At 68.0% G+C, this 227,652-nt stretch carries 209 protein-coding genes, 1 tRNA gene and 1 pseudogene (2 of these 211 only partly in view); 99 read left to right on the plus strand and 112 right to left on the minus strand.

Translation table 11 applies throughout. From position 1 onward, the window contains the following. The 3 genes in view from ASE22_RS08960 to ASE22_RS08970 are tightly spaced (at most 35 nt apart) and all read left to right on the plus strand, a layout consistent with a single transcriptional unit that may run on beyond the window. On the plus strand, positions 1-1,233 hold the 3' portion of the coding sequence (locus ASE22_RS08960; RefSeq protein ID WP_056357698.1) for a peptide ABC transporter substrate-binding protein. Its footprint begins 297 nt before the window's first position; 1,233 of the gene's 1,530 nt are visible here — the last part of the coding sequence; its start codon lies beyond the left edge, outside the window; the stop codon is at positions 1,231-1,233. Beyond that, positions 1,230-2,717, plus strand: a complete 1,488-nt coding sequence (locus ASE22_RS08965; RefSeq protein WP_056357701.1) for an ABC transporter substrate-binding protein — start codon at positions 1,230-1,232, stop codon at positions 2,715-2,717. Before ASE22_RS08960 ends, ASE22_RS08965 begins: the two co-directional genes overlap by 4 nt. 35 nt (positions 2,718-2,752) lie before the next feature. After that, the gene (locus ASE22_RS08970) at positions 2,753-3,196 is read left to right on the plus strand and encodes a DUF4112 domain-containing protein (protein WP_056357704.1); all 444 of its coding nucleotides are present in this window, start codon (positions 2,753-2,755) and stop codon (positions 3,194-3,196) included. Between the two features lie 81 nt (positions 3,197-3,277). Here the strand turns inward: ASE22_RS08970 and ASE22_RS08975 are convergent, their stop codons facing one another. The 3 genes from ASE22_RS08975 to ASE22_RS08985 all read right to left on the minus strand — a co-directional run bounded on the left by ASE22_RS08975 (position 3,278) and on the right by ASE22_RS08985 (position 8,173). Further along, complete coding sequence (locus ASE22_RS08975; protein ID WP_056357707.1) at positions 3,278-4,039, minus strand: DsbA family protein; 762 nt, start codon at positions 4,037-4,039, stop codon at positions 3,278-3,280. Next, positions 4,036-5,418, minus strand: coding sequence for a M48 family metalloprotease (locus ASE22_RS08980; protein ID WP_056357710.1), 1,383 nt, complete (start codon positions 5,416-5,418; stop codon positions 4,036-4,038). The genes ASE22_RS08975 and ASE22_RS08980 overlap by 4 nt, the downstream gene beginning before the upstream one ends. A gap of 82 nt (positions 5,419-5,500) precedes the next feature. Then, positions 5,501-8,173 (minus strand): Rne/Rng family ribonuclease, encoded by a 2,673-nt coding sequence (locus ASE22_RS08985; RefSeq protein WP_056357712.1) that lies wholly within the window; start codon positions 8,171-8,173, stop codon positions 5,501-5,503. Between the two features lie 473 nt (positions 8,174-8,646). Here ASE22_RS08985 and ASE22_RS08990 point away from each other — a divergent pair, with 473 nt between their 5' ends. The 9 genes from ASE22_RS08990 to ASE22_RS09030 all read left to right on the plus strand — a co-directional run bounded on the left by ASE22_RS08990 (position 8,647) and on the right by ASE22_RS09030 (position 21,869). After that, positions 8,647-9,879: an N-acetylmuramoyl-L-alanine amidase gene (locus tag ASE22_RS08990; protein ID WP_056357715.1), complete on the plus strand. Its 1,233-nt coding sequence runs from the start codon at positions 8,647-8,649 to the stop codon at positions 9,877-9,879. Positions 9,880-10,085: 206 nt separating this feature from the next. Then, a complete protein-coding gene (locus ASE22_RS08995; protein ID WP_056357719.1) occupies positions 10,086-12,557 on the plus strand; it encodes a penicillin-binding protein 1A in 2,472 nt (823 codons plus the stop codon). Between the two features lie 127 nt (positions 12,558-12,684). After that, a complete protein-coding gene (prfB, locus tag ASE22_RS09000) occupies positions 12,685-13,812 on the plus strand; it encodes a peptide chain release factor 2 (protein WP_056357722.1) in 1,128 nt (375 codons plus the stop codon). 327 nt (positions 13,813-14,139) lie between these two features. Then, positions 14,140-14,409, plus strand: a complete 270-nt coding sequence (locus ASE22_RS09005; protein WP_235536232.1) for a hypothetical protein — start codon at positions 14,140-14,142, stop codon at positions 14,407-14,409. A 246-nt stretch (positions 14,410-14,655) separates the two neighbouring features. Further along, positions 14,656-15,762, plus strand: coding sequence for an efflux RND transporter periplasmic adaptor subunit (locus ASE22_RS09010; RefSeq protein ID WP_327196967.1), 1,107 nt, complete (start codon positions 14,656-14,658; stop codon positions 15,760-15,762). Positions 15,763-15,772: 10 nt separating this feature from the next. After that, entirely contained in the window at positions 15,773-18,919 is a 3,147-nt protein-coding gene (locus ASE22_RS09015) for an efflux RND transporter permease subunit (RefSeq protein WP_056357731.1), read from the plus strand. Next, a complete protein-coding gene (locus tag ASE22_RS09020; RefSeq protein ID WP_056357734.1) occupies positions 18,916-20,397 on the plus strand; it encodes an efflux transporter outer membrane subunit in 1,482 nt (493 codons plus the stop codon). Before ASE22_RS09015 ends, ASE22_RS09020 begins: the two co-directional genes overlap by 4 nt. Before the next feature lie 261 nt (positions 20,398-20,658). Continuing rightward, complete coding sequence (locus tag ASE22_RS09025) at positions 20,659-21,381, plus strand: hypothetical protein (protein WP_056357737.1); 723 nt, start codon at positions 20,659-20,661, stop codon at positions 21,379-21,381. A gap of 92 nt (positions 21,382-21,473) precedes the next feature. Further along, positions 21,474-21,869, plus strand: a complete 396-nt coding sequence (locus tag ASE22_RS09030) for an EF-hand domain-containing protein (protein ID WP_056357740.1) — start codon at positions 21,474-21,476, stop codon at positions 21,867-21,869. A 180-nt stretch (positions 21,870-22,049) separates the two neighbouring features. Here ASE22_RS09030 and ASE22_RS09035 read toward each other — a convergent pair whose 3' ends face one another. The 4 genes from ASE22_RS09035 to ASE22_RS09050 all read right to left on the minus strand — a co-directional run bounded on the left by ASE22_RS09035 (position 22,050) and on the right by ASE22_RS09050 (position 25,778). Next, positions 22,050-24,152, minus strand: coding sequence for a malate synthase G (locus tag ASE22_RS09035; protein ID WP_056357743.1), 2,103 nt, complete (start codon positions 24,150-24,152; stop codon positions 22,050-22,052). A gap of 121 nt (positions 24,153-24,273) precedes the next feature. Further along, positions 24,274-24,486, minus strand: a complete 213-nt coding sequence (locus ASE22_RS09040; RefSeq protein ID WP_056357746.1) for a hypothetical protein — start codon at positions 24,484-24,486, stop codon at positions 24,274-24,276. A gap of 93 nt (positions 24,487-24,579) precedes the next feature. Next, on the minus strand, positions 24,580-25,290 hold the full coding sequence (locus ASE22_RS09045) for an anti-sigma factor family protein (protein WP_056357747.1): 711 nt from the start codon (positions 25,288-25,290) through the stop codon (positions 24,580-24,582). Further along, on the minus strand, positions 25,287-25,778 hold the full coding sequence (locus tag ASE22_RS09050) for an RNA polymerase sigma factor (protein WP_056357750.1): 492 nt from the start codon (positions 25,776-25,778) through the stop codon (positions 25,287-25,289). Before ASE22_RS09050 ends, ASE22_RS09045 begins: the two co-directional genes overlap by 4 nt. 134 nt (positions 25,779-25,912) lie before the next feature. Here ASE22_RS09050 and ASE22_RS09055 point away from each other — a divergent pair, with 134 nt between their 5' ends. Both ASE22_RS09055 and ASE22_RS09060 read left to right on the plus strand, forming a co-directional pair. Next, the gene (locus ASE22_RS09055) at positions 25,913-27,184 is read left to right on the plus strand and encodes a S8 family serine peptidase (protein WP_235536231.1); all 1,272 of its coding nucleotides are present in this window, start codon (positions 25,913-25,915) and stop codon (positions 27,182-27,184) included. Between the two features lie 108 nt (positions 27,185-27,292). After that, positions 27,293-28,117: a hypothetical protein gene (locus tag ASE22_RS09060; RefSeq protein ID WP_056357758.1), complete on the plus strand. Its 825-nt coding sequence runs from the start codon at positions 27,293-27,295 to the stop codon at positions 28,115-28,117. A gap of 185 nt (positions 28,118-28,302) precedes the next feature. On the opposite strand, the gene ASE22_RS09065 is transcribed toward ASE22_RS09060, so the two are convergent. The 3 genes from ASE22_RS09065 to ASE22_RS09075 are packed head-to-tail and all read right to left on the minus strand — an operon-like array spanning position 28,303 to position 30,747. After that, positions 28,303-28,875 (minus strand): Smr/MutS family protein, encoded by a 573-nt coding sequence (locus ASE22_RS09065; protein WP_056357762.1) that lies wholly within the window; start codon positions 28,873-28,875, stop codon positions 28,303-28,305. Then, positions 28,853-30,100, minus strand: coding sequence for a murein transglycosylase A (gene mltA / locus ASE22_RS09070; protein WP_056357764.1), 1,248 nt, complete (start codon positions 30,098-30,100; stop codon positions 28,853-28,855). Before mltA ends, ASE22_RS09065 begins: the two co-directional genes overlap by 23 nt. Next, positions 30,097-30,747: a Tim44/TimA family putative adaptor protein gene (locus tag ASE22_RS09075; RefSeq protein WP_056357768.1), complete on the minus strand. Its 651-nt coding sequence runs from the start codon at positions 30,745-30,747 to the stop codon at positions 30,097-30,099. Before ASE22_RS09075 ends, mltA begins: the two co-directional genes overlap by 4 nt. A 234-nt stretch (positions 30,748-30,981) precedes the next feature. Between ASE22_RS09075 and secB the strand changes: the two genes are divergently transcribed. The 3 genes and pseudogenes from secB (at position 30,982) to trpS (ending at position 34,285) form a co-directional block, all read left to right on the plus strand. After that, positions 30,982-31,482, plus strand: a complete 501-nt coding sequence (secB, locus tag ASE22_RS09080) for a protein-export chaperone SecB (protein WP_056357771.1) — start codon at positions 30,982-30,984, stop codon at positions 31,480-31,482. A 177-nt stretch (positions 31,483-31,659) separates the two neighbouring features. Beyond that, the gene (murJ, locus tag ASE22_RS09085) at positions 31,660-33,237 is read left to right on the plus strand and encodes a murein biosynthesis integral membrane protein MurJ (RefSeq protein WP_056357775.1); all 1,578 of its coding nucleotides are present in this window, start codon (positions 31,660-31,662) and stop codon (positions 33,235-33,237) included. A 54-nt stretch (positions 33,238-33,291) separates the two neighbouring features. Next, positions 33,292-34,285 (plus strand): annotated as a pseudogene (gene trpS, locus ASE22_RS09090) (tryptophan--tRNA ligase). 42 nt (positions 34,286-34,327) lie between these two features. On the opposite strand, the gene topA reads toward trpS, so the two are convergent. The 3 genes from topA to plsY form a co-directional block, all read right to left on the minus strand. Then, positions 34,328-36,889, minus strand: coding sequence for a type I DNA topoisomerase (gene topA / locus ASE22_RS09095; protein ID WP_056357778.1), 2,562 nt, complete (start codon positions 36,887-36,889; stop codon positions 34,328-34,330). A gap of 65 nt (positions 36,890-36,954) precedes the next feature. Then, complete coding sequence (gene dprA, locus ASE22_RS09100; protein ID WP_414886268.1) at positions 36,955-38,046, minus strand: DNA-processing protein DprA; 1,092 nt, start codon at positions 38,044-38,046, stop codon at positions 36,955-36,957. Further along, complete coding sequence (plsY, locus tag ASE22_RS09105) at positions 38,043-38,630, minus strand: glycerol-3-phosphate 1-O-acyltransferase PlsY (RefSeq protein WP_056357780.1); 588 nt, start codon at positions 38,628-38,630, stop codon at positions 38,043-38,045. The genes dprA and plsY overlap by 4 nt, the downstream gene beginning before the upstream one ends. 157 nt (positions 38,631-38,787) lie before the next feature. Here plsY and murI point away from each other — a divergent pair, with 157 nt between their 5' ends. Together murI and hemA are read left to right on the plus strand one after the other, a co-directional pair. Beyond that, positions 38,788-39,582, plus strand: coding sequence for a glutamate racemase (gene murI, locus ASE22_RS09110; RefSeq protein WP_056357783.1), 795 nt, complete (start codon positions 38,788-38,790; stop codon positions 39,580-39,582). 127 nt (positions 39,583-39,709) lie between these two features. After that, positions 39,710-40,924, plus strand: a complete 1,215-nt coding sequence (gene hemA, locus ASE22_RS09115) for a 5-aminolevulinate synthase (RefSeq protein ID WP_056357787.1) — start codon at positions 39,710-39,712, stop codon at positions 40,922-40,924. Positions 40,925-41,035: 111 nt separating this feature from the next. Here hemA and ASE22_RS27295 read toward each other — a convergent pair whose 3' ends face one another. Together ASE22_RS27295 and ASE22_RS09125 are read right to left on the minus strand one after the other, a co-directional pair. Next, positions 41,036-42,586 carry a methyl-accepting chemotaxis protein gene (locus tag ASE22_RS27295; RefSeq protein WP_156397501.1) on the minus strand — a complete coding sequence of 517 codons (1,551 nt, stop codon included), beginning with the start codon at positions 42,584-42,586 and terminating at the stop codon, positions 41,036-41,038. Continuing rightward, the gene (locus ASE22_RS09125; protein ID WP_235536230.1) at positions 42,583-42,885 is read right to left on the minus strand and encodes a hypothetical protein; all 303 of its coding nucleotides are present in this window, start codon (positions 42,883-42,885) and stop codon (positions 42,583-42,585) included. Before ASE22_RS09125 ends, ASE22_RS27295 begins: the two co-directional genes overlap by 4 nt. Positions 42,886-43,131: 246 nt before the next feature. Here ASE22_RS09125 and rimP point away from each other — a divergent pair, with 246 nt between their 5' ends. From rimP to rbfA, 6 genes are all read left to right on the plus strand, one after another. After that, entirely contained in the window at positions 43,132-43,656 is a 525-nt protein-coding gene (rimP, locus tag ASE22_RS09130) for a ribosome maturation protein RimP (protein WP_056357796.1), read from the plus strand. Positions 43,657-43,662: 6 nt separating this feature from the next. Beyond that, the gene (gene nusA / locus ASE22_RS09135) at positions 43,663-45,255 is read left to right on the plus strand and encodes a transcription termination factor NusA (RefSeq protein ID WP_056357800.1); all 1,593 of its coding nucleotides are present in this window, start codon (positions 43,663-43,665) and stop codon (positions 45,253-45,255) included. Between the two features lie 5 nt (positions 45,256-45,260). Next, positions 45,261-45,491 carry a tautomerase family protein gene (locus ASE22_RS09140; RefSeq protein WP_056357801.1) on the plus strand — a complete coding sequence of 77 codons (231 nt, stop codon included), beginning with the start codon at positions 45,261-45,263 and terminating at the stop codon, positions 45,489-45,491. Further along, complete coding sequence (locus ASE22_RS09145) at positions 45,478-46,218, plus strand: DUF448 domain-containing protein (RefSeq protein WP_056357804.1); 741 nt, start codon at positions 45,478-45,480, stop codon at positions 46,216-46,218. Before ASE22_RS09140 ends, ASE22_RS09145 begins: the two co-directional genes overlap by 14 nt. Before the next feature lie 26 nt (positions 46,219-46,244). Beyond that, positions 46,245-48,815 carry a translation initiation factor IF-2 gene (gene infB, locus ASE22_RS09150; protein ID WP_056357806.1) on the plus strand — a complete coding sequence of 857 codons (2,571 nt, stop codon included), beginning with the start codon at positions 46,245-46,247 and terminating at the stop codon, positions 48,813-48,815. Between the two features lie 119 nt (positions 48,816-48,934). Beyond that, positions 48,935-49,333, plus strand: a complete 399-nt coding sequence (gene rbfA, locus ASE22_RS09155; RefSeq protein WP_056357809.1) for a 30S ribosome-binding factor RbfA — start codon at positions 48,935-48,937, stop codon at positions 49,331-49,333. Here the strand turns inward: rbfA and ASE22_RS09160 are convergent. After that, positions 49,330-50,070 (minus strand): HPP family protein, encoded by a 741-nt coding sequence (locus ASE22_RS09160; RefSeq protein ID WP_082545876.1) that lies wholly within the window; start codon positions 50,068-50,070, stop codon positions 49,330-49,332. The genes rbfA and ASE22_RS09160 overlap by 4 nt on opposite strands. 345 nt (positions 50,071-50,415) lie before the next feature. Between ASE22_RS09160 and ASE22_RS09165 the strand changes: the two genes are divergently transcribed. Both ASE22_RS09165 and ASE22_RS09170 read left to right on the plus strand, forming a co-directional pair. Continuing rightward, on the plus strand, positions 50,416-51,015 hold the full coding sequence (locus ASE22_RS09165) for a thymidine kinase (RefSeq protein ID WP_056357816.1): 600 nt from the start codon (positions 50,416-50,418) through the stop codon (positions 51,013-51,015). Positions 51,016-51,073: 58 nt separating this feature from the next. Further along, positions 51,074-51,439, plus strand: coding sequence for a DUF6491 family protein (locus ASE22_RS09170; RefSeq protein ID WP_056358731.1), 366 nt, complete (start codon positions 51,074-51,076; stop codon positions 51,437-51,439). 17 nt (positions 51,440-51,456) lie between these two features. Here ASE22_RS09170 and ASE22_RS09175 read toward each other — a convergent pair whose 3' ends face one another. From ASE22_RS09175 to ASE22_RS09225, 11 genes are all read right to left on the minus strand, one after another. Then, a complete protein-coding gene (locus ASE22_RS09175) occupies positions 51,457-52,440 on the minus strand; it encodes a sensor histidine kinase (RefSeq protein ID WP_235536229.1) in 984 nt (327 codons plus the stop codon). A gap of 110 nt (positions 52,441-52,550) precedes the next feature. After that, positions 52,551-53,042 (minus strand): CcdC protein domain-containing protein, encoded by a 492-nt coding sequence (locus ASE22_RS09180; RefSeq protein WP_056357823.1) that lies wholly within the window; start codon positions 53,040-53,042, stop codon positions 52,551-52,553. A gap of 137 nt (positions 53,043-53,179) precedes the next feature. Beyond that, positions 53,180-55,510 (minus strand): polyribonucleotide nucleotidyltransferase, encoded by a 2,331-nt coding sequence (gene pnp, locus ASE22_RS09185; protein ID WP_056357826.1) that lies wholly within the window; start codon positions 55,508-55,510, stop codon positions 53,180-53,182. A gap of 189 nt (positions 55,511-55,699) precedes the next feature. Next, the gene (gene rpsO, locus ASE22_RS09190) at positions 55,700-55,969 is read right to left on the minus strand and encodes a 30S ribosomal protein S15 (protein WP_056357829.1); all 270 of its coding nucleotides are present in this window, start codon (positions 55,967-55,969) and stop codon (positions 55,700-55,702) included. Then, positions 55,966-56,886, minus strand: coding sequence for a tRNA pseudouridine(55) synthase TruB (truB, locus tag ASE22_RS09195; RefSeq protein ID WP_056357832.1), 921 nt, complete (start codon positions 56,884-56,886; stop codon positions 55,966-55,968). The genes rpsO and truB overlap by 4 nt, the downstream gene beginning before the upstream one ends. A gap of 76 nt (positions 56,887-56,962) precedes the next feature. Then, positions 56,963-57,928: an MBL fold metallo-hydrolase gene (locus ASE22_RS09200; protein WP_056357835.1), complete on the minus strand. Its 966-nt coding sequence runs from the start codon at positions 57,926-57,928 to the stop codon at positions 56,963-56,965. 11 nt (positions 57,929-57,939) lie between these two features. Next, on the minus strand, positions 57,940-58,275 hold the full coding sequence (locus ASE22_RS09205; RefSeq protein WP_056357838.1) for an STAS domain-containing protein: 336 nt from the start codon (positions 58,273-58,275) through the stop codon (positions 57,940-57,942). Positions 58,276-58,343: 68 nt separating this feature from the next. Continuing rightward, positions 58,344-58,973 (minus strand): arylesterase, encoded by a 630-nt coding sequence (locus ASE22_RS09210; RefSeq protein ID WP_056357841.1) that lies wholly within the window; start codon positions 58,971-58,973, stop codon positions 58,344-58,346. Between the two features lie 65 nt (positions 58,974-59,038). Then, positions 59,039-59,644: a M23 family metallopeptidase gene (locus tag ASE22_RS09215; RefSeq protein ID WP_056357844.1), complete on the minus strand. Its 606-nt coding sequence runs from the start codon at positions 59,642-59,644 to the stop codon at positions 59,039-59,041. Positions 59,645-59,651: 7 nt separating this feature from the next. Further along, complete coding sequence (locus tag ASE22_RS09220) at positions 59,652-60,632, minus strand: L,D-transpeptidase family protein (RefSeq protein WP_056357847.1); 981 nt, start codon at positions 60,630-60,632, stop codon at positions 59,652-59,654. Between the two features lie 67 nt (positions 60,633-60,699). Beyond that, positions 60,700-62,283: a peptide chain release factor 3 gene (locus tag ASE22_RS09225; protein ID WP_056358736.1), complete on the minus strand. Its 1,584-nt coding sequence runs from the start codon at positions 62,281-62,283 to the stop codon at positions 60,700-60,702. 117 nt (positions 62,284-62,400) lie between these two features. Here ASE22_RS09225 and ASE22_RS09230 point away from each other — a divergent pair, with 117 nt between their 5' ends. Beyond that, positions 62,401-63,591: an NAD(P)/FAD-dependent oxidoreductase gene (locus ASE22_RS09230; protein ID WP_056357850.1), complete on the plus strand. Its 1,191-nt coding sequence runs from the start codon at positions 62,401-62,403 to the stop codon at positions 63,589-63,591. Here the strand turns inward: ASE22_RS09230 and ASE22_RS09235 are convergent. Further along, on the minus strand, positions 63,537-64,667 hold the full coding sequence (locus ASE22_RS09235) for an acyltransferase family protein (RefSeq protein WP_056358738.1): 1,131 nt from the start codon (positions 64,665-64,667) through the stop codon (positions 63,537-63,539). The genes ASE22_RS09230 and ASE22_RS09235 overlap by 55 nt on opposite strands. A gap of 349 nt (positions 64,668-65,016) precedes the next feature. On the opposite strand from ASE22_RS09235, the gene ASE22_RS09240 reads away from it, so the two are divergent. Further along, positions 65,017-66,801, plus strand: a complete 1,785-nt coding sequence (locus ASE22_RS09240; RefSeq protein ID WP_056358741.1) for a DEAD/DEAH box helicase — start codon at positions 65,017-65,019, stop codon at positions 66,799-66,801. A 301-nt stretch (positions 66,802-67,102) separates the two neighbouring features. Here the strand turns inward: ASE22_RS09240 and ASE22_RS09245 are convergent, their stop codons facing one another. From ASE22_RS09245 to ASE22_RS09255, 3 genes are all read right to left on the minus strand, one after another. After that, the gene (locus ASE22_RS09245) at positions 67,103-68,893 is read right to left on the minus strand and encodes an acyl-CoA dehydrogenase C-terminal domain-containing protein (protein ID WP_056357854.1); all 1,791 of its coding nucleotides are present in this window, start codon (positions 68,891-68,893) and stop codon (positions 67,103-67,105) included. Positions 68,894-69,036: 143 nt separating this feature from the next. Beyond that, positions 69,037-71,343 (minus strand): 3-hydroxyacyl-CoA dehydrogenase/enoyl-CoA hydratase family protein, encoded by a 2,307-nt coding sequence (locus tag ASE22_RS09250; RefSeq protein ID WP_082545820.1) that lies wholly within the window; start codon positions 71,341-71,343, stop codon positions 69,037-69,039. Beyond that, positions 71,343-72,479, minus strand: coding sequence for a thiolase family protein (locus tag ASE22_RS09255; RefSeq protein WP_056357860.1), 1,137 nt, complete (start codon positions 72,477-72,479; stop codon positions 71,343-71,345). Before ASE22_RS09255 ends, ASE22_RS09250 begins: the two co-directional genes overlap by 1 nt. Positions 72,480-72,644: 165 nt before the next feature. Between ASE22_RS09255 and ASE22_RS09260 the strand changes: the two genes are divergently transcribed. The 7 genes from ASE22_RS09260 to ASE22_RS09290 all read left to right on the plus strand — a co-directional run bounded on the left by ASE22_RS09260 (position 72,645) and on the right by ASE22_RS09290 (position 79,292). Next, entirely contained in the window at positions 72,645-73,049 is a 405-nt protein-coding gene (locus ASE22_RS09260) for a DUF2147 domain-containing protein (protein ID WP_056357863.1), read from the plus strand. Positions 73,050-73,087: 38 nt separating this feature from the next. Further along, positions 73,088-74,398, plus strand: a complete 1,311-nt coding sequence (locus ASE22_RS09265; RefSeq protein WP_056357866.1) for an OmpP1/FadL family transporter — start codon at positions 73,088-73,090, stop codon at positions 74,396-74,398. Positions 74,399-74,414: 16 nt separating this feature from the next. After that, the gene (locus ASE22_RS09270; RefSeq protein ID WP_056357869.1) at positions 74,415-76,124 is read left to right on the plus strand and encodes a long-chain-fatty-acid--CoA ligase; all 1,710 of its coding nucleotides are present in this window, start codon (positions 74,415-74,417) and stop codon (positions 76,122-76,124) included. Positions 76,125-76,127: 3 nt separating this feature from the next. After that, on the plus strand, positions 76,128-76,538 hold the full coding sequence (locus ASE22_RS09275; protein ID WP_235536228.1) for a MerR family transcriptional regulator: 411 nt from the start codon (positions 76,128-76,130) through the stop codon (positions 76,536-76,538). A gap of 163 nt (positions 76,539-76,701) precedes the next feature. After that, positions 76,702-78,306: a flavin monoamine oxidase family protein gene (locus tag ASE22_RS09280; protein ID WP_056357873.1), complete on the plus strand. Its 1,605-nt coding sequence runs from the start codon at positions 76,702-76,704 to the stop codon at positions 78,304-78,306. Between the two features lie 5 nt (positions 78,307-78,311). After that, complete coding sequence (locus tag ASE22_RS09285) at positions 78,312-78,746, plus strand: c-type cytochrome (protein WP_082545860.1); 435 nt, start codon at positions 78,312-78,314, stop codon at positions 78,744-78,746. Positions 78,747-78,770: 24 nt separating this feature from the next. Continuing rightward, a complete protein-coding gene (locus tag ASE22_RS09290; protein ID WP_056357876.1) occupies positions 78,771-79,292 on the plus strand; it encodes a RidA family protein in 522 nt (173 codons plus the stop codon). Positions 79,293-79,317: 25 nt separating this feature from the next. On the opposite strand, the gene ASE22_RS09295 is transcribed toward ASE22_RS09290, so the two are convergent. The 3 genes from ASE22_RS09295 to ASE22_RS09305 are packed head-to-tail and all read right to left on the minus strand — an operon-like array spanning position 79,318 to position 81,685. Beyond that, on the minus strand, positions 79,318-79,827 hold the full coding sequence (locus ASE22_RS09295) for a L,D-transpeptidase family protein (RefSeq protein ID WP_056357879.1): 510 nt from the start codon (positions 79,825-79,827) through the stop codon (positions 79,318-79,320). Then, positions 79,824-80,897: a GTP cyclohydrolase II gene (gene ribA / locus ASE22_RS09300; protein WP_056357882.1), complete on the minus strand. Its 1,074-nt coding sequence runs from the start codon at positions 80,895-80,897 to the stop codon at positions 79,824-79,826. The genes ASE22_RS09295 and ribA overlap by 4 nt, the downstream gene beginning before the upstream one ends. Continuing rightward, positions 80,894-81,685: an exodeoxyribonuclease III gene (locus ASE22_RS09305; RefSeq protein WP_056357884.1), complete on the minus strand. Its 792-nt coding sequence runs from the start codon at positions 81,683-81,685 to the stop codon at positions 80,894-80,896. The genes ribA and ASE22_RS09305 overlap by 4 nt, the downstream gene beginning before the upstream one ends. 202 nt (positions 81,686-81,887) lie before the next feature. On the opposite strand from ASE22_RS09305, the gene ASE22_RS09310 reads away from it, so the two are divergent. The 9 genes from ASE22_RS09310 (at position 81,888) to ASE22_RS09350 (ending at position 91,797) form a co-directional block, all read left to right on the plus strand. Beyond that, entirely contained in the window at positions 81,888-82,814 is a 927-nt protein-coding gene (locus ASE22_RS09310) for a thymidylate synthase (protein ID WP_056357886.1), read from the plus strand. Further along, positions 82,811-83,323, plus strand: coding sequence for a dihydrofolate reductase (locus ASE22_RS09315; protein WP_414886187.1), 513 nt, complete (start codon positions 82,811-82,813; stop codon positions 83,321-83,323). The genes ASE22_RS09310 and ASE22_RS09315 overlap by 4 nt, the downstream gene beginning before the upstream one ends. A 60-nt stretch (positions 83,324-83,383) precedes the next feature. Beyond that, the gene (locus tag ASE22_RS09320; RefSeq protein WP_056357889.1) at positions 83,384-84,325 is read left to right on the plus strand and encodes a bifunctional riboflavin kinase/FAD synthetase; all 942 of its coding nucleotides are present in this window, start codon (positions 83,384-83,386) and stop codon (positions 84,323-84,325) included. A 62-nt stretch (positions 84,326-84,387) separates the two neighbouring features. Further along, positions 84,388-87,381 carry an isoleucine--tRNA ligase gene (gene ileS / locus ASE22_RS09325; RefSeq protein ID WP_056357892.1) on the plus strand — a complete coding sequence of 998 codons (2,994 nt, stop codon included), beginning with the start codon at positions 84,388-84,390 and terminating at the stop codon, positions 87,379-87,381. Beyond that, positions 87,374-87,895, plus strand: a complete 522-nt coding sequence (gene lspA / locus ASE22_RS09330; RefSeq protein ID WP_056357895.1) for a signal peptidase II — start codon at positions 87,374-87,376, stop codon at positions 87,893-87,895. The genes ileS and lspA overlap by 8 nt, the downstream gene beginning before the upstream one ends. Continuing rightward, entirely contained in the window at positions 87,885-88,316 is a 432-nt protein-coding gene (locus ASE22_RS09335; protein WP_056357898.1) for a DUF3035 domain-containing protein, read from the plus strand. Before lspA ends, ASE22_RS09335 begins: the two co-directional genes overlap by 11 nt. Before the next feature lie 223 nt (positions 88,317-88,539). Further along, on the plus strand, positions 88,540-89,460 hold the full coding sequence (locus tag ASE22_RS09340; protein WP_056357901.1) for an ABC transporter permease: 921 nt from the start codon (positions 88,540-88,542) through the stop codon (positions 89,458-89,460). Next, the gene (locus tag ASE22_RS09345; protein ID WP_235536227.1) at positions 89,429-90,250 is read left to right on the plus strand and encodes an ABC transporter permease; all 822 of its coding nucleotides are present in this window, start codon (positions 89,429-89,431) and stop codon (positions 90,248-90,250) included. Before ASE22_RS09340 ends, ASE22_RS09345 begins: the two co-directional genes overlap by 32 nt. Further along, positions 90,247-91,797 carry an ATP-binding cassette domain-containing protein gene (locus ASE22_RS09350; protein ID WP_056357903.1) on the plus strand — a complete coding sequence of 517 codons (1,551 nt, stop codon included), beginning with the start codon at positions 90,247-90,249 and terminating at the stop codon, positions 91,795-91,797. Before ASE22_RS09345 ends, ASE22_RS09350 begins: the two co-directional genes overlap by 4 nt. A 207-nt stretch (positions 91,798-92,004) precedes the next feature. Here ASE22_RS09350 and ASE22_RS09355 read toward each other — a convergent pair whose 3' ends face one another. Beyond that, the gene (locus tag ASE22_RS09355; RefSeq protein WP_056357906.1) at positions 92,005-92,757 is read right to left on the minus strand and encodes a TorF family putative porin; all 753 of its coding nucleotides are present in this window, start codon (positions 92,755-92,757) and stop codon (positions 92,005-92,007) included. Positions 92,758-93,065: 308 nt separating this feature from the next. On the opposite strand from ASE22_RS09355, the gene ASE22_RS09360 reads away from it, so the two are divergent. Continuing rightward, positions 93,066-93,446 carry a hypothetical protein gene (locus tag ASE22_RS09360; RefSeq protein WP_056357909.1) on the plus strand — a complete coding sequence of 127 codons (381 nt, stop codon included), beginning with the start codon at positions 93,066-93,068 and terminating at the stop codon, positions 93,444-93,446. A gap of 50 nt (positions 93,447-93,496) precedes the next feature. Here ASE22_RS09360 and metC read toward each other — a convergent pair whose 3' ends face one another. Together metC and sseA are read right to left on the minus strand one after the other, a co-directional pair. Beyond that, positions 93,497-94,693 carry a cystathionine beta-lyase gene (metC, locus tag ASE22_RS09365; protein WP_056357912.1) on the minus strand — a complete coding sequence of 399 codons (1,197 nt, stop codon included), beginning with the start codon at positions 94,691-94,693 and terminating at the stop codon, positions 93,497-93,499. Then, a complete protein-coding gene (gene sseA, locus ASE22_RS09370) occupies positions 94,690-95,529 on the minus strand; it encodes a 3-mercaptopyruvate sulfurtransferase (RefSeq protein WP_056357915.1) in 840 nt (279 codons plus the stop codon). Before sseA ends, metC begins: the two co-directional genes overlap by 4 nt. Before the next feature lie 189 nt (positions 95,530-95,718). Between sseA and queF the strand changes: the two genes are divergently transcribed. Then, a complete protein-coding gene (queF, locus tag ASE22_RS09375) occupies positions 95,719-96,171 on the plus strand; it encodes a preQ(1) synthase (protein WP_056357918.1) in 453 nt (150 codons plus the stop codon). Between the two features lie 99 nt (positions 96,172-96,270). Here the strand turns inward: queF and ASE22_RS09380 are convergent, their stop codons facing one another. Together ASE22_RS09380 and ASE22_RS09385 are read right to left on the minus strand one after the other, a co-directional pair. Continuing rightward, positions 96,271-97,782, minus strand: coding sequence for a S10 family peptidase (locus tag ASE22_RS09380; RefSeq protein WP_056357921.1), 1,512 nt, complete (start codon positions 97,780-97,782; stop codon positions 96,271-96,273). Positions 97,783-97,916: 134 nt separating this feature from the next. Then, positions 97,917-98,867, minus strand: coding sequence for an isopenicillin N synthase family dioxygenase (locus ASE22_RS09385; RefSeq protein ID WP_056357925.1), 951 nt, complete (start codon positions 98,865-98,867; stop codon positions 97,917-97,919). Positions 98,868-99,048: 181 nt separating this feature from the next. Between ASE22_RS09385 and ASE22_RS09390 the strand changes: the two genes are divergently transcribed. Then, positions 99,049-100,521: an ATP-binding protein gene (locus ASE22_RS09390; RefSeq protein WP_056357929.1), complete on the plus strand. Its 1,473-nt coding sequence runs from the start codon at positions 99,049-99,051 to the stop codon at positions 100,519-100,521. Between the two features lie 6 nt (positions 100,522-100,527). On the opposite strand, the gene ASE22_RS09395 is transcribed toward ASE22_RS09390, so the two are convergent. The 3 genes from ASE22_RS09395 to ASE22_RS09405 are packed head-to-tail and all read right to left on the minus strand — an operon-like array spanning position 100,528 to position 102,786. Beyond that, positions 100,528-101,160, minus strand: a complete 633-nt coding sequence (locus ASE22_RS09395; protein ID WP_056357932.1) for a glutathione S-transferase — start codon at positions 101,158-101,160, stop codon at positions 100,528-100,530. Continuing rightward, positions 101,150-102,127: an oxygen-dependent tRNA uridine(34) hydroxylase TrhO gene (gene trhO / locus ASE22_RS09400; protein WP_056357935.1), complete on the minus strand. Its 978-nt coding sequence runs from the start codon at positions 102,125-102,127 to the stop codon at positions 101,150-101,152. The genes ASE22_RS09395 and trhO overlap by 11 nt, the downstream gene beginning before the upstream one ends. 47 nt (positions 102,128-102,174) lie before the next feature. Beyond that, the gene (locus ASE22_RS09405) at positions 102,175-102,786 is read right to left on the minus strand and encodes a TetR/AcrR family transcriptional regulator (RefSeq protein ID WP_056357938.1); all 612 of its coding nucleotides are present in this window, start codon (positions 102,784-102,786) and stop codon (positions 102,175-102,177) included. A 92-nt stretch (positions 102,787-102,878) separates the two neighbouring features. Between ASE22_RS09405 and ASE22_RS09410 the strand changes: the two genes are divergently transcribed. Next, a complete protein-coding gene (locus ASE22_RS09410) occupies positions 102,879-103,352 on the plus strand; it encodes a hypothetical protein (protein WP_056357940.1) in 474 nt (157 codons plus the stop codon). 9 nt (positions 103,353-103,361) lie between these two features. Here the strand turns inward: ASE22_RS09410 and ASE22_RS09415 are convergent, their stop codons facing one another. The 3 genes from ASE22_RS09415 to ASE22_RS09425 form a co-directional block, all read right to left on the minus strand. Continuing rightward, positions 103,362-103,619, minus strand: coding sequence for a hypothetical protein (locus tag ASE22_RS09415; RefSeq protein WP_056357943.1), 258 nt, complete (start codon positions 103,617-103,619; stop codon positions 103,362-103,364). Positions 103,620-103,721: 102 nt separating this feature from the next. Next, on the minus strand, positions 103,722-104,783 hold the full coding sequence (locus ASE22_RS09420) for an endonuclease/exonuclease/phosphatase family protein (protein WP_056358756.1): 1,062 nt from the start codon (positions 104,781-104,783) through the stop codon (positions 103,722-103,724). Between the two features lie 14 nt (positions 104,784-104,797). Beyond that, a complete protein-coding gene (locus ASE22_RS09425) occupies positions 104,798-107,194 on the minus strand; it encodes a DNA translocase FtsK (protein WP_056357946.1) in 2,397 nt (798 codons plus the stop codon). Positions 107,195-107,382: 188 nt separating this feature from the next. Between ASE22_RS09425 and ASE22_RS09430 the strand changes: the two genes are divergently transcribed. After that, complete coding sequence (locus tag ASE22_RS09430; protein WP_056357948.1) at positions 107,383-108,603, plus strand: FAD-dependent monooxygenase; 1,221 nt, start codon at positions 107,383-107,385, stop codon at positions 108,601-108,603. Positions 108,604-108,627: 24 nt separating this feature from the next. Here the strand turns inward: ASE22_RS09430 and ASE22_RS26165 are convergent, their stop codons facing one another. From ASE22_RS26165 to ASE22_RS09440, 3 genes are read right to left on the minus strand one after another with little or no spacing between them, the layout of a single operon-like run. Next, entirely contained in the window at positions 108,628-108,801 is a 174-nt protein-coding gene (locus ASE22_RS26165; protein WP_082545818.1) for a Trm112 family protein, read from the minus strand. A gap of 10 nt (positions 108,802-108,811) precedes the next feature. Continuing rightward, positions 108,812-109,426 (minus strand): LON peptidase substrate-binding domain-containing protein, encoded by a 615-nt coding sequence (locus tag ASE22_RS09435; protein WP_056357950.1) that lies wholly within the window; start codon positions 109,424-109,426, stop codon positions 108,812-108,814. 13 nt (positions 109,427-109,439) lie between these two features. Next, complete coding sequence (locus ASE22_RS09440; protein ID WP_056357953.1) at positions 109,440-110,336, minus strand: tetratricopeptide repeat protein; 897 nt, start codon at positions 110,334-110,336, stop codon at positions 109,440-109,442. Positions 110,337-110,512: 176 nt separating this feature from the next. Between ASE22_RS09440 and ASE22_RS09445 the strand changes: the two genes are divergently transcribed. Further along, a tRNA-Gly gene (locus ASE22_RS09445) sits at positions 110,513-110,587 on the plus strand. A gap of 162 nt (positions 110,588-110,749) precedes the next feature. On the opposite strand, the gene ASE22_RS09450 is transcribed toward ASE22_RS09445, so the two are convergent. From ASE22_RS09450 to ASE22_RS09460, 3 genes are all read right to left on the minus strand, one after another. Beyond that, the gene (locus tag ASE22_RS09450; RefSeq protein WP_056357955.1) at positions 110,750-111,967 is read right to left on the minus strand and encodes a cation:proton antiporter; all 1,218 of its coding nucleotides are present in this window, start codon (positions 111,965-111,967) and stop codon (positions 110,750-110,752) included. A 220-nt stretch (positions 111,968-112,187) separates the two neighbouring features. After that, positions 112,188-112,466 (minus strand): hypothetical protein, encoded by a 279-nt coding sequence (locus ASE22_RS09455; RefSeq protein WP_156397498.1) that lies wholly within the window; start codon positions 112,464-112,466, stop codon positions 112,188-112,190. Between the two features lie 227 nt (positions 112,467-112,693). Further along, entirely contained in the window at positions 112,694-112,951 is a 258-nt protein-coding gene (locus tag ASE22_RS09460; RefSeq protein ID WP_156397496.1) for a hypothetical protein, read from the minus strand. 121 nt (positions 112,952-113,072) lie between these two features. On the opposite strand from ASE22_RS09460, the gene ASE22_RS09465 reads away from it, so the two are divergent. The 11 genes from ASE22_RS09465 to ASE22_RS09515 all read left to right on the plus strand — a co-directional run bounded on the left by ASE22_RS09465 (position 113,073) and on the right by ASE22_RS09515 (position 122,690). Continuing rightward, the gene (locus ASE22_RS09465; protein ID WP_200933288.1) at positions 113,073-113,483 is read left to right on the plus strand and encodes a GlcG/HbpS family heme-binding protein; all 411 of its coding nucleotides are present in this window, start codon (positions 113,073-113,075) and stop codon (positions 113,481-113,483) included. 22 nt (positions 113,484-113,505) lie between these two features. Beyond that, positions 113,506-114,225 (plus strand): cytochrome c oxidase assembly protein, encoded by a 720-nt coding sequence (locus ASE22_RS09470; protein WP_056357967.1) that lies wholly within the window; start codon positions 113,506-113,508, stop codon positions 114,223-114,225. Continuing rightward, the gene (gene coxB, locus ASE22_RS09475) at positions 114,222-115,175 is read left to right on the plus strand and encodes a cytochrome c oxidase subunit II (protein ID WP_056357970.1); all 954 of its coding nucleotides are present in this window, start codon (positions 114,222-114,224) and stop codon (positions 115,173-115,175) included. Before ASE22_RS09470 ends, coxB begins: the two co-directional genes overlap by 4 nt. Continuing rightward, complete coding sequence (locus tag ASE22_RS09480; protein WP_056357973.1) at positions 115,172-117,121, plus strand: cytochrome c oxidase subunit I; 1,950 nt, start codon at positions 115,172-115,174, stop codon at positions 117,119-117,121. The genes coxB and ASE22_RS09480 overlap by 4 nt, the downstream gene beginning before the upstream one ends. Then, on the plus strand, positions 117,114-117,725 hold the full coding sequence (locus ASE22_RS09485; RefSeq protein ID WP_056357977.1) for a cytochrome c oxidase subunit 3: 612 nt from the start codon (positions 117,114-117,116) through the stop codon (positions 117,723-117,725). The genes ASE22_RS09480 and ASE22_RS09485 overlap by 8 nt, the downstream gene beginning before the upstream one ends. Continuing rightward, positions 117,722-118,168, plus strand: a complete 447-nt coding sequence (locus ASE22_RS26750) for a hypothetical protein (RefSeq protein ID WP_056357979.1) — start codon at positions 117,722-117,724, stop codon at positions 118,166-118,168. Before ASE22_RS09485 ends, ASE22_RS26750 begins: the two co-directional genes overlap by 4 nt. Beyond that, positions 118,156-118,485, plus strand: a complete 330-nt coding sequence (locus ASE22_RS09495) for a c-type cytochrome (protein ID WP_056357982.1) — start codon at positions 118,156-118,158, stop codon at positions 118,483-118,485. Before ASE22_RS26750 ends, ASE22_RS09495 begins: the two co-directional genes overlap by 13 nt. Positions 118,486-118,488: 3 nt before the next feature. Next, positions 118,489-120,396: a methanol/ethanol family PQQ-dependent dehydrogenase gene (locus ASE22_RS09500; RefSeq protein ID WP_082545815.1), complete on the plus strand. Its 1,908-nt coding sequence runs from the start codon at positions 118,489-118,491 to the stop codon at positions 120,394-120,396. A gap of 82 nt (positions 120,397-120,478) precedes the next feature. Then, positions 120,479-120,925, plus strand: a complete 447-nt coding sequence (locus ASE22_RS09505; RefSeq protein ID WP_056357985.1) for a c-type cytochrome — start codon at positions 120,479-120,481, stop codon at positions 120,923-120,925. 11 nt (positions 120,926-120,936) lie between these two features. Further along, complete coding sequence (locus ASE22_RS26170) at positions 120,937-121,896, plus strand: PQQ-dependent catabolism-associated beta-propeller protein (RefSeq protein WP_268796986.1); 960 nt, start codon at positions 120,937-120,939, stop codon at positions 121,894-121,896. Continuing rightward, positions 121,893-122,690, plus strand: a complete 798-nt coding sequence (locus ASE22_RS09515; protein WP_056357991.1) for a quinoprotein dehydrogenase-associated putative ABC transporter substrate-binding protein — start codon at positions 121,893-121,895, stop codon at positions 122,688-122,690. Before ASE22_RS26170 ends, ASE22_RS09515 begins: the two co-directional genes overlap by 4 nt. A 92-nt stretch (positions 122,691-122,782) precedes the next feature. Here the strand turns inward: ASE22_RS09515 and nhaA are convergent, their stop codons facing one another. Next, a complete protein-coding gene (gene nhaA / locus ASE22_RS09520) occupies positions 122,783-123,970 on the minus strand; it encodes a Na+/H+ antiporter NhaA (RefSeq protein WP_268796985.1) in 1,188 nt (395 codons plus the stop codon). Between the two features lie 368 nt (positions 123,971-124,338). Here nhaA and ASE22_RS09525 point away from each other — a divergent pair, with 368 nt between their 5' ends. Continuing rightward, positions 124,339-124,602, plus strand: a complete 264-nt coding sequence (locus tag ASE22_RS09525; RefSeq protein WP_156397494.1) for a hypothetical protein — start codon at positions 124,339-124,341, stop codon at positions 124,600-124,602. 244 nt (positions 124,603-124,846) lie between these two features. Here ASE22_RS09525 and ASE22_RS09530 read toward each other — a convergent pair whose 3' ends face one another. The 3 genes from ASE22_RS09530 to ASE22_RS09540 all read right to left on the minus strand — a co-directional run bounded on the left by ASE22_RS09530 (position 124,847) and on the right by ASE22_RS09540 (position 128,030). Further along, positions 124,847-126,463, minus strand: a complete 1,617-nt coding sequence (locus ASE22_RS09530; protein ID WP_056358000.1) for an ATP-binding protein — start codon at positions 126,461-126,463, stop codon at positions 124,847-124,849. Between the two features lie 230 nt (positions 126,464-126,693). After that, positions 126,694-127,131: a nuclear transport factor 2 family protein gene (locus tag ASE22_RS09535; RefSeq protein ID WP_056358002.1), complete on the minus strand. Its 438-nt coding sequence runs from the start codon at positions 127,129-127,131 to the stop codon at positions 126,694-126,696. Then, positions 127,128-128,030: an NAD-dependent epimerase/dehydratase family protein gene (locus ASE22_RS09540; protein ID WP_056358761.1), complete on the minus strand. Its 903-nt coding sequence runs from the start codon at positions 128,028-128,030 to the stop codon at positions 127,128-127,130. The genes ASE22_RS09535 and ASE22_RS09540 overlap by 4 nt, the downstream gene beginning before the upstream one ends. Positions 128,031-128,136: 106 nt before the next feature. Between ASE22_RS09540 and cofH the strand changes: the two genes are divergently transcribed. Together cofH and npdG are read left to right on the plus strand one after the other, a co-directional pair. After that, positions 128,137-130,587: a 5-amino-6-(D-ribitylamino)uracil--L-tyrosine 4-hydroxyphenyl transferase CofH gene (cofH, locus tag ASE22_RS09545; protein WP_056358005.1), complete on the plus strand. Its 2,451-nt coding sequence runs from the start codon at positions 128,137-128,139 to the stop codon at positions 130,585-130,587. Next, positions 130,577-131,251: an NADPH-dependent F420 reductase gene (npdG, locus tag ASE22_RS09550; RefSeq protein WP_056358007.1), complete on the plus strand. Its 675-nt coding sequence runs from the start codon at positions 130,577-130,579 to the stop codon at positions 131,249-131,251. Before cofH ends, npdG begins: the two co-directional genes overlap by 11 nt. On the opposite strand, the gene ASE22_RS09555 is transcribed toward npdG, so the two are convergent. Continuing rightward, positions 131,252-132,772, minus strand: coding sequence for an AMP-binding protein (locus ASE22_RS09555; RefSeq protein WP_235536225.1), 1,521 nt, complete (start codon positions 132,770-132,772; stop codon positions 131,252-131,254). 154 nt (positions 132,773-132,926) lie between these two features. Here ASE22_RS09555 and ribB (ASE22_RS09560) point away from each other — a divergent pair, with 154 nt between their 5' ends. Then, entirely contained in the window at positions 132,927-134,084 is a 1,158-nt protein-coding gene (gene ribB, locus ASE22_RS09560; protein WP_056358012.1) for a 3,4-dihydroxy-2-butanone-4-phosphate synthase, read from the plus strand. A gap of 164 nt (positions 134,085-134,248) precedes the next feature. Here the strand turns inward: ribB (ASE22_RS09560) and ASE22_RS09565 are convergent, their stop codons facing one another. The 6 genes from ASE22_RS09565 to ASE22_RS09590 all read right to left on the minus strand — a co-directional run bounded on the left by ASE22_RS09565 (position 134,249) and on the right by ASE22_RS09590 (position 141,555). Next, entirely contained in the window at positions 134,249-135,484 is a 1,236-nt protein-coding gene (locus tag ASE22_RS09565; RefSeq protein WP_056358016.1) for an MFS transporter, read from the minus strand. After that, on the minus strand, positions 135,481-136,269 hold the full coding sequence (locus ASE22_RS09570) for an SDR family oxidoreductase (protein ID WP_056358018.1): 789 nt from the start codon (positions 136,267-136,269) through the stop codon (positions 135,481-135,483). The genes ASE22_RS09565 and ASE22_RS09570 overlap by 4 nt, the downstream gene beginning before the upstream one ends. 40 nt (positions 136,270-136,309) lie before the next feature. After that, positions 136,310-137,500, minus strand: coding sequence for an amidohydrolase family protein (locus ASE22_RS09575; RefSeq protein ID WP_056358022.1), 1,191 nt, complete (start codon positions 137,498-137,500; stop codon positions 136,310-136,312). An 80-nt stretch (positions 137,501-137,580) separates the two neighbouring features. After that, on the minus strand, positions 137,581-139,899 hold the full coding sequence (locus tag ASE22_RS09580; protein WP_056358764.1) for a TonB-dependent receptor: 2,319 nt from the start codon (positions 139,897-139,899) through the stop codon (positions 137,581-137,583). An 85-nt stretch (positions 139,900-139,984) separates the two neighbouring features. Next, a complete protein-coding gene (locus ASE22_RS09585; protein ID WP_056358024.1) occupies positions 139,985-140,395 on the minus strand; it encodes a Zn-ribbon domain-containing OB-fold protein in 411 nt (136 codons plus the stop codon). Then, complete coding sequence (locus tag ASE22_RS09590; protein WP_056358026.1) at positions 140,392-141,555, minus strand: thiolase C-terminal domain-containing protein; 1,164 nt, start codon at positions 141,553-141,555, stop codon at positions 140,392-140,394. The genes ASE22_RS09585 and ASE22_RS09590 overlap by 4 nt, the downstream gene beginning before the upstream one ends. Before the next feature lie 191 nt (positions 141,556-141,746). Here ASE22_RS09590 and ASE22_RS09595 point away from each other — a divergent pair, with 191 nt between their 5' ends. Continuing rightward, a complete protein-coding gene (locus ASE22_RS09595) occupies positions 141,747-142,946 on the plus strand; it encodes a CaiB/BaiF CoA transferase family protein (protein WP_056358029.1) in 1,200 nt (399 codons plus the stop codon). A 38-nt stretch (positions 142,947-142,984) separates the two neighbouring features. Here ASE22_RS09595 and ASE22_RS09600 read toward each other — a convergent pair whose 3' ends face one another. The 10 genes from ASE22_RS09600 to ASE22_RS09645 all read right to left on the minus strand — a co-directional run bounded on the left by ASE22_RS09600 (position 142,985) and on the right by ASE22_RS09645 (position 155,063). After that, positions 142,985-144,241 carry a cytochrome P450 gene (locus ASE22_RS09600; RefSeq protein ID WP_056358032.1) on the minus strand — a complete coding sequence of 419 codons (1,257 nt, stop codon included), beginning with the start codon at positions 144,239-144,241 and terminating at the stop codon, positions 142,985-142,987. Next, positions 144,228-146,393, minus strand: a complete 2,166-nt coding sequence (locus ASE22_RS09605) for a hydantoinase/oxoprolinase family protein (RefSeq protein WP_056358035.1) — start codon at positions 146,391-146,393, stop codon at positions 144,228-144,230. Before ASE22_RS09605 ends, ASE22_RS09600 begins: the two co-directional genes overlap by 14 nt. Then, complete coding sequence (locus ASE22_RS09610) at positions 146,390-148,084, minus strand: hydantoinase B/oxoprolinase family protein (RefSeq protein WP_056358038.1); 1,695 nt, start codon at positions 148,082-148,084, stop codon at positions 146,390-146,392. Before ASE22_RS09610 ends, ASE22_RS09605 begins: the two co-directional genes overlap by 4 nt. After that, on the minus strand, positions 148,077-148,712 hold the full coding sequence (locus ASE22_RS09615) for a cysteine hydrolase family protein (RefSeq protein ID WP_056358041.1): 636 nt from the start codon (positions 148,710-148,712) through the stop codon (positions 148,077-148,079). Before ASE22_RS09615 ends, ASE22_RS09610 begins: the two co-directional genes overlap by 8 nt. Then, entirely contained in the window at positions 148,709-149,941 is a 1,233-nt protein-coding gene (locus ASE22_RS09620) for an MFS transporter (protein WP_056358767.1), read from the minus strand. Before ASE22_RS09620 ends, ASE22_RS09615 begins: the two co-directional genes overlap by 4 nt. A gap of 84 nt (positions 149,942-150,025) precedes the next feature. Then, the gene (locus tag ASE22_RS09625) at positions 150,026-151,189 is read right to left on the minus strand and encodes an amidohydrolase family protein (RefSeq protein ID WP_056358044.1); all 1,164 of its coding nucleotides are present in this window, start codon (positions 151,187-151,189) and stop codon (positions 150,026-150,028) included. Positions 151,190-151,292: 103 nt separating this feature from the next. Beyond that, positions 151,293-151,808 carry a VOC family protein gene (locus ASE22_RS09630; RefSeq protein WP_056358047.1) on the minus strand — a complete coding sequence of 172 codons (516 nt, stop codon included), beginning with the start codon at positions 151,806-151,808 and terminating at the stop codon, positions 151,293-151,295. Between the two features lie 3 nt (positions 151,809-151,811). After that, a complete protein-coding gene (locus ASE22_RS09635) occupies positions 151,812-152,711 on the minus strand; it encodes an MBL fold metallo-hydrolase (RefSeq protein WP_056358049.1) in 900 nt (299 codons plus the stop codon). Then, entirely contained in the window at positions 152,708-153,889 is a 1,182-nt protein-coding gene (locus ASE22_RS09640) for a sulfotransferase family protein (protein WP_056358770.1), read from the minus strand. The genes ASE22_RS09635 and ASE22_RS09640 overlap by 4 nt, the downstream gene beginning before the upstream one ends. Before the next feature lie 55 nt (positions 153,890-153,944). Further along, the gene (locus tag ASE22_RS09645) at positions 153,945-155,063 is read right to left on the minus strand and encodes a DUF1214 domain-containing protein (protein WP_056358772.1); all 1,119 of its coding nucleotides are present in this window, start codon (positions 155,061-155,063) and stop codon (positions 153,945-153,947) included. 146 nt (positions 155,064-155,209) lie between these two features. On the opposite strand from ASE22_RS09645, the gene ASE22_RS09650 reads away from it, so the two are divergent. Next, a complete protein-coding gene (locus ASE22_RS09650; protein ID WP_056358052.1) occupies positions 155,210-156,193 on the plus strand; it encodes a LysR substrate-binding domain-containing protein in 984 nt (327 codons plus the stop codon). Here the strand turns inward: ASE22_RS09650 and ASE22_RS09655 are convergent. The 17 genes from ASE22_RS09655 to ASE22_RS09735 all read right to left on the minus strand — a co-directional run bounded on the left by ASE22_RS09655 (position 156,183) and on the right by ASE22_RS09735 (position 172,162). Then, positions 156,183-156,962: an SDR family oxidoreductase gene (locus tag ASE22_RS09655; RefSeq protein ID WP_056358055.1), complete on the minus strand. Its 780-nt coding sequence runs from the start codon at positions 156,960-156,962 to the stop codon at positions 156,183-156,185. The genes ASE22_RS09650 and ASE22_RS09655 overlap by 11 nt on opposite strands. Before the next feature lie 14 nt (positions 156,963-156,976). Next, positions 156,977-157,729, minus strand: coding sequence for an SDR family NAD(P)-dependent oxidoreductase (locus ASE22_RS09660; protein ID WP_056358058.1), 753 nt, complete (start codon positions 157,727-157,729; stop codon positions 156,977-156,979). 131 nt (positions 157,730-157,860) lie between these two features. Then, positions 157,861-159,081 carry an MFS transporter gene (locus ASE22_RS09665; RefSeq protein ID WP_056358061.1) on the minus strand — a complete coding sequence of 407 codons (1,221 nt, stop codon included), beginning with the start codon at positions 159,079-159,081 and terminating at the stop codon, positions 157,861-157,863. A 32-nt stretch (positions 159,082-159,113) separates the two neighbouring features. Beyond that, positions 159,114-160,316 carry an acetyl-CoA C-acyltransferase gene (locus ASE22_RS09670; RefSeq protein ID WP_056358062.1) on the minus strand — a complete coding sequence of 401 codons (1,203 nt, stop codon included), beginning with the start codon at positions 160,314-160,316 and terminating at the stop codon, positions 159,114-159,116. Then, entirely contained in the window at positions 160,309-160,785 is a 477-nt protein-coding gene (locus tag ASE22_RS09675; RefSeq protein WP_056358065.1) for a MaoC family dehydratase, read from the minus strand. Before ASE22_RS09675 ends, ASE22_RS09670 begins: the two co-directional genes overlap by 8 nt. Next, complete coding sequence (locus ASE22_RS09680) at positions 160,782-161,522, minus strand: SDR family oxidoreductase (protein ID WP_235536224.1); 741 nt, start codon at positions 161,520-161,522, stop codon at positions 160,782-160,784. Before ASE22_RS09680 ends, ASE22_RS09675 begins: the two co-directional genes overlap by 4 nt. A 54-nt stretch (positions 161,523-161,576) precedes the next feature. Continuing rightward, the gene (locus ASE22_RS09685) at positions 161,577-162,758 is read right to left on the minus strand and encodes an acyl-CoA dehydrogenase family protein (RefSeq protein ID WP_056358070.1); all 1,182 of its coding nucleotides are present in this window, start codon (positions 162,756-162,758) and stop codon (positions 161,577-161,579) included. Then, positions 162,758-163,840: an acyl-CoA dehydrogenase family protein gene (locus tag ASE22_RS09690; protein WP_235536223.1), complete on the minus strand. Its 1,083-nt coding sequence runs from the start codon at positions 163,838-163,840 to the stop codon at positions 162,758-162,760. Before ASE22_RS09690 ends, ASE22_RS09685 begins: the two co-directional genes overlap by 1 nt. Continuing rightward, positions 163,828-164,733 (minus strand): SDR family oxidoreductase, encoded by a 906-nt coding sequence (locus tag ASE22_RS09695; RefSeq protein WP_056358073.1) that lies wholly within the window; start codon positions 164,731-164,733, stop codon positions 163,828-163,830. The genes ASE22_RS09690 and ASE22_RS09695 overlap by 13 nt, the downstream gene beginning before the upstream one ends. Positions 164,734-164,735: 2 nt before the next feature. Further along, positions 164,736-165,350: a gamma carbonic anhydrase family protein gene (locus ASE22_RS09700; RefSeq protein ID WP_056358076.1), complete on the minus strand. Its 615-nt coding sequence runs from the start codon at positions 165,348-165,350 to the stop codon at positions 164,736-164,738. A 1-nt stretch (position 165,351) separates the two neighbouring features. Further along, the gene (locus ASE22_RS09705) at positions 165,352-166,500 is read right to left on the minus strand and encodes an acetyl-CoA C-acetyltransferase (protein WP_056358079.1); all 1,149 of its coding nucleotides are present in this window, start codon (positions 166,498-166,500) and stop codon (positions 165,352-165,354) included. Between the two features lie 9 nt (positions 166,501-166,509). Next, positions 166,510-167,523, minus strand: a complete 1,014-nt coding sequence (locus ASE22_RS09710) for an acyl-CoA dehydrogenase family protein (RefSeq protein ID WP_056358082.1) — start codon at positions 167,521-167,523, stop codon at positions 166,510-166,512. Positions 167,524-167,527: 4 nt separating this feature from the next. Further along, on the minus strand, positions 167,528-168,694 hold the full coding sequence (locus tag ASE22_RS09715) for an acyl-CoA dehydrogenase family protein (RefSeq protein WP_056358085.1): 1,167 nt from the start codon (positions 168,692-168,694) through the stop codon (positions 167,528-167,530). Continuing rightward, positions 168,694-169,443 carry an enoyl-CoA hydratase family protein gene (locus ASE22_RS09720; protein ID WP_056358087.1) on the minus strand — a complete coding sequence of 250 codons (750 nt, stop codon included), beginning with the start codon at positions 169,441-169,443 and terminating at the stop codon, positions 168,694-168,696. The genes ASE22_RS09715 and ASE22_RS09720 overlap by 1 nt, the downstream gene beginning before the upstream one ends. Before the next feature lie 10 nt (positions 169,444-169,453). After that, a complete protein-coding gene (locus ASE22_RS09725; RefSeq protein ID WP_056358089.1) occupies positions 169,454-170,518 on the minus strand; it encodes an NAD(P)H-dependent flavin oxidoreductase in 1,065 nt (354 codons plus the stop codon). Between the two features lies 1 nt (position 170,519). Then, the gene (locus tag ASE22_RS09730; protein ID WP_056358092.1) at positions 170,520-171,701 is read right to left on the minus strand and encodes a lipid-transfer protein; all 1,182 of its coding nucleotides are present in this window, start codon (positions 171,699-171,701) and stop codon (positions 170,520-170,522) included. Continuing rightward, a complete protein-coding gene (locus tag ASE22_RS09735) occupies positions 171,698-172,162 on the minus strand; it encodes a Zn-ribbon domain-containing OB-fold protein (protein ID WP_235536222.1) in 465 nt (154 codons plus the stop codon). Before ASE22_RS09735 ends, ASE22_RS09730 begins: the two co-directional genes overlap by 4 nt. Before the next feature lie 192 nt (positions 172,163-172,354). Here ASE22_RS09735 and ASE22_RS09740 point away from each other — a divergent pair, with 192 nt between their 5' ends. The 3 genes from ASE22_RS09740 (at position 172,355) to ASE22_RS09750 (ending at position 175,315) form a co-directional block, all read left to right on the plus strand. Further along, on the plus strand, positions 172,355-173,119 hold the full coding sequence (locus ASE22_RS09740) for an SDR family oxidoreductase (RefSeq protein ID WP_056358095.1): 765 nt from the start codon (positions 172,355-172,357) through the stop codon (positions 173,117-173,119). A 68-nt stretch (positions 173,120-173,187) separates the two neighbouring features. Continuing rightward, complete coding sequence (locus tag ASE22_RS09745; protein ID WP_235538152.1) at positions 173,188-174,360, plus strand: helix-turn-helix transcriptional regulator; 1,173 nt, start codon at positions 173,188-173,190, stop codon at positions 174,358-174,360. Between the two features lie 148 nt (positions 174,361-174,508). Further along, on the plus strand, positions 174,509-175,315 hold the full coding sequence (locus tag ASE22_RS09750; protein ID WP_056358100.1) for an IclR family transcriptional regulator: 807 nt from the start codon (positions 174,509-174,511) through the stop codon (positions 175,313-175,315). A 27-nt stretch (positions 175,316-175,342) separates the two neighbouring features. Here ASE22_RS09750 and ASE22_RS09755 read toward each other — a convergent pair whose 3' ends face one another. After that, a complete protein-coding gene (locus ASE22_RS09755; RefSeq protein WP_056358103.1) occupies positions 175,343-177,445 on the minus strand; it encodes an acyl-CoA dehydrogenase family protein in 2,103 nt (700 codons plus the stop codon). 148 nt (positions 177,446-177,593) lie between these two features. Here ASE22_RS09755 and ASE22_RS09760 point away from each other — a divergent pair, with 148 nt between their 5' ends. The 4 genes from ASE22_RS09760 to ASE22_RS09775 all read left to right on the plus strand — a co-directional run bounded on the left by ASE22_RS09760 (position 177,594) and on the right by ASE22_RS09775 (position 181,944). After that, positions 177,594-178,409: an enoyl-CoA hydratase gene (locus tag ASE22_RS09760; protein ID WP_200933284.1), complete on the plus strand. Its 816-nt coding sequence runs from the start codon at positions 177,594-177,596 to the stop codon at positions 178,407-178,409. Beyond that, positions 178,409-179,182 (plus strand): enoyl-CoA hydratase-related protein, encoded by a 774-nt coding sequence (locus tag ASE22_RS09765; protein WP_056358109.1) that lies wholly within the window; start codon positions 178,409-178,411, stop codon positions 179,180-179,182. The genes ASE22_RS09760 and ASE22_RS09765 overlap by 1 nt, the downstream gene beginning before the upstream one ends. A 100-nt stretch (positions 179,183-179,282) precedes the next feature. Further along, a complete protein-coding gene (locus tag ASE22_RS09770) occupies positions 179,283-180,470 on the plus strand; it encodes an amidohydrolase family protein (protein ID WP_056358112.1) in 1,188 nt (395 codons plus the stop codon). A 4-nt stretch (positions 180,471-180,474) separates the two neighbouring features. Then, positions 180,475-181,944 (plus strand): class I adenylate-forming enzyme family protein, encoded by a 1,470-nt coding sequence (locus tag ASE22_RS09775; RefSeq protein WP_056358115.1) that lies wholly within the window; start codon positions 180,475-180,477, stop codon positions 181,942-181,944. A gap of 4 nt (positions 181,945-181,948) precedes the next feature. On the opposite strand, the gene ASE22_RS09780 is transcribed toward ASE22_RS09775, so the two are convergent. The 3 genes from ASE22_RS09780 to ASE22_RS09790 are packed head-to-tail and all read right to left on the minus strand — an operon-like array spanning position 181,949 to position 185,847. Continuing rightward, positions 181,949-183,037: an acyl-CoA dehydrogenase family protein gene (locus ASE22_RS09780; RefSeq protein ID WP_056358118.1), complete on the minus strand. Its 1,089-nt coding sequence runs from the start codon at positions 183,035-183,037 to the stop codon at positions 181,949-181,951. After that, on the minus strand, positions 183,034-184,218 hold the full coding sequence (locus ASE22_RS09785; protein WP_056358122.1) for an acyl-CoA dehydrogenase family protein: 1,185 nt from the start codon (positions 184,216-184,218) through the stop codon (positions 183,034-183,036). Before ASE22_RS09785 ends, ASE22_RS09780 begins: the two co-directional genes overlap by 4 nt. A gap of 9 nt (positions 184,219-184,227) precedes the next feature. Beyond that, positions 184,228-185,847 (minus strand): GMC family oxidoreductase, encoded by a 1,620-nt coding sequence (locus ASE22_RS09790; protein WP_056358124.1) that lies wholly within the window; start codon positions 185,845-185,847, stop codon positions 184,228-184,230. A gap of 92 nt (positions 185,848-185,939) precedes the next feature. On the opposite strand from ASE22_RS09790, the gene ASE22_RS09795 reads away from it, so the two are divergent. From ASE22_RS09795 to ASE22_RS09810, 4 genes are all read left to right on the plus strand, one after another. Further along, entirely contained in the window at positions 185,940-187,442 is a 1,503-nt protein-coding gene (locus tag ASE22_RS09795; RefSeq protein ID WP_056358126.1) for an aldehyde dehydrogenase family protein, read from the plus strand. A gap of 135 nt (positions 187,443-187,577) precedes the next feature. Then, complete coding sequence (locus tag ASE22_RS09800; protein ID WP_056358129.1) at positions 187,578-189,488, plus strand: TonB-dependent receptor plug domain-containing protein; 1,911 nt, start codon at positions 187,578-187,580, stop codon at positions 189,486-189,488. Between the two features lie 13 nt (positions 189,489-189,501). Next, positions 189,502-190,020 carry a YfiR family protein gene (locus tag ASE22_RS09805; RefSeq protein WP_056358132.1) on the plus strand — a complete coding sequence of 173 codons (519 nt, stop codon included), beginning with the start codon at positions 189,502-189,504 and terminating at the stop codon, positions 190,018-190,020. Further along, entirely contained in the window at positions 190,020-191,732 is a 1,713-nt protein-coding gene (locus tag ASE22_RS09810) for a hybrid sensor histidine kinase/response regulator (protein WP_056358136.1), read from the plus strand. The genes ASE22_RS09805 and ASE22_RS09810 overlap by 1 nt, the downstream gene beginning before the upstream one ends. Before the next feature lie 58 nt (positions 191,733-191,790). On the opposite strand, the gene ASE22_RS09815 is transcribed toward ASE22_RS09810, so the two are convergent. From ASE22_RS09815 to ASE22_RS09825, 3 genes are all read right to left on the minus strand, one after another. Beyond that, entirely contained in the window at positions 191,791-192,579 is a 789-nt protein-coding gene (locus tag ASE22_RS09815; RefSeq protein WP_056358139.1) for an IclR family transcriptional regulator, read from the minus strand. A gap of 87 nt (positions 192,580-192,666) precedes the next feature. Next, entirely contained in the window at positions 192,667-193,188 is a 522-nt protein-coding gene (locus tag ASE22_RS09820; protein ID WP_056358786.1) for a VOC family protein, read from the minus strand. Between the two features lie 80 nt (positions 193,189-193,268). After that, positions 193,269-194,177 (minus strand): LysR family transcriptional regulator, encoded by a 909-nt coding sequence (locus ASE22_RS09825; protein WP_056358142.1) that lies wholly within the window; start codon positions 194,175-194,177, stop codon positions 193,269-193,271. A 107-nt stretch (positions 194,178-194,284) separates the two neighbouring features. On the opposite strand from ASE22_RS09825, the gene ASE22_RS09830 reads away from it, so the two are divergent. The 11 genes from ASE22_RS09830 to ASE22_RS09880 all read left to right on the plus strand — a co-directional run bounded on the left by ASE22_RS09830 (position 194,285) and on the right by ASE22_RS09880 (position 204,288). Beyond that, entirely contained in the window at positions 194,285-195,079 is a 795-nt protein-coding gene (locus ASE22_RS09830; RefSeq protein WP_056358144.1) for an alpha/beta fold hydrolase, read from the plus strand. Positions 195,080-195,101: 22 nt separating this feature from the next. Continuing rightward, on the plus strand, positions 195,102-196,292 hold the full coding sequence (locus tag ASE22_RS09835) for an LLM class flavin-dependent oxidoreductase (protein ID WP_056358146.1): 1,191 nt from the start codon (positions 195,102-195,104) through the stop codon (positions 196,290-196,292). Then, positions 196,292-197,257 carry an alpha/beta hydrolase gene (locus tag ASE22_RS09840; protein ID WP_056358149.1) on the plus strand — a complete coding sequence of 322 codons (966 nt, stop codon included), beginning with the start codon at positions 196,292-196,294 and terminating at the stop codon, positions 197,255-197,257. Before ASE22_RS09835 ends, ASE22_RS09840 begins: the two co-directional genes overlap by 1 nt. Positions 197,258-197,277: 20 nt before the next feature. Beyond that, on the plus strand, positions 197,278-197,658 hold the full coding sequence (locus tag ASE22_RS09845; protein WP_200933280.1) for a carboxymuconolactone decarboxylase family protein: 381 nt from the start codon (positions 197,278-197,280) through the stop codon (positions 197,656-197,658). Next, positions 197,648-198,790, plus strand: coding sequence for a 3,4-dihydroxy-2-butanone-4-phosphate synthase (ribB, locus tag ASE22_RS09850; RefSeq protein ID WP_056358154.1), 1,143 nt, complete (start codon positions 197,648-197,650; stop codon positions 198,788-198,790). Before ASE22_RS09845 ends, ribB (ASE22_RS09850) begins: the two co-directional genes overlap by 11 nt. Further along, a complete protein-coding gene (locus ASE22_RS09855; protein WP_056358157.1) occupies positions 198,783-199,304 on the plus strand; it encodes a flavin reductase family protein in 522 nt (173 codons plus the stop codon). The genes ribB (ASE22_RS09850) and ASE22_RS09855 overlap by 8 nt, the downstream gene beginning before the upstream one ends. 23 nt (positions 199,305-199,327) lie before the next feature. Continuing rightward, on the plus strand, positions 199,328-200,698 hold the full coding sequence (locus ASE22_RS09860) for a hypothetical protein (RefSeq protein ID WP_056358160.1): 1,371 nt from the start codon (positions 199,328-199,330) through the stop codon (positions 200,696-200,698). 83 nt (positions 200,699-200,781) lie between these two features. Beyond that, complete coding sequence (locus ASE22_RS09865; RefSeq protein WP_056358163.1) at positions 200,782-201,018, plus strand: hypothetical protein; 237 nt, start codon at positions 200,782-200,784, stop codon at positions 201,016-201,018. Between the two features lie 24 nt (positions 201,019-201,042). Further along, positions 201,043-201,918, plus strand: a complete 876-nt coding sequence (locus tag ASE22_RS09870; RefSeq protein ID WP_056358165.1) for an amidohydrolase family protein — start codon at positions 201,043-201,045, stop codon at positions 201,916-201,918. A gap of 118 nt (positions 201,919-202,036) precedes the next feature. After that, entirely contained in the window at positions 202,037-202,960 is a 924-nt protein-coding gene (locus ASE22_RS09875; protein ID WP_056358168.1) for an SMP-30/gluconolactonase/LRE family protein, read from the plus strand. A gap of 20 nt (positions 202,961-202,980) precedes the next feature. Beyond that, the gene (locus tag ASE22_RS09880) at positions 202,981-204,288 is read left to right on the plus strand and encodes an LLM class flavin-dependent oxidoreductase (RefSeq protein WP_082545809.1); all 1,308 of its coding nucleotides are present in this window, start codon (positions 202,981-202,983) and stop codon (positions 204,286-204,288) included. 4 nt (positions 204,289-204,292) lie between these two features. On the opposite strand, the gene ASE22_RS09885 is transcribed toward ASE22_RS09880, so the two are convergent. Then, positions 204,293-204,853: a carboxymuconolactone decarboxylase family protein gene (locus tag ASE22_RS09885; protein WP_056358172.1), complete on the minus strand. Its 561-nt coding sequence runs from the start codon at positions 204,851-204,853 to the stop codon at positions 204,293-204,295. Positions 204,854-204,885: 32 nt separating this feature from the next. On the opposite strand from ASE22_RS09885, the gene ASE22_RS09890 reads away from it, so the two are divergent. Beyond that, positions 204,886-205,884, plus strand: a complete 999-nt coding sequence (locus ASE22_RS09890; protein ID WP_200933278.1) for a VOC family protein — start codon at positions 204,886-204,888, stop codon at positions 205,882-205,884. Between the two features lie 16 nt (positions 205,885-205,900). After that, positions 205,901-206,743 carry a fumarylacetoacetate hydrolase family protein gene (locus tag ASE22_RS09895; RefSeq protein ID WP_056358175.1) on the plus strand — a complete coding sequence of 281 codons (843 nt, stop codon included), beginning with the start codon at positions 205,901-205,903 and terminating at the stop codon, positions 206,741-206,743. 29 nt (positions 206,744-206,772) lie between these two features. On the opposite strand, the gene ASE22_RS09900 is transcribed toward ASE22_RS09895, so the two are convergent. Continuing rightward, a complete protein-coding gene (locus ASE22_RS09900) occupies positions 206,773-207,588 on the minus strand; it encodes an IclR family transcriptional regulator (protein ID WP_056358178.1) in 816 nt (271 codons plus the stop codon). Between the two features lie 173 nt (positions 207,589-207,761). On the opposite strand from ASE22_RS09900, the gene ASE22_RS09905 reads away from it, so the two are divergent. Genes ASE22_RS09905 through ASE22_RS09920 form a run of 4 tightly spaced genes read left to right on the plus strand, consistent with a single transcriptional unit; the run spans position 207,762 to position 213,194 of the window. Continuing rightward, positions 207,762-208,979 (plus strand): FAD-dependent monooxygenase, encoded by a 1,218-nt coding sequence (locus tag ASE22_RS09905; RefSeq protein ID WP_156397491.1) that lies wholly within the window; start codon positions 207,762-207,764, stop codon positions 208,977-208,979. A gap of 35 nt (positions 208,980-209,014) precedes the next feature. Further along, positions 209,015-210,205 (plus strand): alpha/beta hydrolase, encoded by a 1,191-nt coding sequence (locus tag ASE22_RS09910; protein WP_056358181.1) that lies wholly within the window; start codon positions 209,015-209,017, stop codon positions 210,203-210,205. Between the two features lie 15 nt (positions 210,206-210,220). Further along, positions 210,221-211,045, plus strand: a complete 825-nt coding sequence (locus ASE22_RS09915) for a helix-turn-helix transcriptional regulator (protein WP_056358185.1) — start codon at positions 210,221-210,223, stop codon at positions 211,043-211,045. A 58-nt stretch (positions 211,046-211,103) separates the two neighbouring features. Then, entirely contained in the window at positions 211,104-213,194 is a 2,091-nt protein-coding gene (locus tag ASE22_RS09920) for a PQQ-dependent dehydrogenase, methanol/ethanol family (RefSeq protein ID WP_235537519.1), read from the plus strand. A gap of 46 nt (positions 213,195-213,240) precedes the next feature. Here ASE22_RS09920 and ASE22_RS09925 read toward each other — a convergent pair whose 3' ends face one another. The 3 genes from ASE22_RS09925 to dapE form a co-directional block, all read right to left on the minus strand. After that, complete coding sequence (locus tag ASE22_RS09925; protein ID WP_162257091.1) at positions 213,241-214,176, minus strand: methylenetetrahydrofolate reductase; 936 nt, start codon at positions 214,174-214,176, stop codon at positions 213,241-213,243. Next, entirely contained in the window at positions 214,176-215,381 is a 1,206-nt protein-coding gene (locus ASE22_RS09930) for a hypothetical protein (RefSeq protein WP_056358188.1), read from the minus strand. The genes ASE22_RS09925 and ASE22_RS09930 overlap by 1 nt, the downstream gene beginning before the upstream one ends. A 118-nt stretch (positions 215,382-215,499) precedes the next feature. Beyond that, positions 215,500-216,630, minus strand: a complete 1,131-nt coding sequence (gene dapE / locus ASE22_RS09935; protein ID WP_056358191.1) for a succinyl-diaminopimelate desuccinylase — start codon at positions 216,628-216,630, stop codon at positions 215,500-215,502. Positions 216,631-216,684: 54 nt separating this feature from the next. Between dapE and ASE22_RS09940 the strand changes: the two genes are divergently transcribed. Next, positions 216,685-217,134 (plus strand): cupin domain-containing protein, encoded by a 450-nt coding sequence (locus ASE22_RS09940; RefSeq protein WP_056358195.1) that lies wholly within the window; start codon positions 216,685-216,687, stop codon positions 217,132-217,134. Between the two features lie 191 nt (positions 217,135-217,325). On the opposite strand, the gene ASE22_RS09945 is transcribed toward ASE22_RS09940, so the two are convergent. The 7 genes from ASE22_RS09945 to ASE22_RS26755 form a co-directional block, all read right to left on the minus strand. Further along, complete coding sequence (locus ASE22_RS09945; protein ID WP_056358199.1) at positions 217,326-218,000, minus strand: glutathione S-transferase; 675 nt, start codon at positions 217,998-218,000, stop codon at positions 217,326-217,328. A gap of 235 nt (positions 218,001-218,235) precedes the next feature. Then, the gene (yihA, locus tag ASE22_RS09950) at positions 218,236-218,895 is read right to left on the minus strand and encodes a ribosome biogenesis GTP-binding protein YihA/YsxC (protein ID WP_056358202.1); all 660 of its coding nucleotides are present in this window, start codon (positions 218,893-218,895) and stop codon (positions 218,236-218,238) included. Next, entirely contained in the window at positions 218,892-220,625 is a 1,734-nt protein-coding gene (gene yidC, locus ASE22_RS09955) for a membrane protein insertase YidC (protein WP_056358797.1), read from the minus strand. The genes yihA and yidC overlap by 4 nt, the downstream gene beginning before the upstream one ends. Before the next feature lie 39 nt (positions 220,626-220,664). Next, entirely contained in the window at positions 220,665-220,877 is a 213-nt protein-coding gene (gene yidD, locus ASE22_RS09960; protein WP_056358205.1) for a membrane protein insertion efficiency factor YidD, read from the minus strand. After that, on the minus strand, positions 220,874-221,194 hold the full coding sequence (gene rnpA / locus ASE22_RS09965; protein WP_056358206.1) for a ribonuclease P protein component: 321 nt from the start codon (positions 221,192-221,194) through the stop codon (positions 220,874-220,876). The genes yidD and rnpA overlap by 4 nt, the downstream gene beginning before the upstream one ends. A 17-nt stretch (positions 221,195-221,211) precedes the next feature. Further along, positions 221,212-221,346 carry a 50S ribosomal protein L34 gene (gene rpmH, locus ASE22_RS09970; RefSeq protein ID WP_012049799.1) on the minus strand — a complete coding sequence of 45 codons (135 nt, stop codon included), beginning with the start codon at positions 221,344-221,346 and terminating at the stop codon, positions 221,212-221,214. 10 nt (positions 221,347-221,356) lie between these two features. Then, entirely contained in the window at positions 221,357-221,656 is a 300-nt protein-coding gene (locus ASE22_RS26755) for a hypothetical protein (protein WP_156397489.1), read from the minus strand. A 42-nt stretch (positions 221,657-221,698) separates the two neighbouring features. Between ASE22_RS26755 and ASE22_RS09975 the strand changes: the two genes are divergently transcribed. After that, positions 221,699-222,199, plus strand: coding sequence for a DUF3251 domain-containing protein (locus tag ASE22_RS09975; protein ID WP_056358801.1), 501 nt, complete (start codon positions 221,699-221,701; stop codon positions 222,197-222,199). An 81-nt stretch (positions 222,200-222,280) separates the two neighbouring features. Beyond that, positions 222,281-223,789, plus strand: coding sequence for a YifB family Mg chelatase-like AAA ATPase (locus ASE22_RS09980; protein WP_056358209.1), 1,509 nt, complete (start codon positions 222,281-222,283; stop codon positions 223,787-223,789). Here ASE22_RS09980 and ASE22_RS09985 read toward each other — a convergent pair. From ASE22_RS09985 to otsB, 4 genes are all read right to left on the minus strand, one after another. Continuing rightward, entirely contained in the window at positions 223,786-224,115 is a 330-nt protein-coding gene (locus ASE22_RS09985) for a hypothetical protein (RefSeq protein WP_056358211.1), read from the minus strand. The two genes, ASE22_RS09980 and ASE22_RS09985, sit on opposite strands and share 4 nt — an antisense overlap. 70 nt (positions 224,116-224,185) lie before the next feature. Then, positions 224,186-225,577: an alpha,alpha-trehalose-phosphate synthase (UDP-forming) gene (gene otsA / locus ASE22_RS09990; RefSeq protein WP_200933276.1), complete on the minus strand. Its 1,392-nt coding sequence runs from the start codon at positions 225,575-225,577 to the stop codon at positions 224,186-224,188. Next, complete coding sequence (locus tag ASE22_RS09995; protein WP_056358804.1) at positions 225,574-227,370, minus strand: glycoside hydrolase family 15 protein; 1,797 nt, start codon at positions 227,368-227,370, stop codon at positions 225,574-225,576. The genes otsA and ASE22_RS09995 overlap by 4 nt, the downstream gene beginning before the upstream one ends. Further along, positions 227,367-227,652: the 3' end of a trehalose-phosphatase gene (gene otsB / locus ASE22_RS10000; protein WP_056358217.1), read on the minus strand. Its footprint extends 470 nt past the window's final position; only the last 286 of its 756 coding nucleotides appear in the window; its start codon lies off the right edge, out of view — the gene reads right to left on this strand; it ends in the stop codon at positions 227,367-227,369. The genes ASE22_RS09995 and otsB overlap by 4 nt, the downstream gene beginning before the upstream one ends.

A 227,652-nucleotide genomic window follows, 5' to 3' on the forward strand; every position in this document is an offset into this window, starting at 1 on the left:
ACGCCGATCACCGCAGCCGTCTTCGTCCATGTCTTCGCACGGCTGCGGGACGCGGCGACCGCCTCCCCCAATGCCGCCCTGTTCGCCGACATCGACCGGATCGACGTCGAAGGGCGGACGGCCGTCGTCCGGCTGCGCGCCCCGATGCCGTCGCTGCCGCAGCTGCTCGCGCTGCCTTCGCTGGCGGCGCTGCCGATGCACCGGATCGCCCGGGCCGGCGACGGATGGACGGCCGAGCGGCCGCTGGTGACCTCGGGCCCCTATCGGCTCGTGGAGTGGCGTCTCAACGAACGGCTGCGGCTCGATCGCAATCCCCGCTGGCATGGCGGCAAGGCGCCGATCGCCGGGGTCGAATGGCGCCCGGTCACCGACCGGCTGACCGCGCTGCGCAGCTTCGTCGCGGGAGAAGCCGACGTGGCCAGCGACTTTCCGCCGACCCGCGCCGCCTGGATCGGGGCGCAGCGGCCGGGCACCGCGCATGTCGCCCCGTTCAACGGCAGCTATTATTTTGCCTTCAACACCACCCGTCCTCCCTTCGACGACGTCCGCATCCGCCGCGCCCTGTCGCTGGCGGTCGACCGGCCGTGGATCGCCGAAGCGCTGATCGGGCTGGGAACCCGGCCGGCCTGGGGCGTGGTTCCGCCGGCGGTTGCGGGCGAGCCCGGCGCCTATCGCCCGGCCTGGGCGGCGTGGCGCAAGGAGAAGAGGCTGGCGGCGGCGCGACGGCTGCTCGCTGACGCCGGCTACGGTCCCCGTCGCCCGCTCGGCTTCGACATTCGCTTCAACAGCGATGCCGATCATCGCCGGGTCGCGGTGGCGCTGGCGGCGATGTGGCGGCCGCTGGGGGTCGAGGCGCATCTGCTCAACAGCGAATCCTCGCTGCATTTCGCCAGCCTGCGGCGCCGCGACTTCGCCTTCGCGCGCTCGGGCTGGATCGGCGACGTGGCGGCGCCCGAGAACTATCTGGCCGTCCATCGGTCGGACGCGGGAACGATCAATTATTCGGGCTATGCCAGCCCCGCCTTCGACCGCGCGCTCGACCGGGCGATGGCGACCGCCGACCCTGCTGGCCGCGCCCGGGCCATGCGCGTGGCCGAGGCGATCCTGGTCGAGGATGCGCCGCTGATCCCGCTTTATCATTATGTCAGCCGCGCGCTGGTTGCCCCGAGGGTCGCGGGCTGGCACGACAATGCCTCGAACACCCACCCGAGTTGGACGTTGAGCCTGAAATGATACGGCCCACCCTGATCGCGCTTTCCACCGCGCTGCTGCTCACCGGCTGCGGCGGCGGCGATGGCGGCGGACAGGTCGCGGTCAGCGTGATCGGGCGCGAGACGCGAATGCGCGATCCGGCCTCGGTCCTTCCGCGCCAGGCCGATGCCGCGCTGCTCGGCGCTGTCGCGCAGGGTCTGGTACGGCTCGACGCGGCCGCGCAGGTCGAACCCGGCCTCGCGATCCGCTGGGCGATCTCCGACGACGGGCTCTATTATACCTTCCGGCTCGACCGGGAGCTCGCCGAGGCCGACCGGGTCGCCGCTCAGCTCCGCCGCCTCATCCGCCGCTATCACGAAGCGGCGCCCGGCGTTCGGATCGACGCGGTGCGCGAGATCGTGGCGGTGACCCCCGAGGTCATCGAAATCCGCCTGTCGGCGCCCCGGCCCGAACTGCTGGCGCTGCTGGCCGGTCCCGCCTATGCGCTGCCCGCCGGCGGCGGCACCGGCCCGCTGCTCGTCGACGGCTCGGTCGGACGGCTCACCACGCTGCGACCCAAACCCGGCGACGGTAATATCGAGGACGAGCGGGTGAAGGCCTTCGCCCGCCGCCGCATCCATCTGCGCGGAGAGCGGGCGGCTCTGGCGGTCGCGCGCTTCGCCCGGGGCGACAGCCAGCTCGTCACCGGCGGCGGCTATAACGATTATATCTACATCCGGCTGGCCGGCATTCCGCCGCGCAGCGTGCAGATCGATCCCGCCAACGGGCTGTTCGGCTTCCGGGTCGCACGGCCGAGCCCGGCGATGATGGCGGCGGAAATCCGCCAGGCTCTGTCCATGTCGCTCGACCGCGAGGCGCTGGGGTCCGCGCTCGGAGCGAGCGGCTGGCGGCCGACCCAGGCGATCCTGCCGCCCGGCCTCACAGACCTCGCCGAACCGAGCCGTCCCTTCTGGGCCCAGGCCTTCGCCAATGTCCGCGGATCGGATCGGCAAGCCTTCGAGGCGCGGGTCCAGACGGCACGGCGGATCGTCGGCATCTGGCGGAGCCAGCATGGCGGCGACGAGCCGGTGCGGATCGCCGTCGCCATGCCCGAGGGGCCCGGCTCCGCCATCCTGTTCACGGCGATCCGTCGGCAATGGCGGATGATCGGCGTCGACGCCGAGCGGGTCGGTCCGCGCGCTGCCGCCGACCTGCGCCTGATCGACGAGGTCGCCGTCGCCGACCAAGCCGACTGGTATCTCGCCCATTTCCTCTGCACCCAAGGGCTCCCCTGCAGCGAGGAGGCCGACCAGGTCTTCGATCTCGCGCGGTCGGCAACCGATCCCGCGCGGCGTGCGCATCTTATCGCCGAGGTCGAGCAGCGGCTTGCCGCGATCGCTCCGTTCATCCCGATCGCGCAGCCGCTGCGCTGGTCGCTGGCCGCGCCCGGCCTGAACGGTTTCCAGCTCAATGCCCGTGCGGTTCACCCCCTGGCGCCGTTGGTGGGGAACCAAAATGGTCGTTGATGCGATCAGACGGCACGGATTTCGGAGATGATCGCATGAGACGCCCCACCACGGTCGATTTCGACAGCCTCACGGACCGGTTACCCGGCATGGGCAACGACCCGGCCTCGGTGCGCCGCCGGGTCGAGGCGATGGAGGGCCTGCTCGAACGGATGTTCGTCCTGCCGGGGCTGAACAAGCCCGTCGGCCTCGACGTGCTGCTCGATCTGATCCCCGTGGTAGGCCCGGCGATCGGCGCGGTGATGGGCAGCTGGCTGGTCTGGGAAGCCCGCAATCTCGGCATGACGAAGTGGCAGATGACCCGGATGTTCGGCAATGTCGGCGTCGACCTGCTGCTGGGTGCCATCCCGTGGATCGGGGCGATTCCCGATTTCTTCTTCCGGTCCAACAGCCGCAACCTGAAACTGATCAAGCGGCACCTCGACCGCCACCACCCGGCGAGCGCGACGATCGAAGGCGGGGTCGTCGCGCGGCGGTGACGATCATCGTCATCCAGGTGGCGTCTCGCGGCAGGCGGGATGGGCCGACCCCTTGCCTCCGTCGAGGCTGAAGCAACGAGACTATACGCGCTTTCGCGCGTCGGCGATCGCCTGCTTGAGCGCGTCATAGCCGACCGCGCCCTTCAACATCTGCCCGTTCACCACGAAAGTGGGCGTTGCCAGCGCGTCGTCGATCCGGCCCGCCAGCTCCATGTTCCTGTGCAGCTCAGCCGTCACCTCGGGACCCTCGATGTCGCGCTGGACCTTCGCCAGATCGAGCTTCATCGACCGAAGCACCATCGACACCTTGGCGCCGTCCGGCCGGCCGGCGGCGAACATGCGTTCGTGGAAAGTGCGGAAGGCGCCCTGCCGTGCCGCCGCGAGGCCCGCCTTGGCGGCGATCTCGCTGCCGGGACCCAGGATCGGGATTTCGCGCCAGACGACCTTCAGCTTGGGGTCGTCGGCAATCAGCCGATCGATGTCGGGCAGGCTCGACCGGCAATAGCCACAGGCATAATCGGTGAACATGACGAGGGTTACGTCGCCGTTGCGGTCGCCGGCCCATGCCGATTCATACGGCGTCTCGAGCGCAGCTTTGTTGGCCGCATAGGCATCCTTGCTCTGCCTCTCGCGCAGCTTGTCGATCGCCTGCGGGATGATCTCGGGATGGGCGAGAATATAGTCGCGCACGACCATCTCGATCCGCGCCTTGTCGGCGGGACGTTCAGGCGCGCGCATTCGCTGCGCCAGCATCGCGGCCCCGATACCGATCAGGATGGCGGAGCCCGCGCCGACGGTCGCGGCAATGCGCCGGTGGCGGATCATGAAATCTCGAATCATCATTTCTTTCGCTGGCTTGCCGCAGCTCGCGCCGACAAGGCAATATCCTCGGCCCGGAGATAATCCGGGGTGCCGCGCGGAATCCGCGTCATCGCGGCCTCGGCGCTGATCATCGCCAGCTGATTGTTGCCGATCAGGGCGTAGCGTTCCGCCGTCGCAAGCTGCGCGCGCGGTTCGTCGCCGAGCCGCGCATAGGCCATGCCGAGCGTATACCAGGCGAACGGATTGTCGCGGTCCCGCGCGACCGCGACCTTGAGCACGTCGCGGGCTTCCTGAAGGTGCTCGGGGTCTTCGGTAGCGAGCAGGGCATGGCCGAGCAGCGCCGAGATCAGCGGGGACGAGCGCGATCCCTGGACCGCGATCCGCAGCGGCGCGATCGCCTCCTTCGGCTTGCCCGATTCGAGCAATATCTGGCCCTGCAGCTCGCGATAATAAGGATCCTTGGGGTCGGAGGCGACGAGCTTCTCGACCTCTTCGACGGCCTTGTCGGGATAGGCTCCGCGATGCCAGGCATAGGCGCGTGCATAATGGGCGGCGGCGCTCTGGTCGCTGTCGGGATATTTGCGCAGCGCCGTCGTCGGGTCGTCCATATAGCCGATCAGCTTGGCCTTGATCCGCTTGAACTTCGCATCGAGCGCCGGATCGGTCTTGTTGTTGTACGCCGGCGATTTCATCACATCGCCCGTCAGCGTCGCTTCGCGTTCGCCGGACATCGGGTGGGTCTGCATGAAGGGATCGACCTCGGCATAGGTGGAGGCGTAGCGATATTCCTCCTTGCGCAGCTTCAGGAAGAAGCTGAGCATGCCCTTGCCGGAGATCCCGGCCTTGTTGAGGAAACCGACGCCCGCGGCGTCCGCGCTCGATTCCTGTACCCGGTTGAAAGCGAGGAACTTGCCCAGCGCGGCCTGCTGGCCCGCCATCATCACGCCCATGCCCGCCTCCGCCGACCCCGCCGCCATCGCGGCGGCGCCGAGCAGCAGCGACAGCAGGGTGATGCCGGTGGCACCCTGCGCGCCCTCGCCGAAGCGGATCACGTGGCCCCCGGTGATATGGCCGATCTCGTGCGCGATCACGCCCTGGATTTCGTTGGTGTTGTCGGCGGCCTCGATCAGTCCGCTATGGATATAGACCGCCTGCCCGCCGGCAACGAAGGCGTTGATCTCCTTGTCGCCGATCAGGATGATGTCGACATTGCCGGGCTGGAGCCCCGCGGCAACGACGATCGGTGCCGATATTTCCTTGAGATAGGCCTCGGTCTCCGCATCGCGCAGGATCGACTGGGCCATGACCGGCTGAGCGCCGAGCGCCAGCGCGAGCGCAGCGACCAGCAGCGCCCGCAGCATCCGGCCGAGCCGGCGGGTCGACAGGGCAACCATATCCATGATCAGCCTTCCTCGCGCCGATCGCCTGAACCGCGCGTGAAGCGACGGGGCGGACCCTCTCGGGAAGGTCCGCCCCGCATGATCAGGCGCCGAAGGTCCGCTGCCACCAGCCGCGGCGCGGCGAGGAGCCGTCGTCGTCCTCGCCACCGGCATCGGCTTCGGCAGGCTCGGCTTCGGCTGCAGACTCGGCCGCTTCCGCCATAGCCTCGACGGTCTCGACCGGTTCGGCAGCGGCGGCCTTGGCGCGCGACCGGGTGCGACGCTTGGGCGCCGCTTCGGCGGCGGGCTCGGCCGCGACCTCGGCCGGCGCGGCTTCCGCCGGGGCAGGCTCGACGGGCGCGGGAAGCTCGGGGGCTTCCGCAGCGACATCGACCTTCTTGCGACGGCCGCCACGACGCGGTTTGGGCGCCTCGGCGACGGGCTCCGCTTCAGGCTCGACAGCGACCGGCGCGGTTTCCTCGACCGGCGCTTCCACCGTCTCGGCGACGGCCGCATCGGCCTTGCGGGCACGTGGCCGGCGACGGGCCTTGGGCGCTGCTTCGGCGGGTGCGACTTCCTCGGCGGCGACCGCGGGTTCCGCCGCAACCGGCGTGGCCTCGACGGCCGGGGCGTCGACCGCTTCGGCCTGCTCGGTCACCTCGGCCTCGGCACCCTCGCCACCCCGGCGACGGCCCGAACGGCGGCCGCGGCGACGGCGGCCGCGCGGCTCGGCAGAACCTTCTCCGGCGACGGCCTCCTCGGATTCTTCCGACGCCTCGCCATCATCGCCATCCTCGGCGGGCTCGCCGCCATCGTCGTCCTGGCCGCTGTCGTCCTGGCCGGTTTCGCCCTGGCCATCCTGATCGCGTCCGCGACCGCCACGGCGGCGGCGGCGGCGGCGGCGGCGGCGGCCGGCATCACCGCGCTCGCCATCCTCCTGGCCTTCGTCCTCCGCGTCGGCCTCGGCCGCGACTTCTTCCTCTTCTTCGTCGATCTCGTCGTCGATGTCGTCATCGAGCTCGATCGGGAGCGGCGCCGGCAGGCGCGGCGCATGGGCCGGCGGCGGACCACCCGCTTCGACGCTCATGCGGGCCCCTTCCAGCGTGCCGTCGGAGACGATCTCGATGACGACGCCGTAGCGCTCCTCGATCTCGGCCAGCTCGGCGCGCTTGCGGTTCAGGACATAGAAGGCGGCTTCCTGGCTCGCACGCAGCAGAAGGCGCGAGCCGCGACCGCGCGCGGCCTCGTCCTCGAGCATGCGAAGGGCGGAAAGACCGGCCGACGACGCGGTGCGGATCAGGCCGGTGCCTTCGCAATGCGGGCACTGGCGGGTCGAGGCTTCGAGCACACCGGTGCGCAGTCGCTGGCGGCTCATCTCGAACAGGCCGAAGCTGGAGATGCGGCCGACCTGGATGCGGGCGCGATCGTTCTTCAGCGCCTCCTTCATCGCCTTCTCGACCTTACGGATGTTGGAGTTGTTCTCCATGTCGATGAAGTCGATGACGACCAGGCCCGCCATGTCGCGCAGGCGAAGCTGGCGGGCGATCTCGTGGGCGGCCTCGAGATTGGTCGCGGTCGCGGTCTGCTCGATATTATGCTCGCGGGTCGACCGGCCGGAGTTGATGTCGATCGACACCAGCGCTTCGGTCGGGTTGATCACCAGATAGCCGCCCGACTTGAGTTGGACGATCGGCTGGTACATCGCCGCCAGCTGGTCCTCGACGCCGAAGCGCTGGAACAGCGGTACAGCGTCGGCATAGAGCCCCACCTTCTTGGCGTGGCTCGGCATCAGCAGCTTCATGAAGGCCCGCGCCTGGCGATAGCCCTCCTCGCCCTCGACGATCACCTCGTCGATGTCGCGGTTGTAGATGTCGCGGATCGCACGCTTGATCAGATCGCTGTCGCCATAGATCAGCGCCGGCGCCTGCGAGCCGAGCGTATTCTCGCGGATCTCGTCCCACAGGCGGGCGAGATAGTCGAAGTCGCGCTTGATCTCGGTCTTGGTCCGCTGGAGGCCCGCCGTGCGGACGATGCAGCCCATCGTGCGCGGCAGGTTGAGATCGGCCATGATCGTCTTCAGCCGCTTGCGGTCGGCCGCGTTCGAGATCTTGCGGCTGATGCCGCCGCCATGGCTGGTGTTCGGCATCAGCACGCAATAGCGGCCGGCCAGCGAAAGATAGGTGGTCAGCGCGGCGCCCTTGTTGCCGCGCTCTTCCTTGACGACCTGCACCAGCAGCACCTGCCGCCGGCGGATCACGTCCTGGATCTTGTAGCGGCGGCGCAGGTTCATCCGGCGCTGGCGCAGATTCTCCACCGCACCGTCGTCGGAACCGCCGCCGACCGATTCGCGACGCGTACGCGGCTTTTCGTCGCCGCCTTCGCCCTCTTCGTCCTGATCATGATCATGGTCGTCGTGGCGATCGTGAGCGTCGTCCTCGAAGTCCTCGCCGTCGTCGTCATGATCAGATTCGCGGGAGCGCAGCGCCTCTTCCTCGGCGGCATGCTCGGCCTCCTCGCGGAGCAGGGCCTCGCGATCCTCCTTGGGGATCTGATAATAATCGGGGTGGATTTCCGAGAAGGCGAGGAAGCCGTGGCGGTTGCCGCCATAGTCCACGAACGCCGCCTGGAGCGACGGTTCGACCCTCGTTACCTTGGCGAGATAGATATTCCCCTTGAGTTGCTTCCGCTCAGCGGACTCAAAGTCAAATTCCTCGATCCGGTTCCCCTGGACGACGGCCACGCGGGTTTCCTCCCGGTGGCGTGCGTCGATAAGCATGCGGGTTGTCATTAAAAGCTCTCCATGCGCGGGAGCCGGCAGCGCGGCCGGGCTTCGACGCGCGATATGATGAGGATGCGCCGCCGGGAGGAGCGGCAAGCCGCATCGTTTCCGGAAACGTCATCGAAGGTGAAAAAGGAGTATTCGCAGCCGTCGCATCGTCATTTCCGGCGCGACGCGCCGGAAAAAAGGCGCCGCCGCACGCGCCGCCAATATGCTGGCAGCGTATGAGACGGGGCGAAGAATGACTCATGCGATCGTCAACCTGTTACGCCGTCGCCACAGAGCGACGGTAAGGCCGGAACGGCGCTTATGCCCCGCCTGAACGGGGACCCGGCCGATATCCGGATAAAAACTGCTAGCATCCGATCGGAGACGGGGCAAGCATCACCGTACTGGACAAGCACGGTCAAGCTTTGGTTAAACTATTGGCAGTCGGCGTTTCATGACCGGCCGGGTATCACGGGGCCATCTTGCCAAAATCAGGTTTCAGCCAGCGTCTCGCCCTCGCGCTCTGCGCCGTGCTGCTGTCGCTCCTCCCGGCGGCGCTGCAGGCAGCGACGATTTCGGCGATCGAGATCGGCGGCACCGACGTGACGTTGCGGTTCGACCAGCCGATCGCCACCGCCTCCGCGTTCATGCTGTCGGGGCCGCAGCGGATCGCGGTCGACCTTCCGGGCGCGCGGATGAGCCGGGTCGCTGCCTCGGGCGGACTGATCGCGGCGACTCGCCACGGGCAATATGATCCCGACACAGCCCGGGTCGTGTTCGAACTGAGCCGCGCGGCGATCGTCTCGGACGCGACCTTCTCCCCCGACCACCGGGCGCTGACCCTGACCCTCAAGCAGGTCGACGAGAGCCTGTTCGCCCGCGCGGTGCGCAGGGGCCGCAAGCTGTTCGGCCTCGACGACAAGCCGGTCGACACGCGGTCGGCGCAGCGCGGCGGCATCACCGTCCCCCTCGATCCGCCGAAGCCGCTGCCGGTGCCCACCGTCAGCGGAGCGCGCGGCACGAAACGGCCGCTGGTGGTGATCGACGCGGGCCATGGCGGCCATGATCCGGGATCGCAGTCGGCGGACGGCCGCTACAAGGAGAAGGATATCGCGCTCGGCATCGCCAAGGCGATCCGCGACGAGCTGGTGTCATCGGGCCGGGTCCGGGTCGCGCTGACCCGCGGCGACGACCGCTTCCTCGTCCTGGGCGAGCGGCGCGAGATCGCCCGGCGGCTCAAGGCCGACCTGTTCATCTCGGTCCATGCCGACAGCGCAGTCAACAACGCGGCGCGTGGCGCCACGATCTACACGCTGTCCGAGGTCGCGTCGGATCGTGTGGCGGCACAACTCGCCGCCAAGGAGAACCGCGCCGACATCCTCAACGGTATCGACCTGGGCGGCGAGAACAACGAGGTCTCCTCGATCCTCCTCGACCTCGCCCAGCGCGAGACGATGAACATCTCGTCGCAGTTCGCGACCCTGCTCCAGCGCGAGATGGCGCCGACCGTTCATTTCAAGGATGAGGCGCACCGCTTCGCCGGACTGATCGTGCTCAAGGCACCCGACGTGCCCTCGGTGCTGCTCGAGACCGGCTACATCTCGAACGACGACGATCTCGGGCTGCTGCTGTCCTCCCAATATCGCCGCAACATCGCGACAGGGGTGCGCAAGGCGATCGAGATACATTTCGCCCGGCGGCTGGCGGGGGAATAATGGCCGTGTCGTTCAGCCTCAAGCGCCGACGGTCGCATCCGCGACCTCGGCTGTCCTCGCATAAGCTCGGACGCGCGTTCGTGCTCGCGGAGCCTTGGCAGGCTCCGAGGAAGCCAAGCGGGGCGGATGCCCGGCAGCCGGCGTCGGAGGGTCCAACAAGGACTCCCGATACTTCCAAACGCCTCCAAACCTGCTAGAGCGCGCCGGTGCCGAAGCTACCCGCCTTCCACAACCCGTTCCCAGGCTGGCGCGATCAGATCCGCCATCTCCGGACATTCCGAAGCTGGCGCTGGTCCGGCTATGTCCTCTGGTCGGCCGCGCTGATGTGGCTTCTGATCTGGTTCCTGTTCGCGCGCGGCCTGCCGTCGGCGGATGCGCTGCTCGCCTACCAGCCGCCATTGCCGACCAACGTCCGCGGCTATGACGGTGAGCCGATCGCCGATTTCGCGCGCGAACGGCGGGTACAGCTGTCGTACGACGAATATCCCCAGATCCTGGTCGACGCCTTCATCTCGGCCGAGGACAAGACCTTCTTCAGCCATCCCGGCGTCGATATCGGCGGCCTGGCCGGCGCGGTATGGGACTATACGACCAAATTGGGCAGCGGCCGACGCGCCAAGGGCGGCTCGACCATCACCCAGCAGGTCGCCAAGAACCTGATCGTCGGCGACGATTACTCGATCGCGCGGAAGGTCCGGGAGGCGATCCTCGCCTTTCGCATCGAAGGTGCGCTGACCAAGCAGCAGATCCTGGAGATCTACCTCAATCAGATCTTCCTCGGGCGCAACGCCTACGGCGTCCAGTCGGCCAGTCGCGCCTATTTCCGCAAGGATGTCGGCGAACTGACCCTGCCCGAGGTCGCCTATCTGGCGATCCTGCCCAAAGCGCCGTCCAACTACACCGTCGAACGCAACGCCGATCGAGCCCTGGAACGGCGCAACTACGTCCTCCAGCAGATGCAGGAGAACGGCTTCATCACCGCCGACCAGCGTCGGGAGGCTGCCACCGCACCGCTCGGCGTGGTCCCGCGCTATTCGCCGCGGGCGAGCGTCGGCGGATATTTCCTGGAAGAGGTCCGTCGCCAGCTGATCGAACGCTATGGCCAGACCGCGCAGGACGGGCCCAACGCCATCTATTCGGGCGGCCTGTGGGTACGTACCTCCTATGACGCCAAGGTCCAGCAGGCGGCCGAGGATTCGCTGCGCGATGGCCTCGTCCGCTTCGAGGCGGCGAGCGGCTGGCGCGGGCGGATCGCGCGGATCGACATCGACGACAACTGGGCGCGCAGCCTGTCGAATCTCAACGTCGGGGCCGGCTATGCCAACTGGCTCCCCGCGGTGGTCCTGGCGAAACAGGGTTCGCAGGCCGAAATCGGCTTCGAGAACGGATCGCGCGGCACCCTGCCGAGCGGGGGCGCGACGATGCCCAAAGCAGGCGTCGGCGGACGCGCCTTCGATTTCCTGAAGGTCGGCGACGTGATCGTCGTCCGGCGCGAGGGCGACGCCTGGTCGCTGCGCAGCATCCCCAGCATCTCGGGCGGCATGGTCATCCAGAACCCGCACACCGGCCAGGTTCTGGCGATGCAGGGCGGCTTCGATTCGCGCGGCTCGTCCTTCAACCGCGCCACCCAGGCGAAGCGCCAGCCGGGTTCGACCTTCAAGCCCTTCGTCTATGCCGCTGCGCTGGACAACGGGATGACCCCGGCCTCGATCGTCATCGACGGCCCCTTCTGCGTCTACCAATCGGCGCGGCTCGGTCAGAAATGCTTCAAGAATTTCTCGGGCCAGAATGCGGGCCAGCAGACGATGCGCTGGGGCGTCGAGCAGTCGCGCAACCTGATGACGGTCCGCACCGCCAGCCAGATCGGCATGGACAAGGTGGTCCGTACCGCCAAGGTGATGGGGATCGGCGATTATCCGCCCTATCTCGCCTATGCGCTGGGCGCGGGCGAGACGACCGTGCTCCAGATCGTCAACGGCTATTCGATCTTCGCCAACCAGGGCCGCGCGGTCACCCCGACGGTGATCGACTATGTCCAGGATCGCAACGGCAAGATCATCTGGCGCGCCGACAAGCGCGCCTGCGAAGGCTGCAACATGCCGAAATATGACGGGCGGCCGATGCCGCGTCCGCGGCTGCGGTCGAAACAGATTATCGACGCGATGACCGCCTATCAGATGCTCCACATCATGGAAGGCGTGGTCGAGCGCGGCACCGCGACAGTGCTGCGCGACTTGGGCCGACCGATGTTCGGCAAGACCGGCACCTCGTCGGGACCGACCAATGTGTGGTTCGTCGGCGGATCGGCCGACATGGTCGGCGGTCTCTATCTCGGCTATGACAATCCGCGCTCGATGGGCGGCTACGCCCAGGGCGGCACGATCGCCGCGCCGATCTTCCGCAGCTTTGCGGCCAAGGCGATGAAGGACATGCCGGTGGTCCCCTTCCGGGCGCCGGCCGGCATCCGCATGATCCGCATCGACCGCAAGACCGGTCGCCGCGTCTTCGGCGCGTGGCCCGACGGCAGCTATTACAGCTCGGTGATCTGGGAAGCCTTCAAGCCCGAGAGCGAGCCGCGCCGCACCATCCGCCGCGACGAGATCGCCAAGCGCGCAGCGCCCACCGCACGCGCGACTACCGACAGCGAGTTCTTGCAAAGTCAGGACGGCATCTACTAGGGCAACCGGCCATGGTCCCGTCATGCCAGCAAAGGCTGGCATCTCGCGAGGCAAGGGCGCGGCACCTATATATGCCTCTCGAGCGTCCGGCTTCGGCTGGAACGACGATTTTTATGGAGTTCGGAATATGCGCGCCGAAGCGCAAGCGAGTGTCGATCAGATCAACCAGGCGATGGCGCTCGTCCGCCGCTTCCTGGACTGGGACCGCGCGATGCGCCGGCTCGACGAACTCAACAACCGGGTCGAGGATCCGAAGCTGTGGGACGACGCCAAGGCCGCGCAGGAGGTGATGCGCGAGCGGCGGCGCCTCGACGAATCGATCACTGCGGTGAAGGCGATCGAACAGGAGCGCGACGACACGATCGAGCTCATGGAGATGGCAGAGGCCGAAGGTGACGCCGGTCTCGTCAACGACGGCGTCCAGGCGCTCGCGGCCCTTGCCGAACGCGCCGAGAAGGACAAGATCGGCGCCCTCCTCGCCGGCGAGGCCGACGGCAACAACACCTATATCGAGGTCAATGCGGGCGCCGGCGGTACCGAGAGCCAGGATTGGGCTGGCATGCTCCAGCGCATGTACAGCCGCTGGGCCGAAAGACGCGGCCTCAAGGTCGAGCTGGTCGATTTCCATGCCGGCGAACAGGCCGGAATCAAATCCGCCACGCTGCTGATCAAGGGCGAGAACGCCTATGGCTATGCCAAGACCGAGAGCGGCGTCCACCGCCTCGTCCGCATCAGCCCCTATGATTCGGCCGCGCGCCGCCATACCAGCTTCGCCAGCGTATGGGTCTATCCCGAGGTCGACGAGGATATCGACATCGAGGTGCTCGATAAGGACCTGAAGATCGATACCTATCGGTCGTCCGGCGCCGGCGGCCAGCACGTCAACACCACCGATTCGGCGGTGCGCATCACCCATATCCCGACCGGAATCATCGTCGCCTGCCAGAACCAGCGTTCGCAGCACAAGAACAAGGCCGAGGCGATGAAGCAACTCAAGGCGCGGCTCTACGAGCAGGAGCTGCAGAAGCGCGAGGCCGAGACGATGGCCGGCTATGCCGCCAAGACCGAGATCGGCTGGGGCCACCAGATCCGCTCCTACGTGCTCCAACCCTATCAGATGGTGAAGGATCTGCGCACCGGCACGACCTCGACAGCCCCCTCGGACGTGCTCGACGGAGACCTCGACCGCTTCATGGCCGCCGCCCTGTCGCAACGCGTGACCGGCGAGACGGTCGAGGTGGAGGACGTCGACTGACGGTCAGCCGGCAGACCGAAGGGTCGATGCGATCGTCGGCGCCCGGTTGCAGCGGCTCGACAGCACCGAATAGCGATCGCCCTCCCGCAACGACGCCTGCCGCTCGAAGCGAGAGGTGATCGGGGGAAAGATACCGTATCATTCCGCCCATACCCCGCAGTTGATCCAGCCCCTGGCATTGTTGCTCCTCGGTTACGGAAAATCGACAGCGACCGGCCCGCCCGAATTTTTTCCTGTACGCTCGATGAAGGAGCCATTCAGCGAAGCGACGGGTCGCGGCTCCTAACGTCGGTTGCCTGCGGGGGCTGGCATGGAGAGGAGTATGTCATGCGTATGAAAGCCATTTTCGCCGCGGTCGGCCTTGCCGTCGCGACCATAGGTATGAGCGGCGCGGCGCAGGCCCGGGACCGGTGGGACGACCATCGCTGGTCGCAGCATGATCGCCGCTGGGACAATGGCCGCCACTGGGGCAACGACCGCCATTGGAAGCACGACCGCCGCCTGCATCGCGAGTCGCGCTGGAACCGCCACAATGGCCGGCACGCCCGGTGCTGGACCGAATGGCGCCACCACCACCGGGTGCGCATCTGCCGCTGATCCGATGCCGGCGATGGCGGCCGCGCTGCGGCGCAGCAACGACCCCTCCTCCCTGCGGGGAGGGGGATACGTTTCTTTAACCGCATCAGACGCGGAAAAAAGCTCGCACGCGCACAGCCGACGATTGTTTTGCCAATCGGCTGCGTCTAGCAGGGCATAATGCCCGCCGCAGTTCGCGAAGGTTGCTAGATGATTTCCAAGACGGTGGGCCGCGGTAGCGGGCTCCTTCTTTCCGCTTGCGCGCTGATGGCCGGCTGTTCCAAGCAAAAGCCGACTCCACCGCCGCCAGAGGCCGGCTTCGTCGTGATGCGCGCCGAATCGGTGCCGCTGTTCGTCGAACTGCCGGGCCGTACCACCGCGTTCGAGACATCCGAGGTCCGCCCCCAGGTGACCGGCGTCCTCAAGGCACGGTTGTTCGAGGAAGGTAGCATCGTCCGCGCCGGTCAGACGCTCTACCGGATCGACCCAAGCCTTTTCCGGGCATCGGTCGACCAGGCCGCCGCCAATCTCGACAATGCCCGCGCGCAGCGCGAGGCGACCGCCGCACGGGCCCAGCGCCTCAAGCCGCTGGCCCAGATCGAAGCGGTCAGCAAGCAGGACTATACCGACGCCGCCGCCGCCGCCCGGCAGGCCGACGCCGCGGTCGCGCAGAACGCCGCCTTGCTCGACACGGCGCGCATCAACCTGCGTTTCACCAATGTGCCCGCGCCGATCAGCGGACGGATCGGCCGCTCGCTGGTCACCACGGGTGCGCTCGTCACCGCCGGCCAGGCGGATGCGATGACGACGATCCAGCGGCTCGATCCGATCTTCGTCGACATCCAGCAATCAAGCGCCGACCTTATTGCGCTGCGCCGCCAGCTGGCCGCGGGCAAGGGCTTCGCCTCTTCCGCCGCGGTGACGCTGAAGCTCGAGGACGGCAGCGCCTATCCGATCGAGGGCCGTCTCGAGTTCGCCGAGGCGATGGTCGACCCGCAGACCGGTACGGTCACGCTGCGCGCCCGCTTCGCCAATCCCGAAGGCCTGTTGCTGCCGGGGATGTTCGTCCGCGCCAACATGTCGCAGGTGACGGCGCGCGATGCGATCCTGGTTCCGCAGACCGGGGTGAGCCGCAACCCCAAGGGCGACGCTACGGTCGTCGTCGTCGGGCCCGGCAACAAGGCCGAACTGCGAACGGTGGTCGCCGACCGGACCGTGGGCGACAAATGGCTGGTGACGTCGGGCCTGAAGCCGGGCGACAAGGTGATCGTCGAGGGGCTCGGCAGGATAAGGCCGGGTCAGCCGATCCGTCCGATGCCCGCCGGTTCGCCGCCGCGCACGCCCAAGGCGGGTGCCTCGGCCAGGGCCGGCTGAGCCTTCCTCGATGATCTCGCGCATCTTCATCGATCGCCCTATCTTCGCATGGGTCATCGCCATCGTCATCATGCTGCTTGGCACGGGCGGTCTGCTCAGCCTGCCGGTGTCGCAATATCCGAACATCGCCCCGCCATCGGTCAATATCCGCGCCAATTATCCGGGCGCCTCGGCCGACACGGTCGAATCGAACATCACCCAGATCATCGAGCAGCAGCTGTCGGGCATCGACGGGCTGCTCTATTTCTCGTCGTCGTCCAGTTCCGCGGGCCGCGCCCAGATCACCGTCACCTTCGACAAGGGCGTCGATCCCGACATCGCCCAGGTTCAGGTCCAGAACAAGGTTCAGCAGGCATTGCCGCGCCTGCCCCAGCAGGTCCAGCAGCAGGGCCTGGTCGTCACCAAGTCCAACCCCGACTTCCTGATGGTGGTATCGGTCTATGACGAGAGCGGGCGGTCGACCAATCTCGACGTCGCCGACTATCTGACCTCGACCCTTCAGGATGGCATCGGCCGCCTGCCGGGCGTCGGCGACGTCAACGTGTTCGGTGCGCCCTATGCGATGCGCATCTGGCTCGATCCTTACAAGCTGGCCAGCTTCGGGCTGACGCCCGATGATGTGACCTCCGCGCTCCAGGCGCAGAATGCGCAGATCGCCGCGGGGCAGATCGGCGGCGTGCCGTCGTCCGACCAGCAGATGCTCAACGCGATCGTCACCTCGCGGTCGCGGCTTACGAACGCGGACGAGTTCAAGAAAATCCTCGTGAAGACGCAGGTCGACGGCTCGAAGGTGCTGCTGCAGGATGTGGCGCGGGTCGAGCTGGGCAGCGAATCCTATAATATCGTCGGGCGCCTCAACGGCCATCCGGGCGCCGGCATCGCGATCCTCCTCGCCCCCGGCGCGGATGCGCTCAAGACATCCGAACTCGTCCGGACCTATGTCGACGAGGCTGCGGGCCGCTTCCCGCCCGGTTATCGCCATGTCTTCGTCAACGACGCGACCGCCTTCATCAAGCTGTCGATCGAGGAAGTGGTCAAGACGCTGTTCGAGGCTATCCTGCTGGTCGTCCTCGTCATGTTCGTCTTCCTGCAGAGCTGGCGGGCGACGCTGATCCCGGCCATCGCGGTTCCCGTCGTCCTGCTCGGCACCTTCGGCGTGCTGGCCGCGGCCGGCTTCTCGATCAACACGCTGACCCTGTTCAGCCTGGTCCTGGCCATCGGCCTGCTCGTCGACGACGCGATCGTCGTGGTCGAGAATGTCGAGCGCGTGATGGAGGAAGATCCCGACATCAGCCCGCGCGAAGCGGCGATCAAGTCCATGGCGGAGATCAATACAGCGCTGATCGCGATCGCGCTGGTGCTATCGGCGGTGTTCCTGCCGATGGCCTTCTTCGGCGGCTCGACGGGCGTGATCTATCGCCAGTTCTCGATCACGATCGTCGCCTCGATGGCGCTGTCGGTCTTCGTCGCGCTGGTTCTGTCGCCGGCGCTGGCGGCAACCCTGCTGAAGCGGCCGGATCGCGAAAAGCGGGCGGCGCAGGACGGCCTGATCGGGCGTGCCTATCGGTTCGGCGACCGCTTCAACATCTGGTTCCGGCGGCTGACCGATCGCTATATCGATACGGTTTCGAAGCTGTTCGGCCGGACCCGCACCGCGCTGATCGTGTTCGTGCTGCTGGTCTTCGTTCTGGCGTTGGTCTTCCTCCGCCTGCCGACCGGCTTCGTGCCGACCGAGGATCAGGGCTTCGCGCAGACCCAATATACTCTGGCACCGGGCGCGACGATGAGCCGCACCGTCGCGGTGGCGCGCGAGATCGAGGCCTATATGGCCAAGAACGAGGCGGCCAACGTCCAGACATTCTACACCGTCAGCGGCACCAGCAGCGGCGGCCAGGGACAGAATACCGGCCGCGGCTTCCTTGCGCTCGCCCCGTGGGACGAACGCAAGGGCACCGAAAACAGCGCGGAGTCGATCGCCCACCGCGCCACCCAGGCCCTGTCGTCGGTCCGCGATGCCCAGATCTTCATCCTCACCCCGCCGTCGATCCCGGGCCTCGGACAGTCGACGGGCTTCTCGATGGAGCTGCTCAACTCGGGCAATCTGAGCCGGACCGAATTCAAGGCGCGCCGCGACCAGTTGCTCGCCGCGGCCTCCGCCGATCCCGAGCTCGCCAATATCCGCCTCGACACGCTCGAGGATACGCCGACGCTCGCGGTCGACATCGATTCGGACAAGGTCGGCGCCCTCGGCGTCAGCCAGGCCTCGGTCAACCAGACGCTGTCGGCGGCCTGGGGCGGCCAATATGTCAACGACTTCGTCGATCGCGGCCGCGTCAAGCGCGTCTTTGTCCAGGGCGACGCGCCCTTCCGCAGCCGCCCCGAGGATCTCGCCGCGTGGCACGTCCGCTCCTCGTCGGGGGAGATGGTCCCCTTTTCCGCCTTCGCCAAGGTCCACTGGGCGCAGACGCCCAATGTGCTGACGCGCTTCAACGGCGTGGCGAACTTCACCGTCCAGGGTCAGGGCGCACCGGGCAAGAGCTCGGGCGACGCGATGAAGCGGATCACCGAACTCGCCGCCGAGATCCCCGGCGTCTCGGTCGACTGGTCGGGTCTCAGCTACCAGGAACGGCTGTCGGGCGGCCAGGCGCCGATCCTCTACGGTCTGTCGATCCTCGTCGTCTTCCTCTGCCTTGCCGGCCTCTACGAAAGCTGGTCCATCCCGGTAGCGGTCGTCATGGTCATCCCGCTGGGCCTGATCGGCGCCACCCTGGCCGTGCTGCTGCGCGGGCTGGAGAACGACGTCTTCTTCCAGGTCGGCCTCGTCACCACCATGGGCCTCAGCGCCAAGAATGCGATCCTGATCGTCGAGTTCGCGGTGATGGCCGAGAATGACGGCAAGACGCCGCTGCAGGCGGCGATCGACGGCGCCCGCATCCGCTTGCGCCCGATCCTGATGACCAGCTTCGCCTTCATGTTCGGCGTGCTGCCGCTCGCCATCTCGACCGGCGCGGGCGCCAAGGCGCGCGTCGCGATCGGCACCGCGGTGCTCGGCGGCATGTTCACGGCCACGCTGCTCGCCATCTTCTTCGTACCGCTGTTCTTCGTGCTGGTCCGCAAGCTCTTCCCGCGCAAGCGCGGCGGGGAGGTCGGGGTATGATCCGGACCGCCGGGGCATTGCTGGCGCTGGCCGGGCTGGCGGCGTGCAGCTTTGAGCCCGCCTATCATCGCCCGGCGCCCGCCATCCCCGCCGCGTTGCCCGCCGCCGGCCAGGGCGAGACACCCGCCGCGCTCGATTATCGTCAGGTGTTCCGCGACCCCAGGCTGATCACGCTGATCGACCGGGCGCTCGCCAACAACCAGGACCTGAAGGCGGCCCTCGCCAATGTCCGTTCCGCCCGCGCGCTGGTGACAATCGCCCGCGCCGATCTCTTCCCGCAGCTCGACGGATCGGTGGGCCTCACCACCGGCGACAGCTCGAACGAGACGCGCGGCAATATCGGCGGCAACGGCGCCGGAACGGGCAATAACGGAAATGGGGCCAGCACCGGCGGGCAGCGGACCAGCTATAATGCCGACCTTGGGGTGAGCTGGGAAATCGACCTGTTCGGCCGGCTCCGCAGCCTGAACAATGCCGCCTTCAACGAATATCTCGGCAGCGAGGCCGCCCAGCGCGGCGCGCGGCTGAGCCTCGTCGCCGGGGTCGCCAACGCCTATCTGACGCTCGCCGCCGATCGCAGCCTGCTCGCCATCGCCGACGAGACCCGAGCCAGCGCGACCAAGAGCGTCGAACTGACCCGGGCGCTGCTCAAGGGCGGGGTCGCCCCTCGCACCGACCTACGCCAGGCCGAGACCATCCTCGCCCAGGCCGAGGCCGACCAGGCCAGCCTGGAGACCGCCGTCGCGCAAGATCGCAACGCGCTCCAACTGCTCGTCGGAGCGGCCGTGGAGGAAGAACTGCTTCCCGCCTCGATCGAGAGCCTCGATGGACAGCTGGTCGAGGTGCCCGCCGGACTCGATTCGTCGATCCTGCTGCGGCGTCCCGACGTGGTCGAGGCCGAATATGGGCTGCGCGCCGCCAACGCCCGGATCGGTGCGGCACGTTCGGCCTTCTTTCCGCAGATCGGCCTGACCGGGCTCGCCGGTTTCGCCAGCAGCGCGCTGTCCAACCTATTCCAGGGCAGCGCCTTCACCTGGAGCGTCGCTCCCTCGGCGACGCTGCCGATCTTCGACGGCGGCGCCAATCTCGGCAACCTGCGCTACTCCAAGGCGCAGCGCGACCTAGCGCTCGCCACCTACCAGAAGGCGATCCAGTCGGCCTTCCGCGACGTCGCCGACGCGCTGGCGCGACGCGCAACGATCGATCAGCAGGTGGCGGCGAGCGCCCGGCTCGACGCGTCGGCACGCGATTCGCTGTTCCTCGCCAATGCCCGCTACCGCGAGGGGATCGATCCCTATCTGAATATGCTCGACGCGCAGCGCACCGCCTATGGCGCGGCACGCACGCTGACGCAGGCCAGGCTACTCAAGGCGCAGAACCTGGTAACGCTGTACCAGTCGCTGGGCGGCGACCAGCTGATCGACACCGTCCCCCCCGCCCCCGCGGGCAGTCGCGCGAGGCGCGAAGACGCACAATAAGTCCGCCCTGGATCGGCATTATCGCGGGACGCGCGCGGCAAGCGCCGCAGCGGCCTCGGATCGGCCCCCGAACGTTGCGGATCATTCATCCTATCGTCAGCTTCGTCCCCTAGACGATTGTCGCGACGCTTCGTCCGGCCGCAGGCGGTGGCCGGTTGATCGACACAGGGCTGCCGAGTAAGGGGCGTGACTGCGCCCTGCCCGAGGCCGCCAACCGTTCCTCTCGTCGCCGGCCCTCGACCCGCCGCGCAGGACCAGCCGATGCGCCTGCCCTTCCTTTCCCATGCATGGACGACACGCCGCGACCTGCTGGGTCGCCGCGCGACCGGCATCCTGCTCGCGATCATCGTTCACATATTGGGCTTCCTGCTGCTGCTGTCGCTGACGCCGACGACGCTGCGGAAGCTGACCCCGGAGTTGAAGAGCTTTCCGCTGCTGTCCTTCTCCGAGAACCCCGCGCCGAAACCCGCCGCATCCGCCAGCGCCCAGCGGCACAGGACGGTGAAGACGCCACCCCCACCGACGGCGCCCCCGCCGCCGCCGACCCCGCTCAAGATGATGATGGTGACCTCGGAGGTGTTCCGGGCGAGCGACATCGCCAACATCCACCCCCAGCATGCCGACAGCGCCCCCGGCGCCGGCAACCCCGGCAGCGGCGACGGCGAGGGACCCGGCGAAGGACCCGGCGGGGAGAAGCTCTATCCCGCCGACTGGTATGTCGAACCGACCACGGCCGAGATGGCTTACTATATCAAGGAGCAGCGCCAGGCCGGCTGGGGCATGATCGCCTGCCGGACGATCCCCAATTACCGGGTCGAGGATTGCCAGGAGCTGGGGGAATCGCCGCGCGGATCGGGCCTGGCCCGCGCGTTGCGCCAGGCCGCCTGGCAGTTCAAGATCCGTCCGCCCCGCATCGGCGGCAAGCCGCAGATGGGGGTCTGGGTCCGTATCCTGTTCGATTTCCAGGTCGGCGTCGTGAAATAACACGGGCTCCTTCGGGACCGAGACGCAACCCATTCAGCCGCCGGTCAGTTGTGGCCCCCTAGATGCCCCCACATCGCAATGGGATCACGACCATGACGAAAATGATCTTTGTAGCTTTGCTTTCGCTGTCCGCCGCCACCGCCGCACATGCCGGGCTGGAACTGGGCCAGCGGCCCATCACACGCACCGAGGTCGCCACTGTCGCGAAAAAGCAGTTCGCGGAGATGGACGCCGACAAGGACGGCTCGGTCAGCCCCGATGAGTTCCAGCGCTATCGCGAAGTCCAGAATGCCCAGCCCGACCAGGGCCGGGGCCTGACCCATATCGGACGCAGCTGGTTCGACAAATGCGATACCAATGGCGACGGCAAGGTCAGCCTGTCCGAGGCCCAGGCCCGCCCGCTCGGCCTTTTCGACATGGCCGACGCCAATCGCGACGGCGTCGCGAGCCTGTCCGAACAGTCATTGGCCATGCTGTTCATCAAATAGACAATGACCGGCGGTCGCGGGGCCTTTGCGTACCTCGTCGTCCGGCGGAGGCCGGGATCTCCGGACAGTGGGGGCAAGCGCGAGGCAGGCCCCGCCCGATGATGCCTGCCTCGCTGGCGTGACGCAGAGGGACGGGGTGTCGCTTGGGAAGCTCCAGCTTTCGCTGGCGTAACTACCTAATTAGCCCTCCGCCTTCACCTTCAGTCGAAACGCATGCAGCAGCGGCTCGGTATAGCCATTGGGCTGCTCGACGCCTTCGAACACCAGAGCGCGCGCCGCCTGGAAAGCGAGGCTCCCCTCCTCGTTGCCCGCCATCGGCCGGTAGAGCGGATCGCCCGCATTCTGCGCGTCGACCTTGACCGCCATGCGCTTGAGGGCGGCATCGACCTCCTCGCCCGAGGCGACGCCGTGCAGCATCCAGTTCGCCATGTGCTGCGACGAAATGCGCAGCGTGGCGCGATCCTCCATCAGGCCGACATCGGTGATGTCGGGAACCTTGGAGCAGCCCACCCCCTGGTCGATCCAGCGGACGACATAGCCGAGGATGCCCTGCGCATTGTTGTCGAGCTCGGCGCGGATCTCCTCTGGGCTCCAGTTCTTGCCCTGGGCCACCGGGATGGTCAGCAGTCGGTCGAGGCTCGCGACGGGCTCGGCCTTGCGCTCCGCCTGCCGGGCGAAGACGTCGACCGCATGATAATGCGTCGCGTGCAGGGTGGCGGCGGTCGGCGAGGGGACCCAGGCGGTGTTGGCGCCGGTCCTGGGATGGCCGATCTTCTGCGCGAGCATGTCGCCCATCTTGTCGGGCGCCGCCCACATGCCCTTGCCGATCTGCGCCTTGCCCGATAGCCCGCAGGCGAGGCCGATCTGGACGTTGCGGTCCTCATAGGCCGCGATCCAGTCGCTGGTCTTCATGTCGCCCTTGCGGATCATCGGCCCCGCCCGCATCGACGTGTGCATCTCGTCGCCGGTGCGGTCGAGGAAGCCGGTGTTGATGAACATGATCCGGTCCTTCACCGCCGCGATGCAGGCGGCGAGGCTGGCCGAGGTGCGGCGCTCCTCGTCCATCACGCCGACCTTCAGCGTATGGCGCGCCATGCCGAGCAGATCCTCGATCGCGTCGAACAGGCGGTTGGTGAAACCCGCCTCGTCGGGACCGTGCATCTTCGGCTTGACGATATAGACCGAGCCGGTGGCGCTGTTGCGGTACTTGCCGAGGCCCTTGATGTCGTGCAGCGCGATCAGGCTGGTGACGATGCCGTCGAGAATGCCCTCCGGCGCCTCGGACCCGTCGGCGAGCGACACGGCCGGCGTCGTCATCAGATGGCCGACGTTGCGGACGAAGACGAGGCTGCGGCCGCCGAGCGTGAAGCCCGTTCCGTCCGGTGCGGTATAGCCGCGGTCGCCGTTGAGACGGCGGGTCATCATCGCTCCGCCCTTCTCGAAACTGTCCTCGAGATCGCCCTTCATCAGGCCGAGCCAGTTGGCATAGGCGGCGACCTTGTCCTCGGCATCGACCGCCGCGACCGAATCCTCGAGGTCGCAGATCGTCGTCAGCGCCGATTCGAGGATGACGTCGGCGATGCCCGCCGGATCGTCCTTGCCGATCGGATGGCCGCGATCGATGACGACTTCGATATGCAGGCCGTTGTGCCGGAACAGCAGATTATCGCCCGCGCGGCCGACCAGTTGCGCCGGATCGGCGAGCGCCAGATCGCCGCCCGTCCAGTCCGCCCATGCGCACGCGGCGAGTGGCACCGCCTTGTCGAGGAAATCCTTGGCCCAGGCGATGACCTGGCCGCCGCGCGCGGCATCATAGCCCTTGCCGGCCGGCACGCCCGGAATCGCATCGGTGCCATAGAGCGCATCGTAGAGGCTGCCCCAGCGCGCATTGGCGGCGTTGAGCAGGAAGCGGGCGTTGAGGATCGGCACGACGAGCTGCGGACCTGCCATCGTCGCCAGTTCGGCATCGACATTGGCGGTGCCGACGGCAAAGGGCGCGGGCTCGGGGACCAGATAGCCGATCTCCGACAGGAACGCCTTGTACGCGGCCAGATCGACCGGCTTGCCGGCGCGCGCCAGGTGCCAGCTATCGATCTTCGCCTGGAGATCGTCGCGCGTGGCGAGAAGCGCGCCATTCTCGGGAGCAAATCGGGCGAAGATGTCCGCCGTGCCGCGCCAGAAGGCATCCGCGCCCAAGCCGGTGCCGGGGAGAGCCCGATCCTCGATAAAGCGGACCAGCGCCTCCGCGACCTTGAGCCCCGCCTTGTCGATCATCCCGGTCATTGTCGCCTCGCTGTGAAAATGGGTCGACGGGATTTAGCCCAATCGGCCATTCGACACTATCGGGACAATATGAGAAGGATCTATTCCTTGTAAGAACAGGTTGAGAAGACCGAGCTGCCGTCTATCCGCCCATCGGGCCGGTGCGGAACCAGCGGCGCGAAGCGCCGAGGCGCATCAGCTCGCAGCCGCAATGGCGGCAGGTCGCATGGACGACGCCGTTGATCTCGATCTTGCTCGAGCCGATCGCCGAGTGGCGGCCATTCTCGCAGTCGAGGGCACTGGCCTTGACGTTATCGGTATCTTTGGGCGCAGAATGGACCGGCTGGAGCGGCATGCGCGGAATCCTTCCGCAAGAGAGCGTGCCGCGGCTTTCCGCCCTCAACCTTGCGTGCATATTTCAGCGCTGCAACGAAGCTTATCCGATTTTTCAGCGCTTGTTCATTCCTACCCGCCAGCCGTCGTCGCGAGCGCGCCGCTCGGCATCGGCATCGAGCGGATCGCCCGCCATCATCTCCTGCGCGGCACTGAGAATATCGCCTGAGGCGCTTCCTGCCTGGCGATAGGCGCCGTGCTTCTCCGCACCGCCGGCGACGAAGCGTTCCAGCATCCAACCCTGCGGCTCACGGCAGCCCAGGCCGGCACCCGCGCTGCCGCTGAAGGTCCGGCAATAGCGGCGGTCGCGGCTGACGAAGCTGACGCCGACCCGGTAGACCGCGTCACCGGGGGTCGCGGCGAGATCCTTGTCGAGCGCTTCGGCCAGCGAACCCTCGGCCACGATCATGCCGTCGCGCAACTTCACCGGCCCGGCGGGGGTCCGGGGCAGCATCTGCCCCACCATAAGCCCGACCACCAGCGTCGCGGCCAGCGCAGCATAGCGCCCGCCCGAAGCCAACCAACCGCGCGGCTTGGCCGGAAAGGCGACGACGTTGGGAACCTGGCCGAGCGTCGCAGCGAGCCGCGGCGGGACCGGCTCGTCCGCGACCGGCGCGAAATGGCCGGCGATCCGCCGTCGCAGCGCACGCTGTCGCTCAACCGCATCGGCCAGCGCCGCATCGGTCTCCATCGCCCGCTCGAAGCGCAGCGCCTCGATCGGGCCGAGCTCGCCATCGACATAGGCCATGATCTGATCTTCGGTCACGCCGCTTCTCCCAGCATCTCCAGCAGCGCCTGCCGACCCCGCACCAGCCGCGAGGTGATCGTCCCCATCGGCAGGTCGAGCAACTCGGCGGCCTCCTTATAGGCCAGTCCCTCGACCAGGATCAGCGCGATCACCTCACGCTGCTCGGGCGGCAGCGCCGCCATCGCCCGGTCGACGTTGCCGAGCTCGACCCGGGCCTCGATGCGGCGGTCGTCCGCCTCTCCCACGAGGGCGCCTTCCTCCTCGGCGACGAAAGTCTCCGAGCGGCGCCGACGGGCGCGGACCTCGTCGATCCAGCAATTGCGCATGATCCTGTACATCCACGAATCCAGCCTGCTGCCCTGTTCCCAAAGCGCCTCCGCCTTCAGCGCGCGTTCGAGCGCGATCTGGCAGAGATCGTCGGCATCGGCGGCATCGATCGTCAGCGCACGCGCGAACCGCCGCAGCCTCGGCAGCAGATCGAGCAATGCACGTTCGAACTCGGTCAAGCCGCCTGATCCTTCCCGCGATGCCTCCGCACCGGCTTCACGGATGAAACGGATGATCCCGCCCGTTTCATCCCATGCAACCCGATGACGCCAAATCCGTTGTTCATAACGGTCATGAAAGGAAGTCGATCCCGATGCACTTTTGCAAGACCTTCCTGGTGGCAGTCGCGCTGGTCGCGACGACCGGCGGTGCGGTCGCGCAACTGCTGCCGCCCGTCGGCGGTGCGATCGGCCAGGCGGCCCAGGGCATCGGCCGGCTCGGCGAGACGGTCGGCGACGGGTTGTCCGAGACGGTCGACCGCACCGGCGGGCTGGTCGACCGGCTCGCGCGGCAGCGGATCGGCCGGCTCGACGCGCTCGTCCGCCGCAACCCGCAGGCGCTGGAGATCGACGAGCGCGGCGATCCGGCGGTGAAAGGCGAGTTGATCCTGGTTGACGCCACGCCGCAGGCCGTACAGGCGGCGACCCGCGCGGGCTTCGCCTTGATCGGCCAGGAAGCGATCGAAGGCCTCGATATCCGCACCGCGCGCCTGCGCGCGCCCGAAGGCATGAGCCTCGCCCGGGCCGAGCGCCGACTGCGCAAGCTCACGCCCGGCATCATGGTACAATCCAACCCGATCTACCAGCCGAGCGGGGCAGCAGCCGCGACACCGGCGCGCGGCGCGACCGCCCCCGCCATGAGGGGGCCCGGCGCGCCGATCGGCCTGATCGACGGCGGGATCGCCTCCCATCCCGCGCTCCCCGCCGGCATCGTCCAGCGCGGCTTCGCACGGGGTGCGCCCGCCCCGGGCGACCATGGCACCGCGATCGCATCGATCCTCGTCGGGCGCGGCGCGGTGCGCGGCGTTTCTCCCGAGAGCCGGCTGTTCGCCGCCGATGTATTCGGCCCCGATCCAGCGGGCGGCAGTGCGCTTGCCATCGCCCGCGCACTAGGCTGGCTCACGGCGAACGAGGTTGCGGTGGTCAACATCAGTCTGGCCGGCCCTGACAACCCCCTGCTCGCCCGCGCGGTCGCCGCCGCCGACCGGCGCGGACTGCTGATGGTCGCAGCGGTCGGCAATGACGGGGCGGCGGCCCCACCCGCCTTTCCCGCTTCCTATCCGCAGGTGATCGCCGTCACCGGCGTCGATACGCGCGAACGGCCATTGATAGAGGCGGGCAAGGCCCGCCATCTCGACTTCGCAGCCCCCGGCGCCGGCCTGATCGCGGCGACGGCGGGAGGCGCGACCGCAACGGTGCGCGGCACCTCCTATGCCGCCGCGTTCGTCGCCGGGCGGCTGGCGCGGCTGTCGGCGGCCGGGCGCCCGACACGGGCCCACGCGATCGCGCTGCTGGCCGCCGAAGCGCGCGGCAAGGGCCGGCTGATCGGGCGTGGAATCGTCTGCGCAGGCTGCGCAACCCACTGAACTTCAGTTAGAAATAATTTTTTTTCGGCGATTGGGGATGAAAGCCCGTCTCCCTTCCGTTGCTTCATCGAGCGGCACAGAAGCCGCCCACTGGAAAGGATGAGAGCGATGGACAGGACCTTTTTCGGCAGCGCGATCGCGGCGTTGGCCATCATCGCCGCTCCTGCCTCCGCCCAGCTTCTGGGCGGCGGTGGACTCGGCGGCGGGATCGGTGGTGGCCTTGGCGGTGCCGGCGGCATGGTCGGCGGAACCCTTGGCGGATCTGGCAGCCTGGGCGGTGGTGTTGGCCGGCTCGGCTCGGACCTGACCGGCAGCGCCAACGGCGCGGTCGCGGCGCGCGGCAACGGCAAGGTCGACCGCCGCAGCGGCAAGGTGTCGGGTAACGGCCAGGCCGGCGGTGGCCTGGGTACCGCGGTCACCAATGCGACCGGCGGCGCGACCGGTTCGGCGGGGGGCAGCGCTGACGCGCAGCTGGTGGGCACCGACGCGGTGCGCGGTGCGGCCGGTGCCGGCGCCTCGACGGCGCGGTCGACTGCCGGCCAAGCCGCCAGCGTCGTCGGCAACGCGAACGGCCTCGCCTCATCGGCCAACGGCGTCGCGTCGGCCGATCTGGCCGGGAGCGCCTCCGGCAGCCTCGGCCAGCTCGCGCTGGCGGGCAGCAGCGCCGCCAGCGCGGCGGGAAGCTTCGACGTCGCGCCCGGAATGGTGATCCAGGACGCACGCGGTCGGGCGATCGGCACCGTACGGGACGTCCGCTCGACGGCGCGCGGCACCGTCCAGTCGGTGGTGATGCAGGTCGGCGATGCCACCGCGACGCTGCCCGCCGCCAATTTCAGCGGCTCGGGCAACGTCCTCCTATCCGCGATGGGCAAGAGCGAGGTGAAGAAGGCCGCGAAGGATCAGAACCGATCGGCGGCCACGAAGACCGACTGAATGACGGGGGCGCCGCGCGACCAACCCCCGGGCGCCCCCGCTATTGGTCCTGCTGACCCGGGACCGAGGAGACCGTGCCGTCTGGAGGCGGCACGGTCTTTCCGCGATCGGCAAGCTGCGGGGGGTCATGGCTGGCAGGTACCGATCTCCTCGCCCCGACATCCCCTGCCCCTGTCGGCCGGGTCCTACTCCCGCTCGCGGCGCAGGATCAGGTAGAGGGCGCCCGCACCGCCATGGCGCGGATGCGCGTTGCGGACGGCGGCTATGCGCGAGGCGTGCCGCGAGCTTTGCAGCCAGCTTCCGATCGAGGCGCGGATAAGACCGCGCCGAGGACGTCCGTCGAGGCCGCGATCATCGTCGCGCGGCGGCTTGCCGGTGATCAGCAGCAGCACGCGAACCCCCTCTGCCACCGCCTGGTCGAGGATGCGGTCGAGCAGCCCCTGCGCGCTCGCGAGCGTGTGGCCGTGCAGGTCGATCGTCCATTCGGGCTGGGTGACGCCGCGCCGCAACCGTCTGTCCCAGCCGCCGTCGAGGCTGTCGGCCAGTGGCTTCTGCTGGGTGACCGGAGTGGCGGCCGGGACGCGCAAGGGTGGTATTCGGCCCTTCTGCGCCTTCAGCACAGCCGTGGCGGGCGCCGCGCCATCGACGGCGCTCTTGTCGGCGGAAGAGACTTTGGGGCTCCTGCGGGCGATCGGCCGGACCGTCGCGGTCACGCGCTGCCAGAGCGCGTCCTCGTCAGGATCGAGCCGCCGAGTCACGCTGCTCGGCCAGCCGCGCCGCCGCCGCGCGCGGGATCAGCAGCCAGGCCTGGCCGCGCCCGCTCATGCCGCCGGCGATCGTGCGCGCCTGTTCGCCGGCGCCCCAGAATGTATCGAAGCGATTGGCGCCCTTGATCGCGCCGCCGGTGTCCTGCGCGACCCACAGCCCATTGGCCTCGGGCCGGTCGAGCTGCAGCACGACCGGCGCTCCGAGCGGCACGAACGCCGGGTCGGCAGCGACGGTCACGCGCCCCGTGACCGCGACGTTCATCGCACCGAGCGGGCCGGCTCCGGTCAGCTCGCGAAAGAATATCCAGCTCTTGTTCTCGCGCATGATCGCGTCGCCCTCGGCCGGATTGGCGCGCAGCCAGGCCATCACGCCCTGCATCGAGAGCTGGCCGGGGCCGAGCAGCCCGCGATCGCGCATCAGCTTGCCGATGCCGACATATTCGCGGCCATTCTGGCCGTCATAGCCGATCCGCATTACCGACCCGTCGGGCAGACGCAGCCGCCCGGACCCCTGGACCTGAAGGAAGAAGAACTCGACCGGATCGGCGGCATAGCCGATCTCCAGCGCGCGGCCGCTGAGAGCGCCATCCTCGATCTGGCCGCGATCGGGATATGGCAACAATTTGCCGCCCTGGACCTTGCCGCGAATCTTCTTGCCCTTCATCTCGGGAAAGAAGTCCCCGAGATCGCCTTCGACCAGGTCGGGCGGCCGCTTGTAAACGGGAACGTCATAGCCCGGCGCCCGGGTACGCGACCCGGCGATTTCGGGCTCGTAATAGCCGGTGGCATAAGCGCGGCCGTCGCCGATCCGCACCACCGCGAGCTGGTTGGCGAAGAAGGCGGCTGCGTCTCGGTCGGGCCAGCCGGTCGCCTGCATACAGGCCTGCGACCAGTCACCCGACCGGGTCAGGCCGCTCTGGTCGGTGCGGCGCTGCAAGCCCGGACAGGACAGGCGGAAGGCGGCGAGCGCGGCGCGCGCGGCATCGGCGTTGATCGCGAAGCTGGCAAAGGCCGGCCCCGGCTGCACGCCGCTTTCAACGGCGGTGGCCGGTTTCGCCTCCGCGGTCGGTGGCGCCGCTACCGGCGGCCTTGGCGGCTCCGGCCGCACGGGATGGTGCACCGGCGGACGATGTTGCGGAGCGCGGGGTGTCGGGACGACTGTACAGGCCGAGAGCATCGCCAGAGCGGCGAGCCCCGCGCAAAACCGGCGGGTCACGCCGCCTCGTCGGTTTCGACCAGGGTCCAGTTCGGATCTTCGGAACGGACGTGCCGGCTGAAGGTCCAGACGTCGTGCGTGGGAACCGCATCGGTCAGCGAGCCGGCGACGACGTTGCCTTCGCCATCGCGTGTGACGGCGGCGATATCGGCATCGAAGCGCACGGTGACCTGGGCGGTCTGTCCGTTCATCCGCGCCTGCTCGATCACGGCGGTCTCGATCGAGACGAGCCGGTTGTCGAGCACCTCGTCCGCCGCGCGGCGCTCGGCGATGGCGGAGGCGAAGGCCTCGTAGACATCGTCCTCGGTCAGGCGGCGCAGCGATTCCTCGTCCCCGCGCCAATAAGCCTCGAGGATCATGCGATAGGCCGAGCGGGCGCCCTCGAGGAACTGCGCGGCATCGAAGCTGCCGTCGGCCGACTGGATCGCGCGGACGCCGGCTTCGGCCCGCGGCTCGACCACGGCGGGACGCGCCGGCGCTGCGGGCGTGGTGTTTTCGGGCAGCGATCGGCCGGCGCCGATCGGCGCGGGAGCGGCTTCGGCGGGACGCGCGATCGTCTGCTCATGCCCGGTGCGGCGGCCCAGCACGCTCCACAGCCGGAACGCGACAAAAAGAAACACCATCGCAAGAATGACAATCGTGGTCACCGGACCTCCATACGCTTCCGAACATCCAACATAGGGACAATGACGGCAATATTCAAATGACTCGCGGACACGCCGGAGGTTCCCTGTCCCGCCGCCCGCCCGACTTGGGCGGTATCATGGGGCGCCATGGCCGCCATTGCTCCGCCCCGCCCCGCCTGCTAGGCGCGGGACGCATTGCCGGACGCGGTCGGAAGCCCGTGCCCCCGGCTCCCACATTCGATGGAAAGACAGACGATGAGTGAAGAGACGGGCGCCGCCGATACGCTGACCAATGGCGAGGACCACCTGCCGCAGGTCGCGCTGATCGCCCAATATGTGAAAGACCTGTCGTTCGAGAATCCGAGCGCGCCGGGCATCTACCAGGCGCCGGAACAGCCGAAGATCGACGTCCAGTTCAACATAGGTTCGCAGCAGGCGGGCGACGACGTCTACGAGGTTGCGCTCAAGATCGAGATCAAGGCGACGCAGGGCGACATGACCGCCTATGTCGTCGACCTCGTCTATGCGGGCCTGTTCGGCATCCGCAACGTGCCCGAGGAGCATCTCCCCCCCTTCCTCCTCGCCGAGGCGCCCCGCCTGCTTTTCCCCTTTGCACGCCGTGTCGCCGCCGACGCGATTCGCGACGGCAACTTCCCGTCGCTGGTGCTCGAGCCGATCGACTTCGGCGCGCTCTACATGCAGCAGGCCGAGCAGCAGACGGCGCTCGCCGAATCGCAGCCGGCGGGCGAAGCCTGAGAGCTGGCGACCCTTCCCGTTCCTCCCTGAGCAAGGCTCGGGGAGGGGGACCGGCAAAGCCGGTGGAGGGGTTTGCGACCCTGTTTCGACGGTGCCGCCGGGGATGAGCGGGATTACCCCTCCACCCAACTATCTGCGCTCCCGCTCTCCGCGCTGCGCGCAGGGAGGAATCGAGCCATGAGCCTCATCCGCGCCAGCGCCACGATCGGCGGGCTGACCCTGGTCAGCCGTGTGCTCGGCTTCCTGCGCGACATGCTGATGGCGCGCTTCGTCGGCGCCGGCTTCGCCTCGGACGCCTTCCTGATCGCCTGGCGGCTGCCCAACCTGTTCCGCGCGCTGTTCGCGGAGGGGGCCTTCTCGGCGGCGTTCGTGCCGATGTTCAATCGCACCGTCGCCCAGGCAGAGGCGAACGAGCCCGGCAACGGGCTCGCAATAGCGCTGCGCTTCGCGGAGGATGTCCTTTCGGTCCTGCTGCCCTTCCTGATCCTCTTCACCGCCGCGATGATGCTCGCGGCGGGGCCGATCGTCTGGGCGATGACCGGCGGCTTCCCCGACGGCGGCCCCGAGAAGTTCGCGCTGGCGACCCAATATACGCGGATCACCTTCCCCTATCTGATGCTGATCTCGCTGGTCTCGCTGCTCGGCGGCATCCTCAATTCGCTCAACCGCTTCTGGGTCAACGCCGCCGCACCGATCCTGCTCAACCTCTGCCTGATCGCCGGCCTGGTCTTTTTCCGCGGCCACAGCGAGGTCGAGACCGCGCGGACGCAGGCGATCGCGGTCACCGTGTCGGGCGTGCTGCAACTCGCCTGGCTGGTCCTCGCCTGCTGGCAGGCGGGGGTGCGGCTGCGTATCCGCCTCCCGCGCCTGAGCCCCGAGGTGAAGGCGCTGCTGGCATTGATCGGTCCCGCGGCGATCGGCGCGGGTGCCGTCCAGTTCAACCTGCTGATCTCGACCACGCTCGCGGCGCGCTTCCTGCCCGAGGGCTCGGTCTCCTACCTTTATTATGCCGACCGGCTGAACCAGCTTCCGCTGGGGTTGATTGGCATCGGCGTCGGCACCGCGATGCTGCCCAGCCTGTCGCGTCAGCTCGGCGGGGGCGATGCCCAGGCCGCGCTCGACACGCAGAACCGGGCGATCGAGCTGGTGCTGCTGCTCACCCTGCCCGCCACTGCCGCGCTGATGGTATCGGCGACCCCGCTGATCCGCGCGCTGCTCCAGCATGGCGCGTTCACGGCCTATGACACGATAGCCAGCGCCCGTGCGCTCGCCGCCTTCTCGCTGGGCCTGCCCGCCTATGTGCTGATCAAGGTGCTGACGCCGGGCTTCTATGCGCGCGCCGACACGAAGACACCGGTACGGATCGCGCTGGTGGCGATGCTGGTAAACCTGGTCCTCAACCTGATCCTGATCTGGCCGCTCGCGCATGTCGGGCTCGCCCTGTCGACCGCGATCTCGGCGTGGGTCAACGCGATCCTGCTCTACGTCACGCTGCGCCGCCGCGACCATTTCGCGGTCGACGACCGGCTGCGGCGCACCGGCGTCCGACTGATCGCCGCAACCCTGGCGATGGGCGCGTTGCTTTTCTTCCTGAACCCGTGGATCGATCCCTGGACGGGGCGCAGCCTGATCGAGCGGGTCGCCGCGCTGGGAGCGATGATCGTCACGGCGGCGATCGTCTATTTCGGGCTGGTGTTCGGGCTCGGCGCCTATTCGGTCGCGACCTTGAAGGGGCAGTTGCGGCGGAAGCGGTGATCCTTTCGCCGTTCCGCTTGGCCTCCCCTTCGCCGCGTCCCAAAGCCCGGCACCATGGCCCACAAGCGCACCATCTCGGGTATCCAGCCCACCGGCAACCTGCACCTCGGCAATTATCTCGGTGCGATCGGCGCTGGGTGCAGATGCAGGAGGAGGGCGAGTGCCTGTACTTCCTCGCCGATCTGCACGCCATCAGCGTGTACAACGAGCCGGCGACGCTCACCGCGAACATTCGCGAGATGGCGGCGGCGCTGGTCGCGTGCGGGATCGATCCCGACAAGGCGATCTTGTTCCGCCAGCGCGACGTGCCGGCGCATGCCGAGCTGTGCTGGTTGCTCAACGGTACCGCCCGCACCGGCTGGCTGAACCGCATGACCCAGTTCAAGGAGAAGTCGGGCAAGAACCGCGAGGGCGCCTCGATCGGGCTCTATGCCTATCCGGTGCTGCAGGCGGCCGACGTGCTGCTCTACCAGGCGACCCATGTCTCGGTGGGCGAGGACCAGAAGCAGCATCTCGAACTGGCGCGCGACATCGCGGCCAAGTTCAACGGCGACTTCGCGGTCGAGCTGTTCACCCTGCCCGAGCCCGTGATCGGCGGCGCGGCGGCGCGGTGATGAGTCTGCGCGACGGCACCGCGAAGATGTCCAAGTCCGACCCGTCGGACGTGAGTCGCATCAACCTGACCGACGACGCCGAGACGATCATGTCGAAGGTCCGCAAGGCCAAGACCGATCCCGAGCCGCTGCCGGACACGGTCGATGGCCTGGAAGGCCGCTCCGAGACGCGCAACCTGGTCGACATCTATGCCGCGATGACCAACACGACCCCGGCCGAGGTGCTCGCGCAATTCGGCGGCCAGGGCTTCGGCGCGTTCAAGCCCGCGCTCGGCGAGTTGCTCGCCGGCAAGCTCGGGCCGATCGCCGAGCGGCTGAAGGCGCTGAAGGCGAATCCCGAGGAGCTCGACGCGATCCTCGCCAAAGGCGCCGAAAAAGCCCGCATGCTCGCGGCACCGACGCTGGCCGCGGCCTACAAGGCAATGGGGCTGTAAGAGCTTCCCGCCCCTCTCCCGCCTTCGCGGGAGAGGGGGCGATCACGCCTTTGCGGCAGCCTTCTTCGCCGGCGTCTTCTTTGCTGCGGGTGCCTTCTTCGCGGCCGGAGCCTTTTTCGGCGCCGCCTTCTTCTTGCCCTTGGCCGGCGGTCCCTTCGCCGCGCGCGCCGCGAGCAGTTCGAGCGCCGCCTCGGGCGTCAGTTCGTCGGGATTGGCGGTCTTGGGCAGGGTCGCGTTGGTCTCGCCGTCGGTGACATAGGGACCGAAGCGCCCCGCCATCAGCTTGACCTCGCTGCCCGTAACCGGGCTGGCGCCGAAGGTCTTGAGCGGTTCGGCCTTGCCGCGCTGGCGCCCGCCGCCGTTCGCGGCCTCGGCAAGCTTGACGACGGCGGCGTTCATTCCGGTCTCGAACACCTCGGCGGTCGATCCCAGCCGCGCATATTTGCCGTCATGCGCCAGATAGGGCCCGAAGCGGCCGATCGACGCGGTGATCGGATGGCCGGTCTCCGGATGCGGGCCGACCAGGCGCGGCAGCGACAGCAGCTTGAGCGCCCAGCCGAGGTCGAGATCCTCGCCGGGCACGTCCTTCGGGATCGACGAGCGCTTGGCCTCCTTGCCGTCGCCGAGCTGGATATAGGGGCCGAACCGCCCCGCCCGCTTCGACACCTCCAGACCGCTGTCCGGATCGGTGCCGATCACGACCGGGCCGGCATCGGCACCTTCGTTGGCGGCGCCCGCCTGCGCAAAGCGGCGGGTGAACTTGCACTCGGGATAGTTGGAGCAGGCGATGAAGGCGCCGAAGCGCCCGCCGCGCAACGACAGCCTGCCGTCCTGACAGACCGGGCAGAGCCTCGGATCGGTGCCGTCGCCCTTGTCCGGGAAGAGGTAGGGGGCAAGAAACTCGTCGAGCGCCGCGGTGACCTCCGACGGCTTCTGCTCCATCACTTCGGCGGTCTTGGGCTTGAAATCCTTCCAGAAGGCTTCGAGCACCGCCTGCCAGCCGGCCCGTCCGCCCGACACGTCGTCGAGGCTCTCCTCGAGGCCGGCGGTATAGTCGTAGCTGACATAGCGCTCGAAGAAGCGTTCGAGGAAGCTCGTCACCAGCCGCCCGCTCTCGTTCGGCGTGAAGCGGTTCTTCTCGACCGTGACATAGTCGCGGTCCTTGAGCGTCTGGAGGATCGAGGCATAGGTCGACGGCCGGCCGATGCCCAGCTCCTCCATCTTCTTGACCAGGCTGGCTTCCGAATAGCGCGGCGGCGGCTGGGTGAAATGCTGCTCGGCGTCGACCTTCTTCTTCGCCGGGCTGTCGCCGTCCTTCATCCGAGGCAGGCGGCGGGACTCCTCGTCGCCCTCATCGTCGCGGCCCTCCTCGTAAAGTGCGAGATAGCCGGGGAAGAGGACGACCTGACCGGTCGCACGCAGGTTATGCTGGCCGGTGCCCTCGACGAGATCGACCGTCGTCCGCTCGAGCCGCGCCGATGCCATCTGGCTGGCCAGAGCGCGCTTGAAGATCAGATCGTAGAGCCGGCCATGATCGCCGCTGCCGGCGCGGTCCTTCGAGAAGTCGGTCGGGCGGATCGCTTCATGCGCTTCCTGCGCGTTCTTGGCCTTGGCGACATATTGCCGCGGCTTGTCGGGCACATAGGAGGCGTCGTAGCGATTCGCGATCGCGCCGCGCGCGGCGGAGATGGCGCTGCCGTCCATCTGGACGCCGTCGGTCCGCATATAGGTGATCGCGCCGTCCTCGTAGAGCGCCTGGGCGATCCGCATCGTGTGGCTGGCCGAGAAGCCGAGCTTGCGCGCCGCTTCCTGCTGCAGGGTCGAGGTGGTGAAGGGCGGCGGCGGATTGCGGGTGAGCGGCTTGGTCTCGACGCTGGCAACCGCGAAGCGGCCCGCCTCGACGTCGGCCTTCGCCGCCTCGGCATCCTTGCCGTTGCCGATCGTCAGCCGCTCGATCTTCTCGCCCTTCCAGCGGACGAGACGCGTGACGAACGGGATGCCGTCATGCTCCATGTCGGCGGTGACCGACCAATATTCCTGCGTCTTGAACAGCTCGATCTCGCGCTCGCGATCGACGACGAGGCGCAGCGCCACCGACTGGACGCGGCCGGCCGACTTGGCCCCGGGCAGTTTGCGCCACAACACCGGCGACAGCGTAAAGCCGACCAGATAGTCGAGCGCGCGGCGGGCGCGGTAGGCATCGATGAGATCCTCGTCGAGCGCGCGCGGATTGGCCATCGCTTCGAGCACCGCCGCCTTGGTGATCGCGTTGAAAGTGACGCGCTGGACATCCTTGGGCAGTGCGCGGCGCTTGCCGAGCACTTCCTTGACATGCCAGCTGATCGCCTCGCCCTCGCGATCGGGGTCGGTGGCGAGGATCAGCGTGTCGGCATTCTTCGCCTCGTCGGCGATCGCCTTCAGCTGGCGGGTCTTGTCCGCATAGGCCTCCCATTCCATCGCGAAGCCATTGTCCGGATCGACAGATCCGTCCTTGGCCGGCAGATCTCGGATGTGACCATAGGAGGCGAGCACGCGGTGCCCCGGCCCCAGATATTTTTCGATGGTCTTTGCCTTGGCGGGGGATTCGACGACGACGAGCTTCATGGGGCTTAGGCTATCCTCTTACGTACGCGTACACGTACGAGGGTGGATAGACTGGACGACCGCCGTCAAGGGGCGATCAGGCTGACCCGTCCGCCCGCATGTCGATCGAGCCGTCCGGCCAGCTCGAGTTCGAGCAGGACCATCTGCACGATGGCGGCGGGAACGCCGCTTTGTCTAATCAGCTCGTCGATCGGCAGCGGCACCGGCCCCAGCAGGTCGGTCAGCCTGGCGCGGGTCGGCTCGTCCGCGTCCACGGGCACCGGCGCGGCGAAACCGCCTATGGCGGGAGCGGCGACACCCCCGATCGGGCTCAGCGCCTCGATGATGTCCGCCGCCGACTGGACCAGGGTGGCGCCCTCGCGAATCATAAGGTTGCACCCCTGCGCGCGCGGATCGAGCGGCGAGCCAGGCACCGCCATCACCTCCCGCCCGAATTCGGTCGCGAGTCGCGCGGTGATCAGCGAGCCCGACTTGGGCGCCGCCTCGACCACCACGGTGCCCGCCGCCAGCCCGGCGATGATCCGATTGCGATAGGGGAAATGCCGCGCGCGCGGCTCGATGCCTGGGGGCTGTTCGGCGATCAGCAGGCCACGCTCGGCAATCTCTTCCTGCAGCGCCGCATTTTCCGGCGGATAGACGATATCGATGCCGCCCGCGATCACCGCCGCCGTCCCCGTGGCGATCGACCCGGTGTGGGCCGCCGTGTCGATTCCGCGCGCCAGGCCCGACACGACCAGCCAACCGGCCTCGCCCAGGCCGTGCGCCAGCATCCGGGCGAAGCGGATCGCCGCCCCGCTGGCGTTGCGCGCGCCGACGATCGCGACGACGCGCCGTCCGAGCAGGGCCGCCTCTCCCCTGATGATCAATGCGGGCGGCGCGGTGTCGATCTCGTCGAGCAGCGCCGGATAGCCGGCCTCGCCGCGAAACAGATACCGGGCACCGAGCCGATCGACCCGCTCCATCTCGTCCTGGGCGATCCGGGGTGGAGGAATGACGGGCAGCTGGCCCCCGCCCCGCCGGGCGAGATCGGGCAGGGCCGCCAGGGCGGCGGCCCCGCTGCCGAAGCGGTGGATCAGGTTGGAATAGGCGACCGGGCCGATACGCGGCGTGCGGATCAGGCGCAGCCGGGAAAGGCGCTCCTCCCGATCCAGGTTCAGCCCTCGCCGACTTTGGGTTCGGTGCCGTCGAGCAGGCGGGTGATGTTGCCGCGGTGCTTCCAGACGACGAACAGGGTCATCACCAGCATCACCAGCACCGCGTCGGACTGCCCACCCGCCGCCGCCGCGATCGGGGCCGCCACGGCACCCGACATGCCGCCGACCGAAGAACGACGGGTCAGCGCCAGCATCGCCAGCCAGACCACCGCAAAGGCGATCCCCGCCGGCCACCACGCCGCCAGCGAGACGCCGAGCATCGTCGCCACCCCCTTGCCGCCGTTGAATTTCAGCCAGACGGGATAGAGATGGCCGATGAACGCGGCGGCGCCCGCCCAGAGCGCGATGTCCGGCTGCACCAGATGCGCCAGCAGGACCGCCGCCGCACCCTTGCCGCCGTCGAGCAGCAGCGTCGCCGCCGCCAACCCCTTGCGCCCCGTGCGCAGGACGTTGGTCGCGCCGATATTGCCCGAGCCTATCCGCCGCAGGTCTCCCGCGCCGCCGAGCCGCGTCAGGACGATGCCGAACGGGATCGAACCGAGCAGATAGGCGCCGATAAGCAGCAGGATGATGGTGAAGGACGGCATGGACGGACAGTCTCTCCCGAAACGGCATGCGCACCATAATCGATGGCGCCCGCCGCGCAACACGCACTAATGCACAAAGTTACGGGTACGGCACGATCAATCGGCTTGGCTCCGGGTCGCTGTTGCGGGTAGCCGAGTCGCATCCTAAGGGGGCGCCATGTCCGACGATCGTCCGATCCTGATGTTCGATTCCGGCGTGGGCGGGCTTTCGGTCCTGGCGCCGACCCGCGCGCTGCTGCCGCAGGCCTCCTATGTCTACGTCGCCGATAACGGCGGCTTCCCATATGGTATCCGAAGCGAAGCCGAGATCGCGGCACGCGTGCCGGCGCTACTCGGTCGGCTGGTGGAGCGCTATCGTCCCCGGTTGGTGGTGATCGCCTGCAACACCGCGTCGACGATCGCGCTCGCCGCGGTGCGCGCCGCGCTCGACCTGCCGATCGTCGGCACCGTGCCCGCGATCAAGCCCGCCGCCGAGCGGTCCGGCTCCCGCGCGATCGGCGTACTGGGCACCGACGCGACGGTGCGACAGCCCTATGTCGACGACCTGTCCGCGCGCTTCGCATCCGATTGCCTGGTGCTGCGCCACGGCTCGGCACGGCTCGTCGAGCTCGCCGAGGCCAAGCTGCGTGGCGAGGCGGCCGATCCGGCAGACTATCGCGCCGTGCTCGACGGCCTGCTCGGCCAGCCGGGCGGCGACCGGATCGACACGGTGGTACTCGCCTGCACCCATTTCCCGCTGGTGGAGGCCGAGCTTTCGGCCGCCGCGCCGCGCCCGCTGGGCTTCGTCGACGGCGGTCCGGGAATCGCCCGGCGCGTCGCCCATCTGACCGACGGCCAGGACTGGCCGGCCGTGCCGACGGGCGAAGCCGTCTTCACCGCGCCGCTCGAGATCGGTAATGCCTTGCGAGCCGGGCTGGCCGCGCGCGGGCTCGATCGGATCTCGGTCCTTTGAGCCGAAACGCGCGATTCGCCGATCGCTCCTATTGGGAATAGTTCGCACTGGCTTTTGCCGGGGCTTGGCCGTAAAAGGCCACCCGTTTCAGCCCCTTGGCAAAGCGGGGCACTGGGGAGCAAGGCTCTTGGACTACCAGCGCGTATTCACCCAGGCGATCGACCGCCTGCACGCCGAAGGCCGTTACCGGGTGTTCATCGACATCCTGCGCAACAAGGGCATGTTCCCCAATGCGCGATGCTTCGCGGGCCATAACGGTCCGAAGCCGGTCACCGTATGGTGCTCGAACGATTATCTGGCGATGGGCCAGCACCCCAAGGTGATCGCCGCGATGGAGGAAGCGCTCCACGACGTCGGCGCCGGTTCGGGCGGCACCCGCAACATCGGCGGCAACACCCATTATCACGTCGATCTCGAATATGAGCTCGCCGACCTGCACGAGAAGGAGGGCGCCCTGCTCTTCACCTCGGGCTATGTCTCGAACGAGGCGACCCTGTCGACACTCGCCAAGGTGCTGCCGGGCTGCGTCATCTTCTCGGACGAGCTGAACCACGCCTCGATGATCGCGGGCATCCGCAACTCGGGCTGCGAGAAGCGCGTCTTCCGCCACAACGATCTCGAGCATCTCGAGGAGCTGCTGGCTGCCGAGGACCCCGAGGCGCCCAAGCTGATCGCCTTCGAGAGCGTCTATTCGATGGACGGCGACATCGCCCCGATCCACGCGATCTGCGACCTGGCCGACAAGTACAACGCGCTGACCTATCTCGACGAGGTCCATGCGGTCGGCATGTACGGCCCCCGCGGCGGCGGCATCTCCGACCGTGACGGCGCCGCCAAGCGGCTGACGGTGATCGAGGGCACGCTGGGCAAGGCGTTCGGCGTGATGGGCGGCTATATCGCGGCCGACCAGATGATCATCGACGTGATCCGGTCCTATGCGCCGGGTTTCATCTTCACCACGTCGCTCTCGCCGGTGCTGGTCGCGGGCGCCCTCGCCAGCGTCAAGCATCTCAAGGCATCGGCAGCGGAGCGCGAGGGGCAGCAGGCCGCCGCCGCGACGCTCAAGACGATGTTCGCCGATGCCGGCCTTCCCGTGATGGAGACGGTGACCCACATCGTCCCACTGATGGTCGGCGATCCGGTCAAGGCCAAGAAGGTCTCGGACATCCTGCTCGCCGAATATGGCGTCTATGTGCAGCCTATCAATTACCCGACCGTGCCGCGCGGTACCGAGCGTCTGCGCTTCACCCCCGGCCCGGCGCACAGCGAAGAGATGATGCGCGAACTGACCCAGGCTCTCGTCGAGATCTGGAGCCGGATGGAGATGAAGCTGGCGGCTTGAGGCTATTCGTTTGATTTGGCCCTCAGGCGCCGGGCGCGAGGCATCCGCCGCGCTTGGCGGAGGCCCGGCGCCCGGCGCCTGAGGGCAGCCCGTAATAGCGGGCAAAACAAACTACGCCGCCTTGAGCCGCTGGACGAAGGTCTGGGTCGCCTCCTGCAGATTCACCGCCTGGCCCAGCAACTCGCCAGCGGCGCCACGCACCTGGCTCGACAGCTTCCCCGCCTCGTTGGCGACCTCGGCGACCTTGCCGATGCGTTCCGCCATCTCGTCGGCGCCCTCGGCGGTGCTCTGCGCGTTGACCTCGAGCAACTGCGCAGTGCGGCGCTGATCGGACAGCATCGCGCGCATCTGCATCACCGCCGCGGCAAGGTCCTCGACCACCCGGGAGACGTCGCCCAGCGAACCTTCCGCGATCCGCGCGCCGGCATGGACGCCGTCGATCAACGCGCTGATCTCGGCCGTCGCGCCTGCGGCCTGGCTGGCGAGCATCTTCACTTCGGTGGCGACCACGGCGAAGCCCTGGCCCGCCGCGCCGGCGCGCGCTGCCTCGATCGAGGCGTTGAGCGCAAGCAGGTTGGTATGCGAGGCGATCGCCCGGATGCGGCCGGTGAATTCGCCGATGTCGGTCGCACGGGTCGACAAGGCGCGCACCGCCTGGTCGCCCGTCGCCGAATTGGCCCGGGCGCGGGCGCCCAGCTCGGCCTGCTGGTCGATGCCGGCGGCGATCCCGGCGATCGAATGGGAGAGCTTGGCGACGCTGCCCGCGACCGCACGCGCGGCGTCCGAGGCGCGCGCGGCGCGTTCGGCGACGGCAGCGCTCTGCCGGCCGCTGTCGTTTGCGAGGTCGCTAAGCGCGGCAGCGGTCACCTCGAGCTGCGAGGCGGCCGAACCGACCGAGCCGACGACATGCTGGACCGAGCCTTCGAACTGCTCGGCGAGCGCAAGCAGGTCGCGGGTCCGTGCGGCGCTCGCCGCCCTTTCGCCTTCCTTGCGCAGGCTGCGCTCGGCTGCGGCGCGCGCCTCGGCGCTGGCGGTCGCCGCCAGCGCACCTTCGGCGGCCTTCTGTGCTTCGCGTGCGTCGATCATCGCCGCTTCGGCCTCGCGGGCCAATCGATCGCTTTCGTAGCGCGCACGTCCCTGATCGAGGAGAAGCGCCCGCATCTGGTCGGTAACATAGGCCAGCATCGCGCATTGCAGCACCACGGCGACGGCGTGGATCATCACGCGCACGATGTTGCCGCTGCCGGAGAACACCCATTGCGGCGCGATATAATCGAGCAACAGGTGGTGAAGCGCGATCAGCCCTGACGCGAGCAGGATCGGACGCCAGTCGCAAAGAATCGCGAGGCCCGCCAGGGCGACGAAGAAATACATGTGCATGTCCATCTGCCACTGATGGCCATGCAGCGCGTAGACGAGGAGCGCCGGCTGGACGGCGGCGAGGACGCCGACGATCATCCGCGCCTGTCCGTCGAAACGGCGGCGCAACACGACCCAACTCGGCAAGATGTTGACGATCGCCGACACGAGCAACGCGGGCAGACTGGGTCGGATCAGGCCCACCAGCATGGCCAGCCCGAACATCGCGGTGAAGACCAGGCTACAGCATGTGATCAGCTGGATGCCGCGGCGACGCAGTTCGTCGAGTTCGACCACCCTCATCCTTCACCTTCCTCCGTCACGGCAGCTCCGCACAGCAGCGGCGGCGCCGAAAGGATGATCACCCCGTCGGCCAGCGACATCCCGTCGAGCCGGGCGCGTTCGCCGACGACAACCAGCGATCCTGCGACCGGCCCGGCACCGAGCAGCCTCGCGCCGCCATTGACCGCCGCCGCGGGCAACGCAGCCGCGCTACCGGGCGACAGCGGCACGAGCAGCATGCGTCCGCGCGCGGGTGGTGCGAAGGCGAACCCGACCATCGCCGCGACGACCGCGCCGGTCTGAATCAGCGTGAGAGACATGCGACCATCCATCACGGCCCTTTAGGGACAGGTTGGTTATCGAAAACCTAATCGTGGCGGCCCGCCGGCCGCGGGAGCCGCTTCCTTCGACTAAGGTCCAAGCTTTCCGACAGTTTCGCCTTTCCTTATTGCCCTGCATAGCGACTTCCCCTATATCGCGCCTACTTCTCGACATTGGAAACTTTGCCGGGGCCGGGGGCGGAAGCTTCCGGCGCAACAACTGCTGCGTTTCGAACGGGAGCTGGAATGGCGGACATCGCCGCGATTACGAAACTGATCGAGCCCGAGGCGGAAGCCCTGGGCCTGCAGCTCGTGCGCGTGGCCTTCTTCGGCGGCAAGAGCGATCCGACCCTCCAGGTGATGGCCGAACGGCCCGACACCCGCCAGCTCGACATCACCGATTGCGAGGCACTGTCGCGGCGAATCTCGGAGAAGTTCGACGAACTCGACCCGATCGAGGAAGCCTACCGGCTCGAGGTCAGCTCCCCCGGCATCGACCGGCCGCTGACGCGGGTGAAGGACTGGGCCGACTGGTCGGGCTTCGACGCGCGGGTCAAGCTCGCCGAGCCGCTCGACGGCCGCAAACAGTTCGACGGGCGCATCATCGCCAGCGATGGCGACTCGGTGACGCTGGGTGTAAACAAGCTGGGTGAGGTGAAGGTACCGCTGGCACGGATCGCCGGCGCGAAGCTGATCCTGACCGACGCTCTCATCAAGGCCACCGCGCCCCTCTCGACCGAGGGCGCGGACAAGATTCAACTGGAAGGATAAGTCGTCATGGCCACCGCCATTTCCGCCAACCGCGCCGAGCTGCTCGCGATCGCCGATGCCGTCGCGCGCGAAAAGCTGATCGATCGCGAGATCGTGATCGAGGCGATGGAGGACGCGATCCAGCGCGCCGCCCGCGCGCGCTATGGCGCCGAGAACGACATTCGCGCCAAGATCGACGGCAAGACCGGCGACATGCGGCTGTGGCGCGTCGTCGAGGTCGTCGAGGCGGTGGACGACTATTTCAAGCAGGTCTCGGTCGCCGACGCGCAGAAGCTGCAGAAGGACGCCGCGATCGGCGACTTCATCGTCGATCCGCTGCCTCCGATCGAGTTCGGCCGCATCGCCGCCCAGGCCGCCAAGCAGGTGATCTTCCAGAAGGTCCGCGATGCCGAGCGCGAGCGCCAGTATGAAGAATTCAAGGACCGCGCCAACGAGATCATCACCGGCGTCGTCAAGCGCGTCGAGTTCGGCCATGTCGTCGTCGACCTGGGCCGCGCCGAGGGCGTCATCCGCCGCGACCAGCAGATTCCGCGCGAAGTCGTCCGCGTCGGCGATCGCGTCCGCAGCCTGATCCTCAGCGTCCGCCGCGAGAATCGCGGCCCGCAGATCTTCCTGAGCCGCGCGCATCCCGAGTTCATGAAGAAGCTTTTCGCGCAGGAAGTGCCGGAAATCTACGACGGCATCATCGAGATCAAGGCCGCCGCCCGCGACCCGGGCAGCCGCGCCAAGATCGGCGTCATCAGCCATGACGGCTCGATCGATCCGGTCGGCGCCTGCGTCGGCATGAAGGGCAGCCGCGTCCAGGCGGTCGTTCAGGAGATGCAGGGCGAGAAGATCGACATCATTCCCTGGTCGCCCGACACCGCGACCTTCGTCGTCAACGCGCTGCAGCCCGCCCAGGTCTCGCGCGTCGTCATCGACGAGGAGGAAGAGCGCATCGAAGTGGTCGTTCCCGACGACCAGCTCAGCCTCGCCATCGGCCGTCGCGGCCAGAACGTCCGCCTCGCCAGCCAGCTGACCGGCAAGGCGATCGACATCCTGACCGAGGCCGACGCCAGCGAGAAGCGCCAGAAGGAGTTCCTCCAGAACTCCGAACTGTTCCAGAACGAGCTCGACGTCGACGAGACGCTCGCCCAGCTCCTCGTCGCCGAGGGCTTCGGCGCGCTGGAAGAAGTCGCCTATGTCGAACTGGACGAACTCGCGTCGATCGAAGGCTTTGACGAGGAACTCGGTGCCGAGCTGCAGAGCCGCGCGCAGGAAGCCCTCGAGCGCCGCGAACAGGCGGCCCGCGAAGAGCGTCGCAGCCTGGGCGTCGAGGACGCGCTGGCGGAGCTGCCCTACCTGACCGAGGCGATGCTCGTCACGCTCGGCAAGGCCGGCATCAAGACGCTCGACGACCTCGCCGACCTGGCGACCGACGAACTGATCCAGAAGAAGCGCGCGGAGCAGCGTCGCCGCCAGGGTAGCGATCGTCCCGAGCGCGGCGGCGACCGCGAGGAGAACAAGGGCGGCGTCCTTGCCGAATATGGCCTGAGCGAGGATCAGGGCAACGAGATCATCATGGCCGCTCGCGCCCATTGGTTCACCGACGAGGCCTGATCGACATGCCGTTCGTCGACATCCGCATAGCCGGAACCGCCAGCCGCGAGCAGAAGGCCGCCATCGTCGCCGACGTGACGAAGGCGCTCGGCACGCATCTTGGCAAGCCGGCGAGCGCGGTGCACGTGAACATCCTCGAGGTTTCGACCGAGAATTATGGCGCGGGAGGCATGCTGCTGGCCGACCGCCCGGCCAGTCCTGCGCAGGAGGTCGCTTCTGCGGATGGCAAACGATGAGCACCCCGACGCGGTAGCGACGGTCGCGGAAGCCGCTCCCGGCAGGGGGCGGCCCGGAAAGCATGTCCCCGAGCGGAAATGCATCCTGTCGGGTGAGCATGGCGCGCCCGCGGATCTGATTCGCCTCGCCATCGCTCCCGACGGATCGGTACTGCCCGACCTGCGCGCGAAGGCGCCGGGCCGCGGCGCCTGGATCGGGGTCGACCGCGCGGCGCTGGAAACCGCGATGGCCAAAGGCAAGCTCAAGGGTGCGCTCGCCCGTGCCTTCAAGACCGGCGACATCGCCATTCCCGCCGATCTGCCCGACCGGATCGAGGATGGATTGCGCCGCGCCGCGCTCGACCGGCTCGGCCTCGAATTGCGTGGGGGATCGCTGCTGACCGGCTCGGATCGGATCGCCGAAGGCGCGCGCCGCGGACAGGTCCAGCTCCTGCTGCACGCGGCCGACGCATCCGAGGACGGCAACCGCAAGCTCGACCAGGCGCTGCGCGTCGGCCGCGATGCCGAGGGCTCGGACCTGCGTGGGGTAGTAATCCCGGCGGATCGCACCATATTGTCGATGGCGCTGGGGCGGGACAATGTGGTACATATCGGTGTGACCGTGCCGGCTGCCGCCGCGCGCGTCGCTGACGCTTTGGGCCGCTGGTGCGGTTTCATAGGACGTTCGGATAGCGCTTCAGCCTTGCGGAACCGATCCGCAGGGTCCATCGGCGCTACGGAAATTTGAAGTGAAGTGAAGGGTTCGGTTACCAGATGAGCGACAACGACAAGCCGAAACTGGGAATGCGCGCACCGCTGGGTCTCAAGCGCACGGTGGAGACGGGCCAGGTGAAGCAGAGCTTCAGCCATGGCCGCTCCAACACCGTGGTCGTCGAGGTCAAGCGGCGCCGCGTGCTCGGCCGGCCAGGCGAGGCGGAGCCGCAGGTGACTGAGGAAGTCGTCGCGCCGCCCGCGGCGCCGGCCCCCGCTCCCGCTCCTGCCCCCGCCGCACAGGCGCCGGCCGCGCCGCGTCCGGCCCCCGCTCCCGTGCCGTCCGGCCGTCCGATGACGCCGCTGGAACGCCGCGAGCAGCAGGCCCGCCTGCTGCGCGAGGCCGACGAAGCGCGGATGACAGCGCTCGAGGAGGCGCGCCGCCGCGAGGAACGTGCCAAGGCCGAGGCGACCGAGGAAGAGCGTCGCCGCGCCGAGGAAAACCGCCGCGCTGAGGAAGAAGCCGGGCGCAACCCGGCCGAGGCGCCTTCCGCTCCGGCGGCCCCTGCGGAGGTCGAGACCGCCGCCGCCGCCGCACCACGCGCCGAAGCGCCCGCCGCCGAGGAAACCGCGCCGCGCACCGCGTCGACCGTTCCGCCGCCCCGCCGTTTCACGCCGGTTCCGAGCCCGAAGCGGCCCGAGCCGCCGCGCCCGCAGCAGCGCGACCGCAAGGGCGACGATCGTCGCCAGTCGGGCAAGCTGACCGTCACCAAGGCGCTCGACGACGACAGCGGCGCCCGTGCCCGTTCGCTCGCCGCGCTGAAGCGCGCCCGCGAGAAGGACAAGCGCGCCCATCAGGCGGGTACCGTCCAGCAGAAGCAGGTCCGCGACGTCGCGGTCCCCGAGACGATCACCGTCGGCGAGCTTGCCAACCGCATGGCCGAGCGCGGCGCCGACCTGGTGAAGGCGCTGTTCAAGATGGGCATGCCCGTCACCGTCAACCAGTCGATCGACCAGGATACGGCGGAACTGCTCGTCACCGAGTTCGGCCACAACATCAAGCGCGTGTCGGATGCGGACGTCGACCTTGTGACGTCCGACGACGTCGATGCGACCGAGACGCTGCAGACGCGGCCGCCGGTCGTCACGATCATGGGCCATGTCGACCACGGCAAGACCAGCCTGCTCGACGCGCTGCGCGGCACCGACGTGGTGTCCGGCGAGGCCGGCGGCATCACCCAGCATATCGGCGCCTATCAGGTGACCGTGCAGAGCGGCAGCAAGATCACCTTCCTCGACACGCCGGGCCATGAAGCGTTCAGCGACATGCGCGCGCGCGGCGCCAACATCACCGACATCGTCGTGATCGTGGTGGCGGGCGACGACGGGCTGCGTCCGCAGACGATCGAGGCGATCAGCCACACCCGCGCGGCGGGCGTGCCGATGATCATCGCGATCAACAAGATGGATAAGCCCGGCTCCAATGCGCAGAAGGTGCGCGAGGCACTGCTGCAGCATGACGTCCAGGTCGAAAGCATGGGCGGCGACGTGCAGGAGGTCGAGGTCTCGGCGCTCAAGAAGACGGGCCTCGACGAGCTGATCGAGAAGATCGAGCTCCAGGCCGAACTGCTCGAGCTCAAGGCCAATCCCGATCGTCCCGCCGAAGGCACCGTGGTCGAAGCCACGCTCGACAAGGGCCGCGGCGCCGTCGCGACGATCCTGGTCGGTCGCGGCACGCTCAAGGTCGGCGACATCTTCGTCGTCGGCGCCGAGAGCGGGAAGGTCCGCGCGCTGATCGACGACAAGGGCCGCAACGTCAAGGAAGCGGGCCCGTCGCTGCCGGTCGAGATCCTCGGCCTGTCGGGCGTGCCCAGCGCCGGCGACCAGCTGTCGGTCGTCGAGAACGAGGCGCGCGCCCGCGAGGTCGCGGCCTATCGTGCCGGCGTCATCCAGGCGAAGCGGACCACCTCGGCCCCCGCGAGCCTCGAATCGATGTTCTCGGCGCTGCGCGAGCAGAAGGCGCAGCAATATCCGGTGGTCGTGAAGGCCGATGCACAGGGCTCGGTCGAAGCGATCGTGGGCTCGCTCAACAAGATCTCGACCGACCTGATCCAGGTCCGCATCCTCCATGCGGGCGTCGGCGGCATCACCGAGAGCGACGTCAGCCTGGCGGCGGCGTCCAAGGCTCCGATCATCGGCTTCAACGTCCGCGCCAATGCAAAGGCGCGCGAGATCGCCACGCGGGACGGAGTCGCGCTCAAATATTACGACGTGATCTACGATCTTCTCGACGAGATCCGTGCCGCGATGGCGGGCCAGCTTGGTCCCGAATATCTCGAGCATGTCGTCGGCCGCGCCGAAATCCGCGAGGTCTTCTCGGCGGGCAAGCACGGCAAGGCAGCCGGTCTGCTCGTGCTCGAGGGTTACATCCGCCAGAAGCTGCGGGCGCGCATCCTGCGCGACGACGTCATCATCTATAATGGCTCGATCGCATCGCTGCGCCGCTTCAAGGACGATGTCCCCGAAGTCCGCGCCGGCTTGGAATGCGGCATCACGCTCGAATCCACGACCGACATCAAGCCCGGCGACATCGTCGAGACGTTCGAGGTCGAGGAGCGCGAACGGACGCTGTAATATTGAGCGTCACCCCGGCGGAGGCCGGGGTCTCAGGCGAGGTTCGCGACCCGGTCCGTCCATGCCGCCAGGGATCCCGGCCTCCGCCGGGATGACCTACTCTACTGAGAGGTTGCGCCATGCGCCGTAACGAAACCCCCGAAGGCAAGTCCGTCCGCCTGCTCCGCGTCGGCGAGCAGGTGCGCCACGCGTTGTCGGACATATTGATGCGGGGCGAGGTCCATGACGAGACTCTGGCCAGCCACATGGTCTCGGTCACCGAGGTCCGGATGTCACCCGACCTGCGCCACGCTACGGTGTTCGTGAAGCCGCTGCTCGGATCCGACGAGGATGCGGTGATCAAGGCGCTGCGCACCAACACCGCCTTCCTCCAGAGCGAGGTCGCGCGGCGGGTGAACACCAAATATGCGGCCAAGCTGAAATTCCTGCCCGACGAGAGCTTCGACGAGGGCAGCCATATCGACAAGCTGCTCCGCGATCCGACGATCGCGCGCGATCTCGAAGCCGACCGGGATTAACCCGGCATCGCGCCGCCGCGCCTGACCGCCGCATTATGCTCGGCCGCGAGCAGGACTTCCTCCAGATCCGCGAAATCCACGTCGAGCATGTCGGGATATTGCTCGATCGCCTGCCGCAGATCTGCCCGCGAGAAGTCCCCCGGCAGGGGCTGCGGCGGATTGGCGATATGTTTCGCGCTATGGGGATAGCTGTGCCCCGAAAGCTGGTGGAAACCCCAGGCCATGGCCAGCAGCAGCAGCGTCCCGACGCCGACCGGCGCGATCACGAAACCATAGCCAAGCCCATGGATGACCGGGCCGCCGAGGACGGCAGTGAGCGCCACCGCACCGCCCGGCGGATGCAGGCAGCGCAGCAGCGCCATCGCACAGATCGCCCCGCCGACGGCGAGTCCCGCCGACAGCATCGGATCGAGACCGAGCCGCATCACCGTCACGCCCACCACCGCCGAGACCAGATTGCCACCGATCGCCGCCCAGGGCTGCGCCATCGGGCTGGCGGGAACCGCGAAGAGCAGCACCGCCGCCGCGCCGATCGGCGCAACCAGCAGCGGCATATGCGCACCGGCGCCGATCAGGCCGCCGACCAGCAGGCCGGTCGCAACGATCCCGACCAGCGCCCCGAGGCCGGCGAAGAGGCGTTCGCGCGTCGCCCTGTCGACGGGCGTCGCGACCATCAATGCATGCTGGCGCGACCAGCGGAATCGGACTCGCGGCGTCTCGGGAGGAAGAGTCTGCATCAGCGGCGGCGTATCGCGCGCCGACCGCAAAGACCACAAAGGAAGTCTTTGTGCCGTCCTACAACCGGTCTGTTCGAAGGGCGGATCGAGACCGAACGGACATATCCACGTCGGCAGCCGACCAACCACCCCACGTTAGCGCGCACGATGTAAAAGAAGGACTTTCCGCCCGCCTGAATCGCGTTACTGTCGCCGGGGGACCGGGGGGCAATGCCGTGGAACGGGCAGCAATTTTCACGGGCCGCGACGACGGCGAAAGAGGGCCGACGGAAAGCCGGTCCGGCGGCGCCCGCCCGGCCCGGCCCGACGGATTGTCGCCGGCAAGCGCCGCGCTAGGATAGGCCGATGGCGAAGCTCTATTTCTATTATGCGGCGATGAACGCCGGCAAGTCGACCACGCTCCTTCAGGCCGACTTCAACTACCGCGAACGGGGCATGCGCACCTTGCTGTTCACCGCGGCGTTCGACGACCGGTTCGAACCGGGAAAGATCACTTCCCGCATCGGCCTCGCCAGTCATGCCGCCGCGCTCGACGGGGAGACCGACCTTTTCGAGGAGATTTCGATCGAACTCGCCGACGGGTCGGTCGACTGCGTTCTCGTCGACGAGGCGCAGTGGCTGACCCGCGCGCAGGTGTTCCAGCTCGCGGCGGTATGCGACGAGCTGGACATTCCGGTGCTCGCCTACGGCCTGCGCAGCGATTTCCAGGCGAAGCTCTTTCCGGGCAGCGCGGCGCTGCTCGCCATCGCGGACAATCTGATCGAGCTGAAGGGCATCTGCGCTTGCGGCCGCAAGGCGACGATGAACCTGCGGATCGACGCCGACGGCTTCGCGGTGAAGCAGGGCGCCCAGATCGAGGTCGGCGGCAACGAGCGCTATGTCGCGCTGTGCCGCCGCCATTATGCCGAACAGATGGGCTGGCGACGCGGCACGCATGTCGGATAGCGCCTTATAACCGCTTCGCTCAGGCGCCGTTCAGGCCCGGCATGCCATGGTCGCCCTCATGAAAAGGCCAATCATCCTCGCACTGGCCGGCGCGCTCCTGACGGGCGCGCTCATGGCCGACACCGCCGCCGCCAAGGGACCGCCCGAGGCGAGCATCCCCTTCGCCAACCATGGCTCGATCGACAACTGGCAACCCGACGGGCGCGATGCGCTCTATGTCCAGGGCCTGGGCCGACAATGGTATCACGCCACGCTGATGGCACCCTGCCAGGACCTGCCCTTCGCCGATGCCATCGGCTTCGAAACCCGCGGCACCAACGACTTCGACCGCTTTTCGACCATCGTCGTCCGGGGTCAGCGCTGCCCGGTGAAGAGCGTCGTCAGGAGCGGCCCTCCACCGAAGAAGGCGCATCGGCACGGTTGATAGCCGATGCGCGCGTCTCAGCTCAGGCGCAGCATCGCCGTGGTGCGTCCGTCGACGAACAGACGGAAGGTGCCGCCCAGCTGACGCGCCAGCATCTGCGCCAGCTTGAGCCCGAGGCTGTCGGATCGCGCCAGGTCGAAATCGGCCGGCAAACCGATCCCGTCGTCTATCACGCGCAGGTCCAAAGTGCCGTCATGGGCCCGCGACGCGCGGATGAGGATCTCGCCGCCCTCGCGACCCGCAAAGCCGTGCTCGATCGCGTTGGCCACCGCCTCCGCCACGATCAACGCGATCGGCACCGCCGCGTCCGGGGACAAGGGAAGATCGGCCTCGGCCTCGACCCGGCAGGCGACGCCGGGCTTGCCGCCGGCATCTATCAGGTCGGCACCGAGCTGCTCGAGGAACAGGCCGAGATCGACCTGCTCGCCATGCGGATCATAGAGCTGCCGGTGGATGCGTCCGATGAGCGAGAGCCGGCGTGACGCCTCCTCCATCGCCAGCCTCGCGGCGGTGTCGGAGATGCCCTTCATTTGCAGCGCCAGCAATCCGCCGACCACCTGGAGATTATTGGAGACGCGGTGCTGCAGTTCGCGAAACAATATCTCGCCGCGTTCGGCGAGCTGCCGGCTGCGTTCGCGCTCGGCCGCGAGGCGGCGGTTGGTGCGCTGCATCCAGTCGATCAGCACGATGTCGATCGTAACGACGAGCGCGTAGAAGAAGAGCGCGACGACGATGCCCCCCGACATTCCGAACGAATATCGCGGCGGCATGAAGAAATACCGGGCCATCACCCCGCAGAGCACCGCCGCCGTCACCCCCGGCCCGACCCCGAACAGGAAGGTCGATACGATCACCGCCGGGAAGAAGGCGACATAGGGATAGCCGTCGGGCATCAGGCCGCCCGAGAGCAGCCTAATCACCAGCGCGACGATGGAGATGCCGATAGCCGTGCCATAAGCGAGAAGCGGCTGGCCCCGGCCCAGAGGGAAGCGCTCGAACATGGTGGCGCCTTGGTTTGCCAACGTCTTTCCCCAGCCGCTTGAACCATCTCTTAGCCAAGGGTTCGAGGGCATCGCAACTGGATCCATGAAACGGTACCGAAACGGTTAGGTCACCCCATTAGCCGGCGCGCGCGCACATAAAGCCTCAGACGGTAGGCGCCGAGCACGCCGACCGCGAATGCGATGAAGATGTCGCTGACGAGCATCGCCCCGAGATGCCAGCGCGCGTCGATCCATCCGATCGCGCCATGGATCGCCCAGCGGACGAGGACGAGCAGGCCGAGGAAGAGGAAGGCTGTGGGCGAACTGCGCTGGAGCAGGAAGCCGCTGTCGGGATCGATCCTGATCTCCACCAGCCGCGCCCGCTGCCAGCCGAAGAAACCGCCAGCCACGAGGCCAGACGCTACCCAGAGCCAGCCGGTGCCGTGCGGCGGGAACTGCCATAAGATCATCGCGGCGAGCAGCGCGAAGACCGCCGGCACGACCCACAGAGCGCCCGGCCGCAGCCGCTGCCATCGGCCGATCCGGCGTATACGGACCAGCAGTGCAAACACGAGCGCAGCCCCGATCAGCGCGGCGCGGAGAAGGTCGTCCTGGCTCATCGCGGTCGGCCCCGAGGAGTTTCGAGGCGGACGGAATCACCCGCCGCCTCGGAAATCGCGGTAGAGAGATTGAAGCGCCCCAACGAAAAAGGGGAAGCGTCGCCGCTTCCCCTTCTCGTCTCGATGGCGTCGAACGATCAGTCGTCGTCGCGGGTCAGGAAGGCCGGTGCGAAATCGGGCGCGGGGCCCTCGTCGCCACCTTCCGCACGCTCGCGGCGCGGACGATCGGGCCGGTCGCCACGGTCGCGGCGCGGACCGCGATCGCCACCGTCGCGGCGCGGGCCCCGCTCGCCGTCACGGCGCGGGCCGCGCTCGCCACGATCGCTACGCTCGCCGCGCGGACGCTCTTCCCGCGGCGGACGCGTGTCGGGCAGTTCCTCGCCGGTTTCCTGATCGACGACGCGCATCGACAGGCGAACCTTGCCGCGCTGATCGATCTCGAGCACCTTGACCTTGACCTCCTGGCCTTCGGTCAGGGCGTCGGCGACCTTCTCGACGCGCTCGTTCTTGATCTCCGAGACGTGGACGAGACCGTCCTTGCCGCCCATGAAGTTCACGAAGGCGCCGAAGTCGACGAGGTTCACCACCTTGCCGGTGTAGACCTTGCCCACTTCCGGTTCGGCGACGATGCCGATGATCCAGTTGCGCGCGGCCTCGATCTGCGCGGGATCGGACGACGAGATCTTGACGGTACCGTCATCGTCGATGTCGACCTTGGCGCCGGTGGTAGCGACGATCTCACGGATGATCTTGCCGCCGGTGCCGATGATGTCGCGGATCTTGTCCTTGGGAACCGACATCGACTCGATCCGCGGCGCATGCGCCGACAGCTCGGTCCGGGTCGAATCGAGCGCCTTGGCCATCTCGCCCAGGATGTGGGCGCGGCCCTCGCTGGCCTGGCTCAGCGCGACCTTCATGATCTCCTCGGTGATGCCGGCGATCTTGATGTCCATCTGAAGGCTGGTGATGCCTTCCGACGTGCCTGCGACCTTGAAGTCCATGTCGCCGAGATGATCCTCGTCGCCGAGGATGTCGCTGATCACCGCGAAGTTCTTGCCCTCGAGGATCAGGCCCATCGCGATGCCCGAGACCGGCCGCTTGATCGGCACGCCGGCGTCCATCATCGCGAGACTGCCGCCGCACACCGTCGCCATCGACGACGAACCGTTCGACTCGGTGATGTCCGAGGTCAGACGGATGGTGTAGGGGAACTCCTCCTTCGTCGGCAGCACCGCGTGCAGCGCACGCCACGCCAGCTTGCCATGGCCGACTTCGCGGCGGCCCGGCGCGCCGAAGCGACCGACTTCACCGACCGAATAGGGCGGGAAGTTGTAGTGCAGCATGAAGTGCTCGTAGCGCAGGCCGGTCAGGCCGTCGATCATCTGCTCGCTTTCCTTGGTACCCAAGGTGCAGGTCGAGATGCTCTGCGTCTCGCCGCGGGTGAACAGCGCCGAACCATGGGCGCGCGGCAGGAAGTGCGCTTCCGCGACGATCGGGCGGACCGTCTTGGTGTCGCGACCGTCGATGCGACGGCCTTCCTTGAGGATAGCGGTACGGACGATTTCGGCCTCGAGCTTCTTGACGAGCTTGTTGGCAGCCATCTGGTCCTGCGGAGCGGCATCGGCGAAAGCGGCCTTCGCCTTGGCGCGCATCTCGTTGAGCTTGGCCGAACGCGCCGACTTGTCGGTCAGCTTGTAGGCAGCTTCGATATCCTTGCCGACCAGCTTCTTGAGCTTGGTCTTGGCGGCCGACAGATCGGCCTGCGGAGCCATTTCCCAAGGATCCTTGGCGGCCTTCTCGGCGAGCTTGATGATCGCCTTGATGACGTCCTGGCTCGCCTTGTGGGCGAACATGACGGCGCCGAGCATGACCTCTTCCGAAAGCTCCTTGGCTTCGGATTCGACCATCATCACCGCGTCGTGGGTGGCGGCAACGACCAGGTCGAGATCGCCTTCGGCAACCTGCGCATCGGTCGGGTTCAGCTGATATTCGCCGTCCTTGTACCCGACGCGGGCGCCGCCGATCGGACCCATGAAGGGAACGCCCGAGATAGTGAGCGCGGCCGACGCGGCGATCATCGCCAGGATGTCGGGCTCGTTCTCGCCGTCATAGCTCAGCACCTGCGCGATGACGTTGATCTCGTTGTAGAAGCCTTCCGGGAACAGCGGACGGATCGGACGATCGATGAGACGGGAAACCAGCGTCTCCTTCTCGGTCGCACCGCGTTCGCGCTTGAAGAAGCCGCCGGGGATGCGACCCGACGAGAAATACTTCTCCTGATAATGGACGGTCAGCGGGAAGAAGTCCTGCCCTTCCTTGACGCTGCGCGCCGCGGTGACGGCGCAGAGCACGACGGTCTCGCCGAGGGTCGCGAGCACCGCGCCGTCGGCCTGACGGGCAACGCGGCCCGTTTCCAGGGTGAGGGTCTGTCCGCCCCACTGGATTTCAACTTTCTTGGTATCGAACATCTGTGTTCCTTGTCTCCGGACGCCCTATGCGTCCGGGGCCTATGCGGGCGGCTGCAAGCCGCCGCGTGGGGCAGGCCGCCTTCGGCCTGCCGTGGCGGGACCTTATGCCCGCCGTCCCGCCCGGTGCCGGATTGCTCCTGGCGGAAATAAGCGAACGGCCCCGTTTTGCGGGGCCGTTCAGAAGCTGGCTTACTTGCGCAGGCCGAGCTTACCAATCAGTGCGGTGTAGCGCTCCGCATCCTTCTTCTTGAGATAATCGAGAAGGCGGCGGCGCTTGTTGACCAGCATCAGCAGACCGCGGCGCGAATGATTGTCCTTCGCATGGGTCTTGAAGTGCTCGGTCAGGTTGTTGATGCGCTCGGTCAGGATCGCGACCTGGACCTCGGGGCTTCCCGTGTCGCCGCTGGTGCGGGCGTTGTCGGAAATGATCACGGTCTTGCGCTCGGCGGTAACGGTCATATGTCTTCCTTCGACATCGGATTGAAGCCCCGCACCACGCGGACCTCTCGGTCCTCGACCTCGACCAGCGCCACGGGCATATCGCCGTCGATCGCGAGGTTGAGGCCGGTGGGTGCGGCGATCCCGATCAATCTGCGCCCCTCGCGGAGCGCCCTCGCCTGATCGGGGGTGACGGGAAGAGCCGGGATGTCGTCCAGCCCCGCCGTCAGCGGCAAGAGTGCTTTTTCAAGCTGCCGGCCCTTAGCGAGTTCATCCAGTTTGTCCAGCGAAATCGCCTGGGACAGCCCGAACGGGCCGGCCTTTGTCCGGCGGAGCATCGTCACATGGCCGACGGTACCGAGCGCGCGCGCCATGTCGCGCGCCAGGCTCCTTATGTAGGTGCCCTTGGATACCGAACAAGAGAGAGTCGCCTCGGCCAGCCCGTCACCCTCGCCCATCGTCGGCGTCTCGACCAGGTCCAGCCGGTGGACGACCACGGCGCGCGTCCTGATTTCGAAGCTTTCGCCGGCGCGCGCGCGGTCATAGGCGCGCTCGCCGTCGATCTTCAGCGCCGAATAGGCCGGGGGTACCTGCTCGATGGCCCCCGTAAAGCGCGCCAGCACCGCCTGGAGCGCCGCGCGGGTCGGCCGCTCGTCGGAGGTCGCCACCGGCTTGCCTTCGGCGTCGAGCGTGTCGGTTTCGATCCCGAAGCCGATCGTGAAGTCATAGGCCTTGTCGGCGTCGAGCATCCGCCCCGACAGCTTGGTCGCCTCGCCGAGCGCGACCGGCAGCACGCCGGAGGCGAGCGGGTCGAGCGTGCCGCCGTGGCCGACCTTGTATTTGCCGTAGCCGCCGGTGCGCAGCGCACGCTTGACCGCAGAGACGATCTGGGTCGAGCCGGGGCCGAGCGGCTTGTCGATGATGATCCAACCATGCATGGCGCGCGGCTGTAGGCCCGAGGTGCGCGCGTGTCGAGGTGGCACCCACCCAACACCATCCCGGCGACTGTCCCGCTCAGACCTCCAGTTCGAGGCTGTCGTACGAACAGACGATGTCGAGCGGAGCGCTCTCGCGACGGCTGAGGGCCTCGTAGCGGATCGTCTCCTCGAGCAGTGCGTCGATATCGGCGTCGCTGCTGGTCGGTTCGTGATGGAACAGGACGAGCTTCCTCGCGCCCGCGCCGTGGCAGAGGTTGACCGCCATGACGTTGCTCGAATGGCCCCAGTCGGCCTTCAGGGTGATGCTTTCGGCCAGCGAGTACATGGTATCGCAGACCACGAGGTCGGCCTTGTCGAAGAAGCCCTCGAACGCCGCCTTGTCGGCGACGTCGTCCATCCGGTGCTCGGCGTCGGTCGAGAACACGAAGGTCTTGCCGTCGCGCTTGAACTTCCACGCATAGGACACATGGCTATGGTCCTGCGGCATGAGTTCCACGTCGATGCCGTCGACGGTGTAGGTCCGGCCCGGGTCGAGTAGCTTGAACTCGATCTTCGCGCGCAGCCAGTCGAAGGCGACGGGGAAGCTGATCTCCTCCTGCTGGCGGCGCAGCGCCTGTTCGCAATCGGCATGGCCCGAATGGATGACGATGTGCGCCCCCGGATCGAAGGCCGGCCCGAAGAAGGGGAAGCCCATGATATGATCCCAGTGCAGGTGGGACATGAAGAAGTTGTAGGTCCGCGAACGGCCCTGCTGGGCGACCCGCCGGAAGGCGTCGTTGCCCAGTTCGCGAAGGCCCGACCCCATGTCGAGGATGAAGAAGCTGTCGTCGGCGCCCTCGATCTCCAGGCAGGTGGTGGCGCCGCCATAGCTGTGCCCCTCGCCGAAGCTCAGTTCCTCGTTGACGAAACGGCGCGCGTCATCCTCGTCGGCGAAGCTGCGGCCCGACGCCCGCATCAATGCGCCGACGAGCTTGTCCTCGATCGCGCGCGCCCTCGGGGCGACCGGCAGCGATCCCCGTGTCCCCCAGAAGCGGACCAGCATTGCCAAGGCCTTCAGTCTCCCCCGACGTCGATCGTATCGACGATATCGAAGATCAGCTGGTAGCGGCTGATCTCAAGCATCTCGCGCAGCGCCGGGCTGGGCCGGGCGAGCACGATCTTCACATCGCTGGCGATCGCCTCCTTGCGGGCGATGGTCAACGCCATCAGCGCCCCCGCCGACATATGATCGACCTCCGCGAGGTCGACGACGAAATCGCCGTCGGACGCCGCGGCATCCGCCACGCCGGCCCGCAGCCGATCAAGAAAGGCATCGCGTGCGCCATCATCGAGGACGCCCGCCGGCCGCCCCACCGGCCCCCGCGCCGACGATGACTCCGCCCATAGCATCGAAGCCCTCCCCCGGCCCGTTACGGAAGCGAGCTTAGGGCGAGTTGTGATCGGCTGCAACGGACTGATTACCGGGCGGCCAGCTGGCGTTTGACCTGGGGCAGGATACCCCGCACGATCACGCTAACCCCTTGTTCGTTCGGATGAATCGCATCGCCGATGTGCAGCGAGCGATCGCCGACGATGCCCTGGAGGAAGAAGGGATAGAGACCCGCATGATATTTGTCAGCAAGCCTGCGATAGATCGGATCGAAACGGCGCGCATAATCGGCGCCCAGATTCGGCGCCGCGACCATCCCGGCCAGCAATATTTTGATACGGCGTTTCGACAGTTCGGCAAGGATCGCATCGAGATTCGCCTCGGCCCGGCCAGGATCGAGACCGCGCAGCATGTCGTTCGCGCCCAGTTCGACGATGACGAGATCGGGCTTCGCCTTCAGCGAGGCCAGCACCCAGTTCAGCCGCGCCTTGCCCTGCGCGGTCGTGTCGCCCGAAACGCCGGCATTATGAACCCGCGCAGGGAGACCCGACTTGCGCAACGCGGCCTCGAGTTGGGGAACGAAGCCCTTGCCCGGCGGCAGGCGATAGCCGGCGGTCAGACTGTCGCCGAAGGCAAGGACGAGCTTGTCAGCTGCCTGGGCGGCGACAGGCAATGTAACGAGGGCGAGAAAGGTCAGGAGCGCGCGGAAGATGGTCATGTCCCGGATATTGGCATGAGGACGGGGAAAGTCACCCCTCGATCCCGTCGCTTCGGCAAGAGCGCCTACCGTCCCGCCTTCAGCAGTGGATAGGGATTGATCGCCTTGCCCTGCCACCAGCCTTCCCCCGGGGCCATCGCATTGATCGCATAATGGAGATGCGGTGCCTCGGGGCTGGCATCGCCGGTCGAGCCGACCATGCCGATCATCTCGCCCTGCGCGACCTGGCGCCCTTCGGCCAGGCCCGGCGCATAGCCGTCGAGATGGGCGTAATAGTCGACCCACTGGCCGCCGGGCCGGCGAACATAGATGGTGCGGCCACCGAGCTTGCTGTCGAAAAGCTTCTCGACCGTGCCCGCCGCCGCCGCGATCACCGCCGTGCCGCGCGGTGCCATGATATCGATCGCGTCATGGACCCGCCCCTGCCCGCGGGCATCGTCGAACGTGTCGCTGAGCTGGTCGGGACGGATTCCCGCGACCGGAACCACGAGCACGCCCGGCGGCGCGGCGACCCTTGGCGCGGTGCTGGCCGGCGGCGCGACCTGCGGCGGCCGCCGGTCGGCGGACGCCGTGACGGGACCGCCATCGTCGCCGCCAAGGTTGAGGACGACGACCCAGCCGACATAGCCGATCGCCAGCAGCAACAGCAGGATCGCGAGCTTGCGGATCATCGGCGCCTCATGGCTGGAAGACGGCCGGGGTGCCCGGCTGCACCATCACCGCGAGCCGGGCCGCGTCCCAGTTGGTCAGGCGGATGCAGCCATGGCTCTCGGTCCGGCCGATCTTCTCGGGATTGGGGGTGCCATGGATACCATAATGCTTCTTGTCGAGGTCGATCCAGACCACGCCTACCGGGCCGTTCGGACCCGGCGGCAGCAGCGCCTTCTTGTCGCCATTGTCCGCGTCCCAGAACAGCTTGGGATTGTAATGAAAGGGCGGGTTGTACGAACGGCCCTGGATCTTCCACGTCCCGATCGGCAGCGGATCATGCTCGCTGCCCATCGTCGCCGGGAACTGCGCGACCAGCTTGCCCGCGCCGTCGAAGGCGCGGAGCACGCCGTCGGATTTGTCGACGACGACCTTGGCCACCTCGGGCTGGCCCGATCCGACGTTGAGCGTGCCGAGCGTTTCGCGCCAGCCGGCGTTCATGTCGGCGGGAAAATCCTGTTCCGGCGGGATCACGTTCGGAACCTTGATCCCGACGCCGGGCGCCAGCTTGGTCTGCGGGGAGTTGAGCGCGACGAGGGTCGCCTTGGTCGTATGGTAGCGCTCGGCGATGGCCTCCATCGCATCCGCATAGCCCAGCGACGCCATCTTGGCCTGCTCGCTCTGCTTGGCGGGGATCGCACCGACGAAGGGGCCCGCCAGGATCTGCGGCGTCAGTTTGACCTCAAGCACCGTCGGCATCTCGCGGAAGGGCTCGAAGCTCTTCACCGTCGCATCGTCGAGCTGGCCGGTGATCGCCAGCCCCTTCGCTTCCTGCCAGCCGCGCAGCGCCTTGACGAAGCTCTGCCCGCTGGCGCCGTCGATCACGCCCGGCCCGAAGCCCAGTCGATCGAGCAGCACCTGGGCGCCGAGGACGCGCGGGTCGGGCGCGGCGGCCGAAGCGATGGCGGGGAACAGGGCGGCGGCAAGGATCAGGGTCTTGAAGCTACGCAACGCGGCATTCCTCTCGTTCGTGACGAGGGAAGAACGTTCGTTGCAGGGTTTCTATCCCATCCGCCGATCAGCGACGATCCTTGGTCGCGGAGAAGCGGAGCGCCGGGAACTTGCCCTGGACATAATTCAGCTCCCACTGGTCCTTCGCCATGAACACCGGTGCGCCGTCACGATCCTCGGCCATCGCCGAGCGATGCAGCCCCTTGAACTCCTCGAGCGTCTTTTCGTCATCGGCGGCAACCCAGCGCGCGGTATCCCAGGGTGAAGGTTCGAAGCCGGCATCGACCTTATACTCGGCCTGGAGCCGCGAGATCATCACTTCGAGCTGGAGCTGGCCGACCACGCCGACGATCCATTGCGATCCGATCGACGGGTGGAAGACCTGCATGATCCCCTCCTCCGCCATGTCGTTCAGCGCATTGCGCAGCTGCTTGGTCTTGGTCGGATCGGCGAGCTTCACGCGGCGCAGGATTTCCGGCGCGAAATTGGGCAGGCCGGTGAAGCGGATCGTCTCGCCCTCGGTCAGCGTGTCGCCGACCCGCAGGGTGCCGTGGTTCGGAATGCCGATGATGTCGCCGGGATAGGCCTCCTCCGCCAGCTCGCGATTCTGCGCGAAGAACAGGATCGGGCTGTGCACGGCGATCTGCTTGCCGGTGCCGACCTGGTTGAGCTTCATGCCGCGCCGGAACTTGCCCGAGCAGAGCCGCATGAAGGCGACCCGGTCGCGATGCTGCGGGTTCATGTTCGCCTGCACCTTGAAGATGAAGCCGGCGACGTTGGGCTCGCCGGGATCGACGTCGCGCGGCTCGCCGGGCTGGGGCCGCGGCGACGGGGCGAAGTCGGCGAGCGCGTCGATCAGTTGCTCGACGCCGAAATCCTTGAGTGCCGATCCGAAATAGACCGGCGTGAGATCGCCGTTGCGATAGGCGGTCTCGTCGAACTCGGCATAGCCGATCTGCGCCAGTTCGGCCTCCTCGCGCAGCTGAGCGACGGCCTCGGCCGGGAGGATGGCGTCGAGCTGCGAATCGCCGAGGCCGGCGACCGCGATCGCATCGCCCTCATAGGCGCCGGTCGCGTCGGCGGCCGGTCGGTAGAGCCGGTCGCGGGCAAGGTCGTATATGCCCTCGAACGTGCCACCCATGCCGACCGGCCAGCTCATCGGCGCGACATCGAGCGCCAGCGCGTCGGCGATCTCGTCGAGCAGCTCGAAGGCGGGACGGCCTTCGCGGTCGACCTTGTTGACGAAGGTGATGATCGGCACCGACCGCAGCCGGCACACCTCGAACAGCTTGCGGGTCTGTGGCTCGATGCCCTTGGCGGCGTCGATCACCATCACGGCCGAGTCGACCGCGGTCAGCGTGCGATAGGTGTCCTCCGAGAAATCCTCGTGGCCCGGCGTATCGAGCAGGTTGAAGGTGATCCCGCCGCGCTCGAAGGTCATCACCGAGGAGGTGACCGAAATGCCGCGCTGCTGCTCGATCTTCATCCAGTCCGAGCGGGCACGCCGCGTCTGACCGCGCGCCTTGACCTCGCCGGCGAGATGAATCGCCCCGCCGAAATAGAGCAGCTTCTCGGTCAGCGTGGTCTTGCCCGCGTCGGGGTGCGAGATGATCGCGAAGGTGCGGCGGTCGGGGCGGTTCGGCTTGCTCATGATGGCGCGGGCCGATAGCAGCAACGGTTCGAATCCCAAAGCATCCGTTCGTCCCGAGCGAAGTGGAGGGACGTTTCGCCAGGCAACGTGTCTCGCCCTCGCTCGACACGAAGGGGTATGATGACACGCACGAACCCCTACGATGTCATCATCATCGGCGCTGGCGCGGCCGGGCTGATGTGTGCGCTGACCGCCGGGCAGCGGGGCCGGCGGGTGCTGCTGCTCGACCATCTCGACCGCGCGGGGGCGAAGATCCTCATCTCGGGCGGCGGGCGCTGCAATTTCACCAATCGCGATGGCCATCTCGCCGAACGCTATCTCTCGGCCAATCCGCATTTCGCCAAGTCGGCGCTCGGCCGCTACGACCCCGCCGACTTCATCGCGCTGGTCGATGCGCATGGCATCGCCTGGCACGAAAAGACCCTCGGCCAGCTGTTCTGCGACGGATCGGCCAAACAGATCGTCGCGATGCTGGAGGAGGAATGCGCCAGGGGCGGGGTCGAGACCAGGCTGCTGACCCGCATCACCGCGGTCTCGAAACCCGACGAGCATTTCCGGGTCGGGACCCCGGGGGAAACCTATGCCGCTGCGTCGCTGGTGATCGCGACCGGCGGCCCGTCGATCCCGAAGATGGGCGCGACCGGCTTCGCCTATGATGTCGCACGCCAGTTCGGCCTGAAGGTGGTCGAACCGCGCCCGGCGCTGGTACCGCTGACCCTCGGCGCCGACGACCGCCTGTTCGAAACCCTGTCGGGGGTTTCGCTCGACGTGGTGGCGACGCTCGGCAAGGGGCGCTTTCGCGAGGCGGCGCTGTTCACCCATCGCGGGCTGTCCGGTCCGGCGATCCTCCAGATCAGCAGCTATTGGCGGCATGGCGACACGCTGTCGCTCGACCTGCTGCCCGGCACCGACGCCGCGGCGCTGCTGGTCGAGGCGAAGCGCACGCGCCCCAAGGCCGAGCCGCGCACCATATTGCGCGAGCATTTCCCCGACCGGCTCGCCGACGTGCTGGCCGACCGGCTGATGCTGGCGGGGCCGATGCTCGACCATAAGGACGTGGCGCTGGCGGCGGCCGGCCGTCGGCTCAACGCCTGGCCCTTCACGCCGAACGGGTCCGAAGGCTTCGCCAAGGCCGAGGTGACGATCGGCGGGGTGTCGACCGACGGGCTCGACCAGCGCGGCCTGATGGCCAAGCGCGTGCCCGGCCTGCATTTCATCGGCGAAGGCGTGGACGTGACCGGCTGGCTCGGCGGCTATAATTTCCAATGGGCCTGGGCGAGCGGCCGGGCGGCAGGCGAGGTCGCCTGATCGCGGCCCAGCCGGCCGCCGCTCAGCAATTCCGCCGCCTTGGGCGACATCGTCTCGACCGCCCGCGCAAGCAGGATCGCGAAGCCCAGCGCCAGCAGCGGCTGGAGCAGGAAGAAGGCCGGCCAGAGCGGATGGCCCATGGTGCCCGTCAGTTCGCCGATCTGCGGCGCGAGCAGCCACATGAACAGCAGGTGGCAGCAGAACAGGAAGAAGGCGTAGCGTTCAAGGCGGAGCAACTGGCCGGCCAGGGGCCGGCCCGCCAGGGCGATCGCCGACCGCCAGACGAGCAGCGCCGCGGCGCCGCGGGTCAGCAGGTCGACCGCCACCGTCGCGTGGAGATGGAAGTCGGCCGGCCCGCCATTCTCGATCGACAGCCAGATCTTGACCGGTACGACCAGCAGGAAGGGCAGCGCCGCCTGCCAGAGCGGCAGCAACGCCGCACGCTCCGCCAGGCCATGGCGGCGCGCGAGGATGCCGCCGACGAAGAACAGCAGGATCGACGGCCGCAGCAGCAGCGGAACCTTGTACAGGCTGATCCACCAGAGTGCCGCCACCGCGCCGACCAGCAGCAACCACCGGGTCGGCAGTCGTACCAGCAGAGGGGCGGCCAGCATGCAGACGAACAGGTCGCGCAGGAAAGCGGTCTGGACGTTGATGTCGCCCGCGCGGGTCAGGTTGAGGAGATTGTCCGCGATCCACGCGGCATCGCCGAGCAGCGGCGCCCGTATCCAGCCGATCGTGGCAACGCCCACCACCAGCACCATGGCGATCGCGTTCCACAGCACCATCGGCAGCAGCACGGTACGCGCCTTGCTGCCGAGGAAAATCTTCGCGCCACGCTTCCCCAGCGATCCGGTAACCAGCCAGCCCGACACCATGCTGAGCAGCGGCACCGCGCCGCGTCCGAAAAGCTCGACCACCGTCCAGCGCATTATGTCCTGCGCCGACCCCATCTGCGCTGCCATCTCGTCGCCGCCGAGACCGGTCCAGGCATGGACATAGACGATCCCGAGGATGCAGATCAGCCGGGCGAGCCCGATCGCCTGCGAGACGGGAGGAAAAGGTGGCTGCGCCATGCGCCTGGCGGGCGCATCGGGAGGAAGCATGCGGCTCATCACCCTCTTGGCTGGCAGCGCGAAGCTGAACAAAAGCTGCATGCGGCATGCATCCACCGCACCACGGCCACGCGCCACCCCGGGCCGTTATCTTCTCGCGCCGACACGTCCGCCCCCTCCTCGTCACGGCCGCCATCCGGCCTGTCCCAGCCGGTACGAAGCAAGGCCAGCTTTTCTTCCCACGCACCGGTCATCGGACGATGATTGAAGATGCAAGCACGCTGCTGGCCTTTTGCCGACTTTGCGCCTATATGGCCCGATCCCCTGCCGCGCGGAGAAGCGCCGGCGACCCTGCTATTTCGGATACCAGATGCCCTTTTCTTCCCTGCCACGGCTCGTCGCCGAGGCTATTGCCGAGCGCGGCTACACCGCCCCCACTCCCGTCCAGGCCGAGGTGATCGCCGCCGAGGCGCATGACCGCGATCTTCTCGTTTCCGCCCAGACCGGCTCCGGCAAGACCGTCGCCTATGGCCTCGCTATCGCCGAGACGCTGCTGCGGGGCGAGGAGAATCTGCCGCGCCCGGGCGAGCCGCTGGCCCTGATCATCGCGCCGACCCGCGAACTGGCGCTGCAGGTCGAGCGCGAGCTGCAATGGCTCTACGCCAAGCTCGGTGCCCGCGTGGTCAGCTGCGTCGGCGGCATGAACGTCCGGGTCGAGCAGCGCCAGCTCAGCTATGGCTGCCACATCGTCGTCGGCACGCCGGGCCGCCTCAAGGACCATCTCGAACGCGGCGCGCTCCAGCCCGGATCGCTGCGCGCCGTCATCCTCGACGAGGCCGACGAGATGCTCGACCTCGGCTTCCGCGAGGACCTGGAAGAGATCCTCGACCTCACGCCGCCCGAGCGCCGCACCCTGCTGTTCTCGGCGACGATGCCCAAGCCGATCGCGCTCCTCGCCAAGCGCTACCAGCGCGACGCGCTGCGGATCGAGACGACCAATGCCCGCGAGGCGCACGCCGATATCGACTATCGCGCGATGGCGGTCGCCCCGGCCGACATCCAGAATGCCGTCGTCAACGTGCTGCGCTTCCACGAAGCCAAGGGTGCGATGGTGTTCTGCGCGACCCGCGAGAATGTCCGCCGCCTGTCGGCGACGCTCACCGAGCGCGGCTTCTCCGCCGTGACCCTGTCGGGCGAGCTCAGCCAGAACGAGCGCAACCACGCGCTCCAGGCGCTGCGCGACCGCCGGGCGCGCGTGTGCGTCGCGACCGACGTCGCCGCGCGCGGCATCGACCTGCCGGGGCTCGAGCTGGTGATCCATGCCGAGCTGCCGATCGACCCGGAAACCCTCCAGCACCGCTCGGGCCGCACCGGCCGCGCGGGCAAGAAGGGCACCTGCGTCATCATTACCCCCTATCAGCGCCGCCGCCATGCCGAGCGGCTGCTGCGCGGCGCCAACGTCAACGCGACCTGGGACAAGGTACCGACGCCCGACGAGATCTATGCGCGCGACCAGGAGCGGCTGCTCGAAAGCCTGTCGGTCGGCGAGGTCTCGGACGAGGATCTGGAGATCGCCCGCAAGCTGCTCGAGACGCGCAGCGCCGAGGAGATCGCCGCCGCCTTCGTCCGCACCCAGCGCCAGAGCCTGCCGGCGCCCGAGGACCTGATCGACGCCTCGCCGATCGCGCGCGGCGACCGCGAGCAGGCGACCCGCGAGCAGGGCCCGCGCCCCGGCTTCGAGGATACCGTCTGGTTCCGAATGAACGTCGGACGCGGCGCCAATGCCGATCCGCGCTGGCTGCTGCCGCTGCTATGCCGTCGCGGCCACATCACCAAGCGCGACGTCGGCGCGATCCGCATCTTCCAGACAGAGACCCGCTTCGAGATCCCGCGCGCGATCGCCGGCAAGTTCACCGATGCGCTGAAGCGCACCGCGGGCGAGGAGGACGGCGTGGTGATCGAAGCGGCCGGCGACGCACCCGCCCCGCCCCCGGCCCAGCTCCGCGACCGTCGCGGCCCGCCGCCGGGCGGCCCGCGCAGTCCCCGTGGTGCTGGCGGCCCCGGCGGCGGCTTCGGCGGTGCTCCGCGTGGTCATGGCGGCCCGAAGCGCTACGGCGCGAAGCCGTTCAACGGCGGCGGCCGCAAGCCTTCGTAAAACGATATCGTCGTCGCGCGTCACCCCAGCGGAGGCTGGGGTCCATGTCGCTCATCGGCCACATGGCATCGCGCGAGACAACCGCCATGGATGTCAGCCTCGCTGGGCCTTCGCATAAGCGATGGCGTCCGAAAAATCTCCCGATCGGCATCCCGGCGAACGCCGGGATCTCGCTTCTATTCCGGAAGATGCGCCCCCGCGTGCCGAAGGTCAGCGAGATTCCGGCGTTCGCCGGAATGACGAGGAGAATTGCCGCGGGGAACCGGCATGACGCGACGGGGTATTCCTATATGCCGCAGGATCAGAACGCCTCTTCGGGCAGGTCCATCATCGAGCGCTTGCCGGCCTTGATCGCCTGGAACAGCCCCGCCGCCTGCGGCAGGATGCGTTCGTAGAAGAAGCGGACCGTCACCAGCTTGGCGGCGTAGAAGCCGTCCGGGTCCTGGCCCATCATCTTCTTCATGCCGGCGATCTTGGCCGCCCTGGCGAAGAGATAGGCCATGGCGACGAGGCCGAGCAGACGAAGATAGTCGGACGAGGCGGCACCGGCCTCCTCGGGATCGGCCATGCCCTTCTGGGCGATCGTCGCGGTCGAGAGCTGCAGCGCCCCGAACGCCTTTTCGAGCGCCTCGATCATCTTCTCCATGCCGGGCACCGCCTTGTGCTTCTCGATGAAGTCGGCGACCGGGTGGAAGAAGGCGCGCAGGTAGCGGCCGCCATGGGCCGGCATCTTGCGCCCGACGAGGTCGAGCGCCTGGACGCCGTTGGTGCCCTCGTAGATCATCGCGATGCGGGCATCGCGGGCATATTGCTCGACGCCATGCTCGCGGATGTAGCCATGGCCGCCATAGACCTGGATGCCCAGCTGGGCCGCTTCATGGCCGAGATCGGTGAGCAGCGACTTGACCACCGGGGTCATCAGCGCGGTCATGTCCTCGGCGCGCTGGCGGACCTCTGGGTCGGGCGAATGGCGCTCGGCGTCGAGCGCGCGGGCGACCCAGATGCTGAGCATGCGGCAGCCTTCGACATAGACGCGCATCGTCATCAGCATGCGGCGGACGTCGGGGTGGACGATGATCGGATCGGCGGCGAGATCGGGACGCTTGGTGCCCGACAGCGCCCGGCCCTGGATGCGGTCCTTCGCATAGGCAACCGCGCTCTGATAGGCGGCGGTGGCGACGCCGAGCCCCTGGACGCCGACCGAAACGCGCTCGGTGTTCATCATCGTGAACATCGCGTTGAGGCCGCTATTGGGCTCGCCCACCAGCCAGCCGACCGAATCGTCGAAGCTCATCTGGCAGGTGGCCGAGGCCTTGAGGCCCATCTTGTGCTCGATGCCGGTGCACGACACGCCGTTCGACGGGCCGACCGAGCCGTCCTCCTTCGGCAGATATTTGGGGACGACGAACAGGCTGATCCCCTTCACCCCCTTCGGCGCGTCGGGGAGACGGGCGAGGACGAGGTGGATGATGTTCTCGGTCAGGTCGTGGTCGCCCGCCGAGATGAAGATCTTGTTGCCCGTGATCCTGTGGCTGCCGTCCTCCTGCGGCACCGCCCTGGTGCGCAGCAATCCGAGGTCGGTACCGCAATGCGGCTCGGTCAGGCACATCGTGCCCGACCAGGTGCCAGACACCATCTTGGGCAGGAAGCGCTCCTGCAGATCGGAGCTGGCATGCGCCTTGATCGCGGTGGTGCCGCCATGGGTGAGGCCGGGATAGAGGCCGAAGGAGAGGTTGGCCGAGCTGATCATCTCCTCGACCAGCTTGTTGACCGTCTCCGGCAGTCCCTGCCCGCCCCATTTGGGATCGTTCGCCAGCGCGCACCAGCCGCCGTCGCGGAACTGGGCATAGGCTTCCTTGAAGCCGGTGGGCGTGCGGACGACGCCATTCTCCCAGACGCAGCCTTCGAGATCGCCGCTGGCGTTGATCGGCAGCAGCACGTCCTGCGCGAGCTTCGCCGCCTCCTCGATCACCGCGTCGATCAGGTCGGGGGTGAACTCCTCATGGGCGGGCAGATCGCCGAAACCGTCATCCTTGAACAGCTCGTGGATGACGAAGCGCATGTCGCGCAGCGGGGCCTCATAGACTTGCATGTCATGCTCCTTCTGGTTCCTCCCCGGCACGGGGAGGGGGACCGCTCGCAGGGCGGTGGAGGGGGCCGGCGCACCCGGCGGCTTCGCGCCACCCCTCCACCATGCCATGCATGGTCCCCCTCCCCGTGCTGGGGAGGAATAATTCAGTTCCGCAGCGGCTTGCCGGTTTCGAGCATCGTCTCGACCCGCGCCACCGTGCGCGGGTCTCGCACCCGCGCGACGAAGGCGGCGCGTTCGAGGGCGAGCATCTCCTCCTCGCTCACCACGTCGACCAGATCGGTGTCGCCGCCGGTCAGCACGCCGGCGAGCGTATCGGAGACGACCATGTCATAGTCGGTCGCCATGCCCCTTTTGTGGAAGCCCTCGGCCGCCATCGCCAGCGCGACCCGGCCGCTCGGTCCCGGCAGGCGGAACTCGGGAGGCCTGGGCGGCTGATAACCGTCGACCAGCGCCAACGCCTTCGCCTTGGCATCGGCGAGCAGCCGGTCGCGGTTCATCGTGATCGCATCGTCCTTGCGCAGGAACAGCAGTTCCTTCGCCTCGGCCGCCGACTTGGCGACGGTGGCGGTCGAGATCGTCTCGAACGCCTTGGCGACGGCGGGCATCGGTCCCTTGGGCAGCAAACCCGACTTCACCAGCCGGTCGATATATTCGCCGCACCCGCCCCAGCCGGGGACGAGGCCGACGCCGCACTCGACCAGCCCGATATAGCTTTCGGCATGGGCCTGGATCGCGTCCGAATGAAGCAATATCTCGCAGCCGCCGCCGAGCGCCATGCCCGCCGGGGCCCCGACCACCGGGAAGGGTGCATATTTCAGCGCCTTGTAAGCCTGCTGCCCGCCCGCCACGAGCTTCTCGATCTCGCCCCAGGCGGCGATGTTCACCGCGAAGAGCGCGAGGCCGAGATTGGCGCCCGCCGAGAAGTTCGAACCTTCATTGTAGATGACCAGCGCCTTCATGCCCTTGGCGACATGCTCGATCGCCTGGCCCAGCAGCTTGAGCGTATCGCCGTCGAGCGCGTTCATCTTCGACGTGAACTCGAAGCAGGCGACGCCGTCGCCGATGTCCCACAAGGCGGCCGAACCGTTCTTGACGATCGGCTTGCCCGCCAGCTTGATGTCCTCGAGCAGCAGCACGCCCTCCGGCCGGACGACGTCATGATAGTCGCCGTCGAGGCCGAGATACTGGCGCTTGCCGCCCTCGATCCGGTAGAAGCTGCGGTCGCCGACCGTCTTCAGGATATCGGCCACCGGCCGGCCCTCGTCGGCCAGCCGCTGGGCGAAGGCCGCCGCGCCAAGCTGGTCGATCAGCTCGAACGGGCCGTATTTCCAGTTGTAGCCAAGCTTCATCGCGTCATCGATCGCGACGATGTCGTCGGCGATCGTGCCGACGAGGCTCGCGGCATAGCCGAGCAGCTGCCCAAGCACCGCCCAGGCGAACTGGCCGGTCTTGCCCGGCAGGGTGACGAGTTGCGCCAGCTTGGCGCGCGGCACGTCGGCCTTGATCGCCGGCCGGTACTCGCCAGTGGCTAGGTCGATCGCCTCCTTGCGCTTGCCCGCCTCGCGGTTGAGCCGGTAGAAACCACCCTTGCCCTTGCGGCCGGTATAGCCGTCGGCGATCATTTTATCGATCAGCGGCATCGGCCGGACCGAGGCGTGGAAGGCGTCGTCCTTCGGCAGGGTCGATCCCAGGCTCTTGAGCAGCAGCGGCATGAGGTCGATGCCGACGAGGTCGATCAGGCCGAAGATGCCGGTCTTGGGCACGCCCATCGGCCGCCCGCCGATCGCGTCGGCCTCCTCGACGGTCAGGCCCAGGTCGACTGCTGCGTTATACGCGACCAGCATCCAGTAGGTGCCGATGCGGTTGGCGATGAAGCCCGGCGTATCCTTGGCCGGAACCACGCGCTTGCCCAGCGCGCGATCGCCGAAATCGGCGACCCTCGCGGCGGTGCCTTTGTCGGTCTTCGGACCGGTCACCAGCTCAAGCAGCCGCATGTAGCGCGGCGGGTTGAAGAAATGGGTGATCATGAAGTCGGCCGCGAACGCGTCGGAGCGGCCCTCGATCAGCCTCTCGAGCGGGATCGTCGAGGTGTTGGACGACACCGCCGTGCCGGGCTTCCGGACCTTCTCCAGCTTCTCGTAGAGACCCTGCTTGATGTCGAGCCGTTCGACGATCGCCTCGACGATCCAGTCGCATTCGGCGACCTTGGCGAGGTCGTCCTCGATATTGCCGGTCTCGACCAGCCTCGCCGCCGCCTTCGACATGAAGGGCGCGGGGTCGGTCTTGAGCATCTTCGCCACCGCGCCCTCGGCGATGGCGTTGCGATTAGGGTTTTCCTTCGGGACGATATCGAGCAGCAGCACCGGCATGCCGGCATTGGCGACCTGCGCGGCGATCCCCGCGCCCATCGTGCCGGCGCCGATCACGCAGACCTTCTTGATCGCATCCATCACACCGCCTCCAGAACGGTGGCGATGCCCTGCCCGCCGCCGATGCACTGGGTGGCGAGCGCATATCTACCGCCCTCGCGCTTCAGCAGCGACGCGGCCTTGCCGACGATGCGCGCACCGGTCGCGCCCAGCGGATGGCCGAGCGCGATCGCGCCGCCGTCGATGTTCACCGTCTCCGGCCTGAAGCCGAGTTCGTTGCTGCACGCGATCGCCTGGCTGGCGAAGGCCTCGTTGATCTCGACGACGTTGAGGTCCCCGACCGCCAGGCCCGCCCGTTCGAGCGCCTTGCGCGATGCCGCGACCGGGCCGATGCCCATGATTTCGGGCTCGCAACCCGACACCGCGACGCTCCTGATACGCGCCAGGATGGTGAGGCCGTTGGCCTTGGCATACTCCTCGCTGGTCACGAGCACCGCCGCCGCGCCGTCGGTCAGCGGCGAGGACGTGCCCGCGGTCACGGTGCCGTTCTGGTCGAAGGCGGGCTTGAGCGAGGCGAGCGCCTCGACCGTGGTGTCGGGACGCGGCGTGCCGTCGATCTCGACGGTGCCCTTCTTCGTGCGGATCGGGACGATCTCGTCAGCCAGCTTGCCCGCGTCGCGCGCGGCACCGGCCTTCTTTTGGCTGGCGACGGCGAAGGCCTCCTGCGCGGCGCGCGGCACCTGGTACTGGCTGGCGACGTTCTCGGCCGTCTCGCCCATCGACATATAGGCGCCGGGGCGCTTCTTCGCGAGTTCGGGGCTGGGCAGCGGGTTGTAGCCCATCATCGGCACCCGGCTCATGCTCTCGACACCGGCGCAGATGAAGGCCTCCCCCGCACCGATCGCGATCTGGCCGGCAGCGATGTGGACCGAGCTCATCGACGAGCCGCAGAAGCGGTTCACCGTCATGCCGCCGACCTTGATCGGCAGATCGGCAAGCAACCCAATCAGCCTTGCGACGTTGAGACCTTGTTCAGCCTCAGGGAAGGCGCAACCGAGAATGATGTCCTCGATATCCTCGACCTTGACGCCGCTCTTGTCGATCAGCCCGCGAATCACCTGCGCGGCAAGGTCGTCGGGTCTGACGCGGGCCAGCTCCCCTTTGCTGGCGAGATGGAAGGGCGAGCGCGCATAGCCCGCGATCACGGCATTCGGCATGGATCTTCTCCTCCGGCGCGACCTTTTTGCAACAGCCGCGAACCATTTCTCTTAAAGGTATGATGATTGCCCTATACGTCAACCTTTTTTTGTGCAATCGATGCTGCATCGTGAAAGGCGACCCGATCGCAGCATCGGGCGCCTCGCAGGAGGATGAGTGAGGCGATGAGCATTACACTGATGGCCCTTGCGATGGCGGCGGGCGCAAGCCCCGACGCGGTGATCGGCCGTTGGAAAACCGAAACCCGCAACGGCATCGTAGAGATCACGCACTGCGGTACTTCGCTATGCGGAAAGTTACTGAGCTCCGACGGCATCGCCGCCAATCCCGCGGTCAAGGACAGCAACAACAAGGATGAGAAGCTGCGCGGCCGTGCGCTCAAGGGCCTGCAGATCCTGGGCGGCTTCAGCTTCAGGAACGGCGTCTGGGACAAGGGCACGATCTACAATGCCGAGGACGGCAAGACCTATGATGCGCGGATCACCCCGGTCGATGCGAACACGCTGAAGCTGAGGGGCTGCATCTTCGTGCCGCTTTGCAAGAACCAGACCTGGACCCGCGTGCGCTGAAGCGCAGCGGAAGAGTAGAGTAGAGAGGAACATATTCGATGAAGATGACGAATTTCCGGCGCATCGCCCTTGCGAGCGCCACCACGACGCTGGCCCTTCTGAGCGCCGGCGCCGCCCACGCCTCCGCCTTCTATCTCCAGGAACAATCGGTGGTCGCCGCCGGCCGCGCCTTTTCAGGCGAAGCGGCCGACCAGGGCGCCCAGTCTTTGTGGTGGAACCCGGCGGCGATCGCCGGCAACGAGAAGAGCACCGCCTATCTCGGCTTCAGTGCGATCATGCCGAAGGGCAAGGTCCGCAACGTCGGCACCGTGATCGCCCGTCCCGGCCAGGCGCCGGCGCCGGTCGGCGGCAATCAGGTGTCGGTCGATCCGCTCAACAAGGGATATCTGCCCTCGGGCGCGGTCGCCTGGAAGCTCAACGACCAGTGGTCGGTCGGCCTGGCGCTCACCGCGCCCTATAGCTTCGCTACCAACTACGAGGGCGACAGCTGGGCGCGCTATACCGCCGACAAGACCAAGCTGACCACCATCGACCTGCAGCCGACGATCGCCTTCGCCCCGTCCCCGATGTTCGGCATCGGCGTCGGCCTGAACGTCGAGCACAGCAAGGCGTCGCTGTCGAACTCGCTGCCCAACCTGTCGCCGCTGCTGCCCGACGGGCACCAGACGCTGCGCGGCAAGGGCTGGGACTTCGGCTATTCGCTCGGCCTTCAGGTCCATCCGAGCCCGATCGTCGACCTCGGCATTTCCTACAAGTCGTCGGTCAAGCACAAGCTGAAGGGCAGCATCACCACCGCCGGCCTGCTCGGTCCGCTCGCTGGCCAGAACGGCCGCATCGAGGACATCACGGCGAGCTTCCGTACGCCGTGGCAGGCGGTCGCCAGCGCGCGCGTCCATGTCAGCGAGCAGCTGACCCTGAACGGCCAGGTCGTCCGCGCCGGCTGGAAGAAGTTCGACGCGATCCGCCTCGGCGCGCCGGTCAACGCCGCGCTCGACCAGAATTACAAGAACAGCTGGAGCGTGGCCGGCGGCGTCGACTATGCGGTCACCCCGCAGTGGACGATGCGCGGCGGCGTCCAGTGGGACCAGACGCCGACCCAGGATGGATCGCGTGACGCGCGCGTCCCCGATGCCAGCCGCATCAACTTCGCGCTCGGCACCTCCTATGCGATCACCGAATCGATCACGCTCGATGCCGCCGCCAACTATGTCGACTTCAAGAATGCGTCGATCGACCGGCTCGGCGGCTTCTATGTCGGCACCCCGGCCCAGACGATCATCCAGCCCAACGGCCGGCTGACCGGCGCCCATGCGGTCATCCTGGCCGTCGGCGGCCGGATGAGCTTCTGAGCGGAGAGAGCGGACCATGTCGAACGGCGACACCGTGACTGACCCCATCCCCCCAGGTCGCGGTGACGCCAACCCGGACGGCGGGGGCGTGCCAGCGTCCCCGCCGATTCCGCCCCGGCTGCTGACCGACCTGATCGACGCGGCGGTGCGCGACCATGGCGAGCGCAGGGCGATCGATTTCCTCGGCCGCCACTGGACCTATGCCGAGATCGGCGCGCTGGTCGATCGGGCCGCCGCCGGCCTGCAGGCGATGGGCGTCGGCCCCGGCGTCCGCCTCGGGCTGTGCCTGCCGAACACGCCCTATTTCGTGATCCTCTACTTCGCCGCGCTGCGGTGCGGGGCGACGATCGTCAATTTCAACCCGCTCTATGTCGAGCATGAGCTGAAGCACCAGATCCAGGATTCGGGCACGACGGTCATGGCGGTGATCGACGTCGCGTCGATCCACGCCAAGGTCGCCGCCGTCGCTGCGGAGAGCGGGCTCGAGACGATCATCGTCTGCCCGATGGCGGATATATTGCCGCCGCTGCTGTCGATCGCCTATCGCCTGTTCAAGCGCGGCGAAATCGCGAAATGGCCGCGGGACGGCCGCCACGTCGCCTTCTCCGCGGTCCTCGACGGCGGCGCCGGCTTCCGCCCGGTGGACGTGTCCCCCGACGACGTCGCGGTGCTCCAATATACCGGCGGCACCACCGGCGTACCCAAGGGCGCGATGCTGAGCCATGCCAACCTGACCGCCAACAGTTCGCAGATGATCCTGCACGTCGGCCGGCGCCCGGAGGAACGGCAGGACCGGATCATGGGCGTGCTGCCGATGTTCCATGTCTTCGCGCTGACGACGGTGCTCGACTATTCGGTCGACACCGCGGCGGAGATGATCCTGCTGCCGCGCTTCGAGCTGAAGCAGTTCCTGAAGACATCCAAGCGCACCCGGCCGACGAAGCTGCTCGCCGTGCCGACGATGCTGACCGCGATCAACAAGGCGGCGGCCAGCCAGGAGATCCACTTCGACGATCTCGACTATTGCGTGTCTGGCGGCGCTCCGCTGCCCTTCGACGTCCGCACCGAATTCGAGCGGCTGACCGGCGCCCGCGTGGTCGAGGGCTACGGCTTGTCCGAAACCTCGCCGATCCTGACCTGCAACCCGGTCACGGGCGCGGTGAAGGACAACAGCGCCGGTCCCGCCTTCCCCGGCACCGTGCTGGAGATCCGCGACCTCGACGATCCGCACAAGATCCTGCCGACCGGCGAACGCGGCGAAGTCTGCGCGCGCGGGCCGCAGGTGATGAAGGGTTACTGGAACAAGCCCGAGGAAACCGAAAAGGTCTTCATCGACGGCGCGATCCGCACCGGCGACGTCGGCTATCTGGACGAGGACGGCTACCTGTTCCTCGTCGACCGGATCAAGGACGTGATCATCGCCGGCGGCTACAACATCTATCCGCGCGTGATCGAGGAGGCCCTCTACGAGCATCCCGCCATACTCGAGGCGGTGGTGATCGGCGTACCCGACGAATATCGCGGGCAGGCACCCAAGGCCTTCGTCGTGCTGCGTCCCGGCCAGCAGGCCAGCGTCGACGAACTGGGCGATTTCCTCAAGACCCGCATCTCCAAGATCGAGATGCCGCGCGAGATCGAAATCCGCACCAGCCTGCCCAAGACGCTGATCGGCAAGCTCTCCAAGAAGGAGCTGGTCGCCGAGGAAGCCAAGAAGGCGGCGAACTGAGCCGTGGCAAAGCGCGATCTGGGCCTGGGCGGAGAACGCCAGCCGTTGCGGGGCATCCAGGATGTCGCGGATGAACTGGGCGTTACCACCCGCGCCATCCGCTTCTACGAGGACAAGGGCCTGCTCGAACCGCAACGGGTCGGCACGATGCGCGTCTATTCGCGGCGCGAAGTAGCGCGGCTCCAGCTGATCCTGCGCGGCAAGCGGCTGGGGTTCAGCCTGCGCGAGATCAAGGAGTTCCTCGATCTCTATGACGTCGATTCACTGCACCTGGCGCAGACCCGGCAGTTGCTGGCCCGCGTCGGCGAGCGGCTCGATGCCCTTGAACTGCAACGCATCGCCCTCGACCAGACGATCGGCGAGCTGCAGGACATCGCTCGGCAGTGCCAGGATCGGATCGCCGCCGCGAGCTGATCGCTTCGCGCTCGCAGCCACGCGAATTTCGTTGCCCCGCCGCCAATCCGCCCTCTAATCCCGAATTTCCGGTGCTCTCCGCCGGACGCGGAACGATTGCGTTCGCCCCCGATCGCTTATTTCATTACGATGGGCCCATCGGTCGAATCCAGAAGGATGGACGATGGGGCGATTTGAAGGGGTCGGGGCCACGCGCGGTCCAACTCGCCGCTATTTTCTCGAGACACTGGCCCGGATGGGCGGCAGCGCGATGCTGCTCGCGGGCATGGATGCGCTGGGTTTCGGCATCGGTTCGGCGATGGCGGCGCCGCCGAAGCTGAGCGGCACGCCGAAGCGGAACAAGGTCATCGTGCTCGGCGCGGGCAATGCCGGCCTCGCCTCCGCCTATGAACTGACCCAGGCCGGCTATGACGTAACGGTGATCGAGGCACGCGGCTTTCCCGGCGGTCGCGCCCAGACCGCGCGCAAGGGCTTCTCGCTCACCGAGCTCGGCGGCACCACCCAGACGTGCGACTTCGACGACGGCCTGTACATCAACCACGGCCCGTGGCGGATTCCCTACCACCATCATTCGACGCTCCATTACACCCGCAAATTCGGGGTTCCGCTCGAGCTGTTCAACAACGACAACGACGCCAGCTTCCTCTATTTCGGGAAGGGCAAGGGTCCGCTCGCAGGCAAGGTCGTCCGCAAGGGCGAGGTCGCGGCGGACATGCTCGGCCACAGCTCGGAAATCCTCGCCAAACTGGCCCGGCAGGGGACGCTCGACGGCCGGCTCGACGCCGAGGACAAGGAGCGGTTCATCGACTTCCTCGTCGAGTTCGGCGGTCTTTCCAGGAAGGAGCTGAGCTATTCGGGCACGCCGGGCCGGGGCTTCCTGGTCGAACCCGGCGCCGGCGTCAATCCGGGCCCCGGCAAGCCGTCGACGCCCTATGCGCTCGACGCGCTGCTCGACAGCGGGCTGGCGCAGATGCTCCGCGGCGTCAGCGAATGGGATCAGCAGCGCACCATGTTCCAGCCGCTCGACGGCATGGAGCAGATCCCCAAGGCGATCGCCCGCGCGCTGCCCGGCGGAACGATCCGCACCTCGACCGAAGTGCGCCACATCCGGCAGGGCCCCAACAGCGTCACCGTGGATGTCGTCCGGGATGGCCAGCCCGAGACGATCACCGGCGACTGGTGCATCTGCACGATCCCGCTGTCGGTGCTGAAGGGCATCGACAACGGCCTGTCGCCCGCCTTCCAGGCGGCGATGGCGAAATGCGCCTATGCGCCGGTCGGCAAGATCGGCCTCCAGATGAAGCGTCGCTTCTGGGAAGAGGATCACGGCATCTATGGCGGCCATGTCTTCTGCGACGATCCCGACATCAACAACATCGCCCTGCCCTCGACCGGCTGGCAGGGACGGAAGGGCGTCCTCCTCGGCTATTATAATTTCGGGCCCAACGCGGCGAAGATATCGGCCCGGTCGCCGGCCGACCGTGCCGTGCTGGCGGTCGACTATGGCCAGAAGATCTTCCCGGCCTATCGCGAGAGCTACGAGTCCAGCTTCTCGGTCGCCTGGCACCGGGTGAAGTATAATCTCGGCGGCTGGGGGATGTGGAGCGACGAGGCGCGGGCCACCGCCTATCCGGTGCTCTGCGAACCCGACGGCCGCATCTACCTGGCCGGCGAGCATATGAGCTATATCGGCGGCTGGCAGGCCGGCGCGTTCGAAAGTGCCTGGCAGCAGGTCGCGCGGCTCCATGCCCGCGCGATGAAGGGGTGACCGCGATGCGCACCCTGCTCTGCCTGCCCCTGCTCGGCGCGGCCGCCGTCGCGGTTGCACAGACCACCCACGCGCCCGCCGGGGGAGCGGGCCTCGCCGCCGCCGGCCCAGCGCCTGCGCCCGTCCAGATATTCAGCGACAATTGCGCGGCCTGCCACCAGGCGGACGGCAAGGGGATCGAAGGCGCCTTCCCGGCGCTTGCCGGCGATCCCTTCGTACTGGGAGACGGGCGGCAGGTGATCCACGTCGTCCTCGATGGCCGGGGCGGCATGCCAACCTTCAAGGCCGACCTGACCGACGCCCAGATCGCCGCCGCGATCACCTATGTCCGCACCAGCTGGGGCAATTCCGCGTCACCCGTGACGGCCGAAGCGGTAGCCGGCATCCGCTCGGGCAAGGCGCCCGATCCCGATGCCGCAAAGGTCATATCCGCCCATTGAACCAATTGGACGAAGGAGACTGCCATGAAGACCCGAAGGATCGCAGCCGCCCCCCTCGCGGTGCTCGCCGCCGCGCTCGCAGCACCCGCGCTCGCGGCTCCCGCGCCGGTCGAGCGGATCGTCAGCCCGGGGCCCGACGGCAAGCCGGGCCTCATCCTCAAGGGCGTGATCGTGCCCGCGGGCTATGAGACTTTCTATCTGTCCGGCCAGCTCGCCGATCCGATCGATCCCGCGAAGAAGGAGACGATGGAGGACTATGGCGACACCAAAACCCAGACCCTGAGCACCTTGAAGAAGATCAAGGCCCTGCTCGAGGCGAAGGGCTATGCCATCGGCGACGTAGTGAAGATGCAGGCGTTCCTCGCCGCCGACCCCAGGCTCGGCAACAAGATCGACTTCGCGGGCTTCAACGCCGGCTTCAAGGAATATTTCGGCTCGGCCGACAACCCCGCCACGGTCTCGCGTTCGACCTTCCAGGTCGCCAATCTGGTCGCGCCGATGTTTCTCGTCGAGCTGGAGGTTACCGCGGTGAAGGCACCGAAGTAACGTCCCGCCCGGCGACGGAGGGGGATCAGAAAATCTCCACCACATCGCCTGGCGAAAGCGTCGCCAGCAACTCCAGCAGCGCATCCTTCTCCACCGCCACGCAACCGGCGGTCGGCCGTCCCTCGCTACAGTGGAGGAAGACCGCGCTGCCCATGTTCCGCACCGGCGGCGAATCATTGTGGCCCAGCACCACGATCACGTCATAGGCGCCATCGTCGCGCACCAGCCGCTCGGCCGAGAAGCCGTGCGGATGCCGCACAGGACGGTTATAGGCGGGATCGCCCGGCCCGTCGGACCAGCCGTCGTCGGGCCGCACCCAGCGCCAGGGCAATTTCATTCCCGTCGGTGGCGCGGCATGGCCCGGACGGAACAGCACCGTCCGGATCGGCCAGCGGCCGAGCGGGGTCATGCCGTCGCCCTCTCGCTTGTCGGCGGCCGGACAGGCGCCGGAGCGTCCGATCGCGCAGGGAACGGCGATGGCATCGGGTCCGGTGAGGGTCAGCGCCGTGCTATCGACGCGGACCGCGCTCGTCACAGCACATGGCCGGTGCGGTCGCGCTTCGTGGCGAGATAGGCGCTGTTGTGCGGGTTCTCGCCCATCTTGTGGGCGACCCGCTCGACCACCTCGATCCCCGCATCTTCGAGACCGGCGACCTTCTGCGGATTGTTGGTCATCAGCCGTACCTTGAGCTGCCCCAGCAACGCCAGCATCCGCGCCGCGACGCGGAAGTCGCGCTCGTCGACGCCGAAGCCGAGGCGCAGATTGGCGTCGACCGTATCGAAGCCCTGGTCCTGCAACGCATAGGCGCGCAGCTTGTTGATCAGCCCGATGCCGCGGCCTTCCTGGCGCAGGTAGAGCAATATGCCCCAGTTCGCGTGCGTCATCGCGCTCAGCGCGCCGTGGAGCTGCGGCCCGCAGTCGCATTTGAGCGAGCCCAGCACGTCACCGGTCAGGCATTCGCTGTGGAGGCGAACCAGCGGCGGGGTGCCGTCGGGCGTGCCGATGATCAGCGCGACATGCTCGGCCGCGTCGGCGACATGGCGGAAGGCGACGATCTCGGCCTTCTCCGACACGGCCACGGGCAGCCGCGCCTGCGAGGCGATGACGAGATGCGCGGGATCCTCATAATCGTCGAGCGCCTCCGCCCGGATCTCGGCCTCGACCGGGCCGTCGACGCGCGCGAACAGCGCCGGCAGCAGCCCGGCGAGGCGCGCCAGCCTGAGCGCCGCCGCCGCAGCGGCGGGCGCGTAGACCGCCTTGGCGCGGAACGGGCCCTTGAGCGGCGTGGCGAGGTCGCGCACGGGATCGGCCAGCGCGATAGCGGTCGGCAGGTCGATCCACGGAACCCGCTCGACCAGCGCCGGGGAGGCGGGGCTGGCCGCCTCGCGCTGGTTGGCGAGATTGAGCGTCGCGGCCCGCGCCGCCGACAGCAGCACGTCGGCGGGCCCGGAACCGCTCGATTCGCCATCGAAATCGGCGAGGGTCACATCGTTGGCCGTCTCGATCGCAAGCACGACCACCCGGCCGTCGCCCGCCGCCACCGCGACCGGCCAGCCCCGCTTGAGCGCGTCGATCGCGCGCGCCGCCGCCCGTGCGCCGCTCACACGTCGAGCTCGGTGATCAGCGGGATGTGGTCCGACGGCCTGAGCCACGACCGGCACGGCTCGCAGACATAATGGGCGGTGGCCTTCTTCGCGAGTTCGGGGCTGGCCCACATATGGTCGAGCCGCCGCCCGCGATCCGACGCCGCCCAGTCCTGCGCCCGGTAGCTCCACCAGGTGTACAGCCGCGCCGGCGCGGGCACGAAGGTGCGGCCGAGATCGACCCAGTCATGACTGGCTTGCAGCCGATTGAGCGTCTCGACCTCGATCGGGGTGTGGCTGACCACGTCGAGCAGCTGCTTGTGGCTCCACACGTCGCATTCCAGCGGGGCGATGTTGAAATCGCCGACCAGCAGGGTCTGCTCCTTCAGCTCCTCGGACCAGCGGATCATGCGGCCCAGGAAGTCGAGCTTCTGGCCGAATTTGGGGTTGAGCGCGCGGTCGGGGATGTCGCCTCCGGCGGGGACGTAGACATTCTCGAGCCGGATGCCGCAGTCGAGCCGCACGCCGACATGCCGCGCCTCGCCATTGTCCTGCCAGTCATGCTTGCCGTTGTCGTACAGCGGCACCTTCGAGATGATCGCGACCCCGTGGTGCATCGGCTGGCCGTTGATCTCGAAATGGTCGTAGCCCAGCTCGCGAAACATCCCGAACGGGAAGGTGTCGTCGCGGACCTTGGTCTCCTGCAGGCACAATATGTCGATCTGCTGCTCCACCAGGAACTGCTTGACGATATCGATGCGGGCGCGGACCGAATTGATGTTCCAGGACGCGATCTTGAGCTTTGCCATGAGGCCGCGATGTAGCGATGCCGTTCCGACTCCGCCAGTACCTGCGCCAAGATCGTTATGCCAGCGCAGGCTGGCATCTCGGGAGACGATGTGCCGCCCGGGCCTCTGGAGATCCCCACCGGCGCCGGGATGACGGAAAGGGTGCCCGGCTGGTGACGGATATCCGTTGAACGGTCCCACGCCGCCCGCTACCTCAGCCGTCATGACCTCACATCCCGAACAGCAATATCTCGATGCCATGGCGCGCGCCTGGCGGGACGGCGACGAGCGGGTCGACCGCACCGGCGTGGGAACGCGGTCGCTGTTCGGGGTGACGATGCGGTTCGACCTGTCCGACGGCACCGTCCCGCTGATCACCACCAAGAAGGTCTTCTGGAAATCGGCGATCAAGGAGCTGATCTGGTTCCTGTCGGGCGACACCAATATCCGCCCGCTGGTGATGCAGAAGGTGCATATCTGGACCGATTGGCCGCTCGATAAATATCGCAAGGCGACCGGCGAGACGATCGACCGCGACGCCTTCGAGCAGCGGATTATCGAGGACGAGGGCTTCGCCGCACAATGGGGCGATCTCGGCCCGGTCTACGGCAAGCAATGGGTCGACTGGCCGCGCTACACGCCCGCAGGGGACGGCCTGTTCCGGCGCGAGGAGAAGGGCGTCAACCAGATCGCGGAGCTGGTCCAGATGCTCCGCGCCAACCCCGCGTCGCGCCGGCTGATCTTCACCGGCTGGAACGTGCCCGAGCTGCCGGGCATGGCGCTGCCGCCCTGCCACATGACCTATCAATATCATGTCGCGGACGGGCGGCTGTCGGGCATCCTCTACCAGCGCTCTTGCGACCTCGGTCTCGGCTTTCCGTTCAACATCTTCGAGGCGGCGGTGCTGATCCGGATGCTCGCCCAGCAGACGGACCTCGAGCCGGGGGAACTCGTCTGGATGGGCGCCGATACCCATGTCTATTCGAACCACGGCCATCTGGTCGAGGAGCAGCTCTCACGCACCCCCCGCGCTTTCCCGACGATGCGCCTCACCCGCAAGCCGGCGAGCATGTTCGACTATGCGCTCGATGACTTCGCGATCGAGGGCTATGATCCGCATCCGCACATCAAGGCCGAGGTAGCGGTTTGACGCCCCCGCATCCGCTGGATGGGAAGCCCGAGATCGTCTTCGTCCTGGCGCGCGGCCGCAACGGGGTGATCGGGCGCGACGGCGATCTGCCCTGGCGCATCCCCGCCGACCTAAAGCGTTTCAAGGCGCTGACCCAGGGGGCGCCGATGCTGATGGGCCGCAAAACCTTCGAGAGCCTGCCGGGCCTCCTGCCCGGGCGCCGCCATGTCGTCCTGACCCGTGATCCAGCTTGGCAGGCCGAGGGCGCCGAGGTCGTGCGCGGCGTCGACGAGGCCATCGCCGCCGCGCGGGACGAACGGCTGTCAGTCGTCGGCGGCGCGGAGATATATGCTTTGCTGCTCGCCTATGCCGACCGGATCGAGCTGACCGAGGTCGACGACGCGCCCGAGGGCGACACCGTGGTGCCCGCCTTCGATCCCGCCGTCTGGCGCGAGGATGCGCGCGAGGAGCATCCGGCGGCGGACGGCCGCCCCCGCTTCGCCTTCGTCACGCTGCGGCGTCGCGCCTAAATCGACGACCGCTCCTCCCGCCTAATTGCGTGAAGCCCCAGCACTTTCTATAGCGCCCCCATGGAGCGGCTGACGTGCGACCGCCCCGTGCCCGCGCATCTGCGCGGGGGCGTGGTGGCGTTGGGGAATTTCGACGGCTTCCATAGGGGCCATCAGGCGGTCGTCGGCGCGGCGGTGGCGCATGGCCGCGCGACCGGCCGACCGGTGCTGGTCGCCAGCTTCGATCCGCATCCGGTCCGCTTCTTCCGGCCCGACGCGCCGCCCTTCCGCCTGACCCTGCTCGACCAGCGCGCCGCGCTGTTCGCCGAAGCGGGCGCCGACGCGATGCTGGTGTTCCGGTTCGACGCGGCGCTGGCCAATGTCGGCGCCGCCGATTTCGTCACCGAATGGCTGATCGGCCGCGCCGGGGCGGCGCATGTCGTCACCGGGGAGGACTTCACCTTCGGCAAGGGCCGCACCGGCAATGTCGGCGTGCTGGCGGAGATCGGCGCGGCGCACGGCCTGACCGCGCAGGCGATCGGCCCGGTCAGCGACGAGCGGGGCCCGATCTCCTCCAGCCGCATCCGCGACGCGCTGATCGCCGGCGACCCCGCCGAGGCGGCACGCCTGCTGAGCCGCCCGTTCCGCATCCAGGGCAAGGTCCAGCATGGCGACAAGCTGGGCCGCACCATCGGCTTCCCGACCGCCAACATCCCGCTGGGGCGCTATCTTCGTCCGAAATACGGCATCTACGCGGTGCGCGGGCTGCTGCCCGACGGCCGGGTGCTGCAGGGCGCGGCCAATCTCGGCATCCGCCCGACCTTCGATCCGCCCAAGGAACTGCTCGAAGCTTATTTCTTCGACTTCGCCGAGAGCCTGTACGACCAGATCGTCGAGATCGAGCTGATCGCCTATATCCGCCCCGAGGCGAAGTTCGACGGCCTCGAGGCGCTGACCGCCCAGATGGACAGGGACTGCGCCGAGGCGAAGCGGATACTTGCCGGTTATACGCCCAAGCCCTAGAGCCTCCCTCGATTCCGTACGTACGAAAGGTACGCACGGCCTGATGGATTGAAGCTTCTACGATGACCGACGCACCCGACTCCTCTGCCCGCGATTGGCGCGACACCGTCTTCCTGCCGAAGACCGACTTCCCGATGAAGGCCGGCCTCGCCCAGAAGGAGCCGGCGATTCTCGCGAAGTGGGCGGCCGGAGACCTGTACGGCCAGCTCCGTGCGGCCCGCGCCGGCCAGCCGCGCTTCATCCTCCACGACGGCCCGCCCTACGCCAATGGCGACATCCATATGGGCCATGCGATGAACAAGGTGCTGAAGGACATCATCGTCCGCAGCCAGTCGCTGACCGGCAAGGATGCGCCCTATGTTCCGGGCTGGGACTGCCACGGCCTGCCGATCGAGTGGAAGGTCGAAGAGGCCTATCGCGCCAAGAAGCTCAACAAGGACGAGGTCGATCCCGTCCTGTTCCGCGCCGAATGCCGTGCCTATGCCGAGAAATGGGTCGCGGTGCAGCGCGACCAGTTCAAGCGGCTCGGCATCGAGGGCGACTGGGACGATCCCTATCTGACGATGAACTACGCCTCCGAGGCGGCGATCGTCGGCGAGCTGCTCAAGTTCGCCGAGAGCGGCCAGCTCTATCGCGGCGCCAAGCCGGTGATGTGGTCTCCGGTCGAGAAGACCGCGCTGGCCGACGCCGAGGTCGAATATGAGGATATCGTCTCGACCCAGATCGATGTGGCGTTCGAGATCGTCGAGAGCCCGATCGAGGCGCTGAAGGGCGCCTACGCCGTCATCTGGACGACCACCCCGTGGACGATCCCGGTCAACCAGGCGCTCGCCTACGGGCCGGAGGTCGAATATGTCTTGGTGCAAACGGCCAGCACTGGTGTTGCAGGCTGGGGCGAGCAAGAAGCTGCTTCGGAGGCCAACCCGGGTCGCCAAATGTTTGGTCGTAAGTTTGTTGTCGCTGCAGACTTGCTCAAAGCTTTTGAAGCGCGGGTGGAAAAGTCGTTAACTTATCAGCTCGAAAAAACGCACCCCGGCTCACACGTTAGCTTTTCGACTCTCCTGTTAAAGCATTTTAAAGGCGCCGACCTCGCCGGCACCATCGCGCGTCACCCGATGCACCAGCTCGGCGGCTTCTTCGCGAAGCCGCGTCCGCTGCTGGCCGGCGACTTCGTCACCACCGACGCCGGCACCGGCCTCGTCCACATGGCGCCCGACCATGGCGAGGACGACTTCTTCCTGTGCAAGGCGAACGGCATCGATCCGGTGTTCGCGGTCGAGGGCGACGGCAAGTATCGCGCCGACTGGGGCTGGTTGCCCGGCCAGGGCTCGGTCATCAATCCCAAGTTCAACAGCCCCGAAGGCCCGATCTGCGCCGATCTGGGCGAGGCCGGCGCGCTGCTCGCGGCCAGCGCCGACTTCAAGCACAGCTATCCGCACAGCTGGCGCTCCAAGGCCAAGGTGATCTTCCGCTGCACCCCGCAATGGTTCATCCCGATGGATCGGGCGATCGAGGACGATCTCGCCGCGCGCTGCGCCGAGGAAGCGGAGATCCGCGCCGCGCAGGGTAATGGCGCGACGCTGCGCGAACTGGCGCTCGACGCGATCGAGCACACCCGCTGGGTGCCCGAGAAGGCGCGCAACCGCATCCATGCGATGGTCGCGGGCCGCCCCGACTGGGTGATCAGCCGCCAGCGCGCCTGGGGCGTGCCGATCGCGCTCTACGTCGACCGCAAGACCGGCGACTATCTGCGCGATCCGACGGTCAACGCCCGCATCGTCGCAGCCTTCGAGGCCGGCGGCGCCGACGCCTGGTTCACCGCGAACCATCAGGACCTGCTCGGCCCCGACCATGACGCGGCGAATTATGAGCCGGTCAACGACATCCTCGACGTCTGGTTCGATTCGGGCTGCACCCACGCCTTCACCGTCGAGGCGCGCTACGGCATCGGCACCCGCGCCGATCTCTATCTCGAAGGCTCGGACCAGCATCGCGGCTGGTTCCAGTCGTCGCTGCTCGAAAGCTGCGGCACGCGCGGCCGCGCGCCTTATGAGGCGGTGCTGACGCATGGCTTCGCGCTCGACGGCCAGGGCCGCAAGATGTCGAAGAGCGTCGGCAACGTCGTCGATCCGCTCAAGATCATCAACGAGAGCGGTGCCGACATCCTCCGGCTGTGGGTCGCCTCGACCGACTATTTCGAGGATGTCCGCATCGGCAAGGAAATCCTCGCCGGCACGTCGGACGCCTATCGCAAGCTGCGCAACAGCTTCCGCTACCTGCTCGGCGCGCTCGACGGCTTCGGCGATGCGGAGAAGGTAGCGCCGGCCGAGATGCCCGAGCTGGAGCGCTATGTCCTCCACCTGCTCGCCAGCCTCGACGCCGAACTCAGGGACGCGACCGCAGCGTTCGAGTTCAACCGCTATGCCCGCGCGCTGACCGACTTCGCCAACAACGACCTGTCGGCCTTCTTCTTCGACATCCGCAAGGACTCGCTCTACTGCGACGCCCCGTCGGACCTCAAGCGCCGCGCCTATCGCACCGTGCTCGACACGCTGTTCCACGCGCTGGTCCGCTACGCCGCGCCGATCCTCTGCTTCACCGCCGAGGAGGTGTGGGGCACCCGCTATCCGGAAGCCGGCTCGGTCCACCTGCTGACCTGGCCCGAGGTCGATGCCGGCTGGAGGAACGACGACCTGCGGATGCGCTGGGAATTGCTGCGCCGCTATCGCACGCGCCTGACCGGCGAGATCGAGCCGCTGCGCCGCGAGAAGGTGATCGGCTCCAGCCTGGAGGTCGACGTCGCCGCGATCAGCTACGATCCGGGCGAGGCCGCGCTGCTGCGCTCGGTCGACCTGGCCGAGATCGGCATCGTCGCGAAGGTCGAGGTGGTCGACGGGGATCCCGCGATCGCCCGACAGGCCGAAGGGAGCGATCCGATCGCGTTCGAGGTCAGCAAGACCGAGGCCGAAAAGTGCGGTCGCTGCTGGCGGCACCTGCCCGAGGTCGAGACCACCGGCGCGCTGTGCGACCGCTGCGACGCGGTGGTGCATGGCTGATACCCGCTCCGCCCTCCACCGGCCGCTCGGCTTCGGCATCGCCGCGGTCGTGCTGCTGCTCGATCAGGTCAGCAAATGGCTGATCATGGGGCCGGTAGCGCTGCGCGAGCGCGGGCTGATCGAGATCACCAGCTTCTTCCAGTTCCGCTGGGTCGAGAATTACGGCGTGTCGATGGGCTTCCTCGTCGCCGGATCGGACCGGGAACGCTGGCTGCTGGTCACGGCCACGGCGCTGATCGCGGCCGGGATCGTCGTCTGGATCTGGCGGGAAAAGGCGCGGGGCGACGTCGCCGCGCTCGGCCTCGTCCTCGGCGGCGCGATCGGCAACATCGCCGATCGGGCGCGGCTCGGCTATGTTGCCGACTTCCTGGGCCCGCATATCGGAACCTGGTATCCTTTTTATGTCTTCAATGTCGCGGACGCCGCGATTACGATAGGCGTCCTGATCCTGGTGGCGCGCGCCCTGCTGGTGCGTGAACCCAAGGCCCCTGCGGAGAATGTCGATGCGGTCTAAGTTGCTTTTCGGTTCGGCGCTGGTCGCCATGACCCTCGTATCCGCCTGCAGCCGGGGCGATCGCCCGGGCGTGATGGCCGGCCGCTCGTCGAACCTCGACGCCTTCGCGGTGTCGAAGCGGGCGCCGCTGACCATCCCGCCCGATTTCGCCCTGCTCCCGCCGAAGCCCGGCGCGCCGCGCCCGCAGGAGGCCGATTCGAGCCAGCAGGCGCTGTCGGCGATGTTCGCCAACACCCAGGCGCCCAAGAGCCAGACCGAGAAGGACATCATCGGCCTGACCAAGACCCTGCCCGAGCCCGGCATCCGTTCCTCGGTCGCCGAAGTCGGCCAGAACACCGTCGACAAGGGTCCGGCCACCCGCACCATCCTCGCCGCGGCCGCGACGAACGGCGCGGACGCCAGCGTCACGCTCGGCAACTGAGGCTCGAGCCTTATCGTCATCCCGGCGGAAGCCGGGATCTCGGCAGAGGGGCTCGGCGCTCCATCTCGCGAGATCCCGGCCTCCGCCGGGATGACGCGTTTTGGGCTCCATCACCTCACTATCGTCACCCCGGCGAAGGCTGGGGTCTCGAGGGGTCTTGCGCGCGCTCCTCTCCCGAGATGCCAGCCTTCGCTGGCGTGACGATCCAGGGGGCGGGGCGACGATGTTCGACCTGATCCGCCGCCGCCTGTTCACTGCCATACCCACCCTGGCCGCGGTCGTGGTCCTGTCCTTCGTCCTGATGCGGGTCGCGCCCGGCGGGCCGTTCGACGGCGAGCGGCCGCTGGATCCGCAGACCCGCGCCGCCCTGATGGCCGCCTATGGGCTCGACCGGCCGCTGCCCGAGCAGGTCGGCCGCTATGTCTGGAGGCTCCTCCACGGCGATTTCGGCCCGTCGCTGGTCTATCGCGACTTCTCCGTCACCGACCTGATCGCGCGCGGCCTGCCGGTGTCGCTCACCCTCGGCGGGCTCGCGCTGCTGCTCGCGCTGTTTCTGGGCCTCGTCGCCGGGATGACCGCCGCGGCCCGCCCGGGTGGCCGCGCGGACCGCAGCCTCATGCTCGGCGCCACCCTGCTGACCGCGCTGCCCAGCTTCGTCGTCGGCCCGCTGCTCGCGCTGATCTTCGGTCTGTGGGCGGGGTGGTTGCCAGTCTCCGGCTGGGGCGACGGCGATCCGCCGCACATGATCCTGCCGGTCGTCGCGCTCGCGCTGCCCGCGACCGGCGCGATCGCCAAGCTCGCCCGCGCCGGCCTCGCCGAGGTGCTGGCGCAGGACCATGTCCGCATGGCCCGGGCGCGCGGGCTGCGCCGTCCCCGCATCCTGATCGTCCATGCGCTAAGGCCCGCGCTGGTGCCGGTCGCCTCCTATCTCGGCCCCGCCGCCGCGGGGCTTCTGACCGGCGCCGTCGTGATCGAGACCGTGTTCGCGCTGCCCGGGCTCGGCCGCTATTTCGTGCAGGGCGCGCTCAACCGCGACTATCCGCTCGTCCTCGGCGTCGTCACGCTCTACGCGGCGCTGATCATCCTGTTCAACCTGCTCGCCGACCTGGCCTATGGCTGGCTCGACCCGCGCGCGCGGCGATAGGACCGCGATGCGCGCCGCGCTGATCCTGATCGTCCTGATTGTCCTCGCGGCGCTGCTCGGCCCGCTGGCGCTCGGCTGGCGCTACGACATGATCGACTGGAGCGCGGTGCGCGCGGCGCCTTTCACCGGCGACCATGTGATGGGCACCGACAGCGTCGGCCGCGACCTGCTGGCCCGCACCCTGGTCGGGACCCGCGTCACCCTGGGGGTCGCCCTTGCCGCCGCCCTCGTGTCGCTGGTCGTCGGGGCGGGCTGGGGCGCGGTCGCGGGCTGGCGCGGAGGGCGGGTCGACGAAGCGATGATGCGCGTGGTCGACGCGCTCTACGCGCTACCGTTCATGTTCGTGGTGATCCTGCTGATGGTCGTCTTCGGCCGGTCGATCCTGCTCGTCTTCCTCGGCATCGGGGCGGTCGAATGGCTGACGATGGCGCGGGTCGTGCGCGGACAGATGATCAGCCTGCGCGAGCGCCCTTTCGTCACTGCCGCCGAGGCGGCCGGCACGCCGCCCCTGGCGATCGTGGTGCGCCACATGCTGCCCAACATAGCCGGGGTCGCGATCGCCTATCTGCTGCTCACCGTGCCGCAGGTCGTTATGATCGAGAGCTTCCTGTCCTTCCTCGGCCTCGGCGTGCAGGAACCGATGACGTCGCTCGGCATCCTGCTCAAGGACGGCGCCGACGACATGGATATCGCCCCGCACGCGCTGCTGCTGCCGGCGGCGGTGCTCGTCACCCTGCTGCTCTGCCTGACCCGCATCGGCGAGGGCCTGCGCGACCGCTTCGTCCAGTGACCCTTCTTGTCGCCGACGCGCTCGACATCAGCATCGGCGGCCGCCGGATCGTCGAAGGCGTCGGCTTCGCGATCGAGGCCGGCCGCTCGCTGGCGCTGGTCGGCGCGTCGGGATCGGGCAAGAGCCAGACCTGCCTCGCCCCCTTCGGCCTGTCGCCCGCGACGGTCGCGGGTTCCTTCCGGCTGGACGGCGAGGAACTAGTCGGTGCCGGTGAGGAAACGCTGCGCCGCATCCGCGGCCGCGAGGTCGGCTTCGTCTTCCAGCAGCCGCTGACGGCGCTGACCCCGCACCTGACGATCGGCGCCCAGCTGCGCGAGGCGTGGACCCAGGCCGGCGCGGCCCGCCCAGGGCGGGCACAGATGGCCGCCGCGCTCGAGCGGGTCGGGCTCGACCGTGCCGAGGAACGACTCGACCAGTATCCGCACCGGCTGTCGGGGGGGCAGCGGCAACGCGCGCTGATCGCGATGGCGATAGCCCACCGTCCGAAGCTGCTCGTTGCCGACGAGCCGACCACCGCGCTCGACGCGATGCTGCGCACCGAGATCATGAAGATGCTCGGCCGGCTGTGCGACGAGGAGGGCATGGCACTGCTGCTCGTCAGCCACGATCTTGCAGCCGTCGCCGACCATGTCGACGCGATCGCGGTGATGCATGCCGGCCGCATCGTCGAGACCGGTTCCATCCATGCCGTGCTGGGCGATCCGCAGACCGACTATGCGCGCGCGCTGATCGCGGCAAGCCCAAGCCTCGACGGTCCGCCGCCCGCGCTGGGACCGATCGGCGCCCCGCTGATCGAGGCCCGGCGGGTCTCGGTTTCCTTCGCGCGGCCCGGCTGGCGACGCGGACGGCTGCAAGCGGTCGACGCGGTCGACATCGACGTCGCCGAGGGCGAGGCCGTCGCGATCGTCGGCGGATCGGGATCGGGCAAGTCGACCTTCGCCCGTGCCGTCGCCCGGCTCGGTCCGATCGACGCGGGCGAGATCCGCTGGCGCGGGATGCCGCTCCCCGAACGCAAGGCGATGCGCCCCCGCGACCGCGCCGGGCTGCAACCCGTCTTCCAGGATCCGGTCGCCAGCCTCGATCCGCTGTGGAAGGTCCGCGACATCGTCGCCGAGCCGCTGCGCCGGCTGCGTCCCGATCTCGGCGGGGCAGCGGTGGCTGCGCGGGTCGAAGCCGTGCTCGCCGAGGTCGGCCTCGATCCCATGCTGGCCGGCCGGCGGCCTGGCGCACTGTCGGGCGGCCAGGCGCAGAGGGTCGCCATCGCCCGCGCGCTCGGCCCCGATCCGGCAATGCTGCTGCTCGACGAGGCAACGTCGGCGCTCGACGTGCTCGTCGCCGGTACGATCCTCGACCTGCTCGCCGATCTCCAGCGGCAGCGCGGGCTCGCCATCCTCATGATCACCCACGACCTCGCCGTCGCGCGGCGGCTCTGCCACCGCATCGTCGTCATGGATGCGGGACGCATCGTCGAGGAGGGGCCTGCCGAACGGCTGATCGCGGCGCCGGCCCACCCGCTCACCCGGCGGCTGGTCGACGCCAGCCGCTAGTCGAGATCCGCCGGTGTCATCGCACGATCCGCCCTTCGCCGGACCTTGCCAAAGCCGTCAATGCTATCGTCGGCCAAAGAAAAAGGGCCGCGGCGAACCGCGGCCCTTCCCTGTCCCAGCGCCAGCGATTTCGAGGCAGATGGAAACATCTGCGGGAAATCGCGGCACGTTGATACTCTGAGCGGCCGAGCGGCCGCTCCATCGGGATCAGAAAGCGTAGGATGCCGAGATCACGACACCGGCCTTCGCCATGTCCTTGCCAGAGGACGGGTTGCTGACGAAGCCCTTCGGGAAGTCGGTGTCGACATAGGCGACGCCGAAGGTCGCCGCCCTCCAGGTGTAGGTCGCGCCGAGGTTCCAATCGAGGTAGCTCTTGCCGCCGGTCAGGAAGCTCTCGTCCTTCGAATAGCCGAGATGGCCCGACAGGCCGAAGGGCGTGTCCGGCACGGTGTAGGACACGTCGCTGTAGAGATAGAGATTGTCGAGCTTCGGCCCGGTCAGGGTCAGCGCGCTCTGCTTCGGCGCATAGGCGGCGCCGACCTTCACCGTCGCCGGGCCGACCGTGCCCTTCACCGAGCCGTACAGCTCGAAGAAGTCGGTGTTCGCGCCCTTCGCGGCCGAGGTGTAGGTATAATAGAGGACACCGCCGTCGAGGGTGACCGCGCCCATCGTGGTCGAGTAACCGGCGATCAGGTCCAGCTCGGCATCGGCGCCGGCGGCGACATAATCGTCGATCGAGCTGGCCCAGAAGCTGCCGTAGAAGCCCGAAGCGTGGGTCAGCGTGGCGCTGGCCTGGGCCGCGATGTGCTTGCCCGACTGCGAGATGCCGCGGAAGCGATAGTCGCTCACGAGTGCGGCGCTGCCGGTCAGCGTAAATTCCTGGGTATCGTCCTGAGCGAAGGCTGGCGCGGCGGTGGCGGCCAGCGCGAGGGCCGAAAGGCCGATCAAGGAAGCGCGCATGTATAATCCCCTTATGGTAAGCGTTTCCGTTCCCCTGCCTCGCCGCGCCTGGCTTCTTTAGGACGCCCTTCCGGGTCGAGCCGACTGCATGCGAGCGTCATATTTGTGCAGCACGATCTTGCATTGCACAATGCGGCTTGTATCAAAACATTGCCGCTTTGCTGCAAACTGTTGCCGTTCCGCCACAGTCGAAAATCCGCCAAATTCCGGGATTTTCCGTGGGCGGCATCGAAGCCGGCGTTGACTGAATATTAAGCAGTTTCGGTGATGATCTGCCTGTTTGGTAAGCGCTGCACAAAGGCGGATCGATGTTCAACGCTAAGATCGTGCCGATCGACAATGGCCCGGCGGACATGATGGCCAATGTGGCGGCGCTGCGTTTCATGACCGAGGCGCTGGGCGATCTCGCCGGTTCCGTAACAAAGGATTGCTCGCCGCAACCCGCAGCCGAGGCCGGGTCCGCCCCCTCTCTCGCGACCGGCTACGCGTCCGCCTGCCCCGTCGCCCGGCGCCGGTTCGAAGCGATCCTGCGCGAGGCGGAGACGATCGGCACGACCGGCCTCAAGCTGATGGCGGCACGGGGAGGCCGGACCGATGCCGGGACCATCGCCGCCGCCCGTTTTTTAGGCAGTTCGCTGGACGCCTCGATCCGGCGCCTCGAGGCGCTGGTCCTGCGCCGCACCGCCTGAAAGAGGCAGGCGGAAAGCTTCCATGATCGGCGATGGTCGGCTGACGGGGATCAGCCGCGCGCCGATTCGAATCGCGCCAGTCCGCGGCCGAGGTCGTCGATCAGGTCGGCCGGATCCTCGATCCCGATGTGGAAGCGGATGACCGGCCCTTCCGCCTGCCACCGTGTCGCGGTGCGCAGCGTCGCCGGATCGACCGGCAGCGCCAGGCTTTCATAGCCGCCCCAGGAAAACCCGATCCCGAACAGGTCGAGCCCGTCGATCAGCGCCGTCCGCGCCGCATCGTCGCCGCCATCCAGCACGACGCCGAACAGGCCCGAGGCACCGGTGAAATCGCGTTTCCACAGGTCGTGGCCTCGGCAATCGGGCAAGGCCGGATGAAGCACGCGGGCGACCTGCGGCTGCTCCGCCAGCCAGCGCGCCACGGCGAGCCCGCCTTCCTGGTGCTGGCGCAGCCGGACCTGGAGGGTGCGCAGCCCGCGCGCGGCGAGATAGGCGTCGTCGGCGCTGACGCATTGACCGAGCGCGTGGCTCGTCCGCCGCAGCCTTTCATAATGGCCGGGCACCGCCGTGGCGGAGCCCATCATCACGTCGGAATGGCCGACGATATATTTGGTGCAGGCGAGGATGCTGATGTCGACGCCATGGGCGATGGCGGGGAAGAAGAGCGGCGTCGCCCAGCTGTTGTCGATCACCGTCGTGACGCCCCGCGCCCTGGCGGCGGCAACGATCGCCGGCACGTCCTGCACCTCGAAGGTCAGGCTGCCGGGGCTTTCGAGGAAGACGACGCGGGTGTGGTCGCCGATCAGTTCGACGATCCCCGCGCCGATCGTCGGATCATAATAGCGCGTCCCGATGCCGTAGCGCTTGAGCAGGCCGTCGCAGACCGCCCGCGTCGGCTCATAGGCGCTGTCGACCATCAGCAGTTCATCGCCGGGCTCGAGCAGCGACAACAGCACCGCGGCGATCGCGGCGACGCCGGACGGATAGAGGATGGTGCCCGCCGCGCCCGGCTCGAGCTCGGTCAGGGCGTCGGCGAGCGACCACTGGGTCGGCGTGCCACGGCGGCCGTAGAACAGCCCGTCATCGGGCTTGCGGGTCGCCGCGCGCAGTTCGGCGACGCTGTCGAACAATATGGTCGACGCGCGCCAGACCGGGGGGTTGACGATCCCCCGCTTGGTCTTCCGGTGGCGCCCGGCCGTCACCAGCCGGGTACCGGGCTTCAGGCCTGAACCATCGTCGTCGGTCACGCAGGACCGATGGCCTTTTCGGTGTCGGGCCGCAAGCCCCACTCGCTCCACGAACCGTCATAGAGCGCGATGTCCTCGCGCCCGAGCAGCGCCGCGGCGAACAGCACGACCGAGGCGGTGACACCCGAACCGCAGGTCGTGACCAGCGGCTTCGCCGCATCGACGCCGGCCGCATCGAAGGCCGCGCGAAGCCCGTCCTTGTCCTTGAAGGTGCCGTCGGCGTTGAGCAGTTCGTCGAAGGGCAGGTTCTTCGAGCCCGGAATATGCCCCGATGCCAGCCCGCGCGGATCCGCCTCTTCGCCGGTGAAGCGCTTGGCGGATCGCGCGTCGACCACCTCCTCGGCGCCGCTCGCGACATTGGCCTTCATCTGCGCCAGGTCCCGGATCCGGGCGGGATCGCGCCACACGGTGAAATGGCGGTGGCGCAACGCAACCTTGCCCTGCTCGAGCTCTCGGCCCTCGGCCACCCACTTGTGCAGGCCGCCGTCGAGGATCGCGACCTCGTTGGCGCCGAACATGCGGAACATGAACCAGGCGCGCGCGGCGGTCCGGTGCGGGCTGTTGTCGTAGAGGACGATGCGGCTGCCGTCGCCGAGGCCCAGCGACTGCATGCGGCTGGCGAATTTCTCGGCCGTCGGTATCATCCCCGGCAGTTCGCTATTCTCGTCCTTCAGGTTGGCGAGATCGAGATAGACGGCGCCGGGAATATGCCCCGCCTCATACTCGGCCTGGGCGTCGCGCGCGGGATCGAGCGCGAAATAGGTCGCATCGACGACGCGGAGATCATTGGCTCCGAGTTCACCCGCGAGCCATTCGGTCGAAACCAGCATATCCATTCTTACCTCCTCGTTGCAGACGCACAGTAACGGCCCGCCGTCATGATGGCGAATCGCTTTATCCGGGGGAGGAGATATTTAATTATGTTAACTCAATTATGATTGCAAGTATATTTCATAATAATGTTGATACTGGTAATTTTTTGCTGAACATGGCGCCAGGGCCGCTGCTGGGCTAAGGGGCGGCTCATGTCTGCATCCACCATCCATCTCGGCAAGGCCAGCGCCCTGCCTGCCTCCCCCGAACAGGCCGTGCTGGATTATGTTCCCAATCCGCGTCCCGGCACCCTGTATCTCATTCGCTTCGCCGCGCCCGAGTTTACCTCGCTCTGCCCGGTGACGGGCCAGCCCGACTTCGCGCATCTCGTGATCGACTATGCCCCTGGCGAGACGATCGTCGAATCCAAGTCGCTCAAGCTTTTCCTCGGCGCCTTTCGCAGCCATGCCGGCTTCCACGAGGACTGCACCGTCGGCATCGGCCAGCGGCTGTTCGACGAAATGAGACCCGTCTGGCTGCGCATCGGCGGCTATTGGTATCCGCGCGGCGGCATCCCGATCGACGTCTTCTGGCAGTCGGGCGCGGCGCCCGAGGGCCTGTGGGTTCCAGACCAGGGAGTCGCCGGCTATCGCGGGCGGGGATAACCAGATGAGGCGTCATCCCGGCGAAAGCTGGGACCTCGTTTCGTCTTTCCCGTCTCGGCAAATGCAGTGAGATCCCAGCTTTCGCTGGGATGACGACTCCTATCTTGCCTGGATGAACGCCCGTATGTCGGCGCTCAGCTTGCGTAGATCGTCGGGCCGGACATACATCATGTGGCCCGCGTCATAATAATGGAAGCTGATCCGCGCGGGATCGAAGCCCGGCCGATTCAGCGAATATTCGGCGCCGAAGAAGGGCGTCGCGAAATCATACCAGCCCTGGCCGACGAACACGCGCAGGCCGCCGTTCTCGCGCAGCGCCTTGCCCAGATAGGGCGCGACGTTGACATAGACCTCGCCGTCGCGGCCGCGCTGGTCGGCCAGCTTCCAGTCCCAGCTGCCGACCCCGCCGATCGTCACATATTGGCGGTCGGTCTTCAGCTTCAGATCGCCGCGCACATAGCTGTTCATCGCCGCGGTGTAGGCCGCGTCGATGCCGTAGAAGCTCGGGTCGTTATCGGGCTCCTCGCCCGCCTTGTCGTAATCGACACCGGTATAGCGGGTGTCGAGCCGGCCGATCACCTGCCCCCGGTCGCGCAGCAATTCCTTGTAGAAGCGGCCCGGCGAGACGCGCAGATTGGCGTTGTCGACGAAACGCTCGGACAGGCCGGTGAGCCGGGCAAGCTCGGCGCGGACCGAAGCGCGCTCCTCGGCGCCGAGCTGGTTGCCCTTGAGTAGCGCCGCCGCGTAGGGCCCGATCGCGAAGGCCCTCGCCTGGGCCGCGACCTCGGCGACGGTCGCCGGAGGATTGGCGATCTTGTGATGGTACCAGGCGGTCGTCGCCATCGACGGCAGGTTGAGGATATAGGGCATCTCATTGCCCTGGACCTCGGCCGCGGCCCCGAAATCGAGGATCGTCGAGATCAGGATGATGCCGTTGACCGCGACGTCGTTGTAGCTCCCTTCCAGCTCGTTGATCAGCGCGATCGAACGGGTGGTGCCATAGCTTTCGCCACCGATATATTTGGGCGAGGCCCAGCGGCCATTCTCGTTCAGCCATTTGCGGATGAACTCGGCGACCGACTTCGCGTCGGCCGAGACGCCCCAATATTCCTTGGGGTCCTTGCCGCCCAGCGTGTGCGAGAAGCCGGTACCCACCGGATCGATGAAGACGAGATCGGTGACGTCGAGCAGGCTTTCGGGATTGTCGATCACCGGATAGGGCGGCGCGCCGTCGTCCTTGCCGTCGGGCAGCACGACCCGCTTCGGCCCGAAGGCCCCCATGTGCAGCCACAGCGAGCCCGACCCGGGGCCGCCATTGTAGAGGAAGGTGACCGGCCGCGTCTTCGGGTCGCCGCCGTCCCTGACATAGGAAGTCGCGAAGATCGCCGCGACCGGCCTGTCCTCCTTGTCGGTCAGATAGGTCTCCCCGGTCGTCGCGGTATAGGCGACCGACTGGCCGCCGAAACTGCCCTTGTGCCTGGTCACGGAGACGTTGGGCGGCAGCACCGGAGCGGCGGTCGCGGCATCGTCCTTTTTCTTCTCGTCGGCGGCGTGGGCGGAAAACGGAGCGAGGGCCAGCGCGAGGGCGGCCAGGCTGGTGGTGAAGCGCATGCGGAAATCCCTTTTTATGGGATCAGGCTAGACCAATTGCCGACAGGAGTGGAAGCCCCGTCAAATCCCCGCTTCCTGCCCCAAACCGTCATCCCGGCGGCGGCCGGGGTCCCGTTAGAGAAGCGACTCGGCCATCAGATCAACTTGATCTCGCGCAGCCGCTGCAGGAGGTAGTCGTTCGCCGTAATCGGCTCCGGGAACAGGTTCGGATGCCCCGCGTCGATCGTCTGCGGCAGCGTCTCGATCAGGTAGTCGGGTCGAAAATGCAGGAAGAAAGGCATCGAATAGCGCGCGAAGCCGCGCCGTTCGGGGGGCGGGTTCATCACCCGGTGGCTGGTCGAAGGCAGCTTCTTGTTGGTCAGCCGCTGGAGCATGTCGCCGATGTTCACCACCAGCTCGCCCGGCGCGATGCCCACCGCGAGCCAGTGGCCGTCGCGGTCGAGCAGCTGGAGACCGCCCTCCTCGGCGCCGAGCAGCAGGGTGATCGCGTTGATGTCCTCATGCGCGCCGGCGCGGATGCCGGGGGCGTCGGGGCCGATCGGCGGGTAATGGAGCAGGCGCAGGATCGAATTGCCGTCCGCGATCGCATCGTCGAAGAAATCGGGCGCGAGCCCGAGATAGCGCGCGATCGCCGACAGGACGCGCCGCCCGGTCGCCTCGAACGCCGCGAACAGCTCCAGACAGGTCCGGCGGAAGCCCTCGATCTCGGTCGGCCAGATATTGGCCGGCATCGCGTTCGCGAAGCGGTGGCCCGCCGGCAGCTCGCGGCCGACATGCCAGAACTCCTTCAGGTCGGCCTCGGTCGCATCCTTGGCGGTCTCGACCCGGAACGGGGTATAGCCCCGCTGGCCCGCACCGCCCTCGACGAGATAGGCGCGCTTCACCGCCTCGGGCAGCGCGAAGAAGGCCCTTGCGGTCGTCTCGGCGCGCGCGATCAGGTCGGTGGGAATGCCGTGGTCGGCGACGACGGCGAAGCCGAAGCGCTCGAAGGAGCGGCCGATCGCTTCGGCGAAGCCGTCGGGATCGTCCTGTGCCGTCGCCAGCGATACGCTGGGCACGCTGGTCATGTCTGCGATGTCGGTCATCGCGGCCGATATAGCCGCTGCTCCCCCCAACGTCATCCCGGCGGAAGCGCCTTTCGGACAACGCGACTCCGTTTTCCTGGTGCCGGCAGAAGGGGAAAGGCCGGCACGCATCGGAACGATCCACAATTTTATGTCGCTTCCCGCTTGCCCCGCCCCGCCCTGATCCGCCAGAAACCGGCGCGTGACAGCACGAATCGACATGGGCACCAGCGGCCCCGGCCAGTCCGTCCATTTCGACGTCGAGGAACTCCTCGCCACGCGCCTGCTCGTCCAGGGCAATTCGGGGTCGGGCAAGTCGCACCTGCTCCGCCGGCTGCTCGAAGGATCCGCCGGCGTCGTCCAGCAGGTGGTGGTCGATCCCGAAGGCGATTTCGTCACCCTGGCCGATCGTTTCGGTCATGTCGTGATCCAGGCCTTCGACCATAGCGAGGCCGAGATCGTCCGCCTCGCCACCCGCATCCGCGAGCATCGCGTATCGGTGGTGCTGGCGCTCGACGAGCTCGAGATCGAACAGCAGATGCGCTGCGCCGCGACCTTTCTGTCGGCGCTGTTCGACGCCCCGCGCGACCATTGGTATCCGGCGCTGGTCGTGGTCGACGAGGCCCAGCTCTTCGCGCCCGCCGTGGCGGGCGAGGTATCCGACGAGGCACGGCGGGCGTCGCTCGGCGCGATGACCAACCTGATGTGCCGCGGCCGCAAGCGCGGCCTGGCGGGGGTCATCGCCACCCAGCGGCTCGCCAAGCTCGCGAAGAACGTCGCGGCCGAGGCGTCCAACTTCATGATGGGCCGCACCTTCCTCGACATCGACATGGCGCGTGCGGCCGACCTGCTGGGTATGGAGCGGCGCCAGGCCGAGCAAATCCGCGATTTGCCGCGCGGCCAGTTCCTCGCGCTCGGTCCGGCGGTTTCGCGCCGCCCGATCTCCGTCACCATCGGCGCGGTCGAGACCTCCGCGCGCAGCGGCAGCCCCAAGCTGGTGCCGCTGCCCTCGACCGCCCCGGAAGACCTGCAGGGCCTGCTCTTCGCCCCCGGCGACGATCGTCCGCCGCCACCTCCCCCGCCCCGCGCGCCGGTGCCGACCAGCGACGACCTGCTGCGCGCGATCAGCCGGTCGGGCCCGGTACTGACCCCCACCGCCGCGAACAGCGAGCCCGCGATGCCCGACGACGAGCGTGACGCCGTGATCGGTCAGGTGCTGCGCGAGATGTGCGAGGACCCGGAGGCGACCTATCGCCAGCCCGCCATCCTGTTCCAGGACTTCGGCGTGCGCTGCCGGATGGCGCGGCTGCCCGGCCACGGCCTCGACCTCGCCGGCTTTCGCCGCCGACTTTCGATGGCGCGCGCCGGCCTGCCCGACGAGCTGGACGAAGGCTGGCTCGACGCGATGGCGATCGGCGCGACCCTGCCGGAAGACATGCTGGCCCCCTTCCTGCTCGTCGCCAACGCGGCGCGCGACGGACGCGAGGCACCGTCCGACAGCGCGCTCGCCCAGGTCTACGGCACCCATTCGCAGGGCCGCGTCCGCCGCCTGATCGCCTATATGGAGGAGCAGGGCATCTTCGTGCTGCGCACCGACCTGTCGGGCAAGCGGTCGATCAACATCCCGCGCTTGGGCTGGACCACCGCCGCGACGATGCCCGAAGCCGCCGAATAACCGCGATCAGGCCGCCGGGAAACTGATCGGCGGGTCGCCCGCTTTCCACGGGGCCAGCCGGACCATCGCCCCCTGGAAAAGCGCCGAACCGGCCTGCCGCGACAGCCAGTCGCGCAGATGCGGCAAGGGTGCCGCGTCGAACCAGCCAGGGTCGGTTCCGGCAAACTGGCGGACGAATGGGAAGACCGCCGCGTCGGTCAGGCCGCGCGCTTCCCCGCCGAGGTACGGCGCCGCGGCCAGCCGCTCCTCCAGCACCGCCAGCATCGCCAGCCCCGCCGCGCGATGCTCTTCCCGGTCCGATCGGTACCGCTCGGGATATTTGTAGCGATCGAGATGATGCTTGAACGGCCCGTCATTGGCCGCGACCAGCGCCTCGTCGGCGCGGTCGAGCCAGCCTTCCGGATCGCTCCGGCCCAGCGCCCAGCGCATGATGGCGAGGCTCTGGTCGATGACGGTACCGTCGGGCAGTTGCAGCACCGGCACGGTAGCCTTGGGCGAGGCGGCGACCAGTTCCGCGGGCTTGGCAGACAGCTTGACCTCGCGGATCTCGCAGCCCGTGTCGCCGACCAGCAACGCCAGCCGCGCCCGCATCGCATAGGGACAGCGGCGGAAGCTGTAGAGGATCGGCCTAGGCGTCATCGCGGGGCACGATCGTCGCGCCGACATGCGCCACGCCCCGTGCGGCGGCCAGGCTTTCCTGCCGGTGCCGCTCGGCATAGCCGGCGCGCTGCTCCGCGCTGCGGCTGTCGGCGCAGGCCGGACAGCTTATCCCCTCGACATAGAGCGGAGAGGCGCGTTCGTCCTCGCCGACCGGCATGCGGCAGCCGTGGCACAGCACATGGCTTCCCGGTGCCAGGCCGTGGCCGACCGCGACCCGCTGGTCGAAGACGAAGCATTCGCCCCGCCACAGGCTCTGCTCGGGCGGCACGGTTTCCAGATATTTCAGGATGCCGCCCTTGAGGTGGAACACCTGATCGACGCCCTCGGCCTTCAGGAAGGCGGTCGACTTCTCGCAGCGTATCCCGCCGGTGCAGAACATCGCGACCTTGGGCGGCTCTCCCGATCCCAGCAGCTTCTCCCGCTCCGCGCGGAACCAGGCCGGGAAATCGCGGAAGCTCGCGGTGCGGGGATCGATCGCCCCGGCGAAGCTGCCGATCGCGACCTCATAATCGTTGCGCGTGTCGATCACGATCGTGTTCGGATCGTCGATCAGCGCGTTCCAATCCTCGGGCGCGACATAATGGCCGGTGCCGGCGAGCGGATCGATGTCGGGCTCGCCCATCGTCACGATCTCGCGCTTGCCGCGGACCTTCATGCGGTGAAAGGGCATCGCCGCCGCGCGCGACAGCTTGACGTCGACATCGTCGCAGCCCGGCAAGACGCGGATATGCGCGACCACCCGTGCGATCGCCGCATCGCTGCCGGCGATCGTGCCGTTGATCCCCTCGGTGGCCACGAGCAGGGTTCCCTTCACCCCCAGCCCGCAGCACAGCTTCGCCAGCGGAGCGCGCACCGCCTCGACATCCGCAAAGCGCGCGAAGCGGTAGAGCGCGGCGACGCAGATCGGCAGGGCCGCGTCCGCATTGTTGGAAGAGGTCGACTCCATGGCGGGCCTATGCCGTATCTCCGCCGTCCGAGGCAAACCCGCCGAGGTCAGGCCGGCCCCTCACCGAGCGGCCTGTCGCCCCGTGCCCGCAAATCCTTCAGCAAGGTCAGGACCGCCCAGCGGCAGGCGGTCGCGATCTGCGCGCCCTCCATGTCCCACTGGTCGCGCATCTCCAGCCATGGCGTTGTATGCAGCACCTGCAGCATCGCCGTAGCAAGCTTCCGATCCGCGGCCGGCAGTTCCTTCACAGCGTCGGCGGTCGCGGCGACATAGGCGGCGCGGCGGCGGCCCTTCTGCGCGAGGCGGACGGCACGTCCCTGCGGCGTCGAGCGGACGATCGTCGCGAGGTCCGCGATCCGGTCGAACCCCTCATAGATGGAGGGCATGGTCGACGTCAGTTCCTCCTCGCTGGCGGGGAATCTGACGGCGGCCCCGCCGGCCAGTCCCACCACCCGGTCCCAGAGCGGCTGCATCAGCGCGTCATGGTCGGGGAAATAGCGATAGACCGTGCGCCGCGCGACGCCGGCGCGCTCGGCGACGCGATCGTGATTGATCGCGACGCCCTCGCTCAGCAGCGCCATCAGGCTGTCGAGGATGCGGGTCCGCACATCCTCCTTGTGGCGTTCGCGGGCGGAAAGCGGCGGCAATGCGTCGTTCATCGCCCGGCCCTAATAGGTGACATATAAAGTGTCAAATATAGATTGACACATTTTGTGCCATAGTATAAAGCCGTACCCAAGGGGAGAACTCCATGCTGTTCCACATGTCGATTGCCGCCATCGATCCGCACCATGTCGCCGAAGTGCTTGCCGAGCTGATCGGCGGCGAGGCTCTGCCCTTCCCGCCCGTTTCCGAAAATGGCTGGGTCGCGCTCTCGGACGACGCCCATGGCACGTCGGTCGAAGTCTATCCGGCAGGCACGCTGCTGCGCGAGGCGGAGGGCGATGCCGATGCCTATGGCGAACCGGGCGGGGTCGACCGGTTCACCGCCACCCATGGCGCCTTCGGCACCACGCTGGAGACCGAGGAGGTGCTGGCGATCGCCCGCCGCGAAGGCTGGCCGGCGAAATATCGCAAGCGCGGCGGCATGTTCGGGGTCGTCGAACTCTGGATCGAGGGCCGCCAGATGATGGAGATCCTGACCCCGTCGATGCAGGCCGATTATCTGGCGACCATGACGCGTGCCAATTGGGGCGCCAGGCTCGGCGCCGGCGCCCCGCTCTGAGGGAAGGGTTCAGCGCACGCCGGCGCCTGCCGCGACGTAGATCGGAGCTGGCGTTCCGTCCTGCAGCCGGATCTTGACCGGGCTGTAGCGCACCGTGCGGGGGCGCGGCGGAACGGTATCGATCTCCACGGCGGCCGGCGGCGTCGCGACCGCCGCGGAGGTCTCGGGCGGTTGCGTCGCTTCGGCGTCGAAATCGACCGGCAGGCCCTGCGCCGCCAGCGCCGCAGGTATCGACATCAGGGCGATCGTCAGCGAAAGCCGGATCATCGCATGGTCCCTCACCGACCCGATGGCCGGGCCGACGAGATCATGACGAAGCAGGGATGGACCCGATATTAAGCGAGCGGGTTAACAGGCGGATCACCCATTTCACGGCGCCAAGCCGCCATCCGTCCGCCAGCGCAGCTCGTAGGTGACGAGGAAGCCGTCATGGTCGAAAAGCTGCGGCGCATCGCCCCCGTCGAACATCGCCTCCACCCGGATCGGACGAATCCGCACCTTCGAGCTCGACCGGAACAGCTGCAGATCCTGCGTGTCCATCCAGGGCTCGTCCCCGTCCCACGACATGCGCACGTCGCAGCCATGGGCGGGATCGATGCACCAGCGATGGACTATCTCCAGCGGAAGATAGCGCGAGAAGTCGGCGAAGCGCTCCTCCGACCAGCGCATGTTGAAATCACCACCGAAGATCAGCGGATAGGCCGGATCGTGTACCCCGGCGATGAACCCGGCCGCTTCGCGCGACTGGCGCATATGGGCGGCGAGCGCGCGGGGTTCGGGCGCGCGCGACGCCCCTTGCGCGTTCATGTGCGTGTCGTAGAGTTCGACCGGCACGGGCACGCCCGGCAGGTGAAGCAGCGCGCGGACGATGCCCTTGTTGGCGAGGCAGTCGAGCCCCGCGCACGAGCGCAGGCCATAGGGATGAAGCTCGATGCCATCGAGCGGATAGCGCGCGGCAATGGCGAGCCCGCTGCCGAGCAGCTTGAGACCAAGCTCGCCGCGCCGGTAGCGCGAACGGCCGGGCAGGGGCTCGTCGGTCGCGCGGCCGACGAAGGTCAGGCGGCGAGGGCCGGCGACGATCGCCGGATAGGCGCTGTCGGCCACCGCGCGCTTGGCCGCACCGCTGAACATCTCCTGGAACATCACCACGTCGGGGGCTATCCCCCCGCGACGCAGCGCGGCGAGGTGTCGCCCGATTTCGCGCAACTTCCCCGCCCTGCCCTTGCGTGCGGGCCAGCCCAGCCCTTCGATATTATAGGTCAGCACCGACAGGGTCGTCCGCATCTCGCCGGGCGCGTCGGCGGGGACGATGCGCGGCGCGGGCGCCTCCGCGTGTGACAGCGTGCGCATGGGCGGCGGCGGCGCACAGGCGGACGCCCCCGCGAGCAGCAGCAGCAGCAAGCCCGACAGGCGCCGGAGCCACGAGATCATCGTCACCAACTTCTCTAGCTGAGGAAGCGTCCCAGGTCGGCCATGTCGACCATCACCTCGCGGCGGCCGACATGATCGGGCTGCGAAACGATACCGTCCTTCTCCAGCCGCTCGATCAGCCGCGCCGCAGAGTTGTAGCCGACGCGCAGCTGGCGCTGCAGCCAGCTGGTCGATGCCTTGCGGTTCTCGACGACAAGCTGGATCGCGCGGCGATAGGTCTGCGTCTCGGGATCGTCGGGGCCGGAGGGACCGCCCTCCATCGCGAAGCCGCCGTCCTCGGGCTCCTCGGTGACCGCCTGGATATAATCGGGGGTGCCCTGCCCGCGCCAATGGTCGGCGACGGCGCGAACCTCGTCGTCCGACACGAACGGACCGTGGACGCGGATGATCTGCTTGCCGCCGGCCATATAGAGCATGTCGCCCTTGCCCAGCAGCTGCTCGGCGCCCTGCTCGCCCAGGATGGTGCGGCTGTCGATCTTGCTGGTGACCTGGAAGCTGATGCGGGTCGGCAGGTTGGCCTTGATCACGCCGGTGATGACGTCGACCGACGGACGCTGCGTCGCCATGATCAGGTGGATGCCCGCCGCCCGCGCCTTCTGCGCCAGGCGCTGGATCAGGAATTCGACCTCCTTGCCGGCCGTCATCATCAGGTCGGCCAGCTCGTCGACGATCACGACGATCTGCGGCAGCGGCTCGAATTCGAGCTTCTCCTCCTCGTAGATCGGCTGGCCGGTCTCGGCATCGTAGCCGGTCTGGACGCGGCGGCCGAGCAACTGGCCCTTGGCCTTGGCGGTCCGCACCCGCTCGTTGAAGCTGGCGAGGCCGCGGACGCCGACCGAGGACATCATCCGATAACGGTCCTCCATCTGCTCGACCGCCCATTTGAGCGCGCGCACCGCCTTTTGCGGTTCGGTGACGACCGGCGAGAGCAGGTGGGGGATATCGTCGTAGATGCTCAGTTCGAGCATCTTCGGGTCGATCATGATCATCCGGCACTGGTCGGGCGTCAGCCGGTAGAGCAGCGACAGGATCATCGAGTTGATGCCGACCGACTTGCCCGAGCCGGTGGTGCCGGCGACGAGCAGGTGGGGCATCGGCGCAAGATCGGCGATCACCGGATCGCCACCGATATTCTTGCCGAGCACCAGCGCGAGGCCGCCGGCCGCCAGTTCTTCGAACGCGTCGCTGGCGATCAGCTCCGACAGCGACACCGTCTCGCGCTTGGCGTTGGGCAGTTCGATGCCGATCACGGTGCGGCCGGGGATGACGGCGATGCGCGCCGACATCGCCGACATGTTGCGCGCGATGTCGTCGGCCAGCGCGATGACGCGGCTGGCCTTGATGCCGGCGGCTGGCTCCAGCTCGTACATGGTGACGACGGGCCCGGGGCGGATTTCGACGATACGGCCCTTGACGTTGAAATCGTCGAGGACGGTCTCGAGCAGGCGGGCGTTGCGCTCCAGTGCGGCCTTGTCGATCGTCTTGTTCGCGGTGGGCGGCGGCGGCGAGAGCATCGACAGGCTGGGCAATTTGTAGGTGTCGCCGAGCGGCAGCGAGCTTTGCCGCTCACGCGCGACGGCCTTGGCCGAGGGTGCCGCAGCCTTCTTGCGATCGGCGATGACCGGCGGCGGCGCGCGCTCCTCGTCCTCGTCGATCGGCGCATGGCGCGGCGGGCGCACGGGCAGAGGCGCGCGGTCGATCGTCTCGATATCGTCGACGTCGAACGGCGCGTCGTCCTCGTCATGGGGCTCGGACGGGCGACGGGCATAGGCGCCGCGCCGGAACAGCCAGTCGCGCTCGTCGGCCATCAGGCCGAGGCCCCAGGCCCACAGCGACAGGCCGAGGATGGCCAGGAGGGCCGCGCCGCCGAGGCGGATAGCGTTGACGAGCGCCGGATCGGCGATCTGGTCGAGGCCGATGCGCGCGATCGCGGCGGCGGCGAGGCCCAGGCTGCCCCCGAAGCCGGCGGGCAGGCCGGCGACCGAACCGCCGCGGAACAGGGCAAGACCGAAGCCGATGATCGCGACCGCGCATAGCGCGGTGACGAGCGACCGGCCCCAGCGACCGACCGGATGGCCGCGCCACAGCCTGAGCCCCCAGACCAATCCGAGCGGCAGGACCAGCGCGATCGCCGGCCCGAAGATGCTGAGCGCGAGATCGGCGATCCACGCGCCGACCGCGCCGAAGACGTTCTGCGCGGGGCCGCCCGCCGCCGTGTTCATCGCCGGATCGGTGACATGGTAGCTCGCCAGCACGAAGCCGAGCGCGATCGTCCCGCCGATCAGCGCGAGCGCGGCGCAGATCGATCCGGCGCGGCGGCCGAGTCCCGCCAGCGACATGCGCCAGCCGTCCGCCTCCGCCGATGCCGGCGCGGCCTCTTCCCCCGCGATCCTGATGCTGCGACTTGCCATGTTCCCGCTCGCCCGGTCCTGGGCGATCCGCGCCCGTCCATCCCGCTTTTCCCGAGAATCCCATAGTGGGGAGTCGCGGTCAAGCGATGGCCGGATCGGCCCGTCTCATCGCCCTCCCCGCCTTCGGCCGTCATCCGATATAGCTTAGGAGGTGGCGCAGCGGACGCCGACGCCCTAAAGCGGAAACCATGGAACGGCAGGACGTCATCATCCTCGGCGGGGGCCTGGTCGGCCTCACCCTCGGCATCGCGCTCGCGCGGCACGGCATCAAGGCGGCGGTGATCGATCCCGCCGATCCCGACATGATATTGGCTTCCGGCTTTGACGGCCGCGCCTCCGCGGTGGCGAGCGCGCCCTGGCGGATGCTCGACGCGATCGGCGTCGGCGCGCATCTGGAGGGCAAGGGCTGCCCGATCGCGGCGATCCGGGTGCAGGACGGCCTCAGCCCCGAAAGCCTGGTCTTCGACCCTGCGGCCGATGACGGCGCGCTCGGCTTCATGTTCGAGAATCGCGACCTGCGCATCGCCCTCGACACCACGGCGCGCGCCGCCGACGGGCTGACCCTGCTCCGCCCCGCCCGCCCCGCAGACGTTCGGCGCAACCTAGACGGGGTGCACGTGACGCTCGCCGACGGCCGCGAGGTGCACGGGGCGCTGCTGATCGGCGCCGAGGGCCGCCAGTCTCCGACCCGCGAGGCCGCCGGGATCACCTGCGCGCGCTGGAAATATGAGCATGTCGCGATGATCGCCTCGATCGCGCACGAAAAGCCGCACGGCAACATCGCCTATGAGATCTTCTATCCGGCGGGCCCCTTCGCGATCCTGCCGCTGGTCGACGATGCTGGGGGCCAGCATCGCTCGGCGCTGGTCTGGACGGTCGACGAGAAGCACGCGCCCGCCATGCTGGGCCTGCCCGACCGCGCCTACCAGGCCGAGGCAGAGAAGCGGATGGGCGGGATATTGGGCGCCGTGACGCTGATCTCGCCGCGCTCATCCTACCCGCTCGGCTTCCACCATGCCGCGCGGATCACCGACACTCGCCTCGCGCTGGTCGGCGACGCCGCGCACGGCATCCATCCGATCGCGGGCCAGGGCGTCAACCTGGGCTATCGCGACGTCGCCGCACTGACCGAGGTGCTGGTCGAGGGCATGCGCCTCGGCCTCGATCCGGGCGACGCCCAGTTGCTCGCCCGCTATCAGCGCTGGCGCAGCCTCGACAGCTTCATGGTCGCCGCCTCTACCGATGCACTCACCCGCCTGTTCGGCATTCCCGGCCGCACCGCCCGCACGGTGCGCCGCATCGGCCTCGGCGCGGTCCAGCGCATGGGGCCGCTCAAGAACCGTTTCATGGCCGAGGCGCGCGGCGAAAGCGGCGCACTGCCGCGCCTGCTCCAGGGCATCGCGATCTAGCGACGCCTTGCGTCCGGCGCTGGATCAGGAGGGAATCGGCCGCGCCTCTTCGACCAGCATCACCGGCACGCCGTCGCGGACCGGGAAAGCGAGGCCGGCGGCTTCCGACACCAGTTCCGCCGCCGCCTCGTCATAGCGCAGCGGCGTGCGCGTCACCGGACAGACCAGCACGGCGAGCAGGTCGGGATCGAGGCTCATGGCGCGATCGTCACTGCAGCGTGGCCGGCTCGTCGTCGCCGCGCCGGAAGAAGCCGAGGAACTGAGCGAGCAGGTCCGCGCGCTCGGCGAGGGTCGCGGCTTCGAGCAACGCTTGCTTGGCGGCGGCATCGAACGGGGCGATCGCCGAGATGGCGTTGACCAGCGTTTCGTCGTCGAGGCGGCTGACCCCGGTCCAGTCGACGGCGACGCCGCGACTGTCGGCGAAGCGGCGAGCCTCGCGCTCGATCTCCGCGCGGACGATGCTGGGCAGGGCGTCGGGCGCGTCGGCATCGTCGAAAGCGCGGAGGTCGGCCTCGATCTGACGAAACGGCGTCGAGACCGCCAGCTCGCGCAGCACGCGAAAGCGGGTGATGCCTTCGAGGACGATGTTGAAGCGGCCGTCGTCGAGCCGCTCGACCTCGCGGATATGGCCGACGCAGCCGATCTCGAACAACGTTGGCGGTTCCGCTTCGTCGCGCGGCTGGATCATCGAGATCCGGCGATCGCGCGCCAGGGCGTCGGTGACGAGCGCGCGGTACCGCGGCTCGAAGATGTGCAACGGCAGATGGCTGCGGGGAAAGAGCAATGCGCCCGCGAGCGGAAAGATCGACAGGCGATCGGCCATTTTCAGGCGGCCATCAGGTGAACAGGACCGCCGACAGGCGGCGGCGCTGCTCGCGCACCCACGGATCCTCGAGCCCGACGACCTCGAGCAGCTTGAGCAGCCGCTGCCGCGCCGCGCCCTCGTTCCAGTCGCGGTCGCGGGCAACGATCTCCAGCAGGTTATCGGCGGCACCGTCACGGTCGTCGGCCGCCATCAGCGCCCCGGCCAGCTCGAAGCGCGCCTCGTGATCCTCCGGATCCGCGGCGACCTTCGCGCGCAGCGGACCGAGATCGTCGACGGGCGCTGCGTCGCGGGCGAGCGCGACCGCCGCCTGAGCCCGGGCTATCGGCGCTTCCCTGGCCTTCTCCGGGGGCAGTTCCCCCAGCAGCGCATCGGCCTCGTCGACCTGCCCCGCCTTGACCATGGCGCGGGCGAGCCCGCCGATCACCTCGGCATCGTCGGGGGCCATCTCGACGAGTTGGCCGAACACCGACAGCGCGCGTTCGGTGTCGCCGGCCTCCAGCACCTCCTCGCCCATCGCGATCAGTGGGGCGATGTCCTCGTGCAGCTTGCTCGCCTCGCCCTGGACGGGCAATTGGCGAAGGATCTGATCCAGCATCTGCTTGAGCTGGCTCTCGCTGCGCGCCGGCGTGAGGTCGGCGACGAGCTGGCCCTGGAACAGAGCATAGACGGTCGGGATCGACTGGACGCGGAACTGCGTCGCGATCATCTTCTGCTCGTCGACGTTGATCTTGACGAGGATTACGCCCTTGTCGGCATAATCTTCCGCGACCTTTTCGAGCACAGGTGTCAGCGCCTTGCACGGGCCACACCATTCGGCCCAGAAATCGAGGATGACCAGCGACGTCATCGACGGTTCGACGACATCGCGCTTGAACGCCTCGACCGCGTCACGATCCGCCGCGCTCATCCCCAGAGTGGCCACCGATGATTCTCCCACATGCCCTTTTCGTGCCCCTTATGTGGGACGCCGCCCGCTTATGCCAAGGCCCCGAAACTTTTTCGCGAATCAGGCTTGCAGAGGGATACCCCCCACGCTAATAGCCGCGCCTCGACGGCAGAGATGACCTGCCGGACGGCGCCAGAGCGGGCGTAGCTCAGGGGTAGAGCACAACCTTGCCAAGGTTGGGGTCGAGGGTTCGAATCCCTTCGCCCGCTCCAGTTTTCCACGATGTGAGTAATTTTACTCCTCCGAGGGGCGATGCCGTTTTGCCCGCCCCGGTTGTCCGAAGCGCGGCCACCGAGCGTTCTATATTTCGTGAGGCCCATATCCATTACTGCCGGTGATGGCGCCGTCCCTTTGCGCCGCGAACCAGATCGCGGCTAGTCTTCCGATCCCTCAGATTGATGACCAGGAGCCGCTGCTTCTGTCAGTTCCCATCGCCGCAGCAATCGTGGAACGGTGAGGCCCTGAACGAAGATCGAGAAGGCTACCACGCCGAAGGTGACGACGATGATCGCGCCGCGTTCCGGCACGCCGACGGGTAGCGCCAGGGCCAGGGCGAGTCCGACCGCGCCTCGCAGGCCGCCCCACACGAGAATATGCTGATGCGCCGGCGGCAGGCGGAGCGCGGTGTTGCGGAAAAGCGCAGCCAATGCATAGACGCTCATCATGCGCCCTCCGATCACGACGATGACCGCGATCGCAAGCGCCGACGAAAACAGGTTGATCGGCTGATGGGCTTCATGTCCGCCGACCAGAATGAACAGGCAGGAATTGGCCAGGAATGCGGCATATTCCCAGAAGCCGATAATGCGGGGCCGCCCTGCGGCGGATAGCGCGCCGCGGTCGAAATTACCGGTGATCAGTCCTGCGCTCAGCGCGGCGAACACGCCCGATGCGCCGAGCCGTTCGGCGATCAGGAACGCCCCCCAGGCGATGACCGTGGTCAATGTGGTTTCGACGAGGTGGTCGTCGGTCCGACCCGCTATGAAGAGCAGCACGGCCGCGATCCCGGCGCCGATCACGATGCCACCGCCGGACGTCCACAGGATTTCGCCGGCAAGCTTCAGGGGTTGAACATGTTCGCCGCCGGCCACGCCTGCCAGGATTCCGAAGCCGACAGCCGCGACCCCGTCGTTCAACAGACTTTCCGCTTCCACCGCCGTTGCGAGCCGCGCTTCCACCGCAAGCTCCTTGAAGGCGGCGATCACCGAGACCGGATCGGTCGCTGCGATCAGCACGCCGAAAAAGGCCGCGCCGAGCCACGACCAACCCGCAAAATGATGCATGCCGGCCGCGACCGCTACCGCCGAGATGGGTACCCCGACAAAGGCCAGGGTCAAGGTCACCGGCAGCTGAATGCGGAATCGGCGCCAGTCGAGCTGCAATGCGGCTTCGAAGATCAACGGAGGCAGAAAGACGTTGAAGATCAGCTCTGGCGAAAGCGGTAGATCGACTCCCGCCGGCAGGAGGGCCAGGATCCATCCCGCCGCGACCAGACCCGCCGTATAGGGCAGCCCGATGCGTCGGGACAGCATCGCGACCAGCGAGGCGACCACGAGGATCAATCCCATTTCGCCGAGCCCGAAGTCGGTCATGCGAGGCCTTCCTTCCTAGAGGCTCGATCATGGCTTGGTTGCTGACACGTGTCCCATGATCGAACCGCGGCTACCAAGCGCAGTGCTGCGCAGCCGCCGGCACCTTATAATCATGCCGACGCCCGCGCCGCCGAAATGAAAGCGTTGAACGAGAGGCACCAGTTTTCAGTCGAAATTCTCGCAACACAGCGCACCGCCTGTCGAACAATCTTCCGTCGGGTCACCCCAGGTCGAGAGCAGTGACGAGAATGTGCGGCACCTCGTGACTGCCCTGGGCATCGAACGCGTGCTCGTCATACAGTCTTTCGACCACCTCGACGATCTCACCATAATGATCCTCGACAATGCTTTGATGGTTCAGGGTCGTACATCGTCCCGCAAGCTTCATGCAGGCGGCGTTGTCTAGCTCGACGAGGACCGGCTCGGTCGCGACCATCCCGCACAGGATCAGATGATCAGGATCTCGGCTTCGATGCTCCAACAATACGCGATCGGTCATTCTGGGCGCTCTCCCGATGGGCGTTCTGGGCTGTTTGGTAAGGATTGGGCAGATGTGACGAGACCCGCGGCCATTCGAATGCATGGCGCGATCATCCACCGTGGAAGCAGCGTTTTCCCCGCGGGGTCGCTCCGAATGTCGAGACGGAAGAGGGAAACTCCTGCCCGCACCCTTACGCCCTGTCCGGAGAACGGCACCGGCCAAGGTATGGAAGACTATACATCGCATTACGATATTTTCAAGATTTTCCCGTTACCCCTGCTTGGATCCGAGGCGTCGGTACCGAGGTCTGGCGACTGTAATCGCTTCTCCTGAGACTCACCGTTCGGCGCCATAAGCGCCATCCACAGCCGGGTCTGGCTGTAGGCGATATGGCTCCACGCATATGTGTTGAGGTCCATGAGGACGGTGGAGGCGCCGGCCATCATGGCGAAGCGCCAATAGCTCATTCGCATCACTTTACCGGATCGATCCTGGCCGGGCATCGAACTCCTCCGGCCGCTGGGAGAAATGGCGTCCGGGGAAACAAATATCGAAGACGCGCGTTCCGCATAAAATATCGTTTTACGATATTAATAGAGATGAGGATCATTTGTGCCTGCTACATTGGACACGCTGACCCTGGCTGATGCCGGAATCCTGATCGAAGCCGCCAAGGCGAAAGCGGACGCGATCGGCGTGGCTTATAATATCGCCGTCGTCGATGCTGGAGGGAACCTTCTCGCCTTCGCCCGCATGGACCGGGCTTGGCTCGGCAGCATCGATATTGCGATCCATAAAGCCTTCACGGCGCGTGCTTTCGACATGTCGACGGACGAGCTTTCCAAGATGGCGCAGCCAGGCAAGCCGCTGTTCGGAATTCATGCGACGAACCACGAGAGGATCGTGGTGTTCGGCGGCGGGATGCCGATCAAACACGGCGATGCGGTGATCGGAGCGGTGGGCGCCAGCGGCGGCACCGTCGATCAGGACATGGAAGTGGCGGGAGCAGCGGCCCGCGCATTCGCCGGGGCTTAAAGAAGAGCGGGGAGGCAGGTCGATGGTCCATAGCTATTGCGGCTCCCCGCCCGATCCCGGCGCGCTCGGCGCCCGGTTCAACTTGGATCCCATCCTGATCGTGGCCCTCCTCGTGATCGCCGGCCTTCACATTGCCGCCTTGCGGCGGTCCGATATGCAATGGCGACTTGCGCTGTCGGGGTGGGTTATCGCGGCACTCGCGTTCCTCTCGCCCCTGTGCGCGCTGTCGGTGGCGCTATTCTCGGCGCGCGTCGGACAGCACATGATCCTGACCCTGGCGGCCGCTCCGCTGATAGCCGCGGCTGGCCCCTGGCGTATGCGCGCAATGCCCGCTGCCCTAGCCTTCTTCGCCGCCTTGTGGTTCTGGCATATGCCGGCGCCCTATGCGGCAACCTATCGGTCGACGCCGATCTACTGGACCATGCACCTATCGTTGTTCGGAAGCGCGATCGGCCTGTGGACTGCCCTATTGCATGTATCCCGCGCGCAGTCCGTGCCTGCCTTGGCTGCCGGCTTCGCAACCTCGGTTCATATGGGCCTGCTCGGCGCGTTCCTGACCTTAGCCACGCGCCCGATGTTCGAACCGCATTATTTCACCACCACGGCGTGGAACCTTACCCCGCTGCAGGATCAGCAATTGGGCGGCGTTTTCATGTGGGTGCCGGGCATCTTCCTGTTTCTGTGGGTGGCCTTGCGCTCGGCCCATCTGGGCTGGCGCAAACTCGAAGGCACCCCTGCATGACCTGGGCGCCGCTCAATTATATGTCGGGCAGCGGGTCTCGCGCGCACGCTGTCCTACCGCTCACCTGGTTCACGCTCATCGTCTCGATCCTGACCTGCCTCATCTTTGCGGCGCTGATCGGCTGGGGTGTTCTGCGCGCCAGAGAAACAGCATCCGAACCGGCGTCCGAGGTCATGCGCGGCGGCAACGGGATACGCTGGATCACGACATCGCTATGGATCACGGCCGTTCCGCTGCTGATCACTCTGATCTGGACGATGGCGGCCATTGCCGAAACTGGCGTACCGCCGCCCCATCCCGGTCTGATCCTGGACGTCACTCCACACCAATGGTGGTGGGAAGTCCAATATAGCGGCACCAGCCCGGAGCAGAGTTTCACCACCGCCAATGAGATCCACATCCCCGTCGGCGTGCCGGTCAAGCTGCGACTGCAGAGCCCGGACGTAATCCATAGCTTCTGGGTACCGCAGCTGGCCGGCAAGACCGATGCGATCCCGGGCCAACGCAACGAAACCTGGCTACAGGCCGATCGCCCCGGTCGATTCCGGGGCCAATGTGCCGAGTTTTGCGGTGCGCAGCATGCGCGGATGAGCTTCGAGGTTGTCGCCGAGCCCCCCCGTGCGTTCGAGCGGTGGCGCCAACAGCAGCTCCAGACCGCCCCTCCTCCGGCGACCGCCGCTCAAAAGCGGGGCCTTGCCTTGTTCGAGTTCCGTTGCGGCCTCTGCCATACGGTCCGTGGGTCGCAAGCCCATTCGCACAGCGCACCTGACCTCACCCATCTCATGAGCCGCGCAACGATCGCAGCCGCCATGCTGCCCAACAACCGTGGCGCGCTCGCCGGATGGATCGAAGCGCCGCAAAGCCTGAAGCCCGGCACGCTGATGCCCGATCAGCATCTCTCCGGAGCAGAGCTCAACGACGTGCTGGCCTATGTGGAGACGCTCCGGTGAGCGCCGCCGTCCGCACGCCCGAAATTGGCGACGATACGCCACTGCTGCGCGCCAGGCTTCATGCCATATGGGAAACCAAGCCCGGATGGCGCGGTTTTCTCTCAACCGTCGATCATAAGGAAATCGGTCTCCGCTATATCGTGACCGCATTCCTCCTCCTCGCCGTCGGAGGCGTGGAAGCACTCGTCCTCAGGTTGCAGCTCATCGGCCCCGATCGCCACCTGCTTTCCCCCGAACAATATAATCAGCTTTTCTCGACGCATGGGATGACGATGATCTTCCTCTACGCGTCACCGGTCCTGTCCGGCTTCTCGAATTATCTATGGCCGCTGCTGCTGGGGAGCCGCGACATGGCCTTCCCGCGCCTGAATGCGCTCAGCTACTGGGTATATCTCGCCGCGGCGATCTTCCTCTACGCAGGGTTCATGGTGGGCGCCGGCCCCAATGACGGTTGGTTCAACTATGTGCCCTATGCGCTCGCCGACTATAATCCCGGCCTGAATCAGGACTTTTATGCGCTCGGAATGATCCTGCTCGGCATCTCGACGAGTGTCGGAGCCGCCAACTTCATCGTCACCGCATTCAAGATGCGAGCCCCCGGCATGTCGATCAATCGCATCCCGATCATGGTCTGGGGCACGCTGACCGCGAGCGTCGCCAATCTCGCCGTCGTTCCGGCGGTCAGCCTCGCCTTCTTCCTGCTCTGGCTTGATCGCCAATTCGGCACCCGCTTCTTCACGCCCGCTGGCGGTGGCCAGCCACTGCTGTGGCAGCATCTGTTCTGGATGTTCGGCCACCCCTGGGTTTACGCGGTCGTTCTTCCGGCCATGGGAATGGTCTCTGATGGGTTACCCGTCTTCTGCCGGCGTCCGCTGGTCGGCTATTCGCTCGTTGCCCTCGGTACCGTCGCGACGATGATCCTGGGTTTCGGCGTCTGGGTACACCATATGTTCGCCACCGGCCTCCCGGCGCTCAGCCTCTCCTTCTTCTCGGGCGCCTCCTTCGCGATCACCTTCCCGTCAATGATCACCTTGGCAGCATGGACTGCCACGATCTGGCTGGGACGGCCCGTCATCAAGACCGCCTTCCTGTTCTTCGCCTCGACGATCCTGCTGTTCGTGATCGGCGGCGTGTCGGGCATCATGACGGCAAGCGTCCCGGTGGATCTCCAGCTGACCGACACCTATTTCGTCGTGGCGCACCTCCATTACACATTGATCGGGATCAACGTGTTTCCCGTTGTCGGAGCCACCTACTTCTGGCTGCCCAAGATGACCGGACGGCTCCTCGATGAACGGCTCGGCCGCTGGAGCTTCTGGACGATGTTCGGCGGGTTCAATCTGGCCTTCCTGCCGATGCACCTGACGGGCATGCTCGGCATGCCGCGGCGCATATACACCTATCCCGAGCATATGGGCTGGGACCTGCTCAATCTCGTTACCTCGATCGGGAGCTTCGTCTTCGCCGTCGGCATATTGCTGTTCTTCATCAATGTCGCCCGCAGCCTGCGCTCGGGAGCCGCCGCAGACGCCGACCCATGGGGCGGCCCCACCCTCGAATGGTCGACGAAATCTCCGCCTCCACCGTATAATTTCGCCGTCATCCCGACGATCGCTTCGCGCCACCCGCTTTGGGAGGAGGCGCTTGATGAAGAACGCGCCCGCAGCTCGCTCCGCCGCGGCATGACGCTGGACCAGGGCAAGGAGACGCTGACGACGAGTCCGATGGATGCGGAACCCGAACGCATCGTCAAAATGCCGGAAGACAGCTACGCGCCGTTCACCTTGGCGACGGGCATTTTGCTGCTGTTCTTCGGGCTGCTTCTGAAATCGCTCTGGCTGAGCGCGCCTGCCGCTCTGATCGTCGCCGGCGCACTCCTGGTGTGGCTCTGGCCGCGGCGCAGCCTGCTCGAACGCGCATCTTCGGCGGAGGCAGCTCATGGCTGAGGTGGCCTGCGCCGCTCCGAAAAACCTGCCGGTCGGGCCTATCGGCCGTGCCGGCCTGGGCTGGTGGGGCGTGACCGCGTTGATCGCCAGTGAGGCGGCGCTTTTCGTCTACCTGCTTTTTTCCTATTTCTACATCGGCGCGACGGCAGCGCCTCCCTGGCTGCTCGACCCCACACCCAAGCTGTTACCCTCGCTTCCGAACACGCTTGTCTTGATCGCGTCCAGCGGAGCGGCCTGGTGGGCCGAGAAAGGCGTCGAGAAAGAAGATCGGCGCCAGGCATGCGTCGGCCTCGGAGCGGCGTTCTTGCTCGGCTGCATCTTCGCGGCGGTGCAGATCTATGAGTGGTCGGAAAAGACCTATGGCATAGGAGCATCCAGCTACGCTTCGCTCTACTTCGTGACGACGGGCTTTCACTTCGCGCACGTGGTCATCGGCCTCGTCATTCTCGCAATCTTGCTCGGCTGGACAATCGCAGGCTTCTTCTCGGCCAGGCGATGGATCCCGGTATCGAGCGGCATCCTCTATTGGCATTTCGTCGATGCCGTTTGGCTGTTCGTCTTCACGACCTATTATCTGACGCCCTATCTAGGATTCGGGCGATGATCGAGCCATCCCCCGGTCTCAGCCATCATCCGGCGCCACAGGGCGGAAAGCTCCCGGGTTGGAAGGCATTCGCGCTGATCTTCGGCGGACCGCTCGCGTGGTTCGCACAACTCAATGTCGGCGTGGCCTTGAGCAGTTGGCCCTGCTTTCCCCATAGCGACCGTCTATGGGCGCCGATCGGGAGCACGAACGGCTCTTCGGGCATCACGCTCGTCATAATGATCCTGTGCATTGCGGTGGCCTTCGCCACAGGATGGTTGGCACAGCAGATGCTCCGACGCGTTGCCCATGAGGAGCAGGGCGATCATATTGAGCTCGCCGAGATAGGACATGGCCGCACCCGCTTCATCGCCTTATGGGCCGTGATCCTGGGATATGGCTCCGCTATCGCTACGGCCCTCACCTTCATCGCCTTCCTGCTGGTGCCGCGATGCGCTGGCTGATCGTGATTTCGCTGCTCGCGCTCGGGGCTTGTGCGGGCGGCGACCCGCATGCCCAGGCGAAAGCCCTGATCGCCGGCCGATGCGGGGCCTGCCATCAGGTACCGGGCGTTGCCTCCGCGACCGGGCGGGTGGGCCCGTCGCTGTCCGGGATCGCCAGTCAGCAGATCATCGCTGGCCATTTCCGCAACGGCCGCGACACGCTCGCGCGCTGGGTCACGCACCCGCAAGCGATGCTGCCGGGCAATGCCATGCCCGAGACCGGCCTCAGCGCAGCCGAAGGCCGCGCCATTGCCGATTATCTCGCCACCTTGGATTGAACGATGAAGAAAAAGCCGCTGCTCCTCGCTACGCTCGCCATCGCACTGCCGATCGCGGCCGCAACCGTAGCGCTGTACCCCGAACGCGAGGGCGCCAAACCTCCTGTCCCGGATCCCGTGCCGTCGGGCGAGGTGTTTACGCCGGAGCAGATCGGCCATGCACTTGCCGCGCCGACGCCCGAGGCTGGGCGCACGCGAGCGCCCCTGGCGGCAGCCCCGCAAGACGATGGGCAGTGGTTGATGCCCGCCAAGAACCATGCAGCGACGCGCTACACGGCCTTGGCCGAGATCACCCCCGCGAACGCTGCCCGTTTGCAGGAGGTCTTCAGCTTCTCGCTCGGGGTCGACAAGGGCCAGGAAGCCGCTCCTCTTGTCGTCGGTACGACCATGTACGTGGTCAGCGCCTTTCCCAATTATGTCTATGCGCTCGATCTTGCCAACAATGGCGCGCTGAAATGGAAATATGCGCCAAAGCCCTTGCCGGCGGCGGCCGGCGTCGCCTGCTGCGACGTGGTCAATCGTGGGGCGGCCTATGCGGATGGCAAGATCGTCTTCAACACGCTCGACGATCAGACGATCGCGCTCGATGCGAGAACCGGCAAGCCGGTGTGGAAAGCCCAGCTTGGCGACATCAACAAGGGCGAGACGATCACGATGGCCCCCCTCATTGCCGGCGGCAAGGTCCTCGTCGGGGATTCGGGCGGCGAGTTCGGCGTGCGGGGCTGGCTGACCGCGCTGGATCTTCAGAGCGGCAAGACCGCCTGGCGCGCCTACCACACCGGGCCCGACAAGGACGTGCTGATCGATGAAGGCTTCAGGCCATTCTACAAGCAGGACCGCGGTCACGACCTTGGCGTCAAGACTTGGCCCGCCGATGCCTGGAGGATCGGCGGCGGCACAATGTGGGGATGGATCGCCTATGATCCGACGACCCAGACGATCTTCTACGGAACGGGCAATCCCGGCCCGTGGAATGCGCTGCAGCGGCCAGGCGACAATAAGTGGACGGCCGGCATCTTCGCCCGCGATATCGTCACCGGGCGCGCCAAGTGGTTCTACCAGCTCTCGCCCCACGACGAGCATGATTATGACGGGATCAACGAACAGATCCTGCTCGACATGCCGTTCGGCGGCCGCATGCGCCAGGTGCTCGTACGTCCCGAACGCAACGGCTATGTCTACGTGATCGATCGGCGGACCGGCCAGGTCCTGTCGGCCGACCCGTTCGGCCCCGTCAACAGTTCGAAGGGTGTCGACCTGAAGACGGGTCGCCTGATCATCAACCCAGCGAAGGAAACCAGGCTGGGTCAGGTGGTCCGCAACATCTGCCCGACGGCGAGCGGCGCGAAGGACTGGAATCCGAGCGCCTTCAGCCCGCGGACCGGCCTCATCTACATTCCGCACGAAAATCTTTGCATGGACTGGATGAACCTCGAGGTGAACTACATCTCGGGCACGCCCTATGTCGGCGCCGAGGTCAAGATGAAGCCCGGGCCCGGCGGGAACCGGGGCGCACTTACCGCCTGGAACCCGGTAATGCGGCGACCCGCGTGGGAAATCCGGGAAGATTTGCCCTTATGGTCGGGCACGGTCGCGACGGGCGGCGATCTGGTCTTCTATGGAACGATGGATGGCTGGTTCAAGGCGGTCGACGCCCGTAACGGGAAGCTCGTCTGGAAGAGGAAACTCCCGAGCGGCATCATCGGACAGCCGATCAGCTATCGGGGTCCGGACGGCCATCAATATGTCGCCGTGCTATCGGGTGTCGGCGGATGGGCTGGCGCGGTCGTCTCGGGCGGCCTCGATCCGCGCGACGGCTCCTCGGCACTGGGTTTCGTCAACACGATGAGCGACCTCGTTCACCGCACAACCCCGGGAGGGACGCTCCATGTCTTTGCGCTTCCCCACTAGTGTCGCGCTGCTGCTTCTCCTGGCCGGATGCCAGAAGCAGGCCGATCGCACACCTCTCCCGCCCGGGACCGGCCCAGACCCGGTGCCGGTGTCCTCGCTGATTCCCGCCGGCGGCGAATTGCCGTCCGACATCAATCCCCGCGCGGCGCCCTATTACGGAAGCGCCGCAGCGGTCGTTGCCGGCAAGCGCCTTTATAATCAATTCAACTGCGTGGGCTGCCACTTCAATGGCGGCGGCGGCATCGGGCCGGCCTTGATGGACGACACGTGGATCTACGGCGGGCGGCTCGATCAGATCTACGCCAGCATCTACCAGGGCCGCCCCCACGGTATGCCCGCATGGGGCGGGAAGATCGTCGACGAGCAGATCTGGCAGATCGCCGCCTATGTTCGTTCGATGTCGCTTCCCGCGACGATCCAGGCCAATAACGGCACCACCCCGTCGCAGCACCCCGCGCCCGTTCCGATGGAGGCGGACCGTCATGGCGGCTGGAAGCTGCCCGATGGCACCGTGGACCATGGATCGTGAGACGATGGAGCGTGCCGCTTCTCGCCGCCTCTCTGGCATCTTGCGCTCCGGCTCCAAAGGGAAGCGACGTGGTTTTCGTTTCGGACGAGGAGGCCAGCATCGTCCATGTACTCGACGGCGCGTCGGGGCGAAAAGAGGGCGATCTGGTAACCGGCAAGCGGCCGCGCGGAATGGCACGATCTCCCGATGGCCGGACATTGTACGTCGCTGCCAGCGATTCCGATCGCATCGAGGCGTGGGACGTCGCCTCTCGGAAATTGGTTCGCACCTACCGTTCGGGAAGCGACCCGGAGCGCTTCGTGGTCAGCCCTGACGGACACAGCCTGTACATCGCCAATGAGGATCACAGCGCCGTATCCTTTCTCGATGTGGCTACGGGTATGATCACCCATGAGGTGAAAGTCGGTCCCGAGCCCGAGGGAATGGGCGTCAGCCCGGACGGCCGCCTCGTCATCGCGACATCCGAGGCCGCCAGTACCGCCCATTTCATCGATGCCGGCAGCGGACGGCTGATCGACAGCGTCATCGTCGGCTCGCGCCCGCGCGACGTCCTGTTTCTCAAGAACGGCACCGAGCTGTGGGTGTCGTCCGAGCAGCGCGGCACCATTACCGTCTTCGATCCTCGGACGCGTCATATCCGCCACGTCATCGATCTTGTCGCGGCCTTCCCGGATCTGGAGACCGCGCAAGCGGTCGAAATGGAGATCACCCGTGACGGCAAGCGGGCATTCGTCGCGATGGGGCGCGGAGATCAGGTTGCCGAGATCGATCCCGTGACCTGGCGGGTGGTGCGACATTTTCGCACGGGTGAGCGCAACTGGGGTCTCGCGCTATCCCCCGATGACAGACGGCTCTACGCCGCGAGCGGGTTATCGGGCGAGGTCACCGTCATCGACCTGGTCAGCAACCAGGTGACTCATCGCGTGCGCTATCGTGGAAAGCCGTGGGGGGTCGAGGCCATGCGGCGATGAAGCAGATATACGTGCTCATCTGCCTTTTGCTCTGCGGGTGCCGGATCGGTGCTCCCGAGGAACTACTGGTCTGTGCCGACCCGAACAATCTACCCTTCTCCAATCGGGCTGGCGAAGGGTTCGAGAATCGGATCGTGCAGCTGGTGGCGAAGGATCTCGGTCGCGATATTCGGTATGTTTGGTGGGCGCAGCGGCGAGGCTATGTGCGGAATACGCTCGGCGAAGCCAAATGCGACCTCTGGCCCGGCGTCGCCGCTGGGGTCGAAATGGTCGCGACGACGCGGCCTTATTATCGCTCTAGCTACATGTTCGTCACGCGCGTCCAAGACAAACTCAGTGGCCTGACCCTGGATGATCCCCGGCTCGCCTCGCGCAAGCTCGGCGTCCAACTGGTCGGCGACGATGCGATGAACACACCGCCGGCACATGCTCTGGCGAGGCGCAGCCTGACGCGCAATGTTGCGGGCTTCATGCTCTACGGTGACTATCGCCAGCCCAATCCGCCGACGGCTATAGTCGAGGCCGTTGCCGACGGCAGGATCGATATCGGCCTGGTATGGGGACCGCTCGCCGGATGGTTCGCGAAACATTCGCGGGTGCCGCTCAGGCTCGAACCGGTGACGCCCTGGCTCGATGACGCTCAATGGCCAATGGTCTACGAGGTTTCGATGGGCGTCCGCAAGGACGAGCCGGCGCTCAAGCTTGAGATCGAGCGGAGCCTGGATCGCAACGCGTCACGCATTGCCGACATCCTGGAGTCATATGGCCTTCCGGATCTCGCTGACCATTCATAAGCGACCGTCGCGCTCTACCGCGCGTGCGCAATCCGCTTCGGCCCGAGGTCGCCCCGTTCTCCGCCGACACCAAGCCTTTGTGGTCTGTCGTCTCATCGAGACGCCGGCGAACCCCGGGCTGCGAAGCGGAGAACCGCAAAGCCTCCCACGGCCGACAATAGCGTCCCGCCCAGAACGCCGATCTTCACCTCGTCCATCAACAAGGGCGAGGTGAAGGCGAGCCCGCCGATAAACAGGCTCATGGTGAAGCCGATACCGCACAGCAACGCCGTGCCATAGATCTGCGCCCAGCTTGCTCCGCCCGGTCGAGGAGCGATCGACAGGCGATCTGACAGCCACACGGCGGCGAAGATGCCTGTCTGCTTGCCGACGAACAGACCGGCCGCGATGCCGAGTGGGAGCGGGGACAGCACGTGCTGCAGGTCGATGCCGGCGAAAGAGACTCCCGCGTTCGCGAAACCGAAGATGGGGACGATGCCGAAGGCCACCCAGGGATGCAACGCGTGCTCGAGCCGATGCAGTGGCGAAGGCTGCGACCGATCCGAAGCTGGGGAATCGATCGGAATCATGCTCGCCGCAAGCACACCCGCGACGGTGGCGTGGATGCCCGATGACAACACCGCCAACCAGAGCAGCGCGGCCAGTATGAGATAGGGCCAGAGCCGCATGACCGAGAGCCGATTGAGGGCGTACATCGCCCCCATCAGAATTAGGGCGGCGAGCAAGGCCATGCCGCTGATCTCGGCCGTATAGGCGATGGCGATGATGGCCACCGCACCCATATCGTCGACGATCGCCACGGTGGTGAGAAAGAGCTTGAGCGATGCCGGGACCCGGTCACCGAGCAGCGCCATCACGCCGATCGCAAAGGCGATATCGGTGGCCGAGGGAATGGCCCAGCCCCTTGCCAGTCCGGGAGTCGATGCCGTCAGCGCCAGGTAGACGAGCGCGGGTAGAGCCATGCCGCCCAAGGCAGCGATCGAGGGGAGCGCGCGGTCGGCCCAGCTCCGCAGATAGCCGTCGGAGAGCTCGCGCTTTATCTCGAGCCCTACCAGCAGGAAGAATAGCGCCATCAACCCGTCGTTGATCCAGTGGAGCACCGACATGGGTCCGACCTTCGCGTGCAACAGGTCGAAATAACTGTCCGCCAAGATCGAATTGGCGACCACCATCGCCAGCAAAGCCGCGACGATGAGACAGATTCCGCCGGCCGCCTCGGTACGCAGAAACTGTCGCATCGCAGAGATTGGACGCTGACGGATGGTGCTGACGATATTCACGCAATGCTCCGATGAGGATCCGGTGATCGGGTCGTGCCCGGCCGCGGACGGCTTTAGCGACAGTCCTGTCCGATGACCACCGGACCTACGGAAGCGGCGGCGGAGAAAACGCTCCCGAAGCCGATCCATATAGGCCACCGACCTCCATCGCCTGGCACGTCGTATGACCGGCGCCAGCGCACAGCGATACGGCCTTGAAAATCATATCGTAATGCGATATAATTCAACATCATCGGCACGCCCGATGGAGCATCGCGAGCCTGTCCGGCTCGCAAGGCGTGGAGCCAAGGCTCGCGCCGCTCGGCCCTTGATCTCGCACAGCTGTGCTGGCGCCGGCAGGGACGCCCGATCCCGACCTCGCGAAGCCGATGTACGACGACGGTCGGTCGCGCGGCGCGAACCGCTCCATCGGCGCTGGCCCCGACCCCATAGGAGTACGCATGCAATCCATACTCATTTCGATTCTTGGCGCCGCAGCGGTGCTTGGATTTCTGTGGCTGCGCGCGCAGCGGATCGACGTCGATCGGCGCGAGCCGGCCCGCCATCGCGGTATCATCGACGAGGCGGCGCGGGCCTATGAGGATGTGGGGCGCCCCGTGCTACGATCGCGTGAGGAAAAGCATAATATGTGACGACCGCGGCGCGGATCGGCCTTGTGGCGCCATCGCTGCGCCTCTCCTCAGGCCGGGGAGAGTTCCTCGTCGAACGCCGTGATCGCATCGCCCCTTCGGGGCACTCCCTGCGTGACGAAACGACGACCACCCTTGTCGCGCGCGCCACAAGATGCGGCATGCGTCGTCGGCCCGAGCAACCGGGCGATTTCTATCCCCCCCCGGGCCAACGCTGCTTAGCGCGATCATATAGGGATCGGTCCACCTAGGCAGATCTGAGTTGGATGACTTTGTCGGAAGCGCCTCGCGCTTCGTTGATCGCAGCAATCAGTTCGCGCTGCCGGATCGGCTTGCGCAAGACGACGATCTCCGCCGGGACATCTTCATCCAAGCCCATATAACCACTGATCACTATTATCGGAAGTTGCGGATGGCTGACCCGCAACTTCTGCGCCATTGCGACCCCGGTCATACCAGGCATCAAATGGTCGGTCAGAACCAGGTCGAAACTCCCGCAATCCTCGATAAGCGACAGCGCCTCGCGGGCACTTTCCACTTCGACGACCTCATTGCCCGCCTCGCGCATCATATCGGCCAACCCTGTCCGAACGAGTGGCTCGTCATCGACCAGCAGGATCCGCAAACTCGGCGCTTGCGAATATGCGGGTCTGTTTTCCTCCGCTCGAACGGTGACCGCTTCGGTCGTGGACGGAAACCACAGCTCCGCCCTTGTTCCGATCCCCACCGAGCTGGACAGAAGCAGGCTGCCGCCCGACTGTGCAGCCAACCCGTCCACCATGGAGAGGCCGAGCCCGGTACCACGCTCGCCGGTCTTCGTTGTGAAGAATGGCTCGACGGCGCGTCGAAGCGTCTCCGCGTCCATCCCATGACCGGTATCGACCACGGAAATACGGACGCGTGGCGCCAGTTGCGGATTCTCTTCACAGAACTCGGTCTGAGCCGAGATCGTTAGCGTTCCTCCGGATAGCATGGCGTCGCGGGCATTGACGGCCAGATTGAGCAAGGCCAGCTCGAGCTGGTTGGGGTCCACCCGTATGGCCGGCAGTTCCGGCGGCAGGTCCATGACCAGTCGCGTGGAGGGGCCGATCGACCGCTGGATAAGGTCGGAAAGACCGTTCAAGAGAGCGATCGCGTCGACAGCGCGCGGCTGCAGCAGTTGTCGGCGTCCAAAGGCAAGGAGTCGACTGACGAGCGTTCGCGCTTTTTCGGCAGCCTCGAGCGCTCCTTCCGCCATTTTTTGAATGCGCTCGGCAGGCATCGGCCGACTGCGGATGACATCCAGCGAACCAATGATCGGCGTAAGCAAATTGTTGAAGTCGTGTGCGATCCCGCCGGTCAATTGGCCGATCGTCTCCGCTTTCATGGTCTCGTGCAATTGTTGCAGAGCTTCTTCACGTTCAGCTACCGCGGTGGAAACCCGTGCCTCGAGTTCGGCCGTGAGTTCCTTTAGGCGCGTGCTGCTGTCGAGCAACGACGCGGCCACGGTTGCGGTCCGGCGCAGGCTGCGGCGTAGCATACACGCTACGGCGATGACCGATCCGGCGCTCGAGGCGTACAGAAACAGATTAAGAACGCTCCCGTCAGTGAAATAAAGGCTGTAGCGGGGCGGAAGCCAGAAAAACGCCACCGCGCCGCCGGTCAGCGCGAGCGAAAAGATACCCGGGCCGATGCCGCCCAGCACGGCAGCGATCAATACCGCAGGGTAGAACAGAGCAAAGGGAACGATATCCGTGCCAAGGCCATCGAGCGATATCCGGAGCGCTACGGCCGTGACAGACACGACAAGGGCCAGCGAATAGGCGAAGAGCGGCGGCCGCGACGTCCATCGCAGGATCACCGCCTCGTGGTTGGCCGCCGCCATACTTCCGATCACCTCGCCATTGCGACCGGAACGTTCCCCATGGCCTTGCACGAATATGGCCCCCAATCAGTACCTAGCAGAAGCGGGGGAGATCTTCTTTTGTCATCCTCCGCTGCCGCATTGAACGCGCTATTCGCTGTTTTGTTCACAAATGCACGCTCCGCACGGTCGCTTCCAGGAGGAATATCGGGGGGAGCTTCGCGCCCTCGGCGAAAGCCCTTCCGCCAGTCTCAGGCGCTCCGCCGCTCCTCCCAGTCGAGAATCAGTTCGCGGCGGGTGAAGCGCCAGCGGTCGCCGGTCCGGCGCAATTCGTCCTGGTAGCGGATCGCCCAGCGCAGGATCGAACGGCTGCCGTCGGCGGCCTGCGTCATATGGTCGGCTACGCAATAGGTCTCGCCGGTCGCGCCGTCGCCGTCGATCATGTGGAGCTGGTTGGTCACATGATGCTGGGTGGCGGTGAAGGCCGCCGCCAGCTTGGGCAGCGCGGCCAGCACCCGGTCGCGCCCGTCGATCCTGCCGCGGGGCGTGATCAGCACCATGTCCTCGGCCATGATATCCGTCCAGATCGCCGGATCGCGGCGGTCGGCGCCGATCGCGTAGAGGGTCGCCGCGCGGCGGATCGCCCGTTCGTCGAGCAGGCGGCGGACTTCGGCGTCCATGTCGCTCATCCCCGGCTGCGATAAAGCGCGACGATCTCCTGCACCGCGGTGGCGATGTCGTTGCGGCGATAGCCGAGCTGCGCGGTCTCGGCCGGATCGGGGTCGAAATATATCTCGCCGCCATGGCCGGCGAAGCTGCCGATCAGCGGATGCGGCTTGTCGATGACGGGTATTTCGACGTCCTTTCCGCAGGCCCGGAAATAGAGCTCGAAATAGTCCCGGAAGGTCAGGTTCTCGTCACCGACGAGATAGGCCTTGCCCGCTTCCCCGCGCTCGATCGCCCCCGCCGTCGCCTCGGCGAGCGAGCGGATCGACATGAAGTTGACGCCGCCCGGCGGGGCATAGACGGGAATGTCGGGCAATCTGCCGTCGGCATAGGCGGCGACCTTCTCGAAGCCGCGCGGATCGAGGCCGGGGACCGCACCCAGCATATAGGGCGGATTGAGCGATATGACGCGGAAGCCCGGTCGGGCCAGTGCCCGCACGCCCTCGTCCGACGCCAGGCGCGAGCGGATATAGGCATTGCCCTCGAGCAGGCGCGGTGCCGCCTGCGGGTAGAAGCTGCCGATATTGACCGCGCAGCCCACGCCCGCGTCGCGCGCCCGCTCGAACAGCTGCGGCACCAGCACGGCATTGGTCCGCTGCCAATACGCGGCCGCGTCGTCGTCCTTGCCGACATGGCGGGTGTCCTGCCCGGCGGCGAAGACCATCGCCTCGAAACCGGCGAGGTCGTCTGTCGCATAGCCGCCCGCGACATAGTCGCCGGCGAGGAAAGGCATCTTCGCCATCGGGGTCGCCGCGAGGGGGGCCTTGCGCGATCCGATCGTCACTTCATGCCCCTGATCGGCAAGGTGTATCGCGATGTCGCCGCCGATCATGCCCGATCCGCCGATGACCAATATCTTCATGGCCGCTGCCCTCTCCCCCGGGTCCGGCCGTTGGCCGGACATGCCCCGCTTGACTTGGGATAATGCGGCTTGCATTGAAGTTCAACAAGCGCTTGCTTGATAAACTATGGAGAGCGGTATTTCCCCGACGCCCGACAGCGCTGATCCCTATACGGGGCTGAGCGACGACGCGTTGCGATCGGCGCTGCTCGCGGGCCGGACCGATGAACTTCTGCCCGTGGCGGCGCGGCTGCGCGACGCGGGGCATGGGCGGGTGCAGAGCTGGTCGCCCAAGGTCTTCGTGCCCCTGACCCAGCTCTGCCGCAACCTCTGCCATTATTGTACCTTCTCGCAGCCGCCTCGCCGGGGGGAAGCGCCCTATCTGGACCGCGCGGCGGTGCTGGAGATCGCCCGGGCCGGCTTGGCGGCCGGCTGCACCGAGGCGCTGTTCACCCTCGGCGACAAGCCCGAACTGCGCTTCGCGGCGGCGCGCGACGCACTGGCCGGCCTCGGCCACGCCACCACCCTGTCCTATCTCGCCGAAATGTGCGCGGCCGTGCGCGACGAGACCGGCCTCCTCCCCCATGTCAACGCCGGGGTGATGAACCGCGCCGAACTGGCGGCGCTGCGCCCCGTCGCGGCCAGCATGGGGCTGATGCTCGAATCGGTGTCGGAGCGGCTCTGCGCGAAGGGCGGCCCGCATTACCGATCGCCCGACAAGATGCCCGCCGCCCGGCTGGAGACGATCCGTATCGCGGGCGAGCTCGCCATTCCCTTCACAACCGGCATCTTGATCGGCATCGGCGAGACCCGCGCCGAGCGGATCGACGCGCTGCTGGCGATCCGCGACCTGCACCGGCGCCACGGCCATATCCAGGAAGTGATCGTCCAGAATTTCCGGGCCAAGCCGCGGACGGCGATGGCGGAAGCGCCCGAGCCCGACATGGACGATCTGCTCTGGACGATTGCGGCGGCGCGCATCCTGCTCGGCCCGGCGATGAACATCCAGGCGCCGCCGAACCTGTCGGCTGGGGACTTTCCCCGCCTGATCGACGCCGGCATCAACGATTGGGGCGGCATCTCCCCCGTCACCCCCGACCATGTGAATCCCGAGGCACCGTGGCCCGAGGTCGATCGGCTGCGTGCCGCAACCGCCGAGTGGGGCCGCATCCTCGTCGCACGGCTGCCCGCCTATCCGGGCTGGGGGTCGCAGGGCATCGCGCGCTGGCAGGACCCGGCGATGGCCGGCCCGCTGCTCGCCGCCGCCGACGCGTCAGGTTTCGCGCGCGCCGACCGCTGGTCGCCCGGCCTGCCGCTCCCCGACCGTGCGCCTGAGCCGGTCCTGCTGCGTTCCGTCGATCCGGACATCGCGGCGATCACCGCGCGGGCGATGGCGGGCGAGGCGATCGGCGAGGACCATATCGTCCGCCTGTTCGCGGCGCGCGACGCCGACCTCGACCATGTCTGCGCGGCCGCCGACGCGCTGCGGCGGCAGGTCAACGGCGACACCGTGACCTATGTCGTCAACCGCAACATCAACTACACCAACATATGTCTATACAAATGCGGCTTCTGCGCCTTTTCCAAGGGCGACAAGGCAGAGGCGCTGCGCGGCCGCCCCTATGACCTCGACCGCGAGGAAGTGATCCGCCGCGCCCGCGAGGCCTGGGCGCGCGGCGGCACCGAGGTCTGCCTGCAGGGCGGCATCCATCCCCATTATACCGGCGACACCTATCTCGACCTCGCCCACGCGGTCCGGACGGCGGTGCCCGACGTGCACATCCACGCCTTCTCCCCGCTCGAAGTCGCGCAGGGCGCGGCGACGCTGGGCCTGCCGGTCACCGATTTCCTTGCCCGGTTGAAGGCCGCCGGGCTCGACACGCTGCCCGGTACCGCCGCCGAGATCCTCGACGACGAGGTCCGCGCGCAGATCTGTCCCGACAAGCTGACCAGCGACGAGTGGATCGAGGTGGTCGGCGCCGCCCACGACACCGGCTTCCGCACCACGGCGACGATCATGTTCGGTCATGTCGACGCCCCGCGCCACTGGGCCCGTCACCTGCTCCGCATCCGCGCGCTCCAGGCGCGGACCGGCGGCTTCACCGAGTTCGTCCCGCTGCCCTTCGTGCCGATGGAGGCGCCGATGGCGCTGCGCGGCCAGGCCAGGCGCGGGCCGACCTTCCGCGAGGTGCGGCTGATGCACGCGGTGGCGCGGCTAGCGCTCCACCCGCTGGTCACCAGCATCCAGGCGAGCTGGGTCAAGCTGGGGCCGGCCGGCGTCGCCGCCTGCCTTCGGGCCGGCGCGAACGACCTGGGCGGCACCTTGATGAACGAGAGCATCTCGCGCGCCGCCGGAACCCGGCATGGGCAGGAAATGCCGCCCGAGGCGATGGACGCGCTGATCCGCTCGATCGGCCGGACGCCGCGCCAGAGGACCACGCTCTACGGCGACGTAGCCGATATCGTCCGACGGCGCGGCCGGAACGCCGCCGCCCTGACCCCGATGATCCTGACGCCGCCGATCAAGCGGCGCGCCACGCGGAAGAACGAGATGGAGAGCCTGAACGATGGCCGATGAGACCAAAGCGACGATCGCGGTGTTGGGCGGTACCGGCAAGGAAGGCGGCGGGCTGGCGTTGCGCTGGGCGCATCGCGGGCACGCGGTGATCATCGGCGGACGGTCGGCCGAACGCGCGCGCGAAACCGCCGCCGCGATGAACGCGACCCTGGGCGGCGACCGGGTGAGCGGTGCCGACAATGTCGCCGCCGCAGCCGCGGCAGAGATCGTCGTGCTCGCCGTGCCCTATGCCGCGCAGCGCGACACGGTCGAGGCCGTGCGCGGCGGTCTCGCCGGCAAGATCCTGATCGACGTCACCGTGCCGCTCGTCCCGCCCAAGGTCAGCCGCGTCCAGCTGCCCGAAGGCGGATCGGCGGTCGAGGCGGTCCAGCACCTCCTCGGCGAAGAGGTGAAGGTCGTCTCCGCCTTCCAGAACATCTCGGCGCACCATCTCACCAACCTCGACGAGGCGATCGAGTGCGACGTGCTGGTCTGCGCCGACGACCCGGCCGCCGCCGACCGCGTCGTCGCGCTGGCCGAGGAGATCGGCCTGCGGGCGTGGAACGCCGGGGTGCTCGCCAATTCGGTGGTCGCCGAGGGACTGACTTCGGTGCTCATCGCGCTCAACCGGCGCTACAAGGTGCCCGGCGCGGGCATCCGCATTACCGGGGTGCCGACCGCCTGATCAGCCGGCGGGGTAGCCGCCGCCTTCATAGAGCCGGTCGAGCGCCGCATAGTCGATCGCGGCGCCGGTGCGCGGCAGCGTGTCGGCGAAGACCACGCTGCGCGGCTTCTTGTAGGAGGCGATCGCCTTGCGGCAATGGTCGATGACCGCCGCCTCGTCGATCGTCGCGCCGGGCTTGGGCACGACGATCGCGCGGACGCTCTGCATCCAGACCGGGTCGGGGGTACCGATCACCGCCACCTCGGCGACGCCGTCGATCTGGGCGATGCAGCGCTCGACCTCGGCCGGATAGATGTTCTCCGCCGCCGATTTGATCAGCCGCCCCTTCGGCCCGATGAAGCTCAGCGTCCCGTCGCTTTCGCGGCGGCCGAGATCGTTGGTGCGGCGCCAGCCGTCGGCGGTGTAGCGCTGCACGTTGATCTCGGGCCGGCGCCAGTAGCCGGGGCTGACCGTCCAGCCCTTCATCCCGATCTCGCCCACCTCGCCGTCGGGAAGCTCGCCCCCCTCCTCGTCGAGGATCGCCATGCGGACCAGCGGCGACGGCCGCCCCATCCCGCCCTTGCCGGGATCGCCCAGCGCGCTGAAGGTCGCATAGCCCATCGTCTCGGTCTGGCCATAGCCATAGGGGCGCTTGCCCCACAGGCTGTCGTCGATCGTGACCAGCGCATTCCATTCGGGCTTGTAGGGCATCGACCGCAGCGAGCCGAGGCCGTTCCGCGCCGACGCATCGAGTTCGAGGATCTTCTCCATCGTCGGCGGCAGGATGAAGGTGTCGCTGACCTTCTCGGCGGCAATGATCGCGCACATCGCGGCCGGATCGGCATGCCGCACGAACAGGTTGTGCCCGCCGACAACGAAGGTCGCGAGGCAGTCGAGCAGGGTCGCGACATGGAAGAGCGGCGTCGCGCTGAGATAGGTGGTGCGGTTGTTCCAGCCACGCAGCGCGGCATATTGGATCGCCTGCAGGACCAGCGCCTGGCGGGTCAGGATCGCTGCCGCGGGGCGGCCCGAAAAGGCCGCCGTGTAGAGCAGCAGCTGTGCCGCGTCGGAGGGCATGGCGACGGCGGCGGCCTCGGGCGCACCGGCGATCGCGCTTTCATAGTCGCACGTCGAATCGAGCGAGTCCTGGCACAGCCAGACGCAGCTGCGGTCCTTCCATTCGGCGCGCAGCGAGTCGGGCAAGCTGTCGGGCTGCCACACGATGATCTGCGGATCGAGATCGTGGAGGACGAAGCGCAGCTCGTCCTCGGACTGGCGCCAGTTGAGGATCGCCAGCACCGCGCCGAGCCGACCGGCGGCGACCAGCAACTCGAGCACACAGGGCGCGTTCTGGCCGAGCCAGACCACCCGGTCGCCCTGCTTCAGCCCGACCGATTCCATCCAGCCCGCAAGGCGGCGCACCCGCCCGGCGAAAGCGGCATAGTCGAACCGCCGGCCGCTCTCCATCTCGAGCACCGCCGGGCGGTCGCGCCAGCGTCGGCCATGTTCGTCGAGCATCGCCGAAAGATCCAGTCCGGACACCCATTCCCTCCTCTGTCGCTCCGCCTTCCTGAGCGGTCGCTTGCATTCGCATCTGGCCAGCTAAGCCGATCCTATTGCGTAGTTCAAGCATATTGATCAAGCGATCGCTTGGTATTAATCAGGGTAGAGAAAATCGAGAGGAAAGGTTCTGAACATGGCCGCCCCGAAGCTTGTCGAAGACAGCGCCGACATCTCACCGATCGAGGAGATCATCGCCGAGGCCCGCGCCGGTCGCCCCTTCATCCTGGTCGATTCGGAGGATCGGGAGAATGAGGGCGACCTGATCATTCCCGCCGAGTTCGCGACTCCCGAGGCGGTCAACTTCATGGCGCTGTACGGGCGCGGGCTGATCTGCCTCACCCTGACCGCCGACCGGATCGCCGCGCTGCGGCTGCCCCCGATGGCGCAGGACAACCGCACCCAGCACGGCACCGCCTTCACCGTGTCGATCGAGGCGCGCGAGGGAATCACCACCGGCATCTCGGCGCACGACCGCGCCCGCACGATCCAGGTCGCCTCCGATCCGGAGCGCGGCGCCGCCGACATCGTCTCGCCGGGCCATGTCTTCCCGCTCGCGGCGCGCGACGGCGGCGTGCTCGTCCGCGCCGGGCACACCGAGGCCTCGATCGACATCGCCCGCCTCGCCGGTCTCCGCCCCGCCGCGGTGATCTGCGAGATCATGAACGACGACGGCACGATGGCGCGCCTGCCCGACCTGTTGACCTTCGCCGCCCGCCACCGGCTGAAGATCGGCACGATCGCCGACCTGATCGCCTATCGCCGCCGCACCGAGCGCCACGTCGTGCGCGAGCTGGAGCGCGACTTCGACACGGTCCACGGCCGCTTCCGGCTGATCGCCTATCGCAACCGGCTCGACAACAGCCTGCACATCGCCTTGGCTAAGGGCGAGATCGACGCCGAGACGCCGGTGACGGTGCGCATGCACCGACTGGAGTTCGGGCCCGACGTGCTGGGCATGAGCGGGGATCGCCACAGCTATCTCGGTAATGTGATGAAGACGATCGCCGGCGAGGACGGCCCCGGCGTGATCGTGCTGCTCAAGGACTGGGATCCCGACTGGCTGCTGCGCCAGCTCGGCCCCGAGGACGCCCACACCTGCCAGACTCGCGCATTGCGTGACTATGGCATCGGCGCGCAGATCCTGATCGACCTCGGCGTGCGCAACATGGTGCCGATCACCTCGGCCCGCCCCAACCCGGCGGCGCTGCCCGGCTATGGGCTGACGATCACCGGCTGGCGGCTATTCGGCAAGGACGGCGTGCCCGAGAACGAGATCACATTGTTCGAGTGAGTTGCTAGGCCCCTCCCCCGTTCCGTCATGCCAGCGCAGGCTGGCATCTCGGGAGAGGTGCGGCTCCCTTTATCTCACGAGATGCCAGCCTGCGCTGGCATGACGATGATGAACATGGGTCCCGCTTTCGCTGAAATGACGCAGAGTAGCTGATCGACCCGCCCTCATCGGTCGCCGCGCGTTTCGGGTAGCATCAGCACCGCCGGGATGCCGACCAGCACGACCATCGACAGCGACAGGCAGGCCGTCCCCGTCGAGCCCGTGATCCGGGCGACCTGCCCGACCAGCAGCGGCGCCGCCACCAGGCCCCAGCGGCCGATCAGATTGTGGCACCAGCCATTGGCGGTGGCGCGGATCGCGGTCGGGAACAGCTCGGCATTGATCGTGAAGCCGACGATCCACAGGCCCATCGCCCCCTGCATCAGCACCCAGCCCGCGGCGACCGGCCACCAACCGGGCGCGCCGTAGATCAGCCCCGCCGACAGCGCGCACAGGGCGACGAAGCCGAGCGCCGTCGTGCGGCGGCCGATCCGGTCCATGCAGAAGCCCGCGAGCAGATAGCCGCCCGCCGCCGCCGCAAGACCGAAGGGGGCGATCAGAGCGATGTCGCGCGCAACCCAGCCCCGCTCGTTCAGGACGTGATAGGTGAAGAAATAGGTCGCGGCGCCGGCGAAGAAATTGAGCGCGAACCATAGCAGGCTCATCCCCGCGAAGCGCCGGCGCAGATCGGGCCGGAGCAGGCGACGCAGCTCGGCAGCCGGCCCCGGCCCCCGGCCCTCGCGTGCGGCCCGCTCGGCCACGAAGACGGCCGGCTCGCGGACGAAGCGGACCAGCAGCGGCACGACCAGCAGCGGCATCGCCCCGACGAGGAACAGCCCGCGCCAGCCGAGCGCGGTTTCGAGCAGCGGCGCCAGCAGCATGGCGGGCAGCGCCGCACCGACGCTGGCGCAGGCGCCGAGCACCCCGTTCGCCTTGCCGCGCATCGCCGTCGGCAGCGTCTCGCTGACGATCGTATAGGCGCTCGCCACCTGCGTCACGAGCAGCAGCCGGGTGACGAACTGGAGCGCGGCGAAGCCCAGCAGGCCGGGCGCCAGCGCGGTCAGGAGGGTACCGACGGAAAAGCCGACCGACGAGGCGATCAGCACCGGCTTGCGCCCGAAGCGATCGGCGAGGCGCAGGGTGAGATAGGCGCAGATCGCGCCGAGCGCGATGAACGACATCGCCGCGCCGAGATCGGCGGGTCCTACCCCGAAGGCCGTGGCGGCATAGGGCAGGATGATGCTGGTCAGATTGAGGTCGAAGCCCTCGAACATGACGACGAACGACAGCATCGCGATCAGCCCGGCATGGCGACCGCGCGGGCTCTTCCCCGTGGCGACGGCGGTGGCGGCCGCGGTCATGGCGACATATACTCCCCGCCGTTGATGTCGATGCCGGCGCCGGTGATCATCGACGCATAGTCCGACAGGAACATGACGATGCCCTTGGCGCATTCCTCGTCGGGCGGGATGACGCCGAGGGCGATGCCCGCGCGGACGCCGTCGAGCAGCTGGTCGAGGCTGATGCCCTGGTCCTTCGCCCGCTCGGCCATCGCGACCTGATAGGGGACGCCCCACAGCCGGCCCATGCGGGTGGTGACGAAACGGATGCCATATTCGCCCAGCTCGCGCGCGCAGGCGCGGGTCGCGGCGTTGAGCGCGGCCTTGGCACAGGCATAGTCGCCCTGGCGCGGCAGCGCGCGGACGGTGCCCTGGGTCGAGATGTTGACGACGGCGCCGCTGCGGCGGCGCTTCATCTCGGGCAGCACCGCCTTGATCATGTGGAGTGCGCCCCAGAAGGTCACCTCGAACGCGCGGCGCCAGACGTCGAGGTCGGCGTCTTCGAACAGGTCCCAGCCGCCATGGACATAGGCGCTGTTGACGAGGCCGTCGATCGTGCCGAACGCCGCGATCGTGGCGGCGGCGAAGGCGTGGCATTGCGCCGGGTCGGTGACATCGCAGCCGACCGCGATGCACTCGCCGCCCGCCGCCTTCACCTCCGCCGCGACGCCGTCGATGAAGGGCTGTTCGGACGGCAGCGACCCGATCGCCACCTTCGCGCCCTCCGCGGCGGCGAGCAGGGCGAGCTTGCGGCCCATGCCCGGCCCGACGCCCGAGATCATAACCGTCTTGCCCGAGAGGATCATGTCCGTCCTTTCGCTGGAGAAATGGAGGCACCCGCCGACGTCATCGGAGCACCAGCCAGGCGCCGTTGCCGACGAAGAATTTTTCGACCGCCTCCTCGCCGAGCGGCGCGAGCCGGGCCAGGAAGCCGAGCTTGCTGTCGATGCCGCCTTCGACGTGCGGATAATCGCTCGAATAGCACCAGCAGTGGCTGAGCTGCGGATAGCGGCGGAAATAGAGGTCGACCGGCTCGAAATAGAAGGGCGTGACCCGGACGTTCCGGTCCATATAGGCGGACGGCGGCATCGACAGGATCTTCGCCATCCGCTTGGCATAGATATGCTCGACCCACAGATCGAGATGCTCGGCAAGCGGGCCGAACCAGGTGGCACCGAGCTCGATGATCCCGAAGCGCAGCGCGGGATGGCGTTCGAAGACGCCGCCCAGCACCATCGCCGTCAGGAAGTTGCTGGCCCCCATATGCACCGTGGTGGTGCCGAAGGGTTCGAGCGCGATCTCGACGCTGTCGACCTTGCCGACCGCGAAGGCCGGCGCCTGGCTCCAGGCATCGGTCGAACGGAAGCCCGAATCGGTGCCGAGGTGGAGGGTCACGGCGACGTTGCCGGCCGCCATCAGCGCCCAGAAGGGATCGAGTTCGGGCGCGGCCGGGGAGAAGCCGCCCGGTGGGTGCGACGTCGGCAACCAGACCGCGCGCGCACCGCGCGTCACCAGGTCGCGCGCCTGTTCGAGCAGCTCGTCGATCGAGGTGGCGGCCAGCAGCGCGGCGGGGCGGAAGCGGCCGCCGGGAGCAGCGGTCGTCCGCACCACCCAGTCATTATATTCGGCGACGACGCCGCGCAGCATCCGTTGTCCCTCCTCGCCCGCGGGGATCGGCAGGCCCAGGCTGGCGAGGCTGCTGCCGGTCAGCGGTCCGAAGGCCAGCAGCGCGGCGGAAGGGAAGATCAGCTGACGGGCGATGCCCATGGTGTCGAGCACCTTGCGCCGACGATCGAAATCGAACGCACCCGGCGCCGCCGGTCCCTTGGCGTTCCACACGCTGTCGGCCGTGATCGACGCGTCGTCGACGAGGCCGGGGCGCCAGAAGCTGTTGGCACCGAAGGATCGTATGAAATCGGTTGCGACCTCGGCGAAGCGGGCGCTGTGCGGACCGAACATCGTACCCCACATATGCGACGGGGCCATTTCATGGGCGTCCACGTCGATCACGGCCAGTCGTTCGAGCAGGTCCTGCATCGATCTCTCCCGCTTCTTCCGCGGCGAGGCCCGGAAGGCGGCGCCGGACGGTCGGACCGCCCGGCGCCCGGCAGATCGCTCTAGAACGCGATCTTCGCATCCACGCCGATCCGGCGCGGCTGGTTGTAGATGTTGCCGGCGAAACCGAGCGCGCCGAAATCGATGCCGGCGGTGATGTTGTGCTCGTTCGTCAGGTTCTCGGCGAAGATGCTGAGGTCCATCGTCTTGCCGCCGACCGGGATCTCGACGAGGCCGATGCGCGCGTCGATCTGGTGCTGCCCCGGATCGGCGATCGCATTGGCGAAGTTCAGGCCGTTCAGGATGTTGGTCATGAAGTAGCGCTTGCTGGTGTGCGAATAGTCGAGCTTGAGCAGCAGCTTGCCGAAGCCGATATCCTCGCTCAGATATTGCCCGCCCAGATGGACCGTCCAGTTCGGCACATAGGGAAACTTGCTGATGTCGGCATAGTTGCCGAGTCCCCCCGGAACCTCGCCCGGCCCGGGCGTGTGGCCGGGCACCGGCGTCGCCGGAACGATGAAGAAGATCTCGTTATACTTCGGATCGACATAGCCGACGCTGGCATCGAGCGTCAGGCCGTTGACGGGCACCGCCTGCATCTCGACCTCGAAGCCGCGGAACTTGGCCGACGCATTGTTGGTGAAACCGCCGCCGCCGGCGGCCGTGGCGAGATATTGGGTGACCTGGAGGTCCTTGTAGTCGGTGTGGAACACCGCCGCGTTCAGCCGGACGTGGCGATCGAGGAATTCGCTCTTGATGCCCGCCTCATAGGTCTTGGCCTTTTCGGGCTCGAACACGAAGGACTGGGTGGCGCTGGCGCGGGTGTTGAACCCGCCCGAACGATAGCCGGTGCCGTAGCGGGCATAGACCATCACGTCGTCGACCGGCTTGTAGCTGATGATCGCGTTGACCGAGGTGTCGTCGAAGCTGGCCTTGCCGTTGCGGACCGTGCTCGCAGTCTGCTGCACCGCCTTCTTGTCCTTGGTGTAGCGGACGCCCAGGGTCAGCTCGAGCTTCTCGTCGAGCGCCTGCGGCTTCCAGCTGCCCTGGCCGAAAGCGGCATAGGACTTGGCCTGATAGTCGAAGATGGTCGAGGAGGACAGGTTCGAGGCGAGCGTCGGCGAGAGGACGAACGAATAGCTCGTCGGATTGAAATATTTGCTGTCTTCCTTGAAATAATAGAGGCCGCCGACCCAGCTGAAGTCACCGAACCTGGCCAGCAGCTGGAACTCCTCGGAGAACTGCTTGACGTCCTCGTCCTTCGCGTCGGCCGAGTAGATCTGCACTTCCTTGATGCCGGTCGTGGTGTTCCCGAAGATGCCCGGCGGCGCATAGGCGGTGCCGAGCGCCGCCTTGTAGGTGCGGCGGCCGGTGATCGACTTCAGGGTGATGGCGTCGTTGACGTCATATTGCAGGGTCAGCGCATGGCCGATGATCTTGACCCGCTGCAGCGCCTTCGATCGGACGCTGAAATTCTTGTTATAGTCCTGCTGCACCTCGTCGAGCAGCGAATTGCCGGTGGTGTTCGCATAATAGGATTGGAGCAGCGGCGACAGGAAGCGGGTCTGGAAGCCACCGGGAACGCCGCGCATGTCGGTCCAGTCGAAGGTGTAGGCGGCGGAGAAGCTGCCCCATTCGCCGTTGACCTTGGCCCAGATCGCGTCGGTGTTGAGCGCGCCCTGGCTGTGCGAGCCATCGGCATATTTGTTGTTGAGATAGCCGTCGCGCTGGCGGTGCATATAGGACAGCGTCGCGCTGACCCCGGAATCGCCGAGCAGCCCGGTGTCGATCCGCGTGCGCGAGGCATATTCGTCATATTCGGCGATCTGGATCTTCTGTTCGATGCCGAATTCGGCGGCGGGCTTCTTGGTCACCATGCTGATCGCGCCGCCGGTGGTGTTGCGACCGAACAGCGTACCCTGCGGACCGCGCAGCACCTCGATCCGCTCCAGATCGACCAGTTCGAGGTTCGAGGCGTTGTTGCGGCCGATATAGACGCCGTCGATGTAGATGCCGACCGGCGAGTCGACCGACAGCAGCGGCTCCTGCGAGCCGATGCCGCGGATGAAGGCGGTATTGCCCGCCAGGAAGCCCGACTGCGCCTGGATCGCCACGTTCGGCATGAGCCGGGTGATGTCGTCGAGCGCCTGGACGTTCGACCGTTCCAGCGTGGCGCTCGACAGCGCGCTCACCGAGATCGGCGTGTCCTGCAACGCCTCTTCGCGGCGGCGGGCCGTGACGATGATCTCCTCGAGGCCGCCGCCGGTGGCGGTGGCGGTCGCTTCCGCAGGCGTGGTCTGCGCGGCCGCCGGCGCGGCCATGCCCATGGCGATCGTGGATATGCCCAAGAGCAGCGAAGTGACTGTCTTCCTGTCGGTCATGCTCATCCCCTCCTCGTGCGGATCATGTTGCCCGCATCATGATTAAACCAAGTGGTCGCTTCTTATTTTGGTGCGGTCGATTTCCTCAGGAAGCGTCGAGCTCCCAGAACAGGATCGGCGGACTTTCCTGCGGGTCCCTGAAGACGGCGCGGACCGGTGTGCCGATCGCCGGATCGATGGCGGGATCGGCCGGCGCGCCGACGATCTGGATGTCCGCCTGCTCCTCGATCGCGACGAGCAGGGTCACGTAGGGAAGATCCTCGGCGAAGGCCGGGTGGAAGCGCTGATGGGTGCGGATCCAGCTCTTGATCGTGCCGCGCCCGCTCATCGCCACCCAGTCGGCGTCGAAGCTGCGGCAGCGGTTGCAGATCGCCCGCGCCGGCCAGCGCAGCGTGCCGCAGCGCGCGCAGCGCTGCACGCGAAGCTCGCCCGCCGCCAGCCCTTCCCAATAGGGGGCCGAATCCTTGTCGGGCATGGGAAGCGGTTTGGCGATCATCCGTCCCTCCTGAGCAGAAGCGCGCTCGTCACGCCGCCGACATAGCCGGGGGCGCCGGTGCTGAGGCCGATCCGGGCATCGGCGACCTGGCGGCCGCCCGCCTCGCCGCGGAGCTGCTGAACCGCCTCGGCGATATGGTTCATGCCATGGGCATAGCCCTCGGACAGGAAGCCGCCATGCGGGTTGACCGGCAACCGCCCGCCCATCCGGTGATGGCCGTCGAGCACGAAGCCACCCGCCTCGCCCTTGCCGCAGAAGCCGTAATCCTCGAGCTGCATCAGCACCGAGAAGGTGAAGCAGTCGTAGAGATTGGCGAAGTCGACATCGGCGGGGGTCAGCCCGGCCATGCCGAACAGGCGCGGCGCCATCTGCGCGGCATAGGAGGTGGTGATGTCGGGGGCGTTCGCGCTCTGCAGCGTCGTGCCGCCGCCCCAGGCGGCAGCGTCGACGATCACCGCCGGCTTGCGCAGGTCGCGCGCGCGCTCGGGCGTGGTGACGAGCAGCGCGACGCCGACGTCGGTCTCCAGGCAGCAGTCGAGCAGGCGGAACGGCTCCGCGATCATCCGCGACGCGCGATAATCCTCGAAGCTGATCGGATCGCGCATCATCGCGCGGGGATTTTCGGCGGCGTTGGCGCGCTGCGAAACCGCGACCGCGCCGAGGTGGCGCTCGTCGACCCCGAAGGCGTCCATATAGGCCCGCGCCATCATCGCATAATATTGCGGCGGCGCCATATAGCCGTAGGGCGCCTGATACTGGGTCTCGATATGATCGACGAGCGGGCGGCCGGTGCCCCCCATGCGGAACTCGGACCGGGCGTTGATCGCGCGGTAGCAGACCACATAGTCGGCGACCCCGGCGGCTACCGCCAGCGCCGCCTGCCCGACCAGCCCATGCGAGCTGCCGCCGCCGCCGAAATGATCGACGTAGAAATGAGGATCGGTCAATCCGAGCGACACCGCGACCATCGGCGCCGGAGTCGAGTCACCGACGCGGTGGGTGGCGATGCCGTCGACCTTGTCCGGATCGAGGCCGGCATCGTCGAGCGCGGCCATGATCGCGCGCAGGGCGAGCGTCAGCGTGCTCACGCCCGAATTGCGCGAGAATTCGGTATAGCCGATTCCGGCTATGGCCGCCTTTCCCGACAGGCCTGACGCCATGTCGCATCCCCTCCGTATATTTGTCGCTCAACCTATCGCGGCGCCAAACGCAATCCAAGCGCTTGTTTGGTAAATATGATAATGCACAATATTCAACTTAACGAGGCCTATCGGCGCATTGACCAACAAAGCGCTTGGTCATAATTATCGCCTCCAACGGCCGACCGTGAAGGCCGCGGTGGAGGGATCGGATGCAGCTGTTCAAGGGCGTCCGCGTGATCGAACTGGCACAATATGTGATGGTGCCTGCCGCGAGCACCATGCTCGCCGATCTCGGCGCGGAAGTTATCAAGGTCGAGACGCCCGGCGTGGGCGATCCCTATCGAAGCGTCGTCGTCGACCGCCGTTCGACGGCTGGGCCGAACTTCAGCCTCGAACAGAATAACCGCGGCAAGAAGAGCGTCTGCATCGACCTCAAGAACGCCGACGGTCACAAGCTGCTGTGCAGCCTGGTCGAGAGCGCCGACGTGTTCATGACCAGCCTTCGCCCCGCCGCGATCCGCAAGCTCGGGCTGACGGTCGAGGACCTGCGCGCGCACAACCCGAAGCTGATCTACGCCCGCGCCAACGGCCTGGGCTTCGCCGGCCCCGAGGCGGGCAAGGCCGGATTCGACGCCAGCTCCTTCTGGGCGCGCGGCGGCTTCGGTCACATATTGTCGCAGGAGGGCAGCTACACCCGCCAGCCGCGCGCTGTGGGCGACCACGCCAGCGCGGTCGCGCTCGCCTTCGGCGTCGCCGGCGCGCTGTTCAAGCGGGCGAGCACGGGCGAACCCTCGCTGGTCGAGACCTCGCTGCTGTCGATGGCGGCGTGGATGCTGTCGAACGACATGGTCGCGGCACAGGATCCCGATTATCCGCCCAACGTCCTGCAACGCGCGGTCGAGCAGAATCCGCTGGTCGGGACCTACCGGACGCGCGACGGCCGCTGGATCCAGCTGGTCTTCCTCGATTCGGGCCGCTTCTGGCCGGGGCTCTGCGCCACGCTGGAGCTCGACGCGCTGATCGACGACCCGCGCTTCCATGATGCCGCCGCGCGCATGGCCAACGGCCCCCTGCTGATGGGTATCTTCGAGGGCGCGTTCGGGTCGCGCGACTGGGAACAATGGCGTCCCCGCTTCGAGGCGTTCGACGCGCCGTGGGAACTGGTTCAGACTCTCAACGATCTCTACCGCGACCCCCAGACGCTGGCGAACGGCATGATCTTCGAGATCGACACGCATGACGGCTATCCGGTCAAGCTCGTCTCGGCCCCGCTCGCCGTCGACGGCCGGGCGGCGCATGCCGATACGCCCGCACCGACCTGCGGCGAGCATAGTTCGGAGATCTTCGCGTCGCTGGGCCTCGATGCGGGGCAGATCGAGAGCTACCGCACGGCGGGCGTGATCGGCTGAGTATCCCGGCCCCTCCCCTGAAGGGGAGAGGGAGGCGGTCAAGCCGCGTGCCGGTGCGGCCTTTCGCTCGACACGGGCAAGGCGGCGAGACCGCGCAGGGTGACGCCGCCGGCATGCACCGGCTCGCCGCCGCACAGGGCCAGGTCGGGCATCCTGCGGGTCAGGCCCAGATAGGCCTCCTGCAATTCGACCCGCGCCAGATATTGGCCGAGGCACATATAGGGGCCGCCGCCGAAGGGGGCGGTGTTGATCCCGGTGCGCAGCAGGTCGAGCCGGTCCGGATCGGGCACTGCCGCCGGATCGCGGTTGGCGGCGCCGTTGAGCAGCAGGCACAGCGCGTCCTTCCGGATCAGATGTCCCTCGACCTCGAAATCCTCGACCGCGACCCGGTGCGACATCTGCACCGAGCTGTCGTAGCGCAGCAATTCCATCACCGCCCCGGCGATGATGTCGGGCCGGTCGATCAGCAGCCGCCACTGGTCGGGATGGAGCAGCAGGTGGCGGGTGCCCATGCCGATCAGGTCGGCGGTGGTCGAATGGCCGGCCTGGAGCAGCAGCACCGCCGCCGCGACGATCTCGTCGTCGGACAGCGCGACCCCGCCGACCCGCCCGGCGATCATCTCGCTCATCAGGTCCTCGCCGGGCTGGCGGCGGCGGCGCGCGATGAGGCGGGTGAAATAATCCTGGAAGCCGGCCGTCGCCGCCTCGCCGGCGCGGATCGCCTCCTCGCTCAGCCGCGGCCCGACATCGCCGCGCGCGGCGAAATCATGCGCCCAGGCGATGAACAGCGGCACGTCCTCGTGCGGCACGCCCATCATCTGGCAGATCATGAACACCGGCAGCGGATAGGCGAAGTCGCGCACCAGATCGAACGCGCCCTCGGGGAGATCGTCGATCAGCCGGTCGACCACCTGTCGCGCGAGCCGCCGCCGCGCCTCGACCGCGCGCGGGGTGAAGCTGCCGCTCACCGTCGCGCGCACCCGGTCATGGTCGGCGCGCGGCAGGAACAGCATCAGCCGCCGCATCATCGCATCGAAGCCGCGGCCCGCATCGCCCGCGCTGTAGATGTCGAGCGTCTTGGGGTCGGAGCGCATGCGCGGATCGCGCGCGATCCGGTGCACCGCGTTCCAGGAACTCGCCACCCAGGCGGGCTGGCCGTGGAAGCCCGCGACATAATGGAGCGGCGCCAGCGACCGCAGCCGATGATAATAGGGATAGATGTCCCCCGGACGATCGGGGGCGAAGATCACGTCCAGCACCGCCTGCGGCGTATCGAGCGCCTCAGCAGAGCGCATCGTGCAGGGTCCGGTCGACCGGCGCCTCGTCGCTGTCCTCGGGGCCCGCCGCCTCGTCCGCGCGTACCGGCGAGATCAGCAGGTTGCCGTGCAGGTCGACCGACGCGCGATAGCCGTCGGGGCAGATGGTCGAGGAATCGGGCTCCTCGATGATCGCCGGCCCCAGGATCCGGTCGCCCGGCTCGAGCAGGATGCGATCGTACACCGGCGTCGCGAGCGAGCGCCCCTCGAACCATGCCGGGCGCACGCCCCTGCGGGCGCGATCGGCGGCGCCGTCGCCCCAGGCGCGCACCACCGGCGCCGGCTTCTCGACCACCGCCGAGATGCGCAGCCGGAAATTGACGAACTGGCAGGCCTCCTTCGGCCGGACGCCGAAGGTGCGCGCATAGACGGTGCGGAAATCGGCTTCGGCCCGGGCCAGCAGTTCGCCGTCGATCGCACCGTCGCCGAGCGGGATGGTGATCTCCTGGTGCTGGTGGGCGAGGCGGACGTCGATGCTGCGCTGGACGATGATCCGGGTCTCGGCCGACGCCGCATGGGCCAGCGCCTGCCGCCCCTTGTCTTCTAGCCCGGCGAACAGGCCTGCGATCCGGACCGGATCGGCGGCGGTCGCGGGCATGATCGCGGTGGCGACGAAATCATGGGCGAGGTCGGAGATCAGCAGCCCCCAGGCTGATCGTACCCCCGGCGAGGGTGGGATGATCACCGTCCCGATCCCGAACAGCTCGGCCAGCTTGACCGCATGGATCGGGCCCGCGCCGCCCGAGGCGACGAGGGCATGGTCGCGCGGATCGATGCCGCGCTGGAGCGTGACGACGCGGATCGCCGCCGCCATCGCGGTGTTGGCGAGCGCATGGATGCCGCGCGCCGCCGCGACCACGTCGAGCCCGAGCGGGCGGGCGACATGCTCCTCGATCGCGCGGCGGCTGGCCTCGGCGTCGAGCGTCATGCTCCCGCCCGCAAAATAGCCGGGGTTGATGTAGCCGAGCACGACATTGGCGTCGGTGACGGTCGGCAGCGTGCCGCCCAGCCCGTAGCAGGCCGGCCCGGGATAGGAGGAGGCGCTCTGCGGCCCAACCCGCAGGAAGCCGCCGGTATCGACCCGCGCGATGCTGCCGCCGCCCGCGCCGACCTCGGCGAGGTCGATGACGGGCACCTTGATCGGTTCGCCCGCATCGGCGCGCCCTGCGGCGCTGGTGCCGCCGCCCGCGCGGAACTGGTGGGTGATGCGCGGCTCGCCGTCGACGACGAGGCCGGCCTTGGCGGTGGTCCCGCCCATGTCGAAGGAGACGAGGCCGGGCCGCCCCGCCTCACGCGCCAGATGCGCCGCCGCCATCACGCCTGCGGCGGGGCCGGATTCGATCGCATAGGCGGCCTTGCGTGCCGCCATCGCCGCCCCCATCACCGCGCCGCTCGACTGCATGATCTGCAGTTCGGCGTCGATACCGATGCCGCGCAGCGCGTCTTCGAGCCGGCCGACATAATTGGCGAGGGTCGGCCCGATATAGGCGGAGATCAGGGTCGTCGCGGCGCGTTCATATTCCTGGAATTCGGGCCAGACCTCCGAGGAGAGGCAGATATAGGCATCGGGCGCCACCATGCGCGCGACCTCGCCGATCGCCGCTTCATGCACGGGATTGGCATAGCTGTTGAGCAGGCAGACGGCGATCGCCTCCGCCCCGCGATCGACGAGCAGGCGGACGGCGCGCTCGGCATCGGCGCGATCGATCGGGCGGAGCACCGCGCCGGCGGCGTTCACCCGCTCGCCGACCTCGGCCACCATCGAGCGCGGCAGCAGCGGCGGCGGCGGGGTGTAGGAGAGGTTGAAGCGATCGGGCCCGATCGCGTGCTGCTTTCCGATATGGAACAGGTCGCCGAACCCCGCCGTCGCGATCAGCCCGAGCTTCGCGCCCTTGCGTTCGAGGACGAGGTTGGTCGGCAGGGTCGTCGCATGGACGAAGCGGGTGACCTCGGCCGCCGCCGCCTCGGCCTCATCGAGCCCCTGGCGCACCGCCGTCATCACGCCGCGCACCGGATCGTCGGTGGTCGTCAGCGTCTTGATGTTGTGGATCGCGCCGCGATTGTCGGCCAGCACCAGATCGGTGAAGGTGCCGCCGATATCGACGCCGATGAAAATCCGCCGCACGCTCATGCCGTCGCCCCGAGGTCGAGGCCGTAATCGTCTTTTGCCGAGCGGGCCGAGACATAGCCCTCCTCGACGTCGCGGCGGACGAGGTCGCGGTCCCGCTCGTGCGGATCGCCGAGGCCGCCGCCGCCCGCGACGACCATCGTCAGCGTGTCGCCGGCCCGGATGCGGTGGTTGGTGCGCTTGGGCGGCAGATGCGCCTCGTCCGTCCGCCCCTGGTTGAGCACCCAGGCGCCCGGCCGGCCCGGCAGCCCACCCTGTGCGCCCTGCGGCGGCACGATGTAGCGATCGGTGCCGCGCACCGTGATCTCGGCATCGACCTGGAACTCGACGGTCTTGACCAGCCCGCAGCCGCCGCGCCAGCGGCCCGCGCCGCCCGAATCCGGCAGCAGCCGATATTCATGATAGACCATCGGGAATTCCAGTTCGTAGGACTCGATGTTCCGGTCGTAATTGGACGCGCCGTAGATGATGAACGGCGATCCGTCGGCGCCGTCGGCGCCCGCCCTGCCCCCGCCGATCCCGAAGAACACGTCGAGGAAGCTCCAGCTCGTCGTGCCATCGAGCTGCTTGCCATGCGCGGTGACGGTCGACACCAGCCCGGCCGCCGCCGCGGCGTGGTGCGGATAGGCGCCCGACAGCGCCAGGCTGATCGCGTCGATCATCGCCTGCACCGTCGCCATGCGCAGGTTGCACGCCGCCGGGTGGCGCGGATTGACCAGCGTGCCGAGCGGCAGCTCGATATCGAGGCAGCGGTAGAAGCCCTCGTTGAGCGGAATCTCCGGATCGAGATAGCAGCGCAGCGCGAACACAGCGCCCGACAGCGACTGCGAATAGGAGGAATTGATCGCCCCGCGCGCCTGCGGCGACGTGCCGGTGAAATCGAAGCGGCAGGCGTCGCCCGCGACGGTGACGGTCACCTCGACCCGGAAGTCGCGGCCCGTCTCGACGCCGTCCTCTTCGATCGCATAAGCGCCTTGGTACACGCCGTCGGGAATCGCGGCGATGCCGTGCCGGGTCATCCGCTCGGCATGGTCGAACAGGTCGTCGATGATCGCATCGAGCCGGGCCATGCCGTAGCGCTCGATCAGCGCCGCCATCCGCGCCGCCGCGATGTTGCCGCCGATCACCAGCGCCTCGATGTCGCCGACGATGCGCTGCGGCGTGCGGCTGTTGGCCTGGAGCAGCGACTCCACCTCGGCCACCCGCGCGCCCTCGGCGAAGAACTTCAGCGGGGGCAGGACGATGCCTTCGTGGAAGGTCTCGGTCGCGTTGGCCGGTAGCCCGCCCGCCGACAGGCCGCCGAGATCGGACACGATCATCATCGCGCCGCAGTAGAAGACGGGCTTGCCGTCATGGAAGATCGGCCGGAAGGCGCCAACATCGGTCGGATGGATGCCGCCCCGGAACGGATCGTTGAGGATGATCGCATCGCCCTCGCGCAACGTCTCGGGGGGATGGCTCTTCCAGATCTCGGGCAGCATCACCTGCAGCGCGGAGACGTGGAGCATGCCGCCCGCAGTCTGGACCACCAGCCGTCCCCGGGAATCGAACAGCGCGCAGGCGATCGCCGAAGCCTGGCTGACGAAGGGCGAGCTGGCGCTGCGCGCCGCGGCGATGCCGGCCTCCTCGGCGACCATGGCCAGCGCGTTGCGGACGACCTCGACCAGAACCGGATCGTCGGTGCGGTCAACCATCGGCCATTTCCCACGCGGGCGCCATCGTGGCGAGCGCGGCCATGACGGCGGCGCTGTCGGTGATGGTGGCGACCAGCGCCAGGCTGTTGTCGATCACCGCGGTCGCATAGTCGGCGGGGAAGCCGGCGACCGCGTCGCGCGGGAGCAGCACGCGGTAGCCGAGGTTGGCCGCTTCGATGCACATGCCGAGCACCCCCATGTTCACCGAGACGCCGGTGGCGATCACCGTATCGACGCCCAGGTTGCGCAGGGTCATGTCGAGCGTGCTGCCGGTGAAGGGCGAGACGCCGTGGAAGCGGCGCAGGACGATGTCCTGCGGCGAGGGTTCGAGCCGCTGGTCGACCTCGGCGCCTTCCGATCCCTCGAGGATATGGTCGGGCCTGCGGGTCATCGCCGCGAGCAGCGGGCAATTGCCCCCCGATCCCTTCAGGTCGGCGCGAAACTCGGCATTGCAGTGGACCACGGTGACGCCGGCGGCGCGCGCGCGGCGCATCATGCCGGCGAGGTTGGGGACCAGCCCGACCGCATCGACCGCCTCGATCAGCGGGCGGATGCGGCTGCGGTCGCCGACGACGCCGCGCTGCATCTCCATGCTCAGCAGCGCCGGACGCCCGAGGTCGAGGCTCATGCCACGGCCCTCCGCTGCTCGGCGGCGGGCGGCGCCTTGCGCCCGAGCCCGAGGAAGAAGGCCATGATCGCGCCGAGCAGGACCAGCGAGCCCAGCGAGATGAAGGCGCCGTGCATCCCGAACACCGCGCGGAAGGGCGCCACGACGATCGGGTTGGCGAGGTCGCCCGCGAACATCGACGTCGTCATCAGGCCCAGCGCCCGGCCCCGCGTCCGGGGCGTCGAGCGGTTGAGGACGAGATGGATGAAGGCGGGGCTGAGGATGCCCGCGCCGAAGCCCTTGAGCGCGGTGGCCGCGCCCGCGGTCCAGGCATCGGGCGCGAAGCCCAGTCCGCCGATGCCGAGGCCGAGCGACAGCAGCCCGATATAATAGGTCGGCGCCCAGCCGATCCGCCCCTGCATCGTCCCGTAGAAGATCGCGCCGACGATCAGCCAGGCGAACGCCATGCTGATCACCCGCGACTGGATGATCGGGCTGGTGATGCCGCGCTCGGTGAGCAGATAGGAGATCTGCGTGCTGGTCATCATCAGGATGACGTAGAGCGCGCCGATCATCAGGTAGATCGGCCAGTTGCGCAGGAAGACGCTCTCGTTCCCCGCGCCATGGTCGGTCTTGCGGATCGGGATGGCCGGCAGGCCGATCGCCGCCAGGGCGAAGAGGATGGCGGGCGCGATCAGGTAGATCGCGAAGGGCGCGCGCCAGCCGACATGCTCGCCGAACCAGCCTGACATGAGTACCGCGCAGGTCGCGAGCAGGCTGCCCACCACCGTCATCGCGGACAGCATGCGCCCGCGGCCCTTCTCGTCGAAGAACTCGCCGATGAAGCTGTTGGCGGAGGTCGAGACGCACGCGGTGAAGAAGCCGAGCAAGGTGCGCGAGACGAACAGTGCCCAGAGGCTGTCGACCCAGAGCCCCGCCGATCCGCACAGCGCATAGCCGAGCAGCGACAGCAGCAGCAGTCGGCGCGCGCCGAAGCGCTCGATCAGCCAGCCCGATCCGATGCCGCCCAGGATCAGGCCGATCGCGGGGACCGACATCACCATCTGCCCGGCGATCTCGGTACCGAGCTTGCCGCCGCCGAACTGTGCCGACAGCTTGGGGAGGACGGGGGTGAGGGCGGTGAAGATCAGGCCGATGGAGCAGCCGCCGGCCATCATGGCGGGGATCGCGGCGATCCATCGCGCGCCCTGCGGCTTCACCGCGGTTTCGGTGCCTTCGGTCGCGCTCATGGCCTCATCCTCGCCCATATGGCGGCCGGCTCTTGCCGTACCGCAGGTGATCGCGGGGACGGACGAGCCGCCCCCGCTCATTGGTCACTCGCCGAAGTGGAAGATGCGGACGGCATTCTCCCGCAGGACGAGCGCCTTGTCGGCCTCCGTCATGCCTTCGGTCAGCTTGTTGGCGACCGCCCGCGAGTTCGGCCAGATCGTGGCCGAGTGCGGATAGTCGGTCGAGAACATCGTCATCGCCGACAGATAGGGGTAGCGGCCGGTCTTGATCAGGTCGTAGCCGACATAGTCGTCGATCGTCGTGACGAAGCAGTTCTTGCCGAGGAAGTCGCTCGGCTTGTGGTCGAGGCTCTGGGGGAACCAGGCTTGCTGGGCCTCCCAATGCGCGTCCATCGTCTGCGCCCAGAAGGGCACCCAGCCGCAGTCGACCTCGGCCGCGACGATCTTCAGCTTCGGGTGGCGATCGAAGATGCCGGCGAAGATCATGTAGGTCAGCGGCTTCACCGACGAGAAATAGCGGAAGACGATGCCGCCGACGCTGACGCGCTGGTTGACCAGCTCGTCCCAGTCGGTCTTGTCGGGCTTGCCGCCGAAGGTGCGGTGCAGGTTGAGCGAGATGTCCGCCGCGCTCGCCGCCGCCCAGAGCGGCTCATAATAGGGATCGTTATAGGGCCGCTCGGGCATGCCGGGAATGAAGCAGGCCTTGGCGCCGTTCTTCATCACCCGGTCCAGTTCGGCGATCGCGACGTCCATGCCGTCGTCGACCGGCAGCATCGGCAGGCCGACGATCCGCTTGGGGTCGACCGCCTGGAAATCGAGCAGCAGCCAGTCGTTGTACGACTGCATGCAGGCGATGCCGAGCTCGCGATCGGGCAGGGTGTAGACCTGGATCGCATTGGCCGGGTGGAGCACCGATCCGTAGATTCCGTCGATGTCCATGTCGTCGAGATGCGCGCGCCCGTCCCAGTTGCCGGGGCGCAGCTCATCGAAGCGCATGCCGCTGAGCCGGAAGTCCTTCTTCTGGAAGCCGGCCATGGCCTCGATCCCGAAGGTGCGCTTGGGTATCTTGCCGTCGAAGCTCCAGCCGTCGCCGCCGTCGGCGCCGCGCATCATCACGGGCTTGCGATCCTTGAACTTCGCGGGCAGGCGATCGAACACGGTGGGCGGTTCGTTGATATGACTGTCCGCCGATATGATCATGTCCTTGGCGGTGAATTCGACCTTCCGGTCTTCTGCGATCGTAGCCATTGCAACCTCCTCGACTGACATTCTGCTCGGTTCGCATCGCCGATCTGGATTGGCAGCCGTCGGGGATCAAATTGCCACCGACGGCAGCGCCCGTCCAGAAAAATCAAGCGATAGCTTGGTTCAAGATTTCATTGCGGGGAATGCCCTCGAACAGAGCGATCCCCTTGGCCCGTCCCCACAGATATTCGGTGTAGAGACCGGTCGTGGACCGGGTATCGACCAGCGCGTAATTGCCGTTCTCGTTGCGCGTGACGAGCGCGACCGGATGGCCGGCCGCGGCCATCGATTCCAGCTGCCGCTCGAAAGCCGCCTCGTCCCCCGGCACGCCGTGCCCGATATGATGCAGGTTCACCGGCGCATCAGCGGCGCCGCGCAGGCTGTAGATGCCGATCGCGCCGGACACCGGCCGGATCAGCTCCAGCATCGTCGAACCGCGCCACGCCAAGGCGAGATCGAGCACCGACCGCGCCACGACACCGTCCACGTCCTTCTCGACCACGACGCCGGGCCAGCGCAGCCATTCGGACACGCCCGCCGTGCGCGTGAAATAGGCGATCGCGGCGTCGATGTCGGCAGTGACATAGCCGAGCTGGACGAAGGCGGGATCGAACGCGGCCATCGATCAGTTCCCGTCGAACCGGAAGCGGAAGGCGCCGTTCGGTGCCACGACCCGCGCCGCCGAGGGCGAGGCAAAGTGCGCGGGCAGCAACAGCGTGTCGGTATCGCAGCAGCGCGCCAGCAGGTCGCGGCGCGTCCGCTCGCCCATCGCGCTGTCATATTCGCCGGCGACATGGATCGACAGATCCTCGGCCTGGATCGGATGGTGGAGCGCGTCGCCGCAGAAGATGGCGTGGCCGTGCGCATTCCGGACGTGGATCAGCGCCGACCCGGCGGTATGCCCGGGCGCCGCCTCCAGCCAGATGCCCCCGGCCAGGTCGCGTTCGACGACATGGTCGGTCTCGATCAGGTCGGCCTGCCCGGCCTCCATCACCGGCAGCACGCTGTCCTGGAAGGAATAATGGCTGATCGCGCCCTCCTGGTCGTCGGGCGCCATATGCTCGAACCGCTCATAGTCGACCCGGGTCATCAGGTAGCGGGCATTGGGGAAGGTCGGCACCCAGCGGCCATTGTCGAGCCGGGTGTTCCAGCCGACATGGTCGATGTGCAGATGGGTGCACATGACGATGTCGATATCCTCGGGCCTGAGCCCGGCGCGCGCCAGGTTGCCGAGATAGTCGGTCTGCCACATGTGGCAATAATCGACCGGCGCCGGCCGATGCTTGTCGTTGCCGTGGCAGGTGTCGATCAGGATGTTGCGGCCGCCGGCGCGGATCACATAGCTGTGGAAGCTCCACATCAGCTGGTCGGCGTCGCGCACGACGAAACGCTCGTCGAGCCATTCGCGCCCGCGCGCGATCGTCGCCGGGTCGATCCCCGGGAAGATCAGCTCGGCCGGGAAGGGCACGCCGTCCATCTCGACAACGCGGCCGATCTCGACGTCGCCGATGCGGAAGGGCTTCATGCCGGCTCCGCCACGCGCGGGCTGAGGAAGCGCGCCTTGTAGTCGGCGAAGCGATCGTCGATCTGCTCGGCGGTCAGGCCATATTCCTCGAGGCCGTACTGGTGCGACGGACGCCCGTCGCGCGGATTGTGGCCGAACCAGGCGCGCATCGCCGCCTCGTCGGCCCCGCCCAGCTCGCGGCCCATCGCGGCGAAGACGCGGCGCGCCTGCGCGATCGGATCCTCGACCAGTCCCTCATAGCTGATGTCGACGAAGCGATGCTCGCCGATCGACGGCCGCAGCCGCATCAGCCGGCTCATCAGCGTGCTCAGACGGTCGAGCCAATGCTGCCCGGTACGGGCCTTGTCGGCCTTGTCGGACAGCATCCGGCGCAGCGTGTAGGACATGCTGGCGAAGGACGGGATCGTCTTGATCGGGTCGCGGTGGGTCATCACGATCACCGTTTCCGGGAAGACGCTGGCCAGTTCCTCGGGCGCGGTCAGGTGCGCCGGGGTCTTGAGCACCCACTGGCGGCCGGCACGGCTCTGGTCCTGCCACTGCAGATATTGGAGCCACAGCCGCAGATCCTCATAGACCGGGCGGTGATCGGCGGTGGCGCTCCAGGCCGCGTAGGACGGGATGTGCAGGAACGCCTCCGGCGACAGGCCCATGAACATCTGTTCCTGGAGCGACACTTCCTCGTCGGGCTGGTCGAGCGACATGGGGTGGATCGACAACAGGTCGGGCATCGCCTCGAGCCACTGGTCGAGCAGGGTCTGGGCCGCCGCACGCCGCGCGGTCGGATCGCCGCGAAGCTCGCCGTCCAGCGGCGCCGGGAATTGCGTCTCCCACCAGTGCATCGCGGTCAGCGACGGCGCGCTGCCGAGCATGCGATGCATCAGGGTGCTGCCGGTGCGGTGCAGGCTGACGATCGTCGCCGCGACCGTGACCTTCTCGTCGAGGATTTCCGGATGCTGCCGGACGTCCTCGGTGCGGCGCAGCCGCGCGACGAGCCCCTTGATGATGCTTTCCGCCTGGATGAAGCGGCCGATATCGCTGAGCTCGGCCTCCTTCGCGATCGCATCGAGGTAGATGCGGAAGGGCGTGAAGATCCAGTCGGGCCCGAAGTCCTGGAGGCCCGACCGCTGCCGCGCGGCGGCGATCAGGGCGTCATGTTCGAGCGGAACGGCGTCGGTCATCATATCTCTCCGATGGGATGTGGCGCCGCCGGAGCGGCGCCCGGTCCCGTCCCGCTTATTTGCCGGCCCGCAGGTCGGCGATCTTGGCGACGCGGCAGCGCGGCTGCGGATCGCTGTCGGCGAGGATCCAGCGCAGCAGCATCGTGCCGGTCGCATGGCCGTCGGTGGTGAGATAATGGCCCACGCCCGGATCCTCGGCGGCGACCACGATCATGACGCTGCCGTCGGGCTGGTAACGCGCGCTGTGCTTGTTCACATGCACCGGCAGGTAGCGATATTCGAGCGATTCCATCCAGTAGTTGTTGAGCTGGAAGTTCCAGAACAGGCACTCCGGCACCTCGCTCTCGATCACCAGCGCCTCATCGGGCTTCAGCTCCCAATAGCCGTGATAATAGCGGATCGTCGGATCGCCGCCGCCATTGATCGACATCGCCTGGTGGACAGGCGGCAGGTCGTTCGGATCCTTGGCGAACAGCTGCGCCCAATCGGCGAAGGTCTTGGAGGTGCCCTGCACCCAGCGCACGGTCTCCTGCAGCGCCTCGTCGATCTGCTTCGCCGACAGCGGCGGCGGGCCGCCTTCGCGGCCGATCCGCTCGATCTTTACAGCGCAGGGCCGCTCGGTGCTGCGGTCGAGGAAGGTCTCGCGGCCGATCACCATCGTCGAGTCCGGCTCCAGCCGCAGCCAGTTGCCGGGATGCTCCTTCTGGCTGACGATGATCTCGAAATAGCCGTTCTCGTCGACCTGCAACGTGCGCTGGTCGATCTCCCCGGTGGTCGCCATCGTGCCGTCGATCGCGTAGCGGTTGGCCTTCGACCCGAAGGTCAGGATCGGCGCGGTACCGCGATAGCCGCTGATCTTGTACTCATGGTCGGCGGTGATCGTGGCGTTGAAATAGGTGTTGTCGGGATTGTCGGCGCCGATGCGGATGGTGTGGTTGGACAGCTGGTAGAAGCCCGGGAAGGCCGGATCGCCATATTCGACCGCCATGTCGAGTGCCGCGCGGGTCAGGCGGGTCAGCCAGCGCCAGCCCTCGGCCCGGTCGAGCATCGTGTCGGGCGCCTCGGGGCGGAAGATCACCTGGCCGGCGGCCTTCAGACCGTCGCAGAAATCCTCCCAGGCGCGGCCGTTATAGACCCGCTCCTCGTGCGATTGGGGGGAAAGTTGCGTCGCCATCATCCTACTCCTACTTCTGCGTGCCGGCTGCGGCCGCGCTGGCTGTTGCTGGCGGAAGGCCATGCTTTGTTGTTGCGCCTTTCCGACTTCCCCAACATCTTATCTGTGAATCGCATCGATTCGAATGAGATGTCGTCAGGACCAAATTGACCCAGATTCATTTTCGATCGCTGGATCTGAACCTGCTCAGGGTGTTCGACGCCCTGACCGAGGAGGGCAGCGTCACCGGGGCCGCGGGGCTGCTCGGGCTGACCCCGTCGGCGGTCAGCCACTCGCTCAACCGGTTGCGCCACATCCTCAAGGACGACCTGTTCCTGCGCGGCGCCAAGGGCATGAACCCGACCCCCAAGGCGCTGGCGCTGGCGGTACCGATCCGCCGCGCGCTGGTCGACATCCAGCAGGCGCTGAACGGCGACAGCTTCGTGCCGGAGAAGACCGACCGCCGCTTCTCGATCGCCTGCGGCGACTATATCACCGCCGTGCTGATGCCCGAGGTGATCGCCCGCTTCCGCAGGGCGGCGCCGCTGGCCGAGCTGCGGATCCTGCCGGTCGGCGCGGTGATGAAGGAACTCGACGCCGGGCGCATCGACCTGGCGCTGGGCGGGTTCGAGCGCATCCCCGAGCGGCTCGCCTCCGAGCCGCTGTTCGCCGACGACATGGTCTGGGTAATGCGGTCGGACAATCCGTTCGCCCGCCGCGAGCCCACCCTGGAGGGGCTCGCAGCCCTGCCGCATCTGGCGATCGCGAGCCCCGACAATGATCGCGCGGTCAACGGCATCGTGTCCGACGCGGGGCTCGAACGGCGGGTGGTGCGCGACGATCCGCGCATCCTCGACCAGTGTTTCGAGGAGCGCGGGCTTCGCCGCACGATCGCGATGACCGCCCCCAACCCGATCGTCGCGATGGCGATCGTCGCCGAATGCGACCTTGCGGCGATGATGCCGCGCAACCTGGCCGAGGCCTTTGCCGACCGGTACAAGCTGGCGCTGTGGAAGCCGCCGCATCCTTCGGCACTGTTCGAGATCTCGACCGTCTGGCACCGCTGGCATGGCGATCAGCCAGCGGTCGACTGGCTGCGCGCGATGATCAGGTCGGTGGCCGAGGACCGCATGGCCAAGCCTACATCATGAACTGTCCGCCGTTGATGTCGAGCGAGGTGCCCGTCACCATCCGGGCATAGTCCGACAGGAAGAACAGCACGGCCTTGGCGCATTCCTCGTCGGGCGGGATGACGCCGAGCGGGATGTCGCGGACGATGCCGGCCACGATCTCGTCGAGCGGGACGCCGGTCTTCTCCGCCTTGGCGGTCAGGTAGCTGCGGACCGGATCGCCCCACAGCCAGCCCATGCGCGGCGAATTGACCCGGATATTATAGGGGCCGAACTCGGCCGCGAGCTGGCGGCTGACGCCGAGCAGCGCGGTCTTGGCGCAGACATAGGGGCCCTCGCCCGCCAATGGCTGCATCGTCGAGCGGGTGCTGACGTTGACGATCGAGCCCTCGCGCCGCGCCTTCATGTGCGGCAGCACCGCGTCGATCATCTTGAGCGTGCCGAACAGGGCGACGTCGAGCGACGCCTGCCATTCGGGCAGCGCGTCGCGGCCGAACGGCAGGCCGCCGACGAAGCGGAAGGCGCTGTTCACCAGCCCGTCGATCCGGCCATAGGCGTCGATCGCGATCCGCGCGACCTGGTCGCAATCCTCGATCTTCGTCACGTCGCTGGGCACGGCGACCGCCTCGCCGCCCGCCGCCACGATCTCGGCGGCGACGCCGTCGATGAAGGCGGCCGATCGCGCGCTCATCACCACCTTCGCGCCTTCGGCCGCCGCGATCGACGCCATCTTGCACCCCATGCCGGGGCCGACCCCGGTGATGATGACGACCTTGTCCTTGAGCAGCATGGCTTCCCTCCCGTTCAGCGCATCACCACGCCGCCGTCGACGCAGAGTATCTGTCCGTTGATCCATTCGCCGTCGGGCGACATCAGCATCGCCACCGCGGCGGCGAGATCCTCGGGCTCGCCGAGCCGCGGGCTGGGCGTGTTCGCCAGCACCTTGTCCATCTCGGGATGGTTGCGGTTCTTCTCCGACAGGACGAGGCCCGGCGATACGATGTTGGAGCGGATGCCCTGCTTGCCCCAGCTCGTCGCGACATGGCGCATCAGCGCGGTCAGCGCATGTTTGGTGACGGTGTAGGAGATGCCCCGGTCGCGCCCCATGAAGGCCGCGCTCGACGAGGTGAAGACGATTGATCCGCCGCCCCGTTCGAGCAGCACGGGAACGACATGGCGCGCGCAGAGCAGATGGCCGCGCAGGTTCACCGCCACCGCCCGGTCGAACACCTCTAGCGGCACCGTCACCGCGTCGGTGTCCTGCTTGTGCAGGGTCAGCTCGGCCATGTTGACGAACATCCCGTCGAGGCCGCCGAAGGTCTGCGCCGCATGCGCGACCATCGCCGCGATCGAGGCGTCGTCGGCCGCATCGAAGCAGACCGTCTCGGCCCGCCCGCCCTTCTCCCTGATCCGCGCCGCGATCGCACCGGTCCGGTCGGTGCTACGCGCGCCGAGCATCACCGCCGCGCCCTCGTCGGCCAGGCGGATCGCTGTCGCCGCGCCGATGTTCGCCGACGCGCCGGCGATCAGGATCGCCTTGCCCTGCAGCCTGTTCACAGCCTCTCTCCCCTTATCTTTTCTCTCTCGTCATGCCGGCGGAGGCCGGCATCTCAGGCGGCTCCTGCCTCGTGCTCGTCTCCACTCTCCGGAGATCCAGGCCTCCGCCGGGATGACGAGTTGTCATCGCCTCACCCCGCCACCGCCGGCTCGGCGGGGCGCACCTTTCGCAGCAGCGACCAGAGCAGCCCCGCCAGCACCAGCGCGCCCAGCACATGGAAGGCCGCATGGAGGCTGAGCATCTCCTTGATCGGATGGACGACGATCGGGTTGAGGAAGTCGCCCAGGAACATCGCGCTGGTCATGATGCCGAGCGCCCGGCCGCGCAGATGCGGTTCGGAGCGGTTCATGATCATGTGGATGAAGCCCGAATTGAGAAGCCCGCTCGCCAGCCCCTTCGACGCTGCGGCGATCGAGGCGGTCACCGCGTCATGCGCCAGGCCGAAGCCGATGATGCCGATCCCGAGGAAGAACAGGCCCAGCCGGAACGCGGCGCTGGCCCCATAGCGGCCCTGCACCCAGCCGTAGAGCAGCGCGCCGAGGATCAGGAAGAAGCTGGCCGTGCCGAGCACGCGCGCCTGGATCACCGGCCGGATGATGCCGTTCTCCGCCAGCAGGAAGGAGACCTGCGTGCTCGTCATCATCAGCACGACGTAGAGGCTGGTGATCAGCAGATAATAGGGCCACAGCCTGGCGATCACGATGCCGGTGCTGCCTTTCTCGTCGCTCGACGAACCCTCGCCGCGGATCGAGATGCGCGGAATGCCGAAGATCGCCGCCAGCCACAGGACCAGCGGCGCGACGATGTAGATGGCGAAGGGCGCGCGCCAGCCGGCGATCTCGGCGATCTCGCCGCTCGCCAGCATCGCGACGACGCACAGCATGCTGCCGACCACGGTCGCGGCCGAGATCATCCGCCCGCGCGCGGCACCGCCGTAGAAATGCGCGATCAACGTATTGGACGCCGTCGCTATGCCCGCCGTGGCCAGGCCGAGCAGCAGGCGGGTGATGCACAGTCCGGCGAGGTTGTCGATGTAGAGCCCCGCCGATCCGAGGATCATATAGGCGATCAGCGCATGGCTGAGCAGCGCCCGCGCGCCCAGCCGGTCGATCGTCCAGCTCGCGACGAGCCCGCCGAGGACGAGGCCGATGCCCGGCATCGCCGCCATCATCTGCACGCCGAAGGCCGCATCGGCACCGCCGCCGAGATGATCGGCCAGCTGATGCAGGATCGGCGGCAACACGACGAACACCAGCCCGATCGCACAGGCGCCCGACATCATCGCGACGATCGCCGCCGGTCCCGGGCGGGTGCCCTCGCCGGGCCGACTCTCCCCCTGCTCCACCGCCATCGCCCGCCTCTCCTTATGTCGTCGCGTTCGTTTCAGTAGATGTCGAACAGTCCCGCCGCCCCCATGCCGCCGCCGATGCACATGGTCACCACCGCACGCTTCACGCCGCGGCGCCGTCCTTCGAGCAGGGCGTGGCCCGCCATGCGCGCGCCCGACATACCGAAGGGATGCCCCATCGCGATCGCGCCGCCGTCCACGTTGAGCCGCTCCTGCGGGATGCCGAGCCGGTCGCGGCAGTAGAGCACCTGGCAGGCGAAGGCCTCGTTCAGTTCCCACAGGTCGATATCGTCGACCGTGAGGCCGTTGCGTTCGAGCAGCTTGGGCACCGCGAAGACCGGGCCGATGCCCATCTCCTCGGGCGCGCAGCCCGCGACCGCCATGCCACGCAGCGCGCCGAGCGGCTTCAGCCCGAGCTTCGCGGCCAGCCCCGCCTCCATCAGCAGGCAGGCGGCGGCGCCGTCCGAAAGCTGGCTCGAATTGCCGGCGGTGATGTACTGCCCTTCGGCGATCACCTCCCCACCCGAAAAGACCGGCTTCAGCGAGGCCAGCGCCTCGAGCGTGGTGGCGCCGCGCGCCCCTTCGTCGCGGTCGAGCGTGACGGTGCGGCTGCTGGTCTCGCCGGTCGCCTTGTCGGTGACCGCCATCTCGGTGGCGAGCGGCGCGATCTCGTCGGCGAAGCGGCCGGCGGCATGCGCCGCGGCGGTGCGCTGCTGGCTGGACAGCGAATATTCGTCCTGCGCTTCACGCGTGACGCCATAGCGGCTGGCGACGATCTCGGCGGTCTCGATCATCGGCATGTACATGTGCGGCGACGCCGCGATCACCGCCTTGGATCGGGCGCGATAGGCATTCTTGTGCTTGTTCTGGGTCAGGCTGATCGACTCGGTGCCGGCGCCGACCGCGACGTCCATCCCGTCGAACATGATCTGGCGCGCGGCGATCGCGATCGCCATGAGACCCGACGAGCATTGCCGGTCGACCGTCATCCCCGCGACGCTGTCGGGCAGGCCGGCAACCGCCGCCGACAGCCGGGCGAGATTATAGCCCTGGCTACCCTGCTGCGCGGCGCAGCCCATGATGACGTCCTCGACCAGCGCGGGATCGATCCCGGCGCGGCGGACGACCTCGCCGACGACATGGCCGCCCAGCACGGGCGCCTCGGTGTCGTTGAAAGCGCCGCGATAGGCCTTGCCGATCGGGGTGCGGGCGGTGGAGACGATGACGGCTTCACGCATGGGGACTGGACTCCGGATAATAGCGGCTGATCGTGTCGATGACGCAGGCGGGCTTGGTCTCGCCCTCGATCTCGACGGTGACGCGGACGGTGCTCTGGATCGCGCCCTTGATCTCCTCGACGCCGACGATCTCGGCGGAACCGCGGACGCGTTTGCTGACCTTCACCGGGTTGAGGAACCGCAGGCGGTCGGCGCCGACATTGACGCCCATCGCCACGCCGCGAACCTCGATGAGGTCGGGCAGGAACAGGTTGACGAGGCTCATCGTCAGATAGCCGTGCGCGATGGTGCCGCCGAACGGGCCGTCGGCGGCGCGGACCGGATCGACATGGATCCACTGATGGTCTCCGGTCGCCTCGGCGAACCGGTCGACCCGGGCCTGGTCGATGACGAGCCAGTCGCTGGGCCCGAACTTTTCTCCCTCGCGGCCGAGCAGCCCGGCGGGGGTGGCGACGACCAGCCGGCTCATGCCTGCTGGCTCGACACCGAGAGGACTTCGCCGGTCATGTAGGAAGAGAGGTCGGAGGCGAGGAACAGCATGACGTTGGCGATTTCCCACGGTTCGGCGGCCCGCCCGAAGGCTTCCTTGCCGACCAGTTCCTCGAGCAGGCCCGGCGGGGTCACCTTGCTCAGCGCCGGATGCATGGCGAAGCTCGGCGCGACCGCGTTGATCCGCACGCCATGGTCGGCGGCTTCGAGCGCCGAGCAGCGGGTGAAGGCCATCACCCCGGCCTTGGCGGCGGCATAATGCGACTGCAGCTTCTGCGCGCGCCAGCCCAGCACCGAGGCGTTGTTGACGATCGCGCCGGCCTGCCGCTCGTACATGTGCGGCAGGATCGCGCGGGTCATGCGGAAGACGCTGTTCAGCGTCACGTCGATCACGCGGAACCACTGGTCGTCGGTCATCTCGACGACCGGGGCATTGCCGCCGAGCCCGGCATTGTTGACCAGCACGTCGACATGGCCGAGCCGGTCGATCGCGGCGGCGACCAGGGCGCGGACCTGCTCCTCCTGGGTGACGTCGCAGGCAAAGGTCTCGGGGCGCGGCAGGCCCGTCGCGGCGATGCGGTCGGCGGTCTCACCCAGCCGCCGCTCGTGCATGTCGGACAGCATCAGCGTCGCGCCCTCCTCGGCGGCGCGCTGCGCCAGGGCGCCGCCGATGCCGCTGCCGGCGGCGGCGGTGATCAGCATGGTCTTGCCGGCCATCATGGCTGATGGACGCGGATATTCTGGTGCGGGTCGCGCCACGGCTGGTCTCTCCTATCCGATGTCGCCGCGCGGCTCGCGCGGCAGGCCGAGCGCACGCTCGGCGATGATGTTGCGCTGGATCTGGTTCGTGCCGCCGTAGATCGTGTCGGCGCGGCTGTAGAGAAACAGGGTCGACAGATTGCCAAAGGCATAGTCGTCGCCCTCGGCCAGTTCGCCGTCGATGCCGAGCACGTCGATCGCCAGCTCGCCCAGGCTGCGACGCCAGGTCGCCCACTGGATCTTGTAGGTCAGCGCCGCCGCCTCGACCGCGCCGCCCGATCCGCCGCTCAGCATGCGCAGCGCACCGTAGCGCATCAGGCGCAGGCCGATCTCCGCCTTGGCGATGCGTTGCCGGATCAGCGGGTCGCGTGCCTTGCCATTCGCCTTCGCCGCGTCGATCACCTCGTCGAGCTCGTTGCGGAAGCCCATCTGCTGGGCGAGCGTCGACACGCCGCGCTCGAAGCCGAGCAGCGCCATCGCCACCTGCCAGCCCCGGCCCGGCTCGCCGAGGATGTTCGCGGCGGCGGTGCGCGCGCCGTCGAAGAAGGTCTCGTTGAACTCGGCGTCGCCGGTAATCTGCCGGATCGGCCGGACGGTCACGCCGGGCTGGTCCATCGGCACCAGCAGGAAGCTCAGCCCCTTCGGCCCCTTCGATCCTGGCTCGGTGCGGGCGACGACGAAGATCCAGTCGGAAAATTGCGCGAGGCTGGTCCAGACCTTCTGGCCTTCGATGACCCAGTCACCGTCCTCGCACCAGGCGCGGGTGCGGACATTCGCCAGGTCGGACCCGGCATTGGGCTCGGAATAGCCCTGGCACCAGAGCTGCTCGCCTTTGGCGATCGCCGGGAGAAGGCGCGCCTTCTGCTCGTCGCTGCCATAAGCGAGGATCGTCGGGCCGGCGAGTTCGACGCCGATATGGTTGAGCCGGGGCGGCGCCCCCGCGCGGGCATATTCCTCGGCGAAGATCACCTGCTCGGCGAGCGTCGCGTCGCGCCCGCCATAGGCCTCGGGCCAGCCGATGCAGCCCCAGCGCGCCTCGCCCAGCCGCCGTTCCCACAGCCGCCGCCGATCGGGCGACGCGGTCAGGCTGGTGATGCCGCGCAGGTCGGCGAAGGGGCCCGACAGCTCGGCCTGGAGCCAGGCGGCCGTCTCGGCGCGGAACGCCTCTTCCTCGGGGGAGAAACCGAGCCGCATCAGGCCGCCCCTTCCAGGCAAACGGCGTCCAGCCCGATCAGGGTCGCGATGCACTCGCGGTGCCAGTCGGGGGTGCCTAGCAGGGTCGCGTCCGACTGGGCGCGCTTGAAATAGAGATGGGCATCATGCTCCCAGGTGAAGCCGATGCCGCCGTGGAGCTGGATCATGTTGCCCGCGCAGAAGCGATAGGTGTCGGCCGCCAGCGCCTTGGCGCAGTGCGCCGCCATCAGCGCGTCGGGCGCATCCTCGTCGGCGGCGCAGGCCGCCCAGTAGACCGCGGAGCGTGCCTGCTCGATCTCGACCATCATGTCGGCGAGGCGATGCTTGATCGCCTGGAAACTGCCGATCGCCCGGCCGAACTGGACGCGCTCCTTCGCATAGTCGACGGTGCGATCGAGGCATGCCTGTGCCCCCCCGAGAGCATCGGCGGCGATCGCGACCCATCCCGCGCGCGTCGCCGCCTCGATCGCGGCCGGGCCATCGCCCAGCAGCTCCGCCTCGACCCCGCCCGTCTCGATGCGGGCATAGGGCCTTGTCTGGTCCATCGTCGTGCACGGCGTCACGACGGCGGCCTCGCGCGACAGCAACGCAACGCCGCCGTCCGCCGCGATCACGAACAGGTCGGCGACCGCGCCGTGGGGAACATGGTCGATCCTGCCGTGGAGCCTGCCGCCGTCGATCCGGCCGCCTTGCGCGAAACTGCCGATCGCCTCCCCCGAGGCAAGCCTGGGCAGCCAGTGGTCGCGCTGTTCGTCGGTGCCGCCGGCGAGCAGCGCCTGCGCGGCCAGCGCGGTGGCGAGGAGCGGCAGCGCCGCGACCCGGTAGCCGGCCGCTTCGGCGACGATCGCGCTTTCGACCTGGCCGAGCCCGCTGCCGCCATGGGCCTCGGGCAGGGCGAGGCCGGCGAGCCCCAGCTCCTGCGACGCGGCGCGCCACAGCTCGGCATCGTGGCCGTTCGCCGTCTCCATCGCCGCGCGCGTCCGCTCGCTCGTCGCCTGGTCGGCGAAGAAGGACCGGACGGTCTCGGCGATCATCGCCTGCTCATCGGAGAAGCTGAAGCGCATCGCGGTCAGCTGCCCCACACCTTGCGTTGCGGCTTGCGCTCCGCCAGCAGGCCGGCGACCACCGGACCGAGATCGGCGGGGTTCCAGCGTTCCTGCTTCTCGACCGTCGGGCCGAGGTCCCAGCCATCCTCGAGCGAGATGCGCCCGCCTTCGAGCTCGAACACGCAGCCGGTCACGTCGCGCGACTGGGCCGAACCCAGCCAGACGACGGTCGGCGCGATATTGTCGGGGTCCTGCACGTCGAAGCCGCTTTCGACCTTCGCCATCTTCTCGGCGAAGGCGCCCTCGGTCATGCGGGTGCGCGCGGCCGGGGCCAGCGCATTGGCGGTGATGCCATAGCGGGCCAGCTCGGCCGCCTGCACCAGGGTCAGCGCGGCGATACCGCCCTTCGCGGTCGAATAGGCCGACTGGGCCATCGATCCCTGCAGGCCGGCGTTGCTGGTGGTGTTGATGATCCGCGCGTCGACGGGATTGCCCGCCTTCTGCTGCGCCCGCCAATGGTCGACCGCATGGCGGCTGACGCAGAAATGGCCGCGCAGGTGGACGTGCATCGTCGCGTCCCATTCCTCGAGCGTCGCGGAGACGAACATGCGGTCGCGGACGATGCCGGCATTGTTCACCACCACGTCGAGTCCGCCGAAGCTGTCGATCGCGGTACGGACGATCCGGCCCGCCGCGTCCCAGTCGGTGATGTCGTCATAATTGGCCACGGCCTTGCCGCCCGCCGCCCGGATCTCCTCGACCACCGCATCGGCGGCCGAGGTGTCCCGGCCCTCACCGTGCAGGCTGGTGCCGATGTCGTTGACGACGACGTTGGCGCCTTCCTTCGCGAAGGCCAGCGCATAGGATTTGCCCAGGCCGCGCGCGGCGCCGGTGATGATGACGGTGCGGTCCTGGCAGATACCGGCCATGGTCAAGCTTCTCCCTGATGATGTCTGTCGCGCAGCCGGACCGGGATCGCGCCGGGCGTCGGCCGGGGCCGGTCGGCCTCGGGCGCGTCGAGCGGATCGCAGGGCGCGAAGCCGTCGCGGCACCGGCGCGCGAGGATCTGATATTCGCCCTCCCCGTCGGCGCGCCATCCGATCTCGCCGGCACCCAGGGTGCGGCGGATCGTGGCGGGATCCCCGGCCAGATAGCTGCGCGGCGGCGCGCGCATGTCGGACTTGACGATCGCCCCGGCGCGGATCAGCGATTCGTCGCCGACCTCGGCTTCGTCGAGGACGATCGAGCGCATGCCGACCAGGACATTCTCTCCCAGCCGCGCGCCATGCACGATCGCGCCATGGCCGACCGTCGAACCCCGGCCGATGATGCAGTCGCTGACCGACGAGGTGTGGAGGATGCAGCCTTCCTGCACGCTGCTGTCGCCTTCGACGACGACCCGGCCGAAATCGCCCCGCAGGGTGGCGGTGGCCGCGATATAGCAGCCCGGCCCGATGATCACGTCGCCGACGATCTGCGCCGCCGGATGCACGAAGCTGCTCCGGTCGACCACGGGCCGAAGCCCTTCGAAGGCGTAGCAGGCCATGTCAGAGCCGTTCGAGGATGGTGACATTGGCCTGCCCGCCACCCTCGCACATCGTCTGGAGCGCATAGCGGCCGCCGCGCCGTTCCAGCTCGGCGAGCATCGTCGTCATGATCCGCGCGCCCGTGGCGCCGAGCGGATGGCCGAGCGCGATCGCGCCGCCGTTGACGTTGACCCGATCGTGCGGGATGCCCAGCTCCTTCATCCAGGCGAGCACGACGCTGGCGAACGCCTCGTTGCATTCGAACAGGTCGATATCCTCGATCCGCAGGCCGGTCTTCGCCAGCGCATGGCGGGTCGCGGGGATCGGCGCGGTCAGCATCCACACCGGATCGTCGGCGCGCACCGACAGATGGTGGATTCGCGCGCGCGGCTTCAGGCCATGGTCCTTCACCGCCTTTTCCGACGCGACGAGCAGCGCCGCCGATCCGTCGGCGGTCTGGCTCGACACGCCCGCGGTGATCCGCCCGCCCTCGATCAGAGGATTGAGCGCGGCCATCTTCTCCAGCGAAGTCTCGCGCGGGGTCTCGTCATGGGCGACCTCGCCGACGGCAACGATCTCGCGATCGAACCAGCCCTGCTCGCGGGCATGGATCGCGCGCTGGTGGCTGGCCAGCGCGAAGCGCTCCATGTCCTCGCGGCTCACCTGCCATTTCTCGGCGATCATTTCGGCCGAGCGGAACTGGCTGACCTCCTGGTCGCCGTAGCGTGCCTTCCAGCCGGGCGAGGTCGAGAAGGGATCGGGAAAGCCATAGGCCTGTCCCGCCCACATCGCCGCCGAGATCGGGATGGCGTTCATATTCTGGACGCCGCCCGCGACGACGAGATCCTGGGTGCCGCTCATCACCCCCTGCGCGGCGAAGTGAACCGCCTGCTGGGCCGAACCGCATTGCCGGTCGATCGTGACACCCGGGACATGCTCGGGCAGCCCCGCGACCACCCAGCAGCTCCGCGCGATGTCGCCCGCCTGGCTGCCGATCGTGTCGCAGCAGCCGAAGATCACATCCTCGACCGCGCCCGGATCGACCCCGCTACGCTTCATCAACTCGGTCAGGACATGGCCGCCGAGATCGGCCGAATGGATGCCGGCGAGGCCCCCCTTCTTGCGCCCGACGGGGGTGCGGACCGCATCGATGATATAGGCTTCGGCCATCTCTCTTCCTCAATCGAAACTGTGCGCGGGGCCGATCGGCAGGGTCCCGCCGATCACGGCCGCATCGACGCGGGCAAGGTGGAAGGCGCGATCGCCCCAGGCGCCGGCGAGTGCCCAGGCGCGCTTCATCCAGAAGTGGAGATCGACCTCATAGGTATAGCCCATCGCGCCATGGATCTGGATCGCGACTTCGCCGACCGACCAGGCGAGGTCGCCCGCGGCGATCTTGGCATGGCTGACATGGACCGGCGCGCTCGCCAGCCGCTGTTCGAGCGCGAGCGCCGCCCGCAGCACCACCGGACGAGCGAACTCTACCGCCACCGCCGCGCTGGCGAGGTGATGCTTGACCGCCTGGAAGGCGCCGATCGGCTGGCCGAACTGGGTGCGCAGCTTGGCATAGTCGGTCGCCTGCGCGAGCATCGCCTCGGCCAGTCCGACACCTTGCGCGGCGGCGAACAGCGCGGCATGGTCGAGCAGCGCCGACGCGGTACCGATGTCGCTCCCCTCTGCCGCGACCGGGGCGAAGAGGCGGCGCAGCGGATCGACGCTGTCGAGCGGCTCGACCTCTGCCGGGGCGGCCCCGAGCAGCAGGCGGCCGTCACGATCGGCGAGCAGGTGGGTGGCGCCGTCGAGATCGGCGACCCAGCCGTTGACCGGATGCTGGAGCGCGACCTGCGCCTCGCCGGTGGCGATCGCCCCGAGCAGCGCTTCCTGCCCGCCGGCCGCCATCAGCAGCGGCGCGGCGACGAAGGCAGCGTCGGCCAGTGGCTCGGCCACGCCGGCGCGGCCCAGCTCGATCGCGATCAGCGCCGCATCGACCAGCGACAGGCCGAGTCCGCCCTGCGCCTCGGGGACGAGCAGGCCGCGCAGGCCCATCTCGGTCAGGCCCTGGCGAAGCTCGTCCGAGCGACGGCTGTCGCTGAGATCGAGCGCGCGGAGCCGCTCCACGCCATGGACGCCCGCCAGATAGTCGCGAACGCCCTCGACCAGTCCGGCCCGGTCCTCGGAGATACGGAAATCCATGGCGTTATCTCGGCAGGCCGAGCAGCCGCTCGGCAATGATGTTGCGCTGGATCTCGTTCGACCCGGCATAGATCGGCCCGGCGAGCGAGAAGATATAGCCTTCGAGCCAGTCGTTGGCGTGGCCGTCGGCAAGATTGGGGCCGGCCAGCTGGCGGAGCTCGGCGGTGGCGCCGAGCAGCTGCATCGCGGTGCGGTGCATCGCCCGGTCGAGCTCGGACCAGAAGATCTTGTTGAGGCTGGCCTCGGCGCCGATCTGGCCACCCGCCATGATCTTCGAGGCGACCGCATAGGTGTTGTAGGCATAGGCCTGCGTGCCCATCCATGCCGCCATCACCTGCTCGCGCGCGACGGGCGAGGCCTTCGCCTCATGCTCGCGGAACAGCGCCACGAGCCGCGCGGCGACCGCCTGGAAGCGCGCCGGGCTGCGCAGCATCAGCCCGCGTTCGAAGCCGGCGGTGGCCATCGCCACGTTCCAGCCCTCGCCTTCGGCGGCGATGCGGTTTTCGACCGGCACGCGCACCTCGTCGAAGAACAGCTCGGCGAAGCCGGGATCGCCGTGGAACTGGCGGATCGGCCGGCGGGTGATGCCGGGCGAATCGAGGTCGAACAGGATGAAGCTCAGCCCCTTGTGACGCTGCGAATCCGGATCGGTGCGGAACAGGCCGAAGCCCCAGTCGGCGAAGCTGGCGCGCGACGACCAGGTCTTCTGCCCGCTGATCACATAATGATCGCCGTCGCGGACCGCCTTCGTCTTGATCGCCGCCATGTCCGATCCGGCATTGGGTTCGGACCAGGCCTGCGCCCAGATCACCTCGCCCCTCGCCATGGGCGTCAGGAAGCGGGCCTTCTGCTCGTCTGTGCCATATTCCATGATCGTCGGGCCGAGCAGGAAGATCCCGTTCTGGTTGGCGCGCAGCGGCGCCTTGGCCCGGTAATATTCCTCTTCGAAGATCAGCCACTGGATCAGGTCGAGCCCGCGCCCGCCATAGGCTTCGGGCCAGGTGACCATGCCCCAATTGCCCTCGGCCAGCTTGCGCTCCCACGCGACATGCTGGTGGTAGCCGTCCTCGCGCTCGAGCGTGACGAGCGGACGGGGCGGGACGTTCGCCTCCATCCAGCCACGCACTTCGGCGCGGAAGGCCTGTTGCTCGGCTGTGTAGGCGAGATCCATCAGAACTTCGCCGCGTCGCCGGTCTGGACGAAGGCGTCGCGCGACTTCTGGCTGTCCTCGTGCATGTACATCTCGAAGGTGAAGCCCTGCTCGAACCGGTAGCCATGGTCGACGTCGCGCGGCTCGATGCCGTTCAGTGCCTGCTTGGCGATGGTCAGCGCCTTGCGGCTCTTGCCCGCGATGATCGCGCAGAAGGCCCGCGCCTCCTCGACCAGCCGGTCGGCGGGAACCACCGTCTCGACCCCGCCGAGCCGGTACGCTTCCTCGGCCGGGATCCGCCCGCCGGTGAAGAAGGCCGCGCGGACCTTGTGGAGCGGCAGCATGCGCGACAGGTGGCTTGCACCGCCCATCGCGCCGCGGTCGATCTCGGGCAGCGAGAAATAGGCGTCGTCGGCGGCGATGATCGTGTCCGACGCGCCGCAGATGCCGATACCGCCGCCGATCACGAAATTATGGACCGCCGTGACGACCGGAACCTCGCAGTCGCGGATCGCCTTGAAGGTCAGATAGTTGCCGCGGTTGAGCAGCGCGATCCGTTCGGGATGCGCCTGCATCTCCTTGATGTCGACGCCGCCGCAGAAGCCGCGCCCCTCGGCGCGGATCAGCACGACATGAACCGACGGATCGCTGCCGATCCTGTGGACGATCGCCGGGATCTCGTTCCACAGCGCGCTGTCGAAGGCGTTGACCGGCGGATGATCGAAGACGATCTCGCCGATGCGGTCGCGGATATCTGTACGGATCGGCATCTTTCTCTCCTCAGCCGCCGGCGAGCGCGGCGAGGCGCGCCCGCGCCTCGGTCTCGATCCGGTCGAGCAGTTCGGCGCAGCTCGGCAGCGCGTCGATGCGGCCGGCGACCAGCCCGGTCGCCAGCAGGCCATGGACGATATCGCCATCGACCACCGCCTTCTGGATCAGGGTTGGCGCGGCGGCCGCCATCATCGATCCGACCAGACCGCCGTCGCCGTGCGACGCCATCGCGCGCGCCGCCTTGATCAGTTCGCCCCAGCGCGCGCCGGTGCGGCGCTTCATCGCCAGTCCGCCCTCGATCGCGCGCATCCACAGGCCAATGCGGCCCGATCGCTCGATCCGGTCGAGCAGCGGGGTGCGCACCATCCGCTGCGGCATGCCGTCGATCTTGCGGCTGACGACGATGTCGTCGGTGCCGGCCTTCAGGTAGATCGCCTTGGCCGCGTCGGGCACCGGGCTTTCCAGCGTCATCAGGAATCGCGTACCCATCGCGATACCGGCGGCGCCATAGGCCAGCGCCGCCGCCAGGCCGCGCCCGTCGCTGAAGCCGCCCGCCGCGACCACCGGCACATGCACCGCGTCGAGCACCTGCGGCAGCAGCACCGTCGTCGCGACCGCGCCGGTATGGCCGCCGCCCTCGCCGCCCTGCACCGTGATCATGTCGCAGCCGAGCTGGACCATCTTCCGGGCGTGCTTCACCGCGCCGACCGTCGGCATGCAGACGATGCCGGCATCGCGGAAGCGCCCGATCATCTTCGCGTCGGGCCCGCGGCCGAAACTGACCGCACGGATCTGGTCGGCATTGGCGAGGATCGCATCGACGATCGCCGCCGCGCCCGGCTGGAACATGTGGAAGTTGACGCCGAAGGGCCTGGCCGTGCGCCGCCGAACCTCGGCGATCGTGGCCGCCGCCTCGTCGGGGGTCATCACCGCCGCGCCGAGGAAGCCGAACGCCCCCGCCTCGCACGACGCCGCGACCAGCGGCGGCTCGGCCACCCAGCCCATCGCCGTCTGGACGACGGGCAGGCGGCAGCCGAGCTTCTCGGTCAGCGGGGTCCGGAGCGGATCGCCCATCTCAGCGCTTCACGATCACCGAGGAGCCATGGCCGAACAGGCCCTGGTTGGCGGTGATGCCGACCTTCGCGCCCTCGACCTGCCGCTCGCCGCCCTGGCCGCGCAGCTGCCAGGTCAGTTCGCAGACCTGCGCCAATGCCTGGGCGGGGACCGCCTCGCCGAAGCAGGCGAGACCGCCCGAGGGATTGATCGGCATACGGCCGCCGATCCGGGTCGCGCCGTCGCGCAACAGCCCGGCCGCCTCGCCGCGCCCGCACAATTGCAGATCCTCGATCCAGTCGAGCTCGAGCGCGGTCGACAGGTCGTAGACCTCGGCGACGTCGATATCCTCGGGGCCGATGCCGGCCTCGGCATAGGCCTTGGCCGGCAGCGCCGCACGGAAGCTCTTGGCCGGCGCCGCGACGGCGCTGTCGGTGGCGAGGTCGGGCATCTCGATCACCGCCGAGGCGAAGGTCGGCGTGACCGTCGAGATCGCGGCGATGCGGGGCGCGTCGCCCTTGCCGACCCGCTTCGCATAATCGAGGCTGGAGACGATCAGCGCCGCGCCGCCGTCGGAGGTCGCGCAGACGTCCATCAGGCGCAGCGGATCGGCGACCATCGCCGAGGCCGCGACATCGTCCATCGTGAACTTCTTGCGATAGCGCGCGCGGGGGTTGGTGAAGCCGTGCTCGGCGTTCTTCACCTTCACGCGGGCGAAATCCTCCTGCGTGTCGCCGTAGATCTCCATCCGGCGGCGCGCATAGAGTGCGAAATAGGTCGGGTTGGTGATCCCGACCCGGAAGCGCAGCCAGTCGGGATCGTCGGGACGATCGCCCTTGGCCGGGGCGAGGAAGCCCTTGGGCGTGGTGTCGGCGCCGACGACCAGCGCGACGTCGGCCTGCCCCGAAAGGATCTTGGCGCGGGCGGCGGCGAGCGCCTGCGAGCCGGAGGCGCAGGCGGCATAGCTGGTGTTGACCTCGGCCCCCTGCCAGCCGAGCGCCTGGGCGAAGGTCGACCCGGCGACATAGCCCGGATAGCCGCAGCGCATCGTCGCCCCGCCCGACACGAAACCCACGTCGCGCCACGGCACGCCCGCGTCGGCCAGCGCCTCGCGCGCGGCGGCCACGCCATATTCGACGAAGTTGCGGCCCCATTTGCCCCAGGGGTGCATGCCCACTCCGAGGATCGCGATCTCGCCGCTCATTTCACGTCTCCCGCGACGGGGCGCCAGTTCCAGGTGGACTTGGTCCCGGGGTCGCCAGCGTCGAGCAGGGTGCCGGGGACCAGCTCCATCTCCATGCCGGCGCGCAGGTCCTCGACCCCGACGCCGTCGACGACCTGCCCGAGGACGATCATCTTCTCGCGATCGAGTTCGACCGCCGCGATCGCATAGGGGACGAAGGGGTCCGCCGAGACATAGGGCGCGGGCGGCTGGTAACAGCTGTTGGTGAAGGACCACAGCTTGCCGGTGCGCGACAGGCGGACCTGCTCGAAGCTCTCGCTCGCGCAGTCGGGATTGCGGCAGAAGCTTTCGAGCTTCGGAAAATAATAGGTGCCGCAGGCGCTGCACCGCGACCCGAGGAGCGCCAGCCCGTCCTCCCCCATCGCGAACAGGCCGTCCACGACGGGCGCCAGACCGGTGGCGTCCATGCCCTGCTTGTCCAAGCCCCATCTCCCGCATCGTTCGTTGACGGGAGCCTAGGGAGGGGCGGAAACCTCGCCCATCACCATTTGAGGGGGGCCGGTCGCTTTCGCGAGGGTGCGGCCATTAGAGAGCCCGCGACATCCGCGCTCCCCATTTGGGGGTTCCGATCAGCGATCCCGCGCCTACTGTGCGCGAAAAGGGAGAGCGATCGCGTGGCGGACGAAGGCAGGGTGGCATTGGTCACGGGGGGCGGCAAGGGACTGGGCCGCTCGATCAGCGAGGCATTGCTGGCGGACGGCTGGACAGTCGCGATCTGCGGCCGGCGCACGCCGGAGACGCTGCCGGGCGGCGGCGACCGCCAGGCCTTCTTCGAGCCCTGCGACGTCCGCAAGCCCGACGAGATCGACGCGATGATCGCGCGGATCGTCGAGCGGACCGGGCGGATCGACCTGCTCGTCAACAATGCCGGCGGATCGCCGCCGGTCGCGGCGGCCGACGCCTCGCCGCGCTTCAGCGAGGCGATCGTCGCGCTCAACCTGCTCGGCCCGCTCCACATGGCGCGTGCCTGCCACCCGGTGATGGCGCGCCAGGCCGGGGGCGGATCGATCGTCAACATCGCCAGCATATCGGGCACCCGCCCGTCGCCCGGAACCGCCGCCTATGGCGCGGCCAAGGCGGGCCTGCTCAACCTCACCGAATCGCTGGCGATGGAATGGGGGCCGACGGTGCGGGTCAATGCGCTGGTCGTCGGGCTGCTCGACACCGGAACGGCCGACGGCGATCATTATGGCGGCCCCGACGGGATCGCCCGGATCAACGCGATGCTGCCGATGCAGCGCATGGCGACCGGCCCCGACGTGGCCGCCGCCGTGACCTTCCTCGCCTCCCCCGCCGCCGCCTATCTGACCGGCGCCCGCATCGCCATCCACGGCGGCGGCGAGCGGCCGATCTTCCTCGACCTCGCCGCCACGCCCTGAGGGCGACGGCCATGCTCGCCCGTCCGGATCGTCCATACCGGCGATTGCCAAGCCTCGCCCCCATGCGCATGATGGCGGCTGGCTTGAAGGACGAGATGGCGACCGAGCGGAGCATTGTCGACCCCGACGAACTGATCGGGCTGATCTACCGGGGGCCGCTCGAGGCGACGCCGTGGCAGCAGTTCCTGGGCAAGCTGGAGGAGCGGATGGGCTGCCTCAGCGCCGGGATGGTGCTGCGCCTCAGCGGCCGCGGCCGGCCGCCGCTGCTGGTCTGGGGGCACCGCCCCGCGCTCGCCTCGGGGGACGCCGACGAGGCGCGGATGGCCCATGCGACGCTCGGCCATCTCGATCCGCTGCGCAACGCGCTGACCAAGCCCGGCGACATCCACACGCTCGACGAGATCATGCCGCGCGAGACGCTGCACGAGAATGAATTCTACCGCCGCGTGCTGCAGCCCTACGGCGTCGAATATGCGCTGGGCATGTACATATCCGAGCCCGGCGGCTGGGAATGCAATGTCGGGCTGGTCAACGACGAGGGACGCGGCGATTTCGACGCGCGCGACAAGATGATGCTGGCGCGGCTGCGCCCGCATCTCGAACAGGCGCTGACCCTCTATTCGCGCATCCAGCGCGACGGATCGGAGCTGCACGCGCTGGCCGACACGCTCGACCGGCTGACCATCTCGACGATCATCCTGTCGGGCACCGGGCGGATCGTGCGGATGAACGGAGCCGCGCACCGGCTGGCCGAACGCGGCGACCTGATCGTCACCGACCAGAAGATCGTCATCCCCGATCGCACCGAGAACGGCGCGTTCCAGGCGCTGGTCGGGCAGGCGATCGACGCCTGGCGCGCGGGCGAGGCCGGCCGCTTCGCCGAGGGGATGAAGATCCGCTCGGCCGCCGACGAGCATCTCGGCCTGCTGGTGCGGGGCATCGACTCGCCGACCCCCTTCGTCAGCGACGCCAGCCCCGCCGTCATCCTCCACTTCGCCGGCGATACCAGCGAGCGGCCCATCGAACGGCTCGTCACCAAGATCTTCGACCTGACCCCCGCCGAGGCCCAGCTCGCGACCCTGCTGGCGATGGGCTATAGCCTGGCGCAGGCGGCCGACCGGCTCGACCTCAAGGAAAGCACCGTCCGCACCTATTGCAAGGCGATCCTCGGCAAGGTCGGCGTCGGCCGGCAGGCCGATCTCGTCCGGCTGATCCTGCGCAGCGTGGCGGTGCTGGGGTAGCGGGCGCTCCACTCCCCGCTTCCCCGCCGGGGCGTGGAGATGCAGGCTCGATCCTCCCCAAATGGGGATTGTCCGATTTCTCCAGTGCGGCGACCCTCCGCCGCAGCAGGAAACGCCGCGCAGACGGCGATGACAGCGGGAGAGGCAGATGGCCAAGGTGGTTCCGGGCCGCGGCAAGAATCCGTCCGAGCGGGGGACGGTGAAATCGTGCGACAGGACGATCGACGTTCTCGAATATTTCGCCTCGGTGCATGGGCCGGTGCGGACCAGCGAGGTCAGCGCCGCGCTGGGCCTGCCCAACAGCAGCATCGACGACATATTGCGGACCTTCGCCGCGCGCGGCTACCTGACCTTCAATCGCCTCTCCAAGACCTATCAGCCGTCCTACAAGATCATCGGCACCGCGCGCGCGATCGAACGCTCCTATTTCGGCGACGGGCGGATGGGCGCGCTGCTGCGCGACCTGCGCGACGAGACCGGCGCCACGGTCTACATGACCGTCCAGAACGACTGCTGGCTGGAGACCGTCGCCGCGGTCGAGGGGAGCTGGCATTTCGACGGCGAGACGATCGATTACCGCCGCACGCTCGTCCATTATGACGATGGCGGCTGGCGCCCCGCCACGAACTTCGCCGGCATCCTCCTCGCCAGCCAGTCGAACGTCGACGTGATGGACGTCGCCGGCCGCAGCCAGAAGATCGGCATCGCGGCGAGCGGCGCGCCCGCCATGGGCGAGCTGATCGAACGGGTCGGCCGCATCCGGACGCGCGGCTATGCGCTGTGCCGGCGCAACGACACGGTCGCGGTCGAATCGATCGCCTGTCCGCTGCCGTCGGGCAGCAACGTGCCAGTCGCGGTCGGACTGATCGGCCACGACCTCAACCTGCGCGACGAGACGCAGATCCGGCGCCTCGCCATGGGCATGCGCCAGACGATCGCGCGCTACTGCAACTGACGCCGAATAGGGGGCCACGGTCAGGCGTCACGTCGACCGCGGCAGGCCCAGCGCCTGCTGCGCGATGATGTTGCGGTGGATCTCGCTGGTGCCGCCATAGATGGTCTGGCCGATCGCCTGGCGGTGCTTCTCCTCGATTTCGGCGAGGGCGGGGGTAGCCGGGTCGAGCGAGGCGGGCGCGGCCAGCGCCATCAGGTCGGCGGTATCGGCCATATAGCTCTCGGTCGCGAACAGCTTCGCCATCGGGCCCATCGCGCGGCTCGCCTGTCCGGTCGCCATCGCCCAGGTCGCGCGGCGGCAGAGCAGGTCGGCGAGTTCGACATGCGCCGCCACCCGCGCGAGCCGGGTACGGACGGCGCGGTCCGCGATCGGCGTGGCGCCGTCGTCGCCCACGCGCCGCGCCCAGCGCAGCGCAGCGTCGAGCAGGCTGTGCTGGAGGACATGATAGCCCTCGCCGCCATGTTCGATCGCCATCGCCGCCGCCATCACCGTCATCCCGCCATCGACCGGCCCCAGCCGGTAGCGATCGGGCACGCGGACCTGGTCGTAGAAGCTGATATTGGTGCGCTCGTCCTGCAGGGTATGGACCGGCCGGATCGACACGCCGGGTAGCGACAGCGGCACGAAGAAGATCGTCAGGCCGCGATGCTTGGGCTGCGACGGATCGCTGCGGGCAAGCAGCAGCACATAGTCGGAGATGTGCGCACCGGTGGTGAACATCTTCTGCCCGTCGATGATCCAGTCGCCTGTCCCGGACCCCGATCCGGGATCGCCGTCGCGCACCGCACGGGTGCGCGCGGCGTAGATGTCCGAACCCGAATCGGGTTCGCTGAAGCCGAGGCAGGACAGCGCCGCCCCTTCGGAGAGGCGCGGCATGACCTCCATCTGAAGTTCGGGCGATCCGAACGCCATCACCATCCGCGCGCCCATGTTCGTGATGCCGATCGGCACACGGGTCCAGCGATACTCCTCGAACACGCGGGCGAGCGCCGACACCTCATAGGGGCTGCGCTCGGCCCCGCCCCAGCGGCGCGGCCAGTCGGGATAGGCGAGCCCGGCGGCCGCGAGCTTGCGGTGGAAGGCTGGATCGTGGCCGTCGGTCGAATGGTGCGATTTCGCGCGCAGCTCATCGGTCAGCTCGGCGTCGAAGAAGCGCCGCGCCTCATCGGCGAACCGCTCGGCCGCCGCACCGAAGCCGAAGTCGATCCCGGGATCGCGCGTGGCGGGCACCGCCATCGCCCGCCCCGCCCAGAGCAGGTCGCCGGCCAGCGCCAGCGCCTCGTCGGGATCACCATCGGCCAGCGCCGCGCGGTTGATCGCGGTGAAATAGAGCTGGATGTCGGATTCGAGCGACAGGCCATAGCCACCGAAGCTGCGCAGCGCCGCCCGCACCGCGCGCCGCGCCGCCGTCGCCGCCCACCAGCGCGCCATCATGATCGACGCCGCCGCACCCGGCTCGCGCGCGGCGACGGCCTGGACCGCGCGCCAGACGAGCAACTGCCCCGCCTCGATCTCGGTCGCGGCGTTGGCGAGGGGATGCGCGACCGCCTGGAAAGCGCCGATCGGCTTGCCGAACTGCCGGCGCTGCGCCGCATAGGCCGCCGCCATCGCGATCGCCTCGCGCGCGGCCCCGATCAGCCACGCGGCGGACAACAGGCTGCGTTCGGCGAGCGCCTCGGCATGGCGATCGAGCGCGTCCGGACCGGCCGCCAGCGACACGCTTCCGCCGCCAGGAGCGACGATCGCCAGCCCTTCGGGCGTCGCGACGATCCGGTGCTGCGATCCGCCAGTTCCCAGCAGCAACGGCCTGTCGCGCAGCGTCCCGACATCGCCGCCGATCCGCGCGAGCAGCCGCGCCGCCGCGACGCCGTCGGCGAGCGGGATCGGCGCCAGCCGCCGCCCGGCCTCCTCGCACAGCAGCACCGCTTCGAGCAGGTCGGCATCGGCGCCGCCCCCGGCTTCGGGCGTGCGCATCGCGACGAAGCCGGTCGCGATCGCCTTGCCCCACAGCTCGGGCGAGAAATGGCCGCGATCGGCGGCGCGAACGACGTCGGCGGGGCATTCGGCGGCGAAGAAGCGCTCGGCCGCCTCACGCACCAGCCGCTGCTGGTCGGTCAGTTCCAGATTCATGCGTCGCCCCGGATCATGGACCGGGCTTCGCGGTCAGCGCGGCGGCCTGTCAAATCGCGCCGCCGCACTTCCGGCCCGTCGGAAGCCACCGCTTCTCCCATGCGGGCGGCGCCGCTCCGGCGCATCGGTGCGCGGCGGAGGATGTGCTGTGGCAGACTATATCGGCTATGCGGTCGCCGACCGGATCGCGACGATCACCCTCGACCGGCCCGAGCGACGCAACGCCCAGAACCAGCAATTGCTGGAAGAGCTCAACGACGCCTGGGAACGCGCGGCGGCGGACGAGGAGGTCCGCGTGATCCTGCTGCGTGCCGAGGGGCCGCATTTCTCGGCCGGGCACGACATCAGCCCCGAGGAGGTGGACGGCGGCCCGTTCCAGCGGATCAGCGCCTCGATCCCGACGCGCGGCCTGCTCGATATCTACCAGTGGGAAGCGCGCCATTATCTCGGCTTCTCGCGCCGCTGGCGCGACATCCCCAAGCCGTCGATCGCGGCCGTGCAGGGCGCCTGCATCGCCGGCGGCCTGCTGCTCGCCTGGCCCTGCGACCTGATCGTCGCCGCCGACAATGCCCGCTTCTCCGACCCGGTCGTGCTGATGGGGATCGGCGGGGTCGAATATCACGGCCACACCTGGGAGCTCGGCGCGCGCAAGGCGAAGGAGATGCTGTTCACCGCCAGGCCGATCGACGCGGCGGAGGCCGAGCGGCGCGGCATGGTCAACCGGGTGGTGCCGCTCGCCGAGCTCGACGAAGCCGCCCGCGCGCTCGCCGCCGAGATCGCCCGGATGCACCCGCACGCGCTCGCCATGGCCAAGCGCGCGGTCAACCAGACGCTCGACATACAGGGGCAGGCCGCGGCGCTGCAGAGCTGCTTCGACATCCACCAGCTCGGCCATGCCTCGGCCTATGCGCAGGGCGGCCAGTTCATCCTGACCGACCTGCCCGGCATGAAGGACCGGAACTGATGCTGCGCATCGCCGACGCGGACGGCGTGCGCACCCTGACGCTCGACCGGCCCGCGCGGCTCAATGCGCTGACCCAGGCGCTGCTCGCGGAGCTGATCGCGGCGCTGGACGCAGCCGCGGTCGATCCGGCCGTCCGCTGCCTCGTCCTCACCGGCGCCGGGCGCGGCTTCTGCGCCGGCTACGACCTCGGCGACAAGCCCGCCGAAGAGCCTCGCGCGGACGAGGTGGCGGCGATCATGCTGCGCGACAGCCGGGCGCTCACCCTGCTGCGCCACATGGGCAAACCGACCATCGCCGCGATAGGCGGCCCGGCGGCGGGGAGCGGCCTGCTGCTCGCCGCCGCCTGCGACCTGCGCATCGCGTCGGAAGGCGCGGTCTTCAAGCTCGCCTTCGCCAGTGCCGGGCGCTGCGGCGATCCCGGCGGCGCCTATCTGCTCACCCATTTGCTCGGGCCGGCGCGGGCCCGCGAGCTGTTCCTGCTCGACGAGAAGATCGATGCCGGACGGGCGCTGTCGATCGGCCTCGTCACCCGCGTGGTCGGGGACAAAGCGCTCGATGCCGAAGTGGCGGCACTCGCCCGCAGGCTCGCTTCGGGACCGACCGGCGCCTATGCCGCGATAAAGCGCAACCTCAATGCCGCCGAGGCGCTCGGCTTCGAGGAGAGCATCGCCGCCGAGGCGCCGGGCAATGCCCGCGCCAGCCTGTCGCACGACGGGCGCGAGGCCGGGCTCGCCTTCGCCGAACGGCGCCCTCCCGTCTTCCGGGGCTGGTGATGCACGCCTTTCCGCGCCTTCGGAAAAGGACCGGCGCGGCTTGCTCCCGGCGGCGGGCGGCCGCCAGCATGGCCGCGTTTCCCCCTTTCGAGCGTGGCCGATGACCGAGACCCTGCCCTTCCCCGTCTATGATGCGGACAATCATTTCTACGAGCCCGAGGACGCCATCCTCCGGCACCTGCCCGCCAAATGGCGCGGCGACATCCAGTTCGTCACCGTCGACGGCCGCAAGAAGCTCGCGATCGGGGGGAAAATCTCGCAATATATCCCCAACCCCACCTTCGAGCGGGTCGCGGCGCCCGGCGCGCATCTCGATTTCTACCGCGCCCGCAATCCCGAAGGCCGATCGCTGCGCGACATCCAGGGCAAGGCGATCGCCCCGCCCGACGAATTCCGCCGGGGCGAGAAGCGGATGGAGGTGATGGACCGTCACGGCGTCCACGCCGCACTGTTCTTCCCCACATTGTTCTCGGCGATCGAGAACCGCATGTCCTACGACCATGGCCTGCTCCATGACGCGCTCCACGCGCTCAACCTGTGGACGCAGGAGGAATGGGGCTTCGCGCGCGACGGCCGCATGTTCGGCGTGCCGATCATCTCGCTCGCCGACATGGACCGTGCCCTCGTCGAACTCGACTGGCTGCTGGCGCAGGGCGCGCGCTGCGTCTGCATCCGCCCGGGGCCCGTTCCCGGCTATCGCGGTTCGCGCTCGATGGGCCTGCCCGAGTTCGATCGCTTCTGGGCGCGGATCGCCGAGGCGAGGATCTTCGTCGCGATCCATGCCGCCGACACCGGTTACGCTTCGCTGATCACGATGTGGACCGGCGGCGGCGAATGGCTCCCATTCGAGCCCAACCCGCTGGTCAACTGCCTGCGCATCATCGACCGCGCGATATCGGACACGGTCGCCGCGCTGATCTGCGGCGGGGTGTTCGACCGGCATCCCGGCGTGCGGGTCGCCTGCATCGAGAATGGCGCCGCCTGGGTCCGGCCGCTGCTCGAGACGCTGCGCTACGTCCATGGCCAGATGCCGCAGACGCTGGGCGGCGACCCGGTCGAGGCGTTCCACCGCCACATCTTCGTCGCCCCGTTCGTCGAGGACGATGTCGAGGAACTGGCTCGGCACATGGACAGCTCGCGCATCCTGTTCGGCAGCGACTGGCCGCATCCCGAGGGCACGGTCGAGCCGCTCGACTATCTCGAGGAATTGACCGCCTTCGATGCGGCGCAGAAGAAGCAGATCATGAGCACCAACCTGCAGGGCCTGCTCGAAGGGCGCCGGGACTGAGGCGATGGACGTCGCCGATCGCATCCGGCGGTCCTTCCGCGACCATGGCGAGCGCCCCGCGATCGCGTTTCGCGAGCATTGGGTGAGTTGGGGCGAGGTCGGCGGCTTCGCCGACCGGCTCGAAGCGCTGCTGGCGGATGCCGGCGTGGCACCCGGCGCCCGAATCGGCCTCGTCGCCCGCAACCGCGGATCGCACGCCGCCGCGATGCTCGCCCTGCTGGCGCAGCGCCGCTCGGTCAGCCTGATCCATCCGTTCCTCCCCGCCGCCATGCTCGCCGAAGAGGTCGAGCGGCTCGGCGCCGCCGCGCTGATCGCCGACGCGGAGGACTGGCCCGCGATCGCGCTGGGCTGCGGCAAGGCCGGAAGCGCCGGCATCGCCCTGCGCGAACGCCCCTTCCTGCCGATGGCGGTACCGGGGCTCGAACGCGCGACGATCGCCGACGCGACCGAGGGCGGCGGGCTGATCGAGATATTGTCGAGCGGCACCACCGGCCCACCCAAGCGGCTGCCGCTTCCCCTCCACGTCCTCCAGCGCGCCGTCGACAGCGCACCCGCGGGCGAGGGCCAGAGCGGCCCCCCGCCGCAGATCAACGTCTGGCCGCTGAGCGGGGTCGGCGGCCTCAGCCTGCTGGCGGCAAGCGGCGCGCAGGCAGCGCCGCTCGTCCTGATCGAGAAATTCTCGGCCGAGGCGCTGGCCGACGCGGTGCGCCGCCACCGTCCGCCGATGCTGGGCCTGCCCCCCGCCGCGATCCGCATGACATTGGACGCCGCCGTCCCGCGCGAGCATCTGGCGAGCGTCACCGCCATCTATGGCGGATCGGCGACGCTCGATCCCGATATCCAGGACCGGTTCGAACGCCATTACGGCATCCCGATCTACTGGGGGCTGGGCGCGAGCGAGTTCTGCGGCACCATCGTCCGCTGGACCCCCGCCATGCGCCGCGCGGTGGGCGATGCGAAGCGCGGCAGCGTCGGCCTGCCGATGGAGGGGGTGGCGTTGCGCGTCGTCGATCCCGATGACGGTTCGCTGGTCGAGGACGGGCGCGAGGGGCTGATGCAGGTCCATTGCCCCGTCATCCACCCCCACTGGGTATCGACCACCGACCTTATCCGGATCGACGGCGACGGCTATGTCTATCATCTCGGCCGCCACGACGGCGCGATCGTGCGCGGCGGCTTCAAGATCATGCCCGAGCGGGTCGCCGACGCCTTGCGCGACCATGAAGCGGTGCGCGACGCGGCGGTGGTCGGCCTGCCCGACGAACGGCTGGAGATGGTTCCCGCGGCGATGGTCGAGCTGCATGGCGGCGCCCGGACCGACGAGGCGGGGCTGCTGGCGCATCTGCGCGAGCGGCTGCCCTCCACCCATATCCCTGTGCGGATCGCCATCGTCGACGAACTCCCGCGCACGCCCTCGCTGAAGGTCAGCTTGGCAGCCGTGCGGGCGGCGATGGAAGGCAAGCCGGCAAATTAGGCCTTCAGGCCGCCTTCAACCCGCCCGCGCGTTCGACCGTGTCGAGGTGATGGTCGGTATCCCCGAACAGATTTTCCAGCACGGTCAGCCGCTGGAAATAGGCGCCCGCGGGATATTCGCTGGTCAGGCCCATCCCGCCGTGGAGCTGGATCGCCTGCTGGCCGACGAAGCGTGCCGCGCGGTTGACCAGCGCCTTCGCCGCCGCCACCGCCGCGCCGCGTTCCTCGCCGGCCGCGCCGAGCATCGCCACCGCGTGGATCGTCATCGACCGGGCCTGCTCGATCGCCATCAGCATGTCGGCGGCGCGGTGCTGGAGCGCCTGGAAGGAACCGATCGCGACGCCGAACTGCCGGCGCGTGCCGAGATAGTCGACGGTGATCTCGAGGAGCTTCTCCATCGCCCCGAGCATCTCGGCGCAGGTCGCGGCGATGGCGCCGTCGATCGCTGCGGCGAGCAGCGTCCGGTTGGTCGCGGGATCGCCGATCCCGGCATCGGCGGGCAGCGCGACCGCATCGAACCGGACATTGGCGGCACGGCGACCGTCGGGGGTCGGCAACAGGTCGACGGTCACCCCCGCCGTCCCCGGCGGCACCGCGAACAGGCCCAACCCGTCGGCCGTCGTCGCGGGGCAGATCAGCACGCTGTCCGGTCCGGCATCGAGCACCGCGCATTTGGCGCCCGACAACAGCCATCCATCGTCGGCCCGTTCGGCAGCGGTCGCGGGATCGTCCCAGCGATAGCGTCGCCCCGGTTCGTACAGGCACAGCACCGGGCGCCGGTCGCCGGCGATCAGCCCGGCGAGCAGGTCCCTGGCGCCGACGGCTTCGAGCAGGCGCCCCGCCAGCAGCACCGACGAGGGATAAGGCGCGCGGCCGAGCGCGCGGCCGAACGCCTCCATCACCAGCATCACCTCCTCGGCCCCTCCACCGAGACCGCCGCTCGCCTCCGCGAAGGGCAGGCCGAGCAGGCCGATGTCGCGATAGTCGCGCCACTGCGCGGCGGGATCGACCGGCAGCTGGGCGGCATGGTCCTCGAACAGCCGCGCGACGCTGGCGGCCAGAAGCTGCTGTTCCTCGCCGGGTTCGAAGTTCATGCGGTTTTTCCCAGGCCGAGCACGGCCTTGGCCAGGATGTTGCGCTGGATCTCGTTGGCGCCCCCGAAGATCGAGAATTTGCGCGAACTGAAATAGGCCGAGACGATCGCCGAGCGCGCGTCGAGCCCCTGGAACAGCGTCTCGCCCGCCCCCTCGGGGACGCCGGCGGTCAGCGCCTCCGGACCCAAGGCGTCGAGCTGCAGCTCGGCGGCGACCTGGAGCAGTTCTCCGCCCTTCACCTTGAGGATCGAGGTCTTGGGATCCGGGCCGGCCGACGGCGGACGTTCATTGGCGACGACGCGCATCTGGGTGATCTCCAGCGCCTTCAGCTCGATCTCCGCCCAGGTCAGGCGGCGGCGCCAGGCGGGATCGTCGAGGAGCGGCCCGGCGATCTCGCGAGCCCGGTCGAGCCGCCGCCGCGAGAAGCCGACATTGCCCATCGAGCTCCGCTCCTGCCCGAGCAGGTAGCGGGCATAGTCCCAGCCCTTGCCCTCCTCCCCGACCAGGTTCTCCGCTGGTACCCGGACATCCTCGAAGAACACCTCGTTGAGGTGATGATAGCCGTCGATCGTGCGGATCGGGCGGACCTCGATGCCCGGCGTCGCGAGGTCGATCAGCAGGAACGAGATCCCTTCATGCTTGCGCCCGCCCTTTCCGGTGCGGACGAGGCAGAAGATCCAGTCGGCCTTGTGCGCATAGGTCGTCCAGATCTTCTGCCCGCTGACGCGGTAATGATCGCCCTCGCGCACCGCCTCCATCCGGAGGGAGGCGAGGTCGGAACCGGCGCCGGGCTCCGAGAAGCCCTGGCAGAACCACATGTCGAGATTGGCGATCGGCGGCAGGAAGCGGCGCTTCTGCTCGTCCGACCCGAAGGCGGCGATCACCGGGCCGACCAGCGCGACATTGAAGGGGAGCGGCTTGGGCACGCCGGCGCGGTCGATCTCCTCGGCGAGGATCGCGCGCTTGACCGCCGACCAGTCGCGCCCGCCCCATTGCAGCGGCCAGTGCGGGACGGCATAGCCTTCGCGATTGAGGATCCGCTGCGCCTCGACCGTCCATTCGCGCGGCAGCGGCTTCTCCTCGCGCACCGCGTCGCGGATGCGCCGGGGCACGCGCTCGACCAGCGTCCACCGCACCGCCTCGCGGAAATGCCGCTCGTCCTCGGTGAAGCTCAGGTCCATGGTCGCTCCTCAGCGGCCCCGGATCAGGTCGGCGGCCTTCTCGGCCACCATGATCACCGCCGCGTTGATGTTGGCGCCCGGCACCGTCGGCATGATCGAGGCGTCCACCACCCTCAGCCCTTCGACTCCGCGCACCCGAAGCCGGCTGTCGACCACCGCTTCCGCGTCGTCGCCCATCCGGCAGGTGCCGGCCGGATGCTGGGTGATCTTGAGATTGTCGCGGATGAAGCCGTCGAGCGCGGCATCGTCCTGGCGTTCGGTGCCCGGCACCAGTTCGGCCCGCACCATGTCGGCGAGCGGCGCTTGCGCGAAGATCCGGCGGGTCGCGGCGATGCCGCCCCTTATGTCGGCGAAGTCGCGCTGGGTCGACAGCAGGTTGAGGTCGACCACCGGCCTGGCGAAGGGATCGGCCGAACCGAGCCGGACGGTGCCGCGGCTTTCGGGATGGAGCTGCATGACCATGACCGACAGGACATGCTCCTGCCGGTTGCGCGACAACGGATGCCACATCTTGGCATCGAGCCGCACCGGCAGGAAGACGAGCTGGATGTCGGGGCGCTCCAGTTCGGGGCGGGTGCGCAGCATCAGAACGCCGCTGGTGATCTGGCTGGCGAACGGCCCCTTGCCGGTCAGGCCCCAGCGCAGCACCGACAGCGCCGCCCGGTCGAGACGGAGCGCCGAGAGGAAGGTGGTCGCTTCGCGCGCGGCGAAGCTCATATAGACCAGCGGGTGCTCGGACAGGTTGGCGCCGACCCCCGGCGCGTCCACCACCGGCTCGATATAATGGTCGCGCAGATGATCGGCCGGGCCGATGCCCGACAGCATCAGCAGCTGCGGCGAATTATAGGCGCCGCCGCTCAGGATCACCTCTTTGCGCGCGCGGATCTGCCGCAGCCCGTCGGGCCCGCGAACCTCGACGCCGACGGCGCGGCCCTGCTCGATCAGCACCCGCGTGGCCTGCGTCCGCGTCCGCAGTTCGAGATTGGGCCGCCCGAGCGCCGGACGAAGATAGGACCGCGACGTGCTCGCCCGCCGGCCGCGCCGATCGACCGTTACCTCGCACGCGGAAAAACCCTCCTGCCGCTCGCCGCTCAGGTCGTCGCTCTCGGCAAAACCCGCCGCGCGCACCGCAGCCCTGATAGGGTCCGACAGCAGATGGCCGCCATCGACCCGCGACACCGCGAGCGGGCCGTCGCCGCCGTGGAAGGGTCCGGCGCCGCGCCAGCTCGATTCCATCCTCCGGAAATACGGCAGGACGTCGTCATAGCCCCAGCCACTGCAGCCCATCTGGCGCCAGCCGTCATAATCGCTCGCATGGCCGCGCATGTAGATCATGCCGTTGACCGACGACGATCCGCCCAGCACCCGGCCGCGCGGCAAGGGCAGCGATCGGCCGCCCAGCTTCGGGTCGGGTTCGCTGGCATAGCCCCAGTCATAGGCCGGGTTGGCGGCGGTCATCATGAAGCCGAGCGGCATGCGGAACAGCCAGCTGCTGTCCTCCCCGCCGGCTTCGAGCAGCAGGACGCGCGAGCGGCCGTCCTCGGTCAGCCGGTTGGCGAGCACGCAGCCCGCCGATCCGGCGCCGATGATGATATGGTCGACCTCGTCCTGTTGTGTCTTCCGTGCCATTGCGGCCGCTTGTGTCATGGCAAATAGCATTCGACAAGAACTAATGTCGTCAGCTATGGACGAATGAAATCGTGCTTATGAGAGGATATAGGATGACGGCTGGCGTTCCCTCGCTCGAAGTGCCTTCGCTCGACAAGGCCCGCGCCTTCGCAAGCAGCCGGCACCGGCTGTTCATCGGCGGCGAATGGGTCGACCCGCTGGACGGCCAGAGCTTCGCCACCCACGACCCTGCCACCGGCGCGCACCTCGCCGACGCAGCCAAGGCGCTGGAGCCCGATGTCGACCGCGCGGTCGCGGCCGCGCGCAAGGCGATGGAGGATCCGGCCTGGACCGAGATGAAGCCGGCCATGCGCGCCCGGCTGCTCAACCGCCTCGCCGACGCGCTGGAGGAGAATGCCGACGAGTTCGCCGCGCTGGAGACGCTCGACAACGGCAAGCCGGTCAAGGACGCGCGCTTCTTCGACCTGCCCCATGCGATCGAGACGCTGCGCTACAATGCCGGCTGGGCGACCAAGCTCAACGGCGAGTCGATCTCCCTGTCGGGGCCCGGCACCTGGCACGCCTATACGGTCAAGGAACCGGTCGGCGTGGTCGCGCAGATCGTCCCCTGGAACGCACCGCTGGCCATGGCGGTCGCCAAGATAGCGCCCGCGCTCGCCGCCGGTTGCGCGGTGATCCTGAAGCCCGCCGAGGAAACGCCGCTGACCGCGCTGCGCCTCGCCCACCTGATCGCCGAGATCGGCTTTCCGGCCGGCGTGTTCAACCTGCTGACCGGCTTCGGCGAATCCGCCGGCGCGGCACTGACCGCGCATCCCGGCGTCGACAAGGTGACGTTCACCGGATCGACCGAGGTCGGCCGCCTGATCCTCCGCGCCGCCGCCGGCAACTTCAAGCGGGTGACGCTGGAGCTGGGCGGCAAGACCCCGGTCATCGTCCTGCCCGACGCGGACGTGGCACGCGCGATCGAAGGTGCGGCGCGGTCGATCTTCACCAATGCGGGGCAGGTCTGCAACGCCGGCTCGCGGCTGTTCATCCACCAACGCCATTTCGACGAGGTCGTCGATGGCGTCGCCAGGATCGCCGAGGCGATCAAGGTCGGATCTGGCCTTGCCGCCGACACGGCGATGGGGCCGGTGATCTCGGCCGCCCAGCGCGATCGGGTGCAGGGCTATGTCCGCAAGGGGATCGACGAGGGCGCGACCCTGCGCAGCGGCGGGCAGCCGATCGCGGGCGACGGCTGGTTCGTGGCGCCGACCGTGCTGACCGGCACCGAGGCGGACATGGCGGTGCGGCGCGAGGAGATCTTCGGTCCGGTATTGTGCGCGATGAGCTTCGACGAGGACTCGCTCGACCGCATCGCCGCCGAGGCCAATGCCAGCGACTATGGACTGGGCGCTGTGTTGTGGACCAACAACCTGTCGGCCGCGCACCGGCTCGCCCGCAAACTGAAGGCGGGCACGGTGCGGGTCAACGGCGGCGGGCTCGATCCCGCCTTGCCCTTCGGTGGCTTCAAGCAGTCCGGCTGGGGCCGCGAGAATGGCCGCGAAGGGATCGATGCCTATACCGAGACCAAGGCGATCGCGATGGCGCTGTAACGGCTCACCGCCCCGGTGCAGGCCCGAACCTGCGCGACGAGTTCCTCGGACGCGGGACGAAAACGAGACGTCGCCGGAACCAAATCGCGCGTGACGCGTAGCGCCCAGGTCGGTTCATGCCGATCGCGGGGGGGTATGACGGCAGCTATCAAGGGGAAGGCGACGATTGCCGCGGCGTGGCTGGCCGCGATGCTGTGGCCGCACGCGGGCGCCCAGGCGCAAAGCGTCGAAGAATTGCGCGACATGTCGATCCGCGATCTCGCCAATTTCGACGTGTCGTCGGTGACCAAGTCCGCCGAGGCCTTGGCCGACGCGCCGGCCGCCATCTATGTCATCACGCATGACGATATCGTCCGTTCGGGCAATATCACCCTGCCCGGCATGCTGCGCCTCGCACCCAATCTCCAGGTCATGCGCGGTGGAACCGGCGGGCTCGTCGTCACGGCGCGCGGGCTGAGCGGCAACGCCGACGCGCAGAATTTCTCCAACAAGCTGCTGGTGCTCATCGACGGGCGCAGCGTCTATACGCCGCTCTATTCGGGCGTCTACTGGGACATGCAGGACCTGCTGCCCGAGGACATCGACCGCATCGAAGTGATCAGCGGCCCCGGCGCGACCCTATGGGGCGCAAACGCCGTGAACGGCGTCATCAACATCATCACCCGCCCGGCCGGGGCGACCCAGGGCGCCTATGCGACCGCCGTCGTCGGCAACCGCACCCGCGACGCCGGCATCCGTTATGGCGGCCAGATCGGCGACACGATCAATTACCGTCTCTACGCCAAGGCGCATCGCAACCGCGACACCAGCAGCACCTCGAACGACGATTCCGAGCGCCTCCAGGGCGGCTTCCAGCTCGATTGGACCCCCACCGACGCCGATCGGGTGATGGTGCAGGGCGATGCCTATGGCGGATCGCGGGCGCAGCAAGGCGCGCCCCGCGAGGAGATCAACGGCCGGGACATCCTCGCCCGGTGGAATCGCGACGGCGCAACCTCCTCGCTGCAGGTCCAGGCCTATTACGACCATACCAGCCGCGCGACCCGCCGCGGTGGCGGACGCTTCGCCGTCGACACCGCCGATCTCGACATCCAGCACAGCTTCGCCGCGGGCGAAGCGCACCATATCGTCTGGGGCGGCGGCGCCCGGCTGAGCCGCTACGAGATCGACGGCACCGCGAGCTTCCTGTTCGATCCCAGCAGGCGCACGCTTCTGCTCGCCAACATCTTCGCGCAAGACAGCATCGCGCTGACCTCCCGGCTCACCGCCATCGCCGGGTTGAAGCTCGAGCGCGATCCCTATTCGGGGGCGGTGCTGCTGCCCAATGCGCGGCTCTCCTGGAAGGCCTCCCCGAATCTCCTGCTGTGGGGGGCGGCCTCGCGTGCGATCCGTTCTCCGACTCCGTTCGACCGCGACGTGGTCGAGAAGGTCGACGGCGCTAACTTCCTCATCGGGCCGTCGACTTTCCGGTCGGAGAAGCTCACCGCCTTCGAGGCCGGCAGCCGGCTGATCGCTTCCGCTACCGCATCCTTCTCCATCTCTGGCTTCTACAACGTCTATGACGACCTGCGCACCATCGAGCTGGCACCCGCCGGCTTCCTGCCGCTGCAATGGGGCAATGGCATCAAGGGCCACAGCTACGGTTTCGACAGCTGGGCGGATGTCCGCCTGACCGACTGGTGGCGGCTCAAGCCCGGCTACAGCCTGCTGATCCAGCGCTTCCGGTTCAAGCCCGGCGCGAGCGGATTGCTCGGCGTCACGCAGGTCGGCAACGATCCCAAGCATCGGGTCACGCTCCGGTCGTCGATGGACATCGGCTCGCGGATCAACCTCGATGCCGACCTGCGCTATGTCGGCGCGCTGCCCAACCCGCATGTCCCGGGCTATGTCGAGCTCGGTGCGCGCATCGGCTACATGATCAACGAGCAGGCCGAACTGTCGGTGTCGGGCTTCAACCTGCTGCACAAGCGTCACTATGAACTGCCGGCGACCCAGGCCAATGCCGTCCCGCGCAGCCTGTTCGTAGCCTTGAAATGGCATCTGTGAACCCGTGACGCCGATGCGGCGATATCTCCGGTTGATCCTGGGCGCGGCGATGGCCGCCTATGCCGGCACCGTGCCGGCGGCCCCGTTGGAGCAGGCCGTCAAGGCGAGCTACGTCACCAAGTTCGCGCCGTTCGTCGAATGGCCCGCCGTCGCCTTCGCCGGGCCCGCGAGTCCCTTCCAGATCTGCCTGGCGGGACGCGATTCCTTCGGGTCGGTCATCGACGATCTGGCGCGCGGGCAGAGAATCCGCGGACGGCCCATTCAGCTTCGGCGCGTCTCCGATCCGGCGTCGATGGTCGGATGCCATATCCTCGTCATCGGGGCGGGCGCCGCCGACGGAGCGGTCGCCCAGGCCGCCGGCAGGCCGGTGCTGACCGTCAGCGACAAGACGGCCGGGATCGATGCCGGCATGATCAGGTTCGTCCGGCAGGCGGGCAGGATCCGGTTCGAGATCGACAATGGCGCCGCACGCGCCGCGCATCTGACGATCAGCTCGAAATTGCTCGGGCTGGCAGTGACGGTTAACCCGTGATGGCAATGCCCGAATCGCTCATGCGCCTTGCGCGCCGCCTGACCGCGAGTCCGCTCGTCGCGCTGCTCATCGCCGTCGCGCTGATGACCGCCGCGCTTGGGCTGGCGATACAGAATGACCGCTACGGCAAAGCGGAGCGGCTACGTCAGGCCAGCGTCCAGGCGCAGATCCTCGCCAGCAGCCTCGCGGCGCCGCTGGCCTTCGACGATGACGAGGCCACCCGCGAATATCTCAACGCCTTCCGCAACGACCCGACCATCCAGGCCGCCGCCGCTTATGATACGAACGGCCACCTGGTCGCGGGCTTCGCCCAGCCCGGCACGACGCTGCCCACGGTCGGCCGGCTCTCCGCGCCTTCCCTGCAGGGCCGCGATCTCATCGTGACAGCGGCCGTCGCCCAGAACGACACCCGGATCGGATCGGTCTACCTGCGCTCCTTGATCGAGACCGGACTGCGACGTGCGCTGCGCTATCTCGGCATCGCCCTCATCGTCATCTTCGCCTCGCTGCTGGTCGCGCTGCTGGGGGCCGCCTACGCCTCGCTCAGCCATTCGCACGCGCAGCTGAAGAACGAGATCGACAATCGCCAGAAGGCGGAGGCCGCGCTGCGGCAAGCCCAGAAGATGGAAGCGATGGGCCAGCTCACCGGCGGCGTCGCACACGACTTCAACAACCTCCTGATGGTCGCGTCGAGCGGCCTCGAGTTGCTCGAACGCACCAACGACCCCGACAAGCGTGAACGGCTCAAGACCGGCATCCGTCAGGCGGTCGACCGCGGCGCCAAGCTCACCCAGCAATTGCTCACCTTCGCCCGCAGATCGCCCCTCCACCCCGAAGTCATCGACCTGGCCGAGCGTATCCGGGGCATGGACACGCTGCTCGACCGGTCGCTGCGCGAGAATGTCGTGATGACGTTCGACCTCGCCCCGGACCTGTGGCCGGTGGAAGTCGACGCATCCCAGCTCGAGGTCGCCGTGCTCAACATGGCGCTGAACGCGCGCGATGCGATGCCCGATGGCGGGACGATCACCATAACCGCGCGCAACCAGCCGCGGGGAGAGAGCGGGGGCGACGACCGCGTCCTGCTGGAGATAGCCGATACGGGGATCGGCATCGCCGAGGACAAGATCGCCGCGATCTTCGAGCCCTTCTTCACCACCAAGGGCGTCGGCCAGGGCACCGGCCTCGGCCTCAGCCAGGTCTACGGCTTCGTCCAGTCCTCGGGCGGCGACATCCAGGTTGCGAGCGAGCCCGGACACGGGACGGCGATGCGCATCCTGCTGCCGCGCACCGCCAAGAGCCCCCCGCCTGCCGCCGCCCCGCCCGTCGCCAAGCGCATAACGGGCCGGCGCCGGGCGCTGCTGGTGGAGGATGACGAGGCGGTCGCCGGGATGGTCGGGGGCATGCTCGACGAGCTCGGCTTCGATCACGACCATGTATCCTCCGCCGACCGGGCGCTCGAGCGCCTCGGTGCCGATGCCCAGGTCGAACTGGTCCTGTCGGACATGGTGATGCCGGGCGCGATGAGCGGCCTCGATCTCGTCCGGGCCATCTCCCGCCAATGGCCGGCACTGCCGGTGGTGCTGATGACGGGCTACAGCGCCGCCGCCGCATCGGCGGCTTCGGAGGGCGTGAGGCTGCTTCTCAAGCCCTATCGCATCGAGGATCTCGCCGCCGAGATCGAAGCCGCCGCCAAGGGCAGCGCCTCCTAAAGCGGTCACGATCCGATGACATCGGACCGACCGCCTCGAAATCTCTCCAGCGGCCCGCTCAGCCCGCCGAAGCCGCCACCCGCTTCGACACCGACGCCGATGCCTCGATCAGCATCGCGGCGAACTCCTTCTGCCGCTCCTCGGAGACATAGTCGGTCGGCCCCAGCAGCGTCAGCGCAGCGCCGAGCTTGCCGTCGGCGGCGAAGACCGGGACGGCGAGGCCGGCGAAATTCTGGTTGAGGCGCCCCGCGGTCGAGGCATAGCCCCGCCTCCGCACATCGCCGACGATCTGGTCGAGGTCGACCGTGCGGTCGCGGGCGCGGACCATATTGGGCATGTTCGTCTCGCGCTGCGCCGCCAGCACCCGCTCGATCTCCTCGCGGGGCAGGTGCGCGACGAACACCTGGCCGGTCGCGGTGGTGGCGGCGGGCAGGATATAGCCGAGCCGCAGGGTGAAGGCGCCCTGGAGGTTGCCGTCAGCCTTGGCGACGATACAGGGTCCCTGGTCTCCCCACAAAGACAGGTAGACCGCGCAGTCGGTGCGGTCGCGCAGATCGATCAGCACGTTGGCGGCCGCACCGACGATGTCGAGCTGCCGCACCGCCGCGAGGCCGAGCTGGATCGCGAAGGAGCCGAGCCCGTAATAGCCCGTGCGGGGATCCTGATAGGCCATGTTCTCGCGCACGAAGCTGACGAGATAGAGGTGGACCTTGCTCGGCGGCATCGCGGCGCGCGCCGCGACCTCGCGCAGCGGCAGCGGCCCCGCGGCCATGCGCAACACGCGCAGTACCCGGAAGCCCACTTCGATCGACTGGACCCGCCTGCGCGACTGTTCCGCATCGGCCATTGAATTTACGCCTCTCCTGAAACCCAGGATCTTCCTGCCGGGGCGCCGCGCGTCTGTCCACCCGTCGCTTGTCGCAACGGGTTCGGGTCAGGCCGCGGCGGACTCGCCATGCTTGCGGCGATTCCAGGTCTTCAGCGTCTCATGCGCCTCACCGGCCGCTTCCGCCAGGAAGCCCGGCGCCTCGGTGCGCGCCGCGATCTCGAGCCGCAGGCCGTTGGGGTCGAAGAAATACACCGAGCGAACGAAGCCGTGATCGACCAGCGGGGTCGTCTTCACGCCATGTTCGGCGAGCCGCCGGCGCATCGCCTCGACATCCTCGATCGAACGCGTCTCGATCGCGAAATGCTGCACCCAGTCGGGGGTGTTCGGCGAGGGCGCGGGCATCTCGTCCCCGCCCAGGTCGAAGAAGGCGATGTAGGAGCCGTCGCCCAGTTCGAAGAAGAAATGGACATAAGGCTGTTCCTCGCCGGTGCTCGGCACCCGTTCGGACAACATGCAGTTGACCAGCGGCAGGCCCAATATGTCCTCATAGAAGTGGCGCGTTTCCTCGGCGTCGCGGCAGGGATAGGCGAAGTGGTACAGGCCCTTGAGCGGTCGTGCGTCGGTCATCATGCTCTCCTCTCGCCCGATCATAGCAGCGAGAAACCGTCCCTCCTGTCACCCGCGGAAGTGGACAGGGGCCAACGCCCTCAGGCGGGGTGCCGATCCCCGGCGGGCGCCATCATCTCGACGAAGCGGTGCAGCGCCGCCGACCGGTCGCTCCGCCGCCAGACCAGCAGCACGTCGAAGCGGAGATCGAGATCGACGATCGGCACCAGCCGGATATTGTGGAAGGACGCGAGCGGCGGGGAGACGGTGACGAAGCCGATCCCCATCCCCACCGCGACCAGGCTGAGCAGGATCGAGTTGGTGGTGCATTCCTGCACGATCCGCGGCGCCCCGCCCGCCGCGTTGCAGGCGGCCATAAGCCGGTCATAATAGCCGGGCGCCGTCCGCCGGGTCGGCCACAGCACCGCCTCGTCGGCCAGGTCGGCCATCGTCACCGCCTCGCGACCCGCGAGTCGATGCCCCTCGTGCACCGCCAGCATGGTCAGGCCCACGCCGATCCGCGCGCGGTCGATCAACGGAGCGTCGCGATCGTCGATATGCGCGTCGTAGACGATGCCCGCGTCGATCGTGCCGTCCTTCAGCGCCATGATCTGCTGCATCGAGCTCATCGACTTGAGGTCGAGCACGACGCCGGGCTCGCCCTCGCGGAACTTGAGCAGGCCGTAGGAGATGAAGCCGTGGCCAGAGATGATCTCGCTCAGGCCCACGCGGATCGTGCCGAGATGGCCGCTCGCCAGCCGCCGCGCGCGATCGACCGCGCGGTCGACCTGGGCGAGGATGTCCTCCGCGTCCTGGAGGAAGACCTGCCCTGCCGCCGACAGCCGCACCCCGCGCGGCAGTCGTTCGAACAGCTCGACGCCCAGCTCGGACTCCAGATCCTTGATCTGGCGCGTCAGGGCGGGCTGGGCGACGCGGAGCTGGAGCGCGGCACGGCCGAAATGCTCCTCGCGGCCGATCGCCCGGAAATAACGCAGATGCCTGAGATCCATCGTCGATGCATAACCAACGGGTATCGAAGGCTCAATGACAAAGAATTGGAATTATCGGTCGGGGTGCAACACCTTTCGTCCTAGAGAACGGACATGGGGATGATGCGATGGCGACGGATGCCCTCGACGAACTGGGCTTTGGCACGCTGTCGACACTCGATGTGCTCGGCACGAAGATCGAGCTGTTCACCGCCGGCGACGGGCCGCCGCTGCTGTTCCTGCACGGGATCGACGGGATCGAGGGATCGGCGCCGCTGTTGCGCGAACTGGCTCGCGATTTCACGGTGCATGCGCCATCGCATCCGGGTTTCGGCGCCTCCGACCAGCCGAAGAACCTGAACCGGGTCGACGACCTCGGCTATTTCTACCTGGACCTGATGGACGTGCTGGGGCTGGACGCGCCGGTGATCGTCGGCAGCAGTTTCGGCGGCTGGGTCGCGGCGGAGATCGTCACCAAGGCGCCCGAGCGGGTGTCGCGGCTGATCCTCGCCTCCCCCTTCGGGCTGCGCACCGCCGACCGGCGCGAGCAGCATGTCGCCGACATCTTCATGCTGTCCCGGCAGGAACTGAACCTGCGGCTGAACCGGCAGGAGCCCGCGCTGTCGGCGCTGCCCGAGGACCGGCTGCGCCGCGTCATGCGCAACGACGAGGCGCTGAGCCGCTATGGCTGGACGCCCTACATGCACAATCCCAAGCTGGCCGACCGGCTGCACCGGATTGCCTGCCCCACGCTGGTCGCCTGGGGCGAGGAAGACGCGATCATCGGCCCGGCCTATCGCGAGGCCTATGCCGCGGCGCTGCCGAAGGCCGACGTCGCGGTCATCGAGGCCGCCGGCCACCGGCTCCACGCCGACAAGCCCGAGGCGCTCTCCGCCCATATCGCCGCCTTCGCCGGCCGCTGAAGCTGAAGGATCGGAAACAGGCATGATCATCTGGCAATTCTCCGAGCAGGCCTATCACCCGGCCTTCGAGGTGCCCGGCGCGATGCGCGTCACCCTGCCCCAGCATCATTGCGAGCCGAACGAGGCGGGGCGGCTGCTCAACCGCTATCTCGACGAATATATGCTGGCCGACGAACTCGGCCTGAACATCATGGTCAACGAGCACCACGCCGCCGCGACCTGCATGTCGACCTCGTGCATGACGACGCTGGCGATCCTCGCGCGGCAGACCAGCCGGGCGCGGCTGCTGGCGCTCGGCATTCCGCTCGCCAACCGCTCCAATCCGCTCAGGGTGGCGGAGGAGATCGCGATGGTCGACGCGCTGTCGGGCGGGCGGCTCGAGGTCGGGCTGGTCAAGGGCGCTGCCTATGAGCTGTTCATGTCGAACCGGCAGCCGACCGGCTTCATGGAGCGCTTCTGGGAAGCCCATGACCTGATCCTCGCCGCGCTCTCGAACCAGGGCGACAACTTCTCCTGGGAGGGCGAGCATTTCCATTATCGCACCGCCAGCCTGTGGCCGCGGCCGATCCAGCAGCCGCACCCGCCGATCTGGATGACCGCGTCGAGCGCGGGCAGCGCGCGCGGCTATGGCAAGCTCGGCTATACCTGCGCCACCTTCCTGTCGGGCGCGGTCGCTCGGTCGGTGTTCGCCGGCTATCGCGAGGCCTATGCCGAAACCCATGGGCGCCAGCCGGGGCTCGACCGGCTCGCCTATCTGGCGCTGGTCGCCTGCGCGAGCGACCGGCCGACCGCCTTCCGCCGCGCCGAGGCGATGAAGAGCTACTTCACCACCGCCGCCCGGCTCGACCCGCAATATCGCAATCCATGGGGCTTCAACCCGATCGAGGCCAATGTCCGCACGTTGCAGGCCGGCCCGACGGCGATGCGGCCGCGCATGCGCAACGGCAAGCCGGTGCCGGTCGACGGGTCGATCGAGGAATATATGGACGCCGGGCTGATGTTCGTCGGCACTCCCGACGACGTCTACGAGCAGCTCGCCCGCTTCAACGAGGAAACGGGCGGCTTCGGCAACCTGCTGATGATGGGCCAGGCCGGCGAGCTCGATCATGCCGAGACGGCCGACAACCTCACCCTCGTCGCGCGCGAGGTGGCGCCCCGGCTCGCCGAACTGACCGAGGTCCCGCTCGACATACGCTACGAAGCGGTCGGCTGATGGGGCGACCGGCGGCAGCGGCCGACGCGGCGCCCCCGCTCGCCGAGGGGATCGAGCGCTATGTCGCGCTGTTCCGTGCCCAGCCGCCCGCGCCCGGCATGGCGGCGATGCGGCTGGCCGGCGACCTGTCGGGCGACCGCTTCGCCGAGGGCCATCGCCCTGCCGTCCGCCGCTTCGACACCGCCATCGCGGCGCCGGGCCGCGAGATCGCGGTGCGGATCCATGATCCGGCGCCCGATCCGGATAGCGGGCCGCGTCCCGCGATCTGCTATTTCCACGGCGGCGGCTTCGCGCTCGGCAGCATCGAGAGCTTCGACATCGCCACCGCCGCGCTCGCCGAGGCGAGTGGCGCGGTCGTCGCCAGCGTTCATTATCGCCGCCTGCCCGAAACGCCCTATGCCGGGGCGCAGGCCGATTGCGACGAGGGCTTCGCCTGGCTCGTCCACAATGCGGCGTCGCTCGACATCGATCCGGCGCGCATCCTTCTGGGCGGCGACAGCGCGGGCGCCCTGCTGGCGCTGGCCTGTGCCGCCAACGCCCGCGACATGGGCGCCGCGCCGCCCGCCGGGCTGCTCCTCTTCTATGGCACCTTCGCGATGGACGCCGGCCGACCGGCCTATCGCACCGCGCGCGATCCCCTGCTCAGCCAGCCGCGGATCGAGAACTATGTCGCGCTGTTTTCCGGCAGCGGCGGTCTTGCGGCGGGGCCCGCCCCGATCGACCGCGACGATCTTGCCGGCCTGCCACCCACCCATATCGTCGCGGCGGAGCACGACCCGCTTTGCGGCGAGGCGGGCGAGCTCGCGGAACGGATGGCGGCCGCCGGAGTCGACGTGTCGACCCGTGTCGCGCCGGGGATGATCCACGGCTTCCTGCGCGCCGCCGGCGTGTCGGCGGCCGCGCGCGACGAACTGGCGAAGGCCGCCGATGCCGTGCGGCCGTGGCTATGGCCGCACAACGGCTGACCGCAACCGAAGGAGAGGATGTGAAACAGGACGAGCTTTACGATCGCGGACGGGCGATGCGGATGGACATGTTCGGCGAGCCCGGCGTCCGCAGCATCGACACGGCCGACGATTTCCAGGAACCGCTGCAGGACCTCGTCACGCGGCATTGCTTCGGCGACGTCTGGAGCCGCCCCGGCCTCGACGGCCGGACCCGCAGCCTGCTGACCGTGGCGATGCTGATCGGCCAGTCGCGCCCCGACCAGCTGCGCAACCATGTGAAGGGCGCGGTCGGCAACGGCGTGACCAAGGAGGAGCTGCGCGAGCTGCTGGTGCATGCTTCGCTCTATTATGGCCTACCCTCGGTCTCCGACGCCTGGCGGCACGTGCGCGAGGCCTTGCAGGAAGCCGATGCTTACTGACGCCGCCACCGCGCCGGTCTCCTCCGAAGCGCTCCACGAGGCGATCTCGCCGATCGAGGACATCGTCGAGGCCGCGCGCAACGGCCGGCCCTATATCCTGGTCGACGCCGAGGATCGCGAGAATGAGGGGGACGTGATCATCCCCGCGCAGTTCGCGACACCGGCGATGATCAACTTCATGGCGCGCCACGCGCGCGGGCTGATCTGCCTCGCGATCACGGGCGAACGCGCCCGGATCCTGCGCCTGCCGCCGATGGTGGCGGAGAACGGATCGGGCCATCGCACCGCCTTCACCGTCTCGGTCGAGGCCCGCGAGGGGGTGACCACCGGCATATCGGCGCATGATCGCGCCCACACCATCTCGGTCGCGATCGACCCGACCAAGGGCTGCGACGACCTCGTCTCGCCCGGCCATGTCTTCCCGCTGGTCGCGCGCGACGGCGGGGTGCTGGTCCGCGCCGGCCATACCGAGGCGGCGGTCGACGTGTCGCGGCTCGCCGGCATCCTGCCCGCTGGGGTGATCTGCGAGATCCTCAACGACGACGGCACGATGGCGCGGCTGCCGCAGCTCGTCGACTTCGCGCGCGAGCACGGCCTGCCGATCGGCACGATCGCCGACCTGATCAGCTATCGCCGCCGCACCGAGCGCAGCATCGTCCGGGTCCATGAGGAAGCCTTCGACAGCGTCTATGGCGAGGGCTTCCGCCTGTCGGTGTTCCGCAGCCTGATCGACGACATAGAGCATGTCGTGCTGACGCGCGGCCGGATCGAGCCCGACCGGCCGACCCTGGTCCGCATGCACCGGATGGACCTCGTCTCCGACCTGCTCGGCCCGCCGACCGACCGGCGCGCATATGTCCAGCGGGCGCTGGGACGGATCGGCGCGCATGACGGCCCCGGGGTGATGGTGTTCATCCGCGATCCGTCGACCAGCGCGGTCTCCGACCGGCGGACCAACGCGGCGCTGCCGACCCGCGACCAGCGCATCCGCGACTATGGCGTCGGCGCGCAGATCCTGCTCGATCTCGGCGTGCGCGACCTGGTCCTGCTGACCGACAGCGAGGCGCGCCTCTCGGGCATCGAAGGCTATGGCCTGCGCATCAAGGGAAGGGAAGGACTGGGAGATGGGTGAAGCCCTGACGGCCGCGCTGGCGGCCCGGAGCCTGAAGGAGCAGATGGAGATCGGCCTGCGCCGGCTCGGCAAACCGGTGGCGGTTATCACCTGCTGGGACGGCGAGCGCCGCTGGGCGAAGACCGCGACCTCGGTCACCGACCTGAGCATGGACCCGCCGTCGCTGCTGATCTGCATCGACCGGCAGGCGGGGGTCTACGCCCCGATCACCCGAGGCGCCAATTTCTGCGTCAACATCCTCCACGCCGACCAGCTCGCCATATCCGAGCAGTGCGGCGGCGAGGAGCGCGGCGAGGGCCGCTTCCGCGAGGGACGCTGGGACTCGGCCGCCTGCGGCACGCCCTATCTGCGCGGTTGCGAGGCGAGCTTCGTCTGCGAATATCAGACCCACATGGACCACGGCACCGGCGCCATCATCATCGGTGCGGTGAGCGAGGTGCAGATCGGCACGGGCGAGGTCGATCCGCTGATCTATGTCGACGGCCATTACGCGCACCCCGCCACGGATCTCTGAGCGGCGGCCGAAGGGAAAGACGAATGGACGATACCGAAGTCCTGCTCGAACAGATCGAACATGCCTGCCGCCGGATGAAGATGGCGCAGTCGACCTTCGGGCGGCTGGCGGTCAACGACGGCAAGCTCGTCGCGCGGCTCCAGCAGGGCGGCCGCGTGACGGTGCAGACGGTCGAGCGGGTCCACCGCTTCATCGAGGAACAGGGCGGCACCACCGCCGAGGCGCTGCGCTCGGGGATCAAGGGGCTGCGCGCCGGGCTGCGGCCCGAACATGCTTTCCGCTTCTACGACAACCGCCAGAAATATCTGATGTTCGTCAACACGACGACCGAGAAGCAGATCATCGCCGACCGCGCGGTTCAGGAGCTGTGCGAGACCCAGCCGAGCCCGCCCGCGATCCGGCTGCTCGACGGCGGCGCGGGCGACGGCACCGCGCTCGCCCGGATGCTGCGCGGGCTGCACCGGCGCCATCCCTGGGTGCCTTTCTACGTCGTCGCCAAGGAGATCAGCATGGAGAATATCCGGCTGACCCTGGAGAAGATGCCCGACCGGCTGCGCGAGCATTCGGCGACCGTGCTCGTCCTTACCAACCTCAAATATGCCGAGACGCCGCTGCTCCAGCCCGAGGACCCGGCGACGGCGAGCAAGATGATGTGGCACGAGGTCGCGCTCGACGGCACGTCGGCGGGCGAGTTCGAGGAGCAGATCACCGCGCTCGAGCCCTTCCTCCAGAAATATTGGCAGACGACGATCGGATCGAGCGGCAACCCGCTCTACAAGACTCCGACGGTGCTGGTGCTCTATCGCAAGGATCATGGCTTCATGCTCGATCCGATCGTGCCCCGGCGCGGCTACGCCAAGGCCGATTTCGACTTCGTGCTGGCGTCGCAGCCCTACCGCGCGAGCGCGCCGCTCGACTTCAAGACCTCGCGGGTGATCACCCCGCTGGTCCGCGCGCTCCGCCCGAACGGCACGCTTATGGGCATCCACAGCCATGGCGACGACCCCGGCATGGAGATCATCAACAGCATCTGGCCCGACGAGAACCCGTTCCATACCGGCGGCGAGGCGATCATGCGGCAGGTCGCCGAGGAGTTGGGGCGCGATGCCCGCGACTATCATTTCCACGATATGCCGGGTGAAGAGGGGCTGTTCCGCTACGACGTCCGCACCCTGCCGACCGAGATCAGCGAGGGCATGCCGATCGGCAGTTCGACCCTGTTCGCGGCGTGGAACGCGGCCAGCTACGTCGCCCAGATCAACGACGACCGGCTCGCCGGCGCGCTGTCGAACGACCATTATCTGGAAGCGACGCGCGATGTGCTGCAGCGCCGCGGCGGCCTGTGGTTCAACGACGAGGTCTACATGATCTCGCGCCGGGCGCGGTTGCATTGAGGATGGTTCGCGTGAAACGTCGTCCCGGCGAAGACCGGCATGACGCAGAGGGGCTGGCCGGCGCACATGCAGAGGATCGAGCGATGACGACGACCGACACCGAAACGACCACGGGCCCGGCCTGCCCCTTCTGCGGCGCGGCGTGGAGCGCGGCGATGCTGGAGCAATATGATCGCTTCACGACCGCATCAAGCTGCGCCTGCTGCGCGGGAGAGACCCATCCCGATCCTTCGCCGGCGGTTCAGCACCCGCCCGAGGACATCAGCTGCACCGCCTGCGGGCGGGCCATCTATCGCGCGATGCCCGCCGCCACGCGCTGACCCTTTCGAAAGACCGCATAATCCATGAAGACCGCTCCTTTCCCGATCGTCGACGGCCAGATCCACCAGCCCTCGCCGCCGCTGCCGGTCGGCGACGACCTGTCCGACAGCGCTAAACTGCTGATCAACGTCGAGATCGCGCGCGAAGCGATGGACAGCGTCGGGGTCGACGCGGCGCTGGTGGTCGCGGCGCTGCCCTATATCGACGCCTGCGTCGCCCGCTATCCCGATCGCTTCATCGGGGTCGAGACCTTCGCCGCGACCGGGGCCGACCTCGCCGCCGCGGTCGAGCGGGCGCGGGGCGATGCGCGGCTGGTCGCCGGCCGGCTGCTCGTCACCGACTTCCGCACCACCGAATTGTCGCCCGGCTTCACCTCGGGCGGCATGGACGCCGGGTTCGCGGCGGCCGAGCGGGTGGGACTGCCGCTGTTCCTGTCGACCCATGGCCAGGCAGCGGCGATGCGCCCGCTGATCGAGAAGCATCCCGGCCTGACCGTGATCATCGACCATCTCGGCGTCAGCCAGCACCCGGTCTCGCCGGCGCGCGACGACCCGTGGGACCGGCTCGACGGACTGCTCTCCCTCGCCGACCTGCCCAATGTCCACGTCAAGCTGTGCGGCATCCCGCTGCTGTCGGACGAGGCCTATCCCTTCGCCGACACCTGGCCGAACCTGCACCGCGTGATCGCCGCCTTCGGCGCCGACCGGCTGCTCTGGGCGAGCGACTATACGCGACTGCGCCTCGCCGATGCGCGCGGGCCGAACCGCAACCGCGGCTGCCTCTACAGCGAGAGCCGCGACATGCTGCTGCACAGCGCGGAGATCGACGAGGCGGCCAAGGCCGCGATCTTCGGCGGCACCGTGAAACGCGTCCTGGGCTGGGCCCCGCCGGCCGCCTGATCCGCTCCCGCATTATCAGCCAGGCGAATATTCCTTTACAAATCCCGTTCAACATGGCAGCAAGGCTGTTATCAGCTAAGCTGTCATTATATGCAACGGAGAGGGATAGTCACCGGCCATGCCGATCGAACGGCTCCATGCGGCGCTCGACGCCATCGTCCCACCCGGCTGCGACTCGGAAGAACTGGGCCGCGGCTTCGGCGGACCGACCGGTCCGGCCGAAGGACCGGTCTGGATCGCAGACGGCGGCCATCTGCTGTTCAGCGACATCCACAATAGCCGCCGCATGCGCTGGGACCGGCAAGCCGGGATCAGCGTCGACAAGGAAGACACGAAGAACGGCAACGGCCAGACCCTCGACCGCGAGGGCCGACTGGTCGTTTGCCACCATTTCAGCCGCTGCGTCGACCGCGAGGAGAAGGACGGCAGCATCACCGTCATCGCCGACAAATATCGCGGGCTGAAGCTCAACCGGCCCAACGACGTCGTCGTGAAGTCGGACGGCGCGATCTACTTCACCGATCCGCCGCCCAAGGTGCCGTTCACGCCGGTCGAGCATCCGCCCGAACTGGACGTCGCCGGCGTCTACCGCGTGTCGCCCGACCTGCAGCGGATCAACATGGTCGTCCGCGACCTGATCAACCCCAACGGCCTGTGCTTCTCGCCCGACGAGAAGATCCTCTACGTCAACGACAGCAACCGGCACCGCATGCTGATCATGGCCTATGACGTCGAGGCCGACGGCATGCTCGACCTCGGCAGCGCCCGGCTGTTCTGCGACATGCGCGGCGACGACCGTCCCGGCGGCCCCGACGGCATGAAGGTCGACGTCGAGGGCAATGTCTATTGCACCGGGCCCGGCGGCGTCTGGATCATGGATCGCGAAGGCCGGCATCTCGGCACGATCCTGATCGAGGGCCGCGCCTCCAACCTCAACTGGGGCGATGCCGACTGGCGCACGCTCTACTTCACCGGCGCGCGCAGCCTCCACCGCATCCGCCTCTCCATAGCGGGCATCCCGGTCCCCCGGGGCGCGCTCTAGCTTTCCGAAAAGGACAGACCATGCAGTTCGGACTTTTCTACGAACATCAGTCCCCCGCTCCGTTCAGCGCGGAGAAGGATCGCCAGACCTTCCACAATGCTTTGACCGAGCTCGAGCTGGCCGACAAGCTGGGCTACGACTATGCCTGGCTCGTCGAGCATCATTTCCTCGAGGAATATTCGCACAGCTCGGCGCCCGAGGTGTTCCTCGGCGCGCTGACCCAGCGCACCAAGCGGATGCGGCTTGGCCACGGCATCGCGGTGATGCCGCCGAAGATCAACCATCCGGCCCGCGTCGCCGAGCGCATCGCCACGCTCGACCTGCTGTCCAACGGCCGGATCGAATGGGGCACCGGCGAGAGCGGCACGGCGATGGAGCTCGAAGGCTTCGGCGTCGACCCCGACGACAAGAAGGAGATGTGGCGCGAGGCGACCGAGCAGTGCGCCAACATGCTCACGATGAATCCCTATCCGGGCTATGAGGGCGAGCATTTCTCGATGCCGACCCGCAACATCGTTCCCAAGCCGCTGCAGACGCCGCACCCGCCGCTGTGGGTCGCCTGCTCGCGCCGCGACACCATCCTCCACGCCGCGCGCAACGGCATGGGCGCGCTGGTGTTCGGCTTCGCCGCGCCCGAACAGGCGGGCAAGTGGGTCCAGGAATATTACGACATCATCCGCTCGGACGAATGCGTGCCGATCGGTCATGCGGTGAACGCCAATTTCGCCATCGTAACCGCGCTGTCGGTGAACAACGACGAGCAGGAGGCGATCCGCCGCGGATCGCAGGGCTTCAAATATTTCGGCTATTCGCTCGGCTTCTATGCCGCCTTCGGCAAGGGCAAGCCCGGCCACTCGACCGTCTGGGACAATTTCCTGAAGGCCGAGGCGTCGATCGAGGACAATCACGGCAATGGCGGCATCGGCACGCCCGAGCAGGTCTATGAACACTGCAAGGCCTATGCCGACGTCGGGGTCGACCAGATCATCTTCGTCCAGCAGACCGGCCCGGCCAATCACGAGCATATCTGCGAATCGCTGGAGCTGTTCGCCACCACCGCGATGCCGCGCCTGAAGGAGGGCGAGGAGGAGCGGCTGGCGAAGAAGCAGGCCGAGCTCGCGCCCTATATCGAGCAGGCGCTGGCCCGCAAGCCGCGCATGGCCGAGCTCACGGTCGAGGAGATCGAGGAGGTTCGCAGCTTCGGCCTGCGCCGCAAGGATGCCGGCAGCTTCGTCAACGTCCGCTCGGATCGTGGCGGCGGCGTCGCGGTGGTCGCCGAGGACCCGATGGCGCCCGTCGCCGACGATCCCGAGCGCAAGTCGGCCTGACCGGTCAGGCGGACGGAGCGAAGAGCTGGTCGAAGCCGCCCGCCTTTATGAAGCCCGCGAGCATCCGGTAATAGCCGGCGATCGCGACCAGCTCGGTGGCCCCGGTGCGGCCGAGCCGCTCAACCGCGGCGGCCAGCTCCGCGGGGCCCGCTTCTCCGGCCAGGGCGAGCGCGCGGCACAGCGCGATCACGATCGCAGCCAGTTCCCCCGCCGCCATCGGCGGGGCATCGGGCAGGGTCGCGGCGATCACGTCCTCCGCGACACCCGCGGCCCGCGCGATCGGGGCGTGGTAATTCCATTCATAGCCGCAGCGGATCGCTCCGGCGGTGGCGAGGATCGCGATCTCGCGCAGCGCGTCCGGCAGGGCCGACGAGAAGCGGATCACCGCGCCGACATTCTGGATCGCCTCGGCCAGCAACGGCGCGTCGAGCATCGCCAGGAAGGGACTGGGCACCGCGCCGCGCGGGCCCGCGGCGATCAGGTCGGCGACCCGCCTCTGCTCGGCGGTCGCACCGTCGAGCCCGGCAGACAGGCCGATCGGCGGCGCGTGCGTCGGATCAGGCATTCGCATCAACTCCCTTCGAACGATATTATACAATGGCGAATCAGATCGGCCATGGCCAGCCCCGGATCGAGAGGATGAAGGACAGCTTGCTGCAATCGCTGGGCTATATGGGGGTCGAGACCTGCCGGGCGGACGAATGGGCATCTTTCGCCACGGACCTGCTCGGCATGCAGATAGCCGATCGCGGCGATCGCGGCTTTACTTTGCGCACCGATGCGCGCGCGGCACGCCTGCTCGTCGACAGCGGAACGCAGGAACGGGTCGCCTTCATCGGCTGGGAAGTCACCGATGCCGGCGCGCTGGCCGCCCTCGCCGTCCGCCTGTCCGACGCCGGCCATGCGGTGGCCCCCGGTCCGGCCGACCTGATCGAGCGGCGGCAGGTCGCGGACCTGCTGATCGCGCATGATCCGCTGGGCAACCGGCTCGAATTCTTCCACGGCGCGGCGGAGGGTGCGACCGCCTTCGTGCCCGGCCGCGCGATCAGCGGCTTCCGCACCGGGCCGCTGGGCCTGGGCCATGTCGTATTGACGGCGCGCTCGGTCGAGGCGGTGATCCCCTTCTACACCGACCTGCTCGGCTTCCGCCTGAGCGATTATGCGCTGCGCCCCTTCCCTGCCTGGTTCTTCCACCTCAACAGCCGCCACCACAGCTTCGCGGTGATCGGCACGGGCGTCGACGGCTTCCACCACCTTATGGTCGAGCTCGATGCGCTCGACGATGTCGGCCAGGCCTATGACCTCGCCCAGCTCGAGGAGGAACGGATCGGCGTGACGCTGGGGCGGCACAGCAACGACCATATGACCTCCTTCTACGCGCGCTCTCCATCGGGCTTCATGATCGAATATGGCTGGGGCGGCCGCTCGATCGACCCCGAGCGCTGGGAGCCGTTCGAGTGCGATTTCGGACCGAGCTTCTGGGGCCATGAGCGCGACTGGCTCGGCTCCGAGAAGCGCGCCGAGGCGCGGCAGCTGCGGCTCGCCGCGGCGGCGGCGGGGCGGCGGGCGCCCGATTTCGTGCGCGGCGACGACTGACGACGGGGAGACGACCATGAAATTGCAGAGCTTCGAACGTGACGGCCGCCCCGGCTGGGGCATCGCCGAGGGTGACGGCATCCGCGACATGACCGATAGGTTGCCGGGCATCGGATCGCTGCGCGACCTGTTGCGGCAGGATGCGCTCGAAGCCGCCCGCGCGGCCGCGCCGTCGGCCCCGCTGATCGCCGCCGATGCCGTCCGGCTGCTGCCGGTCATCCCCGATCCGGTCAAGATCCTGTGCTGCGGGCTCAACTATCACGAGCACCGCATCGAATCGCACAGTCCCGAAGTCGGCCATCCGACCCTGTTCGTGCGCTTCGCCGACAGCCAGATCGGCCATGGCGCGGCGATCGAGCATCCGGCGGAGACGCGCAAGCTCGACTATGAGGCCGAGCTGGCGGTCGTGATCGGCACCGGCGGGCGGCGCATATCGCGCGACGCCGCGATGGACCATGTCGCGGGCTATGCCTGCTACAACGACGTCAGCGTCCGCGACTGGCAGAAGCACACCACCCAGATGACGCCGGGCAAGAATTTCCCGGCCACCGGCCCCTTCGGCCCCTGGCTGGTGACCCGCGACGAGATCGCAGACCTTGCCCCGTTGCGGATCCGCTGCCGCGTCAACGGCACGGTGATGCAGGATGCCCATCTCGGCGACATGATCTTCGACGTGCCGCGCCTGATCGAATATATCTCGACCTTCACGCCGCTGTCGCCCGGCGACGTGATCCTGACGGGCACCCCCGGCGGCGTCGGCTTCCGCCGCGACCCGCAGCTCTTCCTGAAGCCCGGCGACCGGGTGGAGGTGGAGATCGAGAAGGTCGGGCTGCTGGTCAACCCGGTGGTGCAGGGCTGATCCCCCACGCCCCGTTCGTGCCGAGCCGGCTATTCGGCCGCCGCCGCGACGGGCGCGCCCAGGCGCACGGAAATCCCCTCGGCCGCCTCGATGAGCAGCTTCGACAGCTCCTCCTGCTTCTCGTCGCGCATATATTCGGCCGGGCCGAGCAGGGTGAGCGCGGCGGCGATCTGGTGGCTATAGTCGAAGATCGGGGCCGAGACGCCCGCGAAATTGCGGTGCAGCATCCCGACCGTCGACGCGAAGCCCTTGGCGCGGACCTCGGCGAGCTGCGCGGCCACCTCGGCCTTGGCGGGGCGCTTGGCCGGCTTGCGCGCGCCTTCGAACGCCGCCTGGGCGCCCAGCGCCTTCTCGGTCTCCGCCTCGGGCAGGTGGGCGAGGAAGACCAGGCCGGTGGCTGTGCTGGTCAGCGGCAGGATATAGCCGAGCCGGACCGAGAACGCCCCCTGCAGCGATCCGTCGGCCTTGGCGACGATGCACGGCCCGCGGTCGCCCCAGAGCGACAGGTAGATCGCGCAGTCGGTGCGGTCGCGCAGATCGCTGATCACGTCCGAGGCGAGTTCGACCACGTCGAGCTGGCGGACCGCGGCGAGGCCGAGCTGGATCGCGAAGGAGCCGAGCCCGTAGTGACCGGTCTTCGGATCCTGATAGGCCATCGCCTCGCGCACGAAGCTGACCAGGTACAGATGGACCTTGCTCGGCGGCATGCCCGCGCGGCCCGCAATCTCGCGCAGCGGCAGCGGCCCTTCGGCCATGCGCAGCACGCGCAGCACCCGGAAGCCGACCTCGATCGACTGGACGCGCCTGCGGGATTGCTCGGTATCGCCCGTCGCTGCCTGCACCATCTGCCCTGCTTTCCTGTTGCGAAGCCTTCCTGCTCCGCGCCCCGCGGTCTGTCCACCCCAGTCATCGCGGGGGTCCGCCGGGCGGTCGCGTCGCAGCTTTGCGAATGTATGATATTGACGAACACCGTTCGTCATGATTATGGCTGGGACAAATAGGAAGGGTGCTCGCGTTCATGAAAAATCTGGGGATCGGGATCGTCGGCGGCGGGATCGGGGGACTGACCGCCGCTCTGGCGCTGCTACGCCGGGGCCTCGACGTTTCCGTCTACGAGCAGGCGCCCGAGCTTCAGGAGGTGGGCGCCGGCCTGCAGATCAGCCCGAACGGCGTGCGGGTGCTCGCCGCGCTCGGCATCGAGAAGGAGCTGATGGAGATCAGCTTTGAACCGCAGGGCAAGGAAATCCGCCTGTGGAACACCGGCGATACGTGGAAGCTGTTCGACCTGGGCGTCGAATCGGTCGCGCGCTACGGCTTCCCCTACATCACCGTCCACCGCAACGACCTGCACCAGCTGCTGCTGAAGGCGGTGCTGCGGATCAAGCCGGATGCGGTCCATCTCGACCATCGCTTCGTGTCGGTCGAGCGCAACGACAGCAAGGTGACGCTGGCGTTCGCCGGCCAGCCCCCGGCCACCTTCGACGTCGTGATCGGTGCCGACGGCGTCCATTCGAAGATGCGCGAGCTGCTGTTCGGATCGGGCCCGGTCCAGTTCACCGGCATCGTCGCGTGGCGCGGCGTGATCCCGATCGAGCTGCTGCCGCCCGAGCTGGTCAAGCCGGTCGGCGTCAACTGGGTCGGCCCGGGCGGGCATGTGATCCACTATCCGATCCGCGGCGGCGAGCTGATGAACTTCACCAGCGTCGTCGAGCGCGAGGACTGGCAGGTCGAATCCTGGTCAACCGCCGGCAGCAACGCCGAATATCACGCCGACTATCCGGGCTGGCACCCGCAGGTCCACGCCTATATCGAGGCGATTCCGCAGCCCTTCAAACAGGCGCTGATCGCGCGCCCGCCGATGCAGGAGTGGGTCGCGGGCCGCATCGCGCTGCTCGGCGACGCCTGCCACCCGTCGCTGCCTTTCCTCGCACAGGGGGCGGTGATGGCGCTGGAGGATGCCTGCATCCTGGGCCGCGCCTTCGAGGAGTTCGACACCGTCGAAGAGGCGCTCGAACGCTATCAGCGCATGCGCATCCCGCGCACGACCCGCGCGGTCAACGGCGCCTATGCCAATGTCGAACGCTTCCACAATCCGGCCCTGGCCGAGCCTGCGGGCGCGCAGGTCTATGTCGACACCCAATGGGCGGCCGACAAGGTGGTCGAGCGCTACGAATGGCTGTTCCGCTACGACGCGACCAGCGTGCCGCTCGACGACGACAAGGTCGTCGCGGTCTGACGACGCCCCCTAGAGATTGGCCGAGAGATTCCATCATGCCGGACAGCCGGACCAAGACCCACTGGACACGCACGCCGCTGATCGTCTCGTTCGCGGACAATCCCGCGTTCAACGAGACCTATGGCTTCGCCGGCAATTCGGGCCATGTGAACCTGGAGGGTCAGCTGCTGCGCGACCCCGCCTCCACGTCGCGCACCGTCTATGTCTTCATGCACCCGACATCGGTGCTGCACCTGCTGCCGATGCCGACCGCGCTGGCCGATGCCGGGCTCGACGTGCTGTGCGCCGCCAGCCGCTATCCGCGCAACGACAGCGCGCTGATCTTCGAGAAGGTCGCGATCGACCTCGGCATGTGGATCGCCCATGCCCGCGAGGCGCTGGGCTATGAGAAGGTCGTGCTGGTCGGCTGGTCGGGCGGCGGATCGCTGTCGCTCTTCTACCAGGCCCAGGCCGAGAACCCCGACATCACCGAGACCCCGGCGGGCGACCCCGTCGACCTGACCCGGGCGGGGCTCCAGCCCGCCGACGGGGTGATCTTCATCGCCGCGCACCTGTCGCGCGCCGAGACGATGACCGAATGGCTCGATCCGTCGGTGATCGACGAGCTCGATCCCGACCGTCGCGATCCGGAGTTCGACATCTACGCCCCCGATTGTCCGCACCAGCCGCCCTATGACGCAGCGTTCGTCGCGCGCTTCCGCGCCGCGCAGGTCGCCCGCAACCGGCGCATCACGGCATGGGCGCAGGAGACGCTGGCCCGGCTGCGCAGCATCGACTCGCCCGAGCAGGAACGCGCGTTCGTCGTCCATCGGACGATGTGCGACGTGCGCTGGTTCGACCCGGCGATCGACCCGTCCGACCGTCGGGTGGGCTGGACCTATATGGGCGACCCGCGCGCGGTGAACGTCGGCCCGGTGGGGCTCGCACGCTACACCACGCTGCGCTCCTGGCTCAGCCAGTGGAGCTACGACCTGTCGAACGCCAGGGGGCCGATGAACGCCGCCAAGGTCCGCCGGACCCCGGTGTTGCAGATCGAGAACACCGCCGACGAGGCGGTGCCCGCGACGCACAACCCCGCGATCCGCGATGCGCTGGCCACCCCCGACAAGGAATATGTCAGCCTGAAGGGCGCCACCCATTATTATCTCGGCCAGCCCGAGCTGCTCGCCCGCTGCATCGACACGGTGATCGGCTGGAGCCGCCGCAAGGGCCTGCTCGAACCATGACCCGCCTGCCCTGACATGGCGAGCGACCGGGCGACCGCCACGGCCCTGGCCGATCTGGTCGGCGCTATCGGCACCGACGGCTTCGCCGCGCGCTTCCTCGATGCGCTGAACGCGCTGGCCGAGGTCGACCTCTGCTCGGTGTTCGTGCGCGGGCGGCGCCAGCCGCTGCGCCTGCTGTTCGCCGAGGGACGCCATCCGATCAACGCCGGTTTCCCGATGCGGGCCTCGCTCGATTATATCCGCACCTTCTGGCGATCCGATCGCCGGATCGCGGCCCTGGCCCGATCGGTCGGCGCGGCGCCGGTGGTGGTGCGCACCTCGGCCGCCGAGATCGCCGATCCGGCGTGGCGCGCCGCCTGCTACGAGCGCGGCGGTGTCGCCGAGCGCGTCTCGGTCGTCCGCGCGGGCAACCCCGCCTTCGTCGCCAACGGCTACCGGCTGGGCGGGAGCGCGGGCTTCACCGCCACCGATCTCGAACGGTTCGAGGCGCATTCGGCGCTGCTGATGGCGGCGGTCGAGCGCCATGCCCATGCCTGTTCGGCGGGCGGCCCGATGCTCGACGAGGCGGGGCTGGCACAGTCGCTGCTCGCGCTGCAATGCGGGCTCAGCAACCGCGAGGCCGAGATTTCGGCGGCGATGATGCTCGGCGAGACCCAGGAGGAGATCGCCAGCCGCAAGCAGCTTTCGCACGGTAGCGTGGTCACCTATCGCCGCCGTGCCTATGGCAAGCTGGGGATCGACAACCGGCGGGCGCTGCTGCGGCTGCACCGCCGGCTGCTGTCCGGCCTGCCGCCGGGCGAGGCCGCGACGGCCGAGCGCCCGATGGCCGGCCGGGACTGACGCCGGGACCGACATGGCCGGCGGCGACAAGGAAAGAGGATCGAGGATGGTGATGCGCATGAGGAAGTTCCTGATGACGGGCAGTGTCGCGCTGGCCGCCGTCTGCGTCGCCGCCACCGCCGCCGACCGCTCGCCCGCCCGGGTCGACCAGGCCCGCATGATCGCGGCCGACCGCTCGCCCGGCGAATGGATGGGCCCGGGTCGCACCTATGACGAGCAGCGCTACAGTCCGCTCGACAGGATCAGCGACGCCAATGTCGCGGGGCTCGGCCTTGCCTGGTATGCCGACCTGCCGGTCGATCGCGGGGTCGAAGCGTCGCCGATCGTGATCGACGGCGTCCTCTACAATATCGAGCCGTGGAACGTGACCACCGCCTATGACGCGAAGACCGGCAAGGAGCTTTGGCGCTTCGATCCCAAGGTCGACCGCGACAAGGGGCGACTTGCCTGCTGCGACATCGTCACCCGCGGCCTCGCCGCCTGGAAGGGCAAGATCCTGATCGCGACGCTCGACGGGCGGCTTATCGCGATCGATGCGCGGACGGGCAAGCCGGTGTGGAGCGTGAACACGCTCGAGCCCGTCTGGCCCTATACGATCACCGGCGCGCCGCGCGTGTTCGACGGCAAGGTGCTGATCGGCAATGCCGGCGCCGAGGGCGCGGCGCGGGGCTATGTCACCGCCTATGACGCCGAGACCGGCAAGCAGCTCTGGCGCTTCCACACCGTTCCCGGCGATCCCGCCAAGGGCCAGGAGAACAAGGCGCTGGAGATGGCGGCCAAGACCTGGAAGGGCGAATGGTGGAAGCGCGGCGGCGGCGGCACCGTGTGGGACTCGATCGTCTATGACCCCGCGCTCGACCTCGTCTATATCGGCGTCGGCAATGGCGGCCCCTGGGCGCAGCGCTATCGCAGCCCCGGCGGCGGCGACAATCTCTTCCTATCGTCGATCGTCGCCTTGAACGCGAAGACCGGCGCCTATGTCTGGCATTACCAGACGACGCCGGGCGACGAATGGGACTTCACCGCCACCCAGTCGATGATCCTCGCCGATCTCAGGATCGGGGGGAAGGTCCGCAAGGTGCTGATGCAGGCGCCGAAGAACGGCTTCTTCTACGTGCTCGACCGCGCGACCGGCCAGCTGATCTCGGCCGAGCCCTATGTCGCGATGAACTGGGCGAACGGGATCGACAAGGCCACCGGACGGCCCAACGTCAACCCCGAGGCGCGCTATGGCGAGGTGCCGGTGCTGCTGACCCCGGGCGCGGGCGGCGGGCACAACTGGAACCCGATGGCCTACAGCCCGAAGACCGGGCTCGCCTATTTCCCGGTGACCGAGATGTACATGGCCTATTCGGTCAATCCGGACTTCAAGCAGACCCCGGGGAACATGAGCCAGCTCGCGCTGTCGACGACGGGCTATGAGCTGACCCGCAAGGCCGGCGCCGAATATGCGGCGAACCACAACAAGACCTGGCTGACCGCCTGGGACCCGGTCGCGCAGAAGGAGCGCTGGCGCGTGCCCTATTCGCAGCGCGGCAGCGGCGGGCTGCTGGCGACGGCGGGTAACCTGGTCTTCCAGGGGACGGTCAACGGCACCTTCGCCGCCTATCGCGCCGACAGCGGCGACAAGCTGTGGGAGACGCCGGTCCAGCAGGTGCCGATCGCCGCGCCGATCACCTATATGGTCGACGGCGTCCAATATGTCGCGGTCAACGCCGGCTGGGGCGGCGGCCTCGCCCATTCGACGAGCGCCAAGGCGCTCGGCTTCCCGGTCGCGACGCCGCGCCTGCTCGTCTTCCGGCTCGGCGGCACCGCCAAGCTGCCGATGCTGGCGAATGACGGCCCGGCCCTCGTGCGTCCCGAGGATACGAAGGCCGACGCCGCGACGATCGCCCTCGGCGAGAAAGTCTATGCCGACAACTGCGCGACCTGCCATGGCGAGCAGGCGCGCGGCGGGGTGAAGGACCTGCGCCGCATGTCGCCGGAGACCCATGCCGAGTTCATGGATATCGTGATCGGCGGCAAGCGCCGCGAGAAGGGCATGGTGAGCTTCGCCGACGTCATCAGCCAGGACGACGCCAAGGCGGTCCACGCCTATCTGATCCGCCGCGCCAACCAGGACTGGGACAGCATCGTCGCGAATAAATAGGAAGCGCCCATAAGCCCCTCTCCTTCAGGGGAGGGGTGAAGAAGGGTCAACCCTCCACCTGGAACCCCGAGTCCGACTGCCGCAGCCGGATCCGCCCCGCGGCCACCGCGCCGATCCAGCGCGCGGTGCGCTCGAAGCCCCCGAACGGGAAGAGGTGGATGCCGACCGGCCCCAGCGCATCGATATCGGGCGTCTCGGCCAGGTCGCGCAGGATCGGATCGGGCGCCGCCTCGGTCAGCAGCCGGGCGATCGAAGCGCCGCGCGAGACGATCGCCCGGGCCGACGCGCCCACCCCGCAGATCCGCGCGAAGCGCATCAGGGTGCGGATGCTGGCCGGCCCGGCGATCCCGAGCCGCACCGGCACCTGGCGGTGACGCGCGCGAAACGCCCGCGTCCAGGCGAGCATCGGGTCCGAATCGAAGCAGAGCTGGGTGATCACCTCGGGCGTCAGCCCGAGCGCCTCGACGGCCGCGATCTTGGCGTCGAGCGCCGCGGCGAGATCGGCCTCGCCGACCGCCGGATGCCCTTCGGGATAGCCGCCCAGCGCGATCCGCCGCAGCGACGGATGCGCGAAGGCCGGGCTCGCGAGCAGGTCCGCGCTTGCGGTGAACGGGCCGCGCGGCTGCTTCGCATCGCCGCCGATCACCAGCAGTTGCGACACGCCGGCCTCGTCGCACAACCGCCCGATCAGCCGCCCGAGATGCGCCTCGTCCTCGATCATCCGCGCGGCGATGTGGGGCATCGGCTCCAGCCCGATCCGCCGCAGCGCGCGGGCCGCGCCGATCCGGTCGTCGTCGCCGTCGCGTGGCAGCCAGGTGATCGACACCCGCCCGCCCGGCGCGACCAGCGACGCCGCCGCCTCGATCGCCGCATCGTCGCGCGCCGAGACCTCGAAGGATGCCGTGCGGGCGAGCGCGGCGACGCGCTCGCGCACCGGCGGTCCGTCGTCGTCCCGCGCCGCCGCCGGGAGTCCGCCGGGCATCATGCCGCCCGCGCGCCGGCCTTGCGGACGATCACATAGCTCTCGTCGTTGAACCATAGCTCGCCATTCTTGCGCAGCACCTTGCGGGTCGCCTCGAGATAGGCGGGTCCGCTCATCGCCTGCGCCAGCCGGTCGTCGTCGATCTGCGCGACATAGGTGGCGGCGTTCCAGGCGGCGAGCAGGGTCGACGTGCCGATCGACGCCGTCTCGCTGTCGATCTCGTCGGGCAGGGTGTGCATCTCGTAGCGGAACAGCGCTTCGGCACTGGTCAGCGGATCGAAGCGAAAATCGTCGGCCTCGTCCCCCAACGCTTTCTTCGTCGCGTCGAGCAGTGCGTAGCGCGAGGTGGTGAAGGGGTCTTCGCCCGGCCAGACATGCTGGACGATCTCCAGCCCCGGGTCATTGCCCGCCGAATGGATGCCGAGCAGCCGGCCATTCTCGCGCAGCGCGCGGGCGAGCGGCGCCAATACCCGCTTCGCCTTGAACTCGGTCGCGGCGCTGAGGCGGAAGGGCTGGCTGGCGATGACGAGGTCGAAATCGGCCACGGGCGCATCCTGCCGGGGGATGATCTCGTCGAGCAGGAACCCGCAATCCTCGCGGTAGAGGATCAGGGTGGTCGGGGTCTCGGGGAGCAGGCTGCCGGTCTTCTCCGAGACGCGGGTACGCCAGTTGCGGGCCAGGAAGGGCTGGAGCGCGAGGATCTGGCGCTCGAACTCGGCGGTCGTGCTGCCCTTGAGCGCCACCGCTTTCCACACCATGCGCTCGCGCGCCTCGGGCTTGTTCGGCACCAGCCAGGGCGCCTCGGCATAGGAGATGTTGGTGACCGCGAGCACCGTTTCGGGATGCTCGAAGAAACGGTCGGGCATCTTGTCGAGGGTCAGGCGGACGTCCTCGAGGCTGATCTCCTTGCCCGCTATGTAGAAGGGGAAGCGCGGATAGGCCTCGTGCATCGACCGCATCACCCGCGCCAGCACGGTGCCGTCCCCCATGCCCGCATCGAAGAAGCGCACCGCCGGCGGCTCGGGCCGCAGCTTCTTGAGTTCGCGCGCGACCCGTTCGGCCACCACCCACTTCTCCGAGCAGGTGTTCACGAACATCAGATATTTCTGGCGATTGTCGTAGAAGCGGAAATCCTGTTCGGACTTCTGCGCGGCCGGGGCTTCGGTTCCTTCACCCTCGGCCTGCTTGACGATCGCAACTGCCATGGCCTGATCCTCTTCCGTTTCCGGATGGGATCGGCCCCGCGCGGCCGGGGGTAAACCACAATCGAGCCCACGGGCGAGAGTGGGACGGGCCCCACCCGCACCCTCCTTTGGACCAGGTCTACCGCGCCAGCGCGGTCCGCGCGATTTCCTCGTAGATGTCGGCGAGCGCGTAGAGATCGGGGATCGCCACCGCCTCGTCGAGCTTGTGCATCGTCGCATTGCACAGGCCGAACTCGACCACCGGGCACAGCTTCGACAGGAAGCGCGCGTCGGAGGTGCCGCCGCTGGTCGACAACTCGGGAGTCAGCCCGGTCACCTTGACGATCGCCGCCGAGATCAGCGCCGAGAAGTCGCCCGGCGGGGTGATGAAGCTCTCGCCCGAGATCACTGCCCTGACGGTCGCATCCGGGGCATGGTCGGCGACGGTGCGGCGGACGAGCTCGACGAGGTCGGCGCCGCGATGCGCGTCGTTGAAGCGGATGTTGAGCCGCGCCCGCGCCGTCGCCGGGATCAGGTTGGTCGCGCCATTGCCCACGTCGACCGTCGTGATCTCCAGGTTCGACGGCTGGAACCAGTCATTGCCGTCGTCGAGATGGAGCGCGGCCAGCGCGTCGAGCGCGCTGACCAGCGCCGGGATCGGGTTGGCCGCGAGATGCGGATAGGCGACATGGCCCTGCGTCCCGACATTCTCGATCCACATGTTGACCGAACCGCGCCGGCCGATCTTGACCATGTCGCCGAGGCGGTGGGTCGAGGTCGGCTCGCCGACCAGGCAGAGGTCGGGGCATATGCCGCTGTCCTTCATCCAGTCGATCAGCGCGACGGTGCCGAAGGTTGCTGGCCCCTCCTCGTCGCCGGTGATGATCAGGCTGATCGTGCCCGGATGATCCTCCAACCGCGCGGCGGCGGCGATGAAGGCGGCGATCGCGCCCTTCATGTCGACCGCGCCGCGCCCGTAGAGCAGGTCGCCGCGTATCTCGGGCACGAAGGGATCGCCGCTCCAGCCCTCGCCCGGCGGCACGACGTCGCTATGCCCCGCAAAGGCGAAATGCGGCCCGCCTTGCCCCCGGATCGCGAACAGATTCTCGACCGGCCCGTCGGGCGCCTCGCCGGCGGCGAAGCGGTGGACGGCGAAGCCGATCGACTCCAGCGCGCCGGCGATCACGGCCATCGCCCCCGCATCGGCCGGGGTCACGCTCGGGCAGGCGATCAGGCGCCGGGCAAGGTCGAGGGGGTCGATTGCGTTCATTCTTTCGCCCGCCTAGCCTCCTCTTCGGCCAAAGCAAAGCTCGGAGCGACACCCTTGCCCAAGATCGACCTCGCCGCGATCCCGCAGACCAATGCCACCGGCTATCCGCCCGAATATGCCGATGTCGTGCGGGGCCGCTGGTACCGCCGCCTCGCACCCGCCGGCGGCCTGGCCGACTATGGCGTCAGCCATGTCACCCTGAAGCCCGGCGGCTGGTCCGCGCAACGCCACTGGCATGAGGGGGAGGACGAGTTCGTCGTGATGCTGTCGGGCCATGCCGTGCTGGTCGACGATGCGGGCCGCACGCCGATGGGGCCCGGCGACTGCGCGGCCTTCCCCAAGAACGACGGCAACGGCCATTGCCTGGTCAACGAGAGCGACGCCGACTGTTCCTATATCGCGGTCGGCCGCCCGGCGCAGAGCGACTGCCACTATCCCGACATCGACATGCACCTCGACGCGACGAGGGGACGGCAGGTGCGCAAGGACGGTTCGGAGTTCTGACGGGCGGCAGGCTGTTGCTGGAGAATCTCCATTTCCTCCGGCGTCACGCCAGCGAAGGCTGGGGTCCATGTCTCTCATCAGCCGGAGGCTGACCAATTATCCTCAACCCGGCGAAAGCCGGGATCTCCCTGCCTTTTCCCAGCGTCCGAGAAGAAGGGGAGATCCTGCCTTCGCCAGAAGGACGGACGGGCCTACGCCTGCTCCGCCGCGCGCTCGAACTTCTCGATCACCCAGCTTTCGCCCGCGGCGCCCCGGCTCCAGTCGACCATGAAGGGATGCGCCCAGACCGCCTCGCAATAGTCCGAGGCGAGCGCGGGCAGCGGGATCGAATAGGTGCGGAAGCGGCTGACGACGGGGGCGAACATGATGTCGACCGCACCGAACGCGCCGAACAGATAGTCGCCGTCCCGGCCGAAGCGCTCCTTCGCCTGGTCCCACAGCGAGGCGATGCGCTGTACGTCGGCGGCGACCTCGGGGGTCAGCGGCTCGGGCGGATAGACGTGGCGCAGGTTCATCGTGTGCTGCGAGCGGAGCGCGGTGTAGCCCGCGTGCATCTCCGACGCCATCGACCGGGCCAGCGCGCGGGCGGCATCGTCGGCGGGCCAATAGCGGTCGCGGCCCACCTTGTCGGCCAGATAGTCGATGATCGCCAGGCTTTCCCACACAGCATTGTCGCCGTCCCAGACGATCGGGACCTTGCCATTGGACGGCGCGAAGACCGGCGACTCGCGCAGCGCGGGCCAGGCGTCGTCGTACAGCGACACGACCTCCTCCTCGAACGGGAGCCCCGACTGCCGCACCGCCAGCCAGCCGCGCAACGACCAGCTCGAATAGACCTTGTTGCCGATGAAGATCCTAAGCGTCATGGCTACACTCCCGAAGTGGATGGGCCGCCTTTAGACGAGGCGTCGGGTCGCTTCCACCCAGAAGCGCGGGCCGCCACGCCGTCCACACCCCCTACATCCATCGACGTCACCCCAGCGAAGGCTGGGGTCTCCGGAGAGAGGAGGGAAGCTCGGGGCAGGAATCGCCCGGGAACCCGGCCCTCGCTGGGTGACGGGAGGCAGGGAAATGCCATCGGGGCAGAGGCCCCGCCCCGGATCAGGAGCGGATCGCGTCGAGGATGGCCGCGCGCAGCTCGGCGATGCCCATGTCCTTCTCGCTCGACGTCACGAGCAGCTTGGGATGGGCGGCGACATGCTTGCGCGCCTCGGCATCGGTTTCGGCGGTCACGGCGGCGAGTTCGCTGGCCTTGATCTTGTCGGCCTTGGTCAGGACGACATGATAGGTCACCGCCGCTTTGTCGAGCATCTCCATGATCTCGCGGTCGACGTCCTTGATGCCGTGGCGGGCGTCGATCAGCACCAGCGCGCGGCGCAGCACCACGCGGCCGCGCAGATAGTCGTTCACGACATGGCGCCATTTGCGGACGACGTCCTTGGGCGCCTTGGCGAAGCCGTAGCCCGGCATGTCGACGAGACGCATCACCGGGATGCCGCCCTCTTCGGCCGCGCCGACGTCGAAGAAGTTGAGCTCCTGCGTCCGTCCCGGCGTGTTCGAGGTGCGAGCGAGGCCGACCCGGTTGGTGAGCCGGTTGAGCAGCGACGACTTGCCGACGTTCGAACGGCCGGCGAAGGCGACCTCGGGCACGACCGGATCGGGCAGGAAACGCAGGTCGGGCGCCGATTTCAGGAACGCGACCGGGCCCGCGAACAGCTTGCGCGCGGGCTCGATCAGCTCCTCGGTGCCGTCGTCGCTCACTTCTTCTTCGCGACCACGGTGGTGGCCGAGGCCGGAACCGGCTCGACCGGATGCTGGCGGTAGAGCCACATCTGCTGCCCGATCGTCAGGAAGTTCGAGGTGATCCAGTAGATCAGCAGGCCGGCCGCGAACGGCGCCATGATGAACATCATGATCCACGGCATCAGCGCGAACACCTGCTTCTGCGCGTCGTCCATCGGCTGCGGGTTGAGCTTGAACTGCAGCCACATCGAGATGCCGAGCAGGATCGCCAGCAGGCCGATGCCGAGGAAGGCCGGCGGTGTGAAATCGAGCAGCCCGAACAGGTTCAGGACATGCAGCGGATCGGGCGCCGACAGGTCGCGGATCCACAGGACGAACGGCTGGTGCCGCATCTCGATCGTCACCATCAGCACCTTGTAGAGCGCGTAGAAGACCGGGATCTGGACGAGAATCGGCAGGCAGCCTGCCAACGGATTGACCTTCTCCTCCTGGTAAAGCTTGAGCAGCTCCTGCTGGAGGCGCGGCTTGTCGTCCTTGTGGCGCTCCTGCAGCTCCTTCATCTTCGGCTGGACGCGGCGCATGCCGGCCATCGATCGGAACTGCTTCTGCGCGATCGGGAACATCAGGCCACGCACCATGAAGGTCAGGATGATGATCGCGACGCCGAAATTGCCGACCAGCCTGAACACCTGGTCGAGCACCCAGAAGATCGGCTTTTCGAGCACGCGGAACCAGCCCCAGTCGATCGCGCGGCTGAACATCGGCACGCCGAGCGCATTCTCGTAGCGGTCGAGCAGCGTGACCTCCTTGGCGCCGGCGAAGAAGCGCTGCGAGACCGAGCCGGCCTTGCCCGGCGCGATCATCAGCGGACGGCCGCTCTCGACCGCCTGGTAGACCTGCGGCGCGGTGGACAGGAAGCCGGCGTCGACCGGCGCCTTGGCGTCGGGGACCAGCGCGGTCAGCCAATATTTGTCGCCGAAGCCCAGCCAGCCGCCGGTGCTGGCGAAACGGACGCCGGGCTGGCCGGCCTCGTCGAGCTTCTTGAAGCTGAGGTCGTAATTGGCCGCGTCGTTGAACACGCCGATCGGACCGGTGTGGAGCGTCCAGGTCGACGGGTCCTTCGAGACGCCGTCCTTCGAGATCAGGCCGTAGGGCCGCGCCGCGACGGTGCCCGTGCCGCTGTTGATCAGCTTCTGGGTGATCGTGAACATATAGTCGCGGTCGACTGCGATGACGGTTTCGAACCGCTGGCCGCGGGTGTTGGCCCAGCTCAGCGTCAGCGGCCTGTCAGGGGTCAGCGCGGCGCCGTTCGCGGTCCAGACGGTGTTCGGGCCCGGCGCGTCGATACCGTCGCCGGTCCAGCCGAAGCCGGCATAATAGGCTTCGGGCGAACCGAGCGGCGACAGCAGGCGGATCGGCGGGGCGTTCTTAGCGACGGTCTCGCGATAGGCCTTGAGCACCAGATCGTCGATCCGGGCACCCTTCAGGTTGATCGAGCCGGCGAGCTTGGGCGTATCGATCGCGATGCGCGGGGTCTCGCGCAGCACCAGCGCCCGGGCGCGAATCGCCTTGGGGCCATCCGCGGCCGGATCGGCTCCGGGCTGGGGAAGAACCTTCTCCTTGCCGCCCTCGATCTTCGTGACCGGCGGTCTGGCGGGCGGGAAGAACCGGTCGCCAAGAAACTGCCATCCGAACAGAACGAGCGCCGACAGGACGATCGCGAGGATCATGTTGCGCTGGTTTTGCACCAAAAACTCCCGGAATTCCTTAGGTGACGCAGATGGTGATCAGGGCACCGGATCGAGGCCGGAGCCACCCCAGGGGTGGCAACGGCAGATCCGGCGGAGTCCCAGCCAACCGCCTTTGAGCGCGCCATAGCGCGATACGGCCTCGATCGTATAGGCCGAACAGCTCGGTACATAGCGACAAGTGGGGGGAAGAACCAGCGACGGGCCCATTTGCCAGGCCCTGGCGAGGAGGATGATCAGCCGCGCGATCATCGCTCGATCTTGCCGAGCGCCTTGGCCAGCTCGGTGCGGAGCTGCCCGAAGTCGCGTTCGACCCCACCGGCGCGACCGATCAGCACATGATCGGCGCCGGCGATTCCCGCGGTCGGAAACAGCTCCCGCGCAAGCGCGCGGAAACGCCGCTTCATGCGGTTGCGGACGACCGCGTTGCCGATCTTCTTCGTGACGGTGATACCGAGGCGCATGACCGGATCGTCATCGCCCCGTGGCCGGACGAGCAGCACAAAGCCGGGCATGGGCGCCCGCTTGCCGCCATTGGCCGCGAGGAAATCCGCGCGGCGCTCGAGCACCGCGTAGGGAGTCCCGGTCAGGCCGACAGCTTCTTGCGGCCGCGCGCGCGGCGGGCCGCCAGCACCTTGCGGCCACCCGGGGTGGCGCTGCGCGAACGGAAGCCGTGGCGCCGCTTGCGGACCAGGTTGCTCGGCTGGAAAGTGCGCTTCATTGTCTTTGCCTCAAATCAAAACAAAAGGGGCCGCCGAACAATGCGGCAGCCACATATCAGGGGCGCGCTTAGGGAAAAGGGCCGGACGAGTCAATCGCCGGTCACGGTTTTCCTTACCGCTTTCGAGCGCGCGGAGCGCCTCGCGACGCTGCACGACCCGGCCGGCACCGTGGCGATCCTCGACGGCGGCCCGCACACCCTGCCACGAGGAAAAGGCCTCGCGCAACACCGCGCGCTCCGCCTCGGTCGGGCCGATCGCCTCGGCCGCCCGCCGGAAATCGTTTCGGGTGATGGCTCCTTTTCGTTTCACAGGCGTTCGGAGCGGCGACGAGAATCTTTCGAGGAGATCGATATGCGCCGCTCCACCATCTGTGCGCTCCTGCTACTGCCCGCGCTCAGTGCCTGCGGATCGAAGACCGACGACCGGGTGAAGGCGCTCGAGGACCGGCTCGCCAAGGTCGAGCAGACCGTCGGCGCGCATCGGGCCATCACCCTGAAGCCCGGCGCCAACGGCTACAGCATGATCGACAGCGACATGGGCCGGATCGCCGTCGCGATCGCCAATATCGAGCCTTATGCCAACGGATCGCGGGTAACCCTCGACTTCGGCAATCCGACCGCCGCGCGGCTGAGCGGGGTAAAGGCCAGGATCGAATGGGGCTCGAACGACGCCAAGGGTCTGCCGATGGCGGCCACCAACGCGCAGTCGACGACCTTCACCGCACCCGAGCCGCTGCCGCCCGGCAGCTGGAAGCAGTTCCCGGTCGATCTCGGCGGGGTGCCGCCGACCCAGCTCGGCTGGGTGCGCATATCGACCTTCGACAGCGGTACCGTCGACCTGATCAGCCAGTAGGCCGCCGACAGGGAGCGATCTCCCCTCGACATCGTTGCGCCCCCGCCGTTAGAACAGTCCACGAACATCGGGGGCTGGTTGATGGTTTCGCACGTCGCGACGGTCGCGTTTCTCGGGCTGGAGGCCCGAGCCGTCGAGGTGCAGGTGCAGATCGCCCCGGGCATGCCCGCCTTCGTCATCGTCGGCCTGCCCGACAAGGCGGTGGCCGAGAGCCGCGAACGCGTCCGCGCCGCGCTGTCGGCGATCGGGCTGGCGCTGCCGCCGAAGCGGATCACGGTGAACCTGTCCCCCGCCGACCTGCCCAAGGAAGGATCGCATTACGACCTGCCGATCGCGATGGGCCTGCTCGGCGCGATGGGGGTGATCGATGCGGAGACGCTGGCGGCCTATGTCGTGGTCGGCGAACTCGGCCTCGACGGACGGGTCGCGCCCGCGCCCGGCGTGCTGCTCGCCGCGCTCCATGCATCCGAACGCGATCTCGGGCTGGTCTGCCCGGCGGCCCAGGGCTCCGAGGCGGCCTGGGCCGGCACGATCGAGGTGATCGGCGCGCCCGGCCTGCTCGCGCTGATCGGCCATTTCAAGGGCGGCGCGCCGCTGGCCCCGCCGCAACCCGGCAGCGCGGAGCCGGCGGTGCCGATCGCGGACCTTCGCCAGGTCAAGGGGCAGGAGACTGCCAAGCGCGCGCTGGAGATCGCCGCGGCCGGCGGGCACAACCTGCTGATGAGCGGCCCGCCCGGCGCGGGCAAGTCGCTGATGGCATCGTGCCTGCCCGGTATCCTGCCCGACCTGTCGCCGTCGGAGGCGCTCGAAGTCTCGATGGTCGCCTCGGTCGCGGGCGAATTGCAGGACGGACGGCTGATCCGCGCCCGCCCCTTCCGCGCGCCGCACCATTCGGCCTCGATGGCGGCGCTGGTCGGCGGCGGATTGAAGGTGCGACCGGGCGAGGTCAGCCTCGCCCATCTCGGCGTGCTGTTCCTCGACGAACTGCCCGAGTTCCAGCGCGCCGTGCTCGATTCGCTGCGCCAGCCGCTGGAGACCGGCAAGGTCTCGGTCGCGCGTGCCAACGCCCATGTCACCTTCCCCGCGCGGGTCCAGCTCGTCGCCGCGATGAACCCGTGCCGCTGCGGCCATCTCGGCGACGCCGCGCTCGCCTGCTCGCGCGCGCCGAAATGCGCGATCGATTATCAGACCAAGCTCTCGGGCCCGCTGCTCGACCGGATCGACCTCCATGTCGAGGTGGCCGCGGTCAGCGCCGCCGACCTCGTCCTGCCGCCACCCGCCGAAGGGTCTGCGGAGGTCGCCGCCCGCGTCGCCGCCGCCCGAACGATTCAGACCGACCGTTATGCCGCCCATGGCGCCCGCACCAACGCTGAAGCCGACGGCGAGCTTCTCGACCGGGTCGCGGCGCCCGACGATGCGGGCCGCAAGCTGCTGGCGCAGGCCGCCGAAGCGATGCGCCTGTCGGCCCGCGGCTATCACCGCGTCTTGAAGGTCAGCCGGACGGTGGCCGATCTCGCCGGATCGGACAGCGTGCAACGCGTCCATATCGCGGAAGCGTTGAGCTATCGGCGGCGCGCGCCGACCAGCTAGAAGCTGCCCCAGCTCGTGAAGCTGTCGGGCAGGATACGGCGCAGTTCGAAGATGCATGGCACGGTCAGCACCAGCGCGAGGATCACGTCGAACACCCGGATCGGCACCACCCGGTTACCCCGGCCGCGATTGCCGGCGATATCCTGCAGGGTGATCCACAGGATCGATCCGCCGCACAGGCTGGCGACCGCGAGCGCCGCGATGAAGGGAAGCTCGAGCAGGTGGGGCCAGACCCCATAGGCCGGCCAGAGCGCGGCCGCGATGAGGCCCGCCACGGTGCCGATGCCGGCGGCGCGTTGGATCGTCCAGCTTTTGAGAAAGGTCATCGGCACAGGATGCGCAGCGGGCCCGCGCCCCGTCAACCGGCTGCCGCAGGGCCGGGGCGATGGCGGCCCTTCAGTCGACCGACTGGCTGACGCCCTCGAGCGCGGCGGTGAAATGCCGCCGCCACCACATCACGTCCTCGGCCTCGACATTGTCCATGCAGGCGCGCCAGCGCGCCTGGCGTTCCTCGAGCGGCATCGCCAGCGCCTGTTCGATCGCATCGGCGATCTCTTCCGCGCTGTACGGGTTGATCAGCAGCGCATCGGTGAGCTGCTCGGCCGCCCCGGCGAAGCGCGACAGGATCAGGACGCCCGGATCCTCCGGGTCCTGCGCCGCGATATATTCCTTGGCGACGAGGTTCATGCCGTCGCGCAACGGCGTCACCAGCCCGACCTTGGCCGCGCGGTAGATGCCGGCCAGCCGGTCGCGCGGATAGCCCCGGTTCACATAACGGATCGGCACCCATTCGACATCGGCATAGGCACCGTTGATCCGCCCCGACAGCGAGTCGAGCGAGGCGCGGATTTCCTGATAGCTCTGCACGTCGCCGCGCGACGGCGGGGCGATCTGGAGCAGGAAGACCTCGCCGTGGATATTCTCGTTCTGCTGGAGCAGCCGCTCATAGCCGAGAAAGCGTTCCTGCAGGCCCTTCGAATAGTCGAGCCGGTCGACGCCGATGATCATGTCGCGGCCGTTCGAGCTCTGCCGCATCCGGTAATGGGCGTAGCGCGCGGCGGTCGACTGAGTCGCCTCGAGGAAATTGTCGGTGTCGATGCCGATCGGGCAATGGATCGCCATCACCGAGCGGTCGCCGACGGTGATCCGGCCGTCCTCCGCGACGCTGCCGTCCATTTCCTGCCGGACATAGTCGTGGAAGCTGTCGAGCGAGTCGCGCGTCTGGAAGCCGACCACATCATAGGCGAACAGCGTCTCGACCAGCTGGCGATGATTGGGGAGCGACAGCAGCAGCCGATAGGGCGGCCAGGGAATGTGGAGGAAGAAGCCGATCCGGTTGGTGATGCGGCGATCGCGCAGATACTGGCCGAGCGGGAACATGTGGTAATCATGGACCCAGACGAGGTCGTCGGGCTCGATCAGCGGCTCCAGCGTCTCGGCGAAGCGCTGGTTGACCCGCTCATAGCCCTCGGCGAAGCCGCTCTCGAACTCGGCCAGGTCCATCCGGTAATGGAACAGCGGCCACAGCGTCCGGTTGGCATAGCCGTTATAATATTCGTCGACGTCCTGCTCCTCGAGATCGATCGTCGCGGTGGTGACGCCGAAGTTGCGCTGCAGGTTGATATGGCCGCTGAATTGCTCGGTCGTCTCGCCCGACCAGCCGAACCAGATGCCGCTCGACTCCCGCAGCGCCGCCGAGAGCGCCACGGCGAGTCCGCCCTGGTTGCCGCCGCCGCCCTCGCCGGTCGGCGGCTGGACCCGGTTGGAAACGATGATCAGCCGGCTCATCGGATCGCGTTCCACGGCTTGCTCAGCAACGCGGCGCAGTTGATCATGCCGACCAGCGAATAGGTCTGCGGGTAATTGCCCCACAGTTCGCCCGTCGCCGGATCGATATCCTCCGACAACAGCCCGGCACGGGTGCGGCGAGTCAGCATTTCCTCGAACAACTCCCTTGCATCGTCGGTCCGGCCGGTGAGCCACAACGCTTCGATAAGCCAGAAGGTGCAGACGTTGAAGGCGGTGTGGGGCAGGCCGAAATCGTCCTCGGTCGCGTAGCGCAGCATGTGCGACCCGCGCCGCAGCCCCTCCTCCACCGCGCGCAGCGTTCCCTGGAAGCGCTCGTCGCCCGGCTTGACGAAGCGCAGGTCGAGCAGCTGGATCAGGCTGGCATCGAGATCGTCGCCGCCGAAGGTGGCCGATATGCGCTGCGTCTCCTCGCGCCAGGCATCGGTCTCGATGCGCGCGCGGATATGGTCGGCGCGCTGGCGCCAGAATCCTTCGCGCTCGGCGAGGCCCAGCGCGACGGCGGCATTGGCCAGCCGGTCGCAGGCCGCCCAGCACATCGCCACCGAATAGGTGTGGACATGGCTCTTGGTGCGCAACTCCCACAGGCCGGCGTCGGGCTGGTCGTAGACCTGCCAGGCGCGCTCGCCCACCTTCTCCAGCGCGCGGAAATCCTCCTCTCCCGCCATGCGATAGAGCCGCTGGTCGAAGAAGGCCTGCGCGTTGGACAGGATGATCTGGCCATAGGCGTCGTGCTGGATCTGCTCATAGGCCTGGTTGCCGATCCGCACGGGCCCCATGCCGCGATAGCCGTTGAGCGACGGCGCGAAGCCCTCGACCAGCGTCGCCTCGCCACCGACGCCGTAGAGCGGCTGGATATGCCCGCCCTTGGCATTGTCGACGATGTTGCGCAGATATTCGAGATAGGATTCGAGCACGTCGAGCGCGCCGAGCCGGTTGAGCGCCTGCACCGTGTAATAGGCGTCGCGGATCCAGCAGTAGCGATAGTCCCAATTGCGCTGCGAATCGGCATGTTCGGGGATCGAGGTGGTGAGCGCGGCGACGATCGCGCCGGTTTCCTCATGCTGGCAGAGCTTGAGGGTGATCGCCGAGCGGATCACCGCCTCCTGCCATTCGGCCGGCGTGGCCAGCGCGCGGACCCAGCGCCGCCATTCATGCGCGGTATGTTCGAGCATGGTGTCGAGCGTGTCGCCGATGTCGCCGACGAAGCTCTCGTCCGGCCCCAGGAAGAAGTGAAGCGGCCGCTCGACCCGGAACAGCCGCTCGTTCTCGAGCCAGTCGATCGGCGCCGACGTCGACAGCCGCAGGGTCATCTCGTTGAGGACGTAGCGGATATGGTTCGATCCGCGGGTGCGCTCGGGATCGGCCCCGCCCCATTCGGAGGCGGGCCGCAGCCGCACCCGGATGCGCGGGCTGCCCGAGATGGGGCGGACGATGCGGGCGAAGGCGACCGGCCGGTACATCCGGCCATGGCGGAAGAAGCGCGGGCAGAAATCGACCACCTCGATCGCGTTGCCGGCCGCATCGACATGATGGGTGACCAGGATCGGGCTGTTGCGGATATAGTTCTGCCGGGTCTCGACGCAGTCCTCGAGATCGATCTCCCAGAAGCCGCGCGCACCCGGCGCCGAAGGCGGGTTGTCGTCGAGCAGGGAGCAGAAAACCGGATCGCCGTCGACGCGCGGCACGCAGGCCCACACGAACCGGCCGGCGCGATCGACCAGCGCGGACACCTGGCAGTTGCCGATCGGCCAGAGATCGAGCGACGCCGTCATGCGGCCGCTTCCCACAGCCAGTGGCGTACCGCCCCGACATCGGCCAGGCCGTAGAGCGCGGCGGTCTCGCGGCGCGGACCGACGAGGACGCCGAAGCCGCCCATCTCGCCCGCGACCCGCAGCGCCGGTTCGTCGGTCAGGTCGTCGCCGATCACCACGGGCAGGCTCCCCGCCATCGGCGCCTCGGCCATCAGCGCAACCACCGCCTCGCCCTTGTTCCAGCCGGGCCCGCGCAGTTCGACCATCATCTTGCCGTGCTGGACGGCCAGGCCGTGCTTGTCG

The organism is Sphingomonas sp. Root720 (genome assembly GCF_001428605.1).
GTDB lineage: Bacteria > Pseudomonadota > Alphaproteobacteria > Sphingomonadales > Sphingomonadaceae > Rhizorhabdus.

Coding starts and splice junctions, on each gene's coding strand:
- ASE22_RS09780 (WP_056358118.1), bottom strand. CDS start 183,037: ATGAACTTCGAACCCGGCGAGGAACAGCAGCTTCTGGCCGCCAGCGTC.
- ASE22_RS09630 (WP_056358047.1), bottom strand. CDS start 151,808: ATGGCCGCGTTCGATCCCGCCTTCGTCCAGCTCGGCTATGTCACTGCC.
- ASE22_RS09225 (WP_056358736.1), bottom strand. CDS start 62,283: ATGAGCAAGCCGAACCGCCCCGACCGCCGCACCTTCGCGATCATCTCG.
- ASE22_RS09750 (WP_056358100.1), top strand. CDS start 174,509: ATGGCCAAGGTGGTTCCGGGCCGCGGCAAGAATCCGTCCGAGCGGGGG.
- ASE22_RS09145 (WP_056357804.1), top strand. CDS start 45,478: ATGGCAAACGATGAGCACCCCGACGCGGTAGCGACGGTCGCGGAAGCC.
- ASE22_RS09470 (WP_056357967.1), top strand. CDS start 113,506: ATGGTCCATAGCTATTGCGGCTCCCCGCCCGATCCCGGCGCGCTCGGC.
- ASE22_RS09675 (WP_056358065.1), bottom strand. CDS start 160,785: ATGAGCCGGCTGGTCGTCGCCACCCCCGCCGGGCTGCTCGGCCGCGAG.
- ASE22_RS09340 (WP_056357901.1), top strand. CDS start 88,540: ATGTTCGACCTGATCCGCCGCCGCCTGTTCACTGCCATACCCACCCTG.
- ASE22_RS09730 (WP_056358092.1), bottom strand. CDS start 171,701: ATGAGCGGCGAGATCGCGATCCTCGGAGTGGGCATGCACCCCTGGGGC.
- ASE22_RS09875 (WP_056358168.1), top strand. CDS start 202,037: ATGCCGATCGAACGGCTCCATGCGGCGCTCGACGCCATCGTCCCACCC.
- ASE22_RS09500 (WP_082545815.1), top strand. CDS start 118,489: ATGAAGAAAAAGCCGCTGCTCCTCGCTACGCTCGCCATCGCACTGCCG.
- ASE22_RS09175 (WP_235536229.1), bottom strand. CDS start 52,440: ATGTTCGAGCGCTTCCCTCTGGGCCGGGGCCAGCCGCTTCTCGCTTAT.
- ASE22_RS09290 (WP_056357876.1), top strand. CDS start 78,771: ATGAAGACCCGAAGGATCGCAGCCGCCCCCCTCGCGGTGCTCGCCGCC.
- ASE22_RS09575 (WP_056358022.1), bottom strand. CDS start 137,500: ATGCAGGACCTGCTCGAACGACTGGCCGTGATCGACGTGGACGCCCAT.
- ileS (WP_056357892.1), top strand. CDS start 84,388: ATGACCGACGCACCCGACTCCTCTGCCCGCGATTGGCGCGACACCGTC.
- ASE22_RS09585 (WP_056358024.1), bottom strand. CDS start 140,395: ATGATCGCCAAACCGCTTCCCATGCCCGACAAGGATTCGGCCCCCTAT.
- ASE22_RS09725 (WP_056358089.1), bottom strand. CDS start 170,518: ATGGGCGATCCGCTCCGGACCCCGCTGACCGAGAAGCTCGGCTGCCGC.
- ASE22_RS09515 (WP_056357991.1), top strand. CDS start 121,893: ATGAAGCAGATATACGTGCTCATCTGCCTTTTGCTCTGCGGGTGCCGG.
- dapE (WP_056358191.1), bottom strand. CDS start 216,630: ATGAACGCAATCGACCCCCTCGACCTTGCCCGGCGCCTGATCGCCTGC.
- ASE22_RS09590 (WP_056358026.1), bottom strand. CDS start 141,555: ATGGCGTCAGGCCTGTCGGGAAAGGCGGCCATAGCCGGAATCGGCTAT.
- ASE22_RS09685 (WP_056358070.1), bottom strand. CDS start 162,758: ATGCGGCTCGGTTTCTCCCCCGAGGAAGAGGCGTTCCGCGCCGAGACG.
- infB (WP_056357806.1), top strand. CDS start 46,245: ATGAGCGACAACGACAAGCCGAAACTGGGAATGCGCGCACCGCTGGGT.
- ASE22_RS09830 (WP_056358144.1), top strand. CDS start 194,285: ATGGCGACGGATGCCCTCGACGAACTGGGCTTTGGCACGCTGTCGACA.
- ASE22_RS09005 (WP_235536232.1), top strand. CDS start 14,140: ATGCGTATGAAAGCCATTTTCGCCGCGGTCGGCCTTGCCGTCGCGACC.
- ASE22_RS09755 (WP_056358103.1), bottom strand. CDS start 177,445: ATGAATCTGGAACTGACCGACCAGCAGCGGCTGGTGCGTGAGGCGGCC.
- ASE22_RS09595 (WP_056358029.1), top strand. CDS start 141,747: ATGCAGCTGTTCAAGGGCGTCCGCGTGATCGAACTGGCACAATATGTG.
- ASE22_RS09030 (WP_056357740.1), top strand. CDS start 21,474: ATGACGAAAATGATCTTTGTAGCTTTGCTTTCGCTGTCCGCCGCCACC.
- rpsO (WP_056357829.1), bottom strand. CDS start 55,969: ATGACCGTTACCGCCGAGCGCAAGACCGTGATCATTTCCGACAACGCC.
- ASE22_RS09260 (WP_056357863.1), top strand. CDS start 72,645: ATGAGCATTACACTGATGGCCCTTGCGATGGCGGCGGGCGCAAGCCCC.
- ASE22_RS09895 (WP_056358175.1), top strand. CDS start 205,901: ATGAAATTGCAGAGCTTCGAACGTGACGGCCGCCCCGGCTGGGGCATC.
- ASE22_RS09890 (WP_200933278.1), top strand. CDS start 204,886: ATGGCGAATCAGATCGGCCATGGCCAGCCCCGGATCGAGAGGATGAAG.
- ASE22_RS09285 (WP_082545860.1), top strand. CDS start 78,312: ATGCGCACCCTGCTCTGCCTGCCCCTGCTCGGCGCGGCCGCCGTCGCG.
- ASE22_RS09910 (WP_056358181.1), top strand. CDS start 209,015: ATGCCGGACAGCCGGACCAAGACCCACTGGACACGCACGCCGCTGATC.
- ASE22_RS08985 (WP_056357712.1), bottom strand. CDS start 8,173: ATGCTTATCGACGCACGCCACCGGGAGGAAACCCGCGTGGCCGTCGTC.
- secB (WP_056357771.1), top strand. CDS start 30,982: ATGAGTGAAGAGACGGGCGCCGCCGATACGCTGACCAATGGCGAGGAC.
- ASE22_RS09230 (WP_056357850.1), top strand. CDS start 62,401: ATGATGACACGCACGAACCCCTACGATGTCATCATCATCGGCGCTGGC.
- ASE22_RS08975 (WP_056357707.1), bottom strand. CDS start 4,039: ATGATGATTCGAGATTTCATGATCCGCCACCGGCGCATTGCCGCGACC.
- ASE22_RS09795 (WP_056358126.1), top strand. CDS start 185,940: ATGACGGCTGGCGTTCCCTCGCTCGAAGTGCCTTCGCTCGACAAGGCC.
- ASE22_RS09345 (WP_235536227.1), top strand. CDS start 89,429: ATGGCTGGCTCGACCCGCGCGCGCGGCGATAGGACCGCGATGCGCGCC.
- ASE22_RS09785 (WP_056358122.1), bottom strand. CDS start 184,218: ATGGACCTGAGCTTCACCGAGGACGAGCGGCATTTCCGCGAGGCGGTG.
- ASE22_RS09655 (WP_056358055.1), bottom strand. CDS start 156,962: ATGCTGCTCAAGGACAAGGTCGTCATCATCACCGGGGTCGGCCCCGGC.
- ASE22_RS09905 (WP_156397491.1), top strand. CDS start 207,762: ATGAAAAATCTGGGGATCGGGATCGTCGGCGGCGGGATCGGGGGACTG.
- ASE22_RS09995 (WP_056358804.1), bottom strand. CDS start 227,370: ATGACGGCGTCGCTCGATCTCTGGCCGATCGGCAACTGCCAGGTGTCC.
- ASE22_RS09635 (WP_056358049.1), bottom strand. CDS start 152,711: ATGAAGCCCTTCCGCATCGGCGACGTCGAGATCGGCCGCGTTGTCGAG.
- ASE22_RS27295 (WP_156397501.1), bottom strand. CDS start 42,586: ATGAGGGTGGTCGAACTCGACGAACTGCGTCGCCGCGGCATCCAGCTG.
- ASE22_RS09885 (WP_056358172.1), bottom strand. CDS start 204,853: ATGCCTGATCCGACGCACGCGCCGCCGATCGGCCTGTCTGCCGGGCTC.
- ASE22_RS09900 (WP_056358178.1), bottom strand. CDS start 207,588: ATGGTGCAGGCAGCGACGGGCGATACCGAGCAATCCCGCAGGCGCGTC.
- ASE22_RS09160 (WP_082545876.1), bottom strand. CDS start 50,070: ATGCAGACTCTTCCTCCCGAGACGCCGCGAGTCCGATTCCGCTGGTCG.
- ASE22_RS09600 (WP_056358032.1), bottom strand. CDS start 144,241: ATGCGCTCTGCTGAGGCGCTCGATACGCCGCAGGCGGTGCTGGACGTG.
- ASE22_RS09930 (WP_056358188.1), bottom strand. CDS start 215,381: ATGGCAGTTGCGATCGTCAAGCAGGCCGAGGGTGAAGGAACCGAAGCC.
- ASE22_RS09485 (WP_056357977.1), top strand. CDS start 117,114: ATGGCTGAGGTGGCCTGCGCCGCTCCGAAAAACCTGCCGGTCGGGCCT.
- ASE22_RS09440 (WP_056357953.1), bottom strand. CDS start 110,336: ATGAGCGCGGCGGATCGTGACGCGGTCGAGGCGTTCAAGCGCGATGTC.
- ASE22_RS09770 (WP_056358112.1), top strand. CDS start 179,283: ATGACCGAGACCCTGCCCTTCCCCGTCTATGATGCGGACAATCATTTC.
- ASE22_RS09310 (WP_056357886.1), top strand. CDS start 81,888: ATGACCTCACATCCCGAACAGCAATATCTCGATGCCATGGCGCGCGCC.
- ASE22_RS09870 (WP_056358165.1), top strand. CDS start 201,043: ATGAAGACCGCTCCTTTCCCGATCGTCGACGGCCAGATCCACCAGCCC.
- ASE22_RS09320 (WP_056357889.1), top strand. CDS start 83,384: ATGGAGCGGCTGACGTGCGACCGCCCCGTGCCCGCGCATCTGCGCGGG.
- ASE22_RS09810 (WP_056358136.1), top strand. CDS start 190,020: ATGGCAATGCCCGAATCGCTCATGCGCCTTGCGCGCCGCCTGACCGCG.
- cofH (WP_056358005.1), top strand. CDS start 128,137: ATGGAGAGCGGTATTTCCCCGACGCCCGACAGCGCTGATCCCTATACG.
- ASE22_RS09405 (WP_056357938.1), bottom strand. CDS start 102,786: ATGAACGACGCATTGCCGCCGCTTTCCGCCCGCGAACGCCACAAGGAG.
- ASE22_RS09825 (WP_056358142.1), bottom strand. CDS start 194,177: ATGGATCTCAGGCATCTGCGTTATTTCCGGGCGATCGGCCGCGAGGAG.
- ASE22_RS09775 (WP_056358115.1), top strand. CDS start 180,475: ATGGACGTCGCCGATCGCATCCGGCGGTCCTTCCGCGACCATGGCGAG.
- ASE22_RS09410 (WP_056357940.1), top strand. CDS start 102,879: ATGCTGTTCCACATGTCGATTGCCGCCATCGATCCGCACCATGTCGCC.
- ASE22_RS09615 (WP_056358041.1), bottom strand. CDS start 148,712: ATGAGCCTCGACCTCGGGCGTCCGGCGCTGCTGAGCATGGAGATGCAG.
- truB (WP_056357832.1), bottom strand. CDS start 56,886: ATGCATGGTTGGATCATCATCGACAAGCCGCTCGGCCCCGGCTCGACC.
- rpmH (WP_012049799.1), bottom strand. CDS start 221,346: ATGAAGCGCACTTTCCAGCCGAGCAACCTGGTCCGCAAGCGGCGCCAC.
- ASE22_RS09125 (WP_235536230.1), bottom strand. CDS start 42,885: ATGTCTCTCACGCTGATTCAGACCGGCGCGGTCGTCGCGGCGATGGTC.
- rimP (WP_056357796.1), top strand. CDS start 43,132: ATGGCGGACATCGCCGCGATTACGAAACTGATCGAGCCCGAGGCGGAA.
- ASE22_RS09815 (WP_056358139.1), bottom strand. CDS start 192,579: ATGGCCGATGCGGAACAGTCGCGCAGGCGGGTCCAGTCGATCGAAGTG.
- ASE22_RS09820 (WP_056358786.1), bottom strand. CDS start 193,188: ATGACCGACGCACGACCGCTCAAGGGCCTGTACCACTTCGCCTATCCC.
- ASE22_RS09180 (WP_056357823.1), bottom strand. CDS start 53,042: ATGAGCCAGGACGACCTTCTCCGCGCCGCGCTGATCGGGGCTGCGCTC.
- ASE22_RS09840 (WP_056358149.1), top strand. CDS start 196,292: ATGGGGCGACCGGCGGCAGCGGCCGACGCGGCGCCCCCGCTCGCCGAG.
- ASE22_RS26750 (WP_056357979.1), top strand. CDS start 117,722: ATGATCGAGCCATCCCCCGGTCTCAGCCATCATCCGGCGCCACAGGGC.
- ASE22_RS09270 (WP_056357869.1), top strand. CDS start 74,415: ATGTCGAACGGCGACACCGTGACTGACCCCATCCCCCCAGGTCGCGGT.
- ASE22_RS09055 (WP_235536231.1), top strand. CDS start 25,913: ATGCACTTTTGCAAGACCTTCCTGGTGGCAGTCGCGCTGGTCGCGACG.
- ASE22_RS09205 (WP_056357838.1), bottom strand. CDS start 58,275: ATGCTATGGGCGGAGTCATCGTCGGCGCGGGGGCCGGTGGGGCGGCCG.
- ASE22_RS09860 (WP_056358160.1), top strand. CDS start 199,328: ATGGACGATACCGAAGTCCTGCTCGAACAGATCGAACATGCCTGCCGC.
- otsA (WP_200933276.1), bottom strand. CDS start 225,577: ATGAGCCGGCTGATCATCGTTTCCAACCGGGTCCAGCCGCCGACCGGC.
- ASE22_RS09570 (WP_056358018.1), bottom strand. CDS start 136,269: ATGATCCTCTCGGGCAAGACGGTTATGATCTCGGGCGTCGGGCCGGGC.
- ASE22_RS09805 (WP_056358132.1), top strand. CDS start 189,502: ATGCGGCGATATCTCCGGTTGATCCTGGGCGCGGCGATGGCCGCCTAT.
- ASE22_RS09140 (WP_056357801.1), top strand. CDS start 45,261: ATGCCGTTCGTCGACATCCGCATAGCCGGAACCGCCAGCCGCGAGCAG.
- ASE22_RS09015 (WP_056357731.1), top strand. CDS start 15,773: ATGATCTCGCGCATCTTCATCGATCGCCCTATCTTCGCATGGGTCATC.
- ASE22_RS09200 (WP_056357835.1), bottom strand. CDS start 57,928: ATGCTGGTCCGCTTCTGGGGGACACGGGGATCGCTGCCGGTCGCCCCG.
- ASE22_RS09435 (WP_056357950.1), bottom strand. CDS start 109,426: ATGGCCGATCGCCTGTCGATCTTTCCGCTCGCGGGCGCATTGCTCTTT.
- ASE22_RS09855 (WP_056358157.1), top strand. CDS start 198,783: ATGGGTGAAGCCCTGACGGCCGCGCTGGCGGCCCGGAGCCTGAAGGAG.
- ASE22_RS09680 (WP_235536224.1), bottom strand. CDS start 161,522: ATGGCCGGCAAGACCATGCTGATCACCGCCGCCGCCGGCAGCGGCATC.
- ASE22_RS09540 (WP_056358761.1), bottom strand. CDS start 128,030: ATGAAGATATTGGTCATCGGCGGATCGGGCATGATCGGCGGCGACATC.
- ASE22_RS09765 (WP_056358109.1), top strand. CDS start 178,409: ATGCTGCGCATCGCCGACGCGGACGGCGTGCGCACCCTGACGCTCGAC.
- ASE22_RS09565 (WP_056358016.1), bottom strand. CDS start 135,484: ATGACCGCGGCCGCCACCGCCGTCGCCACGGGGAAGAGCCCGCGCGGT.
- ASE22_RS09425 (WP_056357946.1), bottom strand. CDS start 107,194: ATGGCAAGTCGCAGCATCAGGATCGCGGGGGAAGAGGCCGCGCCGGCA.
- ASE22_RS09700 (WP_056358076.1), bottom strand. CDS start 165,350: ATGGCCTGCTACGCCTTCGAAGGGCTTCGGCCCGTGGTCGACCGGAGC.
- ASE22_RS09915 (WP_056358185.1), top strand. CDS start 210,221: ATGGCGAGCGACCGGGCGACCGCCACGGCCCTGGCCGATCTGGTCGGC.
- ASE22_RS09580 (WP_056358764.1), bottom strand. CDS start 139,899: ATGACCGACAGGAAGACAGTCACTTCGCTGCTCTTGGGCATATCCACG.
- ASE22_RS09215 (WP_056357844.1), bottom strand. CDS start 59,644: ATGATCCGCAAGCTCGCGATCCTGCTGTTGCTGCTGGCGATCGGCTAT.
- ASE22_RS09710 (WP_056358082.1), bottom strand. CDS start 167,523: ATGGATTTCCGTATCTCCGAGGACCGGGCCGGACTGGTCGAGGGCGTT.
- ASE22_RS09235 (WP_056358738.1), bottom strand. CDS start 64,667: ATGGCGCAGCCACCTTTTCCTCCCGTCTCGCAGGCGATCGGGCTCGCC.
- ASE22_RS09010 (WP_327196967.1), top strand. CDS start 14,656: ATGGCCGGCTGTTCCAAGCAAAAGCCGACTCCACCGCCGCCAGAGGCC.
- murI (WP_056357783.1), top strand. CDS start 38,788: ATGTCCGACGATCGTCCGATCCTGATGTTCGATTCCGGCGTGGGCGGG.
- lspA (WP_056357895.1), top strand. CDS start 87,374: ATGGCTGATACCCGCTCCGCCCTCCACCGGCCGCTCGGCTTCGGCATC.
- ASE22_RS09255 (WP_056357860.1), bottom strand. CDS start 72,479: ATGCCGAATGCCGTGATCGCGGGCTATGCGCGCTCGCCCTTCCATCTC.
- ASE22_RS09460 (WP_156397496.1), bottom strand. CDS start 112,951: ATGCCCGGCCAGGATCGATCCGGTAAAGTGATGCGAATGAGCTATTGG.
- ASE22_RS09415 (WP_056357943.1), bottom strand. CDS start 103,619: ATGATCCGGCTTTCGCTGACGATCGCCCTGATGTCGATACCTGCGGCG.
- ASE22_RS09800 (WP_056358129.1), top strand. CDS start 187,578: ATGACGGCAGCTATCAAGGGGAAGGCGACGATTGCCGCGGCGTGGCTG.
- ASE22_RS09665 (WP_056358061.1), bottom strand. CDS start 159,081: ATGGCGGTGGAGCAGGGGGAGAGTCGGCCCGGCGAGGGCACCCGCCCG.
- ASE22_RS09715 (WP_056358085.1), bottom strand. CDS start 168,694: ATGGATCTCGCCTACACAGCCGAGCAACAGGCCTTCCGCGCCGAAGTG.
- ASE22_RS09280 (WP_056357873.1), top strand. CDS start 76,702: ATGGGGCGATTTGAAGGGGTCGGGGCCACGCGCGGTCCAACTCGCCGC.
- ASE22_RS09385 (WP_056357925.1), bottom strand. CDS start 98,867: ATGACCGACATCGCAGACATGACCAGCGTGCCCAGCGTATCGCTGGCG.
- ASE22_RS09975 (WP_056358801.1), top strand. CDS start 221,699: ATGCGCCGCTCCACCATCTGTGCGCTCCTGCTACTGCCCGCGCTCAGT.
- ASE22_RS09025 (WP_056357737.1), top strand. CDS start 20,659: ATGCGCCTGCCCTTCCTTTCCCATGCATGGACGACACGCCGCGACCTG.
- ASE22_RS09240 (WP_056358741.1), top strand. CDS start 65,017: ATGCCCTTTTCTTCCCTGCCACGGCTCGTCGCCGAGGCTATTGCCGAG.
- ASE22_RS09245 (WP_056357854.1), bottom strand. CDS start 68,893: ATGCAAGTCTATGAGGCCCCGCTGCGCGACATGCGCTTCGTCATCCAC.
- ASE22_RS09670 (WP_056358062.1), bottom strand. CDS start 160,316: ATGCGTGAAGCCGTCATCGTCTCCACCGCCCGCACCCCGATCGGCAAG.
- ASE22_RS09210 (WP_056357841.1), bottom strand. CDS start 58,973: ATGACCATCTTCCGCGCGCTCCTGACCTTTCTCGCCCTCGTTACATTG.
- ASE22_RS09865 (WP_056358163.1), top strand. CDS start 200,782: ATGACGACGACCGACACCGAAACGACCACGGGCCCGGCCTGCCCCTTC.
- ASE22_RS09525 (WP_156397494.1), top strand. CDS start 124,339: ATGTACGACGACGGTCGGTCGCGCGGCGCGAACCGCTCCATCGGCGCT.
- ribB (WP_056358012.1), top strand. CDS start 132,927: ATGGCCGCCCCGAAGCTTGTCGAAGACAGCGCCGACATCTCACCGATC.
- ASE22_RS09495 (WP_056357982.1), top strand. CDS start 118,156: ATGCGCTGGCTGATCGTGATTTCGCTGCTCGCGCTCGGGGCTTGTGCG.
- ASE22_RS09170 (WP_056358731.1), top strand. CDS start 51,074: ATGAAAAGGCCAATCATCCTCGCACTGGCCGGCGCGCTCCTGACGGGC.
- ASE22_RS09695 (WP_056358073.1), bottom strand. CDS start 164,733: ATGGCCGGTATCTGCCAGGACCGCACCGTCATCATCACCGGCGCCGCG.
- ASE22_RS09835 (WP_056358146.1), top strand. CDS start 195,102: ATGATCATCTGGCAATTCTCCGAGCAGGCCTATCACCCGGCCTTCGAG.
- ASE22_RS09165 (WP_056357816.1), top strand. CDS start 50,416: ATGGCGAAGCTCTATTTCTATTATGCGGCGATGAACGCCGGCAAGTCG.
- ASE22_RS09305 (WP_056357884.1), bottom strand. CDS start 81,685: ATGGCAAAGCTCAAGATCGCGTCCTGGAACATCAATTCGGTCCGCGCC.
- ASE22_RS09265 (WP_056357866.1), top strand. CDS start 73,088: ATGAAGATGACGAATTTCCGGCGCATCGCCCTTGCGAGCGCCACCACG.
- ASE22_RS09925 (WP_162257091.1), bottom strand. CDS start 214,176: ATGCCCGGCGGACTCCCGGCGGCGGCGCGGGACGACGACGGACCGCCG.
- ASE22_RS09880 (WP_082545809.1), top strand. CDS start 202,981: ATGCAGTTCGGACTTTTCTACGAACATCAGTCCCCCGCTCCGTTCAGC.
- prfB (WP_056357722.1), top strand. CDS start 12,685: ATGCGCGCCGAAGCGCAAGCGAGTGTCGATCAGATCAACCAGGCGATG.
- ASE22_RS09450 (WP_056357955.1), bottom strand. CDS start 111,967: ATGACCGACTTCGGGCTCGGCGAAATGGGATTGATCCTCGTGGTCGCC.
- npdG (WP_056358007.1), top strand. CDS start 130,577: ATGGCCGATGAGACCAAAGCGACGATCGCGGTGTTGGGCGGTACCGGC.
- ASE22_RS09040 (WP_056357746.1), bottom strand. CDS start 24,486: ATGCCGCTCCAGCCGGTCCATTCTGCGCCCAAAGATACCGATAACGTC.
- topA (WP_056357778.1), bottom strand. CDS start 36,889: ATGAAGCTCGTCGTCGTCGAATCCCCCGCCAAGGCAAAGACCATCGAA.
- ASE22_RS09355 (WP_056357906.1), bottom strand. CDS start 92,757: ATGCGCGCTTCCTTGATCGGCCTTTCGGCCCTCGCGCTGGCCGCCACC.
- ASE22_RS09535 (WP_056358002.1), bottom strand. CDS start 127,131: ATGAGCGACATGGACGCCGAAGTCCGCCGCCTGCTCGACGAACGGGCG.
- ASE22_RS09420 (WP_056358756.1), bottom strand. CDS start 104,783: ATGATCTCGTGGCTCCGGCGCCTGTCGGGCTTGCTGCTGCTGCTGCTC.
- nusA (WP_056357800.1), top strand. CDS start 43,663: ATGGCCACCGCCATTTCCGCCAACCGCGCCGAGCTGCTCGCGATCGCC.
- ASE22_RS09530 (WP_056358000.1), bottom strand. CDS start 126,463: ATGGCGGCGGCCAACCACGAGGCGGTGATCCTGCGATGGACGTCGCGG.
- ASE22_RS09625 (WP_056358044.1), bottom strand. CDS start 151,189: ATGGCTACGATCGCAGAAGACCGGAAGGTCGAATTCACCGCCAAGGAC.
- pnp (WP_056357826.1), bottom strand. CDS start 55,510: ATGTTCGATACCAAGAAAGTTGAAATCCAGTGGGGCGGACAGACCCTC.
- ASE22_RS09455 (WP_156397498.1), bottom strand. CDS start 112,466: ATGACCGATCGCGTATTGTTGGAGCATCGAAGCCGAGATCCTGATCAT.
- ASE22_RS09020 (WP_056357734.1), top strand. CDS start 18,916: ATGATCCGGACCGCCGGGGCATTGCTGGCGCTGGCCGGGCTGGCGGCG.
- ASE22_RS09060 (WP_056357758.1), top strand. CDS start 27,293: ATGGACAGGACCTTTTTCGGCAGCGCGATCGCGGCGTTGGCCATCATC.
- trhO (WP_056357935.1), bottom strand. CDS start 102,127: ATGGAGTCGACCTCTTCCAACAATGCGGACGCGGCCCTGCCGATCTGC.
- ASE22_RS08965 (WP_056357701.1), top strand. CDS start 1,230: ATGATACGGCCCACCCTGATCGCGCTTTCCACCGCGCTGCTGCTCACC.
- ASE22_RS09945 (WP_056358199.1), bottom strand. CDS start 218,000: ATGACGCTTAGGATCTTCATCGGCAACAAGGTCTATTCGAGCTGGTCG.
- yidD (WP_056358205.1), bottom strand. CDS start 220,877: ATGATCGCGCGGCTGATCATCCTCCTCGCCAGGGCCTGGCAAATGGGC.
- ASE22_RS09430 (WP_056357948.1), top strand. CDS start 107,383: ATGGAACGGCAGGACGTCATCATCCTCGGCGGGGGCCTGGTCGGCCTC.
- ASE22_RS26165 (WP_082545818.1), bottom strand. CDS start 108,801: ATGAGCCTCGATCCCGACCTGCTCGCCGTGCTGGTCTGTCCGGTGACG.
- ASE22_RS09620 (WP_056358767.1), bottom strand. CDS start 149,941: ATGAGCGCGACCGAAGGCACCGAAACCGCGGTGAAGCCGCAGGGCGCG.
- rbfA (WP_056357809.1), top strand. CDS start 48,935: ATGCGCCGTAACGAAACCCCCGAAGGCAAGTCCGTCCGCCTGCTCCGC.
- ASE22_RS09035 (WP_056357743.1), bottom strand. CDS start 24,152: ATGACCGGGATGATCGACAAGGCGGGGCTCAAGGTCGCGGAGGCGCTG.
- ribB (WP_056358154.1), top strand. CDS start 197,648: ATGCTTACTGACGCCGCCACCGCGCCGGTCTCCTCCGAAGCGCTCCAC.
- ASE22_RS09920 (WP_235537519.1), top strand. CDS start 211,104: ATGAGGAAGTTCCTGATGACGGGCAGTGTCGCGCTGGCCGCCGTCTGC.
- ASE22_RS09720 (WP_056358087.1), bottom strand. CDS start 169,443: ATGCCGATCCGTACAGATATCCGCGACCGCATCGGCGAGATCGTCTTC.
- ASE22_RS08980 (WP_056357710.1), bottom strand. CDS start 5,418: ATGGATATGGTTGCCCTGTCGACCCGCCGGCTCGGCCGGATGCTGCGG.
- ASE22_RS09640 (WP_056358770.1), bottom strand. CDS start 153,889: ATGACCGACGCCGTTCCGCTCGAACATGACGCCCTGATCGCCGCCGCG.
- ASE22_RS09745 (WP_235538152.1), top strand. CDS start 173,188: ATGATGGCGGCTGGCTTGAAGGACGAGATGGCGACCGAGCGGAGCATT.
- ASE22_RS09645 (WP_056358772.1), bottom strand. CDS start 155,063: ATGGCGACGCAACTTTCCCCCCAATCGCACGAGGAGCGGGTCTATAAC.
- ASE22_RS09985 (WP_056358211.1), bottom strand. CDS start 224,115: ATGACCTTTCTCAAAAGCTGGACGATCCAACGCGCCGCCGGCATCGGC.
- murJ (WP_056357775.1), top strand. CDS start 31,660: ATGAGCCTCATCCGCGCCAGCGCCACGATCGGCGGGCTGACCCTGGTC.
- ASE22_RS09605 (WP_056358035.1), bottom strand. CDS start 146,393: ATGAGCGTGCGGCGGATTTTCATCGGCGTCGATATCGGCGGCACCTTC.
- ASE22_RS09250 (WP_082545820.1), bottom strand. CDS start 71,343: ATGGATGCGATCAAGAAGGTCTGCGTGATCGGCGCCGGCACGATGGGC.
- ASE22_RS09335 (WP_056357898.1), top strand. CDS start 87,885: ATGCGGTCTAAGTTGCTTTTCGGTTCGGCGCTGGTCGCCATGACCCTC.
- ASE22_RS09395 (WP_056357932.1), bottom strand. CDS start 101,160: ATGACGCCTAGGCCGATCCTCTACAGCTTCCGCCGCTGTCCCTATGCG.
- queF (WP_056357918.1), top strand. CDS start 95,719: ATGTCTGCATCCACCATCCATCTCGGCAAGGCCAGCGCCCTGCCTGCC.
- sseA (WP_056357915.1), bottom strand. CDS start 95,529: ATGGATATGCTGGTTTCGACCGAATGGCTCGCGGGTGAACTCGGAGCC.
- ASE22_RS09380 (WP_056357921.1), bottom strand. CDS start 97,782: ATGCGCTTCACCACCAGCCTGGCCGCCCTCGCGCTGGCCCTCGCTCCG.
- ASE22_RS09360 (WP_056357909.1), top strand. CDS start 93,066: ATGTTCAACGCTAAGATCGTGCCGATCGACAATGGCCCGGCGGACATG.
- ASE22_RS09790 (WP_056358124.1), bottom strand. CDS start 185,847: ATGGCACGGAAGACACAACAGGACGAGGTCGACCATATCATCATCGGC.
- coxB (WP_056357970.1), top strand. CDS start 114,222: ATGACCTGGGCGCCGCTCAATTATATGTCGGGCAGCGGGTCTCGCGCG.
- ASE22_RS09705 (WP_056358079.1), bottom strand. CDS start 166,500: ATGGCCGAAGCCTATATCATCGATGCGGTCCGCACCCCCGTCGGGCGC.
- ASE22_RS09610 (WP_056358038.1), bottom strand. CDS start 148,084: ATGGTTGACCGCACCGACGATCCGGTTCTGGTCGAGGTCGTCCGCAAC.
- ASE22_RS08970 (WP_056357704.1), top strand. CDS start 2,753: ATGAGACGCCCCACCACGGTCGATTTCGACAGCCTCACGGACCGGTTA.
- plsY (WP_056357780.1), bottom strand. CDS start 38,630: ATGCCGTCCTTCACCATCATCCTGCTGCTTATCGGCGCCTATCTGCTC.
- ASE22_RS09980 (WP_056358209.1), top strand. CDS start 222,281: ATGGTTTCGCACGTCGCGACGGTCGCGTTTCTCGGGCTGGAGGCCCGA.